Source organism: Phyllobacterium sp. LjRoot231, assembly GCF_964253365.1.
Taxonomy (GTDB): domain Bacteria; phylum Pseudomonadota; class Alphaproteobacteria; order Rhizobiales; family Rhizobiaceae; genus Phyllobacterium.
This window is the reverse complement of record NZ_CAXUQT020000001.1, coordinates 3957212-4184424: the sequence shown is the minus strand read 5'-3', so window position 1 is coordinate 4184424 and position 227213 is coordinate 3957212. Positions and strand designations below refer to the sequence as shown.

The following is a 227213-nucleotide window of genomic DNA, read 5'->3' as shown; positions in this document are numbered from 1 at the left end:
TGATGAGCTGCATCGTACCGATCTGATGGTCGATCAGCAGAAGCGCCGAATTCTCTGGGGTGAATGTGGTGGTCATGGCTAATCTCCTGTGCTCGCTATGAGCGTCATTGCTCGTTCTGGAAAGTAGAGTTGGAACGAAGTCTTGGGGAGACTTGATATTTGCCATCGTTATGTTCCATAAATGGAACATGAAGACATTTGGCGACTTTGACGGACTCGCGCTGTTTATCCGCATCGCACAAGCTGGCGGGCTGGCCTCGGCCGAACGCGCGACGGGTATCCCGAAGGCCACGCTCTCGCGCCGGCTATCCGCGCTGGAGGAGACCCTGAACGTCCGGCTTGTGCGCCGGACAAAGAAGGGAGTGGTACTCACCGAACAGGGGCAGCAACTCTTCGAGCGAGGCCAGACCGCCTTCATGCTGGCTGAGCAGGCTGTTGCCGAGGTTCAGGATGACCGCGTCGCACTGTCGGGCACAGTTCGCTTGTCGCTTCCTCCAGACATGGCGACCGCGGTCCTTGCCCCCGCTCTGATCGGCTTCAAGACCAGATATCCCGACGTCACCATAGAGATGACGCTTGCGGATCGCAGGGTCTCACTCATCGAAGAAGGCTACGATCTCGTCGTTCGTATGGGACCAGTTGCGGACTCCGAACTGATGTTCAGGAAAATCGCCGATTTGCCGCGCGCGCTGGTCGCGAGCCCCGCCTTCCTTGCTGAACATTCCGATCTGAGCACCCCGCAAGACCTGGAAAAACTGCCAGCTCTCGCGATCCGCCGCGATCTGATCGAATGGGATCTGAAAAATGCTCACGGGACACGCGCTATCGTGCGTCCGAGGATTGGCTTTGCCGCAAACCGCCAGACCATTCTTGTCGACGCTGCCCGTGCCAGTCTTGGCATCGCCAATCTGCCCAAGTTCCTGATCGAGGACGCCATGGCAACCGGCGCACTCGTTCCCGTCCTGCCCGATTGGGAGCCGTCACCCGTAGAGATGACCGCATTGTGGCAAAGGGACAGGATCACGGGACGCCTGATCAAGGCCATCGTCGGAGCATTTGAGGAAGCGTTGTCTGCCAAACCTGCAGAGGTCTAGAGCCCTTTCCGGCCATATTGGCCGTATTCTGTATCTCGGCGGGCGAGACAATCCACGCGGAAGGTGTTTCCCGGGTCACTCTAAAGGTGACCACGTCATAACGCCTCCGCGTAGGGAAAGATCAATTGTCCGGACGCCAGCGCGCTCGGAGCGACGACGACCTGCTTCGATCCGTCTTTGAACTGGTCAGCCTCGTGACCCTCTATGCCCTGGAACTGAACCTGCAGGACGCGCGGATGCGCCCATTCCCCGTTCTTGCCGAATTTGACATCACCTATGACCGTGTTGAAGGTGGAATTCCTCGTGAAGGTCGACAGGGCAGCGTCATCCAGGCTCCCGGTAGCTTCGACGGCCTGAGCGACGACCTGCATCTGGGCGTAGGCCAGCGGCGCCATGTAATGCCCCAGGAGGTCGACGCCTGCGTCGCCGGCGCGTGCCTGATATGTATTCAGAAATTCCTGAGCCCCGGGGAACATCATCTTGGGGACGGGCACCCAATATTCGTAGTTCACGAAGCCGTTGAGCAGCGGACCAAGTGTGGTTTTCACCGCTGTGTTCTGCGGACCGATCATGCCGGCGCCGACCATCTTCGGGCGGAAGGGGTGCTCGTGGATGGCGCGCACGAGGTCGACAGAGTCTTGAAGATAGGAGCAGAGAAATAGCAGGTCGCAGTTGCTTTCGGCGACAGCGTCGATGACGGGCGTAAAGTCGCTGGCTGCCAGCGGATAAGTGGCCTCATGGACGATCCGAAAGCCGTACTTCTCGGCATTGGCCTTCGCGCCAAGAATGGGATTGCGGGAGAATTCTGCGTCGGCAGACAGGAGCGCCGCGGTCGCGGGCCGGGGCCTCTGCTCTGCGGCGAGTGCGAAGAAGCCCTCTGTCAGCGCGGCATTCGGATCCGGGCCGGTCGGGATCATGGCGAAGTAGTTCGGATAGGCAAGCGCGTTGTTGACGCCCAGGCCCATCAATCCGATGAAAAAGCGCTGCCGCTCCGTGATCAGCGGCATCGCCGGCAATATCGTGTTGGTGCCGTAACCGCCGATGACGAGATCGGCCTTGTCTTCGTCCATCAGCCGCTGGTAGAGGCCGGGAACACCGGACGCGTCCGCACGATCGTCGTAGCGGACGAGTTCGACGGGGCGGCCGAGCAGGCCGCCTCGTCTGTTGATGTCTTCCCGCCAGATATCGTGGGCGAGCCGAGCCGACAGGCTGTTGCCCGCGAGCGGACCCGTCAGCGACAAGCAGTACCCGATACGGATTGGCGCCGACGTGCCAGGCATGTCAGACGCCCGCGCCAGCCCGCCCGGCGAGAAGCTGCAGTTCCCAGGCCAGGGCCACGGCACTGGCACCACCATGTTCGAGAACGACCCCCGCGACGCCAGCCGCCGTCTTTTCGCGTGCCCAATCACGCTGCCACTCGCCCAGCACGGCAAGCCAGGTGATCGGCACGGCACCGGCGGCGACCATGCGGCGCACGGCCATGTCATGAGCTTCCAGCGTGACACCGCCTGAGGCATCGGTGACGATGAAGACGTCATATCCTTCGGCGAGCGCCTGGATCGCCGGCATGGCGAGGCAGATCTCGGTGTAGAGCGCAGCCAGAATGAGCTGCTTGCGCCCGCTCTTCTTCACGATGTCGGTAACCTTCGGGTCTTCCCAGGTGTTGATGAAGGTGCGGTCGATCGGTTTCTGGTCCGGGAACACGTCCTGCAGACCCTTGATGATATAGCCGCCGCGCTCCTCGATCACCGTCGTCAGGATCGTCGGCACGTTGAAGACCTTCGCCGTCTTGGCGAGGCCGATGACGTTGTTGATGATCGTCGTCGGCTCGTGGCTGTTCAGGTTGGTGAACTGATAGGGCTGATGGTCGATCAGCACGAGGATACTGTCTTCGGGGCGAAGCAGGGCTTCGAGACCAGTCTTGGGCATGTGAAACTCCTTGGGATATGCTGGCGGCGGCTCAGGCGCCGGTAGGATCGATGAAGACGTGAAGCGTTTGAATGAGGCCGCCCTCGAACCGGGCGACATCGGTTCCGGTTACAGCTACTGGACCGTTCGGTGGCCCTGATTGCCAGCGCAGCCGCCCGACACCGTGGTGGCCGACGGCGGGGCCGATTGCGGTGAAGACGAAGCTTGGAGGCAGGCTGGACAATAGCGCATCCACCGTCTGATTGATGGCAGCGTGGCCGGTCGCCGAGGCATCCGGCTCGTAGAGCACGGCGTCTTCGGCATAGAGTTCGCGGATCGCCGCGATGCGCCGCTCAGCGTCGCGCTCGCCGAATACTCGCACGAGATTTGCCTGCATCCGGGCGCCATAGTCGATAGATTCTGCGATCATCGTCTGCCTTTCGAGGTCATGGATTCCGGAAGACGAGTGTCGTCAAACGCAACGGCTTCGCTCGCCTGTCCGGTCGAGCGGATATTGCCTTGCCACCTTGCGGAAGACACTGTTCGAATCTGCGATTTTTAGTCGGAATCCGCTATGGGATCGCCCATCAGCTTATCCGATCGCGTCGCCACGCCGCCGGCGTCGCTCCCGTGAGTTTCCGGAATGTTCGCCCGAAATGGACCGCGTCGGCAAACCCGGTGGCATCGGCGACATGTTCGAGCGAAGCGCGCGTATCGATCAGGAGGGCCTGTGCACGCCGAACCCTCGCATCGAGCTGCCAACGATAGGGCGCCATCCCGGTCGAGGCTTTGAACGCCCGGCTGAAATGCGACTGTGACAGGCCCGCCAGCGCCGACAGATGCGCGAGGTCGACGCGCTCAGGCAGGTGTGCGTCCAGATATTCGAAAATACGCCGAAGTTGCCAGGGCGCCAGGCCCTTGCTATCCGCACCGGGCTCCGGCGGATCGGCGAAGAGCCGCGCCGCGATCGCGGCCGTCAGCCCGTCGCCATAGAGCTGCGTCGATGGATCCGGGTCGTTCACCGCATCGGAGAGCAGCTTGACCAAGGTCCAGATGCGATCGTCGGAGAAGCGCAGCCGCGGCGTCGCGGTCGCGTCTGCGTCGAAATTGGTGGCCAACCGTTCGCCCAGCACCGCCAGATCGAAGGTCAGGGTTGCGTCCTTCACAAAACGCGTATCGGCGCTATAGCCCCACATCTCCATGCCGGCCGGCGCGAAATGCATGTGCCTGGGCATGTAGGCGATTGGACAGGGCTGGTCCTCGCGCAGGCGCGGTTCGCAATGGCTTCCTACCTCTTCCAGAAGAACGCTGAGACGGGTTTCGGTCTCGTAAAGCAGATGATGGGCCACCCGACCGGAGCAATGGAACTCGGTGATGTCGACGCGCACGCCGTTCCATGCGCGCCGGACTGTCGAGAGGCTCAGCATGTTTTCAGGCAAGGGGGTCAGCCGGTCGACGCGGGTGTCCAGTGATTTTTGCTCCGAGTGTTGACGCGAGATCATGTCATTGATGTGTAGTCCAATAGAGCAAACGTTTAAACCCACGGGGGCGGGAAATTGCCGCAGCACCCGTGGCCTGCTTGATGTGAACTCGCGATTATTGTCGTATGCGGCAAGGCCGCTGAACCGGCAAATATGGAGAGATCATGTATCATTCGCCAAGACGTGTCGTCGTTACTTCGCCCTTCTTCGATGACGAGACGCACGCTTACCTTAAACAGCATGGGTGTGAGGTCGAGATCATCCAATGGCAAAAAGGCCAGGGAGATGGCGGCTTGGCAACGCCGCAATTGGCCAGCCTGCTCGAAGGCGCTTCCGGCTGGATCGTCGGCCAGGCCTATGTCACACGCGAATTGTTGAGCGCATTGCCTGATCTTCAGGTCCTGGCGCGGCGCGGGGTGGGTTATGACCGCATCGATGTCGGTGCGGTCAGGGAGCTCGGCCGCGTCCTTACCATTGGTGCAGGCGGTAATGACGCTTCGGTCGCCGACCACACCATCGGCTTGATGCTGGCCGTTGCCCGGCGCTTGCGCGAATCGCAGCATCGCATGCTTGCGGGCAACTGGTCCATTCTGACAAGCTCCGATCTTTCCGGGAAAACCGTCGGCATCATCGGCCTTGGCCGAATAGGCAAGAGCCTGGTGCAACGTTGAAGGGCTTCGAGGCGCGCATCCTTGTCTGCCATCCACGTCCTGACCGGGAATATGGCGACGCCAACGGCATTACCTATGTCGATCTGGAAGCGCTGCTCCGGCAGAGCGACGTCGTGAGTGTGCACGCCCCCTTGACCCCGGACACCCGATTCCTGATCAATGGTGCCGCGCTTGCGCTCATGAAGCCTACGGCCATTCTGGTCAATACCGCGCGTGGCGGACTTGTCGATGACCGGGACCTTCTGCATGCGTTGAAAGCAGGCCGGATCGCCGGGGCAGGGCTGGATGTCTATGTCAGCGAAGGCGATCCCGCTTTCAAACCGGTTTCGGACGAGCTCATCGCATTGCCGAATGTGATCGCCACACCGCATTCTGCCGGCTCGTCGATCGAGGCTCTCGCCCGAACCAATATGATTGCGGCAAAATCCGTCATTTCAGTCTTCGATGGCGAAAACCTGCCGGAAGCATGTGTCATCGCCGATGGACGGAAACCCGCAGCAGAGTGACCTGCGAAAGCTGCGCTGGCTCGACTGGCGGGACTTCTGTATCGAACACATATATTGTAAACTGCCTTACCGAACATCCATGTCGCGTGGCATGCCCGCAAGGCTATCGCTGTGAGATCGATCTCACATGGTCTTCACGTGGGCAACCAGCTGATCGAGTGCTTTGCCCCAGCCATCGTGGAAGCCCATTTCCTCGTGCTGCTTCTTGCCCGCCTCGTCGCGATGGATGGCCATGGCGGTATAGCGCGTCCCGCTTCCCTCGGTGGCAAAGGAGACAACTCCGGTAAAGAATGGATTCTCCGAAGGCCGGTATCCCGGCAGCAGCGCGTCGGTAAAGACCAGCCGTTCGTTCGGCACGACCTCCAGATAGCAACCCATGTTCGGAAATTCCTTTCCCTCCGGCGACACCATGACGGTGCGAAACATGCCGCCGGGGCGCAGGTCGATCTCGCATTCCTTTGTCGACCACGGCTTCGGCGTGAACCATTTGACGATATGTTCCGGCGTCGTCCAGGCTTTCCACATGAGATCGCGCGGCACATCGATAAACCGTTCGAGGACGAGGTCGAGCTTGGGATCCGGCTTGATTATCGAAGGCTTGTTCATGTGTTCTGCTCCTTGAGTGTCATGAGATATTCGTCGAGTTGATCGAGGCGGCGTTCCCACAATTGGCGTTGTTTCGCCAACCAGTCTTCCACCAGTTTCAAAGGTTCGGGCGCGAGCTTGTAAGTCCTCACGCGCCCGGTCTTCCGCGAACTCACCAGCCCGCACCCCTCCAGAATCTTAAGATGTTCGACAAAGGAGGGCAGGGCCATGTCGTATGGCGCTGCGAGTTCACTGACAGAGGCGGGGCTGCTGCCAAGCCGCTCCAGCACGTGACGCCGCGTCGGGTCGGACAGTGCGCGGAAAATACCGTCTATGGGCGGTATGATAGGCGCTGCATGTGTTGCGAGGCCGGTCATCGCTGATCCCCTTTCGTGCCTGTTGGGTGGTAATAATACTTAGGATATTTCCTAAGTATTGGCAACCCATGGCGAACTATTTGATTTCCTGTTGCAAAAAGCCGTAATGTTTTCGCAATTGAGGGGACTCATGCTAGCGCCGCTCCTCGAATCAATAATGGTGCGTGGCGAACGCAGTGGGAAGCTCTCATGACGACAAGCGATGTGTGGATTTTCATTCGCGCCCTGATCACCAATCCATCCAGGGTCAGCGCAATCGCCCCATCCGGCGCAGCGTTGGCAAGGCTTATCACCAGCGAAATCAGCGGCGCGTCCGGTCCCGTGCTTGAACTCGGTCCGGGCACCGGCGTTTTCACCGATGCCTTGCTGGCGCGGGGCGTAAGTCCCGGCAATCTGACCCTGGTTGAATATGGCGCTGAATTCGCAAGGTTGCTTCAGGGACGTTTCCCGGGGATGCGAATCCTGCAGATGGATGCGTCACAACTCGGCGGACAGGAATTGTTCAAGGCGGAACCAGCGGGTGCCGTCGTCAGCGGCCTGCCGTTCCTGAGCATGCCGGACAAGGTCGGCGCTATTCTAAGTGGGGCTTTCAGCAATTTGCGGCAGGATGGCGCGTTTTACCAGTTCACCTACGGCTTTCGCTGTCCTGTGCCGAAAGGTGTATTGGAAGAGCTGGACCTTGAGGCTGTGTGCATCGGCCGGGCCTTCTGGAATCTGCCGCCAGCCGCTGTGTACCGGATCACGCGGCGCGGCGTGGAGATCAAGCAAACGATTGGATAGCCGTCGAACCACGCACAGCAAAACTTTACCCCCCAAACCGATCACTCAAAATCACCAACCGATCAAATTTATTGGCTTGTCACTCGACGACGCGGCGATAATGTCCGGCGCATGAATCCAGCCGCCACATCTCCCGTTCGTTTCGCTCTCGGCGGGCTCGTGGCTATGGCGGTCGGCATGGGTATAGGCCGATTTATCTTCACACCGATCCTGCCCGGTATGATGAGCGATCTTGGCCTGACACCGGGCGATGCCGGCCTCATCGCCTCGGCCAATTATTTCGGTTATCTCCTCGGTGCGATCATTGCCGGTTTCGGCTGGGCGTCGGGCATAGAGCGACCCCTGGTCTATGTGTCTCTCACCGCAAGCGCCGCGCTTTGTTTCGCCATGAGCGTCAGTGACGGGGTGATGCTCTTCTCCGTCATCCGCTTCTTTGCCGGCATTGCCAGCGCCTTCATGCTGGTATTCACCGCAACGATTGTGTTCAGTCATCTGGCTGCAGCCAACAGGCAGGATTTGCAGGCGATGCATTTCGGCGGTGTTGGTACCGGCATCGCGATCTCGTCGTTGCTCGTTGCCTTCAGTTCCGCCAGCGGACACGGCTGGCGGGAAGACTGGATTGGCGCGGCCATTCTTTCCGTTCTCGGCCTCATCGCGGTCTTCGCGCTGATACGACAAGGGCCGGTGCGCAGCGGTTCGGCCGCAGCGGAGCCACCCATCGTCTGGACGCCGGAATTCATCAAGATCAACATTGCCTATGGCCTGTTCGGCTTCGGCTACATCATCACCGCAACATTCATCATCGCCATCGTTCGCTCAGGCCATGGCAGCCCGTGGATGGAAGCGCTGGTCTGGTTCGTAACAGGCACTGCGGGCGCCATATCCGTCTGGCTCTGGACGCCGCTCTTGCGGCGTACCGGCCCGTTCGTCGCGCTGGCGCTCGGCTGTGCTGTTCAGGCTCTGGGCGTCGCGGCGAGCGTCGTCCTGCCATCGCCCGTTGGTCCCTTGTTGGGCGGTCTCCTGCTCGGCCTGACCTTCATCGTGATCACCGCCTTCGGCTTTCAGGCGGGGCGCGTGCTTCTGCCGCATTCACAGCGCCGCGTCATGGCGGTGATGACCGCCGCATTCGGTATCGGCCAGATCATCGGACCGCTGATCGGCGGTTATGTCGCCAACATCACCGGCGACTTTACCATTGCCACGCTCGCTGCGGCAGCGGGTCTGGTGGTCGCTGCGCTTTTCGCGTTCTCTGCGGGGCGCAACCGAGCGTAAGAGACCTTTGAGAATTCAGCCTGATGAGGCAGATGGCGTGGTTTTCGAGAACCGGAGCGCAGTGGACTTGTCTGTCCATGAGCACCGGAAGCGCAGAAAATCGCGTCAGATGCCCGTCGGGCTGGATTGGCAAGGGTCTCTGATCATTACAGCAATTTAATTACGATGGTTTCTTCTTTGCCCTATTCATGCTGTTAAAGTCATGCAACTCGTAACATCAGAAAACTGCATGATTTTTCACTCGAGGAACCCACTACGTGTTTGTCTCATTTTTCCCCAGGCCAAAGCTCTTCTTCATTTCAGCGGTGCTCTGGTCATTAGCCGCTGTTTTCTTCTGGTATTTTGTGGGTCAGCGGCTTGGCAGCAATTTTGGTCTGCCACCCGCTGCCCCTGATGCCCCGGCAATCATTGGCGTTGCCCTCTTTGTGTCGAAGCCATTTCTCTGGTTTTACATCTACTACACCGTCGCAACGTTGATGTTCTATGCCTTCTGGGCATTCTACAGTCCGCATCCATGGCAAAACTGGTCCATCCTGGGCTCGGCGTTGATTATTTTTGCCACCTATTTTTCCGTTCAGGTCAGCGTCGCATTCAATGCGTGGTACGGGCCGTATTATGATCTCATTCAGGCGGCACTCGCCAAGACCTCGCCGGTCAGCGCCGAACAGCTATACCTTGGCCTTGTCGATATTTCGGGCATTGCCTTTGTGGCCGTCACGATTGGCTCGATAAACGCCTTTTTCATCAGCCACTACATCTTCCGTTGGCGCACGGCCATGAACAATTTCTACATGGAGCATTGGGAACAGCTTCGGCATATCGAGGGTGCCTCGCAGCGTGTTCAGGAAGATACGATGCGATTTTCGACGACCGTAGAAGATCTTGGCGTCAGTCTGGTCCGCTCGTTGATGACATTGATTGCATTCCTGCCGGTGCTGTTCGCGCTCTCCAAGGAAGTCACGGAACTGCCAATCGTTGGCGAGATACCCTATGCACTGGTATGGGCCGCCGTGGGCTGGTCATTGTTTGGAACCATTTTTCTTGCTGTTGTCGGGTACAGATTGCCGGGGCTGGAATTCCGAAATCAGCGTGTCGAGGCCGCCTATCGTAAGGAATTGGTCTACGGGGAGGACGACAATGGCAGGGCACAGCCACCAACGATGGCCCAGCTGTTTTCAAATGTCCGGAAGAACTATTTCCGTTTGTACTTCAATTATCTCTATTTCAATGTTGCCCGCATCCTCTATCTCCAGGCCGACAATATTTTCTCGCTGCTTGTTCTGATCCCTTCGATCGCCGCAGGCAAACTTACCCTCGGGCTGATGACGCAGATATCCAATGTGTTCGACAAGGTGCGAGAGTCGTTCCAGTATCTCGTGAATTCCTGGTCAACGATCGTCGAATTGCTTTCGATCTACAAACGTCTGCGCGCCTTTGAATCGGTGATCTACGACGAACCCTTGCCGGCGATCGACGAGCGCTATCTGCAAACGCAATCTGAAGAAGCCTGATAGGCCACTTTAGCAGGCGGCGGTCAGATACCGCCGCTCGCTGCCGGTTTCACAAGTTCGGCGCCGACGACCGGCGTGGTCCCGCCGGTCTCCTTCAGATATTCGCTATAGGTCGTGCAGCGCACATCCGCTTTGACACAGACCTCGCTGGTGAAACGCTCCAGCGCGCGCCAGTAAGCATCGCCATTCATCAGCGTAAAGTGCAGGCCGATCTGGAACGGAATACGCTTGCCTTCATATTGCTGCTCGAATGCACCGTTGAAGGCGTCATAGGCGCGGTTTTCGAACTCGTCCAGATGATCGGGGCGCTCCACCGCACCCGAATGACGGACGAAGAGATTGTAGTCCATGGCGATGACCGGCTTGTTCTTCGGCCCTTCATCGATCGTCGGCAGTCCGAATTGATAAAGCCCGCCGGAATGCAGCGGCAGGGCAGGGCCGCGCGAAACGCCGCTGCCGTCGAAGACATAGCCCTTGTCCTTTAACGCTGAAAGCAGCGCCGGACTTTCCGAAAGGTACGGCGCGCGGAACCCGCGTATGTCCTTGTTGACAAAGCTCTTCCAACCTTCCGGCTCCGGGTCGCTGCCATATTTGCTCCAGGCATCGCTCAGCACCTGTTTATATGTGGTGAGTTCACGTTCCCAATCCGCCTTCGACCATGTCTTTCCGTCAAAATGGCCGCAGGCATGGCTGGCGATCTCATTGCCCTCGTTGCGGGCACGCCAGATGTTGTCGAGGCGCTTGGCGATATCTTCCTTGGAGGTGGCAAAGCCGATGTTGGAACGTCCGGCGGGTTCATTCGGCGCCTGATAGGATTTGCGGTCGTCGCGGTCGATCAGAAACACGCACGACAGAAAATAGGTGAATTTCGCATTGGAGCGCTGCGCCAGAGCGCGGCTGCGGTCCCAAAGCTCATTGCTGCCGGAATTATCGAACGAGATCAGCACGTATTGCGGCTTGGCGCCGATGGAACCGCGCAGTTCGATGCCGCTATTCGCCAATGCAGGCACGGACAACGAGAACGCGAGGGACGCGGCGAGTACTGTGCAGATCGAACGCATGATGATTGATACGCGGCTCCGGGGAGGGAGGTTCGTCGCTACAGGTGAATTGTGGCGATGATCGGACGCGGCGATCCACCGCAAGCGATGCGCCTTCTAACCCGTGCCGCATGGGTCTATCTTCGCGCCAGCCATTGCATTGGGGAGAGCGGTCATGCTGGTACTTGTCCTTGGGATCATCGTTTTTCTTGGAATTCATTCGGTACGCATCGTCGCGCCGGAGTGGCGTCTCGCCAAAATAGAGCAATGGGGCGAAGGCAGGTGGAAAGGTCTCTACTCGCTGATCTCGCTCGTCGGCTTCGTGCTCCTTGTCTGGGGTTACGGCATCGCCCGGGTAGACGCACCGATCATCTATGAACCGCCCGTCTGGATGAAGCACGTCACCGCGCTGCTGATGCTGTTCGCCTTCATTTTCCTGGGGCTCTTCATCGCCAAGCCTGGCCGTATGAAACCGGCGCTAAAACATCCGATGCTCATTGCCATCAAGACCTGGGCACTGGCGCACCTGCTCGCCAATGGCGATCTCGCCTCGCTCATCCTGTTCCTCTCGTTCCTGGCATGGGCGGTTCTCGACCGCATCGCCATCAAGCGACAGGAGCGGGCAGGGCTGGCTGCGCCCTATATCGTCCCCGGACCGGTCTCCAACGACATCATCGGCATTGTCGTTGGGCTGGTGTTCTACGCGCTCTTCGTGTGGAAATTGCATGTGCTTTTGATCGGCGTTCAACCGATGTAGAGCTAATTTTCGTTTACCACTTACATCCTGCAGAGTTTCCGACTAAAAGCGCCTATTCCATGCGCAGGCGGCAATTGCGTCCGCGCGTCTATCAATTGATCCGGTGGCGTAAGGCGACCCAAGAGGCACCATGACTGACGACGGCTTTTTCCGTGAGGTAAATGAGGAACTGCGCTCCGACAAGGTGAAGGCAATCTGGAAGCGCTACGGCTCGCTGCTGATCGGCGCCGTGGTCGCCGTCGTTGTCGGCACCGGCGTCTTTGCCTTCTACGAATACTGGACGGAAAAGCAGGCCTCGCAATCCGGCGATCAGTTTCTCGCTGCGCTCAACCTTGTCCGCGACGGCAAGAACGACGAAGCGCTGAAGACCCTCGATCAGCTGGAGAAGGATGGCTACGGTGCGTATCCGGTCTTGGCGCGCATGCGTGCTGCCGGTGTCATCGCACAGAAAGGCGATCTCGCCGGTGCGGTTGCAGCCTTCGACAAGGTCTCCGCCGATACCTCTGTTCCGCAGGCCATTCGCGACCTTGCGCGCCTCCGCGCGGCATTCATCCTCGTCGATACCGGCTCCTATGATGATGTAGCGTCCCGCGTCGAAGAGCTGTCCTCCGACAGCAATCCCATGCGCCATTCCGCCCGCGAAGCGCTCGGCCTCGCCGCCTGGAAGGCCGGCCGTGGTGCAGACGCAACCAAGCTGTTCCAGCAGATTTCCGACGATCAGGCTGCACCGGCCAATGTCCGTCAGTTCGCCGAAACGATGCTCGACCTTTTGAAGAGCACGGGCGCCACACCTGCCGCTGCCGCCGGCTGAAGAGAATAGGAATTCTGAGCCGATGAGCTTTACCGTCGCAATAATCGGCCGTCCGAATGTCGGTAAGTCAACGCTGTTCAACCGGCTTGTCGGCCGCAAGATCGCACTCGTCGACGACCTTCCCGGCGTCACCCGCGATCGCCGCGTCCATGGCGCCAAGCTCTACGATCTGAAGTTCGATGTCATCGATACGGCGGGTCTCGAAGAGGTCGACAGCGAATCGCTCGAAGGCCGCATGCGCGCCCAGACCGAGCTCGCCATTGGCGAAGCCGATCTCATCCTCTTCCTTGTCGACGCCAAGGCAGGCATCACCCCGACGGACGTCACCTTCGCCGATCTGGCTCGCCGCTCTGGCAAGAAGGTCATCCTGGTTGCCAACAAGGCCGAAGCGCGCGGTGCCGAATCCGGCATGTACGATTCCTATGCGCTCGGTCTCGGCGAGCCGACGCCGATTTCAGCGGAACACGGCCAGGGCTTTCCGGACCTGCGCGATGCCATCGTCGAAATCATGGGCGAAGAACGTGTCTTCCCCGACGAGCATAAAAAGGATGAAACGGACGATTCCGTTGCCGTCACCATTCCCGCCGTTCCCCGTTCGCTTGATGAACTCATCGGAGACGACATAGACGATCCCGATGCCGAGGATGTCCCTGCCTATGATGCGTCGAAGCCGCTGCGCATTGCCATTGTCGGCCGCCCGAATGCGGGTAAGTCGACACTGGTCAATACGATGCTGGGCGAAGATCGCCTGCTGACCGGGCCGGAAGCCGGTATCACCCGCGATTCCATTTCCGTCGACTGGGAGTGGAACGGCCGCAAGATCAAGCTTTTCGACACAGCGGGTCTGCGCCGCAAGTCGCGCGTGCAGGGCAAACTGGAAAAGCTCTCCGTCGGCGATGCACTGCGCGCCATCCGCTTTGCCGAAGTCGTCATCATTGTGCTCGATGCGACGATCCCGTTCGAGAAGCAGGATCTGCAGATCGCCGATCTGATCATCCGCGAGGGCCGTGCGCCGGTCATCGCATTCAACAAGTGGGACCTCGTCGAGAACCGCCAGATGGTGCTGGCCGATCTGCGCGAAAAGACCGAGCGGCTTCTGCCGCAGATACGCGGCATCAGAGCCGTGCCGATTTCCGGCGAGCGAAATCAGGGCATCGACAAGCTGATGGCGGCAGTCGCCACGACGGACGAAATCTGGAACCGCCGCATTTCCACCGGCCGTCTCAACCGCTGGATGGAAGGTGTGACGGCGCATCATCCGCCTCCCGCCGTTGCCGGACGCCGGCTCAAGATCAAGTACATCACGCAGGTGAAGACACGCCCGCCGGGCTTCGTGATTTCCTGCTCACGTCCCGATGCGTTCCCGACATCCTATGTCCGCTACCTGTCCAACGGCTTGCGCGAGACCTTCGAGATGCCGGGCGTACCGATCCGGCTTGTGCTTCGTACCTCGGACAATCCCTTTGCCGGACGGGCAAAGAAGAAGCGGTAGGGGGACGGTTTTACTACCATTCTCCCCGCTCCGTTAACCCTCCATCAAGGTTAATGCTTCATTTTTACGACCAGAATTGTTCGGTTGTGAGTGGGGTATCGGCGTGCGTTTCTCTGGGTTGTTGCGGGCAGGTTCCCGGCTGAAGAATCGGACAGATCGAAATATCATTGGTCCATTGGTCATCGGAGCGGCGATCTATTTGCTCTCGCCGACAGTCACCGCCTACCAGGACATGGCGAGCATGCTGTCGGGCTCCGAATCCGGGCAGGGCCGCTGGACCTCCTATCTGGAAAAATCGCCGGCCGGTTCGATCCAGAAGGCCAATATGTCCTTCGTCGACGACAAGGCAATCACGTCCAGCGTTCCTGCGAGCGGCATCGATGCCCCCGGCATTGGCCCGATCGTCATCAACGGCTCGCAGAAAGCACCGGGCGCGACGCCCGATGAAGATCGTATCAACCGCGCTGAAAAGCAGGGACGTATTGTCTCGATCAGCAAGAAGGCGCCGCCAAAGGCCTTCAGCGCAGGTTCGATCCTGCAGCGCCAGAGCATGCTGATCCGCCCGACCCATGGGGTCGAGGTCGAGATGGCCTTCGCCAAGCCGAAGATCGCCGGCCAGGAATTTCAGATCGCACTCGCCTTCCATAATCGCGTTCCCGATAAGCCTGCGCAGGATATCCCGCCGATGCTGGCAAGCCTCGTCAACAACAATCAGCCAGACGTGCTTGCGCTTGGCTATGCACCTGCGGCGCCGGATTATTCCAAGACATCTCCGTTCGACACAATCTTGAACGAACCGAAACTCCCCGGCCGCTTTATTCCGCAGCTCGGCGCCGGTGACCATGACTGGCTTGCGACGCCCTTGCCTCCGGTCGTCTTCAGCAAGGAAGAACAGAAATGCCTTGCAACCGCCATTTATTTTGAGGCGAGAAGCGAGAGCGTCAAAGGTCAGGCCGCCGTCGCACAGGTCATTCTCAATCGCGTGCGCAATCCCGCCTATCCGAAAACCATCTGCAAGGTCGTCTACCAGAACGACGACTGGATCAACCGCTGCCAGTTCTCCTTTGCCTGCGAAGGACGCAAACTTAATGTAACCGAGCCCAGGCAATGGAAAGTGGCGCAGGAAGTCGCCATGGCCGTCACGTCCGGCCGCATCTTCCTTCCCGAGATTGGCTCAGCCACGCACTATCATGCAGTCTATGTGCGGGCGATGTGGGCGCACACGATGAAGCGCATCGATAGGATCGGCCAGCATATCTTCTACCGCACCTATGGTGGCGGCTGGATCTGAATTTCAGGCGCAGGGAATTCGAGGCGCTTGGAAACAGCGGGAAAGCTGCTATATTGTTTCTGGAGTGGGGAACGAGCTTTCGCCCGCCCCCCGTTCCTGATTATCTGAATTGAACCCGGACGGTCCATGACCAGCTCGTCCGGGTTTTTCTCATAATCAGGGCAATACTAAATGGTTTGTACCACATAGTTTACCTCCAGATTTGAGGACAGGGCCTTTGCCCAAAGGTCGAAGCGGCCATCCCTTCGATGCACCGGCTGGCTCGGTGCTTCCTGCTCTAACCCTCAAATTCCAAGATGCTGTTTGTTTTCATTTACGGTTGGAACGATGCGACTGGCAAGAAACGCGGGGTTGAGTGGACAAGATCAGCTAGTAAGTCTTCTATTGCAGTCGCTGGATTGGAGTTCTGGCCGCTTGGAAACAGCGGGAAAGCTGCTATATTGTTTCTGGAGTGGGGAACGAGCTTTCGCCCGTCCCCCGTTCCTGATTATCTGAATTGAACCCGGATCGACATTGTCCAGCCAGTCCGGGTTCTTTTCATTATCAGGGTGATGCTCAATGGCTTATACCACATCGCTCACCTCCAGAATTGAGGGCAGGGCCTTTGCCCAAAGGTCGAAGCGGCCATCCCTTCGATGCACCGGCTGGCTCGGTGCTTTCTGCTCTAACCCTCAAACTCCAAAATTCTGTCCGCTTTCATTTACGGTTGGAACACTGCGACCCGCAAGAAACGCAGGGTTGAGTGAATGCGATCGGTCAGTATGCATCATGGACGGTGGCTGGATTTGATTTTTCACGCGCTTGGAAACAGCGGGAAAGCTGCTATATTGTTTCTGGAGTGGGGAACGAGCTTTCGCCCGTCCCCCGTTCCTGATTATCTGAATTGGACCCGGAACATGACTTGCCAGCCTGTCCGGGTCCTTTTCATTATCAGGGTGACGCTCAATGGCTTATACCACATCGCTCACCTCCAGAATTGAGGGCAGGGCCTTTGCCCAAAGGTCGAAGCGGCCATCCCTTCGATGCACCGGCTGGCTCGGTGCTTCCTGCTTCAGCCCTCAAATCCAATAGTACTGTCCAATTTTCATTTACTGTTGGAACGGATGCGACTCGCAAGAAACGCAGGGTTGAGTCAAACGGCGTGGTGGCTTGGATTAAGGCATCTGCCCAATTGCCTGTTGCGTGAAAACTTCTCTTCACGGGGCGAAGCGCCCGGATTCGGATCGGGATTTTTACCTCTGGAGGTGAGACATATAGTCATATTTGGCTAACATATTGAATCTCACCACGAAAATTACCCTTGAGACTCGAAGGTCTGCGCCTTGACTAGCGCGGATCGTAACAATATGTTGCGCGCGACTTCGAAGCGGGGGTGAAGCCCCGCATTCAGTGTGTAAAGGACATGCCATTGGCAACGGGTAAGGATCCCGATAAGTCAGGTTCTGTCGGTAGCACGCCGGATGCCGGGAAGATGCTGACTTCGGAGGAACTGGAGAGCCGTCGCCGCTCGTTGGAAGCAAAGCTTGTTTCCAGAGGGGCAGCACGCAAGGCCGGTTCGGACGACAAGGGGACGGAAACCGCCTCCGGTGTCGCGCAGGCCATGAAGCTGTCGAGCGAGTTTATCGCCGGCGTTCTGGTCGGTGCGGGGTTGGGCTGGTTAGCTGACCGATTTTTGGGTACTTCACCTTGGGGGCTTATCATCCTGCTCCTCCTTGGTTTTTGTGCTGGAACGCTGAATATCCTGCGCTCTGCGGGACGTGTGGCGGAAAACCGTGGTGTGCAGTCCATCAAGGACGCCGAACGCGACAAACCGGAATAGATCTTGCGGATGATGTCCGCGGGAATGATGCAAGAGAGACGAGGTTAGAGTGTCCAACGATCCGATTCATCAATTCCATATCACCAAATGGATTCCCATTAATCTGGGTGGAATTGATCTATCCTTCACCAACTCGTCGGCCTTTATGGTTGCAACGATTGGCGTTGCCTCTGCTTTTCTCTATCTGACCTCTTCCAACCGCGGTCTCATTCCGACTCGCCTGCAGTCGGTTTCGGAAATGGCCTATGAATTCGTCGCGTCGACCTTGCGCGAATCGGCTGGCAGTGCCGGAATGAAGTTCTTCCCGTTCGTGTTCTCGCTGTTCATGTTCGTGCTCGTCGCCAACATGCTTGGCATGTTCCCCTACTTCTTTACTGTCACCAGCCAGATCATCGTCACCTTTGCACTTGCAGTCCTGGTTATCGGTACCGTGCTTGCTTATGGTTTTGCCAAGCATGGCTTCAAATTCCTCGGCGTGTTCGTGCCTTCCGGTGTGCCGGCGCTGCTGCTTTTACTAGTGGTGCCGATTGAAATCATCTCGTTCCTTTCCCGCCCGATCAGCCTTTCGGTTCGTCTCTTCGCCAACATGCTTGCCGGCCACATCACGCTGAAGGTGTTCGCAGGTTTCGTTGCCTCGCTGAGTGCTCTCGGTGCGCTCGGTGTCGGTGGCGCGGTCCTGCCGCTCGCGATGACGGTGGCGCTGACCGGTCTCGAATTCCTGGTGGCCTTCCTTCAGGCCTACGTCTTCACCGTGCTGACATGCATGTACCTGAACGACGCAGTCCATCCCGGCGGTCACTAAGAAAAACTTCACCGGCGGGTTTCCGCCAAACGCAATCTATCAATAACGATTCTATCCAAAGGAGTTTAATATGGATCCGGTAGCAGCAAAGTACATCGGCGCAGGTCTTGCCTGTTTTGGTATGGCTGGAACGGCCCTCGGCCTCGGCAATATCTTCGGCAGCTATCTCTCCGGTGCGTTGCGCAACCCTTCAGCAGCTGATGGCCAGTTCGGCCGCCTGGTATTCGGCTTTGCCGTTACCGAAGCTTTGGGCATCTTCTCGCTGCTCATCGCTCTTCTGCTTCTCTTCGCTGTTTAATCTGAACGGCGCCTGATACTGGCTGCGTTTTGCGTGGCCAGTATATTGATTTGAGAACCATGCCAGAGACCATTTGAGAATTCAGCCTGATGAGGCAGCTGGTGTGATTTTTCGAGAACCGGAGCGCAGTGGACTTTTGGGTCCATGAGCACCGGAAGCGCAGAAAATCGCATCGGATGACCGTCAGGGTGGATTGGCAAAGGTCTTTAAAGGGGACAACACATGTTTGTGTCATCGGCCTACGCCGCATCCACAACGGAAACACTCGCTCAGACCGACACCCACGGCGCAGCCGAAACCGCTGCCCCGGGCGCGGCGCCTGATGCCCATGCCACTGAGACGCATACCGAAACCGGTGTGCCGCATCAGCAAGGCGTTTTCCCGCCCTTTGATTCCAGCCATTTCGCATCGCAGATTCTCTGGCTGGCACTGACGTTTGCCGTTTTCTACCTGTTCCTGTCGCGGGTGATCCTGCCGCGTATCGGCGGCATTATCGAGACGCGGCGTGATCGTATCGCGACCGATCTCGACCAGGCCGCCCGTATGAAGCAGGAATCGGACGAAGCATTTGCTGCTTACGAGCAGGACCTTGCAGACGCCAAGAAAAAGGCCGGCAGCATTGCCCAGACAGCCCGCGATGAAGCCAAGGCGAAAGCCGACGCGGAACAGGCGGAGGTCTCGGCGGCTCTCGAGAAGAAACTGAGCGAAGCCGAAGCCAGCATTGCCGCCATCAAGGACAAGGCGATGAACGAAGTCGGAACGATTGCGGAAGATACCGCAACCGAGATCGTCAGGAAGATTCTCGGCGGAAGCATCGACAAGGCAAGCATTTCCGCCGCCGTCAAAGCCGTTCGGGGCTGAGGAGAATCACAATGGAATTCGACGCAACATTCTATGCCCTCGTTGGCCTCGTTATCTTCCTAGCACTGCTGGTCTATCTCAAGGTTCCGGCCGTCGTTGGCAAGTCGCTCGACGGTCGCGCGGATAAGATCCGCGACGAGCTTGAAGAAGCTCGTCGCCTGCGCGAAGAAGCACAATCCCTGCTCGCGGAGTTTCAGCGCAAGCGCAAGGAAGCCGAGAAGGAGGCAACCGAAATCGTTGCCATTGCCCAGCGTGAAGCGCATGGCATGCTCGAGGAAGCCAAGCAGAAAACCGAAGAATATGTTGCCCGCCGCAACCGGCTTGCAGAGCAGAAGATCGCCCAGGCCGAAGCTGAGGCTGTCAACGAAGTCCGTGCCTCTGCCGTCGATATCGCCGTTGCCGCGGCCAGCCGCATCCTTGCCGACAAGGTGGATGCCAAGACCTCGGCTGACTTCTTCAAGTCATCACTGACTGAAGTAAAATCCCGCCTTAACTGAGAACGGGAAAATCGAACTTCCACGAAGCCGCCAAAAGGCGGCTTTCTTTTGGAAAATTTCACGTCGATCTGAATCTCGCAGACGTTTTACGCAGAAATCTTTGAATCTCGCACAAGAGTTCGCGATTCCTACGCAAGAAAGTGCGATTCTGGTGCAAGAATTTCAACCGCTGAGTGAAATTTAGTGGTGCCGAGTTGAATACTAGAGCGGTTTGCAGCCATATTGGATCAGTTCTGTTTCTCGGATGGCGAGACAATCCACGCGGAAGGTGGCGAGGCCGATGCCTTTCCATCGTCCGATGCCGCCTGACAAAGTGGGTGGCCGCCAGCCGGAAACCCGAAGGGCCGGGTGAATTCGGGCCAAACCCATCGGGCTTCGGCTTCGTCCGATGGGTAAACATCGGCCTCGCCAAACCCCTCGACCTTGAACCAAATTCCCTCCGGCAGAACGATTCAATATGACTGTAAACCGCTCTAGGCTTGGCGCTGTTTGAGCGGTGAAAAACTGAAACGGTGCAGGCCCACCACCGGACCATGCGCCTCCATGGCATTGCGATGGAACTCCGTCCCATACCCGGCGTGCATTTCCAGACCATAAAGCGGAAAGTATTTGCCGGTCTGCGCCATCATCCGGTCGCGTGTCACCTTGGCGAGGATAGATGCGGCAGCGATCGATACGGAACGCTGATCGCCCTTGATAAGCGCCGTGGCAGGGCAGGGAAGCCCAGGCGCCACATCGCGGCCATCGATGAGCGCATGACCCGGAAGGATTGCCAAACCGCATACAGCCCGTCGCATCGCCTCAAGTGCAGCCTTCAGTATATCGGTTGCATCGATCACTGGCGCAGAAATGCTCGACACCGCGCAAGCGAGCGCTGTTTCCGTAATGATATCAAACAGTTCCTCACGGCGTTGCGCTGTCAGCCGCTTCGAATCGTCGAGACCGTCAGGGATTTTCTTTGGATTCAGAATGACAGCAGCAGCCACCACCGGCCCCGCCAGCGGGCCGCGCCCGGCTTCGTCAATACCGACGATAAACTCAATCCCGCTGCGCATAAGTTTCCGCTCGCTGACAAAATCCGGTTTGCCAGGTTCGATAGGAAGAAGCAGAGAATCAGAACGCGATCGAGCCATGTTGCGACGAGCCTCGCATTCGCTCTGATTCTCTGCAAGTCCCCTGGCGCAGATGGGGCGGACGCCAGGGTCACGTCAGGCTGAGGGGGGGCTGCCTGACGGAAGTAAGTTATTGATTTTACTGCCAATCCATCCAAAAACTTTCGCAATTGTCACGTCAAGGCGCTTACAACAGCGACAATTGTTCGCTTCCGGGGGTCGCCTCGAACAGATCAGTGCGCAGCCGCCGCTTGTTCACATTGATGCCGAGCCGTTTGGCCGCTATCTCGAACCGCCTGCCGATCTGCCAGGCATAGGGCCCTTCGCCGCGCATGCGTTTGCCCCATTCCGCATCGTAATCCTTGCCGCCGCGCATCGATCGCACCAGCGACAGGACGTGGCGATAGCGATCCGGATAGTTGCGCAGCAGCCATTCCTTGAAGATCGGACTGACCTCCAGTGGCAGGCGCAAAAGCACATAACCAGCCTCCAGCGCGCCCATCGCATGGGCGCTGTCGAGGATACGCTCGATCTCATGATCGTTCAGCCCGGGAATGATTGGCGCCACCATGACACTGACCGGAATACCGGCGTCCGACAGACTGCGAAGTGCTTGCAGACGCCGCGTTGGGGTCGAGGCACGTGGCTCCATGGTGCGCGCCAGCTTTCCATCGAGCGTCGTCACCGACAGGGCTACCTTGGCGAGACCTTTCTCGGCCATACGCGCCAGAATGTCCTGATCGCGCATCACCAATGCGGATTTTGTAACGATTCCAACGGGGTGCTGGTGCGCTTCCAGCACTTGAAGGATATCCCGCATGATGCGCCATTTCTTCTCGATCGGCTGATAGGGATCGGTGTTGGTGCCGATTGCTATTGTCTTTGCCGCGTACCCAGGCCTCGACAATTCCTTGTCCAGCATCTTCGCCGCGTCAGGCTTGGCAAAGAGCTTCGACTCGAAATCCAATCCGGCAGAGAGGCCCATATACGTATGTGTCGGGCGGGCAAAACAATAGATGCAGCCATGTTCGCAGCCACGATAGGGATTGATCGAACGGTCGAAGCCGATATCCGGCGAGTCATTGCGGGTGATGATCGTGCGCGGCTTTTCGATCTGAACTTCAGTCTTGAAAGGCGGCAGATCCTCGATGGTTTCCCAGCCATCATCGTAGACATGGCGGCTTTCGGCCTCGAACCTGCCTGTTGGATTGATACCGGCGCCACGGCCGCGACGGCGCTCATGATCGATCCGCAGACCGGCTTCCTCGATCAAAGCATTGGCATGTTGTGCCCGGCCTTGTCCGAAGGCCGCCTTGTCTGCTTGCACCACGATGTTCATTTGCATTCTCTCCTTGGCAAGGAGCGAAACGAGTCGCTCGCCACAGCCGCAACATGAATGTATTCCTAGCAAAGTTTGAGAACAAAGCAAGAACAATCTGCGCCAAAAGGAGTGATGGAAATTCCTATAATAATACTATATTGGCTCCTGATGATTTCCGTCCTGATTGAAACCCAAAATTCGGATGAGGCTTTGGCCAGAACGCTCGGCGGTCTGGTGGGAGGGGCTGTCGAAGGCATTTTGAGCGATGTGATCATCATTGATCACGGTTCTGTCGATCAGACCCATCGCGTTGCCGATGCGGCCGGCTGCATCTTTCTGCAGGATCAGACTTTGATCGACGGGTTCAGGCGCGCGCGTAGCGAATGGTTCCTGTTTCTCGAACCGGGCGCGAGACTATTGGATGGGTGGATCGAACCCGTTGCGGTTCATGCAGAACGCATGCAGGGGCCTGCTTGCTTCACCCGGTCGCACACGCACCGCAGGCCATTTCTCAGCCGCGTGTTCTCCCCAGGCAATCCCTTGGCCGATGGGCTGCTTATTTCGAAGCGCCAATCCATGGCATTGTTCAGTCCCGGCAAGAGGGCGGTTGATATAGCGCGCGGCCTTGCCATGAAACGGCTTCGGGCAGAGATCATTCCGGCCGATTTGAAATAAGGCTTAGCCCTTGCCGCTGCGCTTCAGATGCTCGTCCAGCCTCGGCATGATCTCAACGAAATTGCATGGCATGTGCCGATAATCCAGCTGATACTGCAGAATATTATCCCAGGCGTCCTTGCAGGCACCCGGCGAGCCCGGAATCACGAAGACGAAGGTCGCGTTGACGACGCCGCCAGTCGCCCGCGATTGAATTGTCGATGTACCGATCTTGTCATAGGAAATCCGGTGGAACACTTCGGAAAAGCCATCCATGCGCTTCTCGAAGATCGGTTCCAGGGCCTCAGGCGTTACGTCACGGCCGGTAAAGCCAGTGCCACCAGTGGTAATGATCACGTCGATTTGCGGGTCCTTTGACCAGGAAAGCACGCGATCTCGAATTTTCGTCCGATCATCGGTGACAATGGCGCGTTCCGCCAATGTATGGCCGGCGGCGAGGAGCCGCTCTGCCAGGGTGCTTCCTGACTTGTCGTCTTCGAGCGTGCGCGTATCGGAAACCGTTAGAACGGCGATCTTGACCGGTACAAAGGGGCGTGTCTCATCGATACGAGCCAAGATCAGCTTCCTTTCATGGCACTGTATGTTGCGACGACGAACCAGTCCGGATTGTTTTGCTTAAGAGCCGCTGCCGCAGTTTCGGCCTCGCGGTCGCTACCGTAAATTGCAAAACACGTGCCGCCAGAACCGGACATGCGCACCAGCCGGGGAGCCGTGCCACGCAACGCATTCATCGTGTCGCCAATTGATGGGATCAGCTTTTCAGCCGCTGAAAAAAGATGGTTGTCCGTCTGCGCGAGATAGACGCAGACATCATGCAGACTAAAAAGTTTCGGCAGGTTGGGAAGGGGCTGGTTGTCGCGTTTTGCCAGCGCCTCGAAGACCTGCGGGGTCGAGATTGAAACGCCATTATTGACGAGAACCATCGGCAAATGCGGGAAGGTGGCGATACGTTCGATGTCTTCGCCGATGCCCCGTGCAATCAACGGTTGGCCATGCAGGCACATCGGGACATCCGCGCCCAGGGTCAGGCCGATTGCAGCCAACTGTTGCGTTCCGATGCCCCACAGCGCCGTCAGTGCGCGCAATGCCGCCGCCGCGTCGCTCGACCCGCCACCTATGCCGGAAGCAATTGGAAGATTTTTTTCAAGGCGGATATCAACTGGAGCGGCTTGCTGGGGAAATTTTGCGCGCAGAGCGTCCCTTGCCTTGAGCACAAGATTGCCTTCGTCACTCGGCAAGTCGCTCCCGAACGGGCCGGATATCTCGAAGGAATCGACCAGCGCGTGTTTCACGCTCACCTTGTCGCCAAAATGCGCGAACACGACCAGACTGTCGAGAAGATGATAGCCATCATCCCTGCGCCCTGTCACGTGCAGCGCCAGATTGATCTTGGCGGGGGCAATCAGGCTGATCGTACGCTCAACACTATCCAGCATGGGAATCAGTCTTTGCGCAAACGGTATTCGCCGGTCTCGGGATCCTGTACCAATGTCCCCTGTGCACGGTTCTGCACTTCTTTTTCAGCCTCGCGAACCCGCTTCGAAACGCGCTGCGCTTCTTTCTTGAATGAACGATAGCCGTAATAGGCAGCACAGCCGACTAGGGCAAAAAAGATCAACTGTGGCATCGCGCATAAACCTCAAAAAGCGATATCATTCCTCACCGACAATAGCACGGAGCGCTCATCTTGCCAAAATCCAGATTGGTCAGATCATAGTCCAAATCGCGACCAAAGCGCGCGTTCTTCAGCGGCGTCGATCAGGCCGCTGGCCAGATTGGCTCCGAGTGCCTCAATTTTGGTCTCGGCTGACGGTAATTTGCGCCCGAACAGGCCGCGCGGCTGCGAGATGAGTTTCAACCTGGTTTTCGGACCGTATTGCGACAGAAGATAGGAGCGCATATCCCCGAGACTATCGACCAATCCGAGTTCGACGCCTCGCATTCCCGTCCAGAACAGGCCCGTGAACAGATCTGGATTGTCGCTCAGCTTTTCGCCGCGTCGCTCCTTGACCAGATTGATGAAAGTCTCGTGGATTTCCAGCTGCAGCGCCTTCAAATGCTCGATATCTTCCTTGTTCTCGGGACGGAACGGATCGAGCGTAGCCTTGTTCTTGCCCGCCGTATGGACCCGGCGCTCAACGCCGATTTTCTTGATGAGGTCGGTAAAGCCAAAGCTTGCCGAAACGACGCCTATGGAACCGACGATGGAGGATGGGTCAGCGATAATCTCATCGCCGGCGACAGCGATCATGTAGCCGCCTGAGGCGGCGACGTCCTCGACGAACATATAGACCTTCTTGTTCTTTTCAGTCGCCAAATCGCGAATGCGTCGATAAATCAGCCGTGATTGTACAGGCGAACCACCTGGAGAATTGATGGAAATGGCAACAGCCGGTGCATCCTTTTCTGCGAATGCCTTCTCCAGAACAGAGGCTGTCGATGCGAGCGACAGGTTTTGCCGGAATGGACCGCCACCGGTCATGATCATGCCGTGCAGGCGAACAACCGGAATCTCCTGATAATCAGGACGCCAGCGACGGGGCAGTAATTTCCGGATAAATCGGGCCAAGCGTGTCTCCTCTTGAGGGTATGCCGTCAGGACCATGTAGGCTACGTGCATGAAATCACAATGGTGCCAAAGTCTAAAAAAGCGACTTCAGCCCATTATTGATGGCAATTGCCCGCTCGGTAAATTCATTTCCGGTCTTATGATGCAAGACAACGGCAGGATATAACGACAGCCCCGCGCGGCTTCCCCTGATACCCTTGATGACAATACGAATGGCGGCGTCCTGCGGTCTTGGCTGCACGGGAACGATGATCAATCCGCCAAAGCGTCCCTCAAGGGCATCGAGCAAGTCGGTTATTGATGCCGGCCGGGCGATGATCCCGATCGAGCCGCCCGGCTTGACGATGGCTGCAGCAGTCCTGATCCACTGCTCCATCATGCCCTTTGTCATGACATGCGCTTCCGCCTTGACCGGATCGGGTGTGGAGCGGTCGGTAGGCTGGTTGAAGGGTGGGTTCATGATGGCGAAATCAAAGCAGTTATCACCAAGTCCTGCCGCAACACGCGCCTTGCCGGTCAGCGTCACGTCTGCCTGTATGACCTCGGCGCGAGCCGAAAATGCGCTGTTTTCCGCTAATGCAAGTGAATTCCGGGCAAATGCGGCCATGAAGTCCGATCGTTCAATCAAGGCCGCCGTTGAGCCCGTACAGCGAGACAGAACGGCCAGCCCCGCAGCCCCGGCACCGGCGCCAAGATCGGCGACCCGTCCGGCAAAATCATTCGGCACCACACTGGCGAGGATCATCGCATCGACACCGGAACGGTGCCCTTTCGCAGCGGGTTGCAACAGATAGAACCGGCCACGATGAAACGCATCCTTCGTGTGTGAGGCGTCGGCTGCAAGCTTAGAGCGAGATTCGATCATATTGAACCAGTTCTGTTTCTCGGATGGCGAGACAATCCACGCGGAAGGTGGCGAGGCCGATGCCTTTCCATCGTCCGATGCCGCCTGACAAAGTGGGTGTCCGCCAGCCGGAAACAGAACGATTCAATATGATCGAATCTCGCTCTAGGTCAGTCGCGAAGCTCCTGTTCGATGCCAGCGTCTACAAGCAGTTGCCGCACCTCTTTTTCGCGGTCGCCATCGACCATGATGCGGCGCCCAAGAATACCAAGTGAGCCCTCGAGAATGCTCATGTTCGAGTCCGCGATGAAATGATTGATTTTGGCTTCCTTCAACAGTGATTCGACAAAAGAGATTAGAACCGGGTCATTGGTACGCAATATTTCAATCATTTTGGCTACCGTTGCGGGATAGCGCAAAGCGCTGTGCCCTGATTGTATGAAGGTGTGTGAAGGCTTATCACGAATTTGTAACCCGGTCGCAAATTTTGCGCGCCAATTCGCCACTTGCGGGTTACAGGCTGTCAAAATAAGGTGTCGCCGCATCATGCCAGAACTGTAGGGAGTTTCGTTTTGGGCGTCGTTGTTAGTCTGGACGATAAGAAAAACAGTACAGGATCAGTGCAGCCGCTGATCGATTTGACTCATGCAGACATGACACGCGTCAACGAACTTATCCTGTCGAAGGCCGGGTCTGACGTCGAGATGATTCCGGAAGTTGCAAACCATCTGATCTCTTCCGGCGGCAAGCGTTTGCGCCCGATGATCACGCTCGCTGCAGCTCGCATGTTCGGCTACAAGGGCGATGGCCATGTCAAACTTGCGACCAGCGTCGAGTTCATGCATACGGCGACATTGCTGCATGATGATGTTGTTGACGAAAGCGATCTGCGCCGCGGAAAACGCACGGCGCGCATGATCTGGGGCAATCAGGCGAGCGTTCTCGTTGGGGATTTTCTGCTGGGCCAGGCTTTCAAGATGATGGTCGACGTTGGCTCGCTTGAAGCGCTCGACGTGCTTGCGACTTCAGCATCCGTCATCGCCGAAGGCGAGGTCATGCAGCTTGCGGCCGCAAAAAACCTCGAAACAACCGAAGACGAATATCTGGCCGTGATCAAGGCCAAGACGGCGGCGCTTTTTTCGGCGGCCGCCGAAGTCGGTCCGATCATCGCGTCCGCGTCGCGGACGAATCGCCATGCGCTACGCTCCTATGGGCTCAATCTCGGGCTCGCCTTCCAGCTTGTGGACGATGCCCTGGATTACGGCGGCAATGCCAAGGATCTGGGTAAAAATACCGGCGATGATTTCCGCGAAGGCAAGATTACCCTGCCGGTCGTGCTGACCTATCGGCGCGGAACACCGGAAGAACGGCTTTTCTGGAAAGAGGCGCTAGAAAACGGTGCAAATGATGACAAGGGCCTGGAAAAAGCCAAAGGATTGATGACGCGTTATGGTGCATTGAGTGATACAATACAGCGCGCCCGGCATTTTGGCGGCATCGCCCGGGATGCACTCGCTCCACTCGATCAGTCGCCGCAGAAGGATGCGCTTCTCGAAGTCATCGACTTCTGCATCAGCCGGGTCAATTGATGGGTTCTCAAGCCGCGTGAAGGCCCAAGTCCGGAACTTTCGATCAACCTTGAGCGAAAACCGTAAAAAGGCCATGGTTTCCTTGAGGACTCGGACAATCATCTCAATTTGGGAAAATAAAGAGGGTTTTTGTTATGCAGCGTAGTAAATTGCTTGGCTCGGTCATGGGCGCAACGCTCGCTGCGTTTACGGTGGTGGCGGCGTCCGCTCAGGCCGCGACCAACAACACACCGACATTGAATGCCGGCACTCTGTCCGGTGCATTCCTTTCCGCGCGCACGGCCGAACGAAGCAATGACTTCGACAGTGCCATCTCGTTTTACCGGCAAGCGCTGGCCTACGACCCCAAGAATACCGAACTGCGGCAGAGCCTGATGCTGGTGCTTTTGACCAATGGACAGTTCAAGCAAGCGCTGCCGATAGCGGAGGAACTCAAGGCTGTCCCGGAGATCGAACGGTTTTCACGGCTGGCGCTGGGGATCGACGCACTCAACAGGAAGCAATACCAGAAAGTCGACACGCTGATGATGCTGTCGCTTCAGTCGGATCTCGATCGCATGATCACAGGTCTCGTTGCCGCCTGGGCCAAAGCCGGCGCGGGCAAGCCGAATGAAGCGCTGTCGATGATCGACAAGCTGCAGGGGCCGGAAGGCTTTACGCTATTCAAGACCTATAATTCTGCACTGATCGCGGACATGGCAGGTCAGAAGGACAAGGCTGCGGCGTTCTACCAGAGCGCGATAGACGACAAGGCCAATGTTGCAGCAGCACCCGACACCTATGAACGTCTCGTCGAAGCCTATGCGTCATTCAAGATGCGCTCAGGCGACAAGGAAGGTGCTCAAGCCTTGGTCAAGGAAGCATCGGAGGTGCTCTCGGGCCGCTTGGTCCTCGCTGAATTCGGCAAGCAAATTGCAGAGGCGAAGACGATAAAGCCATTGATACAATCGCCGCAACAGGGTGCGGCTGAGGTGCTTTATACGGTGGCGACAGCCATCAACCGTAATGGCGGCGAAGCTTTCTCGAAGCTCTACCTGCAGATGTCCTTGCCGCTTAGGCCAGATCATGATGCAACGCTGTATCAACTCGGCGACATCAGCGCCAAGATGGAGCAGCCGGAAAAAGCTATCGACTATTTCGGCAAGATTTCGGCTGATTCCGCCTACAGCCGTGACGCCGAGATGCAGCTCGCGATCAATCTGGCGATCATGAAGCGCAATGACGAAGCCATTCAGCACCTCAATGGCCTGCTCAAGAGCGAACCCGACGATATGCGCACCTACCTCGCGATTGGCAGCATCTACTCGCAGGACAAGAATTATCAGAAGGCAGCGGAAACCTACGACCAGGCTGTCGCTGCCCTGAAGGAGCCGACCCGCAATGACTGGACGATTTTCTATCAGCGCGGCATCTCTTATGAGCGTTTGAAGGAATGGGACAAGGCCGAGCCAAATTTCCTCAAAGCGCTCGAGCTTTACCCGGATCAGCCTCAGGTGCTGAACTATCTTGGTTATTCCTGGATCGACATGAATACCAAGCTTGAGCAGGGTCTTGATCTGATCAAGAAAGCCGTAGCAGCCCGTCCCCAGGACGGCTACATCGTTGATTCCCTTGGGTGGGCCTACTACCGGCTTGGTCGTTACGATGACGCCGTGACGCAGCTCGAACAGGCCGTGAAACTGCGCGCAGAAGACGCGACGATCAACGACCATCTGGGCGATGCCTATTGGCGGGCGGGCCGCAAGCTGGAGGCAACATTCCAGTGGGCGCACGCGCGAGATTCCAAGCCCGAGCCGGAAGATCTGGTCAAGATCGAGGAAAAGCTGAAGAACGGCCTTCCGGATGACAAGGACCCGGGCGTTGCCAAGAATGGCCCCGATGCACAGAAGCCGCCTGTCCCGCCAGCGCCGGCACCGGCTCCCGACAAGAAGAGCTGATCGCTTGGTTCTACTTGACCGGCTGGAGTGCAGGTCTTAGAGCAGTTTGCAGCCATATTGAATCGTTCTGCCGGAGGGAATTCGTGGGCAAGGTCAAGGGATTTGGCGAGGCCGATGCCTTTCCATCGGACGATGCTGGAGCCCGATGGATTTGGCCCGAATTCACCCGGCCCACTGGTCGAACCGCATTTCTCTCGAAATGCGGATAATTCGACCAGCGGGTTTAACAGCTTGTTGGTTTGCCAAAGCAAACCAACGGCTGGGTTTCCGGCTGGCGGACAACCACTTTGTCAGGCGGCTTCGTCCGATGGATAAACATCGACCTCGCCACCTTCCGCGTGGATTGTCTCGCCATCCGCGAAACAGAACTGGTTCAATATGACTACAAACTGCTCTAGAGCATGGTCCCGAAAAGTTGCATGACTTTTCGGATCAGATCATGCTCCAAACAAAATATGCACTTCGTTCCTTGTCGTCAAAAAGGCCCCGTCCGGTGACCGCTCCACTTCCTGATCACATGCTGCCAACCCGCTCGTTCCAGGGCCTCATCCTGACGCTTCATAATTACTGGGCCCAGCACGGCTGCGTGATCCTGCAGCCCTATGACATGGAAGTCGGCGCCGGCACGTTCCACCCGGCAACCACATTGCGCTCGCTCGGGCCGAAGCCATGGAAGGCAGCCTACGTTCAGCCTTCGCGCCGCCCCAAAGACGGGCGCTACGGCGAAAATCCGAACCGGCTACAGCATTATTACCAGTACCAGGTGATCATGAAGCCGTCGCCGCCCAATCTGCAGGAGCTTTATCTCGGCTCTCTGCGGGCGATCGGTCTCGACCCGCTGCTGCACGATATCCGCTTTGTCGAGGACGACTGGGAGAGCCCGACGCTTGGTGCCTGGGGTCTTGGCTGGGAATGCTGGTGCGACGGTATGGAAGTTTCGCAGTTCACCTATTTCCAGCAGGTCTGCGGTATCGAATGCGCCCCGGTTTCCGGCGAATTGACCTACGGTCTGGAACGCCTCGCCATGTATGTGCAGGGCGTCGACAATGTCTATGACCTGAACTTCAATGGTCTCGAAGGCGATGAGAAGGTCACATACGGAGACGTATTTCTGCAGGCTGAGCAGGAGTATTCGCGGCACAATTTCGAGCACGCCAACACCGCCATTCTGCTGCGGCATTTCGAGGATGCTGAAGCCGAGTGCGAGGCGCTTTTGCGCGCTGGTGCACCAAAAGACGGCGATAACAACCCGCTGCACAAGATGGTACTGCCTGCCTACGACCAGTGCATCAAGGCCTCGCACGCCTTCAATCTTCTCGATGCGCGCGGCGTTATTTCCGTGACCGAGCGGCAGAGCTACATCCTTCGGGTCCGCAATCTTGCCCGGCAATGCGGTGAGGCTTTCCTGCTGACGGAAGCCGGTGGCGCGGGCATTTTGTGATGAAACGTTTTTCAAGCTTTAAGTTGGCATCTGCCCGCAAGTTGCGTTCGGAAATGACTGACGAAGAAAGAAAACTTTGGCAGCACTTGTGGCGTATTCCGTTGGAAGGCTCGCATTTCAGAAGACAGGTGCCAATTGGGCCTTATTGCGCGGATTTTCTTTCACACAGATTGAAACTCGTTATCGAAGTTGACGGATTTCAACACGGTTTGGAGCCCCAACGCCGTCATGATGTGAAGAGAACTGCGTGGCTGGCAAGAAACGGTTACCGTGTACTTCGGTTTTGGACGCACGAAATAAGGACTGAACTCGATAGTGTTCTGAATATGATTTATGCAGTTGTTCAGGAACAGGTGAAGCTTCACCCCGCCCCGGCCCTTCGGTCCGACCCTCCCCATCGAGGGGAGGGTGAAGACGGCAGTGGCATTTCCACCTCCCCCTTTGATGGGGGAGGTCGCAGCGAAGCTGCGGGTGGGGGTGAAAGTTCATTGCCCAAGAAATTTCATTCCTATGCAATCCATTCCCCTTTTGCGGGCAGGAGTTACCATGCCTGATCTTTTGCTCGAACTTCGCTCGGAAGAGATTCCCGCTCGCATGCAGCGCAAGGCCGCCGGCGACTTGAAGAAGCTCGTGACCGATGGCCTTGTCGAGGCCGGGCTTACCTACGAGGCCGCAGGCGACTATTGGACACCACGCCGCCTGACGCTGGACATACGTGGTCTTACAGCCCGTTCCAAGGACGTGCATGAGGATCGCAAGGGTCCAAGCGTCAACGCGCCCGAGCAGGCGATACTGGGCTTTCTGCGTTCAGCGGGTCTCTCCGATATTTCAGAAGCGCACGTCCACACCGATCCGAAGAAAGGCGACTTTTACGTCGCCCATTTGACCAAGCCCGGTCGCGGCGCCGAAGAGATCATCGCTGAACTCATGCCGAAGATCATCGCCGCGTTTCCTTGGCCGAAATCCATGCGCTGGGGAGCCGCTTCGTCGAAGCCGGGCAGCCTGCGCTGGGTGCGCCCGCTGCAATCGGTCGTCTGCACCTTTGGCCCCGAAACGGAAGAGCCCGTCGTTGTCGACTTCGAGATCGATGGCCTGCGTGCCGGCAATGTCACCTATGGCCATCGCTTCCTGAGCGACGGCAAGCCGATCACGGTTCGCCGCTTCAACGACTATGTGGCAAAACTCGAAAAGGCCAAGGTTGTTCTCGATGCAGATCGCCGCAAGGAAATGATTCTGTCGGATGCGCAGAATATCGCCTTCGCATCCGGTCTTGAGTTGGTCGAAGACGAAGCGCTTCTCGAAGAAGTGTCCGGCCTCGTCGAGTGGCCTGTGGTGCTGATGGGCGAATTCGAGGAAGAATTCCTCGCCATTCCGCCGGAGGTCATTCGCCTCACGATCAAGACCAATCAGAAATGCTTCGTCACGCGCAAAATAGGTTTGCACCCCACCCCGGCCCTTCGGTCCGACCCTCCCCATCGAGGGGAGGGTGAAGACGGCAATGGCGCCTCCACCTCCCCCTCCGATGGGGGAGGTCGCAGCGAAGCTGCGGGTGGGGGTGAGAATCCGCTGTCCAACAAGTTCATTCTCGTCTCCAACATCGAGGCGACTGACGGCGGGCGCGAGATCGCTCACGGTAATGGCAAGGTCGTCCGCGCACGCCTCTCGGATGCGCTCTACTTCTGGAACACCGACCAGCACGACCTGCCGGATATGCACACGCTGGCTCCAGCTGCGATCAAGTTCGACCTCGATCTGAAGAAGCCGCTGGACCAGCGCATGGCCCGGCTCGATGCGCTGAATGTCACCTTCCACGCCAAGCTCGGGACGCAGGGCGAGCGTGTGACGCGGATCAGGGCACTCGCACGCGAAATCGCGCCGCTCGTAGGTGCCGATCCTGCATTGGCCATACGTGCTTCGGTTCTGACCAAGGCCGATCTCACGACAGAAATCGTCGGGGAGTTTCCGGAACTGCAGGGCGGCATGGGCCGCAAATATGCGCTGTTGCAGAAAGAACATCCTTCGGTTGCCGCAGCCATTGAGGAACATTACAAGCCCCAGGGTCCGTCCGACTTTGTGCCGAGTGATCCGGTGTCCGTTACTGTCGCGCTTGCCGACAAGCTCGATACGCTGGTCGGCTTCTGGGCCATCGACGAAAAACCAACTGGCTCGAAAGATCCATTCGCGCTTCGCCGCGCGGCTCTTGGCGTCATTCGCTTGCTCCTGTCCAGCGATCGGAAAATAGAACTCCTTCCTCTGTTCCAGTCGGCCTTTGCACAATTGCGCGAAGACAAGATAGAGCAGCGGATCGAACAGTTTGAAGAGAAACAGGCTGCACAGCAGTCCGGCGACGTGGATGGTGAGGAAGATGTCATCAACGCCGTCTCTGGCTTCGAGAAGCGCATGCGCAGTCAGGTGGCCGAACGTGCGCAGCCGGTTCTCCTCGATCTGCTTGGCTTCTTCCACGAACGCCTGAAAGTGCATTTGCGCGAACTCGGTGCGCGCTACGATCTGATCGATGCCGTGCTGACGGAAGACGCCGACAATCTGTTGCTGATAGCGCGCCGCGTGGAAGCGCTGGTGGTTTTCCTTAATACGGAAGACGGCAAGAATCTTTTGGCAGGCACCAAGCGCGCCGCCAATATTTTGAGCGCCGAAGAGAAGAAGGGTACCGTCGTATCCGACACTGTCGACCCCGCTTTATTCAGCTTCGATGAGGAAAAACAACTACACGCCGCGGTGAATCAAGCTGAGAGCCAGGCGGCGCAAGCGATTCAAAACGAAGACTTTTCCGGCGCCATGATCGCTCTTAGCGCTTTGCGTGAACCAGTTGATTCATTTTTTGAGAAAGTGCTGGTTAACGACGAAAATCCGGACATTCGCGCAAACCGATTGGCGTTGCTTTCACGCATTCGCACGGCGACGAACACTGTCGCCGATTTCTCGAAAATCGCGGGATAACAAGAAGATAGGCGCTGTTGTTAGCGCCCGTCTATTGCACGCCGGCGCGGAGCGGTGTTTCGCCAACGTCGGCGATGACTTTCTCAGGTGCCGGTTGGCCGGGTTGCACGAGTGGTGATGCATTGGCCGCCATCATTGAATCGGATTGTGTGCCGTTGCCCTGCAGCCGCGCCATATATTGACGCGAGCGCTCGCGCCGTTCCGCATAGGCCTTGAGCCGTGCTGCCTCTTTGGCCTTTTGGGCAAGGCAAGGAGTGCAGATCGGATTGCCGTTCGCATCGAAGCTGTCATAGCCGACATAGGAGACGGAATTCGGCTTTGCCGATGTTCCGACCTCTTCGATGGAACTGCCCGCTTGAGCCGATACTGTAAATAGCACAATGGTCGTTGCGGCAATGATCTGGCGAAGCATGACAACCGGTCCCCGTTCTTTTCTTGGCCGACTGTTAACAGCGATTTATTGCCAAGCCTTGTTCGGGATGGATTCAATTTTAATCATGACCTCATTCGGCCTGTTCATCAGCACATACTTGCAGCAAGTGTTCTCCATCGTGTAGGCAATGCACGCGATCGGAGATAGCTTTGGCACTAATCCTTGCACCAGACGAGCAAGCAATCCTGACGGCAGCCTCTGCGCTTGCCGAAGGCAAGCTCGTCGCTATTCCGACCGAGACCGTTTACGGGCTTGCCGCTGACGCCACCAATGGCGATGCGGTTGCCGGTATCTTCGAGGCAAAGGGCAGGCCGCATTTCAACCCGCTGATATGCCATGTATCCGATATTGCCATGGCGGCACGATATGCGGTGATCGATCCCCTGTCGCGGCGATTGATGGATGCGTTCTGGCCCGGCCCGCTCACATTGGTATTGCCCTTGAAACCAGACACCGCCATTCATCCCCTGGTGGCGGCAGGTCTTGATACGATAGCCCTGCGTATGCCGCGCGGCGTTGCCGGAAAGATCATCGCCGTTCTGGACCGGCCGCTGGCAGCACCCAGCGCCAACACATCCGGCAAGATTAGTGGAACCAGCGCCGAAGCAGTAGCCGATGATCTTGGCCAAAAAATCGCTCTGATTCTTGATGCTGGTCCATCCGAGGTTGGGCTGGAGTCCACCATTGTCAAAGTGGACGGCGATGGGGTTCTGCTGCTGCGTCCGGGTGGGCTCACAGCAGAGGATATTGAAGCGGTCATTGGCGGAAAACTCAATCGTATTGACCAGCGCGCTGCTATTCAGGCCCCCGGCATGATGGTCTCGCACTATGCGCCATCGGCGGGTGTACGGCTCAATGTGCATGAGGTGCGGGAAGGGGAGGCTCTGCTTGCTTTTGGCCCCGAGCGGGCCCGCGGCGCCGAACGCGCCCTTGCAAGTTTCAACCTCAGCCAGACCGGCAATTTGCGCGAAGCCGCCGCCAATCTCTTCGATTTCATGAAACGTCTCGATAGTCTCGGGGGTGCGGTGATCGCTGTTGAGCCTATTCCCTTCAACGGACTGGGCGAAGCCATCAATGACCGGCTCGTCCGCGCAGCCGCGCCTCGCGTATCTTCAATCGCTGAAATGGAACAGATAAAATGACGCTGACGCCAGATCTGATCGAACGCTTTACTGCGATTGTTGGTGAGAAGTACGCACTGCGCGATCCGCAGGACATCGAACCTTATCTCGTCGAGCCGCGCGACAAATTCGATGGTAAGACGTCGCTGGTGCTGCGGCCGGCGCAGGTCGAAGAGGTTTCGGCCATTCTCAAACTGGCAACGGAAACCGGCACGGCCATTATTCCCCAAGGTGGCAATACGGGCTTGGTTGGCGGGCAGGTACCCGACGAAAGCGGCAACCAGATCATTCTGTCCCTGTCCCGGTTGAACAGGATCCGTTCCATCGATACATCCGGCAACCTAGCCATCGTCGAGGCCGGCGTTGTGCTGCAGAAGTTGCAGGAAGCGGCCGGACAGGCTGGCCTGCTGTTTCCTCTGTCACTCGGCTCGGAAGGCTCCTGCCAGATCGGTGGGAATCTCTCGTCCAATGCGGGCGGCACAGCAGTTCTTGCTTATGGCAATACGCGCGAACTCTGTCTTGGCGTTGAAGTTGTGCTGCCTACCGGCGAAATCCTGAATGATCTTCGGACCGTCAAGAAAGACAATACCGGCTATGATCTGAAAGACCTGTTTGTCGGTGCGGAAGGCACGCTCGGCGTGATCACTGCCGCGGTCATGAAGCTCTTCCCGCTGCCGAAGGGCAAGGGCGTCGCCTATGCCGGTCTCGCCAGCCCGGACGATGCATTGAAGCTTTTGAGCCTCGCGCAGAGCCATGCCGGATCATCGTTGACCGGCTTCGAATTGATGCCGCGTATTGGTGTCGAGTTTTCGGTGGCCCACACCGATGGCGTGCGTGATCCGCTGCAGGAGCCGCACAACTGGTATGTGCTGATCGATATTTCCTCGTCGCGCTCCGCCGAGGATGCGCGGGAAACCATTGAAGCAATCCTGACGGAAGCCTTTGAGGCGGGCCTTGTCGACGATGCGACGATTGCAGAAAGTACGGCACAGGAGAAATCGTTCTGGCATATGCGTGAGGCGATGTCCGATGCGCAGAAGCCGGAAGGCGGCTCGATCAAGCACGACATTTCCATTCCGGTGGCCCGCATTCCCGAATTCATTGCTGAGGCGGACGCTGCCGTACTCGATCTCATCCCGGGCGCACGCATCGTTTCCTTCGGCCACATGGGCGATGGCAATTTGCACTACAATATTTCCCAACCGATAGGCGCTGACAAACAGGCCTTTCTCGATCGCTGGGTCGAGGTCAACAAACGGGTCCACGATATCGTTCGCGCCTATAACGGGTCGATCTCGGCAGAGCATGGCATTGGCCAATTGAAGCGCAAGGAGCTTGCGGAAACGAAATCCCCCGTGGCGCTGGATCTCATGCGCCGGATCAAGAAATCCTTCGATCCCGCCGGTATCATGAACCCCGGAAAAGTGATCTGATTCCATCAATCATTTGTTCATTCCCCTTACCGGAATCTTGGGGTTGGTTGGGTTTCGATAACCATTCCACCTAATCAGAAAGAGTTAACCCCGTTCGTTAAGCGGACTTGGGAAAGTTGGCGCCTATTGTTGCCCTAACGAGACCGGAAAATGGTCCGCACTACAGGGAAATACAGAGAAGACCGGAAAACCGGCTCTCAGGATCGACAGAAGGCGTCACATGAAGAAAACCGGAGCCAAGCCGGTTTGGGCAGGTCGGGAATTCCGGCTTGACCCATTCCATCTGCCACAGACGGTCACCTACGCCACGCGCGACGACCGTAACGATATCACTTTCACACTGCACGAACGGGGTGCTGTGGTGAAGCGATTGCTGCCGGCAAGTCATCTGCCTGTCTCGCTCGCCTTGCCTGCCTGTGCCTTTCTCGGCGTGACAGCGCGCGCCGCCGAGGACGAGCTTGGAGATATCACGGTAACTCTGGAACTTATGCACACGGATCCGCATCTCTCGGTGCCGCTGTTGGTCGCCCACGACCTCAATGACATTGCTGCCGATTGGCGCGCCTGGTCGGCGCTGTTCAAACTGCCGATGATGCTGGTCGAGGAAGACGGTGTCGCGCGGCAACTTGATCAGAGTATTGGACCTGTTGCCGTTGCGGCGCCAAAAGAGCGCCGTCAAGGCCGCGAGCCGCGCCGCCGCCGTCCGCGCTTCCTTGCCCGTCGCAAGATGGGTGATCTCGGCCTGCGCCTGGTGATTGGCGGCGAGGAGATCATTGCCCAGGGTGGGAAATAGCCGACAGAAAAGCGCCAAAGTGGGGATAAGTTTTGGGTGCAAATCCAAAAGAACCCCTCCCTGCTGCTGCGCAGCCTCCCTCCCCACAAGGGGGAGGGGCGGACTGTCGCGCCTGTCATCGCTGCACACGCCAAACAGGAGGCGTTGCTGGATAAAGCGCTGTTACCCTCCCCCTTGTGGGGAGGGAGGCTGCGCAGCAGCTGGGAGGGGTTTTTCTTCTTAAATCTCAGGTATTTCGAAAAATAATCGTGGCTACTTATCCACGCTCATCAAGCCTCGGTTATTCTAACGGCGTCCTTTCCACGGGGAGCTGCTTCCGGAGCCGTTCGAAAGTGGGGAAGGACGGCGTGTCAGTGGGCGGGCAACGGACCCAAGCACTGGCCGACCTGTTCGTCTTCGGAGGTCAATCTGTGCATACAGGCAGATATTGCCTCCGATTGTTGACGCCAAACGCCAATCGTGCGGACACTGCACCGACGGCGACGATGGGCCCGGACTCCAGGCGTTCATCCACTCGCCCCGCGGAACAGGCAGAAGCTGGCCGGCAGGGGGACAACGTTAGCGGGCGGTCTTCGGATCGCATTATCTATCTACCAAGGCGCGCTTCGACGACCGCCCGTCTTCCCACCACCATTCAATGACCAGACGCGAAAGCGGGCGTGGCAAGGGGGAAGCATACCCGGTTCTTTGATATCATGAGGACGCTCAGAACAGCGGCTTGACGACTGTCCACAACCCACCAAACACGAGGCCGAGAAAGATCAGCCAGCCAACGACGGTATTCGACTTGAACAGCCTCAGGCATTCGTTCGGGTTGTCAATGTCGAGTGTCATGATCTGGCGATACATATGCGCGCCCGCGGCCAGCAATCCGGCCACCGCTGGCATAGGGACCTCGGCCACGGCAAAGGCGCCGAGGAAAAGCGCCAGCGCGCCACCATAAAGCACGATCAGGGCTTCGCGCGTGCGGCTGCCGAACAGCCTTGCGGTTGAGTGCACGCCAACAAGTGCATCGTCTTCCTTGTCCTGATGAGCGTAGATCGTGTCATAGCCGATGACCCACAGGATCGATCCGGCATAGAGAAGGATCGCCGGCCAGTCCAGTGAACCGAAATGCGCGGACCAGCCGACAAGCGCACCCCAGGAAAAGGCAAGCCCCAGAACAAGTTGGGGCCAGTTGGTGATTCGCTTCATGAAGGGATAAATCGCGACGATAACCAGCGATCCGACGGCCAGCAGCACCGTGAAGAAATTGAACTGCACGACCACCGCCAGTCCCACCAGTGCCTGCAGAACCAGAAAAATCTTCGCCTGTTTGCGCGTCACCTGACCTGATGGAAGCGGCCGCGAGCGCGTTCGCGCAACCTTGTTGTCGATGTCTTCGTCGGCAAGATCATTATAGGTGCAGCCTGCGCCGCGCATGGCGATAGCGCCGATCAGGAACAGCACCAAATGATAGGGTGAAGGCAACACGGACCAGATCGGAGCGCCGACCTTTGCACCGGCGGCAGCGGCAAGGGCGGTCGCCCACCAGCATGGCCATAGCAGGAGCCACCAACCGATTGGCCGGTCCCAGCGTGCTAGTTGCGCATAGGGCCAGAGCCAGTTTGGCAATGTCCGGTACACCCAATGGCCCGACGGCGCATCGAAAACGCGGCCACGGGCTTCCGTTGACTGAATGATGTCTTTTTCTGATGTCATGGTTTGACCTTGCAGTGGTCATCTCCGCAGTCAAGCATTATACGCGGTTTTTCAGAGCAAATCAGTGTTGCGCGCTTGACCCTTACGGCATGACACCATACCGAGACGACAAATTCTTTGAATGCGGAGCAGAATTTCGATGAACGTCTTGCTGATAGGTTCGGGTGGCCGCGAACATGCTCTGGCCTGGAAGATCGCGGCTTCGCCGGTATTGGCGAAGCTCTATTGCGCCCCCGGCAATCCCGGCATCGCAAGCGTTGCGGAATGCGTCGCGCTCGATCCCGCAAACCATGAAGCGATCATCGCCTTCTGTCAGGAAAACAACATCGATTTTGTTGTCGTCGGGCCGGAAGCACCGCTGGTAGCCGGGATCGCTGATGATCTGCGCGCTGGGGGGATTTCAGTATTCGGGCCTTCAAAGGCCGCCGCACGCCTTGAAGGTTCGAAAGGCTTCACCAAGGACCTTTGCGCCCAGTTCGATATTCCAACGGGCAAATATCAGCGTTTCACCCAGGCGGAAGCAGCCAAGGCGTATATCCGGCAGGAAGGCGTGCCGATTGTTGTCAAGGCTGATGGGTTGGCAGCGGGCAAAGGCGTCGTGGTCGCCTTCGAGATTCAGGAAGCGCTCGATGCTGTCGATGCCTGCTTCGAAGGGGCCTTCGGCGGAGCCGGTGCAGAGGTGGTCGTGGAGGAATATCTCGAGGGCGAAGAGGCAAGCTTCTTTTGCCTCTGTGATGGCAAGACGGCGTTGCCCTTTGGCACCGCCCAAGACCACAAGCGCGTCGGCGATGGCGATACGGGTGCCAATACTGGCGGAATGGGCGCTTATTCGCCAGCACCGGTGATGACGCAGGCGATCATCGACCTCACCATGCGCGACCTGATCGAGCCGACGATGCGTGGCATGGCCGAGATCGGCGCGCCTTTCAGCGGTGTGCTGTTTGCGGGTTTGATGATCACCAGGAATGGCCCAAAGCTGATCGAGTACAACACGCGCTTCGGCGATCCGGAGACTCAGGTGCTGATGTTGCGTTTGAAGGACGATCTGTTGTTGCTATTGAAAGCCGCAGCCGATGGGGCGCTCGATCAGATGTCCGTCCGCTGGAACGACGATCCCGCACTGACGGTTGTCATGGCCGCCAAAGGTTACCCGGCGGCACCGGAAAAAGGCAGCGCGATCAGAGGCGTTGACGTCGCTGGCAATAGCGAGAACGTCGAGATATTCCACGCGGGAACGGCAGAGAAGAACGGCGAGCTGGTCGCCAATGGCGGCCGGGTTCTCAATGTCACCGCGAGCGGCAAGACGGTTCAGGAAGCGCAGGAAGCAGCTTACGCGGCGATTGCGAAGATCGATTGGCCAGAGGGTTTCTACCGGCATGATATTGGCTGGCGCGCCATCGAGCGTGAGAAGGCGCTATAGGAAAGGCGTCAAGGCGGGGTAGCGGATACGGTCTGACTCATCCACTGCCATATTGGTCTTCTTCGAACATGCCGTCGAGATACCGAGAAGCAGGCTGTCATCGGGATGATCGATCTTGTGGGCGACAGACTGACTGAGCGCGAGGGATAGCGCGTCTACGGTGAGGGTCCTTGCCCTGAGCCGTCCTGCTGGCACGACCGCGACCGAAGCCGTCACCGTGCTGTCAACCGCCCCCTTGATCGGAGGCAGCAAAGGTTCAGCGGAAGCTACGAGTATGGGCTGTTGGTCCGGCTTGTCGTCGGGCATTGGCAGATTGTCCGGCGGAACAGCCTCGACCAGACCACCGAAGGGCCACGTCCTTTTCAGCTCCGTGACTGTCATATCGGCAATGTTGACGTCGATGTCGCGGCTGGTCCCGGGTGGACGATAGGGACAGCGCCGCTCTGTGCAATTGTTCTGCGATGTGAATTGCCAAAGCGCATAATCCTGCCAGTTACCTTTGGGGAAATGCGGGGCAATATCCGATTGATAACGCGCATACCAAAGCGGCAGGCGGGACAGGATGGGCAACTCCAGTCTGTGATCGGCGATATATCTTGCAGTTGTCCCGTTCGTGTAGAGAACGGGATAACGTCCGGTGCGAAACTTGATGTGTTCGGCGAAAATCTGCGCATCCTGCAGCGACATGAATTTCTCGGGATCATTCTCCTCGATGTCGATCGCCATCAATTCATCGTCAGCCGGATCGGTGTATTCGATAAAGTGATTGGCCTGCTCGATCGGATTGCCGGGACGCCCAAGATGATAGGCTCCCCATTTCAGTCCCAGTGCTTTGGCGAGCTGGCGACGTGTCTGGTACAACTCGCGCGAGACGGAATAATTGCGCCATATGCGCTTGCACAATTCCTGCTGCATCGCGTCGACAATTCGGTTGCAATGGTAGTTGGCGGGCATGCCATCGGAGCCTTTATGAATGAAGGCGGCAACGCGCTGGTCCTTGACGATTTCCATAAGATTGAATGAATTGTGTTCGTAACCGTCGAGTATGATCGCACGTTCCTTGTTTGCCCAAGGCGACCGGAACTCTGACTCCGCATACGTCGGGCCGCCAGAAAACAGGGTGGCAACGATCATAGCAAAAGCACGCACGCGGATCGTCAAATGGGGTTTCCCTCACACCTCGCGAACAAGTCTCTAAAACCGATAGTACCGAATGATGGTCGCCGCATCGCGGTTAATATACCGTTAGTCACCGCTAAATGCGGTTTTAAGCGGCTATTTTGGAACAGGATTTCCGACCGCTAGCTCATTATCTTACGTTTACGTAAAAATCCACTTGCCTCGAGCGGGCGCGAAGTTGCAATGTGCAGTTCGCAACGAGCATCACCGGATGAGGAGACAGTGATCCATGTACCGCGCGCCTGTCGAAGAGATCGCCCATACCCTGAAGAAAATCGCCGGCCTCGATGAGGCTATCGCACAAGGGCGTTTTGGTGATCTTTCGGATGATCTGGTAGATGCGATTCTTGAAGAAGCTGGAAAGTTTGCGTCCACCCGTGTGGCACCGCTCCTCGAAGTCGGTGACAAGCACGGTACACCGCTCAAGGATGCAGAAGTGACCATGCCGCCCGGCTGGAAAGACGTCTACGGGGAGTGGATTGCGGGCGGCTGGAACGCCTTGACCGGCAAGGAGGAATTTGGCGGGCAGGGCTTGCCGATGATGCTGGCCATTGCAACCTTCGAAATGTGGAACTCCGGCTCGATGGCCTTCGGCATTGGGCCAACCTTGACGCTGGGTGCCATCGAGGCGCTGGAAGCCCATGCTACCGACGAGTTGAAGCGAACCTATCTGCCGAAGCTCATATCGGGCGAATGGATGGGAACCATGAACCTGACGGAGCCGCAGGCAGGTTCTGACGTTGGCGCTTTGCGGACCAGGGCCGAGCGCACCGGTGATAGTACATATCGCATTTTCGGCACCAAAATTTTCATCACCTACGGCGAACACGATCTCACAGAGAATATCGTTCATATGGTGCTGGCGCGCCTGCCTGATGCACCGGCGGGCACCAAGGGCATTTCACTGTTCCTCGTGCCGAAATTTCTGGTCAACGAGGATGGATCCCTCGGTCCTCGCAACGACGTCTTTTGTGGCGGCGTCGAGCACAAGCTGGGGATCCATGGCTCTCCCACCTGTACGATGATCTACGGCGATGGTTTCGCGAAGGCTCGGGAGCCGGGCGCCATTGGCTGGCTCATCGGTGAGGAAAATCGGGGACTCGCCTGCATGTTCACCATGATGAACAATGCACGTCTGGCCGTCGGTATTCAGGGTGTGGCCGTGGCGGAGGCTGCCTATCAGAAATCGCTGGCATATGCCCAGGAACGCCGTCAGATGCGCGCGCCCGGCTGGTCGGGTGAGGGCATGAGCCCGATCATCGAACATCCGGATGTCCAGCGTAATCTGCTGACGATGAAGGGGCTGACTGGGGCCGCGCGGTCCATCGCCTATGCCTGTGCTCATGCGCTGGACATGGCTAAAACCGGTATCGGCGACGACGCCCACCACTGGGCTGACCGCGCCAATCTTCTAACGCCGGTCGCCAAGGCATTTTCGACCGATATAGGCGTTGATGTGGCATCCATTGGCATACAGATTCATGGCGGCATGGGCTATATCGAAGAAACGGGCGCTGCACAGTTCCTGCGCGATGCACGCATTGCACCCATCTATGAGGGCACCAACGGCATTCAGGCTATTGATCTCGTCCAACGCAAATTGCCGTTGGGGCGCGGCCAGCATATCAAGGATTATATCGCCGAGCTGCGGAATGTTGCGGACGCTGTTGAATCTCTAAACAAAGCCGACTTTGGCGATACGGGAACACGTCTCCGCGCTGGTCTGAACGATCTGGAATCGACCAGCCTTTGGCTGCAGCAGGCGCTCGCCAACGGCGAAATCAGCGCGGCCTATGCGGGTGCGACGCCATATCTCAGGCTCTTCGGCCTTGCTGCGGGTGCGACGTATCTCGCAAAAGGGGCGTTGGCAGGTGAGAACTCCGGGCGCACCGCGCTGGCGCGATTCTTCGCGGAAAACCTGCTGTCCGAAACTTCAGCGCTGAAAGATCGCATTGTGCATGGCGCACCGAGTTTGCTCGGCGCGCGTTCGGCTCTGGTTTCATAAGGAAAATTCATGTCAGACCACATTCAAATCGAACGCCATGGCGCAGTCCAGATCATCCGGATGAACAGGCCGGAGAAGAAAAACGCACTTACACGGGCCATGTATATGACGATGAGGGAGGCGATAGTCGTCGGCGACGCCGACGCGTCTATTCGCACTCATGTGTTCTTTGGCGTGCCGGGGGCTTTTTCATCTGGCAATGATCTGCAGGACTTCATGGCCTTTGCCACCACCGGCAATATGGGCAGTGAAGTCATTGATTTTCTTATAGCTATGGCAGGCGCGAAAAAGCCTATCCTGGCAGGTGTAGACGGTCTTGCGATTGGTATCGGCTCGACAATCCATTTCCATTGCGATCTGACCTTCGCCACGCCGCAGTCGTTCTTCAAAACACCTTTCGTCGATCTTGGATTGGTGCCGGAGGCAGGATCAAGCCTTCTTGGGCCGGCGCTTATGGGGCATCAAAAAGCATTTGCATTCCTTGCGATGGGCGACGGACTCACCGCAGTTGAAGCCAAGGAGGCCGGTCTGGTTTACAAGCTGGTCGAAACGGAAGAACTGGAGAGCACTGTTTTGAAGGTGGCGACCGAGGTTGCGGCCAAGCCACCGGAAGCCATGCAGATTTCGCGTGATCTTCTGCGCATGCCGCGAGAAGACGTTGTTGAGCGCATCAAACTGGAAGCAAAGCATTTTGCCGAACGCCTCCGGTCGGAGGAAGCGCGCAACGCCTTGATGGCCTTTCTCACGCGCAAGAGAGGCTGATTAGGGATACAGCCGCGTCTTGCTCCAGTCACCTTCAGGTGTGTCGCGGCTGAAAACCATCCGGTCATGCAGGCGGAATGGCCGGTCATGCCAAAATTCGATCGAGGTCGGACGAATGCGAAATCCCGACCAATACGAAGGGCGCGGGATTTCGCCAATCGCATAGCGCGCGGTGTATTCAGCAACAGCCTTTTCCAGAGCAAACCGGCTCTCAAGTGGGCGAGATTGTTTGGAAGCCCAGGCGCCGATACGGCTCCCTCGGGGGCGTGTCGCGTAGTAGGCATCGGCTTCTTCGTTGGTGACGACCTCGACCGGACCGCGGACGCGGACTTGACGACGAAGCGTTTTCCAGTGAAAGCACATAGCAGCCTTCATCGAACCAAGAATTTCGCGGCCCTTCTGGCTTTCGAAATTTGTATAGAAAACAAAGCCTTGGCTATCGAATCCCTTGAGGAGCACCATGCGAACATCTGGCAGCCCATCTTCGTCAACTGTTGCCAGCGCCATGGCGTTGGGGTCATTGGGCTCGGTTTTGCTCGCTTCCGCTAGCCATTCTTCGAAGAGCGCGAACGGTTCGGATTTCTCCGTGAAGTCATCTGTTGTTAACTTCATTTAATCCATAGTCCCATAGTCATTTCGGATTGACCTTGTTAAAGAGAGGTATGTGTTTGGCGTTTCTACGATCTGATAGCAAGAAATTTGGTACAAAAAAACAGCATTGGCGCGGGCCTTATCCGGGCTTTGCCGTTGGTATTGCCCTATGCTTGTTGTCTGGCTGTGCCATGAAGGATTTCAGCATCGAGAAAGCGGTTCCGGATCAGGCAACAGTAACAGGCTCGGTCGCTCCCGCACAACCTGCCGACAACAAGGGCTCGTCAGATCAATTGACAGTGCGAAACATCGTTTCTGCGTTGAATTTCACCCAATGGGGCAACAAGCCGGTTCCTTGGTCGAATCCCGAAACGGGTAGCCAAGGCACGATAACGGCCATTGCCGAGAAGAAAGACGACGCTGGCCTTTGCCGCGAGTTCCAGACTTCGCGCGAGTCATTTGATGGTGTCATGATCTACAAGGGCGAGACCTGCATGCAAAATGGCGGACAGTGGACATTGAAATCCTTCGCGCCTATGTAGCAAGGTGAAAATCTTGTACCATTTTTCCGCTTTTTTCGTCTTGAATCTCTGGAATTTCTTCCTATTCGTGAGCATATAGCAGCGGAATCCCAAGACATCTCGCTCCTTGCGAAGAAAGGCAGACACATGCGCGATCCCTATAGCGTGCTGGGCGTCGCCAAGACGGCGAAGCACGAGGAAGTAAAATCGGCGTTTCGCAAGCTCGCCAAGAAATATCATCCCGACCAGAATCAGGATGACCCGAAGGCGCAGGCAAAATTCTCCGAAATCAACCAGGCTTACGAAATCGTTGGCGACAAGGAACGTCGCGGCCAATTTGACCGAGGCGAGATCGACGCCGAAGGCAAGCAGCGCGCGCCTCAAGGGTTCGAAGGGTTCTCTGGCACCGGTGGCGGTGATCCATTTGCCGGGTTCGGCGGTGCACGCCGTCCGGGCGGCTTTGAATTTCGCAGTGGCGGCACGTCCGGCTTGGGCGCAGAGGACATTTTGAGCAGCCTGTTTGGCGAAACCGCGGGCATGGGCGGTTTTGGTGGCGGGGCGCGCCGCGCTGGTCCGCGCAAGGGTGCGGATCTGCAAGCGACGATTGACATCAGCCTTGAGCAAGCGGCTGGCGCAGAGAAGGTCGAAGCAGTGTTTCCGAACGGAAAACGGCTTGCAATCAAACTGCCCGCACAAGTTGAAAATGGCCAAACGATTCGCCTGAAAGGACAGGGAGAAGCTGTTCCCGGTGGCACCCCCGGTGATGCATTGGTCACAGTCCGCTTCAAACCGCATCCGAAATTTCGCGTTGAAGGAAGGGATCTTCACGTCGAACTGCCGGTTTCGCTGCGCGATGCGGCCCTCGGCTCGCGCCAGGAAGTCGAGACGCTCAATGGCCGTGTAGCCGTTAAAATCGCGCCATGGACCAGCTCTGACAGGGTTTTGCGGCTGAAAGGCAAGGGTTTGCCGAAGAAGCCGGATGGCCACGGCGATCTGTTTGCCCATGTCCGCATCATGTTGCCGGAAAACGGCGATCCAGCTTTGGAAGCTTTTTTGCGCGATTCAGGTCACTGAAAATCCAAAACCAGATTGACACCGTGCTTGAAGCCCGGCGCGGGCTGTGCGATACCCCACATCAATCATAAGTCTCATGAAGGGTTGGTATATGACCGCCAAAACTGGTTTGATGCAGGGTAAACGCGGCCTTATAATGGGTGTCGCCAATAATCGGTCGATCGCTTGGGGGATTGCCAAGGCAGCTCACGACGCCGGTGCGGAACTTGCATTCACCTATCAGGGCGATGCTTTGAAAAAGCGCGTCGAGCCGCTTGCACAGGAACTCGGCGCTTTTTTATGTGGCCATTGCGATGTTTCGGATGCGTCGACCATCGACGCTTGTTTTGCTACCCTCGAAGAGCACTGGGGCAAAATCGATTTTCTCGTTCACGCGATCGGTTTTTCTGACAAGGACGAACTTACCGGCCGCTATGTCGACACTTCGGAAGCCAATTTCACCAAGACCATGCTGATTTCGGTATTTTCCCTAACTGCTGTAGCCAAGCGGGCGGAAAAGCTGATGACCGATGGCGGCTCCATTCTGACGCTGACTTATTATGGCGCGGAAAAGGTCATGCCGAATTATAACGTCATGGGCGTGGCCAAGGCGGCGCTTGAAGCGAGCGTCAAATATCTGGCTGTCGATCTTGGCCCGGATAATATTCGCGTCAACGCGATATCCGCGGGTCCAATCAAAACCCTTGCTGCTTCCGGGATCGGCGATTTCCGCTACATCCTCAAGTGGAACGAATACAATGCGCCGCTGCGCCGTACTGTGACGATCGAGGAAGTCGGCGATGCAGGTCTCTATTTCCTGTCCGATCTGTCACGCTCTGTCACAGGCGAGATACATCACGCTGATAGCGGTTATCATGTCGTAGGAATGAAAGCAGTCGACGCGCCGGATATCTCAGTCGTCAAGGATTGAAATTCAAGTGATTCTGCCTGACTCGGTGATCTACTTTTCGCGTCATGGCGAAACGGATTGGAACGTCGCGGAGCGAATTCAAGGTCAAGCGGATGTCGATATGAATGCGCGTGGCTGTGCTCAGGCCGATCGCAATGGTGATCTGTTAAAATCATTGATCGGCGATGGCGCGGGCTTCGATTTCGTTGCCAGCCCTTTGCGGCGCACGCGCGATACAATGGAGCGAATACGTACCCGCATGGGTGTCGATCCGAAAGCTTACCTTACTGATCCACGCCTGATGGAAGTGAACTTCGGCGATTGGCAGGGGTACATGATCGACGATGTTGCCGCCAAGACGCCTGACCTCGTTCAAGAGCGGGCAAGGGACAAGTGGAATTTCATCCCACCGGGACATACCGCCGAAAGCTATGCGGCGTTGAGTATCCGTGTTGCGAGTTGGTTAGCTGAGGTAAAGAGACCCACGGTGTGTGTAACCCATGGCGGGTGCCTACGAACGATCTTCCGCATGGTCGAGAAACTGGACGGCCACGACGCTGCTAATCTCCTCATCACACAGGATAAGATCCTGCGTCTTGAAAATGGTCAACTTACCTGGATGTAGCTATTCGGTGGTCTCTTCGATGTCGGTGATGTAGCGTTCCTTGTTGACCACGTCGAACATCAACGTAACTTTCATCCCCTGCTCGATAACGCTCAAATCAAATTCGCCCGGCAACTTGTAGACCTTGCCGTCGTCGAGGGTAATTGTCGAATTGTCTTCATCGATCTTGGTGATTGTGCCTTGCGCATCGTCCGCAAGAGCGCCGACCGGAAGCAGGGAGGCGATGAACATGAACGTTGCTACGATGAAGCGCATTTGATTTCCTCTTTTATCAAATCTGTGTTCCGGTCAGTGGTGCAGTTAGAGCGTTCATTTGTGGCAAAACAATTGCTTTTTTCGTCAGGGATGAAGGAATTTCAGCGGCGGGTTTGACCACAGGAGTAAACGCTCATAAAACCCCCTGACAAAACGTCGGGTACGCTTATGTCGCATAATACTTTCGGTCATCTTTTTCGCGTCACCACCTGGGGTGAAAGTCACGGAATTGCGCTTGGATGCGTTGTCGATGGCTGTCCTCCCGGGATTTCCTTCACGGAAGCCGAAATCCAGGCATACCTCGACAAGCGCAAACCCGGACAGTCGAAATATACGACGCAGCGCCGCGAACCGGATCAGGTGCGGGTCCTTTCGGGCGTGATGTTACAGGGCGACGGCGTTACCATGATTTCGACCGGTACGCCGATCTCGATGATGATCGAGAATACTGATCAGCGCTCCAAGGATTACGGCGATATCGCCCGCCAGTATCGTCCGGGTCACGCGGACTACACCTATGATGTCAAATATGGCATCCGCGACTATCGTGGCGGCGGGCGCTCGTCGGCGCGTGAAACCGCAGCGCGCGTTGCCGCTGGCGCTATTGCACGCAAAATCGTGCCGGGGCTTGTCGTTCGCGGCGCATTGGTTGGAATGGGCATTCATACTATCGACCGCAGCCGCTGGGACTGGGATGAGGTCGACAACAATCCATTCTTCACGCCGGATGCCGGCTCAGTCGATATATTTGCAGCCTATCTCGACGGTATCCGCAAGGCTGGTTCGTCCATTGGTGCTGTCGTTGAAGTAGTGGCGGAAAACGTTCCAGCCGGTCTCGGTGCTCCAGTCTACGGCAAGCTCGACCAGGATATCGCCAGCTATCTCATGTCGATCAATGCCGTGAAAGGCGTGGAGATTGGCGATGGCTTCGATACCGCCAAACTCACCGGCGAAGAAAATGCCGATGAGATGCGCATGGGCAATGACGGCAAGCCGATATTCCTGTCGAACCACGCCGGTGGTATACTGGGCGGCATCTCCAGCGGTGCACCCGTGGTTGCGCGATTTGCCGTCAAGCCGACCTCGTCGATCCTGACGCCGCGCCGGAGCATCGATGCTGATGGAAACCAGGTCGATATCATGACCAAGGGCAGGCACGACCCGTGTGTTGGCATTCGCGCTGTGCCGATCGGCGAAGCGATGGTTGCGTGTGCCATCGCGGATCATTATCTCAGACATCGCGGCCAGACCGGCCGTATTTAATCAGGGGACGCCTCACATGGCCTACAATCAAAAACGGGTCGTCGATGCGCTACGCGCTTTCGAACGCGGTGAAATCGTCGTTGTCATGGATGATGACGGCCGCGAGAACGAAGGAGATCTGATCGTCGCGGCGGTCCATTGCACACCGGAAAAGATGGCGTTCATCGTGCGTCATACCTCGGGCATTGTTTGTGCCCCGATGCCCCGTGATCATGCTCGCCGGCTCAATCTCGCGCCGATGGTGGCGGATAATGACGCGCCGCATTCGACTGCTTTCACCGTGACAGTCGATTACAAGCACGGGACAACGACCGGTATTTCCGCCGACGACCGCACCCTGACTGTCCGCAATCTTGCCAATCCTAATTCCGGTGCCGTGGATTTCGTCCGCCCAGGTCATATCTTTCCGCTCGTGGCCCGCGAAGGCGGCGTATTGATGCGTTCGGGCCATACGGAAGCTGCGGTCGATCTGTGCAAGCTCGCCGGGCTTCCTCCCGTAGGAGTCATCTGTGAGCTGGTAAACGATGATGGCTCCGTCATGCGCGGCCCGCAGGTGGCAAGCTTTGCCGAAACCCACAAGCTGCAACAGGTGACAGTCGCCGACCTCATTGCTTATCGCCAGCGCAAGGAAACGCTGATCGAGCGCATCGGTGAATACGAGATCGATACCTGTGCCGGTAAAGCCAAGGCGATCACCTATGCCCTGCCGTGGGAGCCCATGCACCATGCGGCCATTGTCTACGGCGATATCCGCGACGGTGAAGACGTGCCGGTACGCCTGCAGCGTGAGGATGTGCTGAGCGATGTTTTTGGTGCGCGTAACACGCTGGACAGCATTATGAAGCGTATCGCCGAGGAAAAGCGCGGCGTTATTGTTTATCTGCGTGAAGGCTCTGTAGGCGTTGGCCGGGATGATGACCGCAACCGTGCGACGTTGCAGGATCGCGAAGTCCATGCAGAAGCGCGGGTGCGTGAAGAGGAATGGCGGCAAATTGGTCTAGGTGCGCAGATATTGAAGGATCTCGGGATCAGCTCGATCCGGCTGTTATCTTCGCGCGAACGGCACTATGTCGGCCTCGAGGGCTTTGGCATCCAGATCACCAAAACCGATATTATTTGACAGCTGGCTCCGACTTCTTGCGAAGACAGCTTCAAAATAGCAAGGAATGGTCTTCGCATTTGCTATAATCTCGCTGAATAGGCTCATTCAGCGAGGAGACTGCCATGACCGCTCCCCATCCCTCCAAGACTCATATCGGCAATCACGAACTGCATCCCGAGACGTTGATGCTGAACTACGGCTACGACCCCGAACTGTCCGAGGGTGCTGTGAAGCCGCCGGTGTTTTTGACCTCGACTTTCGTGTTCAAGTCGGCAGAAGAAGGACGGGATTTTTTCGATTTCGTCTCTGGACGCCGTGAGCCACCAGCCGGCACGGGGGCAGGGCTGGTCTATTCCCGTTTCAACCACCCCAATAGCGAGATCGTCGAGGACCGGCTTGCCATCTACGAGCGCACGGAAAGCTGTGCGGTGTTTTCCTCCGGCATGTCGGCGATTGCCACGACACTGTTTGCCTTCGTGCGTCCTGGCGACGCGATCCTGCACTCACAACCGCTCTATGGCGGCACAGAAACGCTGCTCGCCAAGACCTTCCTCAACATGGGCGTCGCCGCAGTAGGCTTCGCCGATGGCGTGAACGAAGATTCGGTGCAAGCTGCGGCCGAAGAGGCTATGCGGAAGGGTCGCGTCTCAGTAATCCTCATCGAAACGCCCGCCAATCCAACAAACAGCCTCGTTGACGTGGCGATGATCCGTCGGATAGCCGAAGCGATCGGCGAGCGACAGGGACACCGTCCTGTCATCGCCTGCGACAACACTCTGCTCGGACCTGTCTTCCAACGGCCTATTGAGCATGGCGCGGATATCTCGCTCTATTCGCTGACCAAATATGTCGGTGGCCATTCCGATCTGATCGCCGGAGCAGCGCTAGGATCAAAAGCCGTGATGAAACAGGTGAAGGCGCTGCGAGGTGCCATTGGTACTCAGCTCGATCCACACTCCTGCTGGATGCTCGGGCGTTCGCTTGAAACGCTCAGCATCCGCATGGAAAAGGCCGACAACAACGCCTTGGCGGTCGCCGATTTTCTGCGTGACCATCCGAAGGTCGAGAAAATCCACTATCTGCCGTACCATGAAGCATCGTCACCACTCGGCAAGACTTTTGCTGCACAATGCACAGGCGCAGGCTCAACATTCTCTTTCGATATTCGCGGCGGCCAGCCCGCGGCATTCAAGTTCCTCAACGCTTTGCAGATATTGAAACTGGCCGTCAGCTTGGGAGGTACGGAATCGCTCGCCAGCCATCCTGCGACGATGACTCATTCCGGTGTCCCAGTGGACGTGCGCCAGCGTATCGGCGTACTCGACTCGACAATCCGGTTGTCGATCGGCATTGAGCACCCGGACGATTTGATAGCCGATCTGGCGCAAGCCCTGAGCGTGGCCTAAGTGGTCAAACCTGCAGCATCTGGTAAATCCGTTCACTTCGCTCTTGTGCAACGTCGGTAGGCTGGTGCAAATTTGAGCATGGGCCGCTTCGGTCATGCTCATGCCCTTTGCAGTTGCAGAAAGCTTTCATGGTCACACGTCTTTATTCGCATCCGATCTATCTCGAACATCTGACGACCATTGGTCATCCGGAGCGACCGGATCGGCTTCGGGCTTTGAGCAAGGTGCTGGAAGACAGCACCTTTGATGCGCTGGATCGCGTCCAGTCGCCGATGGGCGATGAAGCGACCATACTTTATGCGCATCCGGAGACATTCCTTGAACGGGTGCGCAGTATGATCCCCGAGACCGGGCTGACCCGCGTCGATTCAGATACCACCGTAAGTCCGAAAAGCTGGGAGGCTGCTCTGACGGCAATCGGTGCAGCCAACGCCGCTGTCGATGACGTATTTGCGGGCAGGGCGGACAATGTCTTCGTGGCGTCGCGTCCGCCTGGTCACCACGCGGAGCGCGACAAAGCTATGGGCTTTTGCCTGTTCAACAATGCCGCCATCGCTGCCCGTCATGCACAGAAGGCTTATGGCATCGAACGCGTTGCGATCGTCGACTGGGACGTGCACCACGGCAATGGCACACAGGACATCTTCTGGGATGATCCGTCGGTGCTTTATTCTTCGACGCACCAAATGCCTCTCTATCCCGGTACCGGAGCCAAAGACGAAACTGGCGCTGGCAATATTGTTAATGCGCCGTTGAGCCCCCAGACCGGTAGCGATCATTTTCGCGAGGCGTTCAACACACGCATTCTCCCAGCCATCGATGCGTTTCAGCCGGAACTAGTAATCATTTCAGCTGGCTTCGATGCGCACCACCGCGACCCACTGGCGGAAATCAATCTGTTTGAAGACGATTTTGACTGGGCGACGGGTGCTCTTATGGAAAGAGCTGGGAGCTATGCGTCAAACCGCCTTGTCAGCCTTCTGGAAGGCGGGTACGACCTCAAGGGAATGTCGCTCTCGGCGGGCGCGCATATCAGACGCTTGATGGGAGGTTGAAGCATGGCCGACGTACAGAACAATTCCGACATCGCCGCCATGAGCTTCGAACAGGCACTCGACCAACTGGAAAAGATCGTCGACGATCTGGAGCGCGGCGATGTGCCCCTCGAACAGTCGATCCGCATCTATGAACGCGGTGAGGCTCTAAAAAAGCATTGCGATACCCTGTTGCGTGCCGCCGAAGACAAGGTGGAAAAGATTCGCCTTGGCCGCAACGGTGAACCTGTCGGTACCGAGCCGCTCGATCCGGAGTGACACTGAAGCGCGCTGTTCAGCACCGTTCTGAAACGCTATGGTGGGGCTTCGATAATCCGGAGCAGCGCGTATGAGTTTTTTCCCTTGCCCAGACCCGAAACCAGGCGACGCAACAGCCGTCGATGCTATCGAGACGCTGATCATCCCACGCACCAGCGATATTGGCGGGCTCGAGGTGCGTCGTGCCTTGCCGAGCGCCAAGCGTCGTCTCGTCGGACCTTTCATTTTCTTCGACCGGATGGGACCGGCAATCCTCCGGCCGACAGATGCGCTGGATGTGCGGCCACATCCGCATATTGGTCTTTCGACCGTGACCTATCTCTTCGATGGAAATATACGTCACCGCGACAGCCTCGGCACCGAGATGGTCATTACACCTGGCGACGTCAATCTGATGACAGCGGGTCGTGGTATTGTCCATTCCGAGCGCTCGCCGGAAGAACTGCGCACCGGGCCCTTGCCGATTTCAGGTCTGCAGACCTGGCTGGCATTGCCGGACCATCTGGAAGAAATAGATCCGGCCTTTGCCAACACTGGTGCCGGCGAGCTGCCAGTGTTGCGCGAGGCTGGTTTGGAAGCACACGTCGTTATGGGCAAGTTCCATGGCGCTAGTTCCGGAGTGAAGCAGCACACGGAAACGCTTTACGTGGACGTTCGACTGCAGCCCGGAGCCCACATCCAGATACCAGCCAACGCCGCCGAGGAACGGGCTATCTATACGCTGGACGGGTCGGTCGAAATTGCCGGAGAGGGCTTCCCGGCAGATCGTCTTTTGGTGTTCCGCACCGGCGACGAGATCGTCATCCATGCATCGGAAGGTGCCCATTTCATGCTGTTTGGCGGCGCTGCTCTGCCCTCCAAGCGCTATATCTGGTGGAATTTCGTCTCCTCATCCAAAGAGCGAATCGAACAGGCGAAAGAGGAATGGCGTTCCGACCGATTTGATATCGTACCTGGCGACGAGGAAGAATTCATCCCCTTGCCTGAAAATTGACTTGTAGGGGAATGAATCTCCGCTTCTTGCTGGCCTGGTGGTTTTCATTTAGGGAACGGCAAGAATTGAGCTTGGAACTGGAACCTGCGCTTTGGCCGACAAATTTGAAACACCGCTGCTCGATCGCGTTAAAATCCCTTCGGATTTGCGCCAATTGCCGGAATCCGATCTGCCGCAACTGACGCAGGAGCTACGCACCGAACTGATTGATGCAGTTTCGACAACAGGCGGCCATCTCGGGGCCGGGCTTGGCGTTGTCGAGCTGACAGTCGCACTTCATCACGTTTTCGACACACCGCATGACCGGATCATCTGGGATGTCGGCCATCAGGCCTATCCGCACAAGATATTGACGGGGCGGCGCAACCGCATCCGCACCCTCCGGCAGGAAGGTGGGCTTTCCGGCTTCACCAGGCGCAGCGAAAGCGAATACGATCCTTTCGGCGCGGCCCATTCTTCTACGTCGATATCTGCGGGTCTAGGTATGGCGGTGGCTAGCGATCTGTCCGGCACGAAGCGTAACGTGATCTCGGTGATCGGCGACGGCGCGATGTCGGCGGGCATGGCCTACGAGGCAATGAATAATGCCGGTGCGCTCGACGCACGCCTCATCGTCATTCTCAACGACAATGACATGTCGATTGCGCCACCCACCGGCGCGATGAGCGCTTATCTGGCACGTCTTGTTTCCGGACGCGCTTACCGCTCTTTCCGCGAGACCGCCAAGCAGCTTGCAAAGAAGCTGCCGAAATTCCTGCAGGAAAAGGCGCGGCTCTCGGAAGAATATGCGCGCGGTTTCTGGACCGGCGGCACGATGTTCGAGGAGCTCGGCTTCTACTATGTCGGCCCGATCGATGGACACAATCTCGATCACCTGCTGCCCGTTTTGAAGAACGTCCGCGACACCATGGATGGGCCGGTTCTAATTCATGTCGTCACTCAGAAGGGCAAGGGCTATGCGCCGGCGGAGGCTGCGGCGGACAAATATCACGGCGTTAACAAATTCGATGTCATCACCGGTGCACAGGCGAAGCCGCCGGCCAACGCGCCGAGCTATACAAAGGTGTTTGCAACAAGCCTGATCGAGGAAGCGCGCCATGACGACAGGATCGTCGCCATCACCGCGGCGATGCCCGGCGGTACCGGCCTAGATCTTTTCGGCGAGGTCTTTCCCGAACGCACGTTCGATGTCGGAATCGCCGAGCAGCATGCTGTCACGTTCGCCGCAGGTCTAGCAGCTGAGGGCTTCAAGCCGTTCGCCGCGATCTACTCGACATTTCTGCAGCGTGGCTATGATCAAGTGGTTCATGACGTGTCGCTGCAGAACCTGCCTGTACGCTTTCCGATTGACCGGGCCGGGCTGGTGGGTGCCGATGGGGCGACCCATGCGGGGTCATTCGATACCGGTTTCCTGGCTGCGTTACCGGGCTTTGTCGTGATGGCCGCATCCGATGAGGCGGAATTGCGCCATATGGTACGCACGGCGGCTGAATACGACGACGGGCCGATCTCTTTTCGTTATCCGCGTGGCGACGGTATCGGTGTCGATTTGCCGGAGCGTGGACAGATTTTGCAGATTGGCAAAGGCCGGATCGTCCGGGAGGGTTCGAAGGTGGCGTTGCTCTCGTTTGGCACGCGCCTGCAGGAATGTCTGGCTGCCGCAGATGAGCTGGATGCGGCAGGACTTTCCACGACTGTTGCCGATGCCCGCTTTGCCAAGCCATTGGACGAAGCTCTGATTCGTCGTCTGACGCGCGAGCACGAGATTCTCGTTACGGTGGAGGAAGGCGCGATCGGCGGATTCGCTTCGCATGTTCTGCATTTTCTGAGCCGCGATGGGCTGTTGGATAACGGTCTCCGTGTCCGCACGCTTACCTTGCCCGATCTCTATTTCGATCATGCCAAACCGGAGGCGCTTTACGTCCGTGCGGGTCTTGATAGTGCCGGCATCGTGCAAACGGTCTTTAATGCGCTTGGCCGCGATCACATCGTTGCACCCGCCCGTGCGTAAGACGGTTTGATGCGTCTCGATCAGCTTTTGGTGGAAAGAGGCCTGTTTGCCAGCCGCTCGCGAGCACGCGACGCCATTGTGCGCGGGACTGTGCAAATAGATGGAGCTATCGTCACCAAACCGGGTGCGACGATTGCAGAAACTGCAATTATTGGCGTCGATGATCCGGCAAGCGCCTATGTATCCCGCGCTGCTCTAAAACTCATTGCAGGGCTTGATCATTTTGCCATCGATGTGAAGGGTCGGGCGGCTCTCGATATCGGCGCTTCGACAGGTGGTTTTACACAAGTTCTGCTGGAGCGCGGTGCAGATCATGTTATTGCTGTCGATGTCGGACATGGTCAACTACATGAGAGCCTAAGGGCCGATGAGCGCGTCACCAATCTTGAAACTCTGAATGCCCGGGAACTGACACGCGATCATCTGGATGGTCGCAAGATTTATCTGGTCGTCTCCGACGTCAGCTTCATTTCGCTGAAACTTGCATTGCTACCGGCATTGGATATGGCAGAATCCGGCAGCCATTGCGTGCTTCTGGTCAAGCCGCAATTCGAGGCGGGACGGCAAGCCATCGGCAAGGGTGGTATTTTGCGCGACGCGAAGGATGGCGAACGCGTCGCAAATGATCTAAGGAACTGGCTGGATGGATTGCCGGGCTGGGAAGCCCTCGGGCTTTGCCCTTCGCCCATCGAGGGTGGTGATGGCAATCGCGAATTTCTTCTGGCCGGCCAGAAAAGCAAAGATTGAAAAGAAAAGATTAATGAGTACGCGCGTAACGATTGAACGGATGGGCGCTGGCGGCGACGGCATTGCCGCCACTTCGGCTGGAAGCGCCTATGTGCCGTTTTCTCTGCCCGGCGAAGTTGCCAATGTTGCGCTGGAAAATGGGCGCGCGACCCTCATGGCGCTACTGGAACCATCGCCCGAGCGTATTGCGCCCGCCTGCCGCCACTTCGAGGAGTGTGGCGGCTGCACATTACAGCATTGGCAGGGCAGCGCCTATCAGGACTGGAAACGATCGCTCGTCCAGGATGCGCTTGCGAGCAGGGGGCTAACATTCAGGCTCGATCCGCTTGTGCCCTGCGCGCCGCGGACCCGGCGCCGCGCGGTTTTTGCCGTCCGCACGAGCGAGCATGGCGCAGTACTCGGTTTCAACAAGCACCTTAGTCACGAACTGATTGATATCGTCGAATGTCCGGTAACAGTTCCGGAAATCGTTGCGCGTCTTGACGACCTGCGCGACCTTGTAGCTGTTCTCGGCGGAGGGATGAAGCCGTTCAGGCTAACGGTAACTTCAACCGCCTCAGGTCTGGATATTATGGCGTCAGGATGTGGCGCACCCGATGCCGCGAAACGTCAGGCGCTAACCGCTCTGGTTATCAAAAAGGATTTTGCCAGGCTGAGCTTTGAGGGCGAAATCATTGTCGAGCCGAGAAAACCGATCGTTCACTTCGGCAAAGTCCCGGTGTTCTTGCCTCCGGGTGGATTTCTGCAGGCAACCGTGGAGGCCGAAGCAGCCATGTCGGCGCTGGTAACCGGCCATCTTGGCAGGGCGAAAAAGGCTATCGACCTGTTTTGCGGGTCGGGAACTTTTGCATTGAGGATGGCGGAAAAATCCGCAGTTCATGCCGTAGAAAGTGACCAGGCGGCTGTCAGCGCTCTCGATCGTAGCGTACGCTATGTCCAGGGATTGAAACCGGTCACCGTGGAGCGCCGCGATCTTTTTCGGCGTCCGTTTCTGGCGCGAGAGCTAAAGCCGTTTACTGGCCTGGTTTTTGATCCGCCGCGTGCCGGCGCGGAAGAGCAGGCGGTCGAAATCGCAAAATCGTCAGTACCGAAAGTGGTGGCAGTCTCGTGCAATCCTGTCACCCTTGGCCGCGACCTGAGCATCCTCGTCAAGGGTGGTTACAAGATCGACCGCGTGGTGCCAATCGACCAGTTTCTCTGGTCGTCGCATGTGGAAGCGGTGGCTTTGCTCAGCAAAAAGTAGGCAGTTACACCGCTGTCCCACCTACGGTCATCTGATCCATCCGCAGATGCGGCTGGCCGACGCCGACCGGTACCCATTGGCCGCCTTTGCCGCAATTGCCGATGCCCGTATCGAGCTGCAGGTCGTTGCCGATCATTGAAATGCGTTGCATCGCGTCGGGCCCATTGCCGATCAGCATCGCGCCCTTGACGGGTGCACCAAGCTTGCCGTTTTCAATCATGTAGGCCTCGGTGCAGCCGAAAACGAATTTGCCGGATGTGATGTCCACCTGGCCACCGCCGAAGGAAACGGCATAAATACCGTTCTTGACCGAAGCGATGATTTCTTCCGGCGTCTTGTCGCCGCCGAGCATATAAGTATTGGTCATGCGCGGCATAGGTGCGTGCGCATAGGATTCGCGCCGCCCGTTGCCGGTTGGCTCCATTCCCATCAGGCGGGCATTTTGCCGATCCTGCATATAGCCGACCAGAATGCCGTCATCGATCAATACGGTCTTGTTGGTCGGCATGCCCTCATCGTCGACGGTCAGTGAACCACGCCGTTCGGAGATCGTGCCGTCATCGACGACGGTTACGCCCTTGGAAGCGACTTTCTGCCCGAGCAATCCAGCAAAGGCAGATGTTTTCTTCCGGTTGAAATCGCCTTCAAGGCCATGTCCGACAGCTTCGTGAAGCATCACGCCCGGCCAACCACTGGAAAGCACGATGTCGAATGTGCCAGCCGGTGCCGGTATCGCTTCCAGATTGACCAGAGCCTGGCGTAGCGCTTCATCAGCAGCATATTGCCATTTATCCGCAACGATGAATTCACCGAAACCCTTGCGCCCACCCGAACCGTAGGTGCCGCTTTCCTGCCGGTCGCCGTCACCGACAACAACAGAGACATTGAGGCGAACCATCGGGCGAACATCGCGCACGAAATGACCGTCGGCACGCAGGATTTCTACCTGTTGCCATGAAGCCGCAAGCGAAACAGAAACCTGCCGCACTTTGGGATCCTTCGCACGGAGATAGGCATCGATCTCCTGCAGGAGCTTTACCTTCGCCTCGAAGGTTGGTGAACCGAGCGGGTTTTCATCGCTATAAAGGCTGCGGTTGGTCCCGGGCGGCGCTGCGGTATATGTTCCGGCGTGACCCGTCCGAACCGCTGATGCTGCATCGGAAGCACGCTTCAGCGCGCCAAGCGACAACTCGCCCGCATGCGCGTAACCAACCGACTCGCCAGCGACGGCACGCAAACCAAATCCCTGATCCTGGTTGAAAGAGCCGTTTTTCAGGCGGCCATTGTCGAAGGAAAGGCTTTCAGATTCGCGGTACTCAATAAAGAGTTCGCCATCATCCGCGCCGTCGAGGCTTTGCTTGACGGTTTCAAGGACTTTTTCGCGTGGTGCGTCAAAACTGTCGATCAGGCTTTTCATGAGACTAGGTCCGGTTCAAATTGCATGAACCGGATGTAGGCCTTCGGAGGGCCCGCGACAACCGCAATCTTGCTTGAAACTTAAGGGAGAGCGTCGAAACCTTCGCCAAACCCATTGAGTTCGACCGGAATGCCGATGCCTTCTTCCGGTGTCTGGAAGACGATAAAGGTAGCGGCCTTGCCGGTCTTCAGTGTCTGAACGAGTTGATCTTCCAGAATGACCTCGGCGTAGCAGCCATCCTCAAAGCAACGCACGAAATATGCGCGGCCTATATCCTTACCATCCACGTTCAAACCAAGACCGTTCGGCAAAAGCACGCCGAGGGGCGCGAGAACGCGCAAGATCTTCGCCTTGTTATCAGCGGTTTTCAGGACGACGACCGAAAGGCCCATTTCCGGACGATCCGCCGCAACGACGTTCTGAATAAGCGCGCATTGTTCAGATTTGGCGCCCGCAGGGGTATCACAAAGGATCGACCATGCGCCGTGGGTGGACTTGACCGTACCGCTCTGTTGCGCCGCCATTGCGGCACCCGCAACGACAGACATTGACAGGGCAAGCAGACCAGCAGCGATGCTACGTAGCGCGAAAGAGAACATGTAGGCTCCAAAACGAATCATCCAGACGTTAAACCGCTCCGCTCCGGATGAAAAGAATGCTGCTCAAACGCTCCCCAGCATAGCGCGGCTTATGAGATGTGGTGTAGCCGAAAAATGGCCGGATTGTGAGCCAAACGGCTCTTAGCGATGCAAAATAGCTGCAAGGATGAAAAAACCTGCTTATTCGAGTGCGAGCGGCTGGCGAATGGCAAAGCCGCGCGCAAAAATGCCGCATGGGATCACGTTCGCCTTCCTTGCGATGTAGGCTAATGTGTGATTTGAACGCGGCATATACCCGGGCCATCACGCTGCCCGGTCCTAGTGTATGGAATCAAGCTTCATTCGGGAGATTTCTAGGTGAAGAAGAATATTGTCACGCTGATGGGTATCCTGAGTGGCCTGTTGAGTGCCGGCACTGCTTATGCGGCGCAGCCGGAGCCTTGGCAGATGACTTTCCAACCGGCAGCTTCCGCCATTATGGAGCAGATCGAGTGGTTCGAGCGGTATACATTGTGGTTTATCGTTCCGATCACGCTTTTCGTCATGGCGCTGCTGGCCTGGGTGATGTACCGCTATCGCGCCAGCGCCAATCCAGTACCGTCAAAGACCAGCCACAATACGGCGGTCGAGATTGTCTGGACCGTAGGCCCTGTCGTCATTCTTCTCTTCCTGGCAATTCCATCCTTCCAGTTGCTGACGGCGCAGTATTCGCCCGAAGAACCGAAGCTGACCATCAAAGCCACCGGCTACCAGTGGTATTGGGGTTATGAATATCAGGCGGGCGATGCTCCGGTTTCTTTCGACTCCGTCATGTTGAAAGAGACTGACCGCGCCGCTACAGGGAAGGAAGACAAAAATGCCTACCCGCGGTTGCTGGCGGTCGACAATGAAATGGTTGTTCCTGTCAATACGACCGTGCGTCTGCTGGTCACGGGTGCAGACGTAATTCACTCCTTCTCCATGCCTGCCTTTGGCGTGAAAATGGATGCTGTTGCCGGCCGCAGCAACGAGACGTGGTTCAAGGCCAACAAGGAAGGTATGTACTACGGTCAGTGCTCGCAGATTTGCGGCAAGGATCATGCCTTCATGCCAATCGCGATCCATGTCGTTTCGCAAGATCAATACAATGCGTGGTTTGCTGTCGCCGGGAAAGATCTTCCGGGTGCCTACAAGACGCTTACCGCAGCAATTGACGCAGACAAGAATGTAAGCGTGGCTGGCAACTAAGCCGGCTTTACGCGATTTATTGAGGAACGGGAGCACTTTGATGGCAGGTTCTGCAGCTCACGAAGCACACGACGCCCACAAGCCGACTGGCTGGACGCGTTGGGTCTATTCGACCAATCACAAGGACATCGGCACGCTGTATCTGATCTTCGCGATCATAGCTGGCCTTATCGGTGGTTCGCTTTCGATCGCCATGCGCGCCGAGTTGCAACAGCCGGGCATCCAGATCTTCCATGGTCTGGCATCCATGGTTTATGGCTATGAAGGCGATGCCGCTATCGATGCCGGTAAGCAGATGTACAATGTGTTTTCGACCGCACACGGCTTGATCATGATCTTCTTTATGGTCATGCCGGCGCTCATTGGCGGTTTCGCCAACTGGATGGTGCCGATCATGATTGGCGCCCCGGATATGGCATTCCCGCGGATGAACAATATTTCGTTCTGGCTGCTTCCGCCGGCGCTCCTCCTGTTGATCTTGTCCATGTTCGTTCCGGGTCCTGCCGGTGGCTTTGGCACGGGCGGTGGCTGGACGATCTATCCGCCATATTCGACATCTGGTCAGCCTGGCCCCGCGATGGACTTTGCCATTCTCGCGCTCCACCTTGCCGGTGCATCCTCTATCCTGGGTGCCATCAATTTCATCACCACGATTTTCAACATGCGCGCTCCCGGCATGACGCTGCACAAAATGCCGCTGTTTGCCTGGTCGGTTCTGATCACGGCCTTCCTTTTGCTGCTGGCTCTTCCGGTTCTGGCCGGTGGTATCACCATGCTGCTGACGGACCGTAATTTCGGAACAACCTTTTTTGCGCCCGAAGGTGGCGGTGATCCGATCCTGTTCCAGCACTTGTTCTGGTTCTTTGGTCACCCCGAAGTTTACATTATGATTCTGCCGGCGTTTGGCATCATCAGCCACATTGTTTCGACATTCTCGCGCAAACCGATCTTCGGTTATCTCGGAATGGCCTACGCCATGGTTGCCATTGGTGTCGTGGGCTTTATCGTCTGGGCCCATCACATGTATACGGTGGGCCTGTCACTCGATACACAGCGTTATTTCGTCTTCGCAACGATGGTTATCGCCGTGCCAACGGGTGTGAAGATCTTCTCCTGGATCGCCACGATGTGGGGTGGCTCCATCGAGTTCAAACCGCCAATGGTTTGGGCAATCGGCTTCATCTTTCTGTTCACCGTTGGTGGCGTGACGGGTGTTCAGCTTGCCAATGCCGGTCTCGATCGTTCGTTGCATGACACCTACTATGTGATTGCACACTTCCATTACGTGCTGTCGCTGGGCGCGGTGTTCGGTATCTTCGCTGGCTGGTACTACTGGTTCCCGAAGATGACCGGCTACATGTACAACCACAAGATTGCCCACACGCATTTCTGGGTTATGTTCATCGGCGTTAATCTTGTGTTCTTCCCGCAGCATTTCCTCGGCCTCGCCGGTATGCCACGCCGCTACATCGACTATCCCGATGCATTTGCAGGTTGGAACGAAGTATCGTCGATCGGTTCCTATATTTCCGGCGTTGGTGTGCTGATCTTCCTGTTCGGCGTCTTCGAGGCGTTCGCCAAGAAGCGTGAAGCCGGGGCCAATCCTTGGGGTGCGGGTGCAACGACGCTCGAATGGCAGCTCTCCTCGCCTCCGCCCTTCCATCAGTGGGAACAACTCCCGCGCATTAAATAAGAATGTGATACCGGGATCGCTAGTGGGTGGTCCCGGTATCCCGAAATCTGGGAAAGACAAGACGGACCGAATGGCATTGATTGAGAAAAACGCGAACCTTGATACGAGCATCGGCCTCTCTGAAGCCAATGCATCGGATTATATCGCGCTGCTCAAACCACGTGTGATGTCGCTGGTCGTCTTTACAGGCCTCGTCGGTCTGATGGCTGCACCGGGTCAGATCAATCCTGTCCTGGCAGGAATTGCCATCCTTTGTATTGCAGTCGGGGCGGGCGCCTCGGGTGCACTCAACATGTGGTACGATGCCGACATCGACGCCATTATGAAGCGCACCTCCAAGCGGCCGATCCCTGCAGGACGTATCTCGCGCGAAGAGGCGTTGACCTTTGGCCTTCTGCTTTCGGCCTTTTCGGTCGTAACGCTGGGCCTCTTCGTAAATCTCTTGTCGGCTTTTCTCCTGGCCTTCACGATCTTCTTCTATGCTGTGGTCTATACGATGTGGTTGAAGCGCTCGACGCCGCAGAACATCGTCATCGGCGGCGCCGCAGGTGCATTCCCGCCCATGATAGGCTGGGCCGCGGTGACCAATTCCATCAGCATGGAAAGCATCGTGCTTTTCCTTATTATCTTCCTGTGGACGCCGCCGCATTTTTGGGCATTGTCGCTGTTCATGTCGGATGATTATGAAAAGGCAAAGATTCCGATGATGCCCAACGTCGCGGGTGCTGCATCGACGAAATTCCAGATTTTCCTCTACACTGTGCTGGTAGCGCCTGTCGGTGTGTTGCCTTGGATCATGGGTTTTGCCGGACCTGTTTACGGCGTGTTTTCCGCTGCGATGGGTGTCGCGTTCCTCGCATCCGCCTGGACCGTGTGGCAGGCTCCGGTAGGCGATGCGATGATGAAGCCCGCAAAGAAGATGTTTGCATTCTCCATCTTCTATCTTTTTAGCCTCTACGCGGTGCTGCTCGGTGAAATTCTTGTGCGCAAGGCACTTCTGGTAGCGGGTGCTTGATATGAGCAACGATCTTGTAACTCTTACGGACAAGCAGAAGCGGGCGCAGCGCAGCCGCTCGCTGGCGCTCGCGCTGGCTTTGGCTGCCTTTGTCATCGTTGTCTATGTCGGTACCTGGGCGAAGATCGGTGCCAATCACTCTCAAACGGCACCTGTAACGAGGCCTTTGTGATGAGCAGCAAGATGCCAGCGGACAATAGTCAAACCACGCAGGTTGCCGCACCGAAGCGCAAGGTTTCGGATCGCACCATCGCGATATCGTGCCTCGCATTCTTCTTCGGTATGGTGGGAATGGCGTTTGCCGCGGTTCCCCTCTACGCGATGTTCTGTCAGGTCACCGGTTATGGCGGCACGACCCAGCGGGTCGAGCAAATGTCCGATACCATTCTCGACAAGAAAATTACGATCCGTTTCGACGCCAATACTTCGGGCGGTTTGCCTTGGCATTTCGAACCGGTTCAGCGCGAAGTCACAATGAATATCGGTGAGACAAAGCTGATCAAATATGAAGCCAAGAATATCGTTGAGAAGCCGACTGCGGGCCGCGCGTCATTTAATGTGACGCCGCAAGCTGCGGGTGCTTATTTCAACAAGGTCGAGTGCTTCTGCTTCACGGATACGGTCCTGAAGCCGGGCGAAGATCTGGAGATGCCGGTCGTCTTTTTTGTCGATCCGGACATCGTCAACGCGCCTGAACTGAAGGGCGTCAACACAATCACCCTGTCCTACACATTCTTCCCGATCCCGATGCCAGCACCCGTTGCTGCCAATACCGAGGTGAAGAAGAATGGTATATCAGGACAACTTTAAACTGCGCTGGCTCTATGCCGGTGTCTAGACCAATGAACAGACCTTGCGGGGGTTAGAATGGCCGAAACGCACCAAAAGAACCACGACTATCACATTATCGACCCCAGTCCTTGGCCATTTCTTGGCTCGGTTGGCGCGTTTATCCTCGCTATCGGCGGCATCGCTTTCATGCGCTATCACAGCGGCGGAGAGCTTGTGCTTTTCCGCGCCAACCTCACCAGTCCATGGATCCTTCTCATCGGCGTGGCGATCGTTCTTTATACGATGTACGGCTGGTGGTCGGATACGATCAAGGAAAGCAAGGAAGGTCACCACACGCGGGTGGTTTCGCTGCATCTGCGCTACGGCATGATCATGTTCATTGCCTCCGAGGTGATGTTCTTCGTTGCCTGGTTCTGGGCGTTCTTCGACGCCAGCCTGTTCCCCGGAGAAGCCTCACAAGTGGCGCGCACTGCGTTTACCGGTGGTGTCTGGCCACCAAAGGGTCTTGAAGTTCTCGATCCATTGCACTTGCCGCTCTACAACACCGTCATTTTGCTGCTCTCCGGCACAACCGTGACATGGGCGCACCATGCCCTGATACACAATGACCGCAAGGGCTTGATCACTGGCCTGACGCTGACTGTCCTGCTTGGTTTGCTCTTCTCGTCCGTGCAGGCGTATGAGTATGCGCACGCTCCGTTTGCGTTCAAGGACTCGATCTACGGCGCAACATTCTTCATGGCGACCGGCTTTCATGGCTTCCATGTCATCATCGGAACCATCTTTCTCACGGTATGCCTGCTTCGTTCAATTCGCGGCGACTTTACGCCGACCAAACATTTCGGCTTCGAAGCTGCCGCCTGGTACTGGCATTTCGTTGACGTGGTCTGGCTGTTCCTGTTCTTCTCGATCTATGTCTGGGCCTCCTGGGGTGCTCCGATAGCCGTCGAATAGGCGAACGGATCCAAAAATACCTAGGGCGGTCGTGGAAACACGGCCGCCTTCACTTTTTCAGCACTTTCCTGTGTAAAACATCAATATGATCTGTGCGAAGCTGCCCTGCTAATTCTGGCCCTTGGTGGGGCTGCTGGGTGCTTCAACTTATCGACTGGACAGATCGATGCGTTGGCGTCACTAATCCGGAGACAGATGAAATCCGGACGCTCGTTCCGGATGGAACGCCAATCGAAATCGATCCTTGAGTGCATATGCCGATGAATGAAGACACAGCCTTGTATCCGCCAGTCGACCCTATAGCTGCCGGCGTAAAGGCTCGCTGTCCCCGCTGTGGACAGGGTAAATTGTTCGATGGCTTCCTTGCTCCGGCCAAGCGCTGTTCCAGTTGCGGGCTCGATTACTCCTTTATCGATACGGGCGAAGGTCCTGCTGTCCTCGTTATGCTTTTGATCGGCTTCATCGTTGTGGGTCTCGCGTTGTGGATGGAGGTAACACTCGATCCACCCTTGTGGCTGCATTTCATCCTGTGGATTCCGCTGGCTCTCGTGCTCTGCCTCACGGCGCTCCGCTGGATGAAGGGGGTACTGATCGCCTTACAGTACAAGCACAAAGCTGCCGAGGGACGGCTCGATCTTCCGGCCGGACATGACTGATATTGCCAAGCCAGTAAAGCACAAAGGGTTTCCGTGGATCACGCTTGTCCTCGGCGCGATCGTTTTCGCGATCTTGATCGCCCTCGGGACATGGCAGGTCGAACGTCTGTACTGGAAAGAAGGCTTGCTGGCGGAGATAGAAGCCAGAACACATGCAGCGCCCGCTTCCCTCGCGGAGATGGAAAAGATTTGGGTAACTGAAAGAGACGTCGACTACCGGACGGTGACGGCTACCGGGCGATTCCTCAACGATCGGGAACGTCACTATTTCGCGACCTATGAGGGCACTTCCGGATTCTACGTCTACACGCCGCTTTTGCTTGATGATGGCCGAGCAGTCTTCATCAATCGTGGCTTTGTTCCCTATGACAAGAAGAATTCCGTAACGCGGCCTGAAGGCAAGGTCGAAAGGCAGGTGACGGTAACGGGGCTCGCACGCAATCCTCTTTTTGCCAAACCCTCGTCTATCGTGCCGGATAATGATCTTGTGACCAATATCTACTATTGGAAAGACCTGCCAACGATGGCGCGGCAGTCAGGCATTGCCGAAGATAGACTGGTTCCGTTCTTCATCGATGCAGACAAGACGCCCAATCCCGGTGGCCTGCCGGTTGGTGGTGTCACGATCATCGACCTGCCGAACAGCCACCTGCAATATGCCGTCACCTGGTATGGTCTGGCCGCGACGCTACTCGCGGTCGCCGGGATTTCGCTTTGGCAGCGATACCATCCCAAAGGTCCAAACGAGCCCGAGGTCAGCCAATCTGAAGCTTCGGACTTGACTTCGCGCTGATTGCCGCCCAATTCCAACAACACCGCAACGCTTCCATGAGACACGACACGATGGCTGACAAGAAACCACTGACAATCCGCCTGTGCGGACCGCGCGGTTTTTGCGCCGGTGTGGATCGCGCTATTCAGATCGTCGTCCTGGCATTGAAGAAATATGGCGCGCCCGTCTACGTTCGCCATGAGATCGTGCACAATCGCTATGTGGTTGAAGGCTTGCAAGCGCGCGGTGCGGTTTTTGTCGAAGAGCTCGACGAAATTCCTGCGGAGCATCGCAGTCAGCCCGTGGTCTTTTCCGCGCACGGGGTGCCGAAATCTGTTCCGACCGATGCGGAAAACAAGAACCTGTTCTATCTCGATGCGACATGCCCACTGGTGTCCAAGGTTCACAAGCAGGCCATGCGTCACCAGCGGCTCGGCCGCCATGTCATCCTTGTGGGTCACTCCGGGCACCCTGAGGTGATCGGCACCATGGGCCAGCTGCCCGAAGGTGCGGTGACATTGATCGAAACCATCGATGATGCCGAAACCTACGTGCCCCAGGATCCTGATAATCTCGGCTTCGTGACGCAGACAACGCTCTCGGTGGATGATACAGCCGGGATCATCGCTGCCCTGCAGCGCCGTTTCCCCGCGCTAACCGCACCGGCTGCGGAATCGATCTGTTACGCCACGACTAATCGCCAGGATGCTGTGAAAGCCGCAGCACCCGGCTGTGACTTGTTCCTTATTGTCGGTGCGCCGAACTCCTCCAATTCCAAACGCCTCGTGGAGGTGGCCGAGCGATCGGGTGCCGAACAGTCCCTGCTTGTGCAACGAGCAGCTGACATCGACTGGAGCAGGGTCGGCGACATTTCGGTGGTCGGGTTGTCCGCCGGCGCTTCAGCTCCGGAAATCATCGTTGACGAAATCATCCAGTCCTTTTCGGAGCGCTATATCGTGTCGATCGAACTCGCGGAGACAACCATCGAAACCGAGAATTTCCATGTCATGCGTGATCTCCGCGATGTGGAATTGACGAGCCGCGACATGGCCTTCGTCAACGGAAGCCGGTAAGAGCTAGGATATGGCCGTCTATACCGACATCAATGAAATCGATCTCGCGCATTTCCTCAAGGACTACGATATCGGCGAGCTGCTTTCGTACAAGGGAATTGCCGAAGGCGTCGAAAACTCCAACTATCTGCTGCATACGAGCACCGGATCATACATTCTGACGTTGTATGAGAAGCGGGTAAACAGCAACGATCTGCCGTTCTTTCTAGGGCTGATGCGCCATCTGGCGGGCAAGGGGATACGCTGTCCTTTGCCAGTGAACCAGAAATCCGGATCGAGTATCGGTGAACTGGCTGGTCGTCCTGCTGCGATCGTGACGTTTCTCGAAGGTATGTGGATGCGCCGCCCGACAGTGCAGCACTGCTTTGCCTTGGGCGAGGCAATGGCGAGGATGCATATCGCAGGCGAGGATTTCCCCATGCGCCGTCGTAATGCGCTCTCGGTCGAGGGCTGGCGGCCCCTATGGGATAATTCAAAGGCTGGTGCCGATCGTGTCGAACCTGGCTTGGCCAACGAGACAGAGGCCGATCTCGCCTTCTTTGAAGCCAATTGGCCGTCGCACTTGCCATCCGGTGTCATCCATGCCGATCTTTTTCCAGACAATGTCTTCTTTCTGGGAGACAAGCTGTCCGGACTGATCGATTTCTATTTCGCCTGTACCGACCTTCTTGCGTATGACGTTGCTATTTGCCTGAATGCCTGGTGTTTTGAAAAGGATCACTCCTTCAATCTCACAAAAGGCATAGCCTTGCTTCGCGGTTACACTGGTGTTCGCCCGCTCTCGGCAGACGAAGCGGCAAGCTTGCCGATCCTCGCACGTGGTTCGGCGCTGCGTTTCATGCTGACCAGACTCTATGATTGGCTGAATACGCCCGAAGGCAGCCTGGTCGTCAAGAAAGACCCTATGGAATATATCCGCCGGATGCGCTTTCACCGCCAGATCAAGTCGCCTGAGGAATATGGTCTTGTTCTCGAAGGATCGAAAGCGTGAAGGAGATTCAGGCCTTTACCGATGGAGCTTGCTCCGGAAATCCCGGCCCGGGAGGCTGGGGCGCGGTTCTACGCTGGAACGGCAATGAAAAGGAACTCTCGGGCGGCGAGGCCAATACAACCAATAATCGCATGGAGTTGATGGCGGCGATCTCGGCCTTGAATGCCCTGAAGGAGCCTTGCCAGGTCGATCTTTATACGGATTCGGTCTATGTCCGTGACGGTATTTCCAGCTGGATCGACGGCTGGAAGCGTAACGGCTGGAAGACCGCCGCGAAGAAGCCGGTGAAGAATGCCGAACTCTGGCAAGCGCTGGATGAGGCGCGCAAGCGCCACAAGGTGGTCTGGCATTGGGTCAAAGGGCACGCAGGCCATCCGGAGAACGAACGTGCCGATGAACTGGCCCGTGCAGGTATGGCACCATTCAAACAAAAGCGAATGCCGCAGGTTTGAGATAAGTATCCCTTCGCGTACTTTTGTGATTCATCATGTCAAAGAACCGGGTGTGCTTTCCCTTTGCCACACCCGCTTTCGCGTCTGGCCATTGAATGGTGGTGGGAAAGACGGGCGGTCGTCGAAGCGCGTCTTGGTAGATAGATAATGCGATCCGAAGACCGCCCGTCCGGCGTTTTTTGATCCCGTCCGTTCCGCGTCGGAAACGCCAGCGGCCAGGACTGCGCCCAGCCAATCTGCCGCCCTCACAGTGCTCGTCCAGCACGCACCGGCCTTAGTACCGGCAGGGGAACCCTTGGACAGAACTTCCCCGGACGGCGGGTCCGTTACCCGCCATCGGAGGCGCCGATCCTCTCCCCACTTCGAACGGCTCCGGAAGCAGTTCCCCATGGAAAGGACCGGATTAGAATAAGCGAGGTTTGAGGGTGGTGGATAAACAGCCACGATTATTTTTCGAAATACCTGAGATTTAAGAAGAAGAACCCCTCCCTTGCGCTGCGCGCCTTCCCTCCCCACAAGGGGGAGGGTAAGGCTGTCGCGACTGTCACTGCTGCAGAGTGAAGCCAGAAAATGTTGCAGGATAAAGCGCTGTTACCCTCCCCCTTGTGGGGAGGGAAGCTGCGTAGCAGCAGGGAGGGGTATTTGAAATGGACCAAAACTTATCCACCTGCTGATACGCGCAGCGCTACGTACTAAAGCTGCTCAAGAATGGTGGCGGCGCTCGATGTAATGGCCTGACCGGGAGAATCTTCGATATTGAGCTGTTTCACCACGCCGTCTTCAACCAGCATTGAATACCGCTTGGAGCGTACGCCCATGTTACCGGCACCGAGATCGATATCGAGACCCACGGCCTTGGTGAAGGTGGCATTGCCGTCCGAGAGGTACTGAATCTTGCCCTCGCCATTCGTTGCCTTGGCCCAGGCGCCCATGACATGCGGGTCATTAACGGCAATCACAACGATCGAGTCGACGCCTTTTGCCAGAATGGCATCGCGATTTTCGAGGTAACCGGGCAGATGATTCATGCTGCAGGTCGGCGTAAACGCGCCCGGAACAGCAAAGAGTACGATCTTCTTGCCCTTGAACAGCGCGTCGGAGCGCACTTCGCTGACACCCTCATCGGATTTCGTCTTGAATGTGGCGTCCGGCAAACGCTCGCCTACCTTGATCGTCATGAATTGGCTCCCTGTGAGATGATGATGTGAGACCTATCGCAGATAGGATGCGCACTTTGAAAAGTCGAGGATTTTGATAGCTATTCCTGCACGCCGATTGTTCCAGAGACGGCCCTGTCTCCTTGAACAAGCGTGTAGTTCAGAGGAGGCGTTTTTTTGTCCTTTCCGGAAATGATCCGCACGGAAAAAACAGCGTTGTTTGCCTCGCGGTCCTTTAGCTTCGACATGCCGAACGTAACTATGCCGTCGCCCGCGACGAAAATATCTGTGTCGGCATCAGCCGAAGGCAGTGCTACCGATATCCTCACACGATCATCTTTTCGTACGGCACTAAGGGCCCCGAATGTCGCCGACGCCTCACCTGGCAACGCCTGGAAGGCTGAATCGATCAGCGTTTTGGTCAGCGGGTCGGTTGGTTTTGTGTTGTCCACGGCAAAGTCAAACTCTGCTTTGACGGGGATACAGATCGTCTCGCATATTCCCAAAAAAGCGTGGCCTTTCAGGTGAGCCGGCTTGGCAGGATCGGCGAGGGTCAGCGTAACCGGCAGGGCTATCGGTTTCTTGTATCCTGCCCAATGGGTGTTGCCATCGTCGAAGCGATGCGGCGTTGGAAACGAAAGCACATAGCTTTTGATATTCGTGCTTTCGGTGAGGTCCAATTCCGGAGGCACACCGGCATCACCGGGTTCTCTCCAATAGGTCTTCCAGCCCGGATCAAGGTCGATCTGTAAGGCTCCGCGGATTTCCGGCGACGGCTGTACGGGATTGTCGATGATCAGCCTGACGTTGCCGCCTGGCGTTTTCGTCCAATCGGAATTGGCAGCATGCGCGGGAGCGGTAAACGCGATCAGGGCAGCAAAAAAAAGCAGTTTTATTTTCATTTTTCGACCATTACAGGCCTTTCGGGCACTATCAAGGATGTGCCTGATTTTGCGCATCATTTCTGCGTGAGAAATAGTTCAGGGAGGCACCATCGATCCTCGGATTTGAGCATCGTTTACAATTCGTTACCCAAAGCCGTTGTCATTTACAGAATCCTTGGTACCTTTATTCTCATGGAAATTTTCAGAGACGCCAACAAAGAGACTGGATTTCTGAATGGACAGTTCCTTCTCGCCATGCCGGGAATGGACGACAGTCGTTTTGCGCGCTCGGTCATCTATGTTTGTGCGCACTCTGAAAAGGGCGCCATGGGCCTGATTATCAATCGTGTCCAGGACATGGAGTTTTCAGATATCCTCGTTCAGCTTGGTGTTCTCGACGAGCAACAGGCTATCATGATGCCTGAACGGACCAGAGATTTTCTGGTGCGCAATGGTGGGCCGGTTGAAATGCGGCGAGGCTTTGTCCTGCATTCCGATGATTATCTCACCGATTCAACCATGCCTGTCGCGGAAGAGATCTGCCTGACGGGAACCGTGGATATCCTGCGCGCCATTTCTGGTGGTCGCGGTCCGCGAAAGGCCCTGATGACCTTGGGCTATTCCGGTTGGGCTTCGGGTCAGCTCGAAACCGAAATTGCCAATAATGGCTGGCTCACCTGCGAGGCACCGCAGGAACTGCTTTTCGATACGGATATCGACAGCAAATACGACCGGATTCTTGCTTATATGGGCGTTGATCCGTCGCGGCTAGCCAGTGTAGCCGGCCACGCCTGAAGACCCCTCGCCAATTCACCCTGACGGCCATCTGATGTGATTGTCTCGACTTCCGGTGCTCATGGACGAACATGTCCACTGCGCTCCGGTTCTCGAAAATCGCACCAGTTGACTCATCAGGCTGAATTCTCAAGAGGTCTTTACTACGACGCTTTCGACTGCTGGAACTGTTCTCGCAACAGCTTTGTAGCGACGTCCAGTGTCAGCGGCGGACTGAACATGAAACTCTGCGCATATTCGCAGCCCATCTGCCTGAGTTGCAGCGCATCACTCTCGTTCTCAATGCCTTCCGTAACAACCGACAATCCGAGATCGTGTGCCATGCTGATCATGGAACGAAGCAGAGTTACCTTCTGCGGCTGATCCGCCTTCAGGAAGGACCGGTCGATCTTGATCATGTCGAACGGGAAGGAAGTCAGGTACGACAGGGAAGAGTAGCCCGTGCCGAAATCATCGAGAGAAACACCGACGCCCATCGCCTTGATGCTGGAAAGGACATAGTTAGAGCGCTCCGGATTCTCCATCATCAGGGATTCAGTGAGTTCCAGTTTCAGGCTCGCCGGCTCGATCTGCGTTTGCAGGAGCACCGACCGCACATCGTCGATCAGATCCTGACGGATTAGCTGGCTGCTGGAAATATTGACCGAAACAAACAGCGGCGACGCGCCAAGATTGCGCTGCCAATTGACGAGGTCTTCCGCTGCCCTTTGCATGGCGAAGAGACCGAGCTGCACGATAAGGCCCGAGCTTTCGGCAATTGGAATGAACTCTGACGGTGGGATCGAGCCGCGGCGCGGGTGATCCCAGCGCATCAGGGCTTCAAAGCCGGCGATGCTGTTGTCTTCCAGACGCACGATCGGCTGGTAGGCTATGTGGATTTCGCGGCGCTCAAGCGCGCGGCGCAGATCCGATTCAAGCTGCAGCCTGTCGCTGCCAACCGCACGGAAGGCGGGCCGGAATGGCTCGATACGATCGCCGCCAAACCGCTTGGCCTGGAACATGGCAAGCTCGGCATCCTTGACAAGGTCTTCCGGTGAGGCAGCGCTGCCGCTGGTCCAGGTAATCAGGCCAAGCGATGCAGTCAGCACGATCTCACGTTTGGAGAAGGCAATCGGCGCCCGGATGGCCTGTTTTACAGCTTCGGCGAACGCGGCAATCTGGGCGGGTTCGCTCTCGGAAACGAGAATAAGGCCGAACTGGTCGGCGGACAGACGGCTAAGAGTATCCTGAGGACGCAGCAGGCGATGCAGGCGGCGCGAGATGGTCAGAAGGAATGTATCGCCCGCAGACATGCCGAGCCCGTCATTGACCTGCTTGAACCGGTCAATATCTATGATGAATACCGTCGGCCGGATTCGGCTCTCGGTCTGCGCCATGGTGATCACGGAGCCCAAACGATCGAGGAAAAGCTCACGGTTCGGCAAGCCGGTCAGATTATCGTGCACAGCGTCGTGCAGCAGGCGTTCTTCCGCCTTCTTCTGTTCAGTCACGTCTATGAGGGTGCCGACACAACGGACGATTTCACCATCGGAACCGATGACAGGGCGAGCCTTCAGCGAATACCAATAATAGTGGCCGTCATTGGCACGCAGGCGGAATGTCTGCGAAATACGGCCGCGCCTGTTCTCAAGAATAACATCGAGTGTCGTACGGAAGCGATCGCGGTCATCCGCATGCAGGCTCGGCAGCCAATTGCGCACGGCGCCGTGCAAGGAGCTTGCCGACGCTCCAAGGAAATTGGTGAGGTCCGGCGTAGTGACCACGCGATCACGCGGCACATCCCAATCCCAGACGATATCGCCGGAACCGATAATGGCGAGCGCTTGCCGCTCCACGTCGGAGAACAGCCCCTGTTGCAGCGCGCCGCCGGAAAATGCGTGCTGCATGACGGTGAAGCCGATGAGGAGAACGATAAGGACAAGGCCGCCCGCAAGGGCTGGCTGAATGATGTCATTGGCGAGAATTCCGGAGACGGTCAGCCAGCTGCCCATCAGCCAGACGAGCAGGAGAATCCAGGTGGGTATCAACATGATCGCTCGATCATAGCTTCGGAAGGAGAAGAAGCCGATCAGCACGATGCCGGAAATGATGGTCAGGGCAAATGAGAAGCGGGCGATACCGGCGGCAATCGGCGGATCGAAAATCGCGACGCCGGAAACGATACCCAACCCGAGTATCCATGTCAGCGCGCCATAGCTGAAATTGTCATGCCATCGGTTGAGGTTGAGATAGGTGAAGAGGAAGATCACCAGCGTCGCCGCAAGCGCGACTTCGGTGCCCGCTCGCCACATCTGCTCATTGCCCGGCGTTATCTCTATCAGTTTGTTCCAGAAGCCGAAATCGACGCAGATATAAGCCAGCACTGCCCATGCCAAGGCTGCTGTCGCGGGGAAAAGCGAGGTGCCTTTGACGACGAACAGAATGGTCAGGAAGAGGGCAAGCAAGCCGGCAATTCCGAGGAGAATGCCGCGGTAAAGCGTATAGGAATTGACCGTATCCTTGTAGGCATTCGGCTCCCAGACATAGACCTGCGGCAGGTTGGGTGAAGCAAGCTCCGCAACCAGCGTGATCACCGATCCGGGATTGAGCGTGATCAGGAAAATATCAGCATCTTCGCTGGCTTGCCGATCCAGCGCAAAGCCCTCGCTCGGCGTAATGGATGCAATGCGGGTCGAACCGAGATCGGGCCATATGAAACCTGATCCGACGAGACGGAAGTGTGGCGCGACGATCAGCCGGTCGATCTGCTCGTCAGTGGGATTGGCGAGGGAAAACGCTGCCCAGTCACCGGTAGACCGCTTGTCATTGGCCTGCACCTCGATGCGGCGAACGATACCGTCGGTACCCGGTGCAGTGGAAATCTGGAAGGTTTCGCCTTGGTTCCTGTAGACCTCGACAGCTTTCGACAGGTCAAGCGCCGTGCTTTCCTTGGTGATCTTGATTGTCTCGAACGCATTTGCGGCCGTTTGCATGGTTATCAGCAAAATGACGAGCGCAAGAACTCGCGATAAGCCTTTCAGCATTCGTTCCGTCAATGATGCCACCGATACAACCTTTATTACTCTAGCGTCGCACATCGTCTTCAATCATGGAGAAGAGCAGATGATCTTGCCACATACCATTTATCTTTAGGTAGGAGCGTAGCAGTCCTTCCCTCTGAAATCCGGCTTTTTCGAGAAGGCGGATCGATCTTTCATTGCTTGGAATACAGGCGGCTTCCAGCCGGTGCAACCTTACCTTGGTAAAAGCGTACGGGATAAGCAGGTCCAGTGCTTCGTGCATGTAACCCTGTCCGGCAAAGGGCTCGCCGATCCAGTACCCGATCATACCATTCTGACCAACACCGCGGCGGATATTGCCAAGCGTAACGCCTCCAAGCAGACGCGAATCCTTGTTGCGGAAGAGGAAGAAAGGATGCGCCGTACCAGCCGCTGCTTCTTCGTCATAATGGCGGATCCTGTGCCGAAAGGCTCCACGCTCCAGATCGTCGACCGCCCAAAGTGGTTCCCACGGTGAGAGGAACTCGCGGCTTTGCGCGCGCAAAGTGGACCACGCGCGGTAATCGGAGAGTTGCGGCGGGCGCAAATAGAGCCGCTCGCCCTGCAGGGGCGGTGCAGCGCTTTTCAGGAAGGGCAGGGCGATCATGGCCTTGCCTTGCCGTCAGACAGCGATTTTTCGGGGACTTGCTGTTACAGAAGTAAGCCCCCGACGGACATCGGCAAATTTCATCAGTGAACCGACCGGACCGACGGAAGCTATCGTTGGCGTCGTGTCCAGAAAAAGACGCCCGGCAAGATCGGTCAATCGTTCCGTCGTGATCTTTGACAGTCGTTCGACGAGCTCTTCGGTCGAGACGGAGTGCCCGTAGAGCAGCATCTGGCGCGCGATCTGTCCGGCCCTGCTCGCAGCACTTTCGTGCGACATCAACAGGCTGGCACGATACTGCGCTCGTGCCCGATTCAGTTCTTCCTGACTGATGTTTTGAGCTGCCTGGTGTAGTTCATTGATGATAACCGGGACGAGTTTCTTGAGATGGTTGCGGCCGGTTGCGGCATGGATGCCAAAAACGCCGGTATCGGAAAAACCCCAGTGGAATGCGTAAACCGAATAACACAATCCGCGTTTCTCGCGCACTTCCTGGAAAAGACGGGAAGACATGCCACCGCCCAGGATCATGGCCAGCAATTGCGAAGCGTAGAAATCGCGAACGTGGTAGGCACGTCCCTCAAAGCCGATGACGACCTGGGCATCCATCAAATCGCGTTGTTCGCGGAAATCGCCGCCGACGTAATGCGAGAGATCGGGTTCTGGTGCCGTGGATTTTGTGCGGAACGAACCCAGACGTTTCTCGACTTCGCGCACGAATTCATCGTGCTTTACACCACCTGCGGCGGCGACGACCATGCGCTCGGCGCTATATTGTTCGTCCATATAGCGGCGAAGGTCGGCGGAAGAGAAGGATTGTACGGTTTCCGGTGTTCCAAGTATGGTTCGGCCGATTGTCTGTTCCTGAAAGGCTGCTTCCGTGAAGCGGTCGAACACAACATCATCAGGCGTATCGTGAGCCGCTCCGATTTCCTGCATGACGACGTTTTTTTCGCGCTCGAGCTCGTCAGCGTCGAACTTCGAACTGGTCATGATGTCGGTCAGAATATCGATTGCCAGAGGCATATCATCGCGCAAGACGCGCGCATAATAGGATGTAGTCTCGACGCTGGTGGCCGCATTAATTTCGCCGCCTACATCTTCAATGTCGGCTGCAATTTTCCAGGCAGAACGATTTTCAGTTCCCTTGAAAGCCATATGCTCGAGAAGATGGGCTATACCGTGCTGGTTGTTCGCCTCATTTCGTGACCCTGCCTTGACCCAGATGCCAAGGGCTACACTCTCCAGATGCGGCATTGTCTCTGTCGCAATCGTCAGACCGTTGGAGAGGCGACTGATTTCAACGCCCATTCAATGCTCCTTACCCGCCGCTCTTGAATGTCGGCTCACATACTCTTCCACACTTTTAAGGTCATTGGGAAGTACCGTATACTGTTCTTTTCTCTGCATGAGGTCGCCCAGCCAGAGCGGAAGGTCAGGATGAATGCCACTCGCCGCCTCGACGGCATCGGGAAATTTCGCCGGATGAGCAGTGGCAAGTACGACGCTTGGCGTTTCCCGCCCGACCCGCTCCCGCGCAACTTTCAGTCCGATGGCCGAATGCGGATCAAGAAGATAGCCGGATTGCTTCAGAACATTTGCGATTGCCTCGTCCGTTTCAGCCTTGGTAGAACGCCCGGCATCGAATTCGGCGCGGATTGCGGCAAGCACAGTGTCGGAAATCGTGAAGCTGCCTGATTGCTTCAACCCGTCCATCAAGCGACGCACAGCAGTGGCGTCCCTCCCATGCGCTTCGAAAAGCAAACGCTCGAAATTCGATGAAACCTGTATGTCCATCGACGGCGAGGTGGTGTGCAGTACGCCCCGGGTTTCATAAATTCCCGTTTCGATCGTGCGGGTCAAAATATCGTTATCGTTGGTCGCAATGACCAAACGGTCGATCGGAAGGCCCATGCGCTTGGCAACGTAACCCGCAAAAATATCGCCGAAATTGCCAGTCGGAACGGTAAAGGATACCGGGCGCTCCGGGCTTCCGAGCGAAACGGCAGCCGTGAAATAATAAACGATTTGCGGCATGATCCGTGCCCAGTTGATCGAATTGACCCCCGATAGGGAAAGGGAATCGCGAAAGGCCAAGTCGTTGAACATGCCTTTGACCAGAGACTGGCAATCATCGAAATTGCCTTCGACGGCCAGCGCGTGGACATTCGATGCTGCCGATGTCGTCATCTGCCGCTGCTGCACGGGCGAAACGCGGTTGTGCGGAAACAGGATGAAGATATCGGTGCGATCCCGGTTGGCAAATGCCTCGATGGCTGCGCCGCCCGTATCGCCGGAAGTTGCACCGACAATGGTGGCGCGTTCGTTGCGTTTGGTCAGGATGTAATCCATCAGCCGCGCCAATAGCTGCATCGCCACATCCTTGAAGGCGAGGGTCGGCCCATGGAAAAGCTCGAGAACAAACTCATTATGCCTGGTCTGCACCAGGGGGCAGACCGCTTCGTGACGGAATGTGCCGTAGGCTTCATGCACCATTTTCTCAAAATCAGCCTGATCTATATCGCCGGCAATAAATGGCGTCAGAACCTGAATGGCGATTTCCGCATAGGTTTTGCCGCGCAGCGAGCGGATTTCAGCGGCGGAAAACTGTGGAAACTCTTGCGGAAGGTAAAGTCCGCCATCACGGGCAAGACCGGACAAAAGCGCATCGGAAAAGCCCAAAACCGGCGCTTCTCCACGGGTACTTACATATTTCATCTCGGTCGCCTCATGTACTTTGCTCAATAGTGCCGTCACTGCCCTTGTCAAAAAAAGGCTGCAATGCCCCGTCGCATTATTTCGTTACCGTTGGTATAGAACACGCTCGTTCGTCAAGGTTCGTTCTTCAAGGAAAGTTCAGTTCATGAAGTCAGAAACACAAAAATCTCTGCCCTTCTATCAACTTTGCGCCCCGGTTTGTGCAATGATTTTTGCCGTCGGTCTTGCAGGATGCTCTACCAGCGGCAGCAACAAGGACGACCCGAACAGTCCGCAGGCGCTCGCCACCGCCGAAGCACAAAAACGCATAACAGCGTCCGAATTGACAGCGTTCTGCCCCACGGTGACGATCCGCGAAGGGACCTCGGTCCTGACAAATTATGGAAAATCGGCTGACAAGACGCCTGAGAACCTGATCTATCAAGCTTCTATCTCGAACCAAACACGGTCGTGCCAGTCAAGCGATGGCACCATGACCATGAATGTGGCTGTTGCGGGCAAGCTTGTGCCTGGCGCCAAATTCACGCCCGGCACAATCACAGTACCTATCCGTGTCGCAGTCATTCAAGGAACAAATGTTCTGTACTCGACACTGCACAAGCAGGCGATCTCTGCCACGGACGGCAGTGCTGCCACGCAGTTCGTTTTCAACGATCCTAATGTGAGCTTCCCAAAGCCAACGGCGCAAAACATTCAAGTGTTTATTGGTTTCGACGAAGGTCCGGCAAGCACGGCTTCAAAATCAAAGCCGAAAACACAGTGAGAAAAGGCTGGCATCACGCCAGCCCTTTTTTGCCTAAGCGCCGTTTGAGTCAGACCGCTTCGGACCAAACCGTCATCGCTTCGATAACTGCCGGCAGGTCGCGGTGACGGCTGATCACCGTTTCGGCTCCAGCATCGGTGAGCTTGTCGGCATGCCCCGGATATGTGTGAGCTCCGCCGGTGAAACCAATCACCCGCATGCCAGCAGCCCTTGCTGCGTGAACACCGTGGCTCGAATCTTCGATGACGATGGCGCGAGCAGGATCTATGTTGAACTGCTTTGCGGCGAACAGATAAACGTCAGGGGCAGGCTTAGGTTTCTGCGCCCCGACTTCACGGGCCGAGAAGATATGCGGGGCGAAAAGATCGTAGAGCGTGTTCTGTTCGAGCATCATCTTCAATGATGAACTAAGCGAATTCGATGCGACGCATTTCGGATACTTCAAAGCGGCGATGACCTGTTCGGCACCCTCGATGACATTGAGTTCGTTGCGCAGCTTGTAGTCCATTTGCCGCGCCGATTCCTCGATCAAAGAGGCTGAAATCGGAATGCCGGATTCCTTCTCGACCTGAAGCAGGATATCCGTCCATGTCAAGCCGGCAAACCGTTCTGCGATGTCTTCCGGTTCGATGGGGTAGCCCGACTGCGTCAGCAGCTGAGATTCGACTTCGGCGGCAAGAATTTCTGAATCGACAAGCACGCCATCGCAGTCGAAAATAATGAGCTGTGGTTCCATTAGTCATACCTGTTCGTAAAATAGTGCCGCAACAGTAGCGGCTCTGGTCTTTTTGGGGGATGTCGGGCATCGACTACACGCTTATGGCCGTTGCGTCAAAGACAAGCACTACTTTCATCGATGCAATTTCATTTGCGCTTAGAGCCCGTTTGGAAACTCTACTGCGGCGGTCATCTGACGCGATTTTCTGCGCGTCCGGTGCTCACGTACTTGAGTACGCTGCGCTCCGGTTCTCGAAAACCACGCCATATGCCTCGCCGCAGCGACTTTCCCAAAGGGCTCTTAACGCGATATTTACCGTGTGCGGTAACCATACCGCTATGTAACGCGTCTCCAGTAATCGAGTATCAAATGTCCGTAGTACGTCTCGTGAATGATCTGCCTCAGGCAGCGCCGCAATCTTCCTGGATTGACACCATTCTCAAAGGCGACTGCGTCGCCGCCCTTAACCGTTTGCCCGATCATTCGATCGATATCATCTTCGCCGACCCGCCCTACAATCTTCAGCTCGAGGGGGATCTACATCGCCCGGACCAATCGAAGGTGGATGCGGTCAACGATCATTGGGACCAGTTCGAAAGCTTCCAGGCCTATGACGCGTTCACGCGCGCCTGGCTTCTGGCATGCCGCCGTGTGCTGAAGCCGAACGGCACGATCTGGGTAATCGGCTCCTATCACAACATTTTCCGTGTCGGAGCGACAATGCAGGATCTCGGGTTCTGGATGCTCAACGACATCATCTGGCGCAAGAACAATCCGATGCCGAATTTTCGCGGACGCCGGTTCCAGAACGCCCACGAGACCATGATATGGGCATCGCGCGATCAGAAATCAAAGGGCTACACGTTCAATTATGAAGCCATGAAGGCAGCCAATGACGATCTGCAGATGCGCTCGGATTGGCTTTTCCCGATTTGCACCGGTTCGGAGCGTCTGAAAGATGAGAATGGCGACAAGATACACCCAACCCAGAAACCGGAAGCCTTGCTGGCCCGGATTCTCATGGCTTCATCGAAGCCAGGGGATGTCATTCTCGATCCGTTCTTTGGATCGGGAACCACCGGCGCCGTCGCAAAACGGCTCGGACGCCACTTTGTCGGCATCGAACGGGAACAGAAATATATCGATGCTGCGACGGCTCGCATCGCTGCGGTGGATGCACTAGGCGGGGCCGAACTCACCGTCATGACCAGCAAGCGCGCGGAACCGCGTGTCGCTTTCGGCAGCATTGTCGAATCCGGCATGTTGAAACCCGGTGCGATCCTGAGCGATGCGCGCAAGCGCCACGCCGCTATTGTGCGTGCCGATGGAACTGTAACCACCAGTGGCGAAGCCGGATCCATTCACCGCATGGGTGCGAAAGTGCAGGGGCTCGACGCGTGCAACGGCTGGACATTCTGGCACTTCGAGGATGAGGGCGTGCTCAAGCCGATCGACGAACTGCGTAAGCAGGTACGCACCGGCATGGTTTCCGCAGGCGGCTAGATTTGGCGGTATGGCATCGTCAGGAATTGGAAACGCCTGAGGCATGCCTCGGGCGTTTTGCCTTTTACCTGAGATCAGACGCGAATTCCGAGATTGTTCAGATCCGCCTTTAGCGTTTCAGGATCGATGAATTGCACCGATTGCCAACCCGCAGCTTTGGCGCCGGCAACATTTTTGGCGCTGTCATCGATGAAAAGCGTCTCGGAAGGTTCAAGATCAAAACTAGCGACGTGGTGATCGTAGATTGCCTTGTCCGGCTTGATCAGGCCGATATCGCCGGAAATCGTAACGCCGCGGCTTTCCGTCAAGAACGGATACCGTTCCCAAGCCTCGCGCAAAGTGTCCGAGGCGAAATTGGTTAGCATCGTGACGTCGTGCCCATCGGCGATCAGCTTGCGCATGATCTCAACGCTGCCATCGATCGAATGCGGTACCATCATGTGCCAGTTCTGCCGGAACGCGCGGATGTGGTGCTCGCGGTCGGGAAAATCGGCGATCAGCAGAGCCTCTGCCTCCGACCACTTCCGTCCGCGATCCTGCTCGATGTTCCATTCATGAGTGCAGACATTGTCGAAGAACCATTTGCGTTCAGTGGCATCGGGAATGACGTTCAGGAAGGCTGCATGCGGGTCGTAGTGAATTAGAACCATGCCAATGTCGAAAACGATATGCTTCACTCGTGTCATTCTATTTACTTCTCCTTGCGAATGCGTCCGGAATGGCGGCAGCAATGGCCTTTTTCATGACCGTGGGCAACGCTTCGCCCTCGAGTTTTTCGACTTTGACCCACCAGCCACCGGCGACAGCCTTTTTCTCTACGTCATGGGCTGTGTAAATTTTAAGACGCAATTCGAAATGCGTAAAAACATGGGTGATGTTGCCGGCGGCGATCCAGTTCGCCGGAAAGGGAGCTGCCTCCAATTCGGTTTCCCCATCCAGACGTGCATTCCACGACGTCGTCGGAACTTCCGCCATCCCGCCAAGCAGTCCCGTCTCTGCACGGCTGCGTAAATGAATCTCATCATTCGAAATAGCGACGAAGGCAGCCCCAACCCGAACGGGTTTCTCTTTCTTGGGCGCTTTGACCGGAAAGAATTCCGGATCCGTTGTTCGCAGCGCCTGGCAATTGTCGTTGAGCGGGCAAATGACGCATGCGGGCCGCTTGGGCGTACAGATGGTTGCTCCCAAATCCATCATTGCTTGCGCAAAATCCCCCGATCTCTCATCAGGTGTAAGCGCCTGCATGCGTATCCGGATTTCGGGCTTGGCGAATGGCAGAGGGGTTGCCAGAGCATAGAGCCGGGTGATGACGCGCTCCACATTACCGTCGACGACGGCCATGGGCAGATCAAATGCAATCGAGGCGATCGCGGCCGCTGTGTAATCGCCGATACCGGGCAGCGACTTCAAGCTGGCCAGATCGGACGGGAAACGCCCGCCATGTTCCGCACAGATGATATCGGCACATTTCTTCAGGTTTCGCGCGCGCGAATAGTAGCCAAGGCCGGCCCAGGCACGCAAAACGTCATCTTGGTTGGCGGCGGCCAGATCTGCCACTGTTGGCCATTTTTTGATGAAAAAGCGGAAATAGGATTTAACGGCTTCAACCGTCGTCTGTTGCAGCATGATTTCGGAAAGCCAGATCCGATAAGGATCGGCAGTGACGCCTGCGAGGCGCTCGCGCGGCGAAATGCGCCATGGTAGAATTCGATGGTGGGAATCATACCAAAGCAGTAGACGGGCGGTTATTGGTTGCATCAATTCCAAACTGCGGTACACGAAGCATTGACGGTTCTTATAAAAACGGTTGCAAGCATGAATTTCATAATCATTCGGAACCTTAGATGCTTCCAGATCAATTAGCCAAAGCGGTAATGCTCCCCACAAGGGGGCATTTTATCGGAATCGATCGCAACAATCGCCTCTTTACATTTGTGTTTGCGCTGTTTCCTGGCCTGCTGGCAAGCGGAACTTCCGTGACCTTGGTCTGTGCCCTTTTATGGGCAATCTTTTCACTCGCGGCAAAACGTTTCCGGTTCGAGATGAACAAAACCGACAAGATCGTCGCCTGGAGTCTTACCTTCTATGTTCTGGTGACCATATTTTCCGTGGTGGTGCATCCCAATCCGGCCAAGGGTGGAACGTTTCTACTCAAGATGATTCCGTTCCTTGCGATCTGGACTGTTCTGCCACGGCTTCGAGTGAGCATTTCCGGCCGCCTTGTTCCCTTTTTAATCACAGGCGCCGGCATCGGCATGATCGGATCGCTCATATTCAGCATCGGCCAGATCGCCTTTTTGTCCCCCCGAGCTGAAGGCGGCGCTGGCAACGCCGCCGTGTTCGGACTGTTTACAGTGTTGTTTGGCAGTATTTCACTGCTCAATGCTCATTCAGACAGCAGGACCGAGCGCTTTATTGCAATTGCTGGTTTTGCATGTGGTCTTGTGTGTGCGTTTCTCTCCGGCACGCGTTCAGCCTGGCTGGTCATGCCTTTACACTTTGCCATCTTGTATTGGTACTTGCGAGGACAAACCCTGCCGACAATCACCAATGTCGTGAAGGTGGTTGGCGCTGTCATAATCGTTGCCATCATCGCCATCGCAGCAATGAAGGTGACGGAGCGTTATCACGCGCTCGAAAGCGATATCGTGCAACTGGATCGTCAGCCAGACAGTATCAATTCGCTCAACGCGCGATTGATGCTCTGGTCGGCCGCCAAGCGGGCTTTTCTGGCATCGCCGGTGATCGGCTATGGTCCGCAAAATCGCATGTCCCGGGTTAACGAGATTCTGAATTTGCCTCCTGACAAGAAAATGACTTTTACCCACGTTCACAACGGCCTTTTGAACGCTGCTGTCGATAGCGGTATATTGGGTGTGCTGGCAGTGCTCGGACTTCTCGCATCTCCGATAATCGCCGCACACAAGAAGGAGCCCGGGCCGGGCCGCGATCTCGCAATCGCTATTTCTCTATTGCTGGTGACGAGTTATGTGATTACGGGCATGCTGGGTATCATGTTCGGCCATGATGCGACGGATGCGGTCTTCATCTATCTCACGTTGATGATCTGCTGGATAGCTGGAACATCGCCATATTTGTCCATACCGCAGGTAGCAGCGTGTGCAGAAGACGACATACTTGCTTTAGGGGCATTGGATGAGACGCGGGTCGTGGCGAAGATCAATTAGAGTGATGTTGGGTAGTTTATGAAGGCCATCGTAACTGGAGCAGCTGGTTTTATCGGATTTCACGTTGCGAAACGGCTCGCCTGCGAAGGTTTTGACGTTATCGCGATCGACAATCTCAACGACTATTATCCCGTAGCGCTCAAGGAGGCCCGGCTCTCCGCGCTGGATGGCCTCTCCAATATTCGTTTTCTCCGTGCGAACATAGCCAATCAGAACGAACTTTCCGATGCAATAGGCCACGATTCGGATGCAAACATCATCGTGCACCTCGCAGCACAGGCTGGCGTACGCTACTCGGTCGAAAACCCGGCAGCCTATGTCGATGCCAATGTTCATGGTCAGGTGACAATATTCGAGCAGGCGCTGAAAATGCCGAAGCGACCTCCTGTGGTCTACGCGAGTTCCTCATCAGTCTACGGCGCCAATACCAAAGTACCATTCTCCGAGAGCGATCCCGTCGATCATCCCGTTTCGGTCTACGCCGCGACCAAGCGATCAGCCGAGCTTCTTGCCCACTCTTATCGGCACGTGCACAAGATTGCTTCGACAGGCCTGCGCTTTTTCACAGTCTATGGCCCCTACGGTCGCCCGGATATGGCTCCTTGGCTTTTTACGGATGCGATTTTGCAAGGCAAGCCGATCAAGGTTTACAATCACGGCCATATGCAGCGCGATTTCACATTCATTGATGACATCGTTAATGGCGTCTACGGGGCCATAAATCGCATTCTCGCGAATCCCGATGAAACAGCGCCTGTCTATAATCTCGGCAACAACAAGCCGGTTGCTTTGACGCGTTTTATCGAAATCATCGAAGAGGCCTGTGGTCGCAAGGCAATCAAACAATTTGAGCCGATGCCGCCTGCTGACGTTGAACGTACCTTTGCCGATATCGAACTGGCCTCGCGCGACCTTGGCTTTTCGCCGACGACTTTGCTGGAAGACGGTATTCCTTTGTTTGTTGAATGGTTTCGCGGCTATAATGGCCGTTGATACTTTCTCTGGAGCAGGTGCGACGGTCCAATGAGCGATGACCGCAGCAAAAGGGGCTTCCGGCCGCTTGCCGATCCCGCCGCAGGCATTCTGGATCCTGTATTGCGCAAGCGGGCAGGTATCACCATCGAACTTGTTCAGGCTTGGGAAGAGGTTGTTGGACCGGCCTTGGGCGCTCAATCCCGGCCGCTTAAGTTTCTTTGGCCGCGTCGTGCGCATGAGGATGACCCGTTCCAGCCGGCAACGCTCGTGGTCGCCTGTCAGGGGTTCACGGCCATGCGAATTCAACACGAAACAGGCGAAATCATCAGCCGCGTCAACGCCTTTCTGGGGTTTGCAGCAGTTGGCCGGATAAAGATCGAACAGAAGCCGGTCGAACAACCTGTTGCAAAACGCCGGACCCTGCCGCCAGTCGACGCCGCAACAGCTGACAAGATCAGTCGCTCGGTCGAGCCGATCGAGGATGACAGTCTACGCGAAGCGCTGCAGCGGCTGGGCCAAAGCATTCACGCCGAAAAGATGAAACGATAATTCTTATCGGTATGAATTCATTGATGTTGCATCACGAAAAATTCAAAGACAGAACGCATACTGTGCCTTAAAGAAACTGGCATGGGGCTCTAACGAGTCACTCAATACCATAGTCAACACCGGAGACAGGTGATCCTTATGACCGAATTGCTGACCCGCAGAAAAATTCTGACGCTTGCCGCTGTTTCCACGGCTGCCATCGCTTTGGCCGCCGGCACGGAGGCTTGGTCGGAAGATGCTGCACCTAACGCCACTCCTGTTCCGAGTACATCTGATGTAAAAGTCCCGCCTTCTGCGGGCACGGTCGACCAGGCCAAGCTTCTTGCGCCCGGCACCTTGAAGGATATCGTGATGGGCAAGGCCGATGCTCCAGTTACGATCATCGAATATGCCTCGATGACCTGCCCGCATTGCGCGCATTTCGCAACGACAACGTTGCCTACGATCAAGGAAAAATACATCGATATCGGCAAGGCAAAGCTCATTCTGCGCGAATTCCCCTTCGACCCGCGCGCTGCCGCGGCCTTCATGCTGGCACGTTGCGCTCCGGAAGACCGCTACTACCCGCTCGTCGAAGTTCTGTTCAAACAGCAGGAACAGTGGGCAGGAGCGGCAAATGCAGAAGAACCTTTGCTGCAAATCTCCAAATTGGCCGGTTTTACACAGGAGTCCTTCAAGGCTTGCTTGACGAACCAAAAACTTCTGGATGATGTGAATGCTGTGCGTGAGCGCGGAGCCAATGAATTTGGGGTGAATGCAACTCCGACATTCTTCATCAATGGCGCCAGATACTCGGGAGCCCTTTCGGTTGACGAAATGTCAGCGATTATCGACGGACTGCTTAAGTAACCGCCATCCGATTTCTGGCGGACGCTTGGTCGCGTCCGCCATCCAACCATTTGCACTTGCGGTGTTTGATGGAAAGGGCGTCTGATGCGCTTTACCAAACTCCGCCTGCTCGGCTTTAAATCGTTCGTAGAGCCCGCCGAATTCGTCATTGAAAGCGGCCTGACCGGCGTTGTCGGGCCCAACGGCTGCGGCAAGTCCAATCTCGTTGAAGCGCTGCGCTGGGTCATGGGTGAAAGCTCGTACAAGAACATGCGCGCCTCCGGCATGGACGACGTAATCTTTTCCGGTTCAGGGACGCGCCCGTCACGCAATACCGCGGAGGTCACGCTTTTCCTCGACAATCAGGATCGTAGCGCGCCTTCGGCGTTCAACAATGCGGATGAACTTCAGGTCTCGCGGCGCATCGAGCGCGAGGCCGGCTCGGTTTATCGCATCAATGGCAAGGATGCCCGAGCGAAGGACGTGCAGTTGCTGTTTGCCGATCAATCGACAGGCGCGCGCTCGCCTTCGATGGTGGGGCAGGGCCGCATCGGCGAACTAATCCAGGCGAAACCTCAGGCACGCCGCGCCCTGCTGGAAGAGGCCGCGGGCATCTCCGGCCTGCATACTCGCCGCCATGAGGCTGAATTGCGACTGCGGGCAGCGGAACAGAATCTCGAACGGCTTGAGGATGTCGTCGGTGAGCTTGAAACACAGATCGAGAGCCTCAAGCGCCAATCGCGTCAGGCAAATCGCTTCAAAAGTCTGTCCGCCGATATCCGCCGGTCTGAAGCCATCCTTCTGCATCTGAAGTGGTCCGTTGCCAAGGCGCAGGAAGGCGAAGCGCAATCGGCGCTCTCGGTTGCGACGTCTAGCGTCGGTGATCAGGCGCAAAAGCAGATGAATGCCGCCAAGGAACAGGCGATCGGCGCACATAAATTGCCCGATTTGCGCGAGGCGGAAGCCAAGGCGGCGGCGATATTGCAGCGTCTAACCATCGCACGGTCGCAGCTCAATGAGGAAGCTGAGCGGATGCGTGCGCGCCAGAACGAACTGGAAAAACGCCTCATTCAGTTCACCTCCGATATTGCGCGCGAAGAGCAGATGGTACGCGATAACGCCGATGTACTGGCGCGTCTTGACGCCGAGGAGCGATCGCTCAACGAAGAAAATGCCAATGCTGGTGAACGCGAGATCGAAACGCGTGCCGAATTCGAGCGTGCCGACGCCAAACTGAAAGAAAGCGAAGCAGCACTAGCCAAGGTTACTGCCGAGCGCGCGGAAGCGTCGGCCGAACGTGCGCAGGTTGAGCGGAACTTGCGCGAGAGTGCTGAGCGGCGCGAACGCCTCATGCGTCAGATGAGCGATGTGGAGCGCGACCTGTCTGCTGTCGCAGCCCAAATCAGCGCGTTGGCTGATCCGGTTGAGAAACAAGGTCTGGTGGAAGCCGCTGAAGCAGCCCTTGAGCAGGCGGAAGAATCTGCGCTCGCTGCTGAAACTGCAGTCGAAACGGCGCGCCGGCGGGAGGCCGAACTTCGCCGGCCGCTACAGGAAGCGCGCAGTAATCTGGGTCGCATAGAGACGGAAGCGAATACGCTCGCCAAGATGATCAATGTCGGCGGGTCGGACCTCTTTCCGGCCGTCGTGGAGGCGGTCAAGGTCGAAAAGGGTTATGAAATCGCTCTTGGCGCTGCCTTGGGCGAGGATCTGGATGCGCCTGTCGACAAAAGCGCCCCCGTTTTTTGGGGCGAAGTCGATGGCTCGGGTCAGGATCCGGCATTGCCGGCGGGTCTTCAATCCTTGGCGGAATTTGTCCGCGCCCCGCGTCAACTGGCGCGCCGTCTCGCCCAGATCGGTATTGTCGGTGAAGCAGACGGGGCGCGGCTGCAGTCTGCGCTGAAGCCGGGTCAGCGACTGGTCAGCCGCGACGGCGCGTTGTGGCGCTGGGATGGCTATACGGCGAGTGCTGACGCACCGACGCCGGCTGCGCAGCGCCTTGCCCAGAAGAACCGGCTGGCGGAACTCGATCTTGAAGTGGTCGAGGCAACGAAAATCCTGCGTGCTGCAGAAGCCGGAATAGTGGCCGCTGAAGCAGATGTGCGCCAATTCGTGGAAACTGAGCGGACTGCACGTGATCAATGGCGTGGCATGCAACGTTCCGTCAGCGACGCTCGTGAAGCACTCGCTGCCGCCGAACGTGCCGCTGGGCAATTGTCCAGCCGTCGCGCCGCGCTTGAAGAGGGCAAGGCTCGCCTGGCCGAAACTCTGGAGGAAACGCAGGAACAATTTGTCGAAGCGGAAACACGGCTTGCGAGCGCTGCCGACCTTGAGGAAGTCAATATCCGCCTCGCCAATCTGACGAGCGAAGTCACGCTGGATCGTGCCGCGCTGGCGGAAGCGCGCGCCGTTCATGATGGTCTGCGCCGCGAAGCCGAAAACCGCATGCGTCGCCTCGAAGCGATCGGCTATGAACGCAAGAGCTGGGTCAACCGCGCCGATAATGCGGACCGTCAGATCAAGTCGCTTGCCGGACGTCGTCTGGAAGCCGAACGCGAGGCGGAAAATCTCGCTGATGCCCCTGACGAACTCGCCGAGCGCAACCGCACATTGCTTTCGCAATTGTCCGAAGCAGAGACGCTGCGCAAGGATGCGGCCGATAAGCTCGCTATTGCGGAAAACAGGCAGCGGGAGCTGGACCAGTTCGCAACCGATGCCATTCAGGCTCTAGCGACTGCACGCGAGGGCAGGGCACGCGCCGAGGAACGGCTGGCTGCCGCGCAAGAGCGCCGCAAGGATGCCGAGACCCGTATTGTCGAGGCGCTGAACTGCGCGCCGCATGAAGCGATGAAGCTGACCGGGCTTGGCCCAGACGATCCGCTGCCGGATGTCGACGCAATCGAGCGCAATCTGGAGCGTCTGAAGATCGAGCGCGAACGCCTCGGCGCGGTGAATTTGCGCGCCGAAGAGGAGCAGGAAGAGCTTTCGGCACGGCTTGAGGCGATCATCAGCGAACGTGAAGATATTATCGAGGCTGTCAAGAAACTGCGCCAGGCAATTCAGAGTCTGAACCGCGAAGGGCGCGAGCGGCTGCTGGCGGCCTTCGAAGTGGTGAACGTACAATTCCAACGCCTGTTCACGCATCTCTTTGGCGGCGGCACTGCGGAACTGCAGCTGATCGAATCCGACGATCCGCTGGAAGCGGGCCTTGAAATCCTCGCCCGCCCGCCCGGCAAGAAGCCGCAGACGATGACGCTCCTGTCCGGCGGCGAACAGGCGTTGACGGCCATGGCGCTGATCTTCGCGGTGTTCCTGACCAACCCGGCACCGATCTGTGTTCTCGACGAAGTGGATGCGCCGCTCGACGATCATAATGTCGAGCGTTTCTGCAATCTGATGGATGAAATGGCAGCATCCACGGACACGCGGTTTGTAGTCATTACCCACAATCCAATCACCATGGCGCGGATGAACCGTCTCTTCGGCGTAACGATGGCCGAACAGGGCGTGAGCCAGCTCGTCTCCGTCGATCTTCAGACAGCAGAGCAGCTCAGAGAGGCGAGCTAATCGGTTCCAAATGACGAAGGATTTCAAAGCTTAATGCGGATTTACTCTGCTAATCGATTTGAATGCTGCGATGCAGCATTTTTTGATGGTGCTTGACGAATTGATCGCGTAGACCTCTCTTGTGCTTCAGCGGCAGGGAGGCTGCAATGGTGAAATGGGTCTATACATTCGGTGACGGCAAGGCGGAAGGATCCGCCGGTGATCGCAATTTGTTAGGTGGAAAAGGCGCAAATCTTGCCGAGATGTGCGCGCTTGGATTGCCGGTCCCACCGGGATTCACCATCACGACGGATGTTTGCAGCTGGTATTATGACAATGGCCGCAAATATCCGGACACGCTCGAAGCGGATGTAAAAAAGTCCCTTGCCCATATTGCCGCGATCACCGGTCGCAATTTTGGTGACTGGGAAAAGCCGCTGCTGGTCTCCGTGCGCTCGGGTGCACGCGCGTCCATGCCCGGTATGATGGACACGGTTCTCAATCTCGGTCTCAACGATGAGACTGTGGAAGCAATCGCCCGCGAAACCGGCGATGCACGCTTCGCCTATGATAGTTATCGCCGCTTCATTCAGATGTATTCCGACGTGGTGATGGGGCTCGATCATTCGGTATTTGAAGAGATACTCGAAGATACCAAGGCCAATCTCGGCCAAGAGGTCGACACGGCGCTGACCGCCGACGACTGGAAAAATGTCATTGCCCTTTACAAGGCCAAGATCGAAGAAGAGCTCGAGGAGCCTTTCCCGCAGGACCCGGAGAAGCAGCTTTGGGGCGCAATCAGCGCTGTGTTTTCCAGCTGGATGAACGCCCGCGCGATCACCTATCGGCGGCTGCACAACATCCCGGAAGGCTGGGGCACGGCTGTCAGCGTTCAGGCGATGGTTTTCGGCAATATGGGCGATCGTTCGGCCACCGGCGTTGCCTTCACCCGCAATCCATCCACCGGTGAAAAGAAGCTCTACGGTGAGTTCCTGGTGAATGCGCAAGGCGAAGATGTTGTCGCCGGTATTCGCACGCCGCAGAACATCACCGAAGACGCACGTATCGCCGCGGGCTCCGACAAGCCATCGCTGGAAAAGATCATGCCGGCGGCATTTGCCGAATTCTGCGCGGTGTCGGAGCGGCTTGAGAAGCATTATACCGACATGCAGGACCTCGAGTTCACCATCGAGAACGGCAAGCTCTGGATGCTGCAGACGCGGTCCGGCAAGCGTACTGCCAAGGCAGCATTGAAAATTGCGGTGGAGATGGCTGAAGAGGGCCTGATCTCGCGCGAGGAAGCAGTCCTGCGCATCGATCCCGCTTCGCTTGACCAACTGCTGCACCCGACCATCGATCCAAGTGCGCAACGCAATGTAATCGGTACTGGCCTTCCGGCGTCTCCGGGCGCCGCCACAGGCGAAATCGTTTTTTCGTCGGAAGACGCAGAACAGCTGAAGGCCGAGGGGCGAAAGGCGATTCTGGTTCGCATTGAGACCAGTCCCGAAGATATTCACGGCATGCATGCCGCGGAAGCGATCTTGACGACGCGTGGCGGCATGACCAGCCATGCGGCGGTCGTCGCGCGGGGCATGGGCAAGCCTTGCGTTTCAGGTGCTGGCTCGCTGCGAGTCGACTACCGCAATGAGACGCTGCTCGCGATGGGCGTTGTACTGAAGAAGGGCGATATCATCACCATTGATGGCGGCATCGGTCAGGTGCTGAAGGGCGCTGTGCCTATGCGGCAGCCGGAACTTTCCGGAGATTTCGGCAAGATCATGGAATGGGCTGACAAGACGCGGCGCATGAAAGTGCGCGCCAACGCCGAAACGCCGGTCGATGCCCGAACGGCTCGCTCGTTCGGGGCCGAAGGCATTGGGCTGTGCCGTACCGAGCATATGTTCTTCGAGGGCGAACGCATTGTCGCCATGCGCGAAATGATCCTGGCCGATAACGAGAAAGGCCGTCGCGCTGCGCTCGACAAGCTGTTGCCGATGCAGCGTTCCGATTTCGTGGAATTGTTCGAAATAATGAATGGCCTGCCGGTTACTATCCGTCTGCTTGATCCGCCGTTGCACGAGTTCCTGCCGAAGACTGAGGAAGAAATAGCCGAAGTCGCCGCAGCAATGAATGTCAACGCCGACAAGCTGCGCGAGCGAACTGATAGCCTGCACGAAACCAACCCGATGCTCGGCCATCGCGGCTGCCGTCTCGCCATTTCCTATCCCGAAATCGCCGAAATGCAGGCGCGGGCGATTTTCGAAGCCGCGGTCGAAGCGGCCAAATCGACGGGCGCGCCGGTCGAACCGGAAATCATGGTGCCGCTCGTCGGGCTGCGTGCCGAACTCGATTTCGTCAAGGCGCGCATCGATGCGGTTGCTGCCGATGTGATGAAAGAGGCTGACATCAAGATCAACTATCTGGTCGGAACAATGATCGAGCTGCCGCGTGCCGCTATCCGAGCCCACTCGATTGCCGAAGTTGCCGAGTTTTTCTCGTTCGGAACCAACGACTTGACCCAGACGACATTCGGTATTTCGCGCGATGACGCATCCTCTTTCCTGACGACCTATCAGACGAAGGGCATCATCGAGCAGGATCCGTTCGTGTCGATCGACATTGATGGGGTGGGCGAGCTGGTACGGATCGGCGCCGACAAGGGCAGGGCAACCCGGCCCGGGATCAAGCTTGGCATATGCGGCGAACATGGCGGCGACCCGGCGTCCATCCATTTCTGCGAGGATGTGGGGCTCGATTACGTTTCCTGCTCGCCGTTCCGCGTACCGATTGCGCGGCTTGCGGCAGCGCAGGCATCGGCAAAGGCGAAGAACGCCTGAAGCTTGCCTGCCATAAATATGCTCGGTTTCGCGCGCTCTGTCCGCGCGAAATTCCTCAAGACATGGCGACAATCATGCGTTCAGCAACGGCAATTATCACTGCACTTTTCCTCGGCGCTTCCGCCGTTGTGGCCGCAGCCAGCGAGCATCCGCATTTTGTCGAGCCAAAACTTTTCATTGCCAAGGGCGGCGATGCGGCGCCGCAGGTAGCATTGACCCTGGATGCCTGTTCCGGCCAGACCGATCAGCGTATCCTCAATGCGCTGGTGGAGAACAACATCCCGGCCACCATTTTTGTCACCGGGCGCTGGCTCAAGCGCAATGCAGCTGCGGTTGCCATCATGAAAGCGCATCCGGACCTGTTTGAGCTTGAGAATCATGGACTTGACCACGTCCCGGCCATCGATAATCAGCCTACGATGTTCGGCTTGAAAACGGCAGGTTCATTGCCAGCGATCCGCGCCGAAATTCAGGGTGGAGTGGATGCGATGGCAGCTGTTCCGCTAACGAAACCCGTCTGGTACCGCGATGCGACCGCCCGCTACAGCGACAATGCCATGGCATTGATCCATGAGATGGGCTACCGCGTTGCTGGCTACTCGCTCAACGCCGATGTCGGCGCCTCGCTGATGGCCGGCCAGGTAGAAAAACGCATTGCAGCGGCCAAGGACGGTGACGTCATTATCGCCCACATCAACCAGCCGACCCATGTTGCCGGGGCCGGTGTCGTTCAAGGTGTCCTGGCGCTAAAGCAGAAGGGTTTCCGCTTTGTCCGTCTTGAAGATGTCCAGGAGTCGGACACGCCTGTTCACCAAGGTGTCTAAGTCAGACTTTATGCGGCTACCGAAATCATCGTCTAATTGATACAGTGACTTGGCCCATGGTCGTGATCCGCTCCACAACGACCTTCCAGTCACGTACGTCCGGCTAAAAGCTCAGGCAAAACAAAGCGTTACGCTCACGACACAATAAACGAAAAAGGGCGGTCTTTTGACCGCCCTTTTTCTTGATCAGTTCAAATTATTGGGCCCGCAATCCGTTCTTCGAGACATGTGCTTCGGTATCTGCCAACGCCAGTTCGAAGCGGTTGAACAACTCGTTGAGTTCGTCTTCGGTGATGATCATCGGCGGACAGAACGCTATGGAGTCGCCAAGGGCGCGCAGCACCGCACCATGCCCTTCGAGGAACCTTGCGAGCTGTGCGGCGACGCCGTGCACCGGATCGAACGAGCGCTTCGTCTTCTTGTCGGCGACGAGTTCGACAGCGCCCATCAGGCCGGAATTACGCACTTCACCCACCAGCGGATGGTCCTTGACCTTGGCGAGCCGCGCCTCGAAAGTTGGCGTAAGTGCCCGTACAACCTCAACAATATTACGGCGCTGGTAAATCTCGATCGCCTTCACGCCAAGCGCGCAACCAACTGGATGACCCCCATAGGTGAAGCCATGGCCGAAGCTGCCGAGCTGTGCGCTGTGGTCGACATAGGCCTGATAAACATCCTCCGGCACCAGCACCGCGCCAAGCGGCGCATAGGCTGCGGTCAGCTGCTTGGCGACGGAAATCGTCGTCGGTGTCATGCCGACGGTCTGGCTGCCCCACCAGTTACCGGTACGGCCGAAGCCATTGATGACTTCGTCGGCGATGATCAAGATATCATGCTCGCGCAGGATGGGTTCGATGGCGGCGAAATAGCTCGATGGCGGGACGATTACGCCGCCAGCACCCATGACGGGCTCGGCGATGAAGGCGGCAATCGTCTCGGGTCCCTCCCGTTCAATCATATCTTTCAATGACTTGGCGAGGCGCGTCACGAATTCCGCCTCGCTTTCGCCTTCGAGACCGAAGCGGTAAAAATGCGGGCAATCCGTATGCAGAATGCCCTCGACCGGCAGGTCCCAGCCCTTGTGATTGCCGGGCAGTCCGGTCAGCGAAGCGGCCATGACGGTCACGCCGTGATAGGCCTTGACGCGGGAGATGATCTTCTTCTTTTTCGGCCGTCCAAGCGCGTTGTTATAGTACCAGGCGAGCTTGACCTGCGTGTCGTTGGCCTCGGAACCGGAGGAGGTATAGAACACCTTCGAAATCGGAACCGGCGCGATTTCCTTAAGTTTTTCAGCGAGTTCGATGGCTGGCTCCATGCCTTTGCCGCCGAAGAGGTGGTAGTAGGGCAGGGTGCGCATCTGCTCGGTGGCGGCCTCGATCATCTCTTCGTCGCCGTAGCCCAGACCCGCGCACCAGAGGCCCGACATGCCCTCGATATATTCCTTGCCCTGGGTGTCGTAGAGGTAGATGCCCTTGCCATGCCCGATCACCAGCGGGCCAATCTCCGGAAGCTTGTGCAGGGGCGTATAAGGATGCAGGACCGCGTTGATATCGCGCTGCTGGACATTGGTGAGGGGGTGGCCATTCGCCATTTGGTAACTCCGGCTTTGAAAGATTCGCAACTTTAGCCAGTTGCGTTTGAAAGAGCAAAGCGCCGCTGTTAGAAAGGTCTATTGCAACCTTGCTAACCAAAATTTCAACTCAGGGTGCAGAAAAGCATCCCGGAATCGACCATTCTTGCGTAGGAATCGCCAGGTCTTGTGCCATTTTCGCGTATTGTTGTGCAAAAACCTCGCCGGAATACAATGGCGCCGCTCTAAGTCCGAAAACGTTTGATGAGCGCGGCAAAATCCATACCGAGTTTGCTTGGAGGCGCGGTCTCGGGTTGATCCGTGGTGACGGTCAAACTGGTTCCATCATTGCCGAGCATCACGAACACCGTCTGGTCGGTCGTACCGTCCGATACGGAAATCGCGGCGATCCGCTGCTGATCGCTGTTTTCCGGTGCTCTGATATTGAAGATCACTTCGCCATTGACGAGGTCGGCTGCCTTCTGCAGCGCGCCTTCAAAACCGTCGGCGACAATGTCCTGGGCACCGAGCGCAAGCTCGATTTCCACAACTTCAAGCGAAACCGCTTTGCCAGCCTCAGGCATATTGTCCGGCCTCGTAATCTTCATTTCACAATGCGGCTTGCACGCCGCCCTCTGTTTCCTGCAACAATTTTACCCAAATCAGGCGGGCGATCATGTCAGCACTGTGACACCCGATCCATTCATAAAGTGTAAACGGCATATATCTGATGCAAACGCACGAACCCAAAAGGGGTTCCTCAAGAGTGTCATCGAAGTGTCACCTTGACAGGTTAAGTGCAGCTGGTGTTGATGCGCTGAAGTTGATTAAAGATTACATCTTCGTATTTACACGATGGCTGATGTATTAAACTATAGTATTATAAGAATAGAGCATTATTGCTCCCGATATTTTAGGTTACCTTTCGATTGCGGAGTTTAAATTGCGTACTCTTTCATCCAGATTTATTTTTTTATCGCTTGCCATCCCCCTCCTCGCCTCATGCAACGGTTCCGACACACCCACGCAGCCTGATGTCTCGCAGGCCACGTTCGACACGTAGGCCGCCGAACTCGCTGCCACCAAAGACGCGCTCGCCAAAGCTCAGGCGGATCTCGATGCGAGGAGCAATGAGAACACTGCCTTGGTGACAACAGTTACCACAAAGGACAGCGAGAACACCGACCTCGCGAAGAAGCTTGCTGCGGCGGAGGGCGAGAAGGCTGAGCTTGCTGCGAAGCTAGCCGAAGCGGAGTCCGAGGTGACTGATTTGACGCAAAGACTGGCCACAAATGAAATCGACAGAATTAGCTTGACCGACCGGCTTGCGACCAATGGCACCGAATTGACTGACCTCAAGGCGGAACTCAAGTTGGCCAATATCGATCCGGCTACAAGAGAGACACTAAAGGCCAATCTTGCTGCCAAGGAAACCGAGAGGAAAAACCTCTCTGGACAGCTTGCTGCCAAGGAGACCGAGAGGAAGAGCATCGCAGATCAGCTTGCGGCAAAGGAGATAGTGAGAGCCGATCTTGCCAAGCAACTTGCAGACACAAAAACGGATCTGGGCGCAGCAAGAGAAGATCTTTGTCAGTAGGCTGATGGTTTTGGCAAAAGCGATCCTTAGGCCGTGACGGTTTTAATCTCGGCGCGACGGTTGAACAGATTCTCAGTTTTCGAATTGAAAAAATTCAATAAATTTTCAGGAAGTAACGATGGATAGACGCGATTTTATCAAGCTGCTGGGGATAGCCGGCACCAATGCGGCCGCTTATGCTGCTTGTTCCACCTACATGCAACAGGCGCTCGCGGAATCGACAGTTATGAACGATCTGCTCAGTGCTGATCCGCATTGCACCAAAGGCTCGCTTAAGGACATCGAACATGTGGTGATCCTGATGCAGGAGAACCGCTCCTTCGACCATTATTATGGCACACTGCGCGGTGTGAGGGGGTTCGGTGATCCACGGCCTTTGAAGATGAAGGATGGCGAGCCAATCTGGCATCAACCGCAAAACGATGCATCCGCCCAAAGAGTACGGCCTTACCGCCTGCCCAAGGGCGCCAGCGCCGATACGGACGCGGGCAATGTGTTCCTGCAGGATCCGGCCCATGGCTATAATGACGGGCTTGCCGCATGGAACAGGGGCCTGAGTGACAAGTGGATTCCGAATAAAGACATCGTCACGATGGCGCATTATGTCGAGGCTGATATTCCGCTTTATTTCAAATTGGCCAAGACATTCACCATGTGCGACGCCTATTTCTGTTCGCACAATGGCGCGACCGACCCCAACCGCAGTTATTTCTGGACGGGTACCTGCAATGGCAAAACCGCCAATGGCTATTTCAGCTCGTACGATAACAGTTTCCCGGATAACGATCCCGGTAGGCCGAACTGGAAAACCTATCCGGAAAAACTCGAAGAGCTTAAGGTCGACTGGAAATTCTATCAGGACGGCTTGACATGGACGGGCGATCCGTTCGCCGGAAATTATGGCGACAACACGCTCGAGTTTTTCAAACAGTACAGGGGTACGTCGAAACCGCTCAGTCAGAGGACTGCGATCAATATCAAGAACCAGACTGTAAACTCGGTTTTGCGAACAGAAGCCAATACAAAATCGCAGTTCGAGCAGGACATACTGGACAATAAACTCCCGGCAATCTCGTGGATCGTTCCACTAGAAGCCTTCAGTGAACACCCCAAATATCCGCCGCATTTCGGCGAGTACTATCTCAATGAAATTTTACGCGCGCTCCTTGCCAATAAGGAAGTCTGGCATAAGACAGCCCTTTTGATCACCTATGACGAGAATGGCGGCTTTTTTGACCATGTGCTTCCACCTGTTGCGCCTTTGGACGCAGACATGGGACTTGTTTCGGCAGGCATCAAGTTGACGCCTTCGGGCGCGACACGCGATTTCAATTCGGAAATCTCGGTTGACCGTGTTTCGCCAGTCGGGATGGGAGTGCGCGTCCCGATGCTCATCATCTCGCCCTAGAGCGCTGGCGGGCGGGTTTGCTCGGAGGTTTTCGACCATACCTCCGTCATCCGTTTTCTCGATACATGGCTGAAGGCGAAGGGAAAACAGCCGGGCGATGCGCCTGTTTTTTCCAACATCTCCTCTTGGCGCCAAGCCATTGCCGGCGATCTGACCAGCGCTTTCGATTTTGACCGGACGAAAATCAATCCGATGGATCGGCTGATCGATACGATCCAGCCAGTCAGGATCTTTAACGCAGGCGAGAGAGTGACGGCTCGTAACGCCCCTTCATTCAAACCAACCATTGCCGATGTGAACGCCGATCCCGATGCGAAAAAGCCAGTTGCGTCCAAACAGGACCAGACGCGCTGTGAGATACTGCCCCTGGGATATGATTTTCAGGTGCTGGCCGCTCTCCGATCTGACAAGCGGCTGCAATTCACATTCAAGAATGCCGGCAAGCTCGGTGTGGCTTTTTCGGTTTTGCCCAATGACCGGAATGAAGGAGCTTGGTTTTATAGTGTCGAGGGGGTCAAGGCGGGCGACGCAGTGAAACAGGTTCTGGATGATTTCGGGACGGATAATAAATTGGCTCCGGGAAAGGCAAAAGGTGACTATTTCTTTTCCGTTCACGGCCCCAATGGCTATCTGGCCGAATTCCGTGGCAATGCGAATGATGGCCCTCAATTGGTTCTTGCCGATATTGTCGATTTGAAATCGTTGGACGCTGGAAAAACTCTTCAATTCGCGTTTGGTGCCTGGGCAACCGCCAACGGCAAGCTCAAAATGGTCAGCGCCTATACCGGCTTTGAGGCAATTGTCGATAACGGGACGAAAAGTATCGATATCACCACAAAGGATGGCTGGTACGATATTTCGTTCGTCGATGCGGTCAACACCTCGCGCTATCTGCGCCGCTATGCCGGACATCTGGAAAATGGCAAGATCAGCAAGAGCGATCCGGCCATCGGGCTGAAATATGACGAGACGAGACGGGTATATGTGGCGCTAACGGCATAGAAGGACGTGCTCGTGATGGCGGTTCACCTGCTTGTGTCGTAGCAAAATTGCGATTAGCTGTTTGCGTCATTCATAGACCAACAATGCCAGGATTCCATGCGACCGCACATTCGACGCCGCCGATCGATATCCGCCAGATGGTCTGTTCGCACAGCGTTTCTTGCCGCGATTCTGTTTGTGCTTTCCGGTCTTGGTCATCGGTTTGAACGCATCGAAACGCCGGAGTTTCTCTGGCTGCTCGCCATTGTTGCCGCTCTGGCGCTGCTCGCACTCCTGCTCGCCGTCAAGGGCTTCACCAGCGTGTGGCGTCGCGGCGATCTGGGCTTTCCCAGTGCCTTCTGGGGCATGGTGATCGCGCTCATCGTGCTGGCGCCCTTTGCCACGACGCTCTATCAGGCGCTGATGCTGCCGAGGATCTATGATGTTTCGACCGATATCGCCGACCCGCCCGAACTGTTTGCGACAGGGCAAAGGACGGACCGTATGAACCCGGTCGTGAATGACAAGGAAAGCCGCGGGCTTCAATCCAGCGCCTATCCGCAAGTGACGGGCCGCCGTTACGATGGCTCGCCCGATCGGATACTGACCGCAGTCAATACGGTCGTCGCCAACAATGGCTGGACGATTATCCAGCAGAAGGGCGAGCCGGGCGTTGATGAGGAAATCCTACTCGAAGTGGTGGCCAGGACTTGGCTTCTCGGCTTCACCAGCGATGTGGTCATCCGCCTGAGCGATGAGGGCGAAACGACCTATGTCGACATGCGGTCCGTGTCTCGCTACGGCATCCATGACCTTGGCGAAAACGCTGACCGCATTACAGCGTTCATGACGGCGCTCGACAGTGAGGTTCAGGGCGCCCAGCCGGAGGAGGAGACGACTCAGCCTGACCAATAGGCCCCATCGATTGCGGGGTTTCCGTCGGTTTGCACAGCTCCGCGCGCGACGAGATCTTCAAGGTGCGCGAGAACCGACAAGGCCGCAGCGCCATGCAGGCGCGGATCGGTTTCGCGGTAGATCACCCTGACCATGGCGGGAATGGTGCGGTCTCCGGCCTTGACCCGTTCCAGAATGGCGCGCTCGCGCATTTTCCTGTGCGCTTTCAACCCGCGCACGAAGGTTTTCGGTTTGGTCACCGGGCCGCCATGGCCGGGAAAATAGACGCGGTCATGCCGCGCCAGCAGGCGGTCCAGCGACGCCATGTAGTCCGACATGGAACCATCGGGCGGCGCGACGATGGTGGTGGCCCAGGCCATGACATGATCGGCGGAAAACAGGATGTCCGTACCCTCCAGCGCAAACACGACATGGTTTGCCGTGTGGCCGGGTGTGTGGATGGTGCGAAGCGCCCAGCCATCGCCTTCGATGATGGAATTGTCCGGTGCGATGATGTCGGGCACGAATTCCGTATCGCCGCTGGCATCGAGCAAATTGACCTCGCCGATATGCAACGCGCGGGCTGGACGATGCGCGCCCTCGGCAACAAGAATGGCGCCGAGTTCATCCTTCAGCACGCTCGCCAGAGGTGAATGATCGCGGTGCGTGTGGCTGACGAAAATATGGCTGACCGGCCGGCCGGCGATGACACGCAGCAGCGTCGCCTTATGCGCATCATCGATAGGACCGGGATCGATCAGCGCCAGGGTGTCTTTGCCGATCAGGTAGGAGTTCGTGCCATGGAAGGTAAACGGGCTCGGATTGTTGACGGTAAGCCGCTGCACATTCGGCGCGATGTCGACCGCCTCGCCATAATGCGGGGCGAATACATTGTCGAAAACAAGGTTCATTTATCGGGATACATCTTATGTGCGGCTTTCGACGTATTGCAGTGCGGCATGATCCCCAATATACCGTTTTCATGAAATGGTGAAAGCCAATCCGGAGGATAATACGATGATCGCTTCTCAGACCCGTTCTCTTGCCGAAACGTTCCAGCCGGAAGGCCAGCTTGCCAAGGCCGTGTGGTTTGTCTCGCTCGCTCTCGCCGGCTCGGCGCTGATGACGCTTGCCGCCAAGACCAAGATCGACATGGTCTTCGTCAACGTGACGATGCAGACTTTTGCTCTCTTCGCCATCTCCGCGGCCTATGGCTCTCGTCTCGCCGTTGCCACCATGGCGCTTTACCTGCTTGAGGGCGCGCTCGGCATGCCAGTGTTCACCGGGACTCCGGAAAAAGGCCTCGGACTTGCCTATATGGTCGGCCCCACGGGCGGCTATCTTCTGTCCTACATTGCAGCAGCATGGATTGTCGGCTTTGCCGCTGACAAGGGCTATGCCCGCAATCCGCTCGTCCTTGGTGCGGCTATGCTGGCCGCTGAAGTGGTGATCCTCGGCATGGGCTTCCTGTGGATGGCCTATCTCTTCGGCGTGGAAAAGGCCTTCACCTTTGGCGTCGGCCCGTTCATCGTTGCCGATATTCTGAAGCTGGCGCTTGCCGCTGCGATCGTTCCGGCTGTGGGATCTTTGCTCAAACGTCGTTGATGGAGAATTCCGGAACGATCCATAATGAGCGGACAAAACTACTGGCAAGTGCAATTGACCGCCTCTCGACGGCTTGTTTCGTTGCAGGGTTCATTGCTCCAACGGCTACAATTGGCTTCTCGTTAACCACGTCGTTCTCGACTATCGTTTGGATTCTAGCTGCTGGTGTATTACATTTGGTAGCACGACATATTTTGAAAGGTTTGAAAGCATGAACTTCGAACAAGCGTTCTACCTTTTCATTTTGCCCATTGCTATTGCCGTTGGCGGGTTGGGCGTCGCAGTGTTCAATGATTATTGGAACCGCAGGAACGATAAGCAACGTCATTTGCATTAGAAGCTTCTCCTTGTCCGACTATCCTCGCAATCTGATTGGCTATGGCCGCAATCCGCCCGACCCGAAATGGCCGGGTGGCGCGAAGCTTGCCGTCCAGTTCGTGGTCAACTACGAGGAGGGCGGCGAAAGCTCGATCCTCGACAATGATCCCGCTTCCGAGTCTCTCCTGTCGGAGATCGTCGGGGCACAGGCCTGGCCCGGCCAGCGCAATCTCAACATGGAATCGATCTACGAATATGGCGCGCGCGCCGGCTTCTGGCGTCTGTGGCGCATGTTCACCCGCCGTAATCTGCCGGTCACCGTCTATGGCGTGACGCTTGCCATGGCGCGCAATCCGGAAGCGGTGGCCGCCATGAAAGAGGCTGATTGGGAGATCGCCAGTCATGGCCTGCGCTGGCTCGAATACAAGGATTTCCCGGAAGAGCTCGAGCGTCAGCATATTCATGAGGCGGTGCGTCTGCACACGGAAATCACCGGGTCGCGGCCGCTCGGCATCTATCAGGGCAAGCCGTCGGACAACACGCTGAAGATCGTCATGGAAGAGGGCGGCTTCGTCTATTCCGCCGACAGCTATGCCGACGAGTTGCCCTATTGGGTGGCCGGTCCGAAAGAGCCTCATTTGATCGTGCCCTATACGCTCGACGCCAACGACATGCGCTTTGCCACGCCGCAGGGCTTCAATTCCGGCGATCAGTTTTTCACCTATCTGAAAGACACGTTCGATGTGCTCTATCGCGAGGGCAAGGATGGTGCGCCGAAGATGATGTCGATCGGGCTGCATTGCCGCCTTGTCGGACGTCCCGGCCGGGCCGCTGCGCTGGAACGGTTCCTCGATTATGTCCAGCATCACGAAGAGGTATGGATCACGCGCCGCATCGATATCGCAAGGCACTGGTACCAACACCACCCTTACAATGGCGGCGCATGAGAATCATCGATCTTGAGGTCCGGCCGCTGACCAAGGCAGCATTCGCACCGTTCGGCGATGTGATAGAGACCGAAGGCGCTGAAATGCGTCTGATCAATAACGGCACGACAGAGCGTTATCATGATCTCGCCAACGTCGATGTGACGGGCGAAGGCGCGCGAGTGCTGGTCAATATCTTCCGCGGCCAGGCCTTTGCGCCGCCCGTCGATATCACCATGCTGGAGCGTCATGCGCTGGGCAGCCAGGCTTTCATTCCGCTGCAGAACCGGCCATTTCTGGTTGTGGTGGCTGAGGACGACGGCGGTAATCCCGGACACCCGGCCGCTTTTCTGTGCCACGGAAATCAGGGCGTCAATTACGCCCGCAACGTCTGGCATCACCCGCTGATCTCGCTGGACGAAACCTCGGATTTTCTCGTGGTCGATAGGGGTGGCGAGGGCAATAATCTCGAGGAGTTTTTCTGGCGGGATCGGGTCTACCGGATTGAAAAGCTTGTCGTTTGAGCAGGCGGTAAATGCTTTCCCCTTGACGCCCAAGCCCAGCCGGTTGAAGCTGGCACCATGTCACAAACGATACGTTTTTTTCTGAATGGTCAAAAGCAGGAAGCCTCGGTTCGGCCGGATACGACAGTGCTGGACTGGCTGCGCAGCGGACCGCGACTGACCGGCACCAAGGAAGGTTGCGCCGAAGGTGACTGCGGCGCGTGCTCGGTGCTGATCGGCGATCCTTGGTTCGACGAAGCTCACCATGGGGGCGAGGTGCATTATCAAGCGGCCAACAGTTGCATTCTCGCCATGGGCCAGATCGATGGCCGCGCGTTGGTGACTGTTGAGGGCTTGAAGGGAGAGCAGCTGCACCCGGTACAAGCGGCGATGGCGGAAAACGGTTCGTCGCAGTGCGGCTTCTGCACACCGGGAATCGTGATTTCGTTAGCAGGTCTTGCAGCGCAGAAGAGCGCTGCGGGTGCCGGACTTGCCGCGAGCAAGACGCTAGCCAACGATGATGATATCCACGATGCGCTGGCAGGTAATCTCTGCCGCTGTACCGGCTACCGGCCGATCGTCGAAGCCGCGCGCAAGGTGGGAAGTGCGGCGATTGCGGGTCCGCGTGCCGCTGCCTTTGCCAAGATCGAACCGCGCGCGACGATTTCTGCGTCGGGTTCGACATTCCATCAGCCCGCGTCGCTCAATGACCTTCTGCAATTGCGCAAGGAGAAGCCGCAAGCGATCCTGCTCGGCGGCGGGACAGATCTGGGCGTCGCGCTGGCGGATTATCATTCCGACTGGGACGAGGTGGTTTCGCTTGCCCGTGTGCGCGAACTGCGCGCCGTTCGTGAAACCGAAAACCATTTGAGCTTTGGCGCCGCGGTAACGTGGGAAGAGATTCTCGCCAGCGTTACAGACCACTACCCCTCCTTCGCAACGCTCATTCGTCGTTTTGGTTCGACCCAGATACGTTCGATGGGCACCATTGGCGGCAATATCGGCACCGCAAGCCCGATCGGCGATGGTCCGCCCGCGCTTATTGCGCTGGGCGCCGAGGTCGAGCTTGCTTCGCTGAGCGGCCACCGTTTTCTGGCGCTCGGAGATTTCTTCCTCGACTATCGCAAGACTGAACTGCGTTCCGACGAGGTGATTGCGTCGGTATCGATCCCGAAGCCGGTCGAAGGGCAGGAGTTTCGCGTCTACAAGATTTCCAAGCGCTACGATCAGGATATTTCCACGGTTTGTGCGGCGTTTTCGATTGTCCGAGAAGAGGGTCAGGTTCGCAGCGCCCGCATTGCCTTCGGCGGCATGGCGGCAACACCGCAACGTGCCGGTCAGGCGGAACAGGCTCTCATTGGCAGCAGTTTCGACCATAGGGCAATGAAGGCCTGTGCCGCTGCTATTTCGGTGCAATTCAAGCCACTTACCGACTGGCGCGGCAGTGCCGAGTACCGGCTGCAGGTTGCGGCAAATCTGGCAGAACGCTTCTGGCGCGACGTTGCCGGCGAGACGGTGGAGGTGATGGCGCTATGAATATTGACGCCAAGATAGTCCATCGCAGCATCGTCGGAAAAGGCATCGCCCATGATTCCGCCGCCCGCCACGTCGCGGGTGAAGCGAACTACATCGATGACATGCCGGAATTGCCGGGCACGCTGCATGCGGCGTTTGTGCTTTCGCCCGTCGCACATGGCAAGCTGAATGGCTTTGATGCATCGGAGGCGCTGGCAATGGACGGCGTTGCCGGCGTCTGGGCAGCCAAGGATGTGCCCGGCCACAACGAGGTTGGGCCGATACTCAATGGCGAAACGCTGTTCGCAGAAGATATCGTCGATCATGAGGGGCGGGTGATTGCTGTTGTCGCGGCGCAGGATTTCGAAACCGCATATAGGGCTGCGAAGAAGGTAAAACTCGACATCGAAAAGCTCGAGCCGGTGCTTGATATCGAGGAGGCGCACCGGCGCAAGAGCTATGTCCTGCCGCCGCAAGAGGTGATCGAGGGCGATGTGGACAAGGCGCTTGCCAGCGCGCCACATGTCTTCTCCGGCAAGCTGCATATGGGTGGACAGGATCATTTCTATCTCGAAACCCATATCGCCTATGCCATTCCTGGCGAAAACGGCGAAATGCTGGTGCATTCTTCCACTCAGCATCCGACCGAGGTGCAGCACCATGTGGCGGGCATTCTCGGGCTGCATGCCAATGCGGTCGAATGCCAGGTACGGCGTATGGGCGGTGGCTTTGGCGGCAAGGAAAGCCAGCCGACGATCATCGCAGGTGCCGCGGCGCTGGTTGCGGCCAAGACCGGCAAGCCTTGCAAGATGCGGCTGAAACGCCGTGACGACATGATCGCCACCGGCAAGCGGCATGATTATGTCGCCAACTGGAAGGTCGGCGTGGACGGAAGGGGCCGCATTCTCGGACTTGATGTCGAATATCTGGCGCGGGCAGGCAATTTGCCGGACCTGACAGGGCCGGTTATCACGCGCACGCTGACCCATACGGACAATTCTTATTTCATCCCCAATGCGCGCTTTATCGGCCATGCCTGCAAGACAAATACGGTGTCCAACACGGCATTTCGCGGCTTCGGCGGTCCGCAAGGGATAATCACCATCGAGACTGTGATCGACACGATCGCGCGGGAACTGAGGCTCGACCCCAATGCTGTCCGCGCGGTCAACTATTACGGCGACGAGACCGGCGACATGACGCCCTACGGTCAGAAGGTCGAGGATAATCGTCTGGTCGAAGTGACGGATGCGGTGCTCGCTTCCGCCGAATGGCAATATCGCCGGGCCGAGATCGATGCGCACAACGCCACCAATCCGGTTATTCGGCGCGGGCTGGCGATGATGCCGATCAAGTTCGGTATTTCGTTCAACCTGACCTCGCTCAATCAGGCCGGTGCGCTGGTCCATGTCTATCTGGATGGGTCGATATTTTTGAACCATGGCGGGACCGAAATGGGGCAGGGCCTCTTCGTCAAGGTCGCGCAGGTTGTCGCCGAGGTGTTCCAGGTCGAGCTCGACATGGTTCGCATTTCGTCCACGGCTACCGGCAAGGTGCCGAACACCAGCGCGACGGCTGCTTCGACCGGTTCCGATCTCAACGGCATGGCCGCGTTCAAGGCTGCGACGGCAATCAAGGCGCGCATGACCAAGGTAGCGGCCGAACATTTCGACGTCGAAGAGGAAGTCATTGTCTATCGCGAAGGTCGTGTCCACGCCGACAATCACTCGATTTCCTTCGGTGAACTGGCCAAGATGGCTTGGGCCAAGCGGGTGCAGCTTTCCGAAGCCGGGCACTATGCAACGCCGAAAATCCATTGGGACGGCAAGACGATGAAAGGGCGGCCCTTCTTTTATTTCAGCTATGGCGCCGCCGTTGCTGAAGTGGCAGTGGATACACTTACGGGTGAAACACGCTGCCTGCGCGCCGATATCCTGCAGGATGTCGGATCGCCCCTCAATCCTGCCATTGACCTTGGCCAGATCGAAGGCGCCTTCGTACAGGGCATGGGCTGGGTGACCTGCGAAGAACTCTGGTGGGACAAGGCCGGCAAGCTGCGGACTGTCGGGCCATCGACCTACAAGATACCAGGCTCGCGCGACGTGCCGCCGCAATTCAACGTCCGTATTCTCGATAACGTGCCGAACCGGGAGGAGACTGTGTTCCGTTCCAAGGCGATCGGCGAACCGCCCTTGATGCTGGGCATTTCGGTCTGGCTCGCCATTCGCGATGCCATCGCTTCGATCGGAGGCGGTGTGCCGCAACTGGATTCCCCCGCGACGCCCGAAGCCGTATTGCGCTCCGTGCAGGACGCGAAGGGACACGCGAATGACGCTTGATGAGTTGAACAAGGCAAGCGTCAAGGATTTTGTCATGGTGCTTGGCGGTATATTCGAGCATTCGCCCTGGGTGCCGGAAACCGTAGCGGAATCTCGGCCTTTTTCCAGCGTGGAAGATTTACACGCAGCGATGGTGGCCGCTGTGAAAAAGGCGGGTCAAGTCGCGCAGTTGAGGCTTATTCGCGCCCATCCCGATCTGGCCGGGAAAGCTGCGCGACAAGGCAGCCTCACGGCGGAATCAACAAGCGAACAGAAGGGCGCGGGTCTCGATCGCCTGACGAATAGCGAATTCGAAGAGTTTCATCGCCTGAACAATGCCTATCAGAGCCGTTTCGGTTTCCCGTTCATTCTTGCGGTGCGGGGCCATGACAAGCATTCGATAATGGCAGCATGCCAGCAGCGCTTGTGCCACAATGCCGGGGAAGAAGTGGCGGAGGCGCTGCAGCAGATCGCGTTGATTGCGCGCTTTCGGCTGGACGATTTAATTGCATGAGGGGCGTTTGATGGGAAAGTTATCCACGCATGTGCTCGATACGGCGACGGGACACCCCGCGAAGGGCATGGCACTGACCCTGCACCGGATCGACGAAAGTGGCCGGCAGTTGCTCAAGACCGCCGTTACCAATGCCGACGGCAGGACGGATGAGTTGTTGCTCTCGCCGGATGAGATGATGGTCGGACAGTATGAGCTGACATTCTTCGTCGAGGATTATTTCAAGGCTTCGCAAATTGCACGCGACGAGCCTCCCTTCCTTGACGATATCCCGATCCGCTTCGCCATTTCGAACGCCGATGGCAATTATCACGTGCCGCTGCTGGTGACGCCGTGGGGGTATTCGACGTACAGAGGAAGTTGAGAGAATTCTTCCTGCATTGCTGCTGTGCGTGGTTCGCCCTTCGACGAGCTCAGGAGCTCACCGTGAGGGAGGTGAGTTGATTGCAGGATAGTCTCCCAGCGTTGGTATTCGTGGCTCCAGCAAACCACAACCTACCTCATGGTGAGCTCCTGAGCTCGTCGAAGGGCGAACCACGCACAGCAGCATTGCTCACCCATAAATTCCGATCACACTGAAGCTGCGTTGCTCATCGATCTTGAAATAGACGAGGTTGGATGCGGAGGCCGGCGATGGTTCTCTACAGGCGATGGTCACATTCCCCGTGTCACCCGCATCGAGCAGAACGCCATCCTGCCGGAAAACACTGCCCATCAGCTTCTGCATGAGCGGCGAAACGTCAATGGCTATGAGGTTGGTAAGCGGATCGCCGAGCTGGATCGTATCGCCAGCGGACCATTGCTTGACCTCGTCGGCGCTGCTTACCTGAAGCTCGTTGGCTGCCGTATCCCATTTGGCGAAGGTTGGTTGCGCGGGCGATTTGGTTACATTCCAGATGCGGACCATCGACAGACCGCGCATAGCGGGGCCGAAGAATTCTCCGGCGGTATTGGTGGTGAAAGTCACGATATCAGCGCTAGTCAGAGCCAGTTTGGCAGACTTCGGGGCTTGGGTGCGAACACCCAGTGATTGGAAAATCACTGTGCCGCTATCGCTTGCGGGAAGGAAGATCAGACCAGACTGCTTCTTGCCCGTGGCCGCATGGGCGATGCCTGAGGGAAAACAGGGGATCCCGGTCTCACTATGGACGACCATGGCGTCATGCCATTGATCGCCGTCCGCGCTGGTCTTGATACAAAAATCGCGACCCCACATCGTGCCCATTTCCGCCCGGCCCTGATAGTTGGATTGGAAAAGCAGCGAGGCGGCCTGGCTGTCATCCGCCTTGTTTATTTTCAGCTGATGGCCGCCGCCAACATGATCGAACAGCGAGGCAGGGCTTTTCAAGGCTAGCCGGTTGTTCTCGTCGGCGACCGTGTTGATGCCGACCAGAGCGACAGGATTGATGCCGGTCTTCACCTCGCTCCATGAGGCCTGATCGAACACAACGAAGCTGTGTTCCTCTGTCACCCAGGCATACCAGCCCTCCTGCGGCTGGAAGAACGCCCAGGCGCCATCCTGCCATGCGGCGATCTGGTTGTCCTTGCCTGCCCAGGGCGCCGCGGCGCCAGACGCCACGATGTAACGGTCGCCTTCCTGAGGCTCCAGAGGAGCGCTCGCCAGCTTGCGGCTTGTTACCGAAAGTTGCACCAGCGCGTCGAGCGCCCGGATCGCCTCGTTGTGGGTGACATGCTTCTGCGCCTGCGAAGGCGCGATATAGGGCAATTTCAAGTTCGAAGTCTGGTCCATATGGCTGTCCTTTCAGCTGTCCATCAAGACCACAGACTCTAAAGCCGCGTGACACGTGTTGGATAAACCGCCAGCGTGAAGCGCGTCAAATGAGGGATAAAATGATAGCTAGTGACAAATAGAACGGAACTCCCATATAACTCTACAAAGGAGTTGTCTTGATGGGTTTGACAGCATTTAAGCAGGAATTTGAAGGTTTTGCCGCGGAGTTGCCGACTTCTCCGAACTTGGTCGCACGCCCTCTGATAAATGACCCAAATCCCATGAGTGACTTCAATGAAGCGCTTAAGCTCTACCAGAGACAAGTCTCCATTTGGTATTCGAACCTCCTGATCTCGCTTGAAAAGCTCAAAAGTCTCTTCGACAAAGCTTCCGAGGACGAGACCGGCAAGTCAACGAATTTTTTGATAGATGAAGCCATTCCTCAAGTCTTGGGGAGGCTGGATCAGATCGCTAAATCCTTACAAACCAACATTGATATTGTTCCCACCTTGGCCATATCCGATTTGGCCAAAGAGATCGGTAAGCGCGGTCAAACCGCAATGAGTGTGCAGCTCGAACTTGTGTACGATGTCAAATCCAAGATTGATTCTATTGTCGAGGAGTATCACCCCGACAACAAGCCGGTGGGCGATGTGCTCAAGTCGATCGACGATTTTGACGCCTGGTTCGACCGGATCGCCGCTCTATAATGATTGAGCTGGATTATACAAACCGCTTCAAGAAATCGCTTTCAAAACTGTCTTCTAACCAAAAAGACCTGGTCGGGAAAGCATTAAAGCTCTTTGTAATAGATCCCCATCACCAAGACCTTGATTTTAAGAAACGCAGCGGTTCGAAATATCACACCATCCGAGCTGATATCCGGCTGCGCATAGCGATGACCAAGACCGGTGATCGATTCTATCTGTTGGAACTGACGGGTAACCACGACGATATCAACTCGCTCGACAGGCAAAGGAGATAGGTCGTTAGAAGCAGGGGAGACTGCCTAAACCGGCATTGCATTTATAACGCCCTATGTTACTGGTCTTGCGTTCGTATTAGGTAGGGGCACACCGAACCAGCAGGTCTTTATTCTCCGAGCACTGAGGATTAATGAAATTGGAAATCTTTCGGCAAAGCGTCTCGATGATGCCGCGTCGTTACAAGCAGATACTCCTTGTCATTTTCGACATGGTCACGCTGACTTTCGCCATTTGGCTCAGCTATCTGCTGAGATTCGGGGAATTTTTTATCCCGAACAGCGAACAGGCTTTGTTGATGATTGCCGCGCCGCTGATCGGGCTGCCGGTGTTCGTCCGTTTCGGGCTTTATCGTTCTGTCATTCGCTATCTGCCTGACAAGGCAATCTGGACAATGATCCAGGCCGTGACGATTTCCGTCATCCTCTGGGTCTGCCTCGCCTTCCTGACATTGATGACGGGCGCCGAAGGCGTGCCGCGCGCCATTCCGTTTCTGTATTGGGTCCTGAGCATCGGGCTCATCTGCGGCAGCCGTTTCGCTGCCAAATGGCTCCTGTGGAGCCCCTTGCGCGAAAAGCTGCTGGCACGGCAGTGCCTTATATTCGGGGCGGGTGATGCCGGAAGGCAATTGGCCAACGCCTTGAGATCGCAGAACGAAGTTTTCGTCGCGGGTTTTGTCGATGATGACAAGAGCCTGCATGGCATGGATATACTCGGCATCCGCGTCTATCCGACATCGCAGCTCGAGACGCTCATTGAAAATTTCGGCATCAACGAGATGATCGTGACAACCTCGGCCCTGAGCGGCATTCAGCGCCGCCGGCTGATCGGCAGGTTGAAATCCCTGGACGTCAAGGTGCGCATTCTTCCGGCGATTTCGGATCTGACAGCCGGTAAATATATTGTCAGCCAGCTGCGCGATATCGACATCGATGACCTGCTCGGCCGCTCGCCGGTGCCGGCCGATCCTATCCTGCTCGACAAGACGGTGGAAAACCGCACCGTTCTCGTGACTGGCGCCGGCGGATCGATCGGGTCGGAGCTTTGCCGCACCATCGTCAAGCTGGCGCCGGCCAAGCTGGTGATCTTCGATGTCAACGAACACAGTATCTATCAACTGCACCGCGAGCTGGCCGCTGTCAGCGATTGCCTGGTGATTCCAGTGCTTGGATCGATCGCCGATGCGCCGCTGATCAGAACCGTGCTTGCGACGCACGGAATAGAAAATGTCTATCATTGTGCCGCCTACAAACATGTGCCGCTGGTTGAGGAAAACGTCGTCGAGGGCGCGCGCAACAATGTGATCGGCACGGATGTGCTCGCCGGGCTGTCGCGCGAGGCGGGCGTCCGGAACTTCGTGCTCATCTCGTCCGACAAGGCCGTGCGGCCATCGAATGTCATGGGCGCGACCAAGCGCTGGGCAGAGCTCATCGTGCGCTATCATGGCGATGAAGCCAGCAGGCAGAGCAGCGGCCAGATTTTCGCTTCGGTCCGCTTCGGTAATGTGATTGGTTCGAGTGGTTCGGTCGTGCCGCTGTTTCGCGAGCAGATCGCCCATGGCGGTCCGTTGACGGTCACCCATGATGACATGACCCGCTATTTCATGTCGGTGCGTGAGGCGGCGGAACTGATCATTCAGGCCGGCGCGCTTTCCGACGGCGGCGATATCCTGCTGCTCGAAATGGGCGAGGCCGTCCGCATCCGTGATCTTGCGGAAAACATGATCCTGCTGGCCGGCCTTTCGATCAGGGACAGCACCCATCCAGAGGGTGATATCGAAATCGTCACCGTCGGCATACGCGATGGCGAGAAGCTGCATGAAGAGCTGTTCTATGATCCGACCGGGGTGTCGCCGACTGTGCATTCGAAAATTCTGCGTGCCAAGCGCGGGGCCAACTCCGTGGATCATTTTCCCGAAGCCATCTTAGAATTGCGGCAGCTGATCGAAAAGCAGGACGCGGATGCGGTGCGCAAACTGCTGTTCGAATACGCGACTTCCTAGAGCCTGAACGAAAATTTCGCCATGGAGGACTGCAAATGGCGTTTTTCTGTGCTCCGATGCTCACGTACCCAAATGTACGCTGCGCGTCGGTGCTCGAAAACCACCATTTTCGCCACCCCCTGACGAATTTTGGTTCAGGCTCCTAGCTGGATTTGGTCCGAAAGCGGAGCAGAACGAACCCGACGCCAATCGCCGCGACGAGAATACCTGCGACTCGAAACAGACCATGTTCTGCCGCTGCAGCGGCGCAGGCCCCGAGGACAAGATTGAGCAGGCCAACGCTGATAACGATACGCCAGACCGACCAGCCGGAGCGCCTCGCTACCTGATAGGCGTGCTTGGAATGGGCGGTGAAAATGTTGTCGCCAGCCGCCAACCGCATGAACAGCGTCGACGTTGCATCGGCTATGAAGAACAGCGGCAGGATCAGTCCGGCCCAGATCGACAGATCATGGCCAAGCCGGAAGAAGGCGAGGCCGCTGAGCAAGCCGATAGGCAGGCTGCCGGAATCGCCCAGAAAAACGCTGGCTTTCGGCCGGTTGAAGATGGCAAAGCCCGCGAGCCCGCCTGCAATCGAAGCGGCGAGGCTGCCGGTCCCGAGCGCCGCCAGCCCGAAGGCTGAAAAGCCCGCAAGCAGGGCTAGGGGTATGCCCAGTCCAGACACAACCATCAGGTCGAGCCCGTCCATGAAATTGGTCAGGTTGATGAAATAGACCAGGGCGAGAACGAGAAGGCCGCGCTCCACAAGGAAAGGCAGGAGTTCCGGCAGCAGCCGAAAATCCGCCCCGAGCCCATAGACGGCAACCGCCGAGGCGGCGAGTTGCGAAGCAAGCCGGATTGTTTCGGGCAGATGGTGGCGGTCATCGAGGAAACCTACAACCCACAATAGGGCGGCGGCAAGGCTCGCGGAGCTTAGAAACTGGCTATCAAGCCCGGCTGGAGGACCAAAGATCCACAGCGAGGCAACGATCACCGGGACGATGGCGAGGCCGCCCAATTGCCGCGCCGCCTGCGTGTGGTTGGAGCGCTCGGTCACCGCGGCGCCGAGGAAGTCCGCAGGCAGCGTCCGCATGATGATCGTCAGCAAGACGGCACTTGCAACGGCAGCGGCAAGAAAAGGAGCGATGATGGCGGCCAAGCGTGGTTATCCTCGACGTGAAACGAGCCACCCTTGTCACGAAAATATTGCGGAAACAATTGTGAAGAGCGACAAACTCTCCGATCATTCACATTGCACAAGCTGGAACCAGAGGTTATAAGGCCGCGCTGTCACGCCGAATATTCAGATCGGCGCTGACATTTTGGGGCGTAGCCAAGTGGTAAGGCAGCGGTTTTTGGTACCGCCATTCGGAGGTTCGAACCCTCCCGCCCCAGCCAGTCTTTTCATCGCCAAAATTCTACTTGATCAGTTCGCAGCAGCGAATTTGGCCGCTCCTTCCACAACCAAGCACAGCAAGAGCTGTTTCTTTCCGGTCAATCATTGCTATAGATCGGTTGCAAAAAGACTGTTGATCAAAAGAGGAAACTGACATGGTACGTCGCATCGCGGTCGTTGGCAGCAACATGACCGATCTCGTAACATCGATCATCCGCATGCCAGCACCAGGCGAGACGCTGGAAGCACCGGCATTTTCGATGGGCTTTGGCGGCAAGGGCGCCAATCAGGCGGTCGCTGCCGCAAGGCTTGGCGCCGACGTGATGATGGTCACCAAGGTCGGCGACGACGTCTTCGGTCAAAGCACCATCGACAACCTCAAAAGCAATGGAATCGATATCTCCCATGTCGGGACCGTTGCCGGCAAATCGAGCGGCGTTGCGCCGATCTTCGTCGATGAGAGCGGCGAGAACTCGATCTTCATCATCAAGGGCGCGAACAATGATCTGAAGCCCGCTGACATCGACGCGGCTGCAGAAGACCTGAAGCGCTGCGATCTTATCCTGATGCAATTGGAAGTGCCGCTCGAGACGGTCTACTACACGATCGCCTTCGCCGACCGGCATGGCATCGAAACGATTCTCAATCCCGCACCTGCCGCGCCGGATCTCGATCCGAAACAGGTTACCAAGGCGACCTTCGTCGTTCCCAACGAAACCGAATTGGCGCTGCTGACCGACATGCCCACCGGAACCGATGACGAGATCGAAAAAGCGGCTCGTTCCTTGATCGACAAGGGCATCCGCACGGTTATTGTCACACTCGGCTCCCGCGGCGCGCGCCTGATCACAGCAAATTCCTCGACATTGATCGAGCCTCTCAAGGTCACGCCGAAAGACACGACCGGGGCTGGCGATGCCTTCATCGGCAGCTTTGCCCGCTACTATGTGGAAGGCCGCGAGCTCGAAGCCTCGCTCAGGAAGGCAGCGCTCTATGCGGCTGACTCGATTACGCGTGAAGGTACACAGAAGTCCTATGCAAAGGCCGAAGAATTCGATCAATTCCTGAGGCAGAATCAGATCAGATAATCAATCTAAACGTACCGGGAGGAATCATGCTCAAGAACCTGGATCCATTGCTGAATGCGGACGTGCTCTATGCTCTGAGAGCCATGGGCCATGGTGACCGGCTGGTCATATGCGACACGAATTTTCCAGGCGATTCCATCGCGCGTCAGACACGGCTCGGCCGGTTGTTGCGCATCGACGCGGTGACCGCGCCACGGGCTGCGCGCGCTATTCTCTCGGTCATGCCGCTCGATACGTTCATCGATGACGCTGCGGCGCGTATGGAAATCGTTGGCAGTCCCGACGAGATACCCGACGTCCAGGTGGAGATGCAGGCCGAGATCGATCGGGCCGAAGGCAAGCACTGGCCAATGGTTTCCATCGACCGTATGGCTTTTTATGAACACGCCAAGAATGCCTATTGCGTCATCGCCACCGGCGAGCGCCGGTTTTATGGGTGCTTTATATTCGCCAAGGGTGTGATCCCACCGGAAGCAGCCTGAAATAATCACAATTTTCAGGATTGAAAAAAGTAGGACCTAGTGCTATCTATCGCCATGATAGAACGGACGTTCAAAACGGCATGGTTCACAAAGGCGGCTCGCAAGGCACGCATCAAAGATGCAGAACTTTGTAAGGCAATCCAACAGGTGTCTCTCGGGCAAGTGGACGATTTAGGCGGCGGCGTTTTCAAGAAACGTTTGAATGAGAACATGCACCGATCAATCATCCTCGCGAAGCCGGACGGGTTTTGGGTCTACGAATATCTGTTCGCCAAAAAGGATAGGGCCAACATCAGAGATGATGAGCTTTTGAGTTTCCGGCAACTTGTGAAAGCATATTCTGGGCTGACGCCGAAGCAGCTCCAGCAATTACTGCAGGACGGAGATTTTGTGGAGATATGCAATGACTAAAGCTAGCAAATACAAGTCCGATGCGTTTGAAGCAATTCATTCCTCGGCCAAGGCGCTTTATAAGGTTGGGGCTATCAGCAAGGCTACACTACGGAGTTTCGACGAGAATAGTCTGACAGTCCCGGAGTTCGAACCCCAGGCGATAAAGGCACTTCGTGAGAGGAATCACGTGAGCCAGCCAGTGTTCGCACGCTATCTGAATACCAGTGAATCGACGATTCAGAAATGGGAAAGCGGAGCGAAGCGACCCAGTGGATTGGCATTGAAGCTACTTACCGTTGTGGAGAAGCATGGACTAGACGTGCTAAATTGAATGGGTAATAGACCACAAGTAGCGCTGCACAAATATGCTGGATCAATTTTCCACGGATTGCGAGTTTTAAAAAAGCCCGACTCCGGCTTTGCCTCGCTTTGGAATGGTGTTCTGATATTTTGTGGTTCACGGCAATAAATTGGCGCGGATTTCGTTTCCCTTGTGAAACCATCCTTTCCTTAAATTGCGCCCTTCCACTATGTTGCCGCGAACAATGGCAATATTGATACGCCGCGTGATTCAGCCGATATTGTTGCGCCAGACGCCCGCCAACGAGAGTGGATAGTAATTTTCATGACCAAGAACCTGACGCATCTCCAGCGTCTTGAAGCCGAAGCAATCCATATATTTCGCGAGGTCGCGGCGACTTTTTCCAATCCTGTGATGCTCTATTCCATCGGCAAGGATTCATCCGTCATGCTGCATCTCGCGATGAAGGCCTTTTATCCGGCCAAGCCGCCATTTCCGTTTCTCCACGTCGATAGCACGTGGAAATTCAAGGAGATGATCGCGTTTCGTGATTCAGAAGCTCAGCGCCTCGGCTTCGACCTTCTCGTTCACAGCAATCAGGAAGGCATCGAACAGGGCATCGGTCCTTTCACGCATGGCTCCAATACGCACACCCACATCATGAAGACTGTTGCGCTCCGGCAGGCGCTCGACAAGTACGGCTTCGATGCCGCCTTTGGCGGGGCGCGGCGCGACGAGGAAAAGTCCCGCGCCAAGGAGCGGATTTTCTCGTTCCGCAATGCACAGCATTCCTGGGATCCGAAAAATCAGCGGCCGGAAATGTGGAAGATCTACAACACCCGCGTCGCCAAGGGTGAATCGATCCGCGTGTTTCCGATCTCGAACTGGACGGAACTCGATATCTGGCAATACATCATGCAGGAGGAAATTCCGATCGTTCCGCTGTACTTTGCCGCAAGACGTCCGGTGGTGGAGCGCGACGGCATGCTGATCATGCGCGACGATGAGCGGATGCAGATGCTGCCCGGCGAGGTGCTGCAGCAGAAGATGGTGCGTTTCCGTACGCTTGGCTGCTATCCTCTGACTGGCGCAGTCGAATCCGGCGCGGTAACGCTGCCGGAAATCGTCAGCGAGATGCTGGTTTCCCGCACCTCCGAGCGGCAGGGCCGTATGATCGACAAGGACGAGGCCGGTTCGATGGAAAAGAAGAAGCGTGAGGGCTATTTCTGATGAGAAAGTTGGCCCAGATCGAGGTTTCGCCCGCAGCTTCAGCGGCCGAGGAAATCAATGCCTATATGGCCGAGCAGGAAAAGAAATCGCTGCTGCGGTTTCTCACCTGCGGGTCTGTGGACGACGGCAAATCCACGCTGATCGGCCGGTTGCTCTATGACACCAAGCTGATCTTTGAGGACCAGCTGGCGGCGCTGACCAAAGATAGCCGCAAGCATGGCACCAACGGCGAAGATATCGATTTAGCCCTTCTGGTCGACGGGCTGGAAGCCGAGCGCGAGCAGGGCATCACCATCGATGTCGCCTATCGCTTCTTCTCGACGCCAAAGCGCAAGTTCATCGTTGCCGATACGCCTGGCCATGAGCAGTATACCCGAAACATGGCGACGGGTGCCTCGACTGCAGACCTTGCCATCGTGCTGGTCGATGCGCGGCAGGGCATTTTGCGCCAGACACGGCGCCATAGTTTCATTGCGTCGCTGCTTGGCATTCGCAACATCATTCTTGCCGTCAACAAGATTGATCTCGTGGATTATTCGCAGGATGTCTTCGACAAGATTGTTGCGGATTATCAGGAGTTTGCGAGCAAACTCGGATTCAAAACAATACAGGCGATCCCGCTTTCGGCGCGCTTTGGCGACAATGTCATCGGTCCATCGGCAAACCTGCCCTGGTACAAGGGACCGGCGCTTCTGCAGCATCTGGAGAACGTGCCGCTGGACAGCGCGGACGAAGCACGTCCGTTCCGCTTTCCGGTGCAATTCGTCAACCGGCCCAATCTTGATTTCCGCGGTTTCTCCGGCACCATAGCTTCGGGCACGGTTGCACCGGGCGATGAAATAGTGGTTGCCAAATCCGGCAAGTCTTCGCGCGTCAAGCGCATCGTCACATGGGATGGCGATCTGGCAAGTGCTGGTGAGGGTGAGGCGGTCACGATCGTTCTCGATGACGAGATCGAGGTCTCGCGTGGCAATATGCTGGTTGCCCCGGATGCAAGGCCGGAAGTCGCGGACCAGTTCGCCGCCAACGTCGTGTGGTTCGCCGAACACGCCTTGATACCGGGTCGTTCCTATATCCTGCGTACGGAAACCGATCAGGTCACTGCGACGATCACCGATCTCAAATATCGAATCGATATCAATAGTTTCGCGCAGGAAGCGGCCAAATCGCTTGACCTGAATGAAGTCGGCGTCGTCAATATCTCGACGCAGGAGCCGGTCGCCTTCGACCCCTACAAATCGAACCGTTCGACGGGCTCGTTCATCCTGATCGACCGTCTGACCAATGCGACCGTCGGCGCCGGCATGGTCGACTTCGCGCTACGCCGTGCTTCCAACGTGCATTGGCAGGCGCTCGACGTCGACAAGGCATCGCGTGCCGCACAGAAAGACCAGAAGCCGGCAGTGCTGTGGTTCACGGGTCTTTCGGGGTCAGGCAAATCGACGGTCGCCAATCTGGTTGAAAAGCGTCTGTCTTCGCTCGGTAAGCACACCTACATCCTCGATGGCGACAATGTCCGCCACGGCCTCAATCGCGATCTCGGCTTCACCGAGGAGGATCGCGTCGAAAATATCCGCCGCGTCGGCGAGGTGGCAAAGTTGATGGCGGATGCGGGCCTGATCGTGCTCGTCTCTTTCATTTCGCCCTTCCGCTCCGAACGCCGGATGGTGCGCGAGCTGTTGAGTGATGGGGAGTTCATGGAAATCTTCGTGGATACGCCATTCGAGGAATGCGCACGGCGCGATCCGAAAGGGCTCTATGCCAAGGCGTTGCGCGGCGAAATCAAGAATTTCACCGGTGTGGACTCGCCGTACGAGGCGCCGGAGAACCCGGAACTTCACCTGAAGACCGTTGGCCGGACGACAGAGGAACTTGCTTCCGAAGTCGAAAAGCTGCTCACTGAACATGGCATCATCTTCAACTACGATCAAAGTTCGTGGTCGATTTAAGTGCCGCTTCTTACCCTCCCCCTTGTGGGGAGGGACGGACCGTAGGTCCGGGGAGGGGCTTTCCTGAATACAAAAAAGGCGCAAAGCCATTGCCAGATTAATCGCTGCAAAGAACCCCTCCCTGCTGCTTCGCAGCCTCCCTCCCCACAAGGGGAGGGTAAGGTGGCACCATCGCAGCGTAATCCGGAAATATCTATGCATACTCTACTTCCGATCAACTACACCGCGCTTCTCTCCATCTTTGAAGAGACGGCGATTGCCGCCGGGCGCGAAATTCTGCGCATCTATATAGAGGGCTGCGACGTTGCGTTGAAAGACGACAAATCGCCGGTGACGGCGGCAGACCACGCGGCAGAAGCCATTATTCTGGAGGCGCTGCGCCGTGCAACACCGGAAATCCCGATTGTGGCGGAAGAAGAGATTTCTGGCGGGCATGTGCCCGGTGATCTCGGCGACCGCTTCTATCTGGTCGATCCGCTCGATGGAACGCGCGAATTCGTCAATCGCAACGGTGATTTCACCGTCAATATCGCTCTGATTGAACACGGCGCTCCGGTGCTGGGTATCGTCTATGCTCCGGTGCGTGGGTGGCTATTTACCGGCGGGCCGAAGGGTGCGCAGGAAGTGACCATCGACCACATGGGGAGCGTAACCACGCGCAACAGCATTTCGTGCCGGACTGCGCCGAAGGAAATGATCGCCGTCGCCAGCCGCTCGCACCGCACGCCGGAAACTGACGATTATTTGAAGGAATTCACCATCGCCGATTGCGTGTCGGTCGGTTCATCGATCAAATTCGGACTGGTGGCGCGAGGCGAGGCGGATATCTATCCGCGGCTGAGCCGCACGATGGAATGGGACACGGCAGCAGGCGATGCGGTGTTGCGCGCTGCGGGTGGGATCACGCTGACACTTGACGGCAAGCCGCTGACCTATGGCCGCCGCAATCAGGCCAATGACGCTGATTTCGCCAATCCGAGCTTTGTGGCCCGCGGAAAGCTCTAGCCCGAGCGCTTCCGTAACAGCAGCGTCACCACGAAAAACGCGCCGATCGAGCTTGTGACAATGCCGATGGGCAGTTCCTGCGGCGCGAGCAGGAGCCGTGCTGCAAGGTCGCTCAGGAGGATCAACGTTGCGCCCAGCAGTGCGCAGGTGAGGATCAGGCCCGCGTGGAGCTGACCGGCAAAACGCCGGGCGACATGCGGGATCATCGCTCACCGTTTACAGTTGCGGGGGCAGCCACGGTCTCGGTCCCTTTTGGGTACGCCTCACCGTGTTCCCTTTTCATCTCCAGCGTTGTCTTGCCGGAGAAACCATCAGTGACGATCATTAGATGAAAGAACGTTCGCATGAAACCTCTTTCGCTGAAACATATAGAGCTTGGAAAAAAATAGAGAAATGCTATGTTTCGTTGGGGAGTGGAAGGCAAGCTTTCGCCTGCCTTCCGTTTTCCTGGCTATTAAAAGAGGACCCGGATGGTGAGTGTCCAGCTCGTCCGGGTCTTTTTCAATTCCAGGGTGATACGCAGTGGTAAGAACCACATAGCGTCACCTCCTGTCTTGCGAGCAAGGCCCTTGCCCTTAGGTCGGAGAGGCCAATCTTCTCCGATGCACCGGCTGGCTCGGCGCTTGCTGCTTCACTCGCAAAACGAAACGAAGGTGGCTTTGTTCGACCATGGCTGCAACGAATGCAGGGTTGCATCATTGCAGGGAGATGAGGTTCCAGGTTGCGCGCGCCGGGATGAATTTCTAGTGCAAGCCCGTTAATGCGGCAAACATCTGATATGCTAAAATAATTGGCAGGGGACATTTAACAACGGGATGGAGTAGGCTAGGTTTCATGCGGGACGAGCATTTCAGAAAAACAATTTGAGGCGACATGGCAATTCACGCAGCAGTCTATCATCTGACCCACTACAAATATGACCGCCCGATCATGCTCGGGCCGCAAGTGATCCGCCTGCAACCTGCGCCTCATTCCCGCACGAAAGTCCTGAGCCATTCGCTGAAGGTCAGTCCGGCAAATCATTTCGTCAATCTGCAGCAGGATCCGTATGGTAATTTCCTGGCGCGCTTCGTCTTCCCGGAGCCGGTGACGGAGCTGAAGATCGAGGTCGATCTGATAGCGGACATGACGGTCTACAATCCGTTCGACTTCTTCGTCGAACCCGTTGCCGAGACCTGGCCTTTCGCCTATCCGGAAGACATCAGCGAAGACCTTTCGATCTATCTGAAACCTGAGCCAATCGGCCCGCTGCTGTCGAATTTTCTCGCGACTGTCGACCGGACGCCGACCAACACGGTGAATTTCGTCGTGGACCTCAATGCGCGTATCCAGCGCGAGGTCGGCTACGTCATTCGAATGGAAACCGGCGTGCAGGAGCCTGAGGTTACACTCGACGTACGCACAGGTTCTTGCCGCGATTCGAGCTGGCTGCTGGTGCAGGCGCTGCGCCATCTCGGACTCGCCGCGCGCTTTGTTTCCGGTTACCTGATCCAGTTAAAGCCCGATCTGGTTTCGCTGGACGGACCGGCCGGGACTGACAAGGATTTCACCGATCTCCACGCTTGGTGCGAAGTCTATCTGCCGGGTGCAGGCTGGATTGGCCTTGATCCGACATCCGGCCTTTTGACTGGCGAAAGCCACGTGCCGCTTGCTGCCACACCGCACTACCGAAACGCCGCGCCCATCTCCGGCATGGCGGAACCCGCAAATGTCGAATTCGGCTTCGACATGCGCGTCACCCGCGTTTCCGAACACCCACGTATCACCAAGCCGTTCTCGGATGAATCCTGGACCGCGCTGGATGCACTTGGCGAAAAGGTCGACGCGTTCCTGATAGAGCGCGATGTGCGCCTGACCATGGGCGGCGAGCCAACATTCGTTTCGATCGATGATTTCGAGTCCGGCGAGTGGAACACCGATGCCGTCGGCCCGACAAAACGCGAAAAGGCCGACAAGCTGATCCGCCGTCTGCGCGAGCGTTTTGCGCCGGGGGGCTTCCTGCATTACGGGCAGGGAAAGTGGTATCCGGGCGAAAGCCTGCCGCGTTGGACCTTTTCGCTCTATTGGCGCAAGGACGGCAAGCCGATCTGGATCAATCCGGATTTGATCGCAGCGGAAAACAGCAAGGCCAAGGTCAAGCCGGAGGATGCGGGCAAGCTTCTCACCGGCATAGCCGAGGTGCTCGGCGTCGAGAACGAGATGGTCGCGCCTGCCTATGAAGACCCGGCGGAATGGATCGTCAAGGAAGGCAACCTCCCCGCGAATGTCGATCCGTCCAATTCAAAGCTGAAGGACCCCGAAGAGCGCAGCCGCATGGCCCGCGTCTTCGAGCGCGGACTGACGGAACCCACGGGTTTCGTTCTGCCGGTGCAGCGATGGAACAGCCAGGCCGCCGCCGGCCCGCGCTGGCGCAGCGAGAAATGGACGACGCGCCGTGGCAAACTGTTCCTTGTGCCGGGGGATTCTCCTGTTGGCTATCGGCTGCCGCTGGGATCCTTGCCGCATGTTCCTCCATCGGAATATCCCTTTATCGTCCCGGTCGATCCGTCGGTCGAGCGCGGTCCTCTGCCGGATTCGGTAGCCCAACCGGGAGCCCCTGCGGCGCGGAATGCGCCGCAAACCGTGGCTTCGTTCACGGCGGCTGAGGGCAATCAACAGGAGCGTGTCGAGCAAGAGCTTGGCGAGATCGGTGGTGCGGTGCGCACGGCCATTTCGGTCGAACCGCGTGACGGCCGGTTGAGTGTCTTCATGCCGCCCGTCGAGGCGCTGGAAGACTATCTGGAACTGGTCGGCGCGGCGGAATCTGCTGCGGCAAAGCTCGGGCTGCCGGTCCACATCGAAGGCTATGGTCCGCCGCAGGATCATCGTATCAATGTTATTCGCGTTGCGCCGGATCCGGGCGTGATCGAAGTGAATATCCATCCGGCGTCGAACTGGCGTGAGTGCGTCGAAACCACGACAGCGATCTACGAAGAAGCGCGGCAAACAAGACTTGGTGCCGACAAGTTCATGATTGATGGCCGCCATACCGGCACAGGCGGTGGCAATCACGTCGTTGTCGGCGGCGAGACACCGAACAACAGTCCGTTCCTGCGGCGCCCTGATCTGTTGAAGAGCCTTGTTCTGCACTGGCAACGCCATCCTGCGCTGTCCTATCTGTTTTCGGGCATGTTCATCGGACCGACCAGCCAGGCACCGCGATTCGACGAGGCGCGCCATGACAGTCTCTACGAACTCGAAATCGCCATGGCACAAGTGCCATTGCCCGGCAAGGGTACGCCGCCGCTGCCATGGCTGGTCGACCGGCTATTCCGCAATCTGCTGGTCGATGTCACGGGCAACACGCATCGTTCGGAAATCTGCATTGACAAGCTGTTTTCGCCAGATGGCCCGACAGGACGGCTTGGTCTGGTCGAATTCCGCGGTTTTGAAATGCCGCCCAACGCGCGCATGAGCCTTGCACAGCAATTGCTGGTGCGAGCGTTGATCGCGCGATTCTGGAACAAGCCTATCGAGGGCAGTTTTGTGCGCTGGGGTACCACGCTGCATGACCGCTTCATGCTACCGGCCTTCGTCTGGCAGGACTTTCTCGATGTGCTGGCTGACCTGCGCCAGAACGGCTTCGATTTCCGTCCGGAATGGTTTGAGGCGCAGCTTGAATTCCGCTTTCCGTTCTGCGGTGAAATCGAGAATGAAGGCGTCAAGCTCGAACTCCGGCAGGCGCTGGAGCCTTGGCATGTCATGGGCGAGCAGGGCGCCATTGGCGGGACGGTGCGCTTTGTCGATAGCTCGGTCGAACGGCTTCAGGTCAAGGTGGAGGGCTTCAATCCCGCACGCCACAGCGTCGCCTGCAATGGTCGCGAAGTGCCGCTGAAAATGACCGATACCCAAGGCACCGCTGTCGCAGGCGTCCGCTATAAGGCTTGGCAGCCGCGCTCCGGGCTGCATCCGATGATCCCGGTGAACACGCCGCTGGTTTTCGACCTGTACGATCAATGGTCGGGACGTGCTATCGGCGGTTGCGTCTATCATGTCGCACATCCGGGCGGGCGGAGCTATGATACGTTCCCGGTCAATTCGAACGAGGCGGAGGCGCGCAGGCTGACCCGGTTTGAACCGCGCGGGCATACGGCTGGCGGATACGAGCTCAGGAAGGAACAGCCCGCGGCTGAGTTTCCGATGACGCTCGATCTGCGAAGGCCGCGTCCGAATTGAGTATAGGAAAGGCCGGGAGACTGAAAGGAAGCATGTCCGCAAGCAAGCCAGCACAATCGCTGCCCGAAGCCGAGATGAAATCCGGTGCCGGCCTGCTTGCGAGCTATACGCCTCTTCGGAATGTCGCCGATGAGATGATCGACCCTTCAGGCGCGGTGCGGCCGGGCTGGGAAACACTGCTTCACACGCTCGATCAGATCGGTCCGGAAAAACTCGCGACGCGTTTTGCCCGCGCCAACCAGTATTTGCTCGATGCGGGTGTGTTTTATCGCATCTATGACGAAAACGGCACGCAGGAACGCGAATGGCCGCTGGCGCATATTCCGATCCTGATCAATGAGAACGACTGGCAGTCAATCACCGCCGGGCTCACACAGCGCGCCGACCTCCTGGAGGATATCGTCGCCGATATCTATGGCGAAACCAAACTTATCCGCGATGGCATATTGCCGCCGGATCTGATCGCTTCCAATCCGGAATTCCTGCATCCGCTGGCGGGCGTAAAGCCGGCGAGCGGCCATTTTCTGCATTTCTGCGCTTTTGAGCTTGGCCGGGCTCCGAACGGTCAATGGTGGGTGCTGGGTGATCGCACGCAGGCGGCCTCCGGTGCCGGTTTCGCGCTAGAGAACCGGGTTGCGACGACGCGGGCGCTTTCGGATATTTCCGGCGCCATGAATGTTCACCGGCTGGCGGGATTCTTCAAGGATTTCCGCGATGCGCTGCAGGGTCTTGTCACCGATCCGCAGGGGCGTGCCGCGATCCTGACGCCCGGACCCAACAACGAAACCTATTTTGAACACGCCTATATCGCCCGCTATCTCGGCTTCATGCTTCTGGAAGGCGATGATCTGACAGTCAGCAAGGGCAGGGTGATGGTGCGGACCGTGTCCGGCCTCAAGCCCGTCGATGTGTTGTGGCGGCGCATGGATGCCGCATACATGGACCCACTGGAGTTGAAACCGGACTCGTGGATCGGCACGCCGGGTATCGTCAGCGCACTGCGTCAGCAGTCAGTCTCGCTGGTCAATGCGCTGGGCTCCGGCATTCTGGAAACGCGTGCGTTGCTGGCGTTTCTGCCCGCAATTTCCAAAGCGCTGCACAATCGCGATCTTGCCCTGCCGAGCATCGCCACATGGTGGTGCGGACAGGAGAAAGAGCGCAAGCATGTCATGGATCGCCTCGACCAGATGATGGTCGGCCCGGCACTGTCGACGCGGCTGCCCTTCGAGGACGTGGACGCGACGGTGCTCGGCTCGACGCTCGATGCTGATGCCAGGGCGGCGCTTCTCGCCCGGTTGCAGAAGGATGGGCGCGGACTGGTCGGCCAGGAGGCGGTCAAACTCTCGACCACGCCGGTCTACGTAAACGGCAAGCTGGAACCAAGGCCTTTTGTGCTTCGGGTCTTCGCTGCACGCCACAAGGATGGCTGGAGTTTCATGCCCGGTGGCTTTGCGCGCGTCGGCCGCACGATGGATACCGCAGCAATTGCCATGCAACGTGGCGGGCAGGCGGCAGATGTCTGGATTACCTCTAGCGGACCTGTGCCGAAAGATACGCTGCTGCCGCGCGAGGATGATACATTCCGCCGCAATGTGCCGGGCACACTGCCGAGCCGCGCAGCCGAAAATCTGATGTGGATGGGGCGCTATATCGAACGTGCTGAAGGGACAGCGCGGATCCTGCGCGCCTGCCATGCGCGCTATGCCGAAGCGGCCAATATGGATATTCCGCTGCTGACGGAAATGCGTGCCCATCTTAAGCCGCTGGGCATCAATCTCGATACCGCCATTCCGAAGGGACTGCAGCGCTCGATCGATGGCGCGATGCTTAGCGCCGGGCGCATCCGCGACCGTTTCTCGCCCGACGGCTGGCTGGCATTGCGCGATCTGTCCAAGACCATCCACCGCTTCCAGGATGCCGTTTCACCCGGCGATGACACGACCCGCGCCATGACGATCATCCTGCGCAAGCTTGCCGGGTTCTCCGGTCTCGTGCATGAAAACATGTATCGCTTCACCGGTTGGCGTTTCCTGGAAATCGGCCGCCGCCTGGAGCGCGGCATCCAGATGGCGCGCGTTCTGGCGACATTGTCGCGTCACGATGCGGCTGAGGGTGCGCTGGAAATGCTGCTGGAGATCGGCGATAGCGTCATGACCCACCGGCGGCAGTACAGCGTCTATTCCGGACGTCTCAGTGTGCTCGATCTGCTCGCGCTCGATCCGCTCAATCCGCGCTCGATCATCTTCCAGCTCGACGCGTTGAAGACAGAGTTCGGTCTGCTTCCGGCGCGCGATACGGGCACAAAAATGCCTGTCTTTTCAAAGGAAGTGCTGCGCCTGCATACGGAACTTGCGATCATGGAGGCACATGAGCTCACGCCCGAAAAGCTGGACACGATTGCCTACGAAATCGGCACGCTATCCGATACGATTTCCGACACCTATTTCGCCTGAGAAGACCCTAGCATGCTCTATAATATCCGCCTTCATCTCCATTATGACTACGAGCGGTCTGCGGCGGGCGGGCGGCACCATATCCGCGTCATGCCGCAGGCCATGCCCGGCATCCAACGCGTGATCGCTTCGAGCCTGAGTTTCGATCCGGTTTCGGCCGAACGGTCGGAATTTACCGATTTTTTCTCCAACAATGTGACCTCGATCGTCTATCGCAATCCGCACGAGACGCTGGATGTGACAATGACAGCCCGCGTCAATGTCACCCGCCCGCAGACCATGCTCGACGTTTCGCCTGATCTTGCGGGGCTGCAGAAAGAGATTCGCAGCGTCTGGTCTATCGCTGCAGACGCGCCGCATCATTTCCTGACGACCAGCGCCCATGCAACGATCGATCCGGACATCACGGCCTATGCCGCGCAGAGCCTTGGCGACAAACGCACCGTGATGGAGGTGGTCAACGATCTCAACAAGCGCATTCATACGGATTTCACCTATGACGGCGACGCGACAGACGTGCGCACACCCGCGCGGCAGGCATTCGATCTTAGGGCGGGTGTGTGCCAGGATTTCAGCCATGTGATGATCGCCGGTTTGCGTGGCCTTGGCATTCCCGCGGGTTATGTCAGCGGCTTCCTGCGAACCATCCCCCGCCCGGGCAAGGAGCGGCTGGAAGGTGCCGACGCCATGCATGCCTGGGTGCGTGCATGGTGCGGACGCGAAGCGGGATGGCAGGAGTTCGACCCGACCAACGACATGGTTGCGGGTAATGATCACATCACCATCGGCTATGGCCGCGATTACGCGGACGTTTCGCCCATTGTCGGCGTGCTCAAAACAAGCGGCTCACAAGAGGGCAAGCAATCGGTCGACGTGATCCCGTTGGAGTGAGCAGGAATTAAACGAATGAGGCGCAAAGTTTGCCGCATTTTACCCCTTCCCCAACGTGAGGAGGGTCGCTGCGTAGCAGCGGGGCGGGGGGCTTGGAGGCGATGGATTAGAGTCTACTCGCCGGGACCGCTTATTGAGAATCCGATCCTATTGCCCCCCACCCCGAACCTTCGGTCCGACCCTCTCCACGTTGGGGGAGGGTAAGAAGCGGCACCGTTCACGATATTATTGAAACGGTTTTTCTTGGTTTCTGGAAATGTGGAGAATATGGTCTGCACCATGCTTCCCATTCCGCCATTGATGCTCACCACCGGTCCCGTTCCCGCCTATCCGGAAGTGCTTGCAGCGCTCGGATCGCCGGTGATCTATGACTATCATCCGGCGTTCCAGACCTGGTATGCCGCCGTTATAGAGAAGCTTAGACAAGCCCTGCGAACCGACATTGCTCCGGTGATCATGCAGGGCGAGGCTATCCTTGGCATCGAAGCAGCTGCCGCTGCGTTGATCGCCAAGGACGATGTAGTTCTCAACCTCGTTTCCGGTGTCTATGGCAGAGGTTTTGCTGGCTGGGCGGCGCGCTACGGCAAGGAAGTCATTGAACTTGCTGTACTCTATGACGAGATCATTGATCCGCAAGCGGTTCGCGAGATATTGCACAGACGACCCGATATTTCGGTCGTGTCGCTGTGCCATCACGACACGCCGTCCGGCACACTCAATCCGCTACATGAGATCGGGGCGGTGGTTGCCGAGCATGGCGCCTTTCTGATCGTCGATGCTGTGTCGTCCTTTGGCGGAATGGATGCGCATCCGCAGGATGCCCATGTCGATATCTTCATCACATCCCCGTCGAAGTGTCTTGGCAGTACGCCTGGCTTGAGCCTCATCGCAGTCAGCGAGCGCGCCTGGGCGAAGATCGAAGCCAACCCGGATGCGCCGCGCGGTTCATTCCTCAGTCTCGTTGCCTGGAAAGACGCGTCGGAACCCGGAAGGCCATTTCCGGTAACGCCGTCCATTGCCGAGATTTATGCGCTCGATGCCGCACTCGATCGTTACGCAAGCGAAGGCCCGGAAAATGTATGGGCCCGTCACTCGCAAACCGCGGCCATCGCCCGGCAAGGGTTGCGCGACCTTGGCGTATCGCTTTGGCCAAGGAACGAAGCCTGGTGTGCGCCATCGGCGACGGCTTTCAAGCTGCCACAAGGCGTCAGTGATGTGGCGCTGCGCGACTGTCTGTTGAATGATCACGGCATTCTGGTCTCGCTAGGGCGTGGTGAGACTGCGGGCAAAATCCTGCGTATCGGCCATATGGGCGCTTCGGCGGAACCGGCCTTTGCCCGCCAGATCATTTCCGCGTTGAGCGGCATTTTATCCCGGCCACTTCACCTTTGACCTAAGAGGATTGTAACGATGTCCCGTATCCTGTTGAACCGCCGCGCTTTTCTCGCCACGACTGTCAGCATCGGTGCGGTAACGGTTTTGCCCGAATGGACCCATGCGCAGGCTTCTACACCTGTCCAAGGCGGGCGTCTTGTCGTCGCTGGCGATAGCGAACCGGCGAACCTCAATCCCGCCATCGTCGCGTCCAACGGTGTGTTCTTCGTCGCCAGCAAGGTCGTCGAACCGCTGGCCGAGCAGTCCTATGACGGCAAGGACGGGCTGGCGCCGCGCCTCGCTGTTTCCTGGGAAGGCTCTGATGACGGCCTTACTGCAACCTTCAAGCTGCGTGAGGGGGTTACCTGGCACGATGGCAAGCCATTTACCTCGGCGGATGTTGCATTCTCCGCGCTGGAAGTCTGGAAGAAGCTGCAAAATCTAGGCCGCGTGGTGTTCAAGAACCTCGAAAGCGTCGAAACGCCGGACGACCATACTGTCGTTCTAAAGTTCTCACAGCCCACACCTTTCCAGCTTATCCGCAATGCCTTGCCGGTGGTCACCTCCGTCGTGCCGAAGCACCTTTATGAGGGCACAGACATTGCCAAGAACCCCGCCAATCAGAAGCTGGTGGGGACGGGGCCCTTCAAATTCGGCGAATACAAGCCCGGCGAATATTACCTGCTCAAGTGCAACGACGCATACTGGCAAAAGGACGAGCCATTACTCGACGAGATCGTCTATCAGTTTTTGCCGGATCGTGCTGCGGCAGGCAACGCGCTGGAAGCCGAGGAGATCCAGCTTGCGGCCTTCTCCGCCGTGCCGCTTGCCGATCTCGATCGGATTTCCAAGGTGCCAGGCCTGAAGGTTTATTCCAACGGCTATGAAGGGCTGACCTATCAGTTGATCGTCGAAATCAACCACCGCCGCAAGGAACTGGCCGATGTCAAAGTACGTCAGGCAATAGCGCATGCCATCGATCATGATTTCGTCGTCAAGACGATCTTCCTGGGTTACGCGAAGTCCTCGACCGGGCCTGTGCCGGCCTACGACAAGACTTTCTACGAGCCCAATGTCACTGCCTACGCCTTCGATCCGGCCAAGGCTGAGGCGTTGCTCGACGAGGCGGGCTACAAGCGCGGCGCAGACGGCAATCGCTTCAAACTGAAGTTGCTGCCTGCCCCTTTCTTCAATGAAACCAAACAATTCGGCGATTATCTTCGTCAGGCGCTGGCCAAGATCGGCATTGATGCGCAAATCGTCAGCAACGATACGCCGGCGCATCTGAAGGCGGTCTATACCGATCATGATTTCGACATTACTGTCGCGACGCCGGTCTATCGTTCCGATCCGGCGATTTCCACGACCATCCTGTTCCAAAGCGGCCTGCCTGAGGGCGTTCCTTTCTCCAACCAGTACGGTTATGCCAATGCCGATGTGGACAAGCTTATCAAGGCCGCCGCTTCCGAGATCGATGCTGAGAAACGTGCGGATCTGTATAAGGAACTGCAAAAGAAGGTGGCTGATGATCTGCCGCTGATCAATGTCGCCGAATTCTCCTTCATCACCGTGGCGCGCGACAGTGTTCAGAACGTGTCGAACAATCCGCGCTGGGCCGTTTCGAACTGGTCGGATGTCTGGGTGAAGGGGTGATGCAATTATTGTTGACGACGTATTTTAATGGTATATATATTATGGGGATACATTTAATCAGTGAAGATTACATTTGACCCGTCAAAACGGGACAGGGCTTTTCAGGAACGCGGGCTTGATTTTGGTAAGGCGGACATAGTTTTCGCCGGTCGGACATATGACAAGGAAGATGACCGCTTCAACTATGGAGAGATACGTGTGATCACTGTGGGTTATCTGCATGATCGCATGGTTGTTGTTGTATGGACCGAGCGAGATGGTGCCCGGCACATTATTTCGATGAGGAAAGCCAATGAGCGTGAAAGAGACAGATACAAAACCAACTTGGGTTGATCCTGACGACGCCCCTGAACTTGGCAATGAATGGTTCCAGAAAGCCAATCAAAACGAGAACGGAACGCCGGTTCGTCGGGGAAGACCAAAGTTGGAACGCCCCAAGCGACAACTGAATTTGCGTATCGATGCTGATGTTGTCGACAGATTTAAATCCGATGGGCCCGGATGGCAGTCACGCATCAACGAGGCCTTGAGAAAGGCTGCCGGATTGTAGGCGAGACCGCTTCAATCGCGATACCTATCCCCCATAGTTGGCTATCAAGCCGGAGTTCTCATTGCCGCCTCTCGTTTCCTTTTTCCTGAGACGTCTCATAACGACGCTTCCGGTTCTGTTCGTGGTGCTGGTCGGGAGCTTCCTGCTGCTTGAGGCGGCTTCCGGCGATGCGGTCGATTCCTATGTAGCGCGATCTGGTGCCATGGATGCCGAACAGATCGCACAACTACGCCAGGAATGGGGCCTCGATCAGGGGCCGCTCTATCGCTTCAAGGCCTATGCATCGGCACTAGCGCAAGGCGATCTTGGTTGGTCCACCGCCTTCGAGCGACCTGTTGCCTCGGTGATACTGGAACGGTTGCCGATCACGCTGCTATTGATGGGCATTGCAACAACGCTGGCCTTCTTCCTTGGCTCGCTGCTCGGCGTGATTGCTGGTGCAAGCCCCGGATCAGCTGGCGACCGCATTCTATCCATCGGCTCGCTGGCCCTCTATGCCGTGCCGGGATTCTGGCTTGGTCTCGTGCTGATCGTGATATTTGCCGTCGACCTGCGCTGGCTGCCCATCGGTGGTATCGAGTCCATCGCTTCGGGCAAAACCGGCCTCGCGCGCATAGGTGATATCGGTACGCATCTGATCCTGCCGGTTGCCTCGCTCGCCATGGTCTATCTCGCCCTCTATTTACGCTTGATGCGCGACCGGATGAGTGAGATCTGGCGCGATCCTTTCGTGAAAGCGCTCGAAGCGCGTGGACTAAGCCGGGGGCGTATCGTCTGGCGGCATGTGGCGCGCAACGCGGTCCTGCCGGTTGTTACCATGCTGGGTCTGCAGGCGGCGGCGACGCTCGGTGGCAGCGTTGTGGTGGAGAGCGTCTTCGCCATTCCCGGCTTTGGCCGCTTGGCCGCAGAGGCGGTGGCGCGACGCGACACGCCGCTCCTGCTTGGCGTGATCCTGTGCAGTGCAGTCACCGTGATCATCGTCAATCTCCTTGTCGATCTGGCCTACAGCAAGCTCGATCCACGTGTAAGAGCGGGTCGATGACCGTCATCTGGCGGCAACTCAATTGGGAAGGGCGTGTCGGCGCCGTCCTCCTTGCAATCCTTGTCCTGATGGCACTGCTGGCGCCGTGGATCGCGCCGGGCGATCCGCTGGCCATTACCGGCGAGCCCATGCTGCGGCCCTTCGCATTCGGGGCTCATATGCTTGGCACCGATCGCCTTGGCCGCGACGTGCTTGCCGGGCTGTTGCATGGTACGCGCACAACATTGCTGGTCGCGTTTTTCTCGGCGGCGGTTGCGTTGATCGTCGGCAGTATCGTTGGCACGCTGGCAGGATTTCTCGGCGGCATCGCCGATACGGCGTTGATGCGCATTACCGAGGCGTTTCAGACTGTGCCGGGCTTCCTGCTGGCGCTTGCCGCCATCAGCGTCACCGGGCCGAGCGTGCCGACGCTGATCTTCGCCATCAGTCTTGGCACATGGACGCAGGCTGCACGGGTGACGCGCGCCGAGGTGCTGTCGCTGCGCGAGCGCGATTTTGTTGCAGCAGCACGCACGCTCGGCATGCGCCCGTTGGAGATTGCCTTTCGGGAAATCTTGCCCAATGCTTTTGGCCCGACAGCTTCGCTCGCTGCTATTTCCGTCGCCGCCGCTATCCTGATCGAGGCGGCGCTGTCATTCCTCGGCTTCGGTGACCCGAACCGGGTCACCTGGGGCAGCATGATCGCTGAAGGGCGCACTGTCCTGCGCGCTGCACCCTATCTGTCGATTGTTCCGGGTATTGCGCTGGTGGTGACTGTTCTCAGCATACATTTGCTTGGACGCGGGCTGTCACGCACGGAAAGATTGCAGCCGTGACAGAGACTTACCTGCATGTCCGGAATCTCGGTGTGAACTACGGTGAGACTGCTGCTTTGCAGGGCGTGCCCCTGGAGCTGGCCAAAGGCGGCAGGCTGGCGGTGATCGGCGAGAGCGGCTCGGGGAAGTCGACGCTCGCCATGGCGATTGCGGGGCTGTTGCCGAAGTCGGCGAGATACGAGGGGTCGATCGAGTTCCCGGGTTTGGCGCACCGGCCCAAACTCGGCAAAGATATTGGTGTGCTGTTTCAGGACCCGAGTGGCAGTCTTGATCCGGTGATGAAGATCGGCGACCAGATCGCAGAAGTGGTGATGACGCATCAGGGCACAGGCTGGATATCGGCGCGGGTCCGGGCGGCCGAATTGCTCGATCGCGTGCATATCCCGAAGGCGCTGTCGCGGCTCAACAGCTATCCGCATGAGTTTTCCGGCGGACAGAAGCAGCGAATCGCGCTCGCTGCGGCTTTGGCGGGCAATCCCTCGCTGCTTATCGCCGACGAACCCACCAGCGCTCTCGACACAGTGGTGCAGAGGCACATCGTCAATCTGCTCGACGAACTGGTGCGGGAGAGCGGCCTGACGCTTCTATTCGTCACTCACGATATCGCGCTGGCTTCGGAGCGCGCCGACCAGATCGCGGTGCTCTACAAGGGCAGGCTGGTGGAAACCGGCGCGGCTGCCAGGGTGCTTGGCCGGCCGGGGCATCCTTATACGAAAGCATTGATCGGCACGCATATCTCGCTGGATACACCGCGCCGGAAGCGGCTTGCCGAGATCGATACGAGCGAGCTGCAATGACGGAAAGCTCGACTGCATTGCCGGTTCTGGAGGTGAAAAACCTTGCCAAGCGCTTTGGAGATCGCGGCGCTGCAGGGCTTAAGAACATAGGTTTTTCGGTTTCGAGCGGAGAAACCTTGGCGGTCGTTGGTGCTTCCGGGTCTGGAAAGACCACGCTGGCGCGGCTCGTCATGCGGCTTGCGGACCCCGATACAGGGTCGATCCGCCTGCAGGGCCGGGATATTACCGCGCTACATGGTGAACCTCTGCGGCGCTTGCGACCGCGGTTTCAGATGGTGTTTCAGGATCCGCTGGCGGCGTTCAATCCACGCGCCAGCGTTCGCCGCGTTCTGGAAGACCCGCTGCGGACACATGGACTTGCCGAAAGGCAGGGCTACGATGCCGTGATCAGCGCGGTGCTGGACCGCGTTGGCCTAAGCGCAGAATTCATGCAGCGCCTGCCGCTCGAGCTCTCGGGCGGACAGCGTCAGCGTGTCGCCATTGCCCGCGCGATCTCGACAAAGCCTGATCTCATCGTGCTCGACGAACCGGTATCGGCGCTGGACGTTTCAGTACGCGCGCAAATCCTCAACCTGCTCCTCGATCTTCAGGATGAGACGGGCGTCGCCTACCTCTTCATATCGCACGATCTTGCCGTCGTGCGGGCTTTTGCTGACCGGATGATCGTGCTGGAGGAAGGGGGGATCGTCGAAAGCGGTGTGACCGAACGGGTGCTTGCGGCACCCCAGGCGGAGGCGACACGGGTACTGATTGACGCTGTACCCCGCCTACGGCCTTTTGATAAGTCAACCTGATGGGCATTAGATGCACGTTTCTCGACTTCCGGTGCTCACGGACCAAAACGTCCGCTGTGCTCCGGTTCTCGAAAATCGCACCTACTACCTCATCAGGTTGACTTCTTAAAACGCCTTGCACAATGGAAATAATCTCTGCCACGACGTGAGATCGAAAAGGCATTCCTCGATTATCGGCTTCCGGTCGGACATCATTCCTGGCCGACAAATTTTCAATGAGGAACGAATGATGAGTGCGACGAACATTTCAGGCAAGCTTGCAGCAAACCATGATCGATCGAAAGCTTATGGACGCGAAATTTCCGTAAGAAAACTCAGTCCCTCAGTCGGGGCCGAGATCGACCGTATCGATCTGTCACGCCCGCTCGCATCCCATGAAAAGCTGGCTATCGACGAAGCGCTTGGACGCCATGGCGTTGTTTTCTTTCGGGATCAGAACCTGACCCCAGACCAGCATATCCGGTTCGCGGCTCAATTCGGTCCGATCAATATCAATCGCTTTTTCAAATCCATCGACGGCCATCCGGAAATTGCCGAGGTGCGCAAGGAACCGCATCAGGAAGCCAATATCGGCGGTCTCTGGCACACGGATCACTCCTATGACCAGATCCCGGCCAAGGGGTCGATCCTGTATGCGCTGGAGGTTCCGGAAGTGGGCGGCGACACGCTGTTTGCCAGCATGTATGCGGCCTATGAGCATCTGTCGGACGGTTTGAAGCATACGCTGCAGGGATTGCGCGCCGTGCATTCCAGCCGCCATGTCTTTGGAGCGGAAAGCAAGACGCATGCCGGTGAAAACGATCTGAAAGGGCGCATCCTCAATCCGGAGCTGGCAACGCAGGACGCTGTTCATCCCGTAGTGATTACGCATCCGGACACCGGCCGCAAGGCGCTCTACGTCAATCCGAATTTCACCCTACGCTTCGAGGGCTGGACGGCGGAGGAGTCGCGGTCGTTGCTGAGTTATCTTTATGACCATGCAAAACGGGAAGAGTTCGTTGGCCGGTTCCAGTGGCGCCCTGGCTCCGTGGCTTTCTGGGACAATCGCTCCACCTGGCATCTGGCGCTGAACGATTATCAAGGCGAGCGCCGCTTGCTGCACCGTATCACGATCGATGGCGTCAGCCTGTCGTAGACTGCCAAAGCGCCATGACTATTTGAACGGCCATGTGACAACGCCCCCATAGTTCTTGCCTGGATAGGGCGGAGGCGCAGCTTGCGTTTAAGCATCAACTACATCAGACGCATCAGTCTCGATTAATCCACTAGCTTTCACAGTCGAAAACATTCTTCCAGTATTTCCAGCCTTCACCTTGTATAAGACCGTGATCAGACAAATCTTTCCAGTTTTTGTAAACACCCGTATCGTCATACAAGAAATGACGCATGTCCTCGCTTGAGGAATACACTGCGTATTCTTCGGTGTGCTCCGATAGATTTGCCTCGTCCGAAACCTTATGAACGAAGGTCGATAGAAACTTGAAATGCAAAAGGGCGCCAGATACGCCGAGTGCTCCACGCATGTCACCTAAATTCAAGGAGAGCGGCCAAACCTGATGCGATGATTTGAGAAACAGGCACTCACCCGCCACGTAAACGAGGGGTATCTTGTTGAGTGCGGGACCATCCCAGATACGGCCTTGGAAGTAGACCCGTCCCCGGACCCCGCCCTTGATCCATATCGTCAGATTGCGTTTGTCGAAATGTGATACGTAGCCCGAACGGTCGAAGAGGTTGCAAACCCCCAGGGGATTCCTTCCGGGCTCGCAAACGTTTTCAACAATGGGGTTATGGCTATACATATCGACCATTACCGATCGTAGAGAACGACCGCCGACGGAATCCATGTAGGCGGTCAATTGACTGATCGGCCTTGTATCGCAATGCGGGTAAACCAGAAACTCATCGGCATCGACGTAAAGGACCCATTTTTCCTGGCAATACCGGTTGATGACCTCGTTGATCCAGTCGTTTCCGAACCTGGCTGCCTTGTAAGACCCGTTGGCCGAAAGGAGGGATACGTCGTCGAAGCTGGACAGTTGTTCGACCGTGCCGTCGGTCGACCCGTTATCGATGCAAATAAAGTGCTCAAAGCCAAGATCGCGATAATACTGCAGAAAGAATGCCAACCGATGCCCTTCGTCGCGGATGACGCATATGACGACATGGCGTGCGCGCTTGAGCCCGCTGCGCAGCAGGTCGCACTTGACCTGCCTGGCCTTCAGAGACCGGCGTACTCGAGCCTTTACGTAGTGTGAAATGCTGGCGACGGAAGCACTGTTGATCATGCTTTTTTCTAAGCTGCGTTCTATCATCATACGACGTAATCGCCGACTAGCAGACTCTGGACTCGCGGATTGGGCTTGTCCTTTTGGAGCGCGTGTTTGATGCGTTCTCGGATTGAGCGATACTTGTATAACATCTTACGGTCGAATGTTATTCCGCGATACAACGCGTCGTATACTGGGTGCGACTTGCGCAAGTCGAGGTAAACTTGGCTTTCTGCATCGCTCCATGGAAAGAAGGTCCCATGCCACGGCTTTGGATGCGCCATATAGTGGACGATGGACAACGAGGACATATTCACAAGATGCAAAAATTGCTTCGGAAAGTTCCAGCGGTTCGACACGAGGATGAGTGAAGAACCGCAGACATAGTTCAATGCACCTTGATCATGTTTGCCCTCGCAGGCCTCCGGATTTTTCACAAAAAGTTCCAACGCCTCCTGCCCGATCCAGCCGTTGCGGTGAAACTTCAGGACACCCGCGTTGAAATAGTGGCTGTCCCTTCCGGTGTGGAGGAGGTTATTGATGGACGTGTAATCACGCGCTGCAAAAAACTTTCCCTCGGGGGCGACGGCGTTTTCGAGCTCAGCCAAATTGCTGACGATCTGCGTGTCCCCATCAAGGTAAATAATCTGGGTATAGTCGGCAGGCAGGACTTGGCAAAGGACCAGCTTGGCCATTGTGCTGACGCTGATGCGTCCCTGGAAATGCGAGCCGTCGAGCTTCCCGAGCGAGTCCTGCAATGCCGCGGTGGCATCGATCAGTTCGACGCCACTCATCGCGAGCAGCCCCTTCAACTCGCCAAAATTATCGAGGTGTTCCGACATGAGGACGCAGATGTCAGTTGCCGTACTGGCGAATTTGCGAGCTTGGAGCGCCGAAAGAATAGTTGGAAATGAATACTCGACATCCGTAACGTAAACGACGCATTGATTATTCATGTCACCACCCTTCTGATAGTTCTTCGCCGGGAACGCCCTTGATTGAGCCCGTCACTAATACTGTCGTATGGAATCTCGGTCCGATATTTTGTTGCCAACGCGCAACCGAGTAGTCGGTCTGAAATAAATGGCTGGTCGACGACGACTTTTGAGGGTTTAATTGTTGAAATTTTAACCCCGACGGGCGTTCCACTATCGTCAGTCTGCGGTTCTACATTGCGAGGATTGGCGGCTGGGACCGTTATCGAGATGCAAAGGGAGGGAGGATGACAATGCTGAACGGCGCAATCGTCGCGATGGTGATTTCGATCGCGGCCGGGACCTCCATCCGTGCCTGGGCTTTCGCAATCTTTGCGGTTTTCGTGGCATGTGGTTTGGGGGCCGTGACCTTCGCAGAGGGCTCTTCCCTGATTGCAGCGGCGCTCTCCAGCTTTGCGATCCTTGCGCTCATGGAGGTCAGTTACCTGGTAGGCGTCTTTTTGTCGGGACTTTGGCGTCGTACTCGCAAGCTTCCGAAAAACGGTTCCGTAGCTGACCCCGCGCATGCGACGGACAAGCACCGCCGGGGCTGACGTCAAAATAGAGGCTGCGACGTATCTTATTCCGAAGGGGCGCATAGGGGACATCATCGCGCCGAAACCATCGGCGTTTTCATCAAAGATGCCGATGCCTCCAGGGGATATGGACTCGTAAGCGATCGGGCCGCGCGTCGTGGTAAGACGTAGGGGCGATCCAAGCAACCGGTGGCCAACCCTGCCGTAATGCTGAACAGCAAGCCCAGATCGGTACTGCTCCCGGAGATCGTCGCCGAGGTGATCTGGGCGATCGATGCCAACACGGCGGCAATTCCGATCGATCGATCCTCCCGAGCGCCTGATTTGTGCCGGCCGGCCGCCATCAAGAGGCTGTACAGGAAGACGGCGAAAAGTACCGTGCCGGACAATCCGACATTGGACAGCAATGCGGCAATGAAACTGGAGGCCCGAACTGTGCCGAGTCCGGCGCCGAAAGTGGCGGTCTCAACGAATGAGACTAGTGCCAGAGTGTTCCACGCGGTGCGTTCTTCGCCGGATTGAGACTGAAGCTTGTCTGCAAAGGTAATGCTCGTGAGGTCCGTGACGGAATTCCACGCATCGGGTATCAGCATGAGCGCGACGATCGTGCAGGGAACCATGAACAGGGTGACCACCAGGAAAGTCGCATAAGGGGCAGTACCCCGGCCACCGTGCAGGCGTTTCAGGCTGAACAATACGACGAGGCAGAGAACGAACAGACAGCCGATATAGGCAGTTGTCGACGTGCACAGTATGATTGTGGTGCCGATTGATAAAGTCGCCAGACCGGTCAATCGGCTTGGAAAGCGCTCCAGCCAAAGCAGGAGCGTGAAAGAAAAGAAGACCAATGCGGCCGATCCGTAGGAGCTTGCTTCGGGAAAGGAGCCGACGATACGTTTGAAACCGCTGATCGTCTCGGCCGTGTGCATCGTATAGTTAGCATTGCGTATGAAATCGAGTAACTCGGCCTGGTCGGTCATGAACGCTCCGATATCGACAAGCGCCAGGACGAGACATGCCATGGCCGTCATGATCAAATTTCGAGCGATGAGACGAGCGTACCCGAGCCGGGCGAGCCCGCTGACGACGGCAAAACACGCGAGGTCGCCGAGCAGATAGACAGCCTGCGTAAAATTGGACGAACCCGGAGCCAGTGGAGAGGCCACTGTGGACATCGTCCCCGACGCGTCGCGTGCGGACGAGTAGACCAGGGTCGCACCCGCAAAGATGCGGGGTAGAAAGAAAGCCGATACCGCAGAGAACAGGATGTAGACAGCGAACCAGAAGCCGGGGCTTGGATACGCGATGCTGGCCAAGGCTGCTTGTGTTTCGACGGGGCGCAGCAAGGCGGTCGCAACAAAGAAAAGCACCAGAAGATGGCTAGGTTGGATGCTACCACCGCCAAGTGCGGGCAGCTGGAGCGCCGCTGCAGCTCCAAAGAGCGTCGACAAACACAGTATCCCGATTGCAAAGCGTGCTCCGTAGACCACGCTGAGCGCGCCAAGCAGGAGGACGATGTAGCCGATCGGTTCTATCGTCACGCTTCAAATCCCGATCTGGACGGCGAGCATGTGGCCTTGCTCGCAATGCACGCCGGTGACGGCTCTAGCCGGAACCGCGGAACGGGAGAGGGTAAGCCAAAGCCGCCGGCCCCCGGTGGCATCTTCTTCAATCATGGCCGCCTCCTTTTTCGATCCTGCTTGAGACATTCAGACGGGAAGCCGATGGACCACCTGGGCCTACATTCGGAAGCAGGGCAGCCGATGCCTGCGGCTGAAGCAGGGAAGAGGACGCTTGAGCGTCCGCATCGACACCGATCTCGACGAGGTCATGCGGCAGCAAGGCGGTCGTCTCATCCGCTTCGATATTACGATAGGTTCCGTCGTCGCTGCGGCGCACGATCTTGAAGGTTTTTTGTGTTCTTCCGAGGCTCGTCGTCTCCGTCCCGATCTGGGCGACTTGGGCATTGTACCCGGCCTGTTCGCCGAGCAGTTGCGCTACCTGGATGTCAACCGCGGCCTTGCTGATAGCGAGATCAACCGTATTCAGCTGCTCCTGGTTTTCGGCGTTTTGCTTATTGATAATCCCGGTCTTTTCGCGCTCACTGTCGCTGAGCGCCTGACGGGCCTTGGTCAGGGCGATTTCCAGATCGAGCATGCTGCTTTGGGCGTCCGCCAACGCACGATCGAGTGAAAATTGGCGTGCGTTATTGGATAAACCTTTGCTCGCAAGACCGTTGACGGCATCCAGTTCCTCCTGCGCAAGGGTGATCTGTCGCTTTTGCGAACTGATCTTGGCTTCGAGTGACTGGATTTCCTGGCTATACAGACGGCTGAGATCATTCGCCGCTGCGATCTGGCTTTCGGACTCGACGCGTCGGAGCCGCATCAGGTTGGACTCCTCCGCCTTTAATTTCTCCACATCGGGCGTTCCCACGAGTTCGGCAGGAATAGCGAAGCTGGGTTCGCCGGCGATCTCGGCGCGCAGACGCGCCTGTCGCATCAGAAGATCACGCCGGCTGAGAATGGCAGTGCGATAGGCACCGGCAGCCTGGATCCGATCGCGCTCGAAGACGGCACTCCCCTCGCGCGCCCGCAAGAAGCCGCCCGCGATGCTCACCGCCTTCATTACGGTCATGTTCGCCACAAAAGGATAGCGCCCCGGTGTCTCCACGGTTCCCGTCACGAAGATCGGCGCGTGCTCGGCGACCTCCACGGCAATGAATGGTTTTCCCGGCAACTCGGCCTTTTCGGCCAATGCGCCCGCAATGGCGTCGGCGAGTTGCTCGGTCGTCTTCCCGTTCGCCTTTACCTGACCCGCGATCGGGATCGATAGATTACCCATATCGTCGACGGCATATGTCCCGTCGAGCGCCTCCCAACTGGCGTATCGGGCATCCGACGATCGCCATTCGACGATGCGTAACTTTATCTTGTCTTCCGCGACGAGCGTATAAGTTTCGGCATGGGCCGCACTCCAGTTTGCTATGCAAGAGAAGACAAGCAAGGTAAGGCGGGCAAATACGAGGCGATCGGGCAAAATCCGAATTTTCAAATATGCCGGACGGAGCGTTCTGCCAGCGTGTCCCGCATAGGGACTCGGCTGCCTGTTGAGCACGGGCAAAGACCTGCGTTGCATGGCGTCTGCTACCTCCGTTTTGTTGCGATGGATGGTGAAGACATCTCGCGATTAGAAGAATTGCCGAATTCGAGGATGCGGGACGGAGAGGCGCGACCTATAAGAAGATCTGTCAGAGCCAGCATGTTCCCGCCCAAACGTCCCCGCCGATCGATAGAACGGTCGCCGAGCAACACGCCCCGAGCGTTCGCCAGGAGGTTGCGGCCAATTTGTGCGATCGCGCGCGCCTTCGACATCGTGCCCTTCCGGATCAAGTGGGCAGGATTGGCAATCTGCGAATAGCCAAGCCTTCGACCGGGCTGACGCCCGGATTTGACGCCCAGATGAACGCCACGGGCGCCCTCGACACGCACGGATCTCCCGTAGCGGGCAATGGATCTGCTGAAGTCGACATCCTCGAGCCAGCCATAGAGCGGAAGCTGCTCGTCAAAGGCGAGGCCATGCTCGATAACGGGCGACAGGCGGACCACCATGTTGCATCCGTAGGCGTTATAGACATCGGTCACCAACTCAGGCCGCTCGCCAGCGGTCTCGATGACTTCCAGGGCCTCGGACATGGTAAGGCCTCCGCCAAGGATGCCGTCAGCCAGGACCTCGCCCGTCGCGATCGCCACATCCGGTTCCCGAGCGAAGACTGCTTCCATACGTGGTATGAAGTTGGAAGCGGGAATGAAGTCGTCGTCCAGAAAGATCAGAATATCCGTATCGAGGACCGCCGTTCGGAGAATCCTGTTGCGCTGGCAGGTCAACCCTCGGGAGCCGACCATGAGCTCCACGTCGAGACGATCAGCGAGCCCCGCTGCATCGTCGATGTCGGGTACGCAGACGATGATCCGCTCTGGGCGGTTGTGCAGGCCAGTAAGATAGTTGATCGTCTCCAGCAATGTTGCGGGGCGGCCCGCCGAAGCGATGCCCACGGCAATTCTCAACTGATCGCCTACGCGCCCCTCAGTCATGATTGCACGGGAAGGAATAGGCGCCGGCTCAGTTGGAGCGCCTTGTCCGGTTATCGCTGCAAGGCGCTCCGTCATGACTGCATTCTCAGCGGCGCTTTGTTGATGATCGCGCCGAGAACCTCCGCGCCGACATTCCGCATGCCGTCGATGACTTTCACGGTATCGTCGATCGAGGTGCGTCCATGCCACGTGACCACCAGGACGCCGTCCAGCTCTGGTGCTATCGCATTCGCGTCCGGGGATGCGGAGAACGCGGAAATGTCAACGAATATGGCGTCAAATTCCTTTTTCAAATCGTTGAAACTCAATTGCGTACGGCCGGAACTCAGGCGAATGGCCGGCGTCACCCCGCGCATTTTGCCGAGGGGAAGAAATTTCAACGTCGGGGTGAGGGGTACCGCCGCGGTCTGGATCAGATCGGCATTATCGAGAACATCGATAAGACCTGTCGAGCTATGGGGCGCAATCGAACTGCTGAGAGAGGATTTCTCCGCAGCCGCATCGATCAGGAGTGTGCGAGACCCCGATTCTGCGGACTGGACCGCAAGCTCGCAAGCTATTGTCGACGCTCCGCTCCCCGGATTGACGGCTACGATCCCGATGACGACCTTCCGCCTCCGCCGAAGTCCTGCGATCGTTGCGCCCAATTCCGCCATACCGGGTATGATCGGATAGGTGGCCGTGCTGCCGCTGCCTGCCTCGGCGGCCAAGAAGCACGCAGAGTGCCCGTTCCGGGCCTTTTCCGATCTCGCTAGTAATGTGACGAAGGGCAGTCCAGCCGCTTCCGCGAGCCGTTGGGCACGGACGATCCTGCGGTCACCCGCGTGCCGAATCATGGCCAGCATCAAGCCGGCGCCCGTTCCCACCGCTGTAGCGAAGGCAACGATGAGTCCGCTGCGGGGCCTCGCCTTCGAAAGCGGCAACGTTGCCTGCGAAACAATCGTGGCATCGGATACAGGATAGGATATGCGCTGCTTAGCTTCGGTAAACTGAGTGAGAGTACTCTCGAAGAGGGTGCGGCGCGCGTCCGCCGCACTTTGCAATTCCGCGAGCTTGAACTGATCGCGCGGGTTGCTCTTGAACGTGGCTAAGGCATTGGCAGCCTCGGCTAGTCCGCGCTGTTGCTCGATCACGAATTTTTCGAGCCACTCGCTGTATTGCCGAGCGGCCTGGGCCTTCATCAGGATATTTTTCCGGATATATTCCTCGGCGACCATGTCGGCAATTTCGACCGCCTTCTTTGGGTTCGATGCGTCGGCCGATATCTCGAGGATCGTCGAGCGCCCGATCCGACGCAGTGCCACCATGTTTCGCAACCTGGCAATAACCCGATCGGACCGCTGCGTCTCTTCCGCCAGCGATCCTGGCTGCGCCGTACCTGTCGCTCCGTCTGATTCCGGATCATGCGGCAGAGTCCCCATCAGCCAACCTTTCGCCGTGTCTTGCAGCGAAGGCGCCTTGTCGGCAAACGCAGGATCACTGGCGAGGTCAAGCGCCTTCGCCGTTCCACCGAGCACATCGCTTGATTTGGCAATTTCCAGCTGTGCCTCCAGGAAAGCGTCCGCCTCGACAGCCCGCTGCGCGTCAGAGCCGTTCACCTGGGGAAAGACTAAAAGTTGGGTGCTGGCTACGAATGTCGGCTGGGCTGTGAGGACATAAACCCCGGCCACCGCGAGGAAAGCACTGGTCGTAACGACGATCCACAGCCAGCGCATTCTTAGAAAAAAGAGCATGTCCCGCAAGGTCAGCGGTGAGCTCCCACCAGTGGTTGCGGCAGGCAGGGATATTGAGGAAACACCGCTGAAAATGTGACTGGAGGTCATTTAGTCCCAATCCAAAATGGCACGATCACGGGATGACCAGACGCTCGTAGCCTGGGTCTTAAACATGTGGAGAAATGTCTTTCGATTTCGGACAAGGACGGCAGCGCTCCCCGAATCCTGGCTAGTAGGAACCGCGCCGCGAAAACAGGACGGGAATAGTCTTCGCCATGATGATAAAATCCCGGCTGATCGACCAGTTGTGGAGGTAGTGAACGTCGAGAGAAACCCGATGCTGGTAGCTGACATCGTTGCGTCCACTGGTTTGCCAGTGACCGGTCAGGCCCGGACGGCCCGCCATATAGGCCGAAATATTTTCCCCGTAGAGGGGCAACTCCTCGGCCGTCACCGGCCGCGGTCCCACGAGACTCATATCGCCGCGCACGACGTTGATCAGCTGGGGAAGTTCGTCGATACTCGATTTTCTGAGAATCTCGCCTACGACAGTGACCCTCGGGTCGCTCTTCAGCTTCCGCGTCGCTTCCCATTCGGTTCTTGCCGCCCGATTCGTTTGCAGCAATTGCGCGAGCTGAGCGCTTGCGTCAGTCTTCATCGTGCGAAACTTGAGACATCCAAAGGCAGCCCCGCCAAAGCCGATCCGGGTATGGGAATAAAAGACCGGGCCTCCGTCACCAAGCTTCACGATCATTGCGACTATCAGGAGAAGCGGGGAGAGGAGCACCAACGCGGTGGTCGCTATAAGAAGGTCTACCGCGCGCTTTGACGATCTGCCGATCACATGAGTTCGGGACGCGCGAGGATCACCGCTTTGCGCGGGCTTCTCGACGCCCGACCAGGATTCGCCAACTTCAATGCCCTGTGCATTCCACGTCATCGGTCGTCTCCTAAATTTCCGGTTACCAACGAAAGTTTGGTGCACTGCAACCGGATTGTCTGTGACCGAGGTCATAATCATTAACAAAATCTTTATGCTAACCATGGAAGAGAATTCCAATCGAATTCCACGACAATATCATCTCCGATTTTTTTAAATCTAAGTAACTATACAAATAACTAATGATGTAAGTAAAAAAGTCTAATCACAGGCTTTAGTGCATATAAATTAGCGCATCATCGTTAGTTTGTGCCGCATTTTCGTTCTAAATGGTTTATAAATGAGCATATTACTATGTGACATCGGTCACATTGAGCCGAATAACGAGCTTTAGATTGTCATAATGACATTATATATTTGAAGATGCCTTGTATGGCGCGCAATATTACTTGACTCTCAAACTAGGGCAATATAAATGATGCAGTGCAGCATCAACTATGGCCAACCGGTTTATTTTGGGGAGTTATGCGCATGGACGGGGCTACGCAAACACGAGATTACAGAGTCGTTAAGGCGGCGATTCCGGTTGTCGAGGGCATTCAGCCGAGCAGCGGTGCTGTATCAGATGACGAATTCCCCTTCTCCCGTTCGAGCGTTCGAAGCTTCCGTCGCGGTGAGGTTATCGCCGGTGCCGGTGTTCTCGTTGATATGTTTGCTCGCGTGCAGCGGGGGCTGGTCAGCGCGAGTACGATGTTGCCCGACGGCAGGGAATTCATTGTCGAAATAATTCCGACAGCAGGGCTCATCGGCGAGCTCGAGGTCTTGCGCAGGCAAATGTTAAACCTCGAATATCGTGCCAGCTCCGATTGCGAATTACATTTTTTCGAAGGTCGCTTGTTGCGCGAACGTTACGCCAGCGATCCTCGTTTTCAGGAGAAAGTTTTTTCCAGGGCCCTTGCTCGTGTTTCGGAGCTCGAGCGCCGCATCATTTCAAACGCAGGGTCTTGCTTGCAGTCCAGGTTGGCCAGCACGCTTTTGCGGCTCTCCACGGTCTACGGGAGGGATACTCCGGACAACCGGGACGAGCTGATCATTTCGCAGCATGACTTAGCCGCAACTCTTCCGGCTTCCCGCGAAAAGGTCAATCAGTGTCTGCGACGCCTACGGGAGCGTAAGGTAATCGAGGGAGCTCAAGGCAAGATCCGCATTCTCAACCGCAAAGCGCTGGAGGCTTATGCCGATGGCGCGGCTCCGGTGAAGTGATGCTTCCTTCGCTTCCCGACCCGTTCCGATTTACCGGAAGTACAAGCCGTTATCCCGGCGGATCGAAGCGTGCGGGCGTGCCCAGTCGTTCAAGGATTGATCACGTGGTAATCATCGACGATTACTCGACGGCCAGAGGCGGTGCGACAGCTCTATCCGTACTGTCCGCAAAACTGTTTCGGGGCCTCGACATCCCGGTGACTTATATTTGCGGAGACGACGGCGCCAATGCGGAGCTTGCTGCCCTCGGGGTTTCCATCGTGCGGCTCAACAGCCGCGACCTGATCAACGCAGAGCGCGCGAAGGCTTTTGTTGCGGGCATACACAATGTGTTTGCCGTTCGGATGATCGCGACCTGGATCCGCACAAATGACACACCGAACACAAGCTATCATGTCCATGGCTGGTCCAAGATACTGTCTCCTGCGATATTCAAGGCGCTGGTGCCCGTCGCCAGACGATGTGTGGTTCACGCGCACGATTTCTTCACCGCTTGCCCCAACGGCGCTTTCTTTGACTATCAGGCGCAAACGATTTGTCTTCGGCGTCCGCTTGGAGTGAGTTGCATCACGACCGCCTGCGACAAGAGAAGCTATTCACACAAGTTGTGGCGGGTTGCCCGAGGCTCCAATCTGGTCCGGCTTCTAAGGAATCAGGCTGATTTCGGCAGAATAGTCCTGCTGCACGAGAAGATGGCGAGCTTCTTCCTTCGTGCTGGCTATCAGCCCGAACGACTCACGACGATCCGCAATCCCATCGCTCCACTGTCTAGCGAACGCGTTGAGGCTGAAGCCAACGACGAATTCGTCTTCATAGGAAGGTTGGACGAGGAGAAAGGCGTGGAAGACGCCGTGGCCGCCACGCGCAGAGCTGGCGCAAGACTCTGCGTGATCGGGGACGGGCCGCTGATGGAGCGGGTGGCGGCGTCGGGGGATCACGTAAGGACCGTCGGCTGGCAGTCGCACGCGGAGATCGGCCAGACGATTCGTCAGGCGAGCGCACTGCTGATGCCCTCGCGCTATCCCGAGCCATTCGGCCTTGTCGCTATTGAAGCGGCCGGGAGCGGCATCCCCGTCATCATGTCTCGAGGCGCTTTTCTCGCCGAAGAGATGGAAGGGGCCGGCATCGCGCTTACCTGCGACACGACGGACGAGCGCGCCTTTGCCGATACTTTGACGGCATTCCGGGAGATGCCCAAGCACGAGATTCGCTTGATGAGCGAGCGTGCTTTCCGACTGTCGCCAAATCTCGCGTCAACACACGAAGAATGGCGCGACGCCCTTCTCGCAGAATACCAAAGCCTGATTTCGACAAATGTGATGCCCGAGCCGTCGGACGCGGTGATGATACAAGGAGCACTCAGTTGACCCTCGAAGCAACAACCTCTCTTCCGGAAGCCATGGCATTTCTGGCCGAAGCGCCGGTCACGGCGAAAAGCCGGGCCATCGAGACCGGCAGCCGAAGCGATACCAAGCACCTGCGTGTCGCCATCGTGCATTATTGGCTTGTATCGATGCGTGGCGGCGAAAAGGTCGTGGAAGAGCTTTGCCGCATGTTTCCGCAGGCCGATATCTTCACCCTTGTCTGCAATCCGGATCGTATCAGCGATTTTCTGAAGACCCGGAATATCCGCACGTCGTTTCTGCAGAAAATTCCCGGCGCGAAACGGCATTACACGAAGATGCTGCCGCTGATGCCCTTCGCGCTCGAGCAGTTCGATCTGCAGGATTACGATCTTGTACTGTCGAGCGAGTCCGGACCTGCCAAAGGCGTCATCACTCGCGCGGACGCCCTTCATATATGCTACTGTCATTCGCCGATGCGTTACATCTGGGATCAGTTCCACGTGTACCGGCTTGGTCTTCCGTGGCTGGGTCGGGCATTGATGTCGATCACCGCCCCGATGCTGCGCGCCTGGGACGTGACAACTGCTTCGCGGGTCGATGTCTTCGTGGCGAACTCCGGCTATGTCGCAAACCGCATCCAACGCTTCTACGATCGGGATTCCGCCGTCATCCATCCGCCCGTTGCAACCGATGATTTTGTAGTGGGGAAAGGGAGGGGCGAGTTCTATCTCTATGCGGGGCAGCTGACGGCCTACAAGCGGCCGGATATCGCCGTTCGCGCCTGTACCGAGTCCGGCCGGAAACTCGTCGTGATCGGAGAGGGAGAACAGGCGGCATACCTCAAGTCGATTGCCGGACCTACCGTTCAATTCCTCGGCCACCAGCCGTTTCCCGTTCTGCGCGATCATCTGTCGCGATGCCGCGCCTTGCTGTTTCCCGGCACGGAGGATTTCGGCATTCTGCCGGTGGAAGCCATGGCATCCGGACGACCAGTTCTGGCTTTCGACGCCGGTGGGGCGCGGGAAACCGTTTCTTCGCCCGATGTCGGGTTTCGCTTCGCACCACAGAGCAAGGAAGCGCTTCTGGAAACGATGGTATCGTTCGAGGAGTTCGAGGACGATTTCGATCCGAACGCAATCCGCGAGCATGCCCTGAAGTTCTCCTCGATGGTCTTCCGCGATCGGTTGACCGCCCTCATCGAGCAGCAGTTGTCCAAGGGTACTGACCGATCCGCCAGCTCTTTCCGAAGACGGTCGTATTGATGAGCCAGGCGGACATCGGTGAAGATGCATTGCGGAGATTAAGCCGCCTCGCGAGACTTAATTCGTCTCAACCCGTCGACGAGGAATAAGTCGTGTCAAACGTATCGCAGAGGACGGCGACGGCGAGTATCTGGACCATCAGCGGAAAATTCCTCGCACGACTGCTCGATTTCGTAAGCCTTCTGGTCTTGGCGAGGCTTCTGAGCCCGGCAGATTTTGGTCTCGTTGCCATCGCAACCTCGGTTTTGGTAATCGTCGAGGCGATCCTGGACCTGCCACTGACTCAGGCCCTGGTGCGTCAGCCATCCCCTTCAGACAGCATGTTTGCAACCGCTTTCACCCTGAGCGTCCTTCGGGGGGCGGCAATCAGCCTCTTGATGGTGAGCGTCTCCTGGCCGATGGCCCTCATCTACGATGATCCTCGGCTTGTCTCACTTGTCGCCGTTCTCTCTATCGCGCCAGCCATGCGCAGCCTGATCAGCCCGCGCATGGTTCTCTTCATGCAACGCTTTGATTTTAAACGCGAGTTTGCGCTCGACATCATTGCCAAGGGATCGACGCTCGTGTTCGGGGTGGGGGTCGCGCTAACGACCGGCAGCTACTGGGGACTGGCGATCGGAGCGGTTGCGGGCCCATTTGCGGCGGCGATCGCCTCGTACATCTTCGCCCCCATGCGGCCGGCCCTAACCCTTTCGGAGTGGAAACACTTTCAGGACATGATTGGTTGGAACACTGTTTCGCAGATTTTGAATTCCATCAACTGGCAACTGGATCGGCTGCTCCTTCCGCGCTTCACGAGCCTGCCGACGTTCGGCGCCTTCAGCGTGGCGGATAATCTCGCCGGTATTCCGCACCAGACCTTTGTAGGGCCGCTGATGCGCCCGCTGATGGCCGCGTTCTCCAGCGTTGACGATCATCGCAAGCTGATAGCCGCGTATCTGAAAGCGACAAACGCAATCACCTTGGTCGCAGCCCCGGTCCTTCTGGTCCTCGCCTTGCTTGCCGAACCGATCGTGCGCGTCATCGTCGGCGAGAAATGGGCATTCGCCACCCCGATTCTCCAATGGCTGTGTCTCGTCAGCCTGATCGGTCTTCCCGCAACTATAATGCCGGCATTGGCCATGGTCCTGGACAACACCCGCTATGTTGCCCTCAGAATGTTCGTGGAGTTCGCCATAAGAGTTCCGGTAACGATCCTCGGAATCGCCTACTTCGAACTCGCGGGGGCACTCGCCGCGCGAATTGTGGCAGTCCTCGTCGCCTATGCCGCATCGCTCGTCATCACGCGACGGTTGATCGGCGCGTCGTTAGGCGCTCAGCTCAATGCCTTTTTCAGGCCGCTCGCTGCAAGCTTGCCCATGATTGGTTTCCTGCTTTGCGTGCAGCCGGTGCTCAGTGCCTTGCCTCTTGGCCTGAATCTCATCGTAAGTTTGGCCTTCTGCGGCGGGGCTGCGGTCGCGATCTTCTGGGTTTCCGCATTGTTGTTGTGGCAAGTCGTCGGAAGGCCCGATGGCCTCGAAACCATCGTCGTTCAGAAGATCTTGCCACGAAGAAGTGGGGCACTCACCTCGTGATCGAAATTCAGACTAATCCGACGGTCGTTTTGGCATTTCCGGAGAAGCAGAATGCATTGCAGATTTGCTAAGAGATTCATTTTGCTCGTCGCCCTTGGTTCATTAGGATTCCTGGAGCGGCCCTCCGCAGCTCAAGAGCAGATCAATATCGATGCGTTCCAAATGACCTTCGAGGAGAACTTCGATAAGCTGGATGTCTCGGCTTGGGGGGAGAACGGCTCGCGCTGGATTGCCCACACGCCCTGGAATGGAGATTTTGGTGACGCCCGTTTCACCGACCCAGCCGACGGGTTTCCCTTCACCGTCGATGGAGGGATCTTACGGATCGAGGCGCGTAAAGGACCCGATGGAAACTGGCGCTCGGGCCTACTGGCATCGACGAACGCGAAAGGGCAGGGATTCTCGCAGCAATTCGGTTACTTCGAAGCGCGGATGAAGCTGCCGCCGGGGAAGGGAGTCTGGCCGGCCTTCTGGCTCATCGGGATCGACCGGTCGAAGTATACTGCTGAGATAGATGTAATGGAATATTACGGTCGGGTGCCGTACGAATTCAGTAGCGGTTATCATATCTGGCGTTCGAGCCAAGGTGGTGAGAATACCACCGGCGGCAATTGGAAAACGGTCGAGGATGGGACGTTGAGCAATGAATATCATACCTACGGCGTGGAGATTTCATCCGAGAAATCAACCATTTACCTCGATCGCAAATCCATATGGAGTTTCGAGACGCCAAAGGAGTTCCACACCCCGTTTTATCCGTTGGTAAACCTCGCGCTCGGATCGGGCTGGCCGATCGATGAAACGCCTAACCCGTCCTTTCTGTTGGTCGACTACATTCACGTCTACAAGCGAAAGCCTGCCGGTACCGGCGACTGAAAGACAGGACAAGGCGGGTGGCTGTTGGCGATTGAAACCGATCATTGACCGCATGCCGTGCTTCGGTCTATGCAAAGGTGAGATCCCGCTATTTCAGCGATGCTCGCCCACATCGATGCTTCTCGTTGTCTCCGAGCTCGTGTGGCCCGAAATCCTGGTCGAAGTGGAGGTCCTTGCTGCCAAGGCCGAGGCAAAAGCATGACAAAAGGCTCCGATCTTCTTGTTGCAGCCCTCGAAAATGAGGGTGTCGACCGGATATTCGGCATACCCGGCGAAGAGAACCTCGACGTTGTCGAATCTCTTCGCACGTCAAAGATCGAACTCATCCTGACGCGTCACGAACAGGCCGCGGCTTTCATGGCCGCGACTCAAGGTCGGCTGACGGGGCGGCCTGGCGTGTGCTTGTCGACCTTGGGGCCCGGCGCCCTCAATTTCACGACCGGGGCAGCTTACGCGCTGCTTGGTGCTATGCCGATGCTGATGATCACGGGTCAAAAGGCCATCAAAAGCGCCCGTCAAGCACGCTTTCAAATTGTCGATATCGTTGGCACGATGCGGCCACTGACGAAAATGACCCGGCAGATCGTTTCGGCAGCATCCATTCCGACGATGGTTCGCGATGCATTCCGCATTGCCGTCGAAGAGCGGCCGGGCCCTGTACATCTTGAGCTTCCGGAAGATATCGCTGCGGAAGAGGCGGAAGCCGCCTTGGTCCCGCCTCATCCAATCGAGCGACCTGTCCCTTCACCCCTGGCGCTTGATCACGTCACCAAGATGGTGATTGAAGCGAGGCGTCCGCTCGTGATGATCGGCGCCGCAGGAAATCGCCCGCGCCTCATCGAGCCACTGTCCGACTTTGTGCACCGAACAGGGATTCCCTTTTTCAACACCCAAATGGGGAAGGGTGCCGTCACGGGCGGCTCCAATCTATATCTCGGCACCGCAGCATTGTCGGAGCGCGACTACGTCCACGACGCGATAGATCGCGCGGATCTCATCATTGCGATCGGCCACGACACGGTAGAGAAACCGCCCTTCCTGATGGGTGGCGTTATCGGTGGACGAAAGGTCATCTACGTTGGTTATGTCTCCGCAAACGTCGAAGAGGTCTTTTATCCAGATGCCGAACTTGTCGGGGATATCGGCGCGAGTGTCACCGCCTTGGCGGATCGGCTGGAAGGCAAGCTGAAGTCGGATGGAGTTCTCCTCGCCTTGCGCCAGAAAATCCTTGCGCACATCAACGAGGGATCCGACTCAGAGCAGTTTCCGATAACACCCCAGCGTCTGGTGCATGGTGTTCGCGCGGTCATGCCGGAAGATGGCATCGTTTGCCTCGACAACGGTATGTACAAGATTTGGTTCGCGCGGAACTACCGGACACGGATTGCCAACACACTTCTTCTCGACAACGCCCTCGCCACCATGGGTGCAGGGCTGCCGTCCGCCATCGCGGCGAAACTTATTAATCCGGACCGGCGAGTGCTCGCAGTGTGCGGCGATGGTGGTTTCATGATGAACAGTCAAGAACTTGAAACCGCCACGCGGCTTCGCCTCGACCTTGTCGTCCTGATCATCGAGGATTCCGCTTACGGGATGATCCGTTGGAAACAGGCGGTCGAACATTTTGCAGACTTTGGCATGACATTCAGCAATCCGGACTTCGTCGCCTACGCCCGCTCCTATGGAGCACATGGGCACCGGATCAATGCCGTGACGGACCTCGCGCCGACGATCGAGGCGTGTTTTGCCTCCGGCGGAGTGCATCTTGTCGCCGTCCCTATCGACTATAGCGAGAATACGCGCGTACTCATCGATGAATTGGGCGGCCGGACGCCGGACGCCCCGCCAGATTAATCCAGACGCCTCAAATTCTACCTGCGTGCTTCGGATACAAGCCTGATGCCTGACACGGAGTTACGACCCTCGATCAAATCCGGCAAATCACGCCACGGTAAGGCTCAAAAATAGGCTTGGAGCAAACCAAACGGGGATGTCACATTAACGAGAAATACTGCTATCTACTCGTCAACCGTAAAGTCTCGTGTAAAGAAAATCAGAGGGTTAGCGCATCAAGAATCGGCGCGGCGCGATGGAAAAACCTCTTTACTGAGTTAATATGACATCCCCCTGATCGGTCGACGCTTGCGGGCGCGTTCGTTTCCGGCTCAGCAGACCGAGGTTACCATTGGCTGCATCGCGCTCAATTGCATGCTGGCATGTGCACGCCCGTACTTTGTCCGCTGCCATGAAAAGCAGGCGCAATCGCCAACCTCAAGAGCCAATTGTGTCCGTTGACAATTTCGGCTGCATTCACGCACCAACACCGACCTGGCGCCAATACCGCTGTTGTCCGCTCTGGGTCGGTCAGGCTGCAGGGTGACAGCACCGGGAAGACTAATCGCCGGCGATGTCGTCAGCGTGATCGCGTACGCGATCGCCAGCCACTCGACATAATTTGAGAAGGTGTACCATTGCCACAGATCGCGATCAGGAAAACCAGCTAGCGGTTGGGTGCTCAGAGCTCGCGCAAACGATTTGGACCTGATCCGCGAACTTACATATGAACTGCCGCATTTGAAAGGCCTGACACAGAACCGCAACCGATCGCGTGCTTATACCTTCAAAAATCTTCTTGCATAACCTGACCATCCACACCCAACCCTGATTGTCATCACTATATCGTGTATTCGCAATATACACATTGTCTCATCGCGATTCATTCATATGTGTAAAGAATGAAAAACGACGACATTCTCAAAGCTCTCGCGCATCCGGTCAGACGACAGATAGTGCACTGGCTCAAAAATCCTGAACAGCATTTTTCAGACCAGGAGCACTCATTGGATTTGGGTGTGTGTGCAAGTATGTTCGCGCGCTGCGGCCTGTCGCAGTCGGCAGTTTCAGCACATCTTGCTGTCTTGCAAAGGGCAGAATTGGTGACAACTCGCCGTGTTGGGCAATGGATTTATTACAGGCGCAACGAGGGCACGATTGCCTCCTTCTTGCAGAATATAATCGAAGAAATCTAATCAGCTTCCAAAGTGTTTGAACTTACGGCACCGGAAAAATGGGGCGGCCGGTGACAATGCTCCTCCCAAAAGTCTTCGCCCCTAAGCGAAAGGTCCTCCATGTCTACTCTTTTTGATCCTATCAAGGTCGGTGATATCGAACTTGCCAATCGTATCGTTATGGCACCCTTGACGCGCAATCGTTCGCCGAACGCGATACCGCGCGACTTGACCGCAACCTATTATGCCCAGCGCGCAACAGCCGGGCTGTTGATCACCGAGGCCACTGCCATCACTCAACAGGGGCAGGGCTATGCCGATGTTCCGGGTCTCTATGCACCTGATCAGCTTGCAGGCTGGAGAAAAGTAACGGATGCCGTTCATGCCGCCGGGGGAAAGATTGTCGTCCAGATGTGGCATGTCGGACGTATTTCCCACAATACGCTGCAACCCAATGGCGCTGCTCCTGTTGCACCCTCTGCGATAACGGCAAAATCCAAGACTTTTTTGATCAATGCTGACGGTTCGGGAACATTCGCCGAGACATCACAGCCACGGGCGCTTGAACTGGCCGAACTCCCTGGCATTGTCGAGGATTATCGAAAGGCCGCCAGAGCAGCGATCGATTCAGGTTTTGATGGCGTGGAGCTTCATGCTGCCAACGGTTATCTGATCGATCAGTTTTTGAGATCAGGCAGCAATCATCGCACTGATGCCTATGGCGGATCGATTGAAAACCGCGCGCGTTTTCTGCTTGAAGTGCTTGAGGTCATCACAAAGGAAGTCGGTTCGGGACGCACGGGTATTCGAATCTCTCCAGTCACCCCTGCCGGAGATTCGTCAGATCCGGAACCGCAGCCACTCTTCACCTACGTGGTGGAAAAACTCGCAGCCTATGAACTCGCCTATGTTCATATCATCGAGGGGTCGACAGGTGGCCCGCGGGATTTCCAGCAGGGCGACAAGCCATTCGATTATGCAACGCTGCGGGCAGCGTATCAACATGCCGGAGGCAAGGCTGCGTGGATGGTCAACAATGCTTACGACCAGAAATTGGCTGAAACCGTAATCGCCAATGGCGACGCCGATCTGGTGGCATTCGGAAAGCTGTTCCTTGCCAATCCCGATCTGGTCAAGCGTTTACGCGAACGTGCTGATTTCAATCAGCCGGACCAGGCAACGTTTTATGGGGGTGGAGCGAAAGGCTATACGGATTATCCTACCTTGTCGTGAAACAGGCATAATCGGTTTCATCGTGGTTCAATGGGTTGAGCCAATTGACCGGCTTGGGAGGCGGCAAACTATGCCGCCTTTCTTTCTTTGAAGGTCGGGGAGACCCGAAGGACGATGTTGAGCAGAGGGAGCGACAGGTATTCGATATCGCGCCACATGCGGTTTCAAAATATTCCAAGGAATTCACTGAAGAAAATCACCCTCCGTTTGCCAGCGGAGGCGCTGGCGAACAATTTCTCGAGCGACTTGAATATGGCGTGTACGCATGACTGGGTTGCCAGCCGCATCTCAGCGGCACGGCGCTCTTCGCATGGCATCTGGGTTGGGATCGCTTCACAGCAAGGTGGCACTGCTGGGGGCAACTAGCGGTTCTTCTCTATTCGGCGCTGTCTTAAGCAGTCCAAGAAAGTACAAAAGCCTCTTTGTCTGGATCCGTAAAACCGGCTCAATGAATGCTGTTATTATCGAAGCGAGTGTGACCATTGATACGCAAGCAAAGACAAGGCTGACCCATCGATTTACCCCGATTTCAATCAATCCCCGCATCACCGACGCGCCGATGAGATCATGAATTAGATAAAGCGGATAAGTTGCTATGCCCAAGAAGCGGATAGTTCTTTGGATTGATGGGCGAATGATTCGTTGAACCAGTCGATCGGCGCGTGCACTGGCGATCATGAAGGCGATAGCCGACAACCATATAATCGCCGGTGGATGAACGGATGACCCGTTTCCTGCCAGGGCGATGAGCTCCGGCGCTGTTAACACAATGCCAAGATAGCCAGAAGCAGCGAGCAACGATCCAACGACTATCCTGTGAATGCCCCACCCCTTTGTCATTCCACCCCATATGATCGCACCGCAGGCAAAATAGACTCCGTGGGCACCAAGAAGAAGCAGCGAAGTTCGTTCATATATCGTGGGGAAATAACCAAGCCAGTTGGCAACCCACAGGGCTGAAGAAAGAAGGCCAATGGTGCAGCATATAAACTCAAGTTTGCTGCGTAGACCAACCCCGATGCAAATCGCGACGACAGCGTAAAATACGATCTCTATTCCAAGGGTCCAATATACTCCATCGATCCAAGGTCCGAACGGGTCAAAGAGGACGGTTCTGACATAATCTTGGAGCAAGGCATCTGTTGGCTTTAAAGCAATGGAAATGGAAACCAGGAATGTAATCGTTGCACAGACCAGGGCAACCGGAAAGAGGCGCAAAAACCTATTTAGTATAAAGCCAGACACAGTCGATTGACTCGCTGAATAGGCGATTACAAAGCCGGAAAGCACAAAGAAAATTTGGACGCCGTAGCTTCCCCACCATGCGTCCGCTAGTTCCGGGTACGATGCGATGCCCGAGAGTACTGAACCAGCCGTACCATTCGGCCTAGCCCAAGACCAGAAGCCGAGATGAAAAATCATCACCGCCGTTGCCGCAAAAATGCGGGTTATATCCAACCCAATTAATCTGGAAGACATAGCAATCTCAGAATTCGACAGCGACAATCCGCTTTGCAGTATTGGCGCAGATTCCTCGTCCGATCTTCTTGCGGTCGCGCCCAATGTCACCTCCTCCAGAGGAGCGCCGGGAAGAACCTCCCAAGACCGCTACCGCTATGATTGTTTTCGACTTTTTCCGCATCGCTCACCGCGACACCACCGAAACCAAGGAACTTGCCCATTTTCGCAGCATTCGTTCTACGATCTCCGATCGACGGGATTAGATCGGCCCGGGAGAGGTCGGCCAGGAGCATCGAGGAGCAGCGCCAGCCCGCCAAGAACGTGCAGAATCCCCGCCCACAGCTTGGCGGTCTGCAGCCCGCCGGCGCGAGCGGCTCAGGTTTTCAACAATCTGGTCTGCTACGCTCGTCATGAATTGATCCTGCCTAGCGCGCAATTGCGCGCCGTGTGTCGATTAGTGCCACGTGGCAAAGGTGTGTATCACCAGCCTGGTCAGCCGCGCGCGCACGCGCGAGTGCCGCCAGGGCTTGTTGGCCTTGCGCACCTTCACCGGCTTCCTCCTCCGCACGCGCGATCGACTCAGGTGTAGGTTCGTGATGGAGCCCCGCAGATTGGCTCTCGGGGAGTGTAGGCCCAGCGCCGGCCGTCGCTTCCAGTACGGCGTCGACCTGAATCTGAACGGCTTCGATCTCCTTGGTGCAGGGACCCGCGCGTGCGGCTGCAACAAGCCCGAACGTGAACATCGCCTGGACGCCGAAAACGATTGCGAAAACGCAAGTCCAGCGAGGTGATGTGCGTTTCGCTTCGGATGCTGTGCATTGTGCTTCATAGGTACACGTCACAACAGCAATCTGTGTTTCTGTGAGACCGCGCAAATCTTCGATCCTCCTGCTGAGTTCCCTGCCTAGAGCACCACGCTCGCAGAAACCCGTCGTGTGCAAGAACGTACGGCTTACAGAATTGTAGGAGCGATAGAGGCTGTGGCGGGAGGTGTTGCTCGAACGGCTCTTGCCCAAGCCGTCAGCGGATGTGGAAAACATTTCCTGCTGAGTAGGGTCGTCATGGACTGATCCGCATCGCTACCATTCTTGCGTGACTTCTGTTCTATCTGACAGTAGCGCGACGGCGATGGATGCTCCATCATACAAACGTGCGGGTAATTAATGCGCTGGTTTGATTGAGTCATACTTTAGTTTGATATCAGTGGGTGAACCAAACCCGGCGAGTTGGATGCGCCACCCCGGTGGCCGGTACTAATCATCCAGGATCAGTGTTTTTAATGCCACGGCATTGTTATGCGCTTCGTCACGGGCAGAATACACCAAGGTGATTGGGCCTTTTTGCGCAAGTGAACGCAATTGATCGAGCAGGAGATGATTCTGTTTAACCTCATGGGCATAGCGCTGACGGAATTCGTTCCAGTGTGCCGCATCGTGTCCGAACGACTTGCGCAGTTCGTTGCTTGGGGCAATGTCTTTCATCCAGATGTCCAGCGCGACGTCTTTCTTTGAGACGCCGCGCGGCCACAAGCGATCCACAAGAATTCGCGTGCCGTCTTTCGCGCCGGGAGCTTCATACGCCCGCTTCAGTTTCACATTCTCGGCCGGGATGGATCCCCTCATTTTCATGCTCGTCAAGAGCGGCAAGAAGCCTCAATTGATCGCCGAGTGGTGTGAGCCAGCATGCGTATCTTAGAAGCTCCTTGTATTGATTCGAGGTCGGCGCAAACTACTGGGACATCACGGGCAGCAGCCAGTGTTGCAGAAGCCTAAGAGTTCGTCCGCGGCAATACCGGCGCTACTCGGCCAAACTGTCCCACAGCCACGCGATGGGATTCCGACGTCTGTTGTCAACTGCCTTGCGAACGTAGCGGGCCGCCGCCGCGGCGCTCATCGTCGCGCCGAAATGACAATAGCAAAGAGCCCTATGCAATTGGTAATCGGTCAGTTGGAAAAACCGCTTTGCTTCGCCGTAACTATCGCCTTCCAATCCCGCCGCACGGAGGACGGGATCTGCGAAAGCCATCGAGATCGGCGACCCATCGGCGCGGATACACGCGCGCTCCTTGGGCAGCCGGTATTCTGTCTGGGGTAACGTCGCGAGACGTCGACCTGGATTCAGTTCCAGAAGTTCCGCCCAGCGTTCAATGCGTTGATTGCGGGATAGGGGCGGACGGTCGCGTTCAATTTCGGCGACGGTCTGCAACTGTTCGAGCGCAAGGTGCTTCATTTTCGCCTCCTTTGGGTATGCGACATCAACCACTGGTGGTCAAAAACGTTCCATATCTGCCGAAGGGCCAACAGAAAAAATTCGTACGCATCGGCTGCCAAGCGGTTTACCGACGGCTAGCTTCATCCTCCTTCCGGAAACGCTCATTGATCGAACCCGGCGAAATTGCGTGCTAATGGGGGCTGCTTCGTTGCGCCGGTCGAATAATTCCTCAAAGAGAACGACGAGGTGGCCCAAGGAGGGTTTGCCGGAAACGAGCCCTTAAGCTGTTCGTTGGGCGTCACACTATGCTTGTCAGCTGATGAAAATGTCGGAAGATGCAGCATGAAAAGCTGTTGCCGTGATGCGCTCTACCGTCGCCATCGTTTTCCAGCCGAGATCATTGCGCATGCGGTGTGGCCATATTTCCGCTTTCCTTTGAGCCTGCGGATGGTAGGGATCTGCTGGCTTCCCGATCTGGGGCGAAACCGCGCGCCCGGTTATCCGGTCGTTTCTAACCGCCCATGATCTTTCGGGAAAGACTTTGATCCCCTTCATCACTCACGGCGGCTACGGCCTCGGAAACAGTCTCGCGGTCGTGCGCCAGCACGCGCCGCAGGCTTCCATTCCCTCGCAGGAGATTTCCAACTTCGGCCTCTTGTCAATTATAATACTATATTATAATAGCTTTATTGAGGTCTGGGAGGATCTTAGGGAATTGACCTAATTCGGGAGGAATAATGATGTCGTTCATGAAGAGAATTCTGCTTGCCAGTACGGTTGCCGTGTCTTTCGCCGGTGCCGCTAGCGCGGCTGACCTTACAGTTGGTTTCTCACAGATTGGATCGGAATCCGGTTGGCGTGCTGCCGAAACCTCTGTTTCCAAAATTGAGGCCAAGAAGCGCGGGATTGATCTTAAGATCGCCGATGCGCAGCAGAAACAGGAAAACCAGATCAAGGCGATACGTAGCTTTGTTGCTCAGGGCGTCGATGCCATTTTTGTCGCACCCGTCGTAGCAACGGGTTGGGATACGGTTCTCACTGAAGCCAAAGAAGCCAAAATACCGGTCATTCTGCTCGACCGGACGATCGAGACCGCCAATGACGACATCTATCTGACGGCGGTAACCTCGGATACCGTACACGAAGGGAAGGTTGCGGGCGACTGGCTTGCGAAGACGGTTGCCGGCAAACCGTGCAATGTCGTTGAACTGCAGGGAACAGTCGGCTCAAGCCCGGCGATCAACCGCAAGAAAGGTTTTGAGCAGGGCATAGCATCCGCCTCTAACATTAAGATTACCCGGAGCCAGACCGGCGACTTTACCCGTGCCAAGGGTAAGGAAGTCATGGAAGGCTTCCTCAAGGCGGAAAATGGCGGCAAGAACATCTGTGCGCTCTACGCGCATAATGATGACATGGCCGTCGGCGCGATCCAGGCAATCAAGGAAGCCGGACTGAAGCCAGGCAAGGACATCCTCGTCGTCTCGGTCGACGCTGTGCCGGACATCTTCAAGGCAATGTCCGAAGGAGAGGCGAACGCCACTGTAGAGCTGACGCCGAACATGGCAGGTCCTGCATTTGATGCCCTGAAAGCCTACAAGGAAAGCGGCAAGGCACCGCCGAAGTGGATTCAGACAGAGTCCAAGCTCTACACGCAGGCCGATGATCCGAAGAAGGTCTACGAAGAGAAAAAGGGACTGGGGTACTAATCACTCCAACTGGGCTGGCCGTCCGGATCGGGCGGCCAGTTCTACCGACAAAACCGCTTACGGGAGAGGGCGCAATGACGGACGATCCTGTTCTGCTGGCCGCTCGAGGCATATGCAAATCCTTCATTGGGTTCAAGGCGCTCGACGCTGTCGATTTCACCATTCGGCAAGGAGAGATACATGCGCTGCTTGGCGAGAATGGCGCCGGCAAATCAACGCTGATAAAGGTGCTCACTGGCGTTCATCAGCCGGATGCGGGCGTGATGGAACTAGACGGGCAGCCAATGCATGTTCGCGATACGCTGCAGGCTCAGAATCTCGGCATTGGCACGGTCTACCAGGAAGTAAACCTGCTTCCAAACATGTCCGTCGCGGACAATCTCTTTGTCGGCCGTCAGCCGATGCGCTTCGGCTTTATCAATCGCCGACTGATGGAGATGCGGGCGCGGGAACTGCTCAGCGAATACGGCCTTCACATTGATGTTTCGTCGGATCTGTCCCGTTATTCGGTCGCGGTGCAACAGCTTGTCGCCATTGCGCGCGCGGTCGATATGTCCGGACGCATTCTGATTCTCGATGAACCGACGGCAAGTCTTGACCGCCACGAAACTGAAATCCTGTTTGCAACACTCAGGCAGTTGAAGCAACGCGGACTCGGTATTGTCTTCATCACACATTTTCTCGATCAGGTTTATGAGATTTGCGACCGCGTTACCATATTGCGCAATGGCAGGCTTGCCGGAACGGCACTGACGTCAGAAATGCCCAAACTCGACCTTGTTTCGATGATGCTCGGCCATGCGCTTGCCGCGACGCACAATGTCCGCCGCGATCGGCCGGTGCCGGAAACGAAGCAGTTTTCCTTCAAAGGCATGGGGCGTAACCGCAGTATCGCTCCGTTCGATCTCTACATAGGCGAGGGGGAAGTAATCGGTATGGCCGGGCTATTGGGCTCAGGGCGGACCGAAACGGCGCGCCTCTTGTTCGGCATCGATTCAGCCGATAGCGGCCAGGTGGCGGTGGATGGAAATCCCATCCGCATACGTTCGCCGCAGGACGCCGTCGCCTTCGGCTTCGGACTCTGCCCGGAAGACCGCAAGACCGACGGTATCGTTGGCGACCTTTCCGTGCGCGAGAACATCGTGTTGGCTTTGCAGGCACAAAGGGGCTGGTTCAAGCGGCTATCTCGAAAACAGCAAGTCACGCTCGCTGACAAGTTCGTCAAAGCGCTGGATATCCGCACCACCGATATCGAAAAGCCGATCAAGTTTCTTTCTGGCGGCAATCAGCAAAAGGTCATCCTTGCCCGTTGGCTGGCCACAAATCCGCGCTTCCTCATCCTCGATGAGCCGACGCGCGGCATCGATGTCGGTGCCCACGCAGAAATCATTGCCCTGATCAACCGGCTTTGTGATGACGGTATGGCGCTTCTCGTCATTTCGTCGGAAATCGAAGAGATCGTCGCTTACAGCACTCGCGTGGTCGTGCTGCGTGACCGCGCGCATCGAGGCGAGCTCGCAGGCGACGACATCACAACCACGAAAATCATGCAGAAAATCGCTGCGGAAACAGGAGAGGCGCACGCATGACCCGCATGAATGCAGTCGCATTGGCCAAGGCTTCGCCGCAACTCCTTTCGCTGGCCCTGATCCTCTTTCTGAACTATCTGGCGTTCCCCGGCTTCTTTGACATTCGGTTACAGGATGGGAGGTTGTTCGGCAGCCTCGTCGATGTGCTCAACCGAGGTGCGCCCGTGATCATTCTCGCCATTGGCATGACAGCGGTCATCGCCAGCCGCGGTGTTGATCTGTCGGTTGGCGCCGTCATGGCGGTGTCCGGAGCCATCGCCGCCACATTGACCGTTGCCGGGTATTCACTGCCGGTGGTCATCTTTGCAGCGCTCGGGACAGGGCTTCTCTGTGGTCTGTGGAATGGGTTGCTCGTTGCCTATTTTGATCTCCAGCCGATCGTGGCGACGCTCATCCTGATGGTAGCAGGCCGCGGGATCGCGCAGCTTGTCACCGAAGGATCGATCATTACCTTCACCGATCCGGGCCTCATCTTTTTCGGTACGGGTTCATTTCTCGGCATACCGATGCCGGTGCTGATTGCAGCAATTCTACTGGTGTTTGCGATCATTATCGTTCGACGTACGGCACTCGGACTGCTGATCGAATCGATAGGCGTCAATCGCAGCGCCAGCAGCTATGCCGGGTTGAACAGCAAGCTGCTTCTCCTCGTCATCTATGGCTTTTGCGGGTTCTGTGCTGCACTGGCGGGCATTATCGTTGCCGCAGACATTCGTGGCGCGGATGCCAATAATGCCGGGCTGTGGCTGGAGCTCGACGCGATCCTTGCCGTTGTTATTGGCGGAACGTCACTGTTCGGTGGACGCTTCTCGATCCTGATGTCAGCGCTTGGCGCGATAATCATCCAGGCGATGAATACCGGGATTCTGCTCTCCGGTTTTCCCCCGGAATACAATCTCATCCTGAAAGCCGTGGTGATCATCGTGATCCTGCTGGCGCAGTCTTTCTCCTCCGCGGGCGGCTGGCATTTCCTGAAAACTGAATTCCGGGCGAACGGAGCAAAGCCCAAATGAACACGCGGCTTCTTCCCTTCTATGCAACGCTGCTCATCTGCGTGCTCGCCTATACTGCCTGCGTCATGCAGTTTCCTGCCATGTTCTCCACCAGGGTTGTGGGCAATCTCCTGACCGACAATGCCTTCCTCGGAATAGCAGCGGTTGGCATGACGTTCGTCATTCTTTCGGGAGGCATTGATCTTTCGGTCGGATCGGTCATCGCTTTTACCGGCGTCCTGCTTGCAGTGCTCATCACGAAATATGGCGTGCATCCGCTGGCGGCTTTCACCATGGCGCTCATCATAACCACAACCTTTGGCGCGATCATGGGCGTCATCATTCATTATCTCGATGTGCCGGCTTTTATCGTGACCCTCGCCGGAATGTTTCTGGCGCGTGGGATGTGCTTCGTCATGACGACGGATTCAATTCCGATCAATCATGAATTCTATTCGATGTTGCAAGGCCTCTATTACCGGTTACCGGGCGGTGGACGACTGACATTCATCGGTTGCCTGATGGTGTTGGTCTTCCTCGTCGGCACCGTGATGGCGCATTTCAGCAAGTTCGGGTCCTACATCTACGCAATTGGCGGTAATCGAACATCGGCCGAATTGATGGGCGTTCCGGTGGCCCGGACGACGATCGCGATCTATGCCCTATCAGGGTTCCTGTCCGGGCTCGCCGGTATCGTGTTCTCGCTGTACACATCCGCCGGCTACTCGCTGGCCGCTGTCGGGGTCGAACTCGATACGATCGCCGCTGTCGTTATTGGGGGCACGTTGCTGACGGGCGGGGTTGGTTATGTCGCGGGCACCTTTGTTGGTGTGCTGATTCAAGGCATCATCCAGACCTACATTGTCTTCGACGGGACGTTGTCCAGTTGGTGGACGAAAATCGTGGTGGGTGCCCTGCTCTTTGCATTCATCGCGTTGCAAAGGGCATTGGTGCTCCTTTCCACGAGGAAGGCAGCGGTCGATGGCGCCACTTGAGTCGCCCGAAAATCAGCTAGCCAACTATGACTTCCGCACAGCTGGACATTCGCATACGCATCATGGCCATGTGATGCGTGATCTTGGTTTGAAGATCGTCAGCGGGTTCTATGCGGAAGACAATATCCTTCCGGGCGACGCAGAACTGTTGCAGCAATTTCGCGTATCGAGAACGGTGCTCCGCGAAGCACTCAAGACGCTAGCGGCGAAGGGATTGATCCAGCCAAGAGCCAAGATCGGAACCAGGGTGCTGAAGCGCCAACACTGGAATCTGTTCGATCCAGACATTCTCGTTTGGCACTTCGAGGCAGGTGCCAGCCCTGAATTTCTCTCGAGCTTGCTTGAAATGCGTCTCGCGCTCGAACCGGAGGCAGCAGGTCTTGCTGCGTTTCGCAGGAGCGAGGAGCAGCTCGAAAGGCTCTACGATTGCGTGGGCAGGATGGGCGGGGCAGGGCAATCGGCTGCGGATTTCGTCAACAGCGACCTGCAGTTTCACATTGCTATTGCCGACGCATCCGGCAACCCGTTCATGCGTTCAATCAGCACGCTGATAGAGGTGGCGCTTGTTGCCACTTTCACTATCAGCTCGCCGATTCCGAACCCTGAGAGACATGGGCAATCGGTTGCACGACACAAAGCAATTGTCGATGCCATCAATGTTCGGGATATCCATACTGCGAAAGCCGCAATGCGCGCTGTAATTGCGGATGGAGCCGAACGCGTCCTTGCGACCACAATGGGATACTGACCCGCCAAGCTCAAACCTCGCCGAAAATCACCTTGCCAAACGGGCGCCATCCGGACATGACATCACCCACAACAGGTTAAGATCAGCCACCTTTAATTGAGCCGTGGCTGATCTCTGATCAAGCAATTATTGATTGGTCAATGGCGTGGAAGCAGTTTTTGCACTTCATCGGCCGAGTCATTCAGCGCTTCTTCCGGTGTCGCCGACTGCTCGACAATGCGTGACAGATTGTCGACGATGGTCTGTGTCACCTTTACGCCGTTCGAACCTGGAAATGCGTACCATGGGATCATACGGTTCATCTGGTTGAGACCTGCCTGAAAGAGCGGGTTCTGCTGGTAGAATTCAGCCAGATATTCCGAGGACTTGGCAGCAAGTTCATTGTTCGGCACATAACCCGTGCCCGGTACGACAACGGAAGCACCGTACGGGCCGGAAGCAAATTTCGCGAACTTCCACGCGGCCTCCTGCTTTGCCGTATCCTTGGTGAGGATCACAACCGCATTGCCGCCAGTCGGGAGTTTGCCCTTTTCAGGATTCAGGAGTGGCAAGGGGCCGGTCCGCAGATCGAACTTGCCGCCGACATTCTTGATGGTGTTGCGCAGTGCGCCGGTCGTCTGGAATGCGAAACCGACCTTGCCGGCGACGAAAGCCTGTTCGCCAGCCTGTTTGGTGAGAACCGGCATGCCGCCTTCCTTGACCAGGCGGCTGAGGAGATTGACGGCAGCGATACCTTCCGGACCGTTGAAGGCAACCTTCTTCTCGTCAGGGGAAAGCATTGTCCCGCCCGCACCAAAGAGCAGCGCCGAGAACATCCAGTCATCGCCCTGCCAACGGAAATCGATACCCTCATTGCCATTGCCGAGCGCCTTGATCTTGGCGCCCAGCGCAATGACTTCATCCCATGTCTTTGGCGGCTGGTCAGGATTGCCGCCCGCGGCGCGGACGAGATCTGCATTGTAGTACATGATGGGGTTCGAGGTGGCGAAGGCAAGCCCCACCTGCTGACCGCCGACCTGCGCTAGCCGCAGGATGTTGTCGCTGAAGCCTTGCGCTGCCATATCGCCATCCTTGGCGATGAACGGCTTGAGATCAACGTTGACACCACGCTCGGCGATCATGCGCAGGCGGTTGAGACCGATGAAGGTGATATCCGGCATTTCCGCCGTCCCGGCCTGGCGTAGGATCGTCTGGATGCCTTCTTCATAGGTCGCTGAGGGGCTGACGAAATTGACGTGAATGTCCGGGTTCTCTTGCATGAATTTCTTAGAAATGACATCCATTACGTCCTTGAAGAAGCCAGGCATTGGATAATGCACATTGAGGGTCGTATCGGCAAAGGCCGGAGCGCAGAGCCCCGTAGCGATCGCCGCCGCGGCAATCGTCTGCTTGAAGAAGTTCATGGTTCTCTCCTGGGTTGATTTGTGAAGTCGTGTTTGGGACGTGGATGATCAGCCCTTCAGGCCTGTCAGGGTGATGCCTTCGATAAAGCGGCGCTGTGCCGCCAGAAACGCCACGACCAAGGGCAGGGTGATGACGAGGGTCGCCGCCATGAGCGCCCCGTAATCATCGCCGGCTTCGGCAGCGCGGAAGAAGAGCAGACCGAGCGGCGGCGTTGCCCTTTCGGTGCTGGTGATGACGATCAACGGCCAGAACAGATCGTTCCAGTGCGCAACAACGGAAAAGATTGCGAAGGCGGTCACCGCGGGCCAGGCATTGGGAACGATGACCCGGTTGACGATCGCAATTTCCGACATGCCATCGAGACGGGCGGCGGCGATCAGGTCATCCGGCATGGCGCGGAAGAACTGCAGGAACAGGAAGATGCCGAAGACGGAGATGAAGAACGGTGCCGACAGCGCGAAATAGCTGTTCAGCATGCCGGTCTTATTCAGCACCACATAGATCGGCAATGCGGTTGCATGAATGGGGATGAGCAGACCGAGCATGACCAGTGTCATCATTGTCTGCGCGGCCCGGAACTTCAGCTTCGCCATGGCGTAGGCGCAGGGAATGGCGATGACCACCTGTATGAAAAAGATCAGGGCGCAAACGACAAGGCCATTGAACAGCAGTTGTGTCATCGGCACGCGCGAAAATGCCTTGGCAAGATTTTCCCACAATGCCCAGCGCTCCGGCCAGAGCGACAGCGTCGAGGAAAAAATCTCCTCGCGTGATTTTGCCGCCGTCGAAATCATCCAGATATAGGGCGCAAGGAACAGCAAGGCTCCGGCGGAAAGAACGGCAAGGCGCAGATTGCGCATCGAAAAAAGGGCCATCGGTTTCATGTGTAGTGCACCCGGCGGTCAAGAACCCGATATTGCAGGATCATCAGGACGATGAGCACAGCGAGGAAGATGACGGTCATCGCCGAGGCATAGCCGACGCGCAGATAGACGAAGCCCTCCTGGTAGATCGTCCAGAGCAGCACTTCCGAACTCTTGTTTGGCCCGCCCTCGGTCAGCGTCTTCACGGTCTCGAACACCTTCACCGCGTTGATAACACTGATCGTCGTGACAAAGAGCGTTGTCGGTCCAAGCATCGGCCAGGTGACAAGGCGAAAGCGCTCCCAGCTGCTCCTGGCACCGTCAACTTCGGCGGCTGCATAAAGCTCGCGCGGGATCGCGGTGAGCCCCGCCAGAAACAACACCATATTGAAGCCGACCGACTGCCATATGCCGATGATCGCCAGGCTGATGAGCGCCGTGTGGCTGCTACCGAGCCAGTTCGGTCCGGAAATGCCGACTGCGGACAAGATCGCATTGACGGGCCCGATCGTCGGATGCAGCAGGTACTGGAAGACGGTCGCCATGGCGACGAGAAGCGACGCGACCGGGAGGAAATAGACGGTGCGGAAGAAAGCGCGTCCGCGCGTCTCGCCTTCGATGAGCAGTGCCACACCGAGTCCAAGCAACACTGAGAAGGGGGTGACGATTGCAGTATAGACAGCAGTGTTTTTCAGCGAGATAAGGAAGGTCCGGTCGCCAAGCAGTTCGGCATAGTTGTCGAAACCGACGAACTGGAAATCGTCGTAACCCAGTTCGTAGTTGGTCATGCTGAAGACAACGACTGCCAGTGTCGGCAGCAGGACCAGCGTCACAATGAGGAAAATGGCGGGCGCAGCCAGTTGCCATGCAACGCGTTCTTCCTGCCTTGCAGCGCGGTCGGCGGCTTGCCTTGCAAGTGATGGTCCTGTGACTTTTTGTGCAATAGCTGTCATCTCACGCATCGACCGCCATCTTCAGGGATGCACGCAGCGGAACGCGCAGGCCATCGCTGCCAAAGACGAGGCATGCCCCGGCATCGATTTCGAGACCGACAGGCGCTCCCGGTGCGATATGCGCAACGTCCGCCGGCGCTGTCTTTACCGTGATGCCGCTGTCGCTGCCGGCAATGCGGGTAAACACGAGCACTTCGGAACCGAGAAATTCGAGGCGCGATACGATTGCGGGAATGCCATTGCCATTCGCACGCAGCTTGATCCGCTCGGGCCGTACCGCAATCTGGACCGGCGTTCCGACGGGACCGGTGACACCCTCTGCCAGGACTTTTCCGCCGAAAACCACCATGCCATTTTCAGAGGTAAAGGCATCAAGTATGTTGATACGCGGACTTCCGACGAATTGGGCAACCTCGATATGGCACGGATCGTCATAGATCCGTGCCGGCTCATCGAATTGCAGCAACCTGCCGCCCATCATCACCGCCACGCGGTCAGCCATGCTGAGCGCTTCGGCCTGATCATGGGTTACATAAAGCGTCGGCACACCGGCCCGGCGGTGCAGGTCCACGATCTCGGCACGGGTGTGAACGCGCAGGTTCGCATCAAGATTGGAAAGCGGCTCGTCCATGAGGAAGACACCGGGCTGGCGCACCAATGCCCGCGCCAGTGCCACACGCTGACGCTGGCCTCCCGACATTTGCCCAGGCTTTCTGTCGAGCAAATGATCGATCTTGAGGCTGGCGGCGGTCGTCACCACCTGCTGGCGGATAGCCGCCTGATGTGCAGCGCGGCCGGGCACGAAGCGGCCAAAGAGCGGCATGCGCTCCAGCTTCGACATGGTGCGCATGGCCAGAGGTACGGCAATGTTCTGGGCAGTTGTGAGATGCGGATAGAGCGCATAGGACTGGAACACCATCGCGACATTCCGGTCGGCGGGGTGCTCAGCGGTTATATCGCGGCCGCCCATCCACACGCCGCCGCTGTCACCATGATCGAGACCGGCTGCAATGCGTAAAAGTGTGGTCTTGCCGCAACCCGATGGCCCGACCAGCGCGATGAACTCACCTTCCTCCGCCTCGATCGTGACATCGTCGAGGATGTGCGAGGAACCATAGGATTTGGAGATATTTCTAAGGGCAAACGCGCTCATGCCGCGGTTTCTTCCACAACGGGCTTGGCGCGCGGATAGACTTCATCGATCACGTCATCCAGCAGGAACGGCGACATTCCGGCAATCTCGACGATCTCGCTCGTCACCTCATCGCCGAGTGTATGGAGGACAGCTCCGACGATCCGCTCGCCGGGCATGTCGCGTTCCATCGGACCGACAATGAAGGAAGCGGCAGGGGCCCATACAAGTTTCGTTGCATTCAGGTTTCCGGCCCAGGCACGATGCAGATGGCCGCTGGCATGCAGCGCCACTTCATACTTGTCGAGAAAATCGCACATCCGTTGCCGTGCTGCCTGGCGTACGCTCCAGTAACCCGTGTCGCCTTCGCCAGGTTCGTCAACAAACAGCGGTTTGTGTGCGAAGATTGCAATACGGCGTCCCTCGGCGGTCGAAAGGGCATCCTCGAGCCATACGAACTGCGCTTCTTCCTCGTCGCTGTTATCGCCAAGAATGAGACTGTTGAACCCGATCAGGCGCCAGTTGCCGATGTCGTGGACCCATTCTTCACGTCCCACTAGCCTGCGCCAGCGCTCAAGCCGCTCCGTATTCACCGGTTGCGCACCGTCGAGCATATGACCAATGTCGTGATTGCCCGGTACGCCGAGCACAGGAACCTGTAGCTTACTCAAAAGCTTCATCGAGAATATGAGATCATCCTCGGTACCAGCACCATCAAGCGCTAAATCGCCGGTATGGACCACCAGATCCGGGTTCTCCTGCCCGATCCAATCCGCCAGTGGCTGCCAGTTGCTGTTGAAATGCGTCTTGGACGGGCTAAAGTGAGTGTCCGTAATCTGGATGATCCGCACTGTCATACTCTCTTTTGATGTATCAGAATTTCGGGTGCGATACGTCACATGACAGGCTTGTTTGCCCCTCGCCACGATCTGAAAGCGCGCGGCGTTCTTAAGCTCCCTAAATGACAGTAGCGTCTCAGGTCGATGACAGTTCAATGACCATCCTTACGAACTGGAATGCTGTTCGTAGGGAATAAGAGAGAAGGGTCAATACGACACGTCAGGCCCGTCTTGGCGCCACGGAGGGCTGGCACGGATGTGCGGTAGCGGCACTGTAACCTTAACTTGTGGCCGATATTGCTCAAACACATTGTCCGTCTTTGATGGTAGATTTAAGCGGCGCTCACGCATGTGATCTCACGCCACGCGGTCACTGCAGCATGACGAAGTTCGCGATGATCGTTTGAAGTAAAGGTAGTGCGAGGAAAGCAGTAAAGGTTGGCAATGGGATCATGGATGGAAACAAATCGCTGAAGCTGCGCGGGTGATTTGAAGCGCTTCATAATCGCCTCCCGTCGTTGTATCGGCTGATGGGAATTCTCCGCCCGATTGTTCAATCCTTTATGCTGGCGATGATCGCAGACGGTTAGTCCAATCTGTCTGTTGGCCGCCCCGTAGGATCTGAGCTTGTCGGTCACCATGACCCGGGGTGCACGACCTTGCACCTTCAGCAGCTTGCGGATCAAACGCTTGGCTGCCTTGGCATTCCTGCGGCTTTGCACCAGGACTATCATTCGAGCCAAAAAATACAGGTGCGAATTTAAAGAATAGGAGCTTTTTGGCAGCAAGGATCGGCAAATATCGCCAAAACAATAGCGTACACGCGCGCGCGTTTATTCATTGATATCCGCGAGGGCCCCGGGACGGGCTCTCGTTTCTCTCAGCTTGGAGAGCAGTTGAGCTTCGCATTCGGGCCACTCATGCAGGAAGTCGCCGTAGGGTTTGTAAAGCTCGTCGAGTTCGGCTTGCTCACTCATGCAGCACGCAAACGTGCGGCGAAGCGTTCGATCTAAAGTTTTCGGAAGAAGAAAAATCCTCAAAACATCTAATCATTTCAAAGATTTAACCACTGGTCGGAGTGAGAGGATTCGAACCTCCGACCCCGTCGTCCCGAACGACGTGCGCTACCAGGCTGCGCTACACTCCGTGACCAGTACGCGGGGTATATAACGTCCGGTTTCCACGCCTGCAAGCTGTTTCCTGCGCCCATTTTTAATTATGGCGGCGGGAACCTGGGGTGACATGCGAAACAGCCGATTTACCTACTGTGATCAGGGCGGAAAGTCTTGTATCCATTCGAAAAGCAAAGTTTTGAGGCACTTGAGCAGCGGGAATGCAATCAATGGCGACGGAAAAGCAAAAGATCATCAGCTTTGTCATGAGCGGCGGTGTCGGATCCCGGCTCTGGCCGCTATCGCGCGAGGATTTTCCCAAACAGTTTCATAATCTCTCCGGGCAGGGCTCGATGTTGCTGCGCACCGTCAAGCGCATGGCCGCCCGGACAGCCGATGTTTCCGCTCCGGTCTATCTGCTGGCCTCGGAACGTCATTCGGATCATATCAACCAGGACCTGGCTGGGGTTGACCTCGGCGGCGGCAGGCCGATCCTCGAACCGATGGGTCGCAACACCGCGTCCGCAGTGGTATTGGCAACGGAGATAACGCTGCGCGAGCATGGTGATGAACTCGTGCTTGTGGTGCCGTCCGATCATGAGATAACCACCGATCGCGATTTCTGGAACACCATCGAAGCCGGTATCGGTCCCGCCAACGAAGGCCGGATCGTCGTCTTCGGCATCCAGCCGGATCGCCCCGAAACCGGTTACGGTTATATCGAGACCAGCCTGCAGACCGGCGATATTCGCGATGTCGTGCGTTTTGTGGAAAAACCAAACGAAAAAACCGCCAAGCAATATCTCGAATCAGGGAATTTCCTCTGGAATGCAGGCATTTTCCTTTTCCGGGCAAGTGTCATGCGCGATGCGTTCAAAACCCAGGCCCTCGACATCTGGGATAGTGCCATTGTCGCTCTCGATCAGGCAGATACGAATATCTCCGGCACTTACCTGCCTCATGATCTCTACGCGGCCGTGCCTTCTATTTCGGTCGACTATGCGATCATGGAACATGCCCCGGACATTGCACTCGTCCCAGCAAACTTCCGCTGGAACGATCTCGGTTCGTGGCAATCGCTGCTGGAAGTCGGCTCGGTCGATGGCAATGGCAACGTGATCGTTGGCGATGTCGTGGCTATCGATTGTGAACACAGTTATCTGCGTAGCGACGGACGGTTGCTTTCGGCGGTAGGGTTGCGTGACACGGCTGTGGTCGCCACTGCGGATGCAACTTTCGTCGCGCCGGTGAGCGAAAGCCAGAATGTGCGCAAGGTCGTCGAGCAACTGGAGAAAACCGGACGGCTCGAAACCAAATTCACGCCCGCTCAGGACCGGCTTCCACATGTCGGAGCCTATGGCAACCGGGTCCGTCATTGGCTCTTCGATGAGACATTGCCGCTTTGGTCCACCGTGGGTGTCGACGACAGACACGGTGGCTTCCATGAAGCGCTTTCCTTCGACGCGATTCCTATCAACAAAACCAAACGCATGCGTACGATGGCCCGGCAGATCTACGCTTTTGCCGTTGCTCATGAGATGGGCTGGGATGGGCCAGCCAAAGCGCTGATCGACCATGGTATCAGCTACATTAAAAACGGCCGAACAGATCGTGGCGGTTGGACCAAGACATTCAACCAGGACGGCAGCGTTCTGGACCCGACCGAGGATGCCTATGATCAGTCATGCGTGTTGCTCGCATTGGCCCATGCACACAAGGCGGGACACAAGGAGGCATTGGCGCTCGGAACCGAAACGTTTGTATTTATTGATGAGTATCTGGCTGATGCGCGGCTGACAGGTTTCCTTGAGACGCCGGGCGATACGGGCCTGCGGCGGGCCAACCCGCATATGCATCTGCTTGAAGCCTTCCTCGCCTGGCATGACGCGACGGGCAATCGCGACTATCTCCAAAGGGCCGCACGGATTGTCGATCTGTTCCGGCACCACATGTTCGATGCGGAAACCTGGACGTTGGGCGAATATTTCAGCAATGATTGGGCGCGCGCACCCGGCGACCAAGGCGAATGGACGGAGCCGGGCCATCATTTCGAGTGGGCTTCGCTCCTGTCCGACTTTGCTCATGCCACGGGTCAGAAAGATGTCGTGCGCTATGGGCGCAAACTCTATGCGTCTGCGATCGCGAATGGCCTCAACCGCTCGACAGAACTTGCCTACAATGCTGTGTCGCGCCACGGTTTGCCACTGGACACCAATTCACGCAGCTGGCCGCAGACGGAAGCCGTCAAGGCCGCCATCGCGCTCGATGGCAATGGCGGTCCGGATCTGAAGCCTGAGGTGGAAGCGCGGGTAGGCCGTCTCTTCCGCTGGCACATCGAACCCGCACCAAAGGGGCTGTGGGTCGATCTGATCGACGAAACGGGCAAGGCCAAGGCCGAAGACGTTCCGGCCTCGATTTTCTATCATTTGGTGTGCGCGCTGACACAGTATGTGGCTTACGTCGGCAAGAAACCTCAGTAAGGACTTTCGACATTGCCGGTTTCGACATAGACCGACTTGATCTGGCTGTAATGATAGAGCGCGGCCAGACCGTTTTCGCGGCCGACGCCCGATTGCTTGAAGCCGCCGAACGGCATTTCCACCGGAGCGAGATTATAGGTATTGATCCAGCAGGTGCCGGCCTTGAGCTGGCTGACGACGCGGTGAGCGCGTGACAGGTCCTTGGTGAATACACCGGCTGACAGGCCGAACTCCGTATCGTTGGCGCGGGCGATGACTTCGGCCTCTTCCTTGAAATCCAGAACGGCCATAACCGGACCAAAGATCTCCTCGCGAGCAATGACCATGTCGTCGGTCACATTGGTGAAAATGGTCGGCTCAACGAAACAACCGCCTTCAAAGCCCTGCATCTGCGGCACGCCGCCGCCAAAATGCAGCGTTGCGCCTTCAGCCTTGCCCTTTTCGATATAGGACACGACCTTGTCGCGCTGCGACGCGTTGACCAGCGGACCAAGATGGATCTCCGGGTCGAGCGGATCGCCGAGGCGAATAGCCTTTGTGCGCGTGGTCAGACGATCGAGGAACTGGTCCTTGATGCCGCCCTGCACAAAGACGCGGGTGCCATTGGAGCACACCTGGCCCGTCGAATAGAAATTGCCGAGCAGGGCGCCACCAACGGCGTTCTCCACGTCGGCATCATCGAAGATGATCAATGGCGACTTGCCGCCGAGTTCCATGGTTGCATGCTTCATATGCGAGCCAGCCTGTGCCAGTACGCGCTTGCCTGTCGGGACCGAACCGGTCAGCGACACCTTGGCAACCAGCGGATGATCGACCAACTGCGAGCCGACATCACCGAATCCTTGCAGGACGTTGAAAAGACCATCCGGCAGCCCCGCCTCCTTGTAGACTTCCGCCAAGGCGAGGGCGGAGAGCGGCGTGTTTTCGGAAGGCTTGAAGATCATGGCGTTGCCGGCAGCGAGCGCCGGGGCGGATTTCCAGCCCGCACCCTGTATCGGATAGTTCCATGCACCGATGCCGACGCAGACGCCCAGAGCCTCGCGCCTTGTATAGGCGTAAGAACCGCCAAGCTCGATCATCTCGCCATTGAACCCGGCGATGATACCACCGTAGAATTCCAGCGCATCTGCGGCGGAGGCAGGATCTGCCACCAGTGTCTCTTGGATAGCCTTGCCGGTATCGAGCGTTTCGAGTTCGGCAATCTCGGCATTGCGAGCGCGCAGGATATCGGCGGCGCGGCGCAGGATACGGCCACGTTCCACGGGCTTTAGTGCGGCCCAAGCCGGTTGCGCAGCGGCGGCAGCCTGCACCGCCTGCTCGATGAGTGCAGGCGTGGCGCCGAACAGCTTGGCGATTATCTCGCCGGTTGCTGGATAGATCACATCAAGTGGCTTACCCCCTTTGTCCTCGACAAAGCGGCCATTGATGAAATGCGATCCTTTAGGCTGCGCGCGCATGGTGTTCTCCTTAAATTTGTTCTTTGTATCTCATATTAAGCTTGAAAGGCGAGGCGCTGTTTACCCTCCCCCTTGTGGGGAGGGAGGCTGCGTAGCAGCAGGGAGGGGTCTTTCGACATAAGCAAGAAAAACCCCTCCCGTCGCTTCGCTCGCCCTCCCCACAAGGGGGAGGGTAAGTAGCGGCAACGTTGCTCTCACCTGTCACTCACCTGCCAGCGCGGATTGATCCAGGGTTCCTGGTTGGAACGGGGCAGGGGATCGCGGCCAAGAATATGATCGGAAGCCTTTTCGCCGGCCATGATCGACGGGCCATTGAGATTGCCATTAGTAACACGAGGGAAGATCGAGGAATCGGCAACGCGAAGCCCCTCAACGCCGATCACACGGCATTGCGGATCGACCACTGCCATTGGATCACTGACAGCGCCCATCTTGCAGGTGCCGCAGGGATGGAAAGCACTTTCCGCATGTTCACGCAGGAAATCATCGATCTCCTCGTCGGACTGCACGCGCACGCCCGGCGAAATCTCACGGCCGCGAAAAGGATCCAGCGCCGCCTGACCGAAAATCTCGCGCGTCAGCCGTACGGCATGACGGAAATCCACCCAGTCGTCGGGATGCGACATATAATTGAAAACGATCTTGGGTTTCTCGAAGGGATCGGAGGAGCGAAGCGTCACGCTTCCGCGCGACTTCGACCGCATCGGGCCGACATGCGCCTGGAAGCCATGCCCTTTCACGGCGGCCCTGCCGTCATAACGGATAGCAGCGGGCAGGAAATGATACTGGATGTCCGGATAGTCCACGCCAGGTTTTGAACGGACGAAAGCTGCGGATTCGAAATGGTTGGTTGCGCCATGCCCGGTCTTGAAGAACAGCCATTCGGCACCGATCATGGCTTTCGAAAAGAGCCCGAGCTTGGAATTCAGCGTGATCGGCTTCAGGCTTTCCTGCTGGATATAGACCTCCATATGGTCCTGCAGGTTCTGGCCGACGCCTGGCCGGTCTACGAGGACTGGAATGCCATGTTCCTTGAGATGCGTGGCAGGCCCGATGCCGGACAGCATCAGCAGCTTGGGCGAATTGATGGACGAGGCAGCGATAATCACTTCGCGACGGGCGTGGATCACCTCCGTCCTGCGGTGGCGGGTGATTTCGACACCGGTTGCTCGCCCGCTCTCGATGATCACACGCCGGGCGAAACCGCTGACCAGACTCATATTTTTTCGCTTTAGCGCCGGACGTAGGTAAGCATTGGCCGCGGACCAGCGGCGGCCATTGTAGATGGTTTGCTCCATGGCGCCGAAACCTTCCTGCTTCGAGCCATTATAGTCGTCGGTGACCTCAAAACCGGCCTGCCGGCCCGCGTCGACAAAGGCGTGAAACAGCGGGTTGTCGCGAAGCCCGCGCTGTATATGCATGGGTCCATCCGTGCCGCGCCATCCGGGCTCGCCACCGTGTGAATGTTCCATGCGCTTGAAATAGGGCAGCACATCCGCATAAGACCAGCCAGTCGCACCGCTTTCCGCCCAATGATCGAAATCATGCGCATGGCCGCGCACGTAAACCATGCCGTTGATTGAGGACGATCCGCCGATGACCTTGCCGCGCGGTGTCACCAGCGTGCGCCCGCCAAGGTGCGGCTCCGGCTCGGAGGTAAAGCCCCAATCATAGGTGCTCATGTTCATCGGGAAGGACAGCGCCGCCGGCATCTGGATGAACGGCCCGATATCGGTGCCGCCAAATTCGATGACGATCACCGAATATTTGCCGTCCTCCGACAGGCGGTAAGCCATGGCGGAACCTGCAGAACCAGAACCGATGATGACAAAATCTGCTTCCATAACGCTTTTTCTTGCTCACTCGCCGCGCGGATAACGGGCGTTCTCTTCCAGAACGTTCAGGTCCATATGATTGCGCATGTAGCGCTCTGAAGCCTTCTGCAGCGGCTGATAGTCCCACGGATAATAGGAGCCATTGCGCAGCGCCTCGTAGACGACCCGGCGCCGCGCCTGACTTTCGCGTACCGCGGTATCGAACTGAGCCATATCCCAGCGCGCGCGGACCTTCGCCGTGAAATCGGCGGTCAGTTTGGCGTGAGCGGGATCGCCGGCGAGGTTGGTCAACTCGTGCGGATCCGATTCAAGATCAAAGAGTTGCGGCAGGTCGATCTCGCAATGCACGAACTTGTAGCGGCCTTCGCGGATGCAGACGAGCGGCGCATTCGAGCCTTCCGCTGCATATTCCATAAGCACGGGCCCGATGCGGTCCTTGCCATTCATAAGGCGGGTCAAATCTTCGCCGTCGGTCCATGGCAGAACTTCGGCAATATCGATGCCGCCGATGGCAGCCAGCGTCGGGTTGATGTCAAGCGTCGAGACTGGCTGGGAAATCAGTTGCGGTGCGATGCCCTTGCCCGCAATCATCAGCGGCACGCGCGATGAGCCCTCGAAGAAGTTCATCTTGAACCACAAGCCGCGCTCACCAAGCATGTCGCCATGATCTGACGTGAAGACGATGATCGTGTCATCCAGCATCCGCGTGGTCTGGAGTACTTCAAGAATTTCGCCGATCTTGTCGTCGATATAGGAGATATTAGCGAGATAGCCCTGACGCGCCCGCCGAACCTGCTCCGGCGTGATATCAAAGCAAGTGTGCTCGCAAGCCTCCATCAGCCGCTGTGAATGCGGGTCCTGTTCCTCGAAGGGAATAGCGGCCACGTCCGGCTCGAGCGCTGGAGAACCTTCGTAAAGGTCCCAATATTTGCGCCGCGCAACATAGGGGTCATGCGGGTGGGTGAACGAGACCGTCAGGCACCACGGGCGCCGCGAAGCGTCGTCCGCCTCGCGCGACAGCTGGTAGAGTTTCTGCCCGGCGTGGAAAGCTACCTCGTCGTCATACTCCATCTGGTTGGTGATTTCGGCGACGCCCGCGCCGGTTACCGAGCCGAGATTGTGGTACCACCAGTCGATCCGCTCGCCCGGCTTGCGATAATCGGGTGTCCAGCCAAAATCCGCCGGATAGATATCCGTGGTCAAACGCTCTTCGAGGCCGTGCAACTGGTCCGGCCCGACGAAATGCATCTTGCCGGAGAGGCCAGTATAATAACCTGCACGGCGCAGATGGTGCGCATAGGTCGGGATATCCGAGGCGAACTCGGCAGCATTGTCATAGACACGGGTGCGCGACGGCAGCTGGCCAGACATCAGGGAAGCACGTGCAGGGGCGCAGAGCGGCGAGGCCGTATAGGTATTGGCAAAGCGGACCGAACGCTTGGCCAGCGCCTTCAGGTGCGGCGCATGGATGAACTCCGCCGGGCCGTCTGGAAACAGTGTTCCATTCAGCTGGTCAACCATCAGGATGAGTATATTCGACTTCATGCAGGCTCCGGCGGCGACTAAATTCGTCCTTATGGCATTTTCCATAAGGTAATGGCGGTCGCTGTTTCAGTTACGCCATTGCGCACCGCATGACGACCGATATTTCTGGCTGTCATTGCCAAATTTAAAATGGAACGGCCGAGATATGAAGAGTTCACCTTGAATCGAGACTGGTTCATGGTTAGCTCAAGAGAAAGAGATTTTGGAGGAATTGAGATGACAGCCTGCATCGTTGGATGGTCACATTTGCCGTTTGGTAAACTGGAAGGCGAAACCGTCGAAAGTCTGATCGTCAAGGCAGCGATCGGCGCGCTCGATCATGCCGGCATCGGTCCTGAGGACGTCGACGAGATCGTGCTTGGTCATTTCAATGCCGGTTTCTCGCCGCAGGATTTCACCGCCAGTCTCGTTCTGCAGGCGAGCGATGCCTTCCGTTTCAAGCCCGCCACACGTGTTGAAAACGCTTGCGCAACCGGCTCGGCAGCCGTGCATCAGGGCATAAAGACAATTCGCGCCGGTGCTGCGAAAATCGTACTGGTCGTGGGTGTCGAGAAGATGACGTCGACTCCCGGTCCGGAAATTGGGAAAAATTTGTTGAAGGCATCGTATTTGCCGGAAGAGGGCGAGATTCCGGCCGGGTTTGCCGGTGTGTTCGGCCAGATCGCTGCCGCCTATTTCCAGAAATATGGTGACCAATCCGACGCCCTTGCAGTGATCGCCGCCAAGAACCACAAAAATGGCGTGGGCAATCCCTATGCGCAAATGCGCAAGGATCTTGGCTATGATTTCTGCCGGCAGGAGAGTGAGAAGAATCCCTTCGTCGCGGGTCCGCTAAAGCGCACCGACTGCTCGCTGGTGTCCGACGGTGCGGCCGCTCTTGTTTTGACCGACACGCAAACAGCCTTGAAGATGAGGCGCGCCGTGGCGTTTCGTGCCGCTGCACACGTTCAGGATTTCCTGCCGATTTCCAAGCGCGACATATTGTTGTTCGAAGGTTGCTCCGAGGGCTGGAAGCGTGCCTTGGACCAGGCTGGCGTGACGATCGACGACCTGTCTTTCGTAGAGACCCATGATTGCTTCACCATCGCCGAGTTGATCGAATATGAGGCCATGGGGCTGGCCAAACCGGGCGAAGGGGCCAAGGTAGCACTCGAAGGACAGACGGCGATGGGTGGCCGCCTGCCGGTCAACCCTTCCGGCGGGCTGAAGGCCAAGGGGCATCCGATCGGTGCCAGTGGAGTCTCGATGCATGTGCTGTCATCGATGCAACTGACCGGGGAAGCCGGCGGCATTCAGGTACCGGACGCCAAGCTCGCTGGCATCTTCAACATGGGTGGCGCAGCCGTCGCCAATTATGTTTCGGTGCTCGAGCGGATCAAGTAGAGGTGGCTAGAAACCAACTCTGCCGAATCCGGGCACTTTAAGTCCCGGATTCAAAACATCTACACCAGCAACCAAGCCCATGAAATGATTCCTGCTTTTGATGCGTCGAGCAACGGTTCTACCGGCTTGGTTTGAGACTAAAGACGGCCTATAAGCCATCCAACCGGGCTGATTCCGGTCAGTCAATGCGTGAAAGATGATGGTCTCATGAGCAATCCGGTTCTGGTTGAAGTTTTTCGCGGCGAAACAGTCGAGAGCCGCCATCGTGGCGCGGTGATCGTGACCGATGGCGATGGCAAGATCGTCTTCTCGCTGGGCGATATCGAGCGCCCGACCTTCCCGCGATCGGCGATCAAGGCTATCCAGGCTCTGCCGCTGGTCGAGAGCGGCGCGGCGGATGCCTATGGTTTCGGCAATGAGGAACTTGCCATGGCCTGCGCTTCGCATTCCGGCGAGCCGGAACATGTGGCGAAGGCGGCCGACATGCTGGCGCGTGCAGGGCTCGACGTTTCAGCGCTGGAATGCGGCGCGCACTGGCCGTCACAGCAGCCTGTTCTGATTGCGCTTGCGCGGAGCGGCCAGGAGCCGACACCGCTGCACAACAATTGTTCCGGCAAACATGCGGGATTTCTGTGCACATGCCGGCATCTGGGTATTGAGACGCGGGGCTATTCCGCCTTGGGCTCGCCGGAACAAGACATGGTGCGCGACGCGATGGAAAGCGTGACGGGCGCAGCTCATGCGTTGGATCATTGCGGTACCGATGGTTGCTCCATTCCGACCTATGCCATCCCCCTGAAGAATTTGGCGCATGGCTTTGCCCGCATGGCGACGGGAGTTGGATTCGAGCCGGTACGTGCCGCGGCGACACGGCGTCTCCTCGAAGCCGCAATGGCGGCACCCTTCTATGTTGCGGGTACCCATCGGGCCTGTACCCTGTTGATGGAAATGGCGCCAAACCGCATCTTCGTGAAGGGCGGTGCCGAGGGTGTCTACACAGGTGCATTGCCGGAGCTCGGGCTTGGCATCGCGATCAAGTGCGATGACGGCAGCGCGCGCGCCTCCGAGGCGATCATCGCCACGGTTCTTGCCCGGATCTATCGCAACGAGGACGAACTGGAGTCGAAGCTCGACCGGTTTGCCGATCGCGAAATGCGCAACTGGAACGGCATTACCTATGGTGTTATCAGCCCGACCGAAGCGCTGACGGACGCCAATATCAACTGATGATATTCCGCTCGACGGCAAGGTTTGGATAGATTTGGGTGCTCTTCCGGGTCAGGTCCTTGACCGTGACATCAGCCCAGCTATGACCGACGATGCCGCCATTCCGGGAGCCCTGGATGATATTGTCGCTGATAATAGCGGGGCCGACGCCTTCGACAATGCTGACGTAAATGCCTTCGCCAGAAGTGCGGACGATATTTCCCGTCGCAATGACATTGCGCATGTAAGCACCCCAACCAAGTTGAATGCCATAGAGCGGGGCGTTTTCAACAACATTGCCGGTAACGGAAACGTCGGCCTCGACACTGACGCCGATGCCGAACGTGCCGGGATAAGGACCCTTGGTTGAAAGGTTGCGGACAATGTTGCCGCTGCATGTACCCAAACGTCCGCCGCTGTCGAAATTGACGATCGATATGCCGTTGGCGGCGCTATCGACGAGATTGTTGGCGATGACCGCACCTTCGAAGGCAAACTCCGAATAGATCGCGGTTTCACCGCTCGCGCTACAATTATTTCCGGTGATCTGCAAATTGCTGGCGCTGTTGCCGCGGATCGCACTGAAAGCGCTATTGTTGATGACGTTGTTGGAAACGACGACATTATTGGCACGAAAGATATTGATAGCGTTGCCGTTCTGGCCTGTGCCGCCCGCGTCGGCTCGTATCTTTTCCACACGGTTCCCGGTTATGATTGTAGCGTCACGGCCTTGCTCGTAGCGTTGGACGAGAATGCCGCCATTACCGCAATCGCTGATCTCATTGCCGGTGATTTGCAACCCGGTCGAGTCCGCAGCGAATATGGCCGCGTCGCTGGCACCGGAAATGCGCGATCTCTCGATGCGTCCGCCGCACCTGAACAGGTCGACGGCATTCTTGCTTGCACCGACAATCTGGCAATCGTCGAGCACGAGATGCGCGATATTGCTGGCTTCGAACAGCCCTCGAACGCCTTCGCCCAGCGGTCTGCTGTCACCGTCGATCACAAGACCATTGAGTTGGACATGCTCCGAACCATTTGCGGTGACGAGGCCGCTCTTGCCGCCAAACAGAAGGCGCGATTTGCCGGAAACACCGAGGAGATTGACGTAGGCCGGAAACCGGACACCGGAAACAATATAGGACCCAGGTGGCAGGAATATCCGCTGGCCGGATGAACTGGCCTTGGCCAGTAACGCATTCAATTTGACCGTCTGATCGTCGGGCGATCCGGGCAGCAAGCCGAATTCCACAGCGTTGATCGACCCGGATATAGTCTGCGCTTGCGCGGTATGCGGCAAGACACTGCCGCCGGCAATCCCGGCCAGACCAGTCAGGACAAGGCGTCGATTGATCATGTTTCTATCCGTGAAAACAAGAGGTGAGAGTGACCGGAGGATTGCACTTGCCGTCAGGGCTAGCAAGGCTTACCTTCATTCAATGAGCAGAGCTTTCACAAAGGAAGACGACAGCAACTCCTCGATCGATCTCGGCGAGCGCCCTATCAGCCCCCACCGCAATTTGGTGACGGAAAAGGGACTGGCATTGATCGACGCGGAGATAACCATGGCGCATGAGGCACTGGTCAAGGGCAATGCCGAGGCTGACCGCGACCTGATTGCCCGTGCCTCGCGCGATTTGCGTTATTGGACCGCGCGAAGGGAATCAGCCGAAGTCTCACACCCAGATCCGCACAGCGCTGTGGTGCGGTTCGGCATGGCTGTCACCATCGTGGATGAAGATGGCCGGTCGCAGACTTGGACCATCGTTGGCGAGGACGAGGTGGATGCCAGCCACGGCATGATTTCGCATGTCTCCCCAATGGCGCAGGCGATGTTTGGCAAGTCTGTTGGCGATACGTTCGAGCTGAACGGTCACGAGTGGGAAATCACCGCGATCAACGCTGCACCCTGAAATTGTATCTCCATTTGAGCAGTTAGACTCAAGCGGTTCAATTCAAAGCGTTTTCACACTGGCTCGATATGATCGCGAAAGAACGCCGCTGCGCCAGCCTCGTCGATTTCGCCATCGGCAATCATCAGAACCAGCTGTATGACTTCCTCTTGGGTTGCTTCGAGACTGAATCCATTGAAGTAGAGAAAAAGGTCGGCCGCAGCAAATCCGGTTCTTTTGTTTCCATCCACGAACGGGTGATTTTTCACGATTCCGAAAAGATAGGCACCAGCCGGATCGCAGATATCCGATTCGTTATAAGCCTCTTTCTGCAAAGGCCTGTTGAGCGCAGATTCGAGCATGCCGCGATCGCGTATACCCGAAGCGCCACCATGCAGGCGTAGCTGTTCACCATGCAGCGCTTCGACGAATTCCCGCGAATGAAACTCCGTCATTTAGCGAGAACGCGATATGCGGTCTCGTATTTCTTCATTCTTTCGCGAGCGATTTTCATCTTCTTTTCGAATTCTTCAGGGTCATCGTCCAGACGACGCAGCTTCAAACCATCCCCATCTTCGATGAGGACAAGCTGATCTCCCGCTTTCAGATGGTTCCGCTCAAGCACCTCTTTCGGCAGGATGACGCCTTCGGAATTGCCGATCTTGCGTACGGTTACCTTCATGGTTTTGCTCCGATCGGAACTGAGCTTTTGCAGAGCGACCTTGTCCATGACTTGATGTGCCGCTGCCATTTGCCGCTCGAAAGTTTCGTCCTCGGATTTTGCGGTCTTCGTCATGGCTTAGTTCCTCAGTGTTATAACATAAGATATAACATTGAGGACGCATGCACACAATATCGACGTTGGTCTTACAGACTTACAACCAGCCCTTCTTGCGGAAGATCAGGAGCGGGATGACGGCTGAAGCGATCATGACGCCAATTGCCATCGGATAGCCCCAGACTTCGTCGAGTTCGGGCATGAAATGGAAATTCATGCCGTAGATGGATGCCACCAGCGTTGGCGGCATAAAGGCGACGGCTGCTACCGAGAAAATCTTGATAATGGCATTCTGTTCAATCGAGATGAGCCCCACGACCGTATCCAACAGGAACGTCACCTTGTTGGAAAGAAAATCGACATAGGTGCTGAGCGATTGCGTATCGCGCTCCAGCGACTTGATCGTGGCCCGCGTATCCTTCTTGTTCAAGTTCTCGTCGGGAATGGCCGCCGTATAGACGAGGAGGCGGCTGACGCCAGCGATACTTTCACGAACCTTGGACAAAAAGGCACCTTGAATACCAATGTTGTTGAGACTGTCCCTGAAATTCTTCGTCGTCATAGGCTTGTCATTCTCGGACCGTCGGAAGATCGCGTGAGAATTCACATCAATATCGCCGGCAACGCCTTCGAGAATATCCGCGATGCGGTCGGTCACGGCTTCGATTAATCCCAGCAGGATACTAATGCCGCTGCATTTGGGTGTAACGAGACCATTCCCCGGCTTGGTCGCACGACTGATAAACAGAGCGAACGCCTTCGGCTCGGTGTATCGCACAGTCACAAGCAGCTTTCCGGTGAGAATGAAGGATACCGGAGCGATGCCGTGATGCTTCATTTCGGTGGAATGCAGGATCGAAGCCGTCAGATATTGCGCGCCATTCTCGGCGTAGAAGCGGCTGGATTCCTCGATCTCGATCATATCCTCGTGGGTTGGAATGGCGGCCTTGGTCCAGTTTTCAGTCTGGACGTCCTCTTCGTGCGTCGGATTGATAAGATCGATCCAGACTGCATTTGGCGGCAATTCCGCACCGGCCAGGGCCGCGCTGGGCATAAGATAATCGTCTTGCAAAGTGTAGACATAAATCATTTCACAGGGAATCCAGCAAGGTATCGATCAGTTTCTCTGCTGCTTCACCAATCACCGTGCCGGGTGGGAAGATGGCCGTGGCGCCAGCTTCGAGGACCGCACCGTAATCCTGTGGCGGAATGACACCGCCGACTATGATGAGGATATCGTCCCGCTCGTGGCGTTTCAGCGCTTCCTTCAGTTCCGGTACGAGTGTCAGATGTCCAGCCGCCAGCGAGGAGACGCCGACGATATCGACATTGCTTTCAACGGCGAGTTCCGCCACTTCCTCGGGCGTCTGGAACATCGCGCCGACAATAACCTCAAAGCCGAGGTCGCCGAAGGCGGTTGCTATAACCTTCTGACCACGATCATGGCCATCTTGACCCATTTTTGCGACGAGAATGCGTGGCTTTGTCCCGGTGCGTTTTTCGTAGGTGGCTGCCTTGGTTTCAACGCGGTCGATGACTTCGCTTTTGCCAGCTTCCTTGCGGTAGACACCTGAAATCGTATGAATCTCGGCAACATGCCGGCCGTACGCCTTTTCCAGCGCCAGCGAGATTTCGCCCACTGTAGCGCGCGCCCGAGCCGCCTTGATGGCAAAGTCGAGCAGATTGCCTTTGCCGGATTTGGCCGCACCGGTCAACGCCGACAGAGCCGTATCGACGGCTGTTACATCGCGTGTGCCCTTCAACTGCTGCAACTTGGAAAGCTGGCGCGCGCGCACTTCCGCGTTGTCCACCTTCAATACGTCGACTTCCATGTCCTCGGTCGGGCGATAGGAGTTGACGCCGATAACCGGCTGCTGGCCGCTGTCGATACGAGCCTGCGTGCGTGCCGCGGCGGCTTCGATGCGCATCTTCGGAATGCCCTGTTCAATAGCCTTGGCCATGCCGCCGAGCGCTTCGATCTCCTCGATATGGGCGAGGGCACGCGCTGCAAGATCATGGGTCAGCCGCTCGACATAGGACGAACCGCCCCACGGATCGATCATACGCGTCGTGCCGGATTCCTTTTGCAAGATCAGCTGCGTGCTGCGAGCGATGTGAGCCGAATGATCGGTCGGAAGGGCCAGCGCCTCGTCGAACGAATTGGTGTGCAGTGACTGGGTGTGCCCTTGGGTCGAAGCCATGGCCTCGATCATGGTGCGCACGATGTTGTTATAGGGATCCTGCGCCGTCAGCGACCAGCCGGAAGTCTGTGAATGAGTGCGCAGCGAGAGCGAACGTTCGTCCTTCGGATTGAAGTTCTTCTTCATCAAAACGGCCCAAAGCAGGCGCGCGGCGCGCAGCTTGGCGACTTCCATGAAGAAATTCATGCCAATCGCCCAGAAGAAGGAGAGGCGCGGCGCAAAACTGTCGATATCCTGGCCGGCCGCAACGCCCGCGCGCGCATATTCAATGCCGTCGGCGATCGTGTAGGCGAGCTCGAGGTCGGCGGTCGCACCCGCTTCCTGCATGTGATAGCCGGAAATCGATATCGAATTGAACTTCGGCATGTTTTCCGACGTATAGGAAAAAATATCTGAAACAATCCGCATCGAGGGCTGCGGCGGGTAGATATAAGTGTTGCGCACCATGAACTCTTTCAGAATGTCGTTCTGAATGGTTCCAGCGAGTTGCTTCTGGCTGACACCCTGTTCTTCTGCCGCAACGATATAGAGCGCAAGGATCGGAAGCACCGCACCGTTCATGGTCATGGAAACGGTCATCTCGCCAAGCGGAATTCCGTCAAACAGCTGTTGCATATCGAGAATGGAATCGATGGCAACGCCTGCCATGCCGACATCGCCGGCGACACGCGGATGATCGCTGTCATAACCGCGATGGGTGGCGAGGTCGAAGGCCACGGAAAGGCCCTTCTGGCCAGCGCCAAGATTGCGCCGGTAGAACGCGTTGGATTCCTCCGCTGTCGAGAAGCCTGCATATTGGCGGATCGTCCAGGGTTGCTGCACATACATGGTCGGATACGGACCGCGAATGTACGGCGCAGCACCGGGAAAGCTGTCCAGATGCGGTAGGCCGCGCAGCGCCGTATCACCATAGGAGCGCTTGACCCCGATGCCTTCTGGCGTCTTCCAGACCGCGGCCTCCGGCGTCGGGGCGAGGGTCTTCGGTTCTTGCCAATCGATCTTGGTGAAATCCGGAATTCTCATTTTATTCAGAGGCCTGCAAGGTTTCATCGATGCGCGGGAAGGTCAGCGGTTCACAGTGAACGACGCCATCTGTCGGCAAGGGCATATGGGGCGCATCGAGCACATTAATCGGGCGCTCGTGCTTCGTAGGGAAGAGCGTTGTGCCGACAATGGCCCGCTTGCCCGCATGGTACTCCTTCGCCCGAGCTTCGCGGGCCTCCATGATACGCGCTTGAAACTTGCCGTCGACAAGGCTTTGCAGAATGCCGCCATCGCGTTCAAGCGCCTGAAATTCCTTCCATGCCGCCTCACAAAGCTTTTCCGTCAGGCTTTCGACTGCACCCGAACCGCAGGCAGGATCGGCAACGAAAGCCAGATTGCTCTCGTCCGCAAGGATGAGCTGCGTGTTGCGGGCGAGGCGCCGTGCAAAGGCGTCGGGCAAGCCATGGGAAATCGTATGCGGCAGAATCGCGATTGAATCGGCACCACCGACGGCGGCAGCAAAAGCCGCGATCGTCGTGCGCAGGATGTTGGTTTCGGGATCGAGCCTGGTCATCATCCGGTATGATGTTTCCGCATGGATCGTTGCCCGCGAGGGCCGCGTGCTGCCACAGGCCTCCTGCAACCGGGCCCATAGACGTCGCAATGCCCGGACCTTCGCGATCGAAACGAACTGATCCTGATCGACCGAGAGTGCAAAACCGATATGCGGAGCGGCATAAACAATAGGCTGACGCGCCTCTTCGAACAGCCGGAAATGGCCGGTGGTAATGGACAACATGGCGCCGAGTTCCTGCGCCTCGGTCGCGCCCGCATTGTGGTAGACACGGCCATCCGCCTCAAGCACGATGCCTGGAAGATCGGATGAGAAAAAGCCGGAAAGTGATTGCGGCAGCGAGGCTTTCAGCGCTGCAACGCTCATACGCAGGCGGCCCGTTCCAGCCAAAGTTGCGGCAGGATCGATGCCAAGCGAGAAGCTTAGCGTCTTCGGATTGACATCACGGGGGCGCATGTAATCCACAAACCAGTCGGCACAGGCACGGCTTTTCGGATGCACATCCATCCGCAGATGGATCATATCGAGATGAACGCCAAAGAGCACCTTGTCGACCGCTTCGCGCGTTGAGGGCAGGCCATAGCCGAACGCATTCGGTGCGCCTTCGAAGACCAGCGCGATTCCGGTGGCACCGTTTTCCAACTCTTCCAGAAGCTGCCTGTTGGCGCGAACCGGATCCGGGTCATCTATGCGCTGCACGATATGCCAGGGCTGCGACGGATTCTTGCGCGGGGTCAGCTGCGCCTTGCGGCGTCGTTCATGGAGCGGCTCGACGGCGATGCCGTCATCGGTCTTTGAGATCAGGGATTCGTCGAAATCCGCGCCTTTAAGGGCTTTTTGCGCGAGTTTGACCCAAGCCTCCCGGTCAATCGCCGCAAATTCAGTTTCCTTGAGCAGTGACGCGTCCATGCTTTCTCCCGGTTGCCCGTATTTTTGTATTCGACTTTAGGGGGAGTCATGCTGCTTCGCAACAAAGCAAAGTGCCGCTGGTGCAACATATTGAAAACATGCGTGTTTTCGTTAGTGCAGCTTTCGGGTGGCAGGGCCTGATCAGGCGTGAGATTCCTTGTGGCAAATGGGAAACCTGAAAGGCTCTAAAATGGATATTCTGAAGGGAAAGACCGCCATCGTAACCGGCGCGAGTTCTGGCATCGGTTATGAAACGGCAAGGCTTTTCGCCAGCGAAGGTGCGAATGTGATTGTCGCCGCACAGCGCCAGACAGAGCTTGAAAAGCTTGTCGCAGCGATCGAATGGGACGGCGGAAAAGCCATAGCGCTGGCTGGTGACGTTAGCGATGAAACCTATGCCAAGTCATTGGTTGAATTGGCGGAAACCACCTTTGGCGGGCTGGATATCGCCTTCAACAATGCCGGCACCAATGGTGAAATGGGACCGACGTCTGGCGTCTCGCTCGAGGGCTGGCAGGAGGCGTTGAACGTTAATCTGACGGGAGCTTTCCTCGGAGCGAAATACCAGATTCCCGCGCTGCAAAGGCGCGGCGGCGGCTCGCTGATTTTCACGTCGACCTTTGTCGGCCACACGGTGGGAATGCCGGGCACCGCGGCCTATGCCGCCAGCAAGGCCGGAGTGATCGGTCTGATGAAGACGCTTGCTGCCGAGCTTGGTCCGCAAGGCGTCAGAGTCAATGCGATCCTGCCGGGGGGCACCGCCACCAGTATGGCGGAAGCTTGGGTCAACACGCCGGAGAAACTCGCTTTTGTTGAGGGATTGCATGCGCTTAAGCGGCGGGCAATGCCTGAAGAAATCGCGCGTTCAGTGCTCTATCTCGCGTCGGATGCGTCGAGTTTTACCACTGGCTCGGCGATGCTGGTGGATGGCGGCGTCTCGATAAACCGGACCTGAAAGAAGTGGTCAGAGCCAATGAAATCCTTTGGCCATCAGGGTCGCCAAGCCGAGGGCCACAAAAATCAGCGCGCCAAACAGAAGACGAAAATCAGTGCGCGCATCGCTCCGCAGCTCTCTGATATCAGTCTTGATGTCAGAGACAGCAATCTTGATATTTTCCATATCAGACGAGAGTTTTGCGACCTGTGCTTCCATATCGCTAAAGGTGACATCTCTGTCGCTGGTTTTCAAGGGCTCGAGGTGTGTTGTCCGGGGAAGTTTCGCTCTGCTCATAAATGTCTCTGGTAATCAAATTATTCAAAATATTCAGCTTGATAACATGTTTCCTTGGAAGCACACAAAACAAAACGCGCGCTGGATAGCGCGCGTTTTCGATATCAGGTGAAAGCCATCGTACCTAGACGAATTGGCTCAAGCCCGGAATGGAATTCACCACCTCGTCGACCGGGCCGCTGCCGGCTTTTTCGCGAGCAAAAGCAATGGTTTCCTTGGAAATTCCGGTGATTTCGCCCATGCCGAGGCCGATGCCCATCAGCTTGGAACCGAGGCCCATGACGCCAGGCATCAGGCCGGAGAGGCCGCCACCGCTATTGTTGGCTTCGGCAATGGCGGCTTCCGCACCGGGAACGCCAGCGATCAACTGGTCAACCTTGTCGGCGGGCGCTTCCTTTTGCAGAAATGCCAGAATCAGGCCGACAGCCTTGCGGGCGGTATCCGGATCGGTGCCGACATTAGTCGAAATACGCGCGATAAGTTCGTCCATTAGTCCAATCTCCCGTCTGATATGAATTACGTTTACGTAATATGCGGGAATATTCCTCCGCACGAGCTCTTAAGTCAATCTGGATCATTCTCTCAACCTCGTACAATCAAATTGCAATCGGACGATGAAATTCTTGCGCCAGATTCGCACTTTCTTGCATGGGAATCGCAGAGTCTTGTGCAGGAATCGTATTTTTCTGTTCCATTTGCATTCCGGAATTTGCGGGTCGTCTGCAATTTTCCGGATACGATAAAAGCTTGGCCATTGTCGCGTGGAGTTTGGCTGTTTATACCGTGGATAAAGTGACCGTCGCGACGAGGACGAACGACATGGCCGATGACAGTATTTTCCTTGGTGCTAGCCGCAAGCCCGACGACACCTACCAGCAGGCGGAGTCACTTCTCCTGAAATTCGGCAACCGGCATGGTCTGGTCACCGGTGCAACCGGTACGGGTAAGACGGTCACGCTGCAAGTTCTGGCTGAAGGCTTTTCGAAAGCCGGTGTTCCGGTTTTCTGCGCCGACATCAAGGGCGATCTTTCGGGTATCGGCGCCAAGGGCGAGGACAAGGATTTCCTCGTCAAGCGCGCCGCTGACGTCAAGCTCGATCCCTACACGCTCTCGGCCTCGCCGGTGATCTTCTGGGACATTTTCGGCGAGCAGGGTCATCCGATCCGCGCGACGATTTCCGAGATGGGACCGCTGCTGCTTTCGCGCCTGATGAACCTGACGGAAGCGCAGGAAGGCGTTCTCAACATCGCCTTCAAGATCGCGGACGAGGAGGGGCTGCTCCTCCTCGACATGAAGGACTTGCAATCGCTGCTCGTCAATATCGCGGAAAGGGCCGAGGAAATCTCTGCGCGCTACGGCAATGTCACGAAACCTTCGGTCGGCGCGATCCAGCGCTCGCTGTTGGTGCTGGAACAGCAGGGCGGCACGAAATTCTTCGGCGAACCGGCGCTGAAGATTGCCGACATCATGAGGACGGACACCAATGGCCGCGGTCTGGTCAGCGTCCTTGCCGCCGACAAGCTGATGATGAACCCGCGCCTCTATTCGACGTTCCTGCTCTGGCTGTTGTCCGAGCTTTTCGAGGAACTGCCGGAAATCGGCGATCCGGAAAAGCCGCGCCTGGTGTTCTTCTTCGACGAGGCGCACCTGCTCTTCAATGAAGCGCCGAAAGCGTTGCTCACCCGCGTCGAGCAGGTGGTGCGCCTGATCCGCTCCAAGGGCGTCGGCGTCTTCTTCATCTCGCAAAACCCGCTGGACGTACCGGAGACTGTGCTGGCGCAACTCGGCAACCGCCTGCAGCATGCGCTGCGCGCCTATACGCCGCGCGAGCAGAATGCGGTGAAAACCGCAGCCGACACCTTCCGCGCCAATCCAGCGTTCAACACGTTCGAGGCGATCACCAATCTTGCCACCGGCGAGGCGCTCGTTTCGACGCTGGCCGACAAGGGCGTGCCGTCCATGGTGCAACGGACCTTGATCCGCCCGCCGGCAGGACGCATCGGTCCGCTGACGAGCGATGAGCGTCAGACCCTGATCAATGCGAGCCCGGTGGCTGGCCTCTATGACGAGATGGTCGACCGCGAATCCGCCTACGAACTTTTGCAGAAGAAGGCGGAACAGGCAAAGACCGAGACCGAGGTGCAGGAGGCCAGCGCCGATAGCACAGGTGGCTGGAAGCTGCCCGATTTTCTTGGCGGCGAAAGCAAGCCAGGCCCACGCGGCGGTCAGCCACGCGGCCGCCAGACCGTGGCCGAAGCCGCGATGAAATCCGTCGTGCGCTCCGTCGGAAGTTCGTTGGGCCGGGCGCTGGTACGCGGAATTTTGGGTAGCCTCAGCAGGCGGTGATATCCCGCTGGGGACCCCGGTCTGACCCGCTTCCAGCTTAGGGCAAACTGCACGGCTCAGCGGGCACTAACAGCGTTGTATCCTTCCCGTCCGGACCAAAAGACGGCGGTATGTTGGCCGACGGTTTGCTGGCCCAGCAGTTCGGCTTGTCCCCCAAAGTGAAATCGAGCGCCGGAGCCCGCTTCGAAGACAGGTCAATGGGCAGCCAAGTGCTGTCATAGGCTTTGCCATCGACGCTGGCGTTCTGGATATAGGTCGCGGCGGGGTTTTTCGCAGTGATGGTCAGCAATTTCCTGTCGCCCTGCCAGATCACCGCCTTTTCGAAAAGCGGGCTCGTGAGGGTCAGGCCTGGCTCCGCCAGAATTTCCGGATAAAGTCCGAGCGCCGCCCAGACGTACCAGCCCGATATTGCGCCGAGATCATCATTTCCCGGTATGCCATTCGGAGCCGTCGTAAATTGATTGGTCCGAATCCGCCGGACGACCGCCTGTGTCTTGTAGGGCTGGCTGGTCCAGTTGTAGAGAAATGGCGAAGCGAGGTTCGGCTCGTTGCCGATCCACATATAACCGGGCAGATTTTCGTAGGCATTCACATAGGTCATAAAGGCATCGAGCCGTGCGATAGCCGCCTTGTCGCCGCCTGTGGCATTGATCATCCCCCTGATATCATGGGGCGCCATCCAGCTATATTGTTCAGCGTTACCTTCTCTATATTGTTCCGTGTATCGACCATTAAATCCGCGGTTGTCGGGAACATAGCCTTCTGCCCATGCACCATCGATTTTGCGCGGCTGAATTTGCGGATAGGGTTGATCTTTGATCTCCTTCCACTTCGGATTGATCAGATTTTTCCAGTTGCCGGAACGCGTGCGCAAGCTGGTCGCTTCATCCGAAACAGGCCCTACCACAAGTTGGCTGCCGGCTGTTCCCAGCGCCGTGACGAAGCGCGAAATGGCGAAATCCGTGCTGGCAAATTCCATGGTCGTTGAAGTCGGGGCTTCACTGGAGCCGCCGGAGGGGAGGTATCCCTTGCTGATATAGTCGGCCAGCCCGGGAAGGACTGTCTGTCCCGCACAGGTGGTCTTCCGGCTGAAAGCGGTGTCGCGCATGATGGTGCTGGCGGCGGCAGTGTCGAAATCTCTGGCGCCATAGGCATAGGCTTGCGCGACGATGATCGATGCACCGTCGCCCGGCATGATACTGCTTGTGGAATTGCCATTGACCCACATCGGGAATACGCCGCCGCACTGATTGGCATCGTTGATCAGCGAACGCATCATGTCGCTTACCTCGCTTGGGTAGAGCAATGCCTGCAATGGAATGAGCGAGCGATATGTATCCCAGCTGGAAAAGCTCGAATACTGCACGCGGCCGGCTTCCAGTTTTTCTTTTTTCGTGCCGCTGTTGAAACTCAGATACTCGCCATTGGCATCGCTGTAAGTCGACGGTGTCTGCAGCGAATGATAGAGCGCCGTGTAGAATTTTTTGGTGTCGTCAGCGCTGCCCCCGGTGACCTGAACGGCATTGAGGCGCTGTTCCACTCGGCATCGCCCTGCTTCTTTGCCTCGTCGAATGTGAGACCAGCTGCCTCCTTCTCCAGATTGTCTTTTGCATTCTCGACGCTGGTAAGAGACACGCCGATTTTAACGCCGACGACAGTTGCGACGCCGGGTGCCGCCGTGAAGGTCAGGGTCGTCGCCGCGCCTGATGTCGTCTCGGTGAATGGCTGATCGAATTTGGCGAAGAAGTAGACCTGAAAACTCCTGCTGGCAGCCGAACAGAAGTTTGCATCGGATGCGGAGCCTGAGACAGTCCGCGCTGTCCTGTCGACATTTATCGATCCGGAGCTGCTGCTGGTTTTAGCGGTGACCTTTACAAGGGCTTTACTGCCCGGGGGGTAGGTGAATTTTCCAATGCCCGTGCGCAGCGTAGCCGTCAGATCGGTCTCGATGTTGGATCCTGAGAATTTGACACGATAATAGCCCGGACTGGCGGTCTCATTCGCGTGATCGAAGGTGGGTTGCGTCTGTGAGGTTTCGGCCATCGGCAAAAAGGGAATAGCACTGGCGGAGGTGCATCCGACGCCGCTGAGATGCGTAAGAGTGAAGCCGGTAATCTTGTTCGAGGAGTGGTGATACCCTTCAATAATCCATCCCTCGTTCGTAGGGGTTGTTGTATCAGGCCCCCAGTTGACCATGCCGAATGGCCTGCCTGCCGCAGGAAAATCGAAGGCACCCATACCAGTGCCGGTGTTCGGACCGTCAAATTTCTGCCCGGCACCCGTGCCGATGAACGGATCGACGAACTGTGTTAGCGCAATGTCGACGCGCGGGTCCTTCAATTCCTCTATTTCAGCATCGGCCGCGGCCTCAGTCGAACCCGCGTGCTCTTCGTCCAGGAGGTTATCTTGCCCGGCGGCCGCGCCCGGATCGGTCTTGGATCCTGCTTCGGGCTGGTCGATTTGGGCGTTCAGATCGGCAAAGGTGCTGGCGGTATCGTCGCTCGTGTTGTTCGCATTGTCCGAGCCATTGCAGCCTGCGAGTATGGTGCAGCCGAGCAGCCCCATGAAAAGGGTTTTCTTGAAAGACATGATTCCTCCCGGGGAAGTCAAAAATCGATAAAATATGGATTAAAAAATAGAGGCGTTGAATGTTGCCGTTGTCCTGAGGACTCCCCTCCCAAGGAGTTCTAACCGAGTAAAGGCGGTTTTGAATATGTTCGGTTGTAACGCCGTGTCAATTCGCCGAAAGTTCAAGACAACGAAGTGCGCGCAGGCTCATCGAGGACGATCCAGGCTGGAGCATGGTCGCTTGCGTGGTCCCAGCCCCGCACGTGGCGATCGACATCAGCGCTGGTCAATCGATCGGCTATCGAAGGACTGAGCAAAAGGTGGTCGAGGCGCAGCCCGGCATTCCGCCCCCAGGCATTCCTGAAGTAGTCCCAGAACGTGTAGATCTTTTCCTCAGGATGCCTGGAGCGAATGGCATCCGTCCATCCTTGACCGACAAGTTCGGCGAATGCCTTTCTGACTTCGGGGCGGAAAAGCGCGTCGTCGATCCAGCGCTCCGGTTTGTAGACATCCAGATCCGTCGGCATGACGTTGTAATCGCCGGCAAGAACGATGGGTGCGCCTGTTGCAAGCAGCTCTGCCGCCCGTTGCGAAAGACGTTCAAACCATCGCAGCTTGTAATCGAATTTCGGGCCAGGCGCCGGATTTCCGTTCGGGACGTACATGCAGCCGATCAGGACGCCATTCACGGCCGCTTCGATGTAGCGGCTGTGTGTATCGTCCGGATCTCCGGGCAGGCCGCGGATGGTCTCGATAGGCTCGGCGCCCCTGGCAAGAATGGCAACGCCGTTCCAGCTCTTTTGCCCATGCCAGATCGCGCCATATCCGGCGGCGCGAATCGCCCGCTCCGGAAATTTCTCCTGAGGCGCCTTCAACTCCTGCAAGCAGACGACGTCCGGCTCGGCTTCTGCAAGCCATCGCAAAAGCACGGACAGCCGGCCGTTGATACCATTCACGTTGAATGTGGCAATCTTCATTTGAGCCGGGAACGTTTCTGATGGTCATCGAGTCGTTGTCGGCATCATGAGATAAAGCCGGGCGCAATGGAAGCTCTTCGCCCGGCTGGATACGTCAGATCAAAGAGCAACTAGAGCCTCTCATGAGAGGCTCTACCTTCCTCAAGCCTGCTTGCCCCGCCATACGATATCGCTGACGTTGAGCTTCTTTGGCACGATCTTCAGGTCGAAGAACTCATCGGCCAGCGCCTGCTGATAGGCAACAGCTTCCGGCGTAACAGCTGCCACCTTGCTGAGGTCCGCTCCCTCGCGCGTCAGGACTATCCTCTCGATATCCTCAGGCACGCCGGTGATCTTCGCGAGCGTCCGGATCGTTTCGTCGAGATTTTCCTGAGCTCCCCGGCCGACAAGTGCCAGTTCGTCGAGGACGTCCGCCAGTATATCGCCATGCGATGCGGCGAAGTCGCCATTGCTGAGAAAGAACGACCAGGACTCAACGATGCCCCTTCCAGTTGCCAGAACCCGCGTTTCCGGGCGCTTCTCCGCTACCGCAAAATAGGGATCCCAGATCGTCCAGGCATCGATCTGGCCGGCCGTGAAAGCAGCTGCCGCATCGGGAGGCGACAGATCGGATGCATTGATGTCGGCCACCGTCAACCCGGCCGTCCGCAGGGCCTTGACCGTGAAATTATGCGCGCTGGATCCACGCTTGAAGGCGACGCGTTTGCCTTTCAGATCGGCAATCGACTGAAAAGGCGAATCCTTGTGGACAAGAATGGCGGATCCGTCCGGCGCGCCCCGATAGGTTCCGGCATAGACGAGGTTTCCACCCGCCGCCTGTGCGAAAAGCGGCGGCACGTCGCCTGTCGGGCCAAAATCGATGGCGCCGGCACCGAGCGCTTCGAGCAGCGGTGGGCCGGATGAGAATTCCGACCAGCTGACACTGACGCCGCGCTGCTCGAAACGTTTTTCCAGCGCACCATTGCCCTTGGCCAATGCCAGAACACCATTTTTCTGCCAGCCGATACGGAGTGTCTTCAACTGCTTCGGAGCCGCGCGAGCAGCAAAGGGCAGGGCGGTTGCAGCGGCGGCGCCGCCCAGCAAGGCGAGAGTCTGTCTGCGATTGAACATGCAAGGCATCCTTTCCATAGGTTGGTCTTGCCGGAAAGGATGGCGCAAAGGATCGGCGTCAGCGACGTCAGAACGTGCGAACAATCGCCGGGATGGGGAAAATCATGCCCGTTTTGGCGGAGGCGGCGAAATCACTTCGCCGCCGGAAATCCGTTCGGATGCGCGGGCACAGCCTTGAGATAGGCGGCAATCGCGTCGCGATCGGCGGGCTCGAGGTGCGCCAAATTGAGGACCACATCCGTCATCGAGCCGCCAAGCGAGTCGAAATCCGGCGTGAAGCCGCTTTCCAGCGCATAGGAAATGTCCTTCTCGGACCAGGAATCGATGCCGCCTTGGCCGTCGGTGATGTTGGGAATGACACCCTTGCCCTCCGGCGCCTTGGCGCCCGCCAGCCATTGCATGTTGTCCGGACCGCCAATGGCGTTGCGCGGGGTATGACATTCGCCGCAATGACCCGGGCCTTCGACCAGATACTGACCGCGCTTGATCCCGTCCGTGGCAGTGGGAATAGTCAGGACCGGCTGCGGTGAAAGATAGAGCCGCTTCCACAGGCCGAGCCCGCGCCGGATGTTGAAGGGGAAACTGAGCTTGTGCGGCCCGGCGACATTGCCGGAAGGCGGCAGGGTCTTCAGGAAAGCGTAGAGATCGGCGATGTCCTGCACCTGCATGCGCGCATAGGACGTGTAGGGAAAGGCTGGGTAAAAATGCCTGCCATCTGGCGAAACGCCTTCCATCATCGCATTGGCAAGATCGGCGAAGGACCAGTCGCCAATGCCCTGCTTCGATGGGGAAATGTTTGGCGTTACGAAGGTGCCGAACGGCGTGACGAGATTGACACCGCCAGCCAGCACGAGCCGTGCATCGCCCTTGGCACCCGGCGCTGCATGGCAGGAGGCACAGCCCCCTTGCCAGAAGATGCTCATGCCGCGTTGCGGATCACCCGGAGCTGCCGCGGCAAGCTTTGCCGGATCGACATGGGACGGCGCCGAGAGCAACCAGAACCCGGCCCCGCCAATCAGCGCCAGAATAATGACGAGCAATGCGAGCTTGCGCATCATACAGCGATCTCAATCCTTCTTGATGCGAAAGGCCTTGTGGCAGGAGGCGCAATTTTCGGCTACCTGGTTGAAGACGACCTTGAAACTGTCGAGGTCTGTCGGGTTGGCGGCTGCCGCTGCGGCTGCATCCTTCTTGTATTTGGCGACGGCCGCGACAAAACCGGCATTGTCTTCCCAGATCTTTGGCGAAACGGTGGTCTTGCCCTGATCCGAGCCCGCCGGGAACAGCGCGGCGACATCGATCTTCTGCGCATCCTCGTTCAGCTGCTTCAGTGCGGTCGTTACCGCGTCGGCGTCGTACGGCTTTTCGCCTTTGATAATCGGCGTGATGCTGCCGACGGTCTTGCCCTGATCCTTCATGAGTGCCTGACGGTCTGCGAGCGCATCCGCGCTTGCCGGTGCCGAAAGGACTGCGATGGCAAGCAAAGGCGCCGCAGCAAAAGAAATCAGTCTGTGCATGAGAGTGTCTCCGACTCTTGTGGCTAAAGTGATGTGGCTTCAAGGGCTTCCGGTGGGCACTCTAGATTAAACATTGCGAAAAGCACGCGACCATTGCGATCACATTTTCGTTTGTCAGCCACTATGTGATGGCAGCAAAAAGCCCCGGCGTCTGGCCGCCGGGGCTCGTCATAGTGTCAGAATTCGAAATAAATACCGCTCCTGCGGTACCGCTGGCGGTAATACGGGCGATCCCACGAGTCGTCCCAGGTGCGATAGTATGGGCGATCCCGATAATAGTACGGGCGATCGCTGTAGTACGGGCGATAGCGGTAGTACGGGCGGTCGTTGTAGTACGGGCGGTAGCGGTAGTACGGGCGGTCCCACCTGCGATAATACCGGGGCCCACCGTAGTACCTGCGATCCCATCCGTTGTGCCGGCCGTGCCAGCGATAATCCCGGCGGTCCCACCGATCACGATAGTGGACGGTTTGCACATTTGCATTTGGAGCGGCCTTGGATATCTCGACTGGCTGCTGAATCATCATCGGCGCAGCGCTGGCCGTTTCGATAGATCCGATCGTCCCCATCGACACCAAGATGGCGCTTAGGGCTGAAATCAACTTTCTCATTGTTCCTCCAGTGAAAACCCCGCTTTTCGCATAGGCTTTCAACACGTAAACGTCCCTGAGACATTAAACTTACGTCCAATTCCCTGAACCTTGGATGAATAACGAACAAGACAGGGAAAAGGACCAATCCCCGGTGATCACTTATCGAATCACGCTGCTTGGATGCGTGATAAATGCGATTTGGGAAGTATTATTTCTGCGCAGCCCCTGCCACAATATGGCAGTATGGTGCTCCAACGGGAACGCGCCATGTCACGATCCGAACGCCTGCTCGATTTGATCCAGATCATGCGCCGCTACCGGCGGCCGGTCAGCGGCAAGGTGCTGGCTGAGGAAACCGGGATCAGCATCCGTACCCTCTATCGGGATATCGCCACACTGCAGGGGCAGGGCGCGCATATCGAGGGCGAGCCCGGACTTGGCTATATGTTGCGGCCGGGTTTCATGCTGCCGCCGCTGATGTTCTCCGAAGATGAGATCGAGGCGCTGGTCCTCGGCTCGCGCTGGGTCGCCAGGCAGCCGGATGCCCGGCTTTCCATCGCCGCACGCGATGCCCTGGCGAAGATCGTCGCCGTGCTGCCGGCCGATCTGCGCGACGATGTAGATGCCTCGGCGCTGCTGGTCGGTCCGCGTGAACCGGCTCATCCCGACACGATCGATCTTGCCGTCGTGCGCAAGGCCATCCGGTCGGAGCATAAGCTTGATATCACCTATAACGATGGCGGCGGGACGGGGACGCAACGGCTTGTATGGCCGTTTGCTCTCGGTTTTTTCGAACGCGTCCGTGTCGTCGTTGCGTGGTGCGAGCTTCGCCAGGATTTCCGGCACTTCCGTGCCGACCGAATCTCGGCATTGCAACCGACAGACACGCGTTATCCGCGCCGCCGCCAGGTGCTCCTGAAGCAATGGCGCGAAGGCGAGGGCATAGCACCGCCGGATTGAAGATAGAGAAATGCCGGTCATCAAGGAATGATAACCGGCTCAATACCCACGAAAGCGCATGCGCGTTCAAGGGACAATTTGTTTAGAGTTATGCGTGCTTGTAGACCGGCTTGCCGTGATGCTTGTGCCAGGCATGATGCTTCGGATGATGCACGACGTGATGATGATGATAATGATGATGAACGTGGTGCCTGTGATGGATAGGCTCAGCAGCGCTTGCGCTGGTGGCAAGTACCGGTGCTGAAACGGCCAGGGCGACAGCGAGGCCGAGAGCTGTGTAAAGAGACGTTTTCATTTCCTTGGGTTTCCTTTTGGGTGGGGTAACAGGGGAGGAGGAGAAACCTGCAACGCGCAGGTGTAGAATCAGTCCACCCGCTATTTATCCGATGCGGATGTTTCGCCCCTATTTCGCGCTTGTGGTGTTTCGTTTCTGCAATGTTTCTTGAATGAGGCGGGAGCGATCTCGTCCGCTACTGCCAGAAATTGACAGTATCGGAACGTATGGTGATCCCATCGAAACAACAGGAGACGAAGCCATGCTCAATCCCGATTTTATGCTCATCTATGTCGATGATCCGCAAAGGAGCCGGGCATTCTACGCCGGATTGCTGGGACGCGAGCCAGTGGAAGAATCGCCGACCTTTGCCCTGTTCGTGATGGAATCGGGTCTGAAGCTCGGTATGTGGATACGGCAACAGGTGGAGCCCGCTGCCATCGGAGCACCCGGCAGCAGCGAGCTGGTTTTCGCGGTGGGCGATCTGGCGACGCTGGAGGCCACGTATAATGATTGGTTGGCGCGTGACATACCTATTGTCCAGAAGCCGACGGAAATGGATTTTGGCCGCACGTTCGTGGCACTCGATCCCGATGGCCATCGCTTGCGGGTGTTCGTACCAGCCGAGGATGCAGGTCAATGAGACGGCATCGGATCGCAGGCGCGTCCGAACGCGAAACGGCCCCGCCAATGACGGGGCCGTTGCTTTTACGACAAGCGACAATGCCGCCGGGATAGTCATGAGAGTTAGCGCTCACTCGCCTCGCTTGTCGCGTCGTCTTGCTTGAAGGTCCGGCGCAGATGCACGACCTTGGCGACAGCGTTCTCAATATATTTTGTGGGGCAACGGAGCATGTCGTCCCTTAAGCGCCGCTCGACTTCCCTGGCTGCCACGAGACGCCGGTCGATCAGATCGCAATCGACGCCGGCTGCCTTGAGTTCAGTGCAGGAACGGTCGAGCCTTGCGACCTCGCGCCTTGCCTGCTCATGAAAATCAATTGCGATCATCAATAGAATGGTTTCCATTCTGGCTTCCCTGAAATTATCGTTAGTGGCAATAGGCGCCCGTAGTCGCGGCGCTTGAAAAATATGGTTTGCATTCATGCCGCCGTAATGAGGCGAATCGGGGTCGGGCGAAAGTGACAGCGCTGTCCCTATCTGCGGGCAGCCGAATCGGGTATAAAAATGCTTTCAGCTGTATTGTTTATTTTGAAAGAACTTTTTTGACAACAAAGCAGAATTCCCTGCAAGACGTATTGATCGTCGAAGACCAGCATTTGATGCGTCTCGCGCTCGTGCATGAACTGCAGGCGGCAATTCCCGCTTGCATCGTTCACGCCGCGGCAACGATGGAGATGGCGCTGGAGCTGATGCAGTCCAATCAGTTTGCGCTCATTCTTATCGATCCGGGGTTACCTGGCTACGATCCGGGGTCCGAAGTTGATCGCTTGAGGACCATAAGCGCCATCGTGGAACAATCGCCTACAGCTATTCATATCGTCATCACGGGTTCCGACAGCGCAGAAGAGTGGGAGGAGGTCCGGAAATTCGGTGTCGCCGGTTACATCGCCAAGAACAGCCTCAAACCCGGAACCATGGCAGCGATTCTGCAGACGATAGCAGATCATGGACGCTGCGTTGGTTTGATGCACGAAGCCAGCATTGGACCGGAAGTTTACCACGCGGTGCTAACGCCAAGAGAACAGGAATCTGTCCAGTGGATGATACAGAGACCGCCAAACATCAGCCGCAGGGCGATCTATGATCAGCTTGGCGAACATTTGAGCATCGATGCGGCTTCGGCAGAACGATACTACAAGCGCGCCAAAGCAAAACTTTTGAAGATCGGACAGCTGCCCAGTTCGCTTTAGGGGCAGGACCTGTGAACCGAAAAACTCAGCAAATATTCATAGATCGGTAGACAGCGTTCGATAGTTTTCCGAACACGCAAGGGATATGGATCAAGATCGATCCGACCAATATTTGGTACGAAGCCCGTACTTTTGTGCGCCGCCCGGTGCCATTCTTCACGCCCGGCCCAATCGACCCGCCCACCCTGTTGCCAGTTCAGGGCGCTCAGCATCGGGTCCAGCCCAAGAGCTTCGAAGTAGGCGGTTACGACCCCTGCTGGATCTCGCCTTAGCGCTTCGCCATCAATCACGACGGGGGAACGGCCCAGCTTGCGCTTGATTTTCTCGAACAGCTCAAGCTGCTGCTCAAATCCGGCCTCCGCTTCTGCGTAATCATTGAGGATTCTGTAAAGAGAAGGAATGGATAGCCTCGGATCTCTTATCAGAAAAGTATTTTCACTTTTATCGAAAATCTCGTCGTCAACGTATCCCACCACATGATGAGACATCTCCTTTACAAATACATTTTTACTTGCGTCTCCTCGTATCAAAAGATCTGTAACCGAAGAAAATGTCGAAGATTTATCTTGTTTAACATCGATCAATCCGTTTCTAATTAGATACGTTTTACAATATGGCTCGCCATGAACGACAAAATCACCGCGTTTTTCCATCATTTTTTCGAAAGCCGTAGATAAGGATCTTGGTATACACCACAAATTCAACAACATTTATCAAACCAATATATCTTGAAATTAGAAATCTATATTATTTTATGTTTATATATTTGAAGTGAATACAATAGTGTCGCAATGTTCAAAGCTGGAGTTCGGGTTTCGAATTCTCGCGCCAGAACTAAAAGATTACCCTCACTCCAGGGATAATTCAAATGTATATATTTGGCAGAATATGAAATTTGTGAGTTGCCGAACGTTCGCTCATATGCGTTAATAGAGTCCAATATTTCGACTTTGAATTTAAATATCAAATTTCAAAACCAAGACTCGCGAAAAAATAATACTAAAGAAGTACGATAAACGTTGTTATTATAATATTGTGAGATTTTCTTTGAAAGACGTTAATTTATCCCCTCCTGTCTTGCACTTTATCTTTGCCGTGACAACTCTGCCTTTGATAGCGAGTCTGCCTAAACGCAATCCGTTCCCCCTTCGGTCAGGCAGAATTCCTGTCATAGGTCTCATCCTCGTGATCGCGCTGGGTACTCTGACCGCGAGTGCGCAGTCGCCTGACCCTGAATTGTTGACCATCGAGCAGGGAGCAGGAGAGCCCCGGTCAGTGTATTCGATCGATAAACTACGGAATGAATTCGAATTGCATGAGCGGGTGACGGCGACGCCTTGGAGCGGAGAAAAGGCAATCAGCTTTCGCGGACCTCTGCTCAAGGATATTCTCGAAAAAAACAATATTGCCGGCACCAGAGAATTCGAGGTCCAGGCTTACAATGATTTTATGGCGAGGATTACTGGAGCCGAGATCAATGCCTATTCCCCCATTTTGGCAATCGAACAACAATGCGCAAATGAGGACCGGATCAGCGGGCTTTGTGCAGCCAACCAGACATACCGGCCGTTATCGGTGGACGACGGTGGTCCTTTCTACCTGATCTGGCCTTTGAGGGATTTGCCGCAAGCTTACGTGCTCGGCCGCAAGTCGATATGGGTCTGGTTCGTCGTGGCGGTGCGACCGGTTCCATGACGCGTCTGCTTCGTCGCCTCGTGCCACTTTCTCTTTATGCTGGCCTCACCCTTGCGCTATGTCTGAGCGTATGGTCGCTGGTGCGCACGGAAACCTACAGGCAAAAAGGCGAAGTCGTATCTAGCCAGGCTCTGGAAATTCGATCGCGTGTCTGGCAATCGCGAGAAATCGTGGCACGTATCAGGGGATTTCTCGAACTTGCCAGGCAAACCGGAAAAGCCGACACCCGATTAGCCCTGAGCGTACGTTTGCTACGCTTTAATCTGGAACTGATGGCACATCTGGAATACGTTCAATTATTCCTAAGTCCGCGAAATGCGCTCGATCTCGGCCATGTCATTGAGGAGACCGACAATGTGGTCCTACCCGTGGCACTTTATGGCGGAGACTATAAGCGAGCTTTACAATCCATCAGTGTAGCCGACGATTATCTTATTCGCCTGTCCAGCGTGACAGTCGATTCAAGTCAGGGATTGAGACTAGCGGCGCAGATCGCCAACGACGCGGCCCGCAACAGACTGAGACTTTTCGGAGCGCTGTCAGTTCTCATTCTTAGCGTGATTGCCATACATCAATACAACAAGGCAAATCGCGAGAAAGATCAGCACATCAGGTCATTTTCGCTGCTGTTCGCCCACATGACTCGTACGCGGATCGCTGCCCTCCGGCTGTTTCTCGGCTACCTCAACGAACCGTCACCGCCGCCGCCCGAAATGACGGACGCTGCCCTGCGAACTATCCTGGAGCTGGACACCATCAATGAAGGCTTGATGACGATCGGGCATGCACGCGACAAGGAGCAACTCGCGCCGCTGTGCCGGATCATCGGCGATATCGTCAGAAGCTGCAAACATGAATTGAAAGTGGACACGGAAGAAGCGCACGCGGTTCAAGTGCCCGCTTCGCAGTTCCATTTGCTAATCGATGAACTCGTGCGCAATGCGATCAATGCCGTTGCCGGGCGCATGGATCCGGTCATCTCGATCAAGGCCGTCGTGCACGGGCGTTTTCTGCGCCGTTCGCAGCTGATTCTGACCGTCAGCGACAATGGTACGGGAATGAGTCCAGACCTTCTGGCCAAGGCAAAAGAACCGTTTTTTTCGACCAAAGCAGGCACGCACGTTGGTCTCGGGCTGACCAATTGCGTGGAACTCGTCAAGACCATGGCGGGTAGACTGGACATAAGTTCAACACCCGGCAAAGGCACTTCAGTCAGAATCAGCTATTCAATCTGAACAGCATTCCAGTTCGGACGCCAACGTCTCCTTGCGGCCGAGGGCAGCCAGCCACAAATTGTCCAGGCACCTCAATTCGGCACCGTTGATCTGGTCCAGAAACAGCCAATACTCACCGCTGGGGAAATAATAGCCGAGCGCGTCTTCCCGCCTTTCGGCCCGCTGCAATTCTGTCTTGTCAATCTGCTGCAAGACGCCGTTGACGCGACGCTGAACGTCCATCAGCGACCACTCTCTCAGCTGTGCGACCTCAACGCGCGGAAAAACCAGGCGGCTTTTATCCAGATGAGAGAGATTGACGCAGATGCATCCCTGCCGGGCTGCCGAAATCAGCAGCCGTCCGGTCTTTGCTTCAAGGCTCTGCAGCGTCACGTCCGGGCGCAGCGGGTCCGCATTGCCATAACCATAAAAATGGGTTGGGCCCTTGTGGTCGTAGTTCATGTCACAGCCGAGGAATGCCAGCACATCGGGTTTGAGTGCATGCAACGCCCAATAGGCCGACGTCAGGGACATCGTCGCGCCCGCATAGACAAAGCCACCATAGGCATTCTGTGCGGGAACATAATCCGGGGCCGTGTGAATATCGCGTCCGCGGGTCAACTGCGGCGCGGGCATTGCGCTGGGCGGGAAATCGCCAGCGTGAACGAGATGATCCCAATCATCGCGCACACGCCATGCGTTGTTGATCGCAACGATGGAATCGAATGGCGCACGAGGCCATTCGCGCGACCGCACAGCATCGGGGGCGCTGCCGAGAACGAGTACGATTTTGGGAGGTGCTACGGTCTGCATTGGGTTCTCTACCATTCCCGGCGAAGATTTGGGCAAACTAGCCCAATCATCTGCATCTGTCTCAGAACAAATGGTCTCATGTGGATGACGTCGACGTGGGCGTGCTTGCAAGATTCCGGCAAACCTGATGGCAGCAAGCTTTATCTTCAAACGAAAGCTTGAAAAGTGTACATTTTTTTCATACACTTAATGTGCCGGTTTTCTTTGGCCTTTGAATTCGAGCATCTAATTTTTTTGAGAGATTTCATCACCAAATATTTTAAGGAGCAGTCTCATTGGAATTTGAATGGGATGAGAACAAGCGGCGGCAGGTAAACAAGAAGCATGGCGTCGACCTTCTATATGCAGCTTTGATTTTTAAAGGCCCGGTCCTTACGAAGATAGACGACAGAGCCGATTATGGTGAAGAACGGTTCATTTCACTGGGTATGGTCGACGGCGCTTGTTTCATTGTTGTTCATACGAATCGAAACGAGGTCACCCGCCTCATAACAGCTTGGAAAGGAGGTCAGCTTGAATATGACCAATATCAAGCGGGCATCGCTCGATGACTTGGAGAAAATGAATAGAGAAGGAAAACTCTCCGGCAATTCCGAGCCCTTGAAGGGTGAGGAACTGGGACCGGATTTTTGGGCGAATGCCCGTTTGGTCGAGCCGAAAGAGCCCAGATCTGTTCACCTGAAACTTGATCCGGATGTTTTTGAATTCTTCAAAAGCCAGGGAAAGGGGCATCTCACCCGTATGCAGGAAGTCTTGAAGGCATATGTCAGGGCCCACAGTCATTCGTAGAATAGACGGAGGCGGTCCCAGCAACGAAAACGGCCCCGCCAATGACGGGGCCGTCTTATCAACCTCAAAAGCCGATTACTTGGCTTTTTCGTAGAGTTCTGCGACGTAGTCCCAGTTGATCAGATTATCGACGAACGCTTCCAGATATTTCGGGCGGGCGTTGCGATAATCGATGTAATAGGAGTGTTCCCAGACATCGACGCCGAGGATCGGCGTTGCGCCATGAACCAGCGGATTTTCGCCGTTCGGCGTCTTGGAGATTTCGAGCTTGCCGTTCTTGACGGAGAGCCAGGCCCAGCCGGAGCCGAACTGCGTGGTGCCGGCAGCGATGAAATCGGTGCGGAATTTGTCATAGCCGCCGAGATCGGATTCAACCGCCTTTTCGAGCGCGCCCGGAAGCTTCTTGCCGCCGCCGCCCTTTTTCAGCCAATGCCAGAAATGCAGATGGTTGTAATGCTGGCCGGCATTGTTGAAGAGGCCGGCATTCTTGCCGTAGGACTGCTTGACGATCTCTTCGAGCGAAAGGTTCTCAAGACCGGCTTCGGCAGCCAGTTTGTTGCCGTTGTCAACGTAAGCCTTGTGGTGCTTGTCGTGGTGATATTCGAGCGTTTCGCGCGACATATAGGGTGCGAGCGCATCGTAATCATACGGCAGTGCGGGCAATTCGAAAGCCATGGAAGTCTCCTCTTCGATTCAATTGTGACCGGATTGGCTACCCGGGAGGGCCCCGGAATGGGATGGTTGCCAATCCTGACAAAACCTGCGTTCGTTACATAGGTCCGTATTTCTTCAGGAGCAATGCGAAACGGATCAATATTTCGGTTCGATCCGTTTTGAGGGTTAAATTTTCGGCGTCGAGTGCGCAAACTCCCAATAAAGCTCCCGCGCTTTTTTGGCGATCGGGCCCGGCTGAAGATCACGGTCTTCAATACGGATAACGGGAACGACCTTCGAATGGTTCCCCGTCGAGAAAATCTCGTCGGCATTGAGGAAATCCTGCACGCTCAACGTCGTCTGCGTGGTGCGGAAACCGTAATCGGCGAGCACGTCGATCGTGCGCGAGCGCGTGATGCCGGAGAGGAACGTGCCATTTGGCGCAGGCGTGAAAATATGCCCGTCCTTGACCATGAAAATATTGGAGGTGCCCGTCTCGGCCACGTTGCCGAGCATATCGAGCACCAGCGCATTGTCGAAGCCGCGCGAGCGCGCCTCGAGGATTGCACGAGCATTGTTCGGGTAAAGACAGCCCGCCTTGGCATTGGTCGGCATGGTCTCGAATGTCGGACGCCGGAATGGCGAAACGCTGATCGAAAAGCCGCTCGGCTCGATCATCGGCGCCTCATAGAGGCAAAGACAAAACCGCGTCGAATCCGGATCGGCGGGAACGCCCATATAGCCGCCATGCTCGCCCCAGTACATTGGCCTGATATAGACCGCGGTCTTGCCGTCGAATTTCTTCAAGCCATCTTTCGCAAGGCCGATGATTTCCTCCGTGCTCATCGACGGGTTGAGGCCCATGGCGATTGCCGAGACGTTGACGCGGGCTGAGTGCTTGTCGAGATCGGGCGAAACGCCCTCGAACCAGCGCCCGCCGTCGAAAACCGAAGAGGCCAGCCACATCGCATGGCTGCGCGGACCGATCAGGGGCACATTGCCTTCGTACCAGTCGCCATCGACATAGGTCCATGTCACTGTTTGAGCTTGAGTATTGATCGCCATGATACCGATTCCGTCCTACAGGTCATTTTTTCCATCGAAGTGCACTTCGGCGGCGCGGTCAATGGCTGTGTTGGTTGATGTAAGGGTGATTCCGCTTTCCGTAAGCCCGCGCTATCCATAATCCACCCTCTCACAAAGTGTTTATCGGCAGTTGAACGGGCAATTCCCTTACGCGCGAGCTTTTTGTTGCGGCGCGGCAACACTCGCCGAGTCGCCTTGTTTGCGCCCTATTGTCAACGGTTAGCCGCCATAATCATTGTGCGTTTAGGGCGAGACAAGCTCCTTGCTCACCCATCCCGTCACCAACCTGGTTCAATGATGCAAAACACACTTTCCCGTCGCGGCTTTCTGGCTGCATTGACTGCAACCGCAGCAGCCGGTCTCGCAGGCTGCGCCCAGATCCGCGACGACAGGCCAGTCATCCAGGTCGATGACTACGGCAATCCCCTTGCGACGCCGCAAATGGATGTCGATCCGGCCTACGCCTCCTTTCAATCCATGTATTCGGCACGCGAGGACGACGGCTTCATGCTGCCGGCGATCCCGGTCGAAAAAATGGACAAGCGTTATCTTCGCCAGATCGTGCAGGACCCGACCGGCGAGCAGCCGGGTACGATCGTCGTCGATACGGGCGATAAATTCCTGTATCTGGTGCGCGAAGATGGACAGGCCATCCGCTATGGCGTCGGTATCGGCAAGGAAGGTTTTGCCTGGTCGGGCCGCGCCGTGGTCCAGTGGAAGCGCCACTGGCCAACCTGGACGCCGCCGGACGAAATGGTCGCCCGCCAGCCGGAACTGGTGCAGTACAGTGCCCGGAGTGGCGGCATGCAGCCGGGACTTAAAAACCCGCTCGGCGCCCGCGCGCTTTATCTCTTCAAGGACGGGGTCGATACGCTCTACCGCCTGCACGGCTCGCCGGAATGGTGGTCGATCGGCAAGGCGGTGTCATCCGGCTGCGTGCGTCTGATCAACCAGGACATCATCGACCTCTATGACCGCGTGCCGAACAAGACGCCGGTTCTGGTGACGTAAGTCACGTTTGATCCAGATATAAAAAGGCCGGTGGAGTGATTCACCGGTCTTTTTTGTTTGGGTAGTCAATTCGTGTCTTGAACTTTCGGCGAATTGACACCGCTTTACAACCGGACATATTCAAAACCGCTTTTACTCGGTTAGAACTCCTTGGGAGGGGAGTTTTGGGCCACAACCGCTTCGTGCGCCCCCATTTTCACAAACCCATATTTTATCGATTTTTGACTTCCCCGGGAGGAATTATGATTTTCAAGAAAACCCTTTTCATGGGGCTGCTCGGCTGCACCATACTCGCAGGCTGCAATGGCTCGGACAATGCGAACAACACGGGCGATGATACTTTCAGCACCTTTGCCGATCTGAACGCCCAAATCGACCAGCTCGATGCAGGATCGAAGGCCGATCAGGCGAGGGTCGTCGAGCCGGATAAGCTCTTGGAGGAAGAGCACACGGATTCGACTGAGGCCGCGGTCGATGCGGAAATAGAGGCATTGAAGGACCCGCGCGTCGACGTCGCCCTGACGCAGTTCGTCAATCTCTTTGTCGGAACCTCCATAACAGAAACGGGCGGCGGTCATTCCGGCAATGTCAATCCTGGGGCGCAGACACCCTTCGGCATGGTCAGTTTCGGCCCTGATACAGTTGGGAGCGGCCAAGGTTGGGGTTACGGCTCGGGCGGCTACTATTATACCGACAATTCGATCCAGTATTTCAGCATGACGCATCTGAATGGCCCCGGCTGTCGCGGTCAGGGTGCGGTTGTCCTGTTGCCAAAGGATTCAAGCGCCGGGATAAGCACCTCTGGTGTCGCCTATAGCAAGAGCGACCAATCGGCTGAACCCGGCTATTACAAGGTCAAGTTCGGCAACGGCATTGTCAGCGAGCTGACAGCAACGACCAGAACCGGCATGGCGCGCCTAACCTATGCCGACAAGGACAAGTCCTTCCTTGTCATCGATTCGACCCGCAACAATGGAGACAAGGGCGGCAGCAACGCCAGTCTCTCCAGCATTCAGCTCGGTGCCGACAATCAATCTGTGTCCGGCCAGTCTGTCGCCAATGCCTTTTGTAGCGGCCACTGGAAGCAGCCGGTTTATTTCCACGCGGTCTTCGACAAGAAACTGAAAACAGCCAGCTCTTCGGCGAAAAGCGGCGTCGCGACGCTGCAATTCGATCTGACGGATGCCGACAGGAGCGTGCAGCTCAAGATTGGTATTTCATCCGTCAGTGCCGCCAATGCCAAACTGAATTTGGAGGCGGAGAACAAGGACTGGTCTTTCGATGCGATCAAAACCCGATCATCTAAGGATTGGAACAGCCGCCTGAATACGATCCAGGTCGATCTTGCCAAACCCGGCGAGGTGGAAAAGCTGCCATCCGCGCAGCAGGATGCGGCGAAGACCAACCTGAAGAAATTCTACACGGCCTACTACCGTGTCTATAGCGGCCCGACGGTCTATATCGACGTCAATGGCGACTATCGCAGCATGAAACAGACTGATCTGGATCAGGCCGATATACCAACCCGCGCAACGGTCAATGTCTCGAACTACAAGTTCAAGCTGGATGGCAAGGATGCGGGCTACAAGACGCATTATTCCGGGCTTTCCATGTGGGATACATACCGATCACAAGCGCAACTCGTCGCCCTGATCGCTCCAGACGAGGCAAGTGAGATGATGCAATCCCTCGTGGCCGATGCCCAGCAATGCGGCGCGCTTCCGCACTGGGTGGACGGCAGCGAGGATACCACGCCGATGAATGGTGATCATGCGCCCAATGTCATCGCCGGTTCCTATGCATTCGGAGCGAGAAAGTTCGATCTCGAGAACGCACGCAAGTACATGCGGGAATCGGCTTTCGAGACCGACAACCCCTGCAATGACAAGCGGGGCGTTAGTGTGGCTGATATGACGGCCTACCTGACCCTGGGCTATATTGTGGAAGCCCATAAAGGATCCACGACGCTTGAAATGATAACGAGCGATCGTTCCATCGGTGCCTTCCTCTCTGCTTTGCCCGCCACCAAAGGCGCCGATCAAAGCGATATCGCCAGTCTCTACACGGGCGAAGAACTGGAACAATATATTTGACGATTCGTCGAAAGCACTGAGCGGAAGCTTCCACGAGTCGACAGAAGCGAACTACATCTGGTCGTTTGCACAGGACTGGAGCGCGCTGATCGACAAGCTCGGTGGAAAGCCAGCGGCGATCACGCGCCTGAACAAACTATTTTCCATACCTGCATCGACGCGGTTTACAGGTGCAGGCACCGAGCCTACGGGGCGGCAGCTCAACGGCGGCGAGGGATCCAGCAATAACTATATCGGCAACGAGATGGCCTTCCAGACGCCATGGGCCTACAATTGGGCAGGTAGCCCGAAATATGCGCAATACATTATCCCGATCATCATGAACAAGAACTTCTCACTCAATGCGGGAGGTCTGCCCGGCAACGACGATATGGGAGCGACATCCGGCTGGTATGTCTGGTCAGCACTCGGGCTTTATCCGGTTATTCCTTCCGTGGGCGGCATGGCCGTTTCGACGCCGCAATTCGCCGGGATCACCCTTTGGCTCGGCAATGGCAAGAAACTGCGCATCGAAACCGACAAACAGGCGATGCTCGACAATGTTCGCTATATCGAGGAAATGAAGCTGGGCGATGCGACCTATCAAGGCTCGTGGCTGCCGCTCGACAAGGTCGCCAATGGCGGCACGCTGAGCTACAAACTCTCGGCCACGCCGACGAAATGGGGCGAAAGCGGCGATCTTACCCCGCCATCGGGACCGGATGCCGACTACAGCAAGGCGACAGCCAAAGAGCTGACTGGCGTACAGAACATTCGGTAGTACCCAGACATGAAAACGGGCCGTCATTGGCGGCCCGTACACGCTGGCTGGCGAGATCGCCTACCGCTTCTTGCAACTGATCAGCACGGAAATCCCGTCGGTGTATTTGCTGCGCATCGTGTAGAGCCAGCCTTGGCATTCCTGCATCGATGTGAAACAGCGAAATGCCGAAACCGGCACATTGTCGCGGCCCATGGAGATAATCGGATTGTCAGTCGTGCCCGAATATTGGCCGAGGATGATCCCCGAGCCGCGCGGCGGCGTGTTGCAGCGCTGGCCGGCATATTCGCTGACATTCTTGCGAACCGCCGCCTGTACTTGCGCCATATCCGTGAGAGCGAGCACCGGCTGCGCCAGAAAACCCAACGCAAGCATCAGGGCGAATACGTTTCTCTTCATTTATAACCTCCGAGGCTATTCAAGAACCAACCAGCGTCCGAATCCCCGAGCGGGCGTTGCACATTTATAGCCCATTTCGACGCGCAAGTAACCGCGCGAACGCTGCACCACGGCGAAGTGAAAGGTGCGTGAAACGGCTAACGGCGTGTCGTCAGCACCTTCTGACACGTCGGCGACAAGTTACTCAAATTGTCTCTCAGGCATGCGATAGCACGCCCGCCGCCCAGGGCGACCGAGCCGCAAAACTTCCGGAAATCCGGCCCGCAGGACTGGCGCACGATGGCCATCTCCCCACGCGGCGTGAAAGCCGGGGCAGATTGCGTCGCCGTCGCAGCAGGGGCAGTTGCCGGTGCTGTCGCCGGGGACGTCGCAGTTGCTGCCGGCGCGGATTTTCCTCCTCCCAGGGCACCAATTGCCGTCTGGCAGGCCGCAGAGAGGGATGAACTATGCTGCTGCAGACAGGAAAGCGCGGCCTGACCGCCCGGCGATACACCGGAACATTGTGCCATGAAATCGGAACGGCAAGCCGACTTGATGGCGCTTTGCTGTGCCGCAGTAGGTTGCTGGGCGGCTGCCATACCGGCGAAAAGACCGGCCATGCACAGCGTGGTTATAAACAGGCCGCTCCTGCGATCTGTACGTTTCTTGTTGTTTTCGAGCATCGAACCTCTCCCTGAGTGTGGTCCCAGAGCAAGTTGACACGCACCTTGAACGAAGCAAGTACGTTACAGTTACGCCAGTCGGACGCGGCAAGCGCCGCGCGCGCGTCCTTTCAGCTCAAACGCCGGTTTTTCCGACCAGCTTCAGCGCATAGGCAAAGACATAGGCGACTTCTTCCAGCCGCGAGAAACGCCCCGAGGCGCCTGCGTGGCCCGCATCCATGTTGATGCGGTAGAGGACCGGATTGTCGTCCGTCTTGATGTCCCGCAGCTTTGCCACCCATTTCGCCGGTTCCCAGTAGGTCACGCGCGGGTCGGTGAGGCCAGCGACGGCAAGGATCGCCGGGTAGTCCTGCGCCACGATGTTGTCGTAAGGCGAATAGGAGGCCATGTAGGCGTAGTCCGTGGCCGAAGTGATGGGATTGCCCCATTCGGTCCATTCCGGCGGGGTGAGCGGCAGCGTGTCATCGAGCATGGTGTTGATGACATCGACGAAGGGCACTTCGGCAATGATGCCGCCAAAATTGCCGGGCGCCATGTTGGCGACAGCGCCCATCAGCAGGCCACCGGCGGAACCGCCTTGCGCAACGATCCGGTCGTGGCTGGTGAACCCTTGAGCGACGAGGTGCTCCGAGGCCGCGATGAAATCGGTGAAAGTGTTCTTCTTCTTCAGGCGCTTGCCGTTTTCGTACCAGTCGTAGCCCTTGTCCTTGCCGCCCCGGATATGGGCGATGGCATAGATGAAGCCGCGATCGGCCAATGACAGGCAATTGGTATTGAAGCTCGCCGGAATGGTGATGCCATAGGAGCCGTAGCCATAGAGCAGGCATGGCGCCGAGCCGTCGATCTTCGTGTCACGATGATAGACGATTGAAATGGGTACGATCTCGCCGTCCGGCGCCGGTGCGAGCAGGCGGCGCGTGATGTAATCGTCCGGATTGTGGCCGGAGGGAACTTCTTGCGTTTTCAGGAGGGTACGCTCGCGCGTGCGCATATTGTAATCGTAGAGCTGCGTCGGCGTGGTCATGGACGAATAGGAGAAGCGGATGATTTCCGTGTCATATTCGGCGCTGCCCTGCAGACCGAGCGCATAAGCCTCCTCGTCAAACGAGATCGAATGCTGTTCGCCGGAATGCCGGTCGCGAATGATGATGCGAGGCAGGCCGTTCTCACGCTCGAGCCAGACGAGATGGTTGCTGTAGGCCGAATGACCGAGGAGCAGGCGCCCGGCCTTGTGAGCGACGACTTCGGTCCAGTTGGCCATTTCCGGCGCATCGACCGGCGCGCTCATGATCTTGAAATCCTTGGCGCCATCTGCATTGGTGAGGATGTAGAAGACGTCGCCGCCTTCGGTCAGGCTATATTCGACGCCGGTCTGCCGCTCCGCAACGAGCTTGGGCTCGGCGCTCGCGTCATTGGCGGGGATAAGCCAGATTTCCGACGTCTCGTGGTCGTGGATATCGATGAAGACAAAATCATTAAGCGTGCTGCCGCCGACGCCGAGGAAGAAGCCCGGATCTTTCTCTTCGTGGATCAGGCGGTCCTCGCTCTCGGGCTGGCCGAGCTGGTGGTAGAACAGGCGCGACGGCCGATGATTGGCATCGACACGCGTGTAATAAAAGCCATTCGACTGGGCATTCCACACGCCGCCGCCGGAGGTATCGCTGACGGTCTCCGTGGTATCCTGCAGCGTTGCGAGGTCACGCACTTTCAGCGTGAAGAATTCCGAACCCTTGTCGTCGAAGCCCCAGATCATCTTGCTGTGATCGGGCGAATGATCGGCGGACGCCAGGCGGAAATAGGGTTTGCCTTCGCCTTCGAGGTCACCGTCGAGCAGCATGGTCTCGGCGCCGCCATCGCGCGGCGTGCGGAAAAAGCGTGGCTGCTGGCCACCGGTCTTGTAGGACGTGCCGTAAGCGTAGGGCCCGTCCTTGGACGGAACGGACGAATCATCTTCCTTGATCCGGCCCTTCATCTCATCGAAAAGCCTCGTCTGAAGATCCTTGGTGTCGGCCATCAGCGATGACTGATAGGCGTTTTCCTCTTCGAGATGCGAACGAATCACCGGATCGAGCGTGGAGGGGTCGCGGAAAACGTCCTGCCAGTTATCAGCGCGCATCCAGGCGTAATCGTCTGTGCGGGTGATGCCGTGGCGGGTATCGGATACGGGTCGCTTCTCGGATTGTGGTACTGGGATGCTCAAAAAACGGGGCATATTGGTCATGGAAAAACTTTCAATGATTTGCCGGCGGACAGAAAAATCCGCCGAAAGCGGCGATCAAGAAGAGGTGTAAAGCAAGTTATCGGCTGGTCAATCCTGATCAAAGACTAACGCATTGCCATTCATGCAATAGCGCAAGCCGGTTGGGGGAGGGCCGTCCGGGAAAACATGGCCGAGATGTGCATCACAATCCGCACATTTTATTTCGGTCCGCAACATGCCATAGGAACGGTCCACGATCGCATTGACCGCATCAGGCTCGACCGGAGCGGTAAAGCTCGGCCAGCCGGTGCCGGATTCATATTTGGTTTCAGAGCGATAGAGCGGACGATCGCAGCAAACGCATTTATATAATCCGTTGCGTTTACTATCGAAGTTCGGGCTGGAAAAAGCGCGTTCCGTCCCATGGTTTCGGGTGATTTGATATTGCTCCGGCGTGAGCTGTTCACGCCACTCAGCGTCTGTTTTAACGACCTTGAATGTTTTTGTGTTCATCGTTGGTTCCTTTTTACCCAGATGTAGGCATGAACACTACACACCGCAATATCTGTTATTATAGAATGCTTAAGTATCGCGATTCATTCCTCATTTTTGCCATTTTTTGTCTTAGTGGTATGGCGCAAATCCTTTTGCATGCGCATTTTTGTTATTGCGTGCGCAATCAGGTTCCGGCTTTCTTGGGTCTATCTCTACTGCTAAGGGTTAATCTCTGCCTTGGGGATTATTTGAAATATTTCTTTTGTAGGCGAAGTATTGATTTGACAAATTCATCAAAATCCGGAATAGTTTGTTGTCAATGGCGTAGGAGACTTCGCCTGTTATCGACTTTATATTGGTGATTTTAATCTACCTATCCAGATTTCAAATTAGACGAAGGAATTGGACTTAGATGACCACGTTCGACAATTCAAACACAACTGGCAGCGACGTACTGCTGGAACTCACGGCAGAATTGGTTGCTGCCTATGTGAGCAATAACTCAGTGCCGGCCGGCGACCTGCCCGGCCTTATCTCTGATGTTCATGCGGCTCTTGGCCGGGTTGGCGGTGGTACGGAATCCGTGACCGCCATCCAGGAAAAACCCAAGCCAGCTATCAACCCGAAGAAGTCTGTCGCGGATGACTTTATTGTCTGCCTCGAAGACGGCAAAAAGTTCAAGTCATTGAAGCGCCATCTGATGACGCATTACAACCTGACCCCTGAACAATATCGTGAGAAGTGGGATCTCGATCCTTCCTATCCGATGGTCGCTCCGAATTATGCAGCAGCCCGTTCGCGCCTGGCAAAGAATATGGGCCTGGGCCGCAAGCGCAAGAAGGCCGCTTAAAGACCTTTGCCAATTCACTGATGGGCATCTGATGCGATTTTCTGCGCGTCCGGCGCTCACGAACCCTGCGTTGCAAGCGCAAGAGGCCGCGTAAACAGGTCTATGATACAGTGACAGAGCGGCGCCGAGAGGCGCCGTTTTGCATTTGTGGGCGGTGTTTGATCTCCGACCCGTGAGACACAGCAGTTACACTACAGGCAGCGTATTACCCTTGACGGCGTCTTCCAGCATCGATGACTTCAACGTATCGAGTGCCTGCTTCAAGCCAATGTGGCGATTGAGATCATAGCTCCAGTGGCCATTGACGCCCTTGAGCCGCTCACGCTCGATCAGGCGCTTCAGCCGCCTGCACATGTGAGACTTGCTTTCATCGTCCTGCGCAATCAATCCATCCAGATCGGCGTTGCAGAGAATTTGCAGGGCGAGGCGCTGCCGTGCCTCGCTGGCATGCTTGTCCTTGGCCGCGAGAAACGCGCTACGCTGTTTGTTCCAATCGATTGCCTGCATGCGTCCATTCCTTGTTGAGGGATAGATGCAGTATGGCGAACCGTTGGCGATGTAGGATAAAACTCCTATAAATACCTGTGCTGAAAGAAAAACATGTGAAATTATAACGGTTTAGGCGGTTCGAATAAGAAAACTTATCCACGTTCTTGATCGAGAATTTATAAGAAGATATTCCTATCACTGAAGTGGAGTGAGAATGTCTTCGAGTTTCCCCCGTTTGATCCGTTCCGGCGCCGAAGCGCAGACGATGATCGACATGCTCCGGCCAAGACGTTGCAGGTTCAGGGCACCAGCCCTTGTCATCGTCGATAACGAAGCGCCGGTGGATGAGCGCCTGTTTCAGGTTTGCGATGGCGTCATCGATATCCTCTCCGCCTTTTTCAATGTCAGCGGGCGCGATCTGCGATCTCATTCGCGCTGTGAGCGTTCGGTGGCGCGGGTGCGACAGGTCGGTATGTATGTGGCGCATGTCACACTGGCGCTCACAATGAGCGAGGTCGGACGTGCCTTCGGCCGCGACCGCAGCACGGTTAATCATGCTTGCCATCTGATCGAGGACATGCGCGAGGAACTGGAATTCGACCGGATCATCCAGACGATAGAAAACATCATCAGGGTCGCTTTCGTGCAAAACGGGAGGCTGCGCGCATGAGCAGCCCGGTTGACAAGGAGATAGCGCGGCTGTTGCGTTTCATTGCCAAGGGTGCGGCTGCAATCGTCGAGGCGCAAAACCCCGAGAAGCTGATGCTGGAAAGCGGCGCGCATGGCACGATTTCCACCGAGCGGAACGTAGTGAAGTTTGTGCTGAGCCAGGATCTTGCAACGCTCAACAAGGGCAGGCTCTCGATCGGCGATGCGGGACGCGCCTGGCTGCGTCGGCTCGAATGCTCAGACGACCCGTACGCCGGGCAGCACCGCCGCGAAACAATGATTGTCATTGCCGACGAGAGCGGGTCAATGCGAGTGCGCAGTAACGACGGGGAGTCGCCGCTGGCGATGCTGCGCAAGCGCAAGGATGGAACGGGGCAGCCGCTGATCGGCGACGAAGCGTTCAAGGCGGGCGAGCGGCTGCGATCCGATTTTACAATAGGCAACCTCATGCCGTCGATCGGCGTCAACTGGGATGTCACCGGGTCCGGTTCCCGCGCCAATGGTGTGCTAGAGATCACCGACGCAGCGCTGGCCGCGCGCCAGCGGGTCGAGCGGGCGTTGGACGCTGTCGGACCGGAACTGTCCGGCGTGCTGATCGATGTCTGCTGCTTTTTGAAAGGGCTGGAGATGGTCGAACGTGAACGGCAATGGCCAGTGCGTTCGGCAAAACTGATCCTGAAGACCGCGCTGGCGGTGCTGGACCGGCATTATCACCCAGCCTCGCCTACACGAAGAAACTCACGGATTATTCACTGGGGCAGCGAGGATTATCGGCCGGAGATTCGAAATTAATGCTGCGTGACCGCGGCGGGGACCAGGGCGTTCTGCGCTTCATTGCGGATGCGGCCGATCATGGCGCGCAGGCCGTTGGAACGCTGCGGCGTCAGGTGTTCGTCGAGACCGAGTTTCTTCAATATGGCTTCGGGGTTGATTGCCATGATCTCGGAAGCCTTTTTGCCGGAATACAGCACCATCATGATCGCGACGAGGCCGCGCACGATATGCGCATCGGAATCGCCGACAAAGTCGATCACCGGATCGCCGCCGCCGCTGAGTGTGCTTTTCAGCCAGACCTGGCTGACGCAACCCCTGACCTTGTGCACAGCATCCCGCGCCGATTCTGGATAGGGCTTCAGGTCGCGCCCGAGGTCGATGACATAGCGATAGCGATCTTCCCAATCATCGAGAAAGTCGAAATCTGCAATAATGTCGCTAATTGTCTGTGCCATGCATCACTTCCCTTTCATGGCATATATAGTGATCCGCGCGTCAAACGTCACCGTTTTAATCAAAAAAGCGGATTACTTCTTTGCGACTGTCCCGGTCTGGGTCTTGTCATCGACCTCGTTCGCCTGTTCGCGCTGACGGACGGCGGCTTCCAGGATTTCGCGCAAAGCCATTTCGCGCAGCTTTGCCTTGATCGCGTCCACCTGATTGGCTTCCGCGGCGCCGCTGTGGGCTGCAACCACAGTCGCATCCGTGCTTTGCCCACCGGGCTTTTTCGTATTTTGGCCAAACCGAGTATCGAGATACTCATAGCCGACCTTGGCAACTTCGTTGGCGCGAACACCGGCGCTGGAAAGCGCGGCCTTGCCGGTCTCGCAGGCCTGCGGCTTGCGTGTGCAGAAGTCGCTGAGATCGCTGATCGTCTCTTGTGCAGCAAGGAAGGCTTCGATTGGGCCGGGCTGGGCGATACCCTGCGGCTGATCTTTCGAGTCCATTGGAATGAACAGGGAGATCAACATCATCCAGAAGCAGAACTTGATCGCAAACCTGATCAGAAAGAACATTTCAGCAGTCCTCTATAATGTCGCCATTCAGCCCTTCGTGATGAGACATTGACACAGATCCGGCAAAAACCCGTTGAAACGCATTTCTGCATTTGAGTGATCATAGAAACGAAGGATTAACATTCGTTGAGGGCAAAAACCGGCGCTTTGCGATTCGGACCGCAAAGCTGCTCAAAGCCGAAACCCTTCATTTACCATGACCGCCACAATCGCTTGAAACCGGGTTCGCATGGCGTCGGGGGCCCCGGCTTTATCCTTTCCTTAAAGCCTCATCTGCAAAAGTTAACGCTGACAGGAATGTTGCAAAGAACATTCGGGAAATGACCGCGATGCATCTGGCTCCGGCCGGATTTTGCGGAAAGCAGGAAAAAGTTGGTGCCGATCCACTCCGTCACACAATCCAGAATTGCGGCAGGCTATAGAAGCCTGTGCAAGCGCTGGGTCAGTCCGTCCGCTGCAGGTGCCGCCGCCGCTGAGCGGGACGCGCGCATGGCCGGTGCTTTTCTCGGCATGCCGCTGATGCTGGCTATCGCGATGATTACCAGTCACGCGATTGCTGGCGAGATCGCCGGCGTCGTCAGTCTCGTTGCCGGCATCCTCGCTCTGCCGATGATCTTCTGCGGTGCGCTCTCGGTATCGAAGCACAGCGCATTGGTTGGCGTGAACGCGCTTGGTGCTTATGGCCTGTCCATTGCTTCGATCAGCGTCACCGCTTCGTCAGCGAATTTGCTGCTGTGGATCATGGCCGCCGCCGTTCCACTCGAGGCGTGGTTTGTCTGCCGTACGGAAAAATCCATTCGCGTGCCGGCTGGCATTGCTGCTGCGGTGCTGGCTACGCTGCTTGTCGTGGCGCTGCGGACGGATGGCAGTGTGAAGCTGGCGCCCCTCACGCTTCTAGCCTCGTTCGGGTATCTCGCAACTTTGATCCTAAGGACTGCCCAAGCGCTATCTGCGCGCACGATTGCCGCCCGCCGCGATGATCGTGTTGCCGATCTCGAAAGCGCAATCGAAGGCGTCGTGTTCAGTCTTGGAATGGACGGGCTCATTCTCTCACTGTCGCCCAAGGCGCAGGACCAGTTCGGCATTGCCCGTAACCTCCTGATCGGCACGCCGCTGCTCGACCGGGTCCATGTATCGGATCGTGTGCAGTTTCTCAGCTTCCTGTCGGATATGAAGAGCGGCGCCTCCAGCGCGATGGTCGACCTCAAGCTGCGCTGCGTTGCGCCGGGCGCGACATCGAAACACGCCCATAGCGTGCGCTTCGCCACCTATCGCTTGCGTGCCGTACCGCACAGCCAGGGCGAGGGATTTGTCGTCGTCGCAACCGATATTTCGCAGGCTGTCGCCGACCGCAATGCGCTGGTAATTGCGCGCCGCGAAGTCGAAACAGCGGAAATCGCCAAGGGGCGCTTCCTTGCTTCGGTCAGCCACGAACTGCGCACACCGCTCAACTCCATCATCGGTTTTTCCGACGTGCTGCTGCAGGAGATTTGCGGCAAGCTGCCGGACGGACGCCAGCGCGAATACGTGGAACTTGTAAACCGGTCGGGCAATCATCTCCTTTCCGTCGTCAACGCCATTCTCGATGTGTCGAAGATTGAAGCGGGCACCTATCCGATCTTCACGGAGAGCTTCGCCTTCAAGAATGCCGTGACCATGGTGCATGGCATGATGGCGCATCAGGCCTCGCAGAAAGGCGTGACCCTGTGCGATCGCGTCAGCCCGCGTATCGGCAATGTCGTTGCCGACAGCCGCGCCATCAATCAGGTGCTGATCAACCTCGTTTCGAACGCGATCAAGTTTACCGAAAGCGGCGGCATCGTCACCATCGATGCGCTGATCGAAGATAACATGCTGGCATTCTCCGTCAGCGATACGGGTATCGGCATTGCCGAAGCTGATCTGAAGACATTGGGCCAGCCTTTCCGGCAGGTGCAGAACGATTACACGCGAACACATGAGGGCACCGGCCTTGGCCTTGCCACAGTCAAGGGCCTGGTCGGACTGCATGACGGGGACCTGAAGATCAAGAGTATTCCCGGGCAGGGCACGATCGTAGAGGTGCGCATTCCGCTGGACGGTCCCGTGGTCGAACATTTTTCGGATGAGCAAGCGAACATCGTTGAATTCAAGATTGAAAGCGATATCGAGGGAGGTTCCCATGCGGAAGCCCGTAAGTCGGCCTAGCAACAGCAAGCGGCGCGCTCCCAGGAGAGGCAGGTTCGCCTCGGCTGTTTTTGCAACAGGCGGGTTGATCGCCAGCAACCCCGGCATTGCCGGAGGCACGACCGCCTTTCTGGTGACGCTCGGTTTCATCTCCGCCAATGCGCTCTGGTATCAGCCGCATGTGCATGAGGGCGTGTTTTTCCCGACGCGGCCGGAACTCGTGTTCAAGCCGATCAAGCATGACAATGTTTCCCTGCAGGGCAGCACCCCACAGGCTCAACCCGCCGACGCGCCCATTCGCAAGGTAAAGTCTGTTCCCGTTCCGCGGAGTCCTGATCCGATTGCTGCTGCTATCAACGGTGATCCGGTTTTGGCACCGGGTGGCGATCCGGAAGTGGCGAAGCTGCAGCAGAAATTGCTGGCGCTCGGCTTTTACAGCGGCACTGTCGACGGAATTTCGGGCAAGGGCACCCGCGCCGCAATCGATGCCTACCGTAAGGCAACGGCTGCCATGGGTATCGAGCCCGAGCAGACCGTTGACAATGCCAGCGAAACCACGGCCAGCATCGCCGTGCCGGAGAAGAAGCCGGAACATACCGAGGAAAAGGCAACTATACAGAAGATTTCAACCAGTCCGGCACAAGACAGCGCAGCCGTTGCCAGCGCTGGCGGATTGTCGCCGGCGGAAATCGTGCGAGTCCAGGCGGGCCTTCGTGCGTTCGGCAATGACATGGTAGAGATCGACGGCAAGGTCGGCGCGTCTACCAAAAATGCCGTGAGCGAATTCCAGAAGCTGTTCCGCCTGCCGGTGACGGGCGAGCCGGATGAAAAGCTTCTCGCCAAGATGCAGGAAATCGGCCTGATCAATTGAGGTGTGCTGCGTACGGCACCGCCCCTTACCCTCCCCCTTGGGGGGAGGGACGGACCGCAGGTCCGGGGAGGGGTTTCTTGTTGGCAATATAGCTGTGTGCAACCAAAAGCGCGCTGCAAAAGACCCCTCCCTGCTGCTACGCAGCTTCCCTCCCCACAAGGGGGAGGGTAAAGAGCGGCATGGACCTGACATAAATCTGGAATGTACCATGCGCCTGACATCTGAATTCTGGGTTTCCGCATTGATGCGCCGCATCAACGGCACCGGCGCGTTTGCAGCGCTGAGCAACAAGGGTGCGGCGGAGGCGGGCGCCATCTTCATCAAATTCCGCAATGCGGACGGCAGTTATGATCTGTTCGGGCCGGCGCCGCAAATGTTCTATGACGAGAGGAAGCCGGATGAGCGGCTGTTCACACCGTTGAAAGCCGGCGTTGCCGAAACAGAAATCAACGATGATCTGGAAAAGCAGAAGCGCTGGGATCGCGATTTGTGGATTGTCGAGATTGAAGATTATCGCGGAGACCGATCCGAACTGTTCCCGGTTGCGAACGATTAGGAAACCTTGCGCGCGCCGTTCTCGAAATCCGCGGCCATCTCGCGCAGTTTCTGCCGTAGTTTTTGCGAGTTTTCCTGTGTCTTCCAGCGCTCGACGGTCGTCTGCGCTTTTTCCTGATCGATCTGGCGATAAGACTGCACGAAGAGCCGCAGCGAATGCAGATCCTTGTGCACGAGGCCGAACAGTCCGGTGAGGACCAGATGCGCGGCCTCGGCCGAAAGCCCGAGAGACGCCAGCGCGATCGTCAATTCCGCGTTCAGGCCATGGCCGGTGATGCGCCTGGCACTGTCCGGGTCAAGCTTGAGCGCTTTGGCTAATTCAGCTTCAAAAAATGTGGTCTGATCGAGAAGAGCCGCATCGACCAGATGCTCGGCTAACGCCTGATCGCTGGAGAAGCCGGCATCGCTTTCCCGCATCAGCGCCTTCAGCGCTTCGCGGGTTTCACGCAGACGCGGTGATTCCGGGGTGGGCATGGTATCAGGCATCTGGTCGTCCCCGCTCTCGCCAGTATTCGATTGAAGCTCCAAGGCACGTTCAATGGCAGGATCATTGAATTCATGCAGCACGCGCAGAAGCTCGGGATCGGTGATCTGCCGCCGCGCGATGGCCCGCGCGTGGCCGATACCTTTATGCGTGATGATATCGGTCAGGTCGGAAGGCTTCAAAACCGGCGAGCGCAAAAGCAGCGGCGCGGAAATATCCACCTCGTCCTCCGCAAGCGCGAGAACGAGCCGTTTCGGCGCATGGGAGAATTCCGACAAGGCGGCAGCCGCATGGCGGCGCACGCGCTGCGAGGCGAGAGCGAGAAGGGGAACCGCGAGATCCTCGAGTTGCTGCGCATCGCTCTTTGCCGGTCTTGCGACACAGCAGAAGGCGGTAATCGACGCGGTCAGGAGATCGTCAGCCTTGCTGCCGCTACTGCGGTCTTCAAGCGCCCGAAACTCAGGATACTTCACGAACACACTCCACTCGACGCAGTACGAGGTTAAACAATGGCTAAAATTAGCTGCGAAGCGTTAGCAACCCGTTAACCATCGGCATGTCTAATGAAATTATGGCGCAAATCGTGCGCGCGTAGCATCTGAGTATCAAGGAGATCAACGAACCAATACGGATGGGCGATATGGGGTTTGTCATCACATTTCCAGGCAGCGCAATAAAACGCCGCCCCATTGCAGAAACCAAACGGCAGACGACAGCCGA

At 57.0% G+C, this 227213-nt stretch carries 217 protein-coding genes, 2 tRNA genes, 5 pseudogenes and 1 riboswitch (2 of these 225 running past the window's edge); of the genes and pseudogenes, 134 read left to right on the top strand and 90 right to left on the bottom strand.

All coding sequences use genetic code 11. The features are described 5' to 3' along the window. Positions 1-76, bottom strand: partial view of an isochorismatase family protein gene (locus ACSQ3H_RS20890; protein ID WP_436118808.1) — the beginning only. It extends 518 nt beyond the left edge of the window; only the first 76 of its 594 coding nucleotides appear in the window; it begins with the start codon at positions 74-76; its stop codon lies off the left edge, out of view. 112 nt (positions 77-188) lie between these two features. Here ACSQ3H_RS20890 and ACSQ3H_RS20885 point away from each other — a divergent pair, with 112 nt between their 5' ends. Further along, entirely contained in the window at positions 189-1094 is a 906-nt protein-coding gene (locus tag ACSQ3H_RS20885; protein ID WP_436118807.1) for a LysR family transcriptional regulator, read from the top strand. Positions 1095-1189: 95 nt separating this feature from the next. On the opposite strand, the gene ACSQ3H_RS20880 is transcribed toward ACSQ3H_RS20885, so the two are convergent. The 4 genes from ACSQ3H_RS20880 to ACSQ3H_RS20865 form a co-directional block, all read right to left on the bottom strand. Continuing rightward, on the bottom strand, positions 1190-2374 hold the full coding sequence (locus ACSQ3H_RS20880; RefSeq protein WP_436118806.1) for an amino acid ABC transporter substrate-binding protein: 1185 nt from the start codon (positions 2372-2374) through the stop codon (positions 1190-1192). A 1-nt stretch (position 2375) separates the two neighbouring features. Next, complete coding sequence (locus ACSQ3H_RS20875; protein ID WP_436118805.1) at positions 2376-3023, bottom strand: hydrolase; 648 nt, start codon at positions 3021-3023, stop codon at positions 2376-2378. A 31-nt stretch (positions 3024-3054) separates the two neighbouring features. After that, on the bottom strand, positions 3055-3432 hold the full coding sequence (locus tag ACSQ3H_RS20870; RefSeq protein ID WP_436118804.1) for a nuclear transport factor 2 family protein: 378 nt from the start codon (positions 3430-3432) through the stop codon (positions 3055-3057). Between the two features lie 157 nt (positions 3433-3589). Next, positions 3590-4504 carry a helix-turn-helix domain-containing protein gene (locus tag ACSQ3H_RS20865; protein ID WP_436118803.1) on the bottom strand — a complete coding sequence of 305 codons (915 nt, stop codon included), beginning with the start codon at positions 4502-4504 and terminating at the stop codon, positions 3590-3592. 143 nt (positions 4505-4647) lie between these two features. On the opposite strand from ACSQ3H_RS20865, the pseudogene ACSQ3H_RS20860 reads away from it, so the two are divergent. Continuing rightward, positions 4648-5660 (top strand): annotated as a pseudogene (locus tag ACSQ3H_RS20860) (phosphoglycerate dehydrogenase). Between the two features lie 123 nt (positions 5661-5783). On the opposite strand, the gene ACSQ3H_RS20855 reads toward ACSQ3H_RS20860, so the two are convergent. Next, positions 5784-6266: an SRPBCC family protein gene (locus ACSQ3H_RS20855; protein ID WP_436118802.1), complete on the bottom strand. Its 483-nt coding sequence runs from the start codon at positions 6264-6266 to the stop codon at positions 5784-5786. Beyond that, the gene (locus tag ACSQ3H_RS20850) at positions 6263-6622 is read right to left on the bottom strand and encodes an ArsR/SmtB family transcription factor (RefSeq protein ID WP_436118801.1); all 360 of its coding nucleotides are present in this window, start codon (positions 6620-6622) and stop codon (positions 6263-6265) included. The genes ACSQ3H_RS20855 and ACSQ3H_RS20850 overlap by 4 nt, the downstream gene beginning before the upstream one ends. Positions 6623-6811: 189 nt before the next feature. On the opposite strand from ACSQ3H_RS20850, the gene ACSQ3H_RS20845 reads away from it, so the two are divergent. From ACSQ3H_RS20845 to sbmA, 3 genes are all read left to right on the top strand, one after another. Then, entirely contained in the window at positions 6812-7402 is a 591-nt protein-coding gene (locus ACSQ3H_RS20845; RefSeq protein ID WP_436118800.1) for a class I SAM-dependent methyltransferase, read from the top strand. A 111-nt stretch (positions 7403-7513) separates the two neighbouring features. After that, complete coding sequence (locus tag ACSQ3H_RS20840) at positions 7514-8674, top strand: YbfB/YjiJ family MFS transporter (protein WP_436118799.1); 1161 nt, start codon at positions 7514-7516, stop codon at positions 8672-8674. Between the two features lie 257 nt (positions 8675-8931). Beyond that, positions 8932-10185, top strand: a complete 1254-nt coding sequence (sbmA, locus tag ACSQ3H_RS20835) for a peptide antibiotic transporter SbmA (protein WP_436118798.1) — start codon at positions 8932-8934, stop codon at positions 10183-10185. Positions 10186-10208: 23 nt separating this feature from the next. Here the strand turns inward: sbmA and ACSQ3H_RS20830 are convergent, their stop codons facing one another. Beyond that, positions 10209-11246 carry a polysaccharide deacetylase gene (locus tag ACSQ3H_RS20830; RefSeq protein ID WP_436118797.1) on the bottom strand — a complete coding sequence of 346 codons (1038 nt, stop codon included), beginning with the start codon at positions 11244-11246 and terminating at the stop codon, positions 10209-10211. A 154-nt stretch (positions 11247-11400) separates the two neighbouring features. Between ACSQ3H_RS20830 and ACSQ3H_RS20825 the strand changes: the two genes are divergently transcribed. From ACSQ3H_RS20825 to ACSQ3H_RS20785, 9 genes are all read left to right on the top strand, one after another. Further along, on the top strand, positions 11401-11982 hold the full coding sequence (locus ACSQ3H_RS20825; RefSeq protein WP_436118796.1) for an NnrU family protein: 582 nt from the start codon (positions 11401-11403) through the stop codon (positions 11980-11982). A gap of 130 nt (positions 11983-12112) precedes the next feature. Then, positions 12113-12793 (top strand): tetratricopeptide repeat protein, encoded by a 681-nt coding sequence (locus ACSQ3H_RS20820; protein WP_436118795.1) that lies wholly within the window; start codon positions 12113-12115, stop codon positions 12791-12793. 22 nt (positions 12794-12815) lie between these two features. After that, on the top strand, positions 12816-14285 hold the full coding sequence (der, locus tag ACSQ3H_RS20815) for a ribosome biogenesis GTPase Der (protein WP_436118794.1): 1470 nt from the start codon (positions 12816-12818) through the stop codon (positions 14283-14285). Between the two features lie 118 nt (positions 14286-14403). Further along, a complete protein-coding gene (locus tag ACSQ3H_RS20810) occupies positions 14404-15576 on the top strand; it encodes a cell wall hydrolase (protein ID WP_436119523.1) in 1173 nt (390 codons plus the stop codon). A 1408-nt stretch (positions 15577-16984) separates the two neighbouring features. Continuing rightward, a complete protein-coding gene (locus ACSQ3H_RS20805; protein ID WP_436118793.1) occupies positions 16985-17395 on the top strand; it encodes an AtpZ/AtpI family protein in 411 nt (136 codons plus the stop codon). Positions 17396-17444: 49 nt separating this feature from the next. After that, the gene (locus tag ACSQ3H_RS20800; protein WP_436118792.1) at positions 17445-18197 is read left to right on the top strand and encodes a F0F1 ATP synthase subunit A; all 753 of its coding nucleotides are present in this window, start codon (positions 17445-17447) and stop codon (positions 18195-18197) included. A gap of 70 nt (positions 18198-18267) precedes the next feature. Beyond that, positions 18268-18495, top strand: a complete 228-nt coding sequence (locus ACSQ3H_RS20795) for a F0F1 ATP synthase subunit C (RefSeq protein WP_008125314.1) — start codon at positions 18268-18270, stop codon at positions 18493-18495. Positions 18496-18717: 222 nt separating this feature from the next. Then, on the top strand, positions 18718-19356 hold the full coding sequence (locus ACSQ3H_RS20790) for a F0F1 ATP synthase subunit B (protein WP_436118791.1): 639 nt from the start codon (positions 18718-18720) through the stop codon (positions 19354-19356). Between the two features lie 11 nt (positions 19357-19367). Next, complete coding sequence (locus ACSQ3H_RS20785) at positions 19368-19853, top strand: F0F1 ATP synthase subunit B (protein WP_436118790.1); 486 nt, start codon at positions 19368-19370, stop codon at positions 19851-19853. 473 nt (positions 19854-20326) lie between these two features. On the opposite strand, the gene ACSQ3H_RS20780 is transcribed toward ACSQ3H_RS20785, so the two are convergent. Then, the gene (locus ACSQ3H_RS20780) at positions 20327-20986 is read right to left on the bottom strand and encodes a ribonuclease HII (protein WP_436118789.1); all 660 of its coding nucleotides are present in this window, start codon (positions 20984-20986) and stop codon (positions 20327-20329) included. Between the two features lie 166 nt (positions 20987-21152). Then, positions 21153-22304 carry a PA0069 family radical SAM protein gene (locus tag ACSQ3H_RS20775; RefSeq protein WP_436118788.1) on the bottom strand — a complete coding sequence of 384 codons (1152 nt, stop codon included), beginning with the start codon at positions 22302-22304 and terminating at the stop codon, positions 21153-21155. A 114-nt stretch (positions 22305-22418) separates the two neighbouring features. Between ACSQ3H_RS20775 and ACSQ3H_RS20770 the strand changes: the two genes are divergently transcribed. Next, positions 22419-22961, top strand: a complete 543-nt coding sequence (locus tag ACSQ3H_RS20770) for a glycosyl transferase family 2 (RefSeq protein WP_436118787.1) — start codon at positions 22419-22421, stop codon at positions 22959-22961. A gap of 3 nt (positions 22962-22964) precedes the next feature. Here the strand turns inward: ACSQ3H_RS20770 and moaB are convergent, their stop codons facing one another. The 6 genes from moaB to ACSQ3H_RS20740 form a co-directional block, all read right to left on the bottom strand. Continuing rightward, entirely contained in the window at positions 22965-23516 is a 552-nt protein-coding gene (gene moaB, locus ACSQ3H_RS20765) for a molybdenum cofactor biosynthesis protein B (protein ID WP_436118786.1), read from the bottom strand. Positions 23517-23518: 2 nt separating this feature from the next. Beyond that, complete coding sequence (locus tag ACSQ3H_RS20760; RefSeq protein WP_436118785.1) at positions 23519-24397, bottom strand: 4-(cytidine 5'-diphospho)-2-C-methyl-D-erythritol kinase; 879 nt, start codon at positions 24395-24397, stop codon at positions 23519-23521. Between the two features lie 5 nt (positions 24398-24402). After that, positions 24403-24588 carry a hypothetical protein gene (locus ACSQ3H_RS20755; RefSeq protein WP_436118784.1) on the bottom strand — a complete coding sequence of 62 codons (186 nt, stop codon included), beginning with the start codon at positions 24586-24588 and terminating at the stop codon, positions 24403-24405. 84 nt (positions 24589-24672) lie between these two features. Continuing rightward, positions 24673-25566, bottom strand: coding sequence for a S49 family peptidase (locus ACSQ3H_RS20750; RefSeq protein WP_436119522.1), 894 nt, complete (start codon positions 25564-25566; stop codon positions 24673-24675). Between the two features lie 37 nt (positions 25567-25603). Then, positions 25604-26395, bottom strand: coding sequence for a tRNA1(Val) (adenine(37)-N6)-methyltransferase (locus ACSQ3H_RS20745; RefSeq protein ID WP_436118783.1), 792 nt, complete (start codon positions 26393-26395; stop codon positions 25604-25606). Positions 26396-26544: 149 nt separating this feature from the next. Beyond that, complete coding sequence (locus tag ACSQ3H_RS20740) at positions 26545-26766, bottom strand: DUF2007 domain-containing protein (RefSeq protein WP_436118782.1); 222 nt, start codon at positions 26764-26766, stop codon at positions 26545-26547. Positions 26767-26946: 180 nt separating this feature from the next. Between ACSQ3H_RS20740 and ACSQ3H_RS20735 the strand changes: the two genes are divergently transcribed. The 5 genes from ACSQ3H_RS20735 to ACSQ3H_RS20715 all read left to right on the top strand — a co-directional run bounded on the left by ACSQ3H_RS20735 (position 26947) and on the right by ACSQ3H_RS20715 (position 34299). Next, positions 26947-27963: a polyprenyl synthetase family protein gene (locus ACSQ3H_RS20735; protein ID WP_436118781.1), complete on the top strand. Its 1017-nt coding sequence runs from the start codon at positions 26947-26949 to the stop codon at positions 27961-27963. A 134-nt stretch (positions 27964-28097) separates the two neighbouring features. After that, positions 28098-29900, top strand: coding sequence for a tetratricopeptide repeat protein (locus tag ACSQ3H_RS20730; protein WP_436118780.1), 1803 nt, complete (start codon positions 28098-28100; stop codon positions 29898-29900). 517 nt (positions 29901-30417) lie between these two features. Then, positions 30418-31341, top strand: coding sequence for a glycine--tRNA ligase subunit alpha (locus tag ACSQ3H_RS20725; RefSeq protein WP_436119521.1), 924 nt, complete (start codon positions 30418-30420; stop codon positions 31339-31341). Then, positions 31341-31895, top strand: coding sequence for an endonuclease domain-containing protein (locus ACSQ3H_RS20720; RefSeq protein ID WP_436118779.1), 555 nt, complete (start codon positions 31341-31343; stop codon positions 31893-31895). The genes ACSQ3H_RS20725 and ACSQ3H_RS20720 overlap by 1 nt, the downstream gene beginning before the upstream one ends. Then, positions 31888-34299: a glycine--tRNA ligase subunit beta gene (locus ACSQ3H_RS20715; protein ID WP_436118778.1), complete on the top strand. Its 2412-nt coding sequence runs from the start codon at positions 31888-31890 to the stop codon at positions 34297-34299. The genes ACSQ3H_RS20720 and ACSQ3H_RS20715 overlap by 8 nt, the downstream gene beginning before the upstream one ends. Before the next feature lie 31 nt (positions 34300-34330). On the opposite strand, the gene ACSQ3H_RS20710 is transcribed toward ACSQ3H_RS20715, so the two are convergent. Next, entirely contained in the window at positions 34331-34711 is a 381-nt protein-coding gene (locus ACSQ3H_RS20710) for a hypothetical protein (RefSeq protein ID WP_436118777.1), read from the bottom strand. A 170-nt stretch (positions 34712-34881) separates the two neighbouring features. Here ACSQ3H_RS20710 and ACSQ3H_RS20705 point away from each other — a divergent pair, with 170 nt between their 5' ends. The 3 genes from ACSQ3H_RS20705 to ACSQ3H_RS20695 all read left to right on the top strand — a co-directional run bounded on the left by ACSQ3H_RS20705 (position 34882) and on the right by ACSQ3H_RS20695 (position 38079). Further along, positions 34882-35874 carry an L-threonylcarbamoyladenylate synthase gene (locus ACSQ3H_RS20705; RefSeq protein ID WP_436118776.1) on the top strand — a complete coding sequence of 331 codons (993 nt, stop codon included), beginning with the start codon at positions 34882-34884 and terminating at the stop codon, positions 35872-35874. Beyond that, positions 35871-37286: an FAD-binding oxidoreductase gene (locus ACSQ3H_RS20700; protein ID WP_436118775.1), complete on the top strand. Its 1416-nt coding sequence runs from the start codon at positions 35871-35873 to the stop codon at positions 37284-37286. Before ACSQ3H_RS20705 ends, ACSQ3H_RS20700 begins: the two co-directional genes overlap by 4 nt. A gap of 220 nt (positions 37287-37506) precedes the next feature. Continuing rightward, complete coding sequence (locus ACSQ3H_RS20695; protein WP_436118774.1) at positions 37507-38079, top strand: DUF6101 family protein; 573 nt, start codon at positions 37507-37509, stop codon at positions 38077-38079. A 705-nt stretch (positions 38080-38784) separates the two neighbouring features. On the opposite strand, the gene ubiA is transcribed toward ACSQ3H_RS20695, so the two are convergent. Next, on the bottom strand, positions 38785-39780 hold the full coding sequence (gene ubiA, locus ACSQ3H_RS20690; RefSeq protein WP_436118773.1) for a 4-hydroxybenzoate octaprenyltransferase: 996 nt from the start codon (positions 39778-39780) through the stop codon (positions 38785-38787). Between the two features lie 139 nt (positions 39781-39919). Here ubiA and purD point away from each other — a divergent pair, with 139 nt between their 5' ends. After that, entirely contained in the window at positions 39920-41200 is a 1281-nt protein-coding gene (gene purD / locus ACSQ3H_RS20685; RefSeq protein ID WP_436118772.1) for a phosphoribosylamine--glycine ligase, read from the top strand. Here purD and ACSQ3H_RS20680 read toward each other — a convergent pair. After that, positions 41195-42361 carry a glycoside hydrolase family 25 protein gene (locus ACSQ3H_RS20680; protein WP_436118771.1) on the bottom strand — a complete coding sequence of 389 codons (1167 nt, stop codon included), beginning with the start codon at positions 42359-42361 and terminating at the stop codon, positions 41195-41197. The two genes, purD and ACSQ3H_RS20680, sit on opposite strands and share 6 nt — an antisense overlap. 247 nt (positions 42362-42608) lie before the next feature. Here ACSQ3H_RS20680 and ACSQ3H_RS20675 point away from each other — a divergent pair, with 247 nt between their 5' ends. Further along, positions 42609-44384 carry an acyl-CoA dehydrogenase family protein gene (locus tag ACSQ3H_RS20675; protein ID WP_436118770.1) on the top strand — a complete coding sequence of 592 codons (1776 nt, stop codon included), beginning with the start codon at positions 42609-42611 and terminating at the stop codon, positions 44382-44384. Positions 44385-44393: 9 nt separating this feature from the next. After that, positions 44394-45146 (top strand): crotonase/enoyl-CoA hydratase family protein, encoded by a 753-nt coding sequence (locus tag ACSQ3H_RS20670; protein WP_436118769.1) that lies wholly within the window; start codon positions 44394-44396, stop codon positions 45144-45146. On the opposite strand, the gene pdxH is transcribed toward ACSQ3H_RS20670, so the two are convergent. After that, entirely contained in the window at positions 45147-45758 is a 612-nt protein-coding gene (pdxH, locus tag ACSQ3H_RS20665; protein ID WP_436118768.1) for a pyridoxamine 5'-phosphate oxidase, read from the bottom strand. A gap of 50 nt (positions 45759-45808) precedes the next feature. Between pdxH and ACSQ3H_RS20660 the strand changes: the two genes are divergently transcribed. The 4 genes from ACSQ3H_RS20660 to ACSQ3H_RS20645 all read left to right on the top strand — a co-directional run bounded on the left by ACSQ3H_RS20660 (position 45809) and on the right by ACSQ3H_RS20645 (position 48846). Beyond that, positions 45809-46279, top strand: coding sequence for an RT0821/Lpp0805 family surface protein (locus tag ACSQ3H_RS20660; protein ID WP_436118767.1), 471 nt, complete (start codon positions 45809-45811; stop codon positions 46277-46279). Positions 46280-46405: 126 nt separating this feature from the next. Next, on the top strand, positions 46406-47332 hold the full coding sequence (locus ACSQ3H_RS20655) for a DnaJ C-terminal domain-containing protein (protein ID WP_436118766.1): 927 nt from the start codon (positions 46406-46408) through the stop codon (positions 47330-47332). Between the two features lie 91 nt (positions 47333-47423). Next, entirely contained in the window at positions 47424-48242 is an 819-nt protein-coding gene (gene fabI / locus ACSQ3H_RS20650) for an enoyl-ACP reductase FabI (RefSeq protein ID WP_436118765.1), read from the top strand. A gap of 13 nt (positions 48243-48255) precedes the next feature. After that, the gene (locus ACSQ3H_RS20645) at positions 48256-48846 is read left to right on the top strand and encodes a histidine phosphatase family protein (protein ID WP_436119520.1); all 591 of its coding nucleotides are present in this window, start codon (positions 48256-48258) and stop codon (positions 48844-48846) included. On the opposite strand, the gene ACSQ3H_RS20640 is transcribed toward ACSQ3H_RS20645, so the two are convergent. Then, positions 48847-49101, bottom strand: coding sequence for a DUF1344 domain-containing protein (locus ACSQ3H_RS20640; RefSeq protein WP_209997721.1), 255 nt, complete (start codon positions 49099-49101; stop codon positions 48847-48849). A gap of 168 nt (positions 49102-49269) precedes the next feature. Here ACSQ3H_RS20640 and aroC point away from each other — a divergent pair, with 168 nt between their 5' ends. The 9 genes from aroC (at position 49270) to ACSQ3H_RS20595 (ending at position 59180) form a co-directional block, all read left to right on the top strand. After that, the gene (gene aroC / locus ACSQ3H_RS20635; protein WP_436118764.1) at positions 49270-50364 is read left to right on the top strand and encodes a chorismate synthase; all 1095 of its coding nucleotides are present in this window, start codon (positions 49270-49272) and stop codon (positions 50362-50364) included. 16 nt (positions 50365-50380) lie between these two features. Further along, positions 50381-51484, top strand: a complete 1104-nt coding sequence (gene ribB, locus ACSQ3H_RS20630; protein WP_436118763.1) for a 3,4-dihydroxy-2-butanone-4-phosphate synthase — start codon at positions 50381-50383, stop codon at positions 51482-51484. Positions 51485-51588: 104 nt separating this feature from the next. After that, positions 51589-52872, top strand: coding sequence for a cystathionine gamma-synthase family protein (locus ACSQ3H_RS20625; RefSeq protein WP_436118762.1), 1284 nt, complete (start codon positions 51589-51591; stop codon positions 52870-52872). Positions 52873-53000: 128 nt separating this feature from the next. After that, positions 53001-53927, top strand: coding sequence for a histone deacetylase family protein (locus ACSQ3H_RS20620; RefSeq protein WP_436118761.1), 927 nt, complete (start codon positions 53001-53003; stop codon positions 53925-53927). Between the two features lie 3 nt (positions 53928-53930). After that, a complete protein-coding gene (locus ACSQ3H_RS20615; protein ID WP_106666407.1) occupies positions 53931-54185 on the top strand; it encodes an exodeoxyribonuclease VII small subunit in 255 nt (84 codons plus the stop codon). Positions 54186-54255: 70 nt separating this feature from the next. Next, positions 54256-55179: a pirin family protein gene (locus tag ACSQ3H_RS20610; RefSeq protein WP_436118760.1), complete on the top strand. Its 924-nt coding sequence runs from the start codon at positions 54256-54258 to the stop codon at positions 55177-55179. Between the two features lie 91 nt (positions 55180-55270). Further along, positions 55271-57190 carry a 1-deoxy-D-xylulose-5-phosphate synthase gene (dxs, locus tag ACSQ3H_RS20605; RefSeq protein ID WP_436118759.1) on the top strand — a complete coding sequence of 640 codons (1920 nt, stop codon included), beginning with the start codon at positions 55271-55273 and terminating at the stop codon, positions 57188-57190. 9 nt (positions 57191-57199) lie between these two features. Continuing rightward, entirely contained in the window at positions 57200-57937 is a 738-nt protein-coding gene (locus tag ACSQ3H_RS20600; protein WP_436118758.1) for a TlyA family RNA methyltransferase, read from the top strand. Positions 57938-57950: 13 nt separating this feature from the next. After that, on the top strand, positions 57951-59180 hold the full coding sequence (locus ACSQ3H_RS20595; protein WP_436118757.1) for a class I SAM-dependent RNA methyltransferase: 1230 nt from the start codon (positions 57951-57953) through the stop codon (positions 59178-59180). 4 nt (positions 59181-59184) lie between these two features. Here ACSQ3H_RS20595 and tldD read toward each other — a convergent pair whose 3' ends face one another. Beyond that, on the bottom strand, positions 59185-60597 hold the full coding sequence (gene tldD, locus ACSQ3H_RS20590) for a metalloprotease TldD (RefSeq protein ID WP_436118756.1): 1413 nt from the start codon (positions 60595-60597) through the stop codon (positions 59185-59187). 80 nt (positions 60598-60677) lie between these two features. Continuing rightward, positions 60678-61112 (bottom strand): annotated as a pseudogene (locus ACSQ3H_RS20585) (invasion associated locus B family protein); the annotation flags it as partial. Between the two features lie 465 nt (positions 61113-61577). Between ACSQ3H_RS20585 and coxB the strand changes: the two are divergent. From coxB to rnhA, 11 genes are all read left to right on the top strand, one after another. After that, positions 61578-62423 (top strand): cytochrome c oxidase subunit II, encoded by an 846-nt coding sequence (gene coxB, locus ACSQ3H_RS20580; RefSeq protein ID WP_436119519.1) that lies wholly within the window; start codon positions 61578-61580, stop codon positions 62421-62423. 40 nt (positions 62424-62463) lie between these two features. Beyond that, a complete protein-coding gene (gene ctaD, locus ACSQ3H_RS20575; RefSeq protein ID WP_436118755.1) occupies positions 62464-64116 on the top strand; it encodes a cytochrome c oxidase subunit I in 1653 nt (550 codons plus the stop codon). Positions 64117-64186: 70 nt separating this feature from the next. After that, positions 64187-65131, top strand: a complete 945-nt coding sequence (locus ACSQ3H_RS20570) for a heme o synthase (RefSeq protein WP_436118754.1) — start codon at positions 64187-64189, stop codon at positions 65129-65131. A 1-nt stretch (position 65132) separates the two neighbouring features. Beyond that, positions 65133-65303, top strand: a complete 171-nt coding sequence (locus tag ACSQ3H_RS20565) for a hypothetical protein (protein WP_436118753.1) — start codon at positions 65133-65135, stop codon at positions 65301-65303. Positions 65304-65314: 11 nt separating this feature from the next. Next, the gene (locus tag ACSQ3H_RS20560; protein WP_436119518.1) at positions 65315-65941 is read left to right on the top strand and encodes a cytochrome c oxidase assembly protein; all 627 of its coding nucleotides are present in this window, start codon (positions 65315-65317) and stop codon (positions 65939-65941) included. A gap of 57 nt (positions 65942-65998) precedes the next feature. Beyond that, positions 65999-66877 (top strand): cytochrome c oxidase subunit 3, encoded by an 879-nt coding sequence (locus ACSQ3H_RS20555; RefSeq protein ID WP_436118752.1) that lies wholly within the window; start codon positions 65999-66001, stop codon positions 66875-66877. 260 nt (positions 66878-67137) lie between these two features. After that, positions 67138-67533 carry a DUF983 domain-containing protein gene (locus ACSQ3H_RS20550; RefSeq protein ID WP_436118751.1) on the top strand — a complete coding sequence of 132 codons (396 nt, stop codon included), beginning with the start codon at positions 67138-67140 and terminating at the stop codon, positions 67531-67533. Then, positions 67526-68326 (top strand): SURF1 family protein, encoded by an 801-nt coding sequence (locus tag ACSQ3H_RS20545; RefSeq protein ID WP_436118750.1) that lies wholly within the window; start codon positions 67526-67528, stop codon positions 68324-68326. Before ACSQ3H_RS20550 ends, ACSQ3H_RS20545 begins: the two co-directional genes overlap by 8 nt. Positions 68327-68376: 50 nt before the next feature. Continuing rightward, positions 68377-69378: a 4-hydroxy-3-methylbut-2-enyl diphosphate reductase gene (ispH, locus tag ACSQ3H_RS20540; protein WP_436118749.1), complete on the top strand. Its 1002-nt coding sequence runs from the start codon at positions 68377-68379 to the stop codon at positions 69376-69378. A gap of 10 nt (positions 69379-69388) precedes the next feature. Beyond that, positions 69389-70369 (top strand): homoserine kinase, encoded by a 981-nt coding sequence (locus tag ACSQ3H_RS20535; protein ID WP_436118748.1) that lies wholly within the window; start codon positions 69389-69391, stop codon positions 70367-70369. After that, entirely contained in the window at positions 70366-70821 is a 456-nt protein-coding gene (gene rnhA, locus ACSQ3H_RS20530; protein ID WP_436118747.1) for a ribonuclease HI, read from the top strand. Before ACSQ3H_RS20535 ends, rnhA begins: the two co-directional genes overlap by 4 nt. A 692-nt stretch (positions 70822-71513) precedes the next feature. On the opposite strand, the gene ACSQ3H_RS20525 is transcribed toward rnhA, so the two are convergent. Continuing rightward, positions 71514-71999, bottom strand: coding sequence for a peroxiredoxin (locus ACSQ3H_RS20525; RefSeq protein WP_436118746.1), 486 nt, complete (start codon positions 71997-71999; stop codon positions 71514-71516). An 80-nt stretch (positions 72000-72079) separates the two neighbouring features. Beyond that, positions 72080-72880, bottom strand: coding sequence for a protein-disulfide reductase DsbD domain-containing protein (locus tag ACSQ3H_RS20520; protein ID WP_436118745.1), 801 nt, complete (start codon positions 72878-72880; stop codon positions 72080-72082). A gap of 174 nt (positions 72881-73054) precedes the next feature. Between ACSQ3H_RS20520 and ACSQ3H_RS20515 the strand changes: the two genes are divergently transcribed. Continuing rightward, on the top strand, positions 73055-73657 hold the full coding sequence (locus ACSQ3H_RS20515) for a YqgE/AlgH family protein (protein WP_436118744.1): 603 nt from the start codon (positions 73055-73057) through the stop codon (positions 73655-73657). Positions 73658-73800: 143 nt separating this feature from the next. Here ACSQ3H_RS20515 and ACSQ3H_RS20510 read toward each other — a convergent pair whose 3' ends face one another. From ACSQ3H_RS20510 to thrC, 4 genes are all read right to left on the bottom strand, one after another. Further along, complete coding sequence (locus ACSQ3H_RS20510) at positions 73801-76629, bottom strand: EAL domain-containing protein (protein WP_436119517.1); 2829 nt, start codon at positions 76627-76629, stop codon at positions 73801-73803. 91 nt (positions 76630-76720) lie between these two features. After that, the gene (locus tag ACSQ3H_RS20505) at positions 76721-77302 is read right to left on the bottom strand and encodes a GNAT family N-acetyltransferase (RefSeq protein WP_436118743.1); all 582 of its coding nucleotides are present in this window, start codon (positions 77300-77302) and stop codon (positions 76721-76723) included. A gap of 15 nt (positions 77303-77317) precedes the next feature. Beyond that, positions 77318-78613 carry a M16 family metallopeptidase gene (locus ACSQ3H_RS20500; RefSeq protein WP_436118742.1) on the bottom strand — a complete coding sequence of 432 codons (1296 nt, stop codon included), beginning with the start codon at positions 78611-78613 and terminating at the stop codon, positions 77318-77320. Beyond that, positions 78614-80020, bottom strand: a complete 1407-nt coding sequence (thrC, locus tag ACSQ3H_RS20495) for a threonine synthase (protein WP_436118741.1) — start codon at positions 80018-80020, stop codon at positions 78614-78616. 145 nt (positions 80021-80165) lie between these two features. On the opposite strand from thrC, the gene ACSQ3H_RS20490 reads away from it, so the two are divergent. Further along, a complete protein-coding gene (locus ACSQ3H_RS20490) occupies positions 80166-80783 on the top strand; it encodes a hypothetical protein (protein ID WP_436119516.1) in 618 nt (205 codons plus the stop codon). Between the two features lie 49 nt (positions 80784-80832). On the opposite strand, the gene ACSQ3H_RS20485 is transcribed toward ACSQ3H_RS20490, so the two are convergent. Next, positions 80833-81519 (bottom strand): HAD family hydrolase, encoded by a 687-nt coding sequence (locus ACSQ3H_RS20485; RefSeq protein ID WP_436118740.1) that lies wholly within the window; start codon positions 81517-81519, stop codon positions 80833-80835. Between the two features lie 351 nt (positions 81520-81870). Here ACSQ3H_RS20485 and ACSQ3H_RS20480 point away from each other — a divergent pair, with 351 nt between their 5' ends. After that, entirely contained in the window at positions 81871-83004 is a 1134-nt protein-coding gene (locus ACSQ3H_RS20480; RefSeq protein WP_436118739.1) for a site-specific DNA-methyltransferase, read from the top strand. A 74-nt stretch (positions 83005-83078) separates the two neighbouring features. On the opposite strand, the gene ACSQ3H_RS20475 is transcribed toward ACSQ3H_RS20480, so the two are convergent. Together ACSQ3H_RS20475 and mutY are read right to left on the bottom strand one after the other, a co-directional pair. After that, a complete protein-coding gene (locus ACSQ3H_RS20475; protein ID WP_436118738.1) occupies positions 83079-83690 on the bottom strand; it encodes an HAD family hydrolase in 612 nt (203 codons plus the stop codon). Between the two features lies 1 nt (position 83691). Next, positions 83692-84762, bottom strand: a complete 1071-nt coding sequence (gene mutY / locus ACSQ3H_RS20470; RefSeq protein WP_436118737.1) for an A/G-specific adenine glycosylase — start codon at positions 84760-84762, stop codon at positions 83692-83694. 218 nt (positions 84763-84980) lie between these two features. Between mutY and ACSQ3H_RS20465 the strand changes: the two genes are divergently transcribed. The 7 genes from ACSQ3H_RS20465 (at position 84981) to ACSQ3H_RS20435 (ending at position 95748) form a co-directional block, all read left to right on the top strand. Next, the gene (locus ACSQ3H_RS20465; RefSeq protein ID WP_436118736.1) at positions 84981-86192 is read left to right on the top strand and encodes an O-antigen ligase family protein; all 1212 of its coding nucleotides are present in this window, start codon (positions 84981-84983) and stop codon (positions 86190-86192) included. An 18-nt stretch (positions 86193-86210) separates the two neighbouring features. Next, positions 86211-87185, top strand: coding sequence for an SDR family NAD(P)-dependent oxidoreductase (locus tag ACSQ3H_RS20460; protein ID WP_436118735.1), 975 nt, complete (start codon positions 86211-86213; stop codon positions 87183-87185). A gap of 30 nt (positions 87186-87215) precedes the next feature. Beyond that, positions 87216-87716 (top strand): DUF721 domain-containing protein, encoded by a 501-nt coding sequence (locus tag ACSQ3H_RS20455; protein WP_436118734.1) that lies wholly within the window; start codon positions 87216-87218, stop codon positions 87714-87716. Positions 87717-87854: 138 nt separating this feature from the next. Continuing rightward, positions 87855-88565 (top strand): DsbA family protein, encoded by a 711-nt coding sequence (locus ACSQ3H_RS20450; RefSeq protein WP_436118733.1) that lies wholly within the window; start codon positions 87855-87857, stop codon positions 88563-88565. An 84-nt stretch (positions 88566-88649) separates the two neighbouring features. Further along, complete coding sequence (gene smc / locus ACSQ3H_RS20445) at positions 88650-92108, top strand: chromosome segregation protein SMC (protein WP_436118732.1); 3459 nt, start codon at positions 88650-88652, stop codon at positions 92106-92108. 146 nt (positions 92109-92254) lie between these two features. Then, positions 92255-94924 carry a pyruvate, phosphate dikinase gene (ppdK, locus tag ACSQ3H_RS20440; protein ID WP_436118731.1) on the top strand — a complete coding sequence of 890 codons (2670 nt, stop codon included), beginning with the start codon at positions 92255-92257 and terminating at the stop codon, positions 94922-94924. A gap of 74 nt (positions 94925-94998) precedes the next feature. Beyond that, positions 94999-95748 carry a polysaccharide deacetylase family protein gene (locus tag ACSQ3H_RS20435; RefSeq protein ID WP_436118730.1) on the top strand — a complete coding sequence of 250 codons (750 nt, stop codon included), beginning with the start codon at positions 94999-95001 and terminating at the stop codon, positions 95746-95748. A gap of 196 nt (positions 95749-95944) precedes the next feature. Here the strand turns inward: ACSQ3H_RS20435 and ACSQ3H_RS20430 are convergent, their stop codons facing one another. Continuing rightward, on the bottom strand, positions 95945-97339 hold the full coding sequence (locus ACSQ3H_RS20430; protein ID WP_436118729.1) for an aminotransferase: 1395 nt from the start codon (positions 97337-97339) through the stop codon (positions 95945-95947). 224 nt (positions 97340-97563) lie between these two features. Next, positions 97564-97926, bottom strand: a complete 363-nt coding sequence (locus tag ACSQ3H_RS20425; RefSeq protein WP_436118728.1) for a hypothetical protein — start codon at positions 97924-97926, stop codon at positions 97564-97566. Between the two features lie 539 nt (positions 97927-98465). Here ACSQ3H_RS20425 and ACSQ3H_RS20420 point away from each other — a divergent pair. From ACSQ3H_RS20420 to ACSQ3H_RS20405, 4 genes are all read left to right on the top strand, one after another. After that, positions 98466-98915: a hypothetical protein gene (locus ACSQ3H_RS20420; protein ID WP_436118727.1), complete on the top strand. Its 450-nt coding sequence runs from the start codon at positions 98466-98468 to the stop codon at positions 98913-98915. A 118-nt stretch (positions 98916-99033) separates the two neighbouring features. Continuing rightward, positions 99034-100323 (top strand): alkaline phosphatase family protein, encoded by a 1290-nt coding sequence (locus ACSQ3H_RS20415; protein WP_436118726.1) that lies wholly within the window; start codon positions 99034-99036, stop codon positions 100321-100323. Positions 100324-100515: 192 nt separating this feature from the next. Then, positions 100516-101325, top strand: coding sequence for a phospholipase domain-containing protein (locus tag ACSQ3H_RS20410; protein ID WP_436118725.1), 810 nt, complete (start codon positions 100516-100518; stop codon positions 101323-101325). Positions 101326-101421: 96 nt separating this feature from the next. Then, positions 101422-102219 (top strand): DUF1499 domain-containing protein, encoded by a 798-nt coding sequence (locus tag ACSQ3H_RS20405; protein WP_436118724.1) that lies wholly within the window; start codon positions 101422-101424, stop codon positions 102217-102219. Here ACSQ3H_RS20405 and ACSQ3H_RS20400 read toward each other — a convergent pair. Next, positions 102204-103109 carry an MBL fold metallo-hydrolase gene (locus tag ACSQ3H_RS20400; RefSeq protein ID WP_436118723.1) on the bottom strand — a complete coding sequence of 302 codons (906 nt, stop codon included), beginning with the start codon at positions 103107-103109 and terminating at the stop codon, positions 102204-102206. The two genes, ACSQ3H_RS20405 and ACSQ3H_RS20400, sit on opposite strands and share 16 nt — an antisense overlap. A gap of 106 nt (positions 103110-103215) precedes the next feature. On the opposite strand from ACSQ3H_RS20400, the gene ACSQ3H_RS20395 reads away from it, so the two are divergent. After that, positions 103216-103803 (top strand): biotin transporter BioY, encoded by a 588-nt coding sequence (locus tag ACSQ3H_RS20395; RefSeq protein WP_436118722.1) that lies wholly within the window; start codon positions 103216-103218, stop codon positions 103801-103803. Here the strand turns inward: ACSQ3H_RS20395 and ACSQ3H_RS20390 are convergent. After that, positions 103790-104137: a hypothetical protein gene (locus tag ACSQ3H_RS20390; protein WP_436119558.1), complete on the bottom strand. Its 348-nt coding sequence runs from the start codon at positions 104135-104137 to the stop codon at positions 103790-103792. The genes ACSQ3H_RS20395 and ACSQ3H_RS20390 overlap by 14 nt on opposite strands. Here ACSQ3H_RS20390 and puuE point away from each other — a divergent pair. The 6 genes from puuE to uraH are packed head-to-tail and all read left to right on the top strand — an operon-like array spanning position 104094 to position 110261. Continuing rightward, positions 104094-105068, top strand: coding sequence for an allantoinase PuuE (puuE, locus tag ACSQ3H_RS20385; RefSeq protein WP_436118721.1), 975 nt, complete (start codon positions 104094-104096; stop codon positions 105066-105068). The genes ACSQ3H_RS20390 and puuE overlap by 44 nt on opposite strands. Next, entirely contained in the window at positions 105065-105571 is a 507-nt protein-coding gene (locus ACSQ3H_RS20380; protein ID WP_436118720.1) for an ureidoglycolate lyase, read from the top strand. The genes puuE and ACSQ3H_RS20380 overlap by 4 nt, the downstream gene beginning before the upstream one ends. Before the next feature lie 57 nt (positions 105572-105628). Continuing rightward, positions 105629-107086, top strand: coding sequence for a xanthine dehydrogenase small subunit (gene xdhA, locus ACSQ3H_RS20375; protein WP_436118719.1), 1458 nt, complete (start codon positions 105629-105631; stop codon positions 107084-107086). Continuing rightward, positions 107083-109404, top strand: a complete 2322-nt coding sequence (xdhB, locus tag ACSQ3H_RS20370; protein ID WP_436118718.1) for a xanthine dehydrogenase molybdopterin binding subunit — start codon at positions 107083-107085, stop codon at positions 109402-109404. Before xdhA ends, xdhB begins: the two co-directional genes overlap by 4 nt. Next, complete coding sequence (gene uraD, locus ACSQ3H_RS20365) at positions 109394-109897, top strand: 2-oxo-4-hydroxy-4-carboxy-5-ureidoimidazoline decarboxylase (protein ID WP_436118717.1); 504 nt, start codon at positions 109394-109396, stop codon at positions 109895-109897. The genes xdhB and uraD overlap by 11 nt, the downstream gene beginning before the upstream one ends. 10 nt (positions 109898-109907) lie before the next feature. Then, positions 109908-110261, top strand: coding sequence for a hydroxyisourate hydrolase (gene uraH, locus ACSQ3H_RS20360; protein ID WP_436118716.1), 354 nt, complete (start codon positions 109908-109910; stop codon positions 110259-110261). A gap of 189 nt (positions 110262-110450) precedes the next feature. Here uraH and ACSQ3H_RS20355 read toward each other — a convergent pair whose 3' ends face one another. Then, positions 110451-111647, bottom strand: a complete 1197-nt coding sequence (locus ACSQ3H_RS20355; RefSeq protein ID WP_436118715.1) for a DUF2793 domain-containing protein — start codon at positions 111645-111647, stop codon at positions 110451-110453. A 161-nt stretch (positions 111648-111808) separates the two neighbouring features. Here ACSQ3H_RS20355 and ACSQ3H_RS20350 point away from each other — a divergent pair, with 161 nt between their 5' ends. From ACSQ3H_RS20350 to ACSQ3H_RS20340, 3 genes are all read left to right on the top strand, one after another. Next, entirely contained in the window at positions 111809-112339 is a 531-nt protein-coding gene (locus ACSQ3H_RS20350) for a hypothetical protein (RefSeq protein WP_436118714.1), read from the top strand. Beyond that, a complete protein-coding gene (locus tag ACSQ3H_RS20345) occupies positions 112339-112614 on the top strand; it encodes a hypothetical protein (RefSeq protein WP_436118713.1) in 276 nt (91 codons plus the stop codon). Before ACSQ3H_RS20350 ends, ACSQ3H_RS20345 begins: the two co-directional genes overlap by 1 nt. A gap of 131 nt (positions 112615-112745) precedes the next feature. Then, on the top strand, positions 112746-114614 hold the full coding sequence (locus ACSQ3H_RS20340) for a polysaccharide biosynthesis protein (protein ID WP_436118712.1): 1869 nt from the start codon (positions 112746-112748) through the stop codon (positions 114612-114614). A gap of 142 nt (positions 114615-114756) precedes the next feature. On the opposite strand, the gene ACSQ3H_RS20335 is transcribed toward ACSQ3H_RS20340, so the two are convergent. Further along, the gene (locus ACSQ3H_RS20335; protein ID WP_436118711.1) at positions 114757-115752 is read right to left on the bottom strand and encodes a glycoside hydrolase; all 996 of its coding nucleotides are present in this window, start codon (positions 115750-115752) and stop codon (positions 114757-114759) included. 164 nt (positions 115753-115916) lie between these two features. On the opposite strand from ACSQ3H_RS20335, the gene ACSQ3H_RS20330 reads away from it, so the two are divergent. The 8 genes from ACSQ3H_RS20330 to cysQ all read left to right on the top strand — a co-directional run bounded on the left by ACSQ3H_RS20330 (position 115917) and on the right by cysQ (position 122437). Further along, a tRNA-Gln gene (locus ACSQ3H_RS20330) sits at positions 115917-115991 on the top strand. A gap of 153 nt (positions 115992-116144) precedes the next feature. Beyond that, the gene (rbsK, locus tag ACSQ3H_RS20325; protein ID WP_436118710.1) at positions 116145-117077 is read left to right on the top strand and encodes a ribokinase; all 933 of its coding nucleotides are present in this window, start codon (positions 116145-116147) and stop codon (positions 117075-117077) included. A 26-nt stretch (positions 117078-117103) separates the two neighbouring features. After that, the gene (locus ACSQ3H_RS20320) at positions 117104-117559 is read left to right on the top strand and encodes an RbsD/FucU family protein (RefSeq protein ID WP_436118709.1); all 456 of its coding nucleotides are present in this window, start codon (positions 117104-117106) and stop codon (positions 117557-117559) included. Positions 117560-117613: 54 nt separating this feature from the next. Further along, positions 117614-117970: a type II toxin-antitoxin system RelE/ParE family toxin gene (locus tag ACSQ3H_RS20315; RefSeq protein ID WP_436119515.1), complete on the top strand. Its 357-nt coding sequence runs from the start codon at positions 117614-117616 to the stop codon at positions 117968-117970. Continuing rightward, complete coding sequence (locus ACSQ3H_RS20310) at positions 117963-118283, top strand: helix-turn-helix domain-containing protein (RefSeq protein WP_436118708.1); 321 nt, start codon at positions 117963-117965, stop codon at positions 118281-118283. The genes ACSQ3H_RS20315 and ACSQ3H_RS20310 overlap by 8 nt, the downstream gene beginning before the upstream one ends. A gap of 294 nt (positions 118284-118577) precedes the next feature. Then, the gene (cysD, locus tag ACSQ3H_RS20305) at positions 118578-119483 is read left to right on the top strand and encodes a sulfate adenylyltransferase subunit CysD (RefSeq protein WP_436118707.1); all 906 of its coding nucleotides are present in this window, start codon (positions 118578-118580) and stop codon (positions 119481-119483) included. Continuing rightward, on the top strand, positions 119483-121432 hold the full coding sequence (gene cysN / locus ACSQ3H_RS20300) for a sulfate adenylyltransferase subunit CysN (protein WP_436118706.1): 1950 nt from the start codon (positions 119483-119485) through the stop codon (positions 121430-121432). Before cysD ends, cysN begins: the two co-directional genes overlap by 1 nt. Positions 121433-121627: 195 nt before the next feature. Continuing rightward, positions 121628-122437, top strand: a complete 810-nt coding sequence (gene cysQ / locus ACSQ3H_RS20295; protein WP_436118705.1) for a 3'(2'),5'-bisphosphate nucleotidase CysQ — start codon at positions 121628-121630, stop codon at positions 122435-122437. Here the strand turns inward: cysQ and ACSQ3H_RS20290 are convergent. Then, positions 122434-122592: an iron chelate uptake ABC transporter family permease subunit gene (locus tag ACSQ3H_RS20290; protein WP_436119514.1), complete on the bottom strand. Its 159-nt coding sequence runs from the start codon at positions 122590-122592 to the stop codon at positions 122434-122436. The genes cysQ and ACSQ3H_RS20290 overlap by 4 nt on opposite strands. After that, a riboswitch (cobalamin riboswitch) is annotated at positions 122574-122764 on the bottom strand. Its footprint overlaps the gene before it by 19 nt. A gap of 546 nt (positions 122765-123310) precedes the next feature. Here ACSQ3H_RS20290 and ACSQ3H_RS20285 point away from each other — a divergent pair. The 12 genes from ACSQ3H_RS20285 (at position 123311) to ACSQ3H_RS20230 (ending at position 138156) form a co-directional block, all read left to right on the top strand. After that, positions 123311-126652: a DUF2126 domain-containing protein gene (locus tag ACSQ3H_RS20285; RefSeq protein ID WP_436118704.1), complete on the top strand. Its 3342-nt coding sequence runs from the start codon at positions 123311-123313 to the stop codon at positions 126650-126652. Between the two features lie 32 nt (positions 126653-126684). Beyond that, positions 126685-129105 carry a circularly permuted type 2 ATP-grasp protein gene (locus ACSQ3H_RS20280; protein ID WP_436118703.1) on the top strand — a complete coding sequence of 807 codons (2421 nt, stop codon included), beginning with the start codon at positions 126685-126687 and terminating at the stop codon, positions 129103-129105. Positions 129106-129117: 12 nt separating this feature from the next. Further along, positions 129118-129996, top strand: a complete 879-nt coding sequence (locus tag ACSQ3H_RS20275) for a transglutaminase family protein (protein ID WP_436118702.1) — start codon at positions 129118-129120, stop codon at positions 129994-129996. A 267-nt stretch (positions 129997-130263) separates the two neighbouring features. Then, complete coding sequence (gene ppaT / locus ACSQ3H_RS20270) at positions 130264-131388, top strand: pyridoxamine--pyruvate transaminase (RefSeq protein ID WP_436118701.1); 1125 nt, start codon at positions 130264-130266, stop codon at positions 131386-131388. A gap of 18 nt (positions 131389-131406) precedes the next feature. Next, positions 131407-133023, top strand: a complete 1617-nt coding sequence (locus tag ACSQ3H_RS20265; RefSeq protein ID WP_436118700.1) for an ABC transporter substrate-binding protein — start codon at positions 131407-131409, stop codon at positions 133021-133023. A 60-nt stretch (positions 133024-133083) separates the two neighbouring features. After that, complete coding sequence (locus ACSQ3H_RS20260) at positions 133084-133356, top strand: BrnT family toxin (RefSeq protein ID WP_436118699.1); 273 nt, start codon at positions 133084-133086, stop codon at positions 133354-133356. After that, the gene (locus ACSQ3H_RS20255; RefSeq protein ID WP_436118698.1) at positions 133316-133573 is read left to right on the top strand and encodes a BrnA antitoxin family protein; all 258 of its coding nucleotides are present in this window, start codon (positions 133316-133318) and stop codon (positions 133571-133573) included. The genes ACSQ3H_RS20260 and ACSQ3H_RS20255 overlap by 41 nt, the downstream gene beginning before the upstream one ends. A gap of 61 nt (positions 133574-133634) precedes the next feature. Continuing rightward, positions 133635-134615: an ABC transporter permease gene (locus ACSQ3H_RS20250; RefSeq protein ID WP_436118697.1), complete on the top strand. Its 981-nt coding sequence runs from the start codon at positions 133635-133637 to the stop codon at positions 134613-134615. Beyond that, positions 134612-135430 carry an ABC transporter permease gene (locus ACSQ3H_RS20245; RefSeq protein ID WP_436118696.1) on the top strand — a complete coding sequence of 273 codons (819 nt, stop codon included), beginning with the start codon at positions 134612-134614 and terminating at the stop codon, positions 135428-135430. Before ACSQ3H_RS20250 ends, ACSQ3H_RS20245 begins: the two co-directional genes overlap by 4 nt. Then, positions 135427-136227, top strand: a complete 801-nt coding sequence (locus ACSQ3H_RS20240; protein ID WP_436118695.1) for an ABC transporter ATP-binding protein — start codon at positions 135427-135429, stop codon at positions 136225-136227. Before ACSQ3H_RS20245 ends, ACSQ3H_RS20240 begins: the two co-directional genes overlap by 4 nt. Continuing rightward, positions 136224-137021, top strand: coding sequence for an ABC transporter ATP-binding protein (locus tag ACSQ3H_RS20235; protein ID WP_436118694.1), 798 nt, complete (start codon positions 136224-136226; stop codon positions 137019-137021). The genes ACSQ3H_RS20240 and ACSQ3H_RS20235 overlap by 4 nt, the downstream gene beginning before the upstream one ends. 226 nt (positions 137022-137247) lie before the next feature. Continuing rightward, on the top strand, positions 137248-138156 hold the full coding sequence (locus ACSQ3H_RS20230) for a TauD/TfdA dioxygenase family protein (RefSeq protein ID WP_436118693.1): 909 nt from the start codon (positions 137248-137250) through the stop codon (positions 138154-138156). 130 nt (positions 138157-138286) lie between these two features. Here the strand turns inward: ACSQ3H_RS20230 and ACSQ3H_RS20225 are convergent, their stop codons facing one another. After that, a complete protein-coding gene (locus ACSQ3H_RS20225) occupies positions 138287-139309 on the bottom strand; it encodes a glycosyltransferase family 2 protein (protein WP_436118692.1) in 1023 nt (340 codons plus the stop codon). A 26-nt stretch (positions 139310-139335) separates the two neighbouring features. Beyond that, on the bottom strand, positions 139336-140247 hold the full coding sequence (locus ACSQ3H_RS20220) for a glycosyltransferase family 8 protein (RefSeq protein WP_436118691.1): 912 nt from the start codon (positions 140245-140247) through the stop codon (positions 139336-139338). A gap of 266 nt (positions 140248-140513) precedes the next feature. On the opposite strand from ACSQ3H_RS20220, the gene ACSQ3H_RS20215 reads away from it, so the two are divergent. Beyond that, the gene (locus ACSQ3H_RS20215; protein WP_436118690.1) at positions 140514-140819 is read left to right on the top strand and encodes a hypothetical protein; all 306 of its coding nucleotides are present in this window, start codon (positions 140514-140516) and stop codon (positions 140817-140819) included. 53 nt (positions 140820-140872) lie between these two features. Here ACSQ3H_RS20215 and ACSQ3H_RS20210 read toward each other — a convergent pair whose 3' ends face one another. From ACSQ3H_RS20210 to ACSQ3H_RS20185, 6 genes are all read right to left on the bottom strand, one after another. Next, a complete protein-coding gene (locus ACSQ3H_RS20210) occupies positions 140873-142342 on the bottom strand; it encodes a hypothetical protein (RefSeq protein WP_436118689.1) in 1470 nt (489 codons plus the stop codon). A gap of 3 nt (positions 142343-142345) precedes the next feature. Next, positions 142346-142477 carry a hypothetical protein gene (locus ACSQ3H_RS20205; RefSeq protein WP_436118688.1) on the bottom strand — a complete coding sequence of 44 codons (132 nt, stop codon included), beginning with the start codon at positions 142475-142477 and terminating at the stop codon, positions 142346-142348. Next, the gene (locus tag ACSQ3H_RS20200; RefSeq protein WP_436119513.1) at positions 142470-143849 is read right to left on the bottom strand and encodes a polysaccharide biosynthesis/export family protein; all 1380 of its coding nucleotides are present in this window, start codon (positions 143847-143849) and stop codon (positions 142470-142472) included. The genes ACSQ3H_RS20205 and ACSQ3H_RS20200 overlap by 8 nt, the downstream gene beginning before the upstream one ends. A gap of 98 nt (positions 143850-143947) precedes the next feature. Beyond that, positions 143948-144895 (bottom strand): glycosyltransferase family 2 protein, encoded by a 948-nt coding sequence (locus ACSQ3H_RS20195; protein ID WP_436119512.1) that lies wholly within the window; start codon positions 144893-144895, stop codon positions 143948-143950. A 71-nt stretch (positions 144896-144966) separates the two neighbouring features. Next, positions 144967-146718 (bottom strand): GumC family protein, encoded by a 1752-nt coding sequence (locus ACSQ3H_RS20190; RefSeq protein WP_436118687.1) that lies wholly within the window; start codon positions 146716-146718, stop codon positions 144967-144969. A gap of 121 nt (positions 146719-146839) precedes the next feature. Beyond that, positions 146840-147550, bottom strand: coding sequence for a sugar transferase (locus tag ACSQ3H_RS20185; protein WP_436118686.1), 711 nt, complete (start codon positions 147548-147550; stop codon positions 146840-146842). Positions 147551-148021: 471 nt separating this feature from the next. On the opposite strand from ACSQ3H_RS20185, the gene ACSQ3H_RS20180 reads away from it, so the two are divergent. The 9 genes from ACSQ3H_RS20180 to ACSQ3H_RS20140 all read left to right on the top strand — a co-directional run bounded on the left by ACSQ3H_RS20180 (position 148022) and on the right by ACSQ3H_RS20140 (position 158321). Then, positions 148022-148753 (top strand): Crp/Fnr family transcriptional regulator, encoded by a 732-nt coding sequence (locus tag ACSQ3H_RS20180; RefSeq protein ID WP_436119511.1) that lies wholly within the window; start codon positions 148022-148024, stop codon positions 148751-148753. Then, entirely contained in the window at positions 148753-150120 is a 1368-nt protein-coding gene (locus tag ACSQ3H_RS20175) for a glycosyltransferase family 4 protein (protein WP_436118685.1), read from the top strand. The genes ACSQ3H_RS20180 and ACSQ3H_RS20175 overlap by 1 nt, the downstream gene beginning before the upstream one ends. Further along, a complete protein-coding gene (locus ACSQ3H_RS20170) occupies positions 150117-151361 on the top strand; it encodes a glycosyltransferase family 4 protein (RefSeq protein ID WP_436118684.1) in 1245 nt (414 codons plus the stop codon). Before ACSQ3H_RS20175 ends, ACSQ3H_RS20170 begins: the two co-directional genes overlap by 4 nt. Positions 151362-151453: 92 nt before the next feature. Beyond that, positions 151454-152935, top strand: coding sequence for a lipopolysaccharide biosynthesis protein (locus ACSQ3H_RS20165; protein WP_436118683.1), 1482 nt, complete (start codon positions 151454-151456; stop codon positions 152933-152935). 51 nt (positions 152936-152986) lie between these two features. Then, positions 152987-153811: a glycoside hydrolase family 16 protein gene (locus ACSQ3H_RS20160; protein WP_436118682.1), complete on the top strand. Its 825-nt coding sequence runs from the start codon at positions 152987-152989 to the stop codon at positions 153809-153811. A 198-nt stretch (positions 153812-154009) separates the two neighbouring features. Then, entirely contained in the window at positions 154010-155665 is a 1656-nt protein-coding gene (locus ACSQ3H_RS20155; protein WP_436118681.1) for an acetolactate synthase large subunit, read from the top strand. Positions 155666-156546: 881 nt separating this feature from the next. Continuing rightward, positions 156547-156840, top strand: a complete 294-nt coding sequence (locus tag ACSQ3H_RS20150) for an ArsR/SmtB family transcription factor (protein WP_436118680.1) — start codon at positions 156547-156549, stop codon at positions 156838-156840. Positions 156841-156939: 99 nt separating this feature from the next. Beyond that, positions 156940-158052 carry an alkene reductase gene (locus ACSQ3H_RS20145; protein WP_436118679.1) on the top strand — a complete coding sequence of 371 codons (1113 nt, stop codon included), beginning with the start codon at positions 156940-156942 and terminating at the stop codon, positions 158050-158052. Positions 158053-158096: 44 nt separating this feature from the next. Beyond that, complete coding sequence (locus ACSQ3H_RS20140; RefSeq protein WP_436118678.1) at positions 158097-158321, top strand: hypothetical protein; 225 nt, start codon at positions 158097-158099, stop codon at positions 158319-158321. 64 nt (positions 158322-158385) lie between these two features. On the opposite strand, the gene ACSQ3H_RS20135 is transcribed toward ACSQ3H_RS20140, so the two are convergent. The 4 genes from ACSQ3H_RS20135 to ACSQ3H_RS20120 form a co-directional block, all read right to left on the bottom strand. Beyond that, positions 158386-159615 (bottom strand): acyltransferase family protein, encoded by a 1230-nt coding sequence (locus tag ACSQ3H_RS20135; RefSeq protein ID WP_436118677.1) that lies wholly within the window; start codon positions 159613-159615, stop codon positions 158386-158388. Positions 159616-159938: 323 nt separating this feature from the next. Further along, positions 159939-160553, bottom strand: a complete 615-nt coding sequence (locus ACSQ3H_RS20130) for a hypothetical protein (RefSeq protein WP_436118676.1) — start codon at positions 160551-160553, stop codon at positions 159939-159941. Positions 160554-160766: 213 nt separating this feature from the next. After that, positions 160767-161135: a DUF488 domain-containing protein gene (locus tag ACSQ3H_RS20125; RefSeq protein ID WP_436119510.1), complete on the bottom strand. Its 369-nt coding sequence runs from the start codon at positions 161133-161135 to the stop codon at positions 160767-160769. 175 nt (positions 161136-161310) lie between these two features. Then, on the bottom strand, positions 161311-161742 hold the full coding sequence (locus ACSQ3H_RS20120) for a hypothetical protein (RefSeq protein WP_436118675.1): 432 nt from the start codon (positions 161740-161742) through the stop codon (positions 161311-161313). Between the two features lie 324 nt (positions 161743-162066). On the opposite strand from ACSQ3H_RS20120, the pseudogene ACSQ3H_RS20115 reads away from it, so the two are divergent. The 7 genes and pseudogenes from ACSQ3H_RS20115 to ACSQ3H_RS20085 form a co-directional block, all read left to right on the top strand. Then, positions 162067-162171, top strand: a pseudogene (locus ACSQ3H_RS20115) (IS6 family transposase); the annotation flags it as partial. A 25-nt stretch (positions 162172-162196) separates the two neighbouring features. Next, positions 162197-162448 (top strand): flavodoxin, encoded by a 252-nt coding sequence (locus ACSQ3H_RS20110; RefSeq protein ID WP_436119509.1) that lies wholly within the window; start codon positions 162197-162199, stop codon positions 162446-162448. Positions 162449-162464: 16 nt separating this feature from the next. Continuing rightward, positions 162465-163430, top strand: a complete 966-nt coding sequence (ytfQ, locus tag ACSQ3H_RS20105) for a galactofuranose ABC transporter, galactofuranose-binding protein YtfQ (protein ID WP_436119508.1) — start codon at positions 162465-162467, stop codon at positions 163428-163430. A gap of 74 nt (positions 163431-163504) precedes the next feature. Beyond that, entirely contained in the window at positions 163505-165019 is a 1515-nt protein-coding gene (locus tag ACSQ3H_RS20100; RefSeq protein WP_436118674.1) for a sugar ABC transporter ATP-binding protein, read from the top strand. Further along, positions 165016-166032, top strand: coding sequence for an ABC transporter permease (locus ACSQ3H_RS20095; RefSeq protein ID WP_436118673.1), 1017 nt, complete (start codon positions 165016-165018; stop codon positions 166030-166032). Before ACSQ3H_RS20100 ends, ACSQ3H_RS20095 begins: the two co-directional genes overlap by 4 nt. Continuing rightward, entirely contained in the window at positions 166029-167006 is a 978-nt protein-coding gene (yjfF, locus tag ACSQ3H_RS20090; RefSeq protein WP_436118672.1) for a galactofuranose ABC transporter, permease protein YjfF, read from the top strand. The genes ACSQ3H_RS20095 and yjfF overlap by 4 nt, the downstream gene beginning before the upstream one ends. Continuing rightward, positions 166993-167754, top strand: a complete 762-nt coding sequence (locus ACSQ3H_RS20085; protein ID WP_436118671.1) for a FadR/GntR family transcriptional regulator — start codon at positions 166993-166995, stop codon at positions 167752-167754. The genes yjfF and ACSQ3H_RS20085 overlap by 14 nt, the downstream gene beginning before the upstream one ends. A gap of 137 nt (positions 167755-167891) precedes the next feature. Here ACSQ3H_RS20085 and ACSQ3H_RS20080 read toward each other — a convergent pair whose 3' ends face one another. From ACSQ3H_RS20080 to ACSQ3H_RS20050, 7 genes and pseudogenes are all read right to left on the bottom strand, one after another. Beyond that, positions 167892-169157: an ABC transporter substrate-binding protein gene (locus ACSQ3H_RS20080; RefSeq protein WP_436118670.1), complete on the bottom strand. Its 1266-nt coding sequence runs from the start codon at positions 169155-169157 to the stop codon at positions 167892-167894. Between the two features lie 48 nt (positions 169158-169205). Continuing rightward, on the bottom strand, positions 169206-170042 hold the full coding sequence (locus ACSQ3H_RS20075; RefSeq protein WP_436118669.1) for a carbohydrate ABC transporter permease: 837 nt from the start codon (positions 170040-170042) through the stop codon (positions 169206-169208). After that, complete coding sequence (locus tag ACSQ3H_RS20070) at positions 170039-170983, bottom strand: carbohydrate ABC transporter permease (RefSeq protein WP_436118668.1); 945 nt, start codon at positions 170981-170983, stop codon at positions 170039-170041. The genes ACSQ3H_RS20075 and ACSQ3H_RS20070 overlap by 4 nt, the downstream gene beginning before the upstream one ends. Further along, positions 170976-172127, bottom strand: coding sequence for an ABC transporter ATP-binding protein (locus ACSQ3H_RS20065; protein WP_436118667.1), 1152 nt, complete (start codon positions 172125-172127; stop codon positions 170976-170978). The genes ACSQ3H_RS20070 and ACSQ3H_RS20065 overlap by 8 nt, the downstream gene beginning before the upstream one ends. Then, complete coding sequence (locus ACSQ3H_RS20060) at positions 172124-172957, bottom strand: metallophosphoesterase family protein (protein ID WP_436119507.1); 834 nt, start codon at positions 172955-172957, stop codon at positions 172124-172126. Before ACSQ3H_RS20060 ends, ACSQ3H_RS20065 begins: the two co-directional genes overlap by 4 nt. 320 nt (positions 172958-173277) lie before the next feature. After that, a pseudogene (locus tag ACSQ3H_RS20055) lies at positions 173278-173670 on the bottom strand (IS6 family transposase); the annotation flags it as partial. A gap of 345 nt (positions 173671-174015) precedes the next feature. After that, positions 174016-174092 (bottom strand) — tRNA-Pro (locus tag ACSQ3H_RS20050). A gap of 195 nt (positions 174093-174287) precedes the next feature. Between ACSQ3H_RS20050 and ACSQ3H_RS20045 the strand changes: the two genes are divergently transcribed. Then, positions 174288-176537: an AGE family epimerase/isomerase gene (locus ACSQ3H_RS20045; RefSeq protein ID WP_436118666.1), complete on the top strand. Its 2250-nt coding sequence runs from the start codon at positions 174288-174290 to the stop codon at positions 176535-176537. On the opposite strand, the gene betB is transcribed toward ACSQ3H_RS20045, so the two are convergent. The 3 genes from betB to betC form a co-directional block, all read right to left on the bottom strand. Next, on the bottom strand, positions 176531-177994 hold the full coding sequence (gene betB / locus ACSQ3H_RS20040; protein WP_436118665.1) for a betaine-aldehyde dehydrogenase: 1464 nt from the start codon (positions 177992-177994) through the stop codon (positions 176531-176533). The two genes, ACSQ3H_RS20045 and betB, sit on opposite strands and share 7 nt — an antisense overlap. Before the next feature lie 194 nt (positions 177995-178188). Then, positions 178189-179838, bottom strand: a complete 1650-nt coding sequence (gene betA, locus ACSQ3H_RS20035; RefSeq protein ID WP_436118664.1) for a choline dehydrogenase — start codon at positions 179836-179838, stop codon at positions 178189-178191. 15 nt (positions 179839-179853) lie between these two features. Continuing rightward, positions 179854-181374 (bottom strand): choline-sulfatase, encoded by a 1521-nt coding sequence (gene betC, locus ACSQ3H_RS20030; protein WP_436118663.1) that lies wholly within the window; start codon positions 181372-181374, stop codon positions 179854-179856. A 216-nt stretch (positions 181375-181590) separates the two neighbouring features. On the opposite strand from betC, the gene ACSQ3H_RS20025 reads away from it, so the two are divergent. Further along, the gene (locus ACSQ3H_RS20025; protein ID WP_436118662.1) at positions 181591-182757 is read left to right on the top strand and encodes an acetyl-CoA acetyltransferase; all 1167 of its coding nucleotides are present in this window, start codon (positions 181591-181593) and stop codon (positions 182755-182757) included. A 207-nt stretch (positions 182758-182964) separates the two neighbouring features. Continuing rightward, the gene (locus ACSQ3H_RS20020) at positions 182965-183984 is read left to right on the top strand and encodes an asparaginase (RefSeq protein WP_436118661.1); all 1020 of its coding nucleotides are present in this window, start codon (positions 182965-182967) and stop codon (positions 183982-183984) included. Here ACSQ3H_RS20020 and ACSQ3H_RS20015 read toward each other — a convergent pair. After that, entirely contained in the window at positions 183977-185320 is a 1344-nt protein-coding gene (locus tag ACSQ3H_RS20015) for a TIGR03808 family TAT-translocated repetitive protein (protein WP_436118660.1), read from the bottom strand. The genes ACSQ3H_RS20020 and ACSQ3H_RS20015 overlap by 8 nt on opposite strands. Positions 185321-185402: 82 nt before the next feature. Between ACSQ3H_RS20015 and greA the strand changes: the two genes are divergently transcribed. Then, a complete protein-coding gene (greA, locus tag ACSQ3H_RS20010; RefSeq protein WP_436118659.1) occupies positions 185403-185876 on the top strand; it encodes a transcription elongation factor GreA in 474 nt (157 codons plus the stop codon). Positions 185877-185929: 53 nt separating this feature from the next. Here the strand turns inward: greA and ACSQ3H_RS20005 are convergent, their stop codons facing one another. The 5 genes from ACSQ3H_RS20005 to ACSQ3H_RS19985 all read right to left on the bottom strand — a co-directional run bounded on the left by ACSQ3H_RS20005 (position 185930) and on the right by ACSQ3H_RS19985 (position 191301). Further along, a complete protein-coding gene (locus ACSQ3H_RS20005; RefSeq protein ID WP_436118658.1) occupies positions 185930-186310 on the bottom strand; it encodes a type II toxin-antitoxin system death-on-curing family toxin in 381 nt (126 codons plus the stop codon). Continuing rightward, complete coding sequence (locus ACSQ3H_RS20000) at positions 186307-186537, bottom strand: AbrB/MazE/SpoVT family DNA-binding domain-containing protein (RefSeq protein ID WP_436119506.1); 231 nt, start codon at positions 186535-186537, stop codon at positions 186307-186309. Before ACSQ3H_RS20000 ends, ACSQ3H_RS20005 begins: the two co-directional genes overlap by 4 nt. A 193-nt stretch (positions 186538-186730) precedes the next feature. Next, complete coding sequence (locus ACSQ3H_RS19995; protein WP_436118657.1) at positions 186731-187723, bottom strand: magnesium transporter CorA family protein; 993 nt, start codon at positions 187721-187723, stop codon at positions 186731-186733. A 1-nt stretch (position 187724) separates the two neighbouring features. Then, positions 187725-189857 (bottom strand): methylmalonyl-CoA mutase, encoded by a 2133-nt coding sequence (gene scpA, locus ACSQ3H_RS19990; RefSeq protein ID WP_436118656.1) that lies wholly within the window; start codon positions 189855-189857, stop codon positions 187725-187727. 1 nt (position 189858) lies between these two features. Continuing rightward, a complete protein-coding gene (locus tag ACSQ3H_RS19985) occupies positions 189859-191301 on the bottom strand; it encodes a methylmalonyl-CoA mutase subunit beta (RefSeq protein WP_436118655.1) in 1443 nt (480 codons plus the stop codon). A gap of 190 nt (positions 191302-191491) precedes the next feature. Between ACSQ3H_RS19985 and ACSQ3H_RS19980 the strand changes: the two genes are divergently transcribed. Continuing rightward, positions 191492-192256 carry an SDR family oxidoreductase gene (locus ACSQ3H_RS19980; RefSeq protein ID WP_436118654.1) on the top strand — a complete coding sequence of 255 codons (765 nt, stop codon included), beginning with the start codon at positions 191492-191494 and terminating at the stop codon, positions 192254-192256. A 9-nt stretch (positions 192257-192265) separates the two neighbouring features. On the opposite strand, the gene ACSQ3H_RS19975 is transcribed toward ACSQ3H_RS19980, so the two are convergent. Together ACSQ3H_RS19975 and ACSQ3H_RS19970 are read right to left on the bottom strand one after the other, a co-directional pair. Further along, a complete protein-coding gene (locus ACSQ3H_RS19975) occupies positions 192266-192532 on the bottom strand; it encodes a hypothetical protein (protein ID WP_436118653.1) in 267 nt (88 codons plus the stop codon). A gap of 124 nt (positions 192533-192656) precedes the next feature. Continuing rightward, positions 192657-193022 carry a DUF2267 domain-containing protein gene (locus ACSQ3H_RS19970; protein WP_436118652.1) on the bottom strand — a complete coding sequence of 122 codons (366 nt, stop codon included), beginning with the start codon at positions 193020-193022 and terminating at the stop codon, positions 192657-192659. A 329-nt stretch (positions 193023-193351) separates the two neighbouring features. On the opposite strand from ACSQ3H_RS19970, the gene ACSQ3H_RS19965 reads away from it, so the two are divergent. Beyond that, positions 193352-194878, top strand: coding sequence for a helicase HerA-like C-terminal domain-containing protein (locus ACSQ3H_RS19965; protein ID WP_436118651.1), 1527 nt, complete (start codon positions 193352-193354; stop codon positions 194876-194878). 37 nt (positions 194879-194915) lie between these two features. Here ACSQ3H_RS19965 and ACSQ3H_RS19960 read toward each other — a convergent pair whose 3' ends face one another. The 7 genes and pseudogenes from ACSQ3H_RS19960 to ACSQ3H_RS19930 all read right to left on the bottom strand — a co-directional run bounded on the left by ACSQ3H_RS19960 (position 194916) and on the right by ACSQ3H_RS19930 (position 201534). Next, the gene (locus ACSQ3H_RS19960) at positions 194916-196418 is read right to left on the bottom strand and encodes a GH92 family glycosyl hydrolase (protein ID WP_436118650.1); all 1503 of its coding nucleotides are present in this window, start codon (positions 196416-196418) and stop codon (positions 194916-194918) included. 140 nt (positions 196419-196558) lie between these two features. Beyond that, positions 196559-197443, bottom strand: a pseudogene (locus tag ACSQ3H_RS19955) (hypothetical protein); the annotation flags it as partial. Positions 197444-197628: 185 nt separating this feature from the next. Continuing rightward, entirely contained in the window at positions 197629-198423 is a 795-nt protein-coding gene (xth, locus tag ACSQ3H_RS19950) for an exodeoxyribonuclease III (protein WP_436118649.1), read from the bottom strand. A 141-nt stretch (positions 198424-198564) separates the two neighbouring features. Beyond that, positions 198565-199533: an aliphatic sulfonate ABC transporter substrate-binding protein gene (locus tag ACSQ3H_RS19945; protein WP_436118648.1), complete on the bottom strand. Its 969-nt coding sequence runs from the start codon at positions 199531-199533 to the stop codon at positions 198565-198567. A 131-nt stretch (positions 199534-199664) separates the two neighbouring features. Next, the gene (locus tag ACSQ3H_RS19940; RefSeq protein ID WP_436118647.1) at positions 199665-200591 is read right to left on the bottom strand and encodes a c-type cytochrome; all 927 of its coding nucleotides are present in this window, start codon (positions 200589-200591) and stop codon (positions 199665-199667) included. A gap of 9 nt (positions 200592-200600) precedes the next feature. Then, positions 200601-201050: a c-type cytochrome gene (locus tag ACSQ3H_RS19935; protein WP_436118646.1), complete on the bottom strand. Its 450-nt coding sequence runs from the start codon at positions 201048-201050 to the stop codon at positions 200601-200603. Between the two features lie 121 nt (positions 201051-201171). Next, positions 201172-201534 carry a hypothetical protein gene (locus ACSQ3H_RS19930; protein WP_436118645.1) on the bottom strand — a complete coding sequence of 121 codons (363 nt, stop codon included), beginning with the start codon at positions 201532-201534 and terminating at the stop codon, positions 201172-201174. A 376-nt stretch (positions 201535-201910) separates the two neighbouring features. On the opposite strand from ACSQ3H_RS19930, the gene ACSQ3H_RS19925 reads away from it, so the two are divergent. Beyond that, entirely contained in the window at positions 201911-202603 is a 693-nt protein-coding gene (locus ACSQ3H_RS19925; protein WP_436118644.1) for a helix-turn-helix transcriptional regulator, read from the top strand. Between the two features lie 88 nt (positions 202604-202691). On the opposite strand, the gene ACSQ3H_RS19920 is transcribed toward ACSQ3H_RS19925, so the two are convergent. Further along, positions 202692-202898 (bottom strand): hypothetical protein, encoded by a 207-nt coding sequence (locus tag ACSQ3H_RS19920; RefSeq protein WP_436118643.1) that lies wholly within the window; start codon positions 202896-202898, stop codon positions 202692-202694. Between the two features lie 241 nt (positions 202899-203139). Between ACSQ3H_RS19920 and ACSQ3H_RS19915 the strand changes: the two genes are divergently transcribed. Continuing rightward, on the top strand, positions 203140-203520 hold the full coding sequence (locus tag ACSQ3H_RS19915; protein ID WP_436118642.1) for a VOC family protein: 381 nt from the start codon (positions 203140-203142) through the stop codon (positions 203518-203520). Positions 203521-203624: 104 nt separating this feature from the next. Here the strand turns inward: ACSQ3H_RS19915 and ACSQ3H_RS19910 are convergent, their stop codons facing one another. Next, positions 203625-203903 (bottom strand): hypothetical protein, encoded by a 279-nt coding sequence (locus tag ACSQ3H_RS19910; RefSeq protein WP_436118641.1) that lies wholly within the window; start codon positions 203901-203903, stop codon positions 203625-203627. A 197-nt stretch (positions 203904-204100) separates the two neighbouring features. Here ACSQ3H_RS19910 and ACSQ3H_RS19905 point away from each other — a divergent pair, with 197 nt between their 5' ends. Then, positions 204101-204748, top strand: a complete 648-nt coding sequence (locus tag ACSQ3H_RS19905) for a response regulator transcription factor (RefSeq protein ID WP_436118640.1) — start codon at positions 204101-204103, stop codon at positions 204746-204748. Here the strand turns inward: ACSQ3H_RS19905 and ACSQ3H_RS19900 are convergent. After that, a complete protein-coding gene (locus ACSQ3H_RS19900) occupies positions 204745-205458 on the bottom strand; it encodes a hypothetical protein (protein ID WP_436118639.1) in 714 nt (237 codons plus the stop codon). The two genes, ACSQ3H_RS19905 and ACSQ3H_RS19900, sit on opposite strands and share 4 nt — an antisense overlap. A gap of 565 nt (positions 205459-206023) precedes the next feature. On the opposite strand from ACSQ3H_RS19900, the gene ACSQ3H_RS19895 reads away from it, so the two are divergent. Together ACSQ3H_RS19895 and ACSQ3H_RS19890 are read left to right on the top strand one after the other, a co-directional pair. Further along, positions 206024-206443, top strand: coding sequence for a hypothetical protein (locus tag ACSQ3H_RS19895; protein WP_436118638.1), 420 nt, complete (start codon positions 206024-206026; stop codon positions 206441-206443). Further along, complete coding sequence (locus tag ACSQ3H_RS19890; protein WP_436118637.1) at positions 206404-207678, top strand: sensor histidine kinase; 1275 nt, start codon at positions 206404-206406, stop codon at positions 207676-207678. The genes ACSQ3H_RS19895 and ACSQ3H_RS19890 overlap by 40 nt, the downstream gene beginning before the upstream one ends. Here the strand turns inward: ACSQ3H_RS19890 and ACSQ3H_RS19885 are convergent. Next, positions 207670-208470, bottom strand: a complete 801-nt coding sequence (locus ACSQ3H_RS19885; RefSeq protein WP_436118636.1) for a hypothetical protein — start codon at positions 208468-208470, stop codon at positions 207670-207672. The two genes, ACSQ3H_RS19890 and ACSQ3H_RS19885, sit on opposite strands and share 9 nt — an antisense overlap. Before the next feature lie 275 nt (positions 208471-208745). On the opposite strand from ACSQ3H_RS19885, the gene ACSQ3H_RS19880 reads away from it, so the two are divergent. Next, on the top strand, positions 208746-209021 hold the full coding sequence (locus tag ACSQ3H_RS19880) for a BrnT family toxin (protein WP_436118635.1): 276 nt from the start codon (positions 208746-208748) through the stop codon (positions 209019-209021). A 10-nt stretch (positions 209022-209031) separates the two neighbouring features. After that, positions 209032-209259, top strand: a complete 228-nt coding sequence (locus ACSQ3H_RS19875; protein ID WP_436118634.1) for a BrnA antitoxin family protein — start codon at positions 209032-209034, stop codon at positions 209257-209259. 75 nt (positions 209260-209334) lie between these two features. Here the strand turns inward: ACSQ3H_RS19875 and ACSQ3H_RS19870 are convergent, their stop codons facing one another. Further along, positions 209335-209934: a superoxide dismutase gene (locus tag ACSQ3H_RS19870; protein WP_436118633.1), complete on the bottom strand. Its 600-nt coding sequence runs from the start codon at positions 209932-209934 to the stop codon at positions 209335-209337. A gap of 165 nt (positions 209935-210099) precedes the next feature. Next, positions 210100-210978, bottom strand: coding sequence for a branched-chain amino acid aminotransferase (locus ACSQ3H_RS19865; protein ID WP_436118632.1), 879 nt, complete (start codon positions 210976-210978; stop codon positions 210100-210102). Positions 210979-211296: 318 nt separating this feature from the next. Here ACSQ3H_RS19865 and ACSQ3H_RS19860 point away from each other — a divergent pair, with 318 nt between their 5' ends. From ACSQ3H_RS19860 to ACSQ3H_RS19850, 3 genes are all read left to right on the top strand, one after another. Further along, a complete protein-coding gene (locus ACSQ3H_RS19860) occupies positions 211297-212010 on the top strand; it encodes a L,D-transpeptidase (RefSeq protein WP_436119505.1) in 714 nt (237 codons plus the stop codon). 242 nt (positions 212011-212252) lie between these two features. Then, positions 212253-214103, top strand: a complete 1851-nt coding sequence (locus ACSQ3H_RS19855) for a glycoside hydrolase domain-containing protein (RefSeq protein WP_436118631.1) — start codon at positions 212253-212255, stop codon at positions 214101-214103. Next, positions 214009-214863: a glycoside hydrolase domain-containing protein gene (locus ACSQ3H_RS19850; protein WP_436118630.1), complete on the top strand. Its 855-nt coding sequence runs from the start codon at positions 214009-214011 to the stop codon at positions 214861-214863. The genes ACSQ3H_RS19855 and ACSQ3H_RS19850 overlap by 95 nt, the downstream gene beginning before the upstream one ends. 60 nt (positions 214864-214923) lie before the next feature. Here the strand turns inward: ACSQ3H_RS19850 and ACSQ3H_RS19845 are convergent, their stop codons facing one another. From ACSQ3H_RS19845 to msrB, 4 genes are all read right to left on the bottom strand, one after another. Further along, complete coding sequence (locus ACSQ3H_RS19845) at positions 214924-215262, bottom strand: metallophosphoesterase (RefSeq protein ID WP_436118629.1); 339 nt, start codon at positions 215260-215262, stop codon at positions 214924-214926. 137 nt (positions 215263-215399) lie between these two features. Continuing rightward, entirely contained in the window at positions 215400-215924 is a 525-nt protein-coding gene (locus ACSQ3H_RS19840) for a cysteine rich repeat-containing protein (RefSeq protein WP_436118628.1), read from the bottom strand. Positions 215925-216039: 115 nt separating this feature from the next. Continuing rightward, positions 216040-218136: a S9 family peptidase gene (locus tag ACSQ3H_RS19835; RefSeq protein ID WP_436119504.1), complete on the bottom strand. Its 2097-nt coding sequence runs from the start codon at positions 218134-218136 to the stop codon at positions 216040-216042. 96 nt (positions 218137-218232) lie between these two features. Next, entirely contained in the window at positions 218233-218637 is a 405-nt protein-coding gene (msrB, locus tag ACSQ3H_RS19830) for a peptide-methionine (R)-S-oxide reductase MsrB (RefSeq protein WP_436118627.1), read from the bottom strand. A 394-nt stretch (positions 218638-219031) separates the two neighbouring features. Between msrB and ACSQ3H_RS19825 the strand changes: the two genes are divergently transcribed. Further along, entirely contained in the window at positions 219032-219469 is a 438-nt protein-coding gene (locus ACSQ3H_RS19825; protein WP_436118626.1) for a MucR family transcriptional regulator, read from the top strand. Positions 219470-219655: 186 nt separating this feature from the next. Here ACSQ3H_RS19825 and ACSQ3H_RS19820 read toward each other — a convergent pair whose 3' ends face one another. Then, a complete protein-coding gene (locus ACSQ3H_RS19820) occupies positions 219656-219976 on the bottom strand; it encodes a cytoplasmic protein (protein ID WP_436118625.1) in 321 nt (106 codons plus the stop codon). 196 nt (positions 219977-220172) lie between these two features. Between ACSQ3H_RS19820 and ACSQ3H_RS19815 the strand changes: the two genes are divergently transcribed. Together ACSQ3H_RS19815 and ACSQ3H_RS19810 are read left to right on the top strand one after the other, a co-directional pair. Further along, complete coding sequence (locus tag ACSQ3H_RS19815; protein WP_436118624.1) at positions 220173-220628, top strand: helix-turn-helix domain-containing protein; 456 nt, start codon at positions 220173-220175, stop codon at positions 220626-220628. Beyond that, a complete protein-coding gene (locus ACSQ3H_RS19810) occupies positions 220625-221419 on the top strand; it encodes a DUF6456 domain-containing protein (protein ID WP_436118623.1) in 795 nt (264 codons plus the stop codon). The genes ACSQ3H_RS19815 and ACSQ3H_RS19810 overlap by 4 nt, the downstream gene beginning before the upstream one ends. On the opposite strand, the gene ACSQ3H_RS19805 is transcribed toward ACSQ3H_RS19810, so the two are convergent. Both ACSQ3H_RS19805 and ACSQ3H_RS19800 read right to left on the bottom strand, forming a co-directional pair. After that, positions 221416-221856 (bottom strand): SufE family protein, encoded by a 441-nt coding sequence (locus ACSQ3H_RS19805; RefSeq protein ID WP_436118622.1) that lies wholly within the window; start codon positions 221854-221856, stop codon positions 221416-221418. The two genes, ACSQ3H_RS19810 and ACSQ3H_RS19805, sit on opposite strands and share 4 nt — an antisense overlap. A 72-nt stretch (positions 221857-221928) precedes the next feature. Continuing rightward, positions 221929-222417, bottom strand: coding sequence for a DUF5330 domain-containing protein (locus ACSQ3H_RS19800; protein ID WP_436118621.1), 489 nt, complete (start codon positions 222415-222417; stop codon positions 221929-221931). A 375-nt stretch (positions 222418-222792) separates the two neighbouring features. Here ACSQ3H_RS19800 and ACSQ3H_RS19795 point away from each other — a divergent pair, with 375 nt between their 5' ends. The 3 genes from ACSQ3H_RS19795 (at position 222793) to ACSQ3H_RS19785 (ending at position 226010) form a co-directional block, all read left to right on the top strand. Then, positions 222793-224604, top strand: a complete 1812-nt coding sequence (locus ACSQ3H_RS19795) for a sensor histidine kinase (protein ID WP_436118620.1) — start codon at positions 222793-222795, stop codon at positions 224602-224604. Further along, positions 224579-225454 carry a peptidoglycan-binding domain-containing protein gene (locus ACSQ3H_RS19790; RefSeq protein WP_436118619.1) on the top strand — a complete coding sequence of 292 codons (876 nt, stop codon included), beginning with the start codon at positions 224579-224581 and terminating at the stop codon, positions 225452-225454. The genes ACSQ3H_RS19795 and ACSQ3H_RS19790 overlap by 26 nt, the downstream gene beginning before the upstream one ends. 208 nt (positions 225455-225662) lie before the next feature. Continuing rightward, positions 225663-226010: a DUF1491 family protein gene (locus ACSQ3H_RS19785; RefSeq protein WP_436118618.1), complete on the top strand. Its 348-nt coding sequence runs from the start codon at positions 225663-225665 to the stop codon at positions 226008-226010. Here ACSQ3H_RS19785 and ACSQ3H_RS19780 read toward each other — a convergent pair. Then, the gene (locus ACSQ3H_RS19780) at positions 226007-226966 is read right to left on the bottom strand and encodes a DUF2336 domain-containing protein (protein WP_436118617.1); all 960 of its coding nucleotides are present in this window, start codon (positions 226964-226966) and stop codon (positions 226007-226009) included. The genes ACSQ3H_RS19785 and ACSQ3H_RS19780 overlap by 4 nt on opposite strands. A gap of 167 nt (positions 226967-227133) precedes the next feature. Here ACSQ3H_RS19780 and ACSQ3H_RS19775 point away from each other — a divergent pair, with 167 nt between their 5' ends. Further along, on the top strand, positions 227134-227213 hold the 5' end (the start) of the coding sequence (locus tag ACSQ3H_RS19775; protein WP_436118616.1) for a hypothetical protein. It continues 112 nt past the right edge of the window; only the first 80 of its 192 coding nucleotides appear in the window; the start codon lies at positions 227134-227136; its stop codon lies beyond the right edge, outside the window.

What these genes read in the sequence shown, in the direction of transcription:
- ACSQ3H_RS20885 (WP_436118807.1), top strand. Translation starts at nt 189, where the DNA reads ATGAAGACATTTGGCGACTTTGACGGACTCGCGCTGTTTATCCGCATC.
- ACSQ3H_RS20880 (WP_436118806.1), bottom strand. Translation starts at nt 2,374, where the DNA reads ATGCCTGGCACGTCGGCGCCAATCCGTATCGGGTACTGCTTGTCGCTG.
- ACSQ3H_RS20875 (WP_436118805.1), bottom strand. Translation starts at nt 3,023, where the DNA reads ATGCCCAAGACTGGTCTCGAAGCCCTGCTTCGCCCCGAAGACAGTATC.
- ACSQ3H_RS20870 (WP_436118804.1), bottom strand. Translation starts at nt 3,432, where the DNA reads ATGATCGCAGAATCTATCGACTATGGCGCCCGGATGCAGGCAAATCTC.
- ACSQ3H_RS20865 (WP_436118803.1), bottom strand. Translation starts at nt 4,504, where the DNA reads ATGATCTCGCGTCAACACTCGGAGCAAAAATCACTGGACACCCGCGTC.
- ACSQ3H_RS20855 (WP_436118802.1), bottom strand. Translation starts at nt 6,266, where the DNA reads ATGAACAAGCCTTCGATAATCAAGCCGGATCCCAAGCTCGACCTCGTC.
- ACSQ3H_RS20850 (WP_436118801.1), bottom strand. Translation starts at nt 6,622, where the DNA reads ATGACCGGCCTCGCAACACATGCAGCGCCTATCATACCGCCCATAGAC.
- ACSQ3H_RS20845 (WP_436118800.1), top strand. Translation starts at nt 6,812, where the DNA reads ATGACGACAAGCGATGTGTGGATTTTCATTCGCGCCCTGATCACCAAT.
- ACSQ3H_RS20840 (WP_436118799.1), top strand. Translation starts at nt 7,514, where the DNA reads ATGAATCCAGCCGCCACATCTCCCGTTCGTTTCGCTCTCGGCGGGCTC.
- ACSQ3H_RS20830 (WP_436118797.1), bottom strand. Translation starts at nt 11,246, where the DNA reads ATGCGTTCGATCTGCACAGTACTCGCCGCGTCCCTCGCGTTCTCGTTG.
- ACSQ3H_RS20825 (WP_436118796.1), top strand. Translation starts at nt 11,401, where the DNA reads ATGCTGGTACTTGTCCTTGGGATCATCGTTTTTCTTGGAATTCATTCG.
- ACSQ3H_RS20820 (WP_436118795.1), top strand. Translation starts at nt 12,113, where the DNA reads ATGACTGACGACGGCTTTTTCCGTGAGGTAAATGAGGAACTGCGCTCC.
- der (WP_436118794.1), top strand. Translation starts at nt 12,816, where the DNA reads ATGAGCTTTACCGTCGCAATAATCGGCCGTCCGAATGTCGGTAAGTCA.
- ACSQ3H_RS20795 (WP_008125314.1), top strand. Translation starts at nt 18,268, where the DNA reads ATGGATCCGGTAGCAGCAAAGTACATCGGCGCAGGTCTTGCCTGTTTT.
- ACSQ3H_RS20790 (WP_436118791.1), top strand. Translation starts at nt 18,718, where the DNA reads ATGTTTGTGTCATCGGCCTACGCCGCATCCACAACGGAAACACTCGCT.
- ACSQ3H_RS20785 (WP_436118790.1), top strand. Translation starts at nt 19,368, where the DNA reads ATGGAATTCGACGCAACATTCTATGCCCTCGTTGGCCTCGTTATCTTC.
- ACSQ3H_RS20780 (WP_436118789.1), bottom strand. Translation starts at nt 20,986, where the DNA reads ATGGCTCGATCGCGTTCTGATTCTCTGCTTCTTCCTATCGAACCTGGC.
- ACSQ3H_RS20775 (WP_436118788.1), bottom strand. Translation starts at nt 22,304, where the DNA reads ATGAACATCGTGGTGCAAGCAGACAAGGCGGCCTTCGGACAAGGCCGG.
- ACSQ3H_RS20770 (WP_436118787.1), top strand. Translation starts at nt 22,419, where the DNA reads ATGGAAATTCCTATAATAATACTATATTGGCTCCTGATGATTTCCGTC.
- ACSQ3H_RS20760 (WP_436118785.1), bottom strand. Translation starts at nt 24,397, where the DNA reads ATGCTGGATAGTGTTGAGCGTACGATCAGCCTGATTGCCCCCGCCAAG.
- ACSQ3H_RS20755 (WP_436118784.1), bottom strand. Translation starts at nt 24,588, where the DNA reads ATGCCACAGTTGATCTTTTTTGCCCTAGTCGGCTGTGCTGCCTATTAC.
- ACSQ3H_RS20750 (WP_436119522.1), bottom strand. Translation starts at nt 25,566, where the DNA reads ATGGTCCTGACGGCATACCCTCAAGAGGAGACACGCTTGGCCCGATTT.
- ACSQ3H_RS20745 (WP_436118783.1), bottom strand. Translation starts at nt 26,395, where the DNA reads ATGATCGAATCTCGCTCTAAGCTTGCAGCCGACGCCTCACACACGAAG.
- ACSQ3H_RS20740 (WP_436118782.1), bottom strand. Translation starts at nt 26,766, where the DNA reads ATGATTGAAATATTGCGTACCAATGACCCGGTTCTAATCTCTTTTGTC.
- ACSQ3H_RS20730 (WP_436118780.1), top strand. Translation starts at nt 28,098, where the DNA reads ATGCAGCGTAGTAAATTGCTTGGCTCGGTCATGGGCGCAACGCTCGCT.
- ACSQ3H_RS20725 (WP_436119521.1), top strand. Translation starts at nt 30,418, where the DNA reads ATGCTGCCAACCCGCTCGTTCCAGGGCCTCATCCTGACGCTTCATAAT.
- ACSQ3H_RS20720 (WP_436118779.1), top strand. Translation starts at nt 31,341, where the DNA reads ATGAAACGTTTTTCAAGCTTTAAGTTGGCATCTGCCCGCAAGTTGCGT.
- ACSQ3H_RS20715 (WP_436118778.1), top strand. Translation starts at nt 31,888, where the DNA reads ATGCCTGATCTTTTGCTCGAACTTCGCTCGGAAGAGATTCCCGCTCGC.
- ACSQ3H_RS20710 (WP_436118777.1), bottom strand. Translation starts at nt 34,711, where the DNA reads ATGCTTCGCCAGATCATTGCCGCAACGACCATTGTGCTATTTACAGTA.
- ACSQ3H_RS20700 (WP_436118775.1), top strand. Translation starts at nt 35,871, where the DNA reads ATGACGCTGACGCCAGATCTGATCGAACGCTTTACTGCGATTGTTGGT.
- ACSQ3H_RS20695 (WP_436118774.1), top strand. Translation starts at nt 37,507, where the DNA reads ATGAAGAAAACCGGAGCCAAGCCGGTTTGGGCAGGTCGGGAATTCCGG.
- ubiA (WP_436118773.1), bottom strand. Translation starts at nt 39,780, where the DNA reads ATGACATCAGAAAAAGACATCATTCAGTCAACGGAAGCCCGTGGCCGC.
- purD (WP_436118772.1), top strand. Translation starts at nt 39,920, where the DNA reads ATGAACGTCTTGCTGATAGGTTCGGGTGGCCGCGAACATGCTCTGGCC.
- ACSQ3H_RS20675 (WP_436118770.1), top strand. Translation starts at nt 42,609, where the DNA reads ATGTACCGCGCGCCTGTCGAAGAGATCGCCCATACCCTGAAGAAAATC.
- ACSQ3H_RS20670 (WP_436118769.1), top strand. Translation starts at nt 44,394, where the DNA reads ATGTCAGACCACATTCAAATCGAACGCCATGGCGCAGTCCAGATCATC.
- pdxH (WP_436118768.1), bottom strand. Translation starts at nt 45,758, where the DNA reads ATGAAGTTAACAACAGATGACTTCACGGAGAAATCCGAACCGTTCGCG.
- ACSQ3H_RS20660 (WP_436118767.1), top strand. Translation starts at nt 45,809, where the DNA reads ATGTGTTTGGCGTTTCTACGATCTGATAGCAAGAAATTTGGTACAAAA.
- ACSQ3H_RS20655 (WP_436118766.1), top strand. Translation starts at nt 46,406, where the DNA reads ATGCGCGATCCCTATAGCGTGCTGGGCGTCGCCAAGACGGCGAAGCAC.
- fabI (WP_436118765.1), top strand. Translation starts at nt 47,424, where the DNA reads ATGACCGCCAAAACTGGTTTGATGCAGGGTAAACGCGGCCTTATAATG.
- ACSQ3H_RS20640 (WP_209997721.1), bottom strand. Translation starts at nt 49,101, where the DNA reads ATGCGCTTCATCGTAGCAACGTTCATGTTCATCGCCTCCCTGCTTCCG.
- aroC (WP_436118764.1), top strand. Translation starts at nt 49,270, where the DNA reads ATGTCGCATAATACTTTCGGTCATCTTTTTCGCGTCACCACCTGGGGT.
- ribB (WP_436118763.1), top strand. Translation starts at nt 50,381, where the DNA reads ATGGCCTACAATCAAAAACGGGTCGTCGATGCGCTACGCGCTTTCGAA.
- ACSQ3H_RS20625 (WP_436118762.1), top strand. Translation starts at nt 51,589, where the DNA reads ATGACCGCTCCCCATCCCTCCAAGACTCATATCGGCAATCACGAACTG.
- ACSQ3H_RS20620 (WP_436118761.1), top strand. Translation starts at nt 53,001, where the DNA reads ATGGTCACACGTCTTTATTCGCATCCGATCTATCTCGAACATCTGACG.
- ACSQ3H_RS20615 (WP_106666407.1), top strand. Translation starts at nt 53,931, where the DNA reads ATGGCCGACGTACAGAACAATTCCGACATCGCCGCCATGAGCTTCGAA.
- ACSQ3H_RS20610 (WP_436118760.1), top strand. Translation starts at nt 54,256, where the DNA reads ATGAGTTTTTTCCCTTGCCCAGACCCGAAACCAGGCGACGCAACAGCC.
- ACSQ3H_RS20600 (WP_436118758.1), top strand. Translation starts at nt 57,200, where the DNA reads ATGCGTCTCGATCAGCTTTTGGTGGAAAGAGGCCTGTTTGCCAGCCGC.
- ACSQ3H_RS20595 (WP_436118757.1), top strand. Translation starts at nt 57,951, where the DNA reads ATGAGTACGCGCGTAACGATTGAACGGATGGGCGCTGGCGGCGACGGC.
- tldD (WP_436118756.1), bottom strand. Translation starts at nt 60,597, where the DNA reads ATGAAAAGCCTGATCGACAGTTTTGACGCACCACGCGAAAAAGTCCTT.
- coxB (WP_436119519.1), top strand. Translation starts at nt 61,578, where the DNA reads ATGGGTATCCTGAGTGGCCTGTTGAGTGCCGGCACTGCTTATGCGGCG.
- ctaD (WP_436118755.1), top strand. Translation starts at nt 62,464, where the DNA reads ATGGCAGGTTCTGCAGCTCACGAAGCACACGACGCCCACAAGCCGACT.
- ACSQ3H_RS20570 (WP_436118754.1), top strand. Translation starts at nt 64,187, where the DNA reads ATGGCATTGATTGAGAAAAACGCGAACCTTGATACGAGCATCGGCCTC.
- ACSQ3H_RS20565 (WP_436118753.1), top strand. Translation starts at nt 65,133, where the DNA reads ATGAGCAACGATCTTGTAACTCTTACGGACAAGCAGAAGCGGGCGCAG.
- ACSQ3H_RS20560 (WP_436119518.1), top strand. Translation starts at nt 65,315, where the DNA reads ATGCCAGCGGACAATAGTCAAACCACGCAGGTTGCCGCACCGAAGCGC.
- ACSQ3H_RS20555 (WP_436118752.1), top strand. Translation starts at nt 65,999, where the DNA reads ATGGCCGAAACGCACCAAAAGAACCACGACTATCACATTATCGACCCC.
- ACSQ3H_RS20550 (WP_436118751.1), top strand. Translation starts at nt 67,138, where the DNA reads ATGAATGAAGACACAGCCTTGTATCCGCCAGTCGACCCTATAGCTGCC.
- ACSQ3H_RS20545 (WP_436118750.1), top strand. Translation starts at nt 67,526, where the DNA reads ATGACTGATATTGCCAAGCCAGTAAAGCACAAAGGGTTTCCGTGGATC.
- ispH (WP_436118749.1), top strand. Translation starts at nt 68,377, where the DNA reads ATGGCTGACAAGAAACCACTGACAATCCGCCTGTGCGGACCGCGCGGT.
- ACSQ3H_RS20535 (WP_436118748.1), top strand. Translation starts at nt 69,389, where the DNA reads ATGGCCGTCTATACCGACATCAATGAAATCGATCTCGCGCATTTCCTC.
- ACSQ3H_RS20525 (WP_436118746.1), bottom strand. Translation starts at nt 71,999, where the DNA reads ATGACGATCAAGGTAGGCGAGCGTTTGCCGGACGCCACATTCAAGACG.
- ACSQ3H_RS20520 (WP_436118745.1), bottom strand. Translation starts at nt 72,880, where the DNA reads ATGAAAATAAAACTGCTTTTTTTTGCTGCCCTGATCGCGTTTACCGCT.
- ACSQ3H_RS20515 (WP_436118744.1), top strand. Translation starts at nt 73,055, where the DNA reads ATGGAAATTTTCAGAGACGCCAACAAAGAGACTGGATTTCTGAATGGA.
- ACSQ3H_RS20510 (WP_436119517.1), bottom strand. Translation starts at nt 76,629, where the DNA reads ATGCAAACGGCCGCAAATGCGTTCGAGACAATCAAGATCACCAAGGAA.
- ACSQ3H_RS20505 (WP_436118743.1), bottom strand. Translation starts at nt 77,302, where the DNA reads ATGATCGCCCTGCCCTTCCTGAAAAGCGCTGCACCGCCCCTGCAGGGC.
- ACSQ3H_RS20500 (WP_436118742.1), bottom strand. Translation starts at nt 78,613, where the DNA reads ATGGGCGTTGAAATCAGTCGCCTCTCCAACGGTCTGACGATTGCGACA.
- thrC (WP_436118741.1), bottom strand. Translation starts at nt 80,020, where the DNA reads ATGAAATATGTAAGTACCCGTGGAGAAGCGCCGGTTTTGGGCTTTTCC.
- ACSQ3H_RS20490 (WP_436119516.1), top strand. Translation starts at nt 80,166, where the DNA reads ATGAAGTCAGAAACACAAAAATCTCTGCCCTTCTATCAACTTTGCGCC.
- ACSQ3H_RS20485 (WP_436118740.1), bottom strand. Translation starts at nt 81,519, where the DNA reads ATGGAACCACAGCTCATTATTTTCGACTGCGATGGCGTGCTTGTCGAT.
- ACSQ3H_RS20480 (WP_436118739.1), top strand. Translation starts at nt 81,871, where the DNA reads ATGTCCGTAGTACGTCTCGTGAATGATCTGCCTCAGGCAGCGCCGCAA.
- ACSQ3H_RS20475 (WP_436118738.1), bottom strand. Translation starts at nt 83,690, where the DNA reads ATGACACGAGTGAAGCATATCGTTTTCGACATTGGCATGGTTCTAATT.
- mutY (WP_436118737.1), bottom strand. Translation starts at nt 84,762, where the DNA reads ATGCAACCAATAACCGCCCGTCTACTGCTTTGGTATGATTCCCACCAT.
- ACSQ3H_RS20460 (WP_436118735.1), top strand. Translation starts at nt 86,211, where the DNA reads ATGAAGGCCATCGTAACTGGAGCAGCTGGTTTTATCGGATTTCACGTT.
- ACSQ3H_RS20455 (WP_436118734.1), top strand. Translation starts at nt 87,216, where the DNA reads ATGAGCGATGACCGCAGCAAAAGGGGCTTCCGGCCGCTTGCCGATCCC.
- ACSQ3H_RS20450 (WP_436118733.1), top strand. Translation starts at nt 87,855, where the DNA reads ATGACCGAATTGCTGACCCGCAGAAAAATTCTGACGCTTGCCGCTGTT.
- smc (WP_436118732.1), top strand. Translation starts at nt 88,650, where the DNA reads ATGCGCTTTACCAAACTCCGCCTGCTCGGCTTTAAATCGTTCGTAGAG.
- ppdK (WP_436118731.1), top strand. Translation starts at nt 92,255, where the DNA reads ATGGTGAAATGGGTCTATACATTCGGTGACGGCAAGGCGGAAGGATCC.
- ACSQ3H_RS20435 (WP_436118730.1), top strand. Translation starts at nt 94,999, where the DNA reads ATGCGTTCAGCAACGGCAATTATCACTGCACTTTTCCTCGGCGCTTCC.
- ACSQ3H_RS20430 (WP_436118729.1), bottom strand. Translation starts at nt 97,339, where the DNA reads ATGGCGAATGGCCACCCCCTCACCAATGTCCAGCAGCGCGATATCAAC.
- ACSQ3H_RS20425 (WP_436118728.1), bottom strand. Translation starts at nt 97,926, where the DNA reads ATGAAGATTACGAGGCCGGACAATATGCCTGAGGCTGGCAAAGCGGTT.
- ACSQ3H_RS20415 (WP_436118726.1), top strand. Translation starts at nt 99,034, where the DNA reads ATGGATAGACGCGATTTTATCAAGCTGCTGGGGATAGCCGGCACCAAT.
- ACSQ3H_RS20410 (WP_436118725.1), top strand. Translation starts at nt 100,516, where the DNA reads ATGGATCGGCTGATCGATACGATCCAGCCAGTCAGGATCTTTAACGCA.
- ACSQ3H_RS20405 (WP_436118724.1), top strand. Translation starts at nt 101,422, where the DNA reads ATGCGACCGCACATTCGACGCCGCCGATCGATATCCGCCAGATGGTCT.
- ACSQ3H_RS20400 (WP_436118723.1), bottom strand. Translation starts at nt 103,109, where the DNA reads ATGAACCTTGTTTTCGACAATGTATTCGCCCCGCATTATGGCGAGGCG.
- ACSQ3H_RS20395 (WP_436118722.1), top strand. Translation starts at nt 103,216, where the DNA reads ATGATCGCTTCTCAGACCCGTTCTCTTGCCGAAACGTTCCAGCCGGAA.
- puuE (WP_436118721.1), top strand. Translation starts at nt 104,094, where the DNA reads ATGATTATTGGAACCGCAGGAACGATAAGCAACGTCATTTGCATTAGA.
- ACSQ3H_RS20390 (WP_436119558.1), bottom strand. Translation starts at nt 104,137, where the DNA reads ATGCAAATGACGTTGCTTATCGTTCCTGCGGTTCCAATAATCATTGAA.
- ACSQ3H_RS20380 (WP_436118720.1), top strand. Translation starts at nt 105,065, where the DNA reads ATGAGAATCATCGATCTTGAGGTCCGGCCGCTGACCAAGGCAGCATTC.
- xdhA (WP_436118719.1), top strand. Translation starts at nt 105,629, where the DNA reads ATGTCACAAACGATACGTTTTTTTCTGAATGGTCAAAAGCAGGAAGCC.
- xdhB (WP_436118718.1), top strand. Translation starts at nt 107,083, where the DNA reads ATGAATATTGACGCCAAGATAGTCCATCGCAGCATCGTCGGAAAAGGC.
- uraD (WP_436118717.1), top strand. Translation starts at nt 109,394, where the DNA reads ATGACGCTTGATGAGTTGAACAAGGCAAGCGTCAAGGATTTTGTCATG.
- uraH (WP_436118716.1), top strand. Translation starts at nt 109,908, where the DNA reads ATGGGAAAGTTATCCACGCATGTGCTCGATACGGCGACGGGACACCCC.
- ACSQ3H_RS20355 (WP_436118715.1), bottom strand. Translation starts at nt 111,647, where the DNA reads ATGGACCAGACTTCGAACTTGAAATTGCCCTATATCGCGCCTTCGCAG.
- ACSQ3H_RS20350 (WP_436118714.1), top strand. Translation starts at nt 111,809, where the DNA reads ATGGGTTTGACAGCATTTAAGCAGGAATTTGAAGGTTTTGCCGCGGAG.
- ACSQ3H_RS20345 (WP_436118713.1), top strand. Translation starts at nt 112,339, where the DNA reads ATGATTGAGCTGGATTATACAAACCGCTTCAAGAAATCGCTTTCAAAA.
- ACSQ3H_RS20340 (WP_436118712.1), top strand. Translation starts at nt 112,746, where the DNA reads ATGAAATTGGAAATCTTTCGGCAAAGCGTCTCGATGATGCCGCGTCGT.
- rbsK (WP_436118710.1), top strand. Translation starts at nt 116,145, where the DNA reads ATGGTACGTCGCATCGCGGTCGTTGGCAGCAACATGACCGATCTCGTA.
- ACSQ3H_RS20320 (WP_436118709.1), top strand. Translation starts at nt 117,104, where the DNA reads ATGCTCAAGAACCTGGATCCATTGCTGAATGCGGACGTGCTCTATGCT.
- ACSQ3H_RS20315 (WP_436119515.1), top strand. Translation starts at nt 117,614, where the DNA reads ATGATAGAACGGACGTTCAAAACGGCATGGTTCACAAAGGCGGCTCGC.
- ACSQ3H_RS20310 (WP_436118708.1), top strand. Translation starts at nt 117,963, where the DNA reads ATGACTAAAGCTAGCAAATACAAGTCCGATGCGTTTGAAGCAATTCAT.
- cysD (WP_436118707.1), top strand. Translation starts at nt 118,578, where the DNA reads ATGACCAAGAACCTGACGCATCTCCAGCGTCTTGAAGCCGAAGCAATC.
- cysN (WP_436118706.1), top strand. Translation starts at nt 119,483, where the DNA reads ATGAGAAAGTTGGCCCAGATCGAGGTTTCGCCCGCAGCTTCAGCGGCC.
- cysQ (WP_436118705.1), top strand. Translation starts at nt 121,628, where the DNA reads ATGCATACTCTACTTCCGATCAACTACACCGCGCTTCTCTCCATCTTT.
- ACSQ3H_RS20285 (WP_436118704.1), top strand. Translation starts at nt 123,311, where the DNA reads ATGGCAATTCACGCAGCAGTCTATCATCTGACCCACTACAAATATGAC.
- ACSQ3H_RS20280 (WP_436118703.1), top strand. Translation starts at nt 126,685, where the DNA reads ATGTCCGCAAGCAAGCCAGCACAATCGCTGCCCGAAGCCGAGATGAAA.
- ACSQ3H_RS20275 (WP_436118702.1), top strand. Translation starts at nt 129,118, where the DNA reads ATGCTCTATAATATCCGCCTTCATCTCCATTATGACTACGAGCGGTCT.
- ppaT (WP_436118701.1), top strand. Translation starts at nt 130,264, where the DNA reads ATGGTCTGCACCATGCTTCCCATTCCGCCATTGATGCTCACCACCGGT.
- ACSQ3H_RS20265 (WP_436118700.1), top strand. Translation starts at nt 131,407, where the DNA reads ATGTCCCGTATCCTGTTGAACCGCCGCGCTTTTCTCGCCACGACTGTC.
- ACSQ3H_RS20255 (WP_436118698.1), top strand. Translation starts at nt 133,316, where the DNA reads ATGAGCGTGAAAGAGACAGATACAAAACCAACTTGGGTTGATCCTGAC.
- ACSQ3H_RS20245 (WP_436118696.1), top strand. Translation starts at nt 134,612, where the DNA reads ATGACCGTCATCTGGCGGCAACTCAATTGGGAAGGGCGTGTCGGCGCC.
- ACSQ3H_RS20235 (WP_436118694.1), top strand. Translation starts at nt 136,224, where the DNA reads ATGACGGAAAGCTCGACTGCATTGCCGGTTCTGGAGGTGAAAAACCTT.
- ACSQ3H_RS20230 (WP_436118693.1), top strand. Translation starts at nt 137,248, where the DNA reads ATGATGAGTGCGACGAACATTTCAGGCAAGCTTGCAGCAAACCATGAT.
- ACSQ3H_RS20225 (WP_436118692.1), bottom strand. Translation starts at nt 139,309, where the DNA reads ATGATCAACAGTGCTTCCGTCGCCAGCATTTCACACTACGTAAAGGCT.
- ACSQ3H_RS20220 (WP_436118691.1), bottom strand. Translation starts at nt 140,247, where the DNA reads ATGAATAATCAATGCGTCGTTTACGTTACGGATGTCGAGTATTCATTT.
- ACSQ3H_RS20215 (WP_436118690.1), top strand. Translation starts at nt 140,514, where the DNA reads ATGACAATGCTGAACGGCGCAATCGTCGCGATGGTGATTTCGATCGCG.
- ACSQ3H_RS20205 (WP_436118688.1), bottom strand. Translation starts at nt 142,477, where the DNA reads ATGATTGAAGAAGATGCCACCGGGGGCCGGCGGCTTTGGCTTACCCTC.
- ACSQ3H_RS20195 (WP_436119512.1), bottom strand. Translation starts at nt 144,895, where the DNA reads ATGACTGAGGGGCGCGTAGGCGATCAGTTGAGAATTGCCGTGGGCATC.
- ACSQ3H_RS20190 (WP_436118687.1), bottom strand. Translation starts at nt 146,718, where the DNA reads ATGACCTCCAGTCACATTTTCAGCGGTGTTTCCTCAATATCCCTGCCT.
- ACSQ3H_RS20185 (WP_436118686.1), bottom strand. Translation starts at nt 147,550, where the DNA reads ATGACGTGGAATGCACAGGGCATTGAAGTTGGCGAATCCTGGTCGGGC.
- ACSQ3H_RS20180 (WP_436119511.1), top strand. Translation starts at nt 148,022, where the DNA reads ATGGACGGGGCTACGCAAACACGAGATTACAGAGTCGTTAAGGCGGCG.
- ACSQ3H_RS20175 (WP_436118685.1), top strand. Translation starts at nt 148,753, where the DNA reads ATGCTTCCTTCGCTTCCCGACCCGTTCCGATTTACCGGAAGTACAAGC.
- ACSQ3H_RS20160 (WP_436118682.1), top strand. Translation starts at nt 152,987, where the DNA reads ATGCATTGCAGATTTGCTAAGAGATTCATTTTGCTCGTCGCCCTTGGT.
- ACSQ3H_RS20155 (WP_436118681.1), top strand. Translation starts at nt 154,010, where the DNA reads ATGACAAAAGGCTCCGATCTTCTTGTTGCAGCCCTCGAAAATGAGGGT.
- ACSQ3H_RS20150 (WP_436118680.1), top strand. Translation starts at nt 156,547, where the DNA reads ATGAAAAACGACGACATTCTCAAAGCTCTCGCGCATCCGGTCAGACGA.
- ACSQ3H_RS20145 (WP_436118679.1), top strand. Translation starts at nt 156,940, where the DNA reads ATGTCTACTCTTTTTGATCCTATCAAGGTCGGTGATATCGAACTTGCC.
- ACSQ3H_RS20130 (WP_436118676.1), bottom strand. Translation starts at nt 160,553, where the DNA reads ATGTTTTCCACATCCGCTGACGGCTTGGGCAAGAGCCGTTCGAGCAAC.
- ACSQ3H_RS20125 (WP_436119510.1), bottom strand. Translation starts at nt 161,135, where the DNA reads ATGAGGGGATCCATCCCGGCCGAGAATGTGAAACTGAAGCGGGCGTAT.
- ACSQ3H_RS20120 (WP_436118675.1), bottom strand. Translation starts at nt 161,742, where the DNA reads ATGAAGCACCTTGCGCTCGAACAGTTGCAGACCGTCGCCGAAATTGAA.
- ytfQ (WP_436119508.1), top strand. Translation starts at nt 162,465, where the DNA reads ATGTCGTTCATGAAGAGAATTCTGCTTGCCAGTACGGTTGCCGTGTCT.
- ACSQ3H_RS20100 (WP_436118674.1), top strand. Translation starts at nt 163,505, where the DNA reads ATGACGGACGATCCTGTTCTGCTGGCCGCTCGAGGCATATGCAAATCC.
- ACSQ3H_RS20095 (WP_436118673.1), top strand. Translation starts at nt 165,016, where the DNA reads ATGACCCGCATGAATGCAGTCGCATTGGCCAAGGCTTCGCCGCAACTC.
- yjfF (WP_436118672.1), top strand. Translation starts at nt 166,029, where the DNA reads ATGAACACGCGGCTTCTTCCCTTCTATGCAACGCTGCTCATCTGCGTG.
- ACSQ3H_RS20085 (WP_436118671.1), top strand. Translation starts at nt 166,993, where the DNA reads ATGGCGCCACTTGAGTCGCCCGAAAATCAGCTAGCCAACTATGACTTC.
- ACSQ3H_RS20080 (WP_436118670.1), bottom strand. Translation starts at nt 169,157, where the DNA reads ATGAACTTCTTCAAGCAGACGATTGCCGCGGCGGCGATCGCTACGGGG.
- ACSQ3H_RS20075 (WP_436118669.1), bottom strand. Translation starts at nt 170,042, where the DNA reads ATGAAACCGATGGCCCTTTTTTCGATGCGCAATCTGCGCCTTGCCGTT.
- ACSQ3H_RS20070 (WP_436118668.1), bottom strand. Translation starts at nt 170,983, where the DNA reads ATGCGTGAGATGACAGCTATTGCACAAAAAGTCACAGGACCATCACTT.
- ACSQ3H_RS20065 (WP_436118667.1), bottom strand. Translation starts at nt 172,127, where the DNA reads ATGAGCGCGTTTGCCCTTAGAAATATCTCCAAATCCTATGGTTCCTCG.
- ACSQ3H_RS20045 (WP_436118666.1), top strand. Translation starts at nt 174,288, where the DNA reads ATGGCGACGGAAAAGCAAAAGATCATCAGCTTTGTCATGAGCGGCGGT.
- betB (WP_436118665.1), bottom strand. Translation starts at nt 177,994, where the DNA reads ATGCGCGCGCAGCCTAAAGGATCGCATTTCATCAATGGCCGCTTTGTC.
- betA (WP_436118664.1), bottom strand. Translation starts at nt 179,838, where the DNA reads ATGGAAGCAGATTTTGTCATCATCGGTTCTGGTTCTGCAGGTTCCGCC.
- betC (WP_436118663.1), bottom strand. Translation starts at nt 181,374, where the DNA reads ATGAAGTCGAATATACTCATCCTGATGGTTGACCAGCTGAATGGAACA.
- ACSQ3H_RS20025 (WP_436118662.1), top strand. Translation starts at nt 181,591, where the DNA reads ATGACAGCCTGCATCGTTGGATGGTCACATTTGCCGTTTGGTAAACTG.
- ACSQ3H_RS20020 (WP_436118661.1), top strand. Translation starts at nt 182,965, where the DNA reads ATGAGCAATCCGGTTCTGGTTGAAGTTTTTCGCGGCGAAACAGTCGAG.
- ACSQ3H_RS20015 (WP_436118660.1), bottom strand. Translation starts at nt 185,320, where the DNA reads ATGATCAATCGACGCCTTGTCCTGACTGGTCTGGCCGGGATTGCCGGC.
- greA (WP_436118659.1), top strand. Translation starts at nt 185,403, where the DNA reads ATGAGCAGAGCTTTCACAAAGGAAGACGACAGCAACTCCTCGATCGAT.
- ACSQ3H_RS20005 (WP_436118658.1), bottom strand. Translation starts at nt 186,310, where the DNA reads ATGACGGAGTTTCATTCGCGGGAATTCGTCGAAGCGCTGCATGGTGAA.
- ACSQ3H_RS20000 (WP_436119506.1), bottom strand. Translation starts at nt 186,537, where the DNA reads ATGAAGGTAACCGTACGCAAGATCGGCAATTCCGAAGGCGTCATCCTG.
- ACSQ3H_RS19995 (WP_436118657.1), bottom strand. Translation starts at nt 187,723, where the DNA reads ATGATTTATGTCTACACTTTGCAAGACGATTATCTTATGCCCAGCGCG.
- scpA (WP_436118656.1), bottom strand. Translation starts at nt 189,857, where the DNA reads ATGAGAATTCCGGATTTCACCAAGATCGATTGGCAAGAACCGAAGACC.
- ACSQ3H_RS19985 (WP_436118655.1), bottom strand. Translation starts at nt 191,301, where the DNA reads ATGGACGCGTCACTGCTCAAGGAAACTGAATTTGCGGCGATTGACCGG.
- ACSQ3H_RS19980 (WP_436118654.1), top strand. Translation starts at nt 191,492, where the DNA reads ATGGATATTCTGAAGGGAAAGACCGCCATCGTAACCGGCGCGAGTTCT.
- ACSQ3H_RS19975 (WP_436118653.1), bottom strand. Translation starts at nt 192,532, where the DNA reads ATGAGCAGAGCGAAACTTCCCCGGACAACACACCTCGAGCCCTTGAAA.
- ACSQ3H_RS19970 (WP_436118652.1), bottom strand. Translation starts at nt 193,022, where the DNA reads ATGGACGAACTTATCGCGCGTATTTCGACTAATGTCGGCACCGATCCG.
- ACSQ3H_RS19965 (WP_436118651.1), top strand. Translation starts at nt 193,352, where the DNA reads ATGGCCGATGACAGTATTTTCCTTGGTGCTAGCCGCAAGCCCGACGAC.
- xth (WP_436118649.1), bottom strand. Translation starts at nt 198,423, where the DNA reads ATGAAGATTGCCACATTCAACGTGAATGGTATCAACGGCCGGCTGTCC.
- ACSQ3H_RS19945 (WP_436118648.1), bottom strand. Translation starts at nt 199,533, where the DNA reads ATGTTCAATCGCAGACAGACTCTCGCCTTGCTGGGCGGCGCCGCCGCT.
- ACSQ3H_RS19940 (WP_436118647.1), bottom strand. Translation starts at nt 200,591, where the DNA reads ATGATGCGCAAGCTCGCATTGCTCGTCATTATTCTGGCGCTGATTGGC.
- ACSQ3H_RS19935 (WP_436118646.1), bottom strand. Translation starts at nt 201,050, where the DNA reads ATGCACAGACTGATTTCTTTTGCTGCGGCGCCTTTGCTTGCCATCGCA.
- ACSQ3H_RS19930 (WP_436118645.1), bottom strand. Translation starts at nt 201,534, where the DNA reads ATGCAAATGTGCAAACCGTCCACTATCGTGATCGGTGGGACCGCCGGG.
- ACSQ3H_RS19925 (WP_436118644.1), top strand. Translation starts at nt 201,911, where the DNA reads ATGTCACGATCCGAACGCCTGCTCGATTTGATCCAGATCATGCGCCGC.
- ACSQ3H_RS19920 (WP_436118643.1), bottom strand. Translation starts at nt 202,898, where the DNA reads ATGAAAACGTCTCTTTACACAGCTCTCGGCCTCGCTGTCGCCCTGGCC.
- ACSQ3H_RS19915 (WP_436118642.1), top strand. Translation starts at nt 203,140, where the DNA reads ATGCTCAATCCCGATTTTATGCTCATCTATGTCGATGATCCGCAAAGG.
- ACSQ3H_RS19910 (WP_436118641.1), bottom strand. Translation starts at nt 203,903, where the DNA reads ATGGAAACCATTCTATTGATGATCGCAATTGATTTTCATGAGCAGGCA.
- ACSQ3H_RS19900 (WP_436118639.1), bottom strand. Translation starts at nt 205,458, where the DNA reads ATGTTGTTGAATTTGTGGTGTATACCAAGATCCTTATCTACGGCTTTC.
- ACSQ3H_RS19890 (WP_436118637.1), top strand. Translation starts at nt 206,404, where the DNA reads ATGGGTCTGGTTCGTCGTGGCGGTGCGACCGGTTCCATGACGCGTCTG.
- ACSQ3H_RS19885 (WP_436118636.1), bottom strand. Translation starts at nt 208,470, where the DNA reads ATGCAGACCGTAGCACCTCCCAAAATCGTACTCGTTCTCGGCAGCGCC.
- ACSQ3H_RS19875 (WP_436118634.1), top strand. Translation starts at nt 209,032, where the DNA reads ATGAATAGAGAAGGAAAACTCTCCGGCAATTCCGAGCCCTTGAAGGGT.
- ACSQ3H_RS19870 (WP_436118633.1), bottom strand. Translation starts at nt 209,934, where the DNA reads ATGGCTTTCGAATTGCCCGCACTGCCGTATGATTACGATGCGCTCGCA.
- ACSQ3H_RS19865 (WP_436118632.1), bottom strand. Translation starts at nt 210,978, where the DNA reads ATGGCGATCAATACTCAAGCTCAAACAGTGACATGGACCTATGTCGAT.
- ACSQ3H_RS19860 (WP_436119505.1), top strand. Translation starts at nt 211,297, where the DNA reads ATGCAAAACACACTTTCCCGTCGCGGCTTTCTGGCTGCATTGACTGCA.
- ACSQ3H_RS19855 (WP_436118631.1), top strand. Translation starts at nt 212,253, where the DNA reads ATGATTTTCAAGAAAACCCTTTTCATGGGGCTGCTCGGCTGCACCATA.
- ACSQ3H_RS19845 (WP_436118629.1), bottom strand. Translation starts at nt 215,262, where the DNA reads ATGAAGAGAAACGTATTCGCCCTGATGCTTGCGTTGGGTTTTCTGGCG.
- ACSQ3H_RS19840 (WP_436118628.1), bottom strand. Translation starts at nt 215,924, where the DNA reads ATGCTCGAAAACAACAAGAAACGTACAGATCGCAGGAGCGGCCTGTTT.
- ACSQ3H_RS19835 (WP_436119504.1), bottom strand. Translation starts at nt 218,136, where the DNA reads ATGCCCCGTTTTTTGAGCATCCCAGTACCACAATCCGAGAAGCGACCC.
- msrB (WP_436118627.1), bottom strand. Translation starts at nt 218,637, where the DNA reads ATGAACACAAAAACATTCAAGGTCGTTAAAACAGACGCTGAGTGGCGT.
- ACSQ3H_RS19825 (WP_436118626.1), top strand. Translation starts at nt 219,032, where the DNA reads ATGACCACGTTCGACAATTCAAACACAACTGGCAGCGACGTACTGCTG.
- ACSQ3H_RS19820 (WP_436118625.1), bottom strand. Translation starts at nt 219,976, where the DNA reads ATGCAGGCAATCGATTGGAACAAACAGCGTAGCGCGTTTCTCGCGGCC.
- ACSQ3H_RS19815 (WP_436118624.1), top strand. Translation starts at nt 220,173, where the DNA reads ATGTCTTCGAGTTTCCCCCGTTTGATCCGTTCCGGCGCCGAAGCGCAG.
- ACSQ3H_RS19810 (WP_436118623.1), top strand. Translation starts at nt 220,625, where the DNA reads ATGAGCAGCCCGGTTGACAAGGAGATAGCGCGGCTGTTGCGTTTCATT.
- ACSQ3H_RS19805 (WP_436118622.1), bottom strand. Translation starts at nt 221,856, where the DNA reads ATGGCACAGACAATTAGCGACATTATTGCAGATTTCGACTTTCTCGAT.
- ACSQ3H_RS19800 (WP_436118621.1), bottom strand. Translation starts at nt 222,417, where the DNA reads ATGTTCTTTCTGATCAGGTTTGCGATCAAGTTCTGCTTCTGGATGATG.
- ACSQ3H_RS19790 (WP_436118619.1), top strand. Translation starts at nt 224,579, where the DNA reads ATGCGGAAGCCCGTAAGTCGGCCTAGCAACAGCAAGCGGCGCGCTCCC.
- ACSQ3H_RS19785 (WP_436118618.1), top strand. Translation starts at nt 225,663, where the DNA reads ATGCGCCTGACATCTGAATTCTGGGTTTCCGCATTGATGCGCCGCATC.